The following is a 230,686-nucleotide window of genomic DNA, read 5'->3' on the forward strand; positions in this document are numbered from 1 at the left end:
AAGAAAACGAAAAGACCGTGGTGTCTGTCGAAACACTGAAACGCACCACCCAGTCGCTGATCGAAACGTTGCATGAAGTGAAGAGAATTCATGACCAGGGCGCTGAAAGCCGTAAAGTACTCAACGGTGAACTGCAAAACCTGGAAACAGAGCTGAAGAAAAATGTAACTAACGTTCGCTAACCGTGTTTAGATAATGGAGGATAACCTGGCGATTATATTAAATGACTCAAATAAAACCAACAGCAAACTACAGCTGCTGTCCGCTTTTTTTGAAGAAGAGATTATTTACAAAATATATCTCCGAAGCCAGGTTGTCCATAAGTTATTTGAAACCAACCCCGAACTGGATATCAATAAGCTGGAGCTGTTCCACCTGCAATACACCGCCTCTGCCATCGAGCTGCTGAGAAAAATCAAGGCTTCCAACGAAAGAAACGTCAGCCTGATCTACGACGAAATGCAGCTCAACAAAGAAATGATGGAGAAACTGAACAGCTCCGTCTTTTCTGAAAAAAACTACGATCTCGACAAACAGAAACAGGCACTGAAAATAAACCTGTCGCTCCGCAGGCTGTACCAAACCCTGTCGGACAACACGGACGAATACCCGTTCTCCAAAAACATCAACACCTTCAGCAGCCGCTTCTCCCAGGATTTTTATTACGATATCTCCGCTGACCACATGATGGCCCTTATCCATTATGAGGCGGCAGACGTTTATAAAAACAATTACGCTACCATCCACAAAAAACTCATGGGACTGCTGTGCAAACATGAGTTCCGCACAGAGTTCTTCTGTGGCCTCAAAACCGGCAGTATGATCGCGGAAGTGTACCGCTTCCTGGACGTTGACCGGCACTTCCTTTTCTTCCCTTCCAAAAACCTGTTTTTACTGTGTGACCTTTCCTCCATTCCGGACATAGACTGGACCAACTCCCTGTCTAAAAAGGCGAGGATCATACAGGAAATGACCGATAAAAACGATCAGCTGGAAAGCAGGGCCAACATCCTGAAAACCGCCATCCCCGATAATGTCCGGGCCTTGCTGCAGGACTATTATGATAAAATCTCCGAAGTAGACTTCCTCCAGAAAATCGGCAACTACGATGTGCAGACCAATATCCTGCGCACCATGCTCAACACCGATACCCTCTAAAAAAAATTGCATCAGCCCGAAGACCAATGCAATTTTTTATTTAGTTATTTTTTTATTTGGTTATTATGCTTTCTTCTCGTCCAGCTGGGCGGTTGTGCCTCTTTTAGGCATGTTGAACAGCGCAGAAGTAATGATCGGCACTACAAACACGCCAACCGTGAGAATAGAAGTCCATACGTCAGCGATGTGGCTTTCGAGGAATTTGGTCACCGGTGATTCGGTGTTGTAATGTTCCCACATGGACAGGGACAATTTCAGGCCCAGGATAGCGATCACGATATACGCAGCAGTTTCCAGGAAAGCGAATTTAGTCATCAGTCGTACGAAAGCCTGCGCCACAAAACGCATGGCGAGGATACCGATAAATACGCCGAGGCAAACCAGCAGGATGTTATCCGTGAAAGCTACCGCAGCAAAGATATTGTCGATAGAGAAAGCCATGTCCATCAGCTCCACCAGTGCCACTGTGGCCCAGAAGGGACCGATAGCGCCTACCGTCATCTTGTACAGCCAGTTCTTTTCCTTGTCAATAGATTCATCTTCCTCTTCTTCAGCTGCCTTCGCCTTAGCACGTTTTTCTTTTGCCCAGCTGAACACCAGGTACAGCAGGTACAGGCCGCCTAATGCTTTAAGCCACCAGAACTGGATCAGGAAGGAAGCAAACAACATCGCAAGGCCACGGAACAAATAAGCGCCAAAGATACCATACTTCAGTGCGCGGTCACGTTGTTTTTCAGGCAGGTCCATTACCATAGTGGCCAGTACCGCCGCGTTGTCAACGGAAAGCAAACTTTCGATGATAATCAGGTTCCCCACCACAATCAGGGACGGGATGGGATTGTCAAGAATTTGTTGGAATAGTTCTGCAAAATTCATTTCAGTGTGTTTTTTATAGGTATTTATTTGTTCGCCATTGTGATGATCACTACCCTTCCGCCTTCTTCGCGGGAGAGCAGGAGTTTTTTACCATCGGTCAGTTCCACCATGGTGCCGGGTGGAATTTCCTTGTCTTCCGTCAGGTCTTTCAGGGTCGCCAGTTTCTGGTTGACCAGCACCCATTTGTTCTGATGGAAAGTAAAATAACCGACGGGCACTTTCTGTTCCGGTGTCAGCCGCTCATTGCGGATAACGTTACGGTTGGCATGCCATTGAAACAGGTATTGATTATGGTAGACCATCAACCGGTGGTTTTCCGGTTTCCAGACGGTCGGTTTGAATTCATAATACAAATCCAGCACCGGCAATGTGCCTTTATGCGGCGTACCGCAGAACGGGCATTTTGGAGAGATGGTATTATCAAACACATACCATTTCTGTTCGCAGGCCGGGTTGCTGCAAGGCTGCATCAGATCTGTGGTCTTCAGCAGCGCCTGTTCCCACATTTCCGCCGGCGGCCTGTTATTGGGCTGATGCAGGCCGGTAATGAAGGCCTGGTCAAACAGCTCCTTCAGGTAAGGGCCGGTGATGGTGTAGGGTAGTTTTGTTACATCCGCCCAGGGCAGCTCTTTCGGGTTCAGCTGGTTCAGCTTAGGCCTGTTGGAGGCATCCTGCGGATGTTCGATGAACAGGGCTTTTTCGCCCATAGACAGCAGATCGTCTTTTTCCGTGTCGAGGTCATGTACCTTACCGCCTTTCAGCGGGTGCCGGTACAGCAGGTACATATAGATCATGACCGCCAGCGCGTGCAGGTCCGTCAGGCGGCTCGGCAGTTTACGATTGGCGTCTTTGACATCAAGATGTTTGGTGGCCAGTACTTCCGGCGCAATAAAATCGGCGGTGCCGATCACATCGGGCGGAAACAGGCCGGGCACCACGAGGCCGTCTATGTCAATGATGGCGGCCGATTTGCTGACCGGGTCCACCAGCACGTTTTTATAAGACAGGTCGGAATGGGCCAGCCCTGCGGCATGCAGGCGTTTTACCCCCCTGGCGATATTGACGCCGATCTGGAAATAGCTCAGCCAGTTGCCCAGCTCAGCTTCGTCAAGACGCAGTGCAAATTGTTTGTTCCTGAATTTGGGAGAAGCAAACCATTTGCCCTCTTTTTCTTTTCCTTTGATCAGATCATTGGAAGCGTATCCTTTTTTGAAAAAGAAATTCTGATTATAGCAGGGAACGATGAGCCCTACTTTTTTGCCCAGTTCCACCATGTCGGTCGGCCAGCAGTACAAATCCTTGTAGTAGTGGCCGCCTTCGCGGTTAAAGAAACTGTTATAGTATTCGGTCACAATTTTACGCAGCCGTTCGCGGGAGCTGAAATCCTGGTCATCCCGGTAGAACGCTACCACATAAGATTTATCGGGGCTGAAATACACATCTTTCATCCCGCCGCGCATAGGTTCGCCGTTATCAATATACTGATAAGACTTGCCTGCGTTAATGACGGAATGGACAGTTTTAGTGTTCATGATGTTACGGTGTTACCTAATCAATATGCAATTAACTGATGATCATCAGGGTCCTGTCGTCGTGATTACCGGGGCTCCAGAAATCCATCCAGGCAGACAGGCGGCCGGCGCTTTCCGGTGCGTGTGCGCCCAGTGGCAGAGCCACTTTTTCCGGGTTGTTGCCGTTCAGGTCATCCAGGAAGGCTTTCCACGTCTCTATTTTTTCGAGGTTAGCTTCCACCACAAATTTAGGATCGTAGATACCGTCGGTCATCAGCATGAGATAAGCGAAGTCCGGCACCAGTTTGAAACCGAAGCGGGTAGGGAATTTGTCGCTCGTAAAAATTTCAGGCATGGTAATGAACCGCGTGCCGCCTCCAAATTCTCCTACGTCAAGCCGGTTCATCAGGGTGATAGCGGAACAGTCCTTGTTCAACAGCCCGATGGGGCAGTCTCCTACTCCAAAGCTCATGATGACATAGCCAAATGCATACTTTTTCAGCAGCACAAATATAAGGGTGGAATGCAGATCTTTTATGGAAACCTGTTGAGCGGCAGCAAATTCTTCCAGTTTTTTATGAATGGAGAAAGCGGCCTTGCCCAGTGTATCATACACCAGGCGGGTGATTCTCTTTTGTGTGTCGGTACCGGTACCAGCGGCGTGTTCCTGGAACAGCGCGTCGATATCTGCTATGGGAGCGGTTTTGAAGTACTGCTCAAAATAATCGATAATGCCGGCGCAGGCCAGGCGGGAGCCTTCGCGGGAAATTTTAGCGCTGCCGGCGCCGTCGGATACGGCCAGCACGCTCCAGCCGGAAGGTTCCAGGTGCCGGAAAGCATAGTCGTCATCACGGAACGACCCTACGTTGGCGTGGGAGCGTCCCCGTTTGGAGGCGACGGTCACCCAACGATCGCCCAGCGGGGCAAACTCGGCCACATCATCTGCTTTCCAGAAAGGGCCGGCCATATCGCTGGGAATATTTTTCCAGAGCGAGCGGGGATCAGGATTGATCACCAGCGGCAGCAGCTTCTCGTGGGGAGCAGCGTTAGCATCGCCGCCTGTGAGGCGGAACTGCAGCTTAAGCCGGATATCGCCGCTTTTCACCGGCGTGCCCTGTAGGATGCCGCTGGCGGCATCGTAACGCAGTCCGTATTCTTCCAGCCCTTCGATGGCTGTCCAGGTGATATCGGGCCACTGCCGGAAGTCGAGCGTAGCCTGGTAAGGCTTGCCCACCGTGGCATTGGGAATGGTGACGGTTTGCTGCTGGATATCCGCCAGCCTGTTTTTATACTGCCATATGTCCATGAGTCGTTGTTGGTTTTCCAGTATCTGCCGGGCCAGTAGCTGATGTTGTTCATCATCCACAAATGCGTCGAACAGCTGCTGTTTGCTGCCGGCGATCGTAATATTTTTAGCAGCAAATAGTTCGCGGATATATTTTTTTGACATGCTGTTGATTCCTTTTAGCCCTGAGCGCGGTTAACGTCGAATCCGCCTTCCCCGATGCCGTAAGTGCCTTTGTTGCCGCACCAGGGACAGGTACTGATATGTTCCTCGCCGATGCAGTGGATCTGACCGCATACGCACATGGCGAAAGCCACCTGGTTGCCGCAGCACGGGCAGGTAGGGCTGCCGATCAGTTCATCACTGTTGATGCGGGACGGGCCTGCGGTATCATCGGACAGTTCCTGGTAAGTGTTATCTACCTGGAAAGCGCCGACCAGTCGGTATGACAGGCGGTTGATGTCCAGTCCGTATATCTTTGCTTCTTCTTCGGAGCGGCGGTATTTCATCAGGTAATGCCGGTTCAAGTTCTGGCATTTGCCTACCAGCACCGCATAGTTGCTGTCCATGTAGGACTGTGGCGGAATGGGTTTGGTGAGGTCTACCTTGCTGAGGGTGTCGTCGCTGTATATTTTAGCCAGTTCAAAGCCGGAGGCGTTTTTCTCGACGCTTTCGCTGCTGGTTTTGATCGAGTCTGTCACCCATTTGAAAAACTGTTTGTAGGCCGCGGCATTGCTGTTTTTGAAATGAATGATGTTTTCGGTGAGTTCTTTCAGTACATGCACGTCTGCTTCGTTGCCGAAAGAGATGGCCACCATATTGGCGGTGCGTTGCCAGTTCTGTTTCCATTCGGTGATGGCCGCGCGGGTATCATCAGTAGGCACACCGTCGGTGAACAGGAATACGATGGGTTTCCAGTCGCCTTTCTGTTCGTAGGTGGTTTTCACCTGGTTTTTGCGCAGCTCGTACATCAGGTGGCCAAGGCCTTTGCTGAGCGAGGTGCCGCCGCCGATGGGGAAACGGGGTGGGTAGAAATTGATGATCTCCTGCAAGGGTACCAGTGTTTTGGCCTGTCCTGCGAAAACGATAATAGAAACCCAAACGGTTTCAATAGCGTAGGGGTCAGCTTTGAGTGCCTGAATAATCTGTGACAGGCCTTCTTCCACCTGCTGTACCGGTTCTCCGACCATGGATTCGGAGACATCTATCAGAAAATAAATGGGGAGTCTTCTCATTATCTGAAGTTTACGGAGGTTACGTATACAGTGCCCGGTCCTGTGATTTTGAGCATGGAGAGCCCTTCTCCGCCGAGCATATTGCTGCCGGAGAAGTGTGACGACATCCTGTTTTGCATATCAGCATTCATACAGATAAAACTTTTTTCATCCACAAAAACCGTTTGACCGGCTGCGAGGTCCAGCGTGGTGGGCGTTCCCACCACATCGAGGAACACGGTGCAGTGGCCGGTGATTTTCTGCATAATGAGGCCGGTGCCACCGATCAGCGAGGTGAGGTTCAGCTTCGCGTCGATGTCCACTTTATCAGAGGAGGCCACATAATATCCGGCCCTGCAGATGATGCCACCGGAGATATTTTTCAGGTTGACAGGCAGCATGCCTACCCTGCCGGCGACCATTAATTTCTTCGGGTTAAGGTTGGTATTACACAGTTCTACCTGAAAAATACTTTCGCCGGTCAGTTTCCTTTTCAGTACGCCGGCGATGCCTTTATCAAATACGTTGATGGAAGAATGGATACCTTCTTCGTAATAGATCAGGGCTCCTTTCTCACAGTAAAATTTCTCGTTGTGGGTTAATTCTACCTGCAGGCTTTTGAAGTCGTGCCCTATAAGTTTTACGTTCATAAATTGTTGATCAGATCACTAAATTCACTTCCTGGGGTGGCGGTGGCAGGGTTACCTGTGAGGTGGTGCCCATGCTTTTGTTGCCCTGTTCGATGGTATCGGACACCCATTTAAAGAACCGGCGCAGGGTGGCACTGTCTGCGGTATCGAGGTGCACCACCGTTTCGGTCAGTTCTTTCAGCATGTCGTTGTCGGCCGCTTTGCCGGCGGCGCATCCTACGATGGCGCCGAAGTTGAGGCCTTTTATTTTGGGGATCATCTCCCGGTAAAGTAATTGATCGGATGGTTTACCATCTGTAAAAATAAACAACAGGGGGCGCCAGTCTCCTTTCTGGGTGGGCGTTCCCCGTTGTACTTCATTGACCACTTTACCATAGAGATATTCCAGTCCTTGTCCGGTATGGGTAGGTCCACTCTGCGGGCAGGTGATTTCGGGCAACTGGAAGCTCACCAGTTCGGTGAGCGGTACCAGTTCCTTTACTTCCCTGTCGAAGGTGATGATGCTGAGCCACAGGGAGTCCAGGGCATGGGCATCCATACGAAGGTTGTTGACCATCCCGCTCAGGGCATTGTTCAATGCCTGAATGGGTTCCCCATACATGGAACCGGAGGTGTCCAGCAGGAAATATACCGGTAGTCGTCGCATATCAGTACATTAAAGTCTTACACTACAATATTCAGTTCGGAGGGTGGTGGCGGCAGTTCAGACAGGCCGGTCACTTCTTTGCCGGAATCTTCTACGCGGGTGGAGGTTACGCCGATGGAGGCGGTCACCCAGGCGAAGAAGCGGGAGATCGTGGCACTGTCGGCCGTATCGAGGCTCACCACGTTTTCAGTGATCTGTTTGAGCACGGAAGTATCGGCGCCATGGCCGGCTGCGCAGGCCACGGTGTAGGCCGTTTTGCGCTGTTTAAACATCTGAAGGCCGCTTTGCCAGTTATCGGTCGGCACGCCATCGGTCATGATGAACACCAGCGGTTTCCAGTCGCCTTTTTGTTCAGCGGTGGTTTTCGCCACTTCCCTGTCTATGCACTGGCTGACCAGCTGCAGGGCTTCGCCCAGCGCGGTGGTGCCGGTAGCACGGATATCGGCCATCTGGAAGGAGGCCAGGTCTGTTAAAGGAACGATTTGCCTGGCATTGCTATCGAACGTGATGATACTGAGAAATGCAGTCTCGATGGCTTGCGGGTTCTGTCTTAATGAGCTGATCATTATCTGGACGCCATTCTTCACGGCCTCTATCGGTTCTCCGCTCATGGAGCCGGAGGTGTCCAGCAAGAGGTAAACAGGTAGTCTTCTCATAAAATAAGTTGGTTAAAGCGCTGCTGTTGATTTGGGTTAACAACATTGCTACAGTTACATGCATTCAGGAAATCAGGAGTACACCATTGTCTTCAGTTCATCGATGAAGCTGTCGGACTGGTGCGGGTTGCCGAGCGCTCTGAATTTCCAGGCGCCGTCTTTACGGTATATTTCCGCGAATGTCATGGAGCACATGCCATTGTAGGTGCTGTCACCGGAAAGGCTGAATTTGGCGATTTCTTTGCCTCTGGCATCTACCGCACGGATAAACGCATTTTCAATCAGACCGAAATGCTGGTTGTTGGCACGTCCCTGGTAGATCGTCACCATGAACAGGATTTTCTGGTAGCGCTGGTCCATCTGGTCCAGTTTGATGATGATCTGCTCATCGTCGCCATCGCCGGCGCCGGTCCTGTTATCGCCTGTGAGCCAGATGTGGCCGGAAGGATGTTTCATGGAGTTGAAGAACACCACGTCCCCTTCGTACAGGCCGAGGCTTCTGCCGTCTTTGGTTTGCACGGTACGGCCCAGGTTGGCCACTTTGCCGTTGTTGTCCAGCAGGAAAGCCACCGCGTCGAGGTCATACTCTTCTTCTTTCTGTCCGCCTCCGAAAAGTTTTCCGAAGAAACCGCCTTCGGCTTTTTTCTGTCTTACGTCCCAGCCAAGGCCGATGGTTACGGTAGAGAGATCGAATTCTTCTCCCTGATCATTTTTACGGAGGTCGATAGTTTGACCTTTTACGAGATTGATCGCCATATATAGGTTATTTAATGATCTGTCCTTTAAAATATTTAGAGAGGAAAAATGCCAGGTCTTCCTTGTATCCTTTACCGGAAGCCTCAAATTTCCATTGACCGTCTTTTACGTACAGGCGGCCGAATTCCACGCCTGTCTCGATGGAGAAGTCTTCTCCCAGTTCGTATTTAGCGATCTCCTGTGAGGTAGCGTTATCAACGATACGGATATACGAATCCCTTACCTGGCCATAGTTCTGTCTTCTGGCGATAGCGTCGTGAATGGTAACGACGAACAGGATTTCCTTTACGCGGGGATCCACTTTCGTCAGGTCTACCATGATGGTTTCATCATCGCCGCCGTCGCTGTTGCCGCCCGTAGGGTCGTCACCGGTATGATGCAGCGCGCCATCAGGAGAGTCTGTGTTGCCATAGAATACAAAATAACGTTCTTCCGGGATCGATCTGTTGTCATCGATCATAAAGGCAGATGCGTCGAGGTCGAAAGCCGCACCTGTACCTTCGTTTGGCTCCCATCCCAGTCCGACACTGATGCTGGACAGGCCAATATCAATCCTCTGTCCTTTTTGTAAGTTAATAGCCATTTTCAGAAAATTTAAAACGTAGGTAAGATAATATTTTTAATTAGAAAGATTGCTACATATCTTAAAATTATTATGTGTAGCAAGAAATAAATCAGCCAGTCACAAAAGATTACAGCAAACGGCAAAATACTATCAGACTTTATCATATCATCATTTATCAAATACTTACAACTCGCTGATTCCTATATTTTTGTATAGTCCTCCTTGTGGTATCCTTCACGTATCCTTCGTATATCCTTCACCAATCTCTTTACTAAGGCCGTATAACCGGGCATTAAATCAATATTATTTTCCCGTTTCCAGGGCTGAAGCCCTGGGCTACGATATGATTAAAAGAAAAGGACAGGCCCTTGAGCCTGCCCCGGTATAAAACATTTACAGTGACTAACGTTTAGGAATTTCACGCAGAATATGCAGCAGAAACCCATAGAACTTCTGTACAGAAGATACCTGCACACATTCATTGGGAGAGTGCGCGCCACGGATGGTAGGCCCGAAAGAAATCATATCCGGTCCTTTCAGCAGCGAGCCCAGGATACCGCATTCCAGCCCGGCGTGGATAGCGCCTACTTTCGGGGTATGATCGAAGTGATTGCCGTATAAAGACAACATCAGTTTCAGGACAGGAGAATCCGGATTGGGTTTCCAACCGGGATAACCACCGACCTGTACTACTTCACAGCCCATGTTTTCAAAGGCTGCCCGTACCGCGAGGGCTACGTCTTCTTTGGTGCTGTCTACGTTGCTGCGTTGCAGTGACTGGGTAATGAACGTTCCGTCTTTCACGCTTACTTTCGCGATGTTGTTGGATGCTTCCACCAGGCCCGGAATATCGGGGCTCATGCGGAACACGCCGTTCGGCGCGGCATAGATAGCACGCAGCAGTTTATCGAAGTAAGCAGGTTCCATCACGGAGGCAGGCGTGGCTGCCGGCGTGATCTCCACTGTCAGCCCTGTTTCCACGGTTTTATATTCTTCTTTCAGGATGGCCGCAAACGCCTGTACCAGTTCCTCCAAACGGGCTTTATCAGCACCTGGCACTACTACCGTTGCGCGGGATTCACGCGGGATAGCGTTACGCAGACTACCGCCATCAAGGGAGGCCAGCTGCAGGTCAACAGACTGCCGCACGTTGTACAACAGGCGGTTCATCAGTTTGTTGGCATTACCTCTGCCACGGTTGATGTCCATACCGGAGTGACCGCCCAGCAAGCCTTTGACGGTGATATCATAAGCAGCGCCACCCGCTACGGCAGGCACCTGCTGGTAGTTGCCGCTGGTGTTGGTATCCAGGCCACCGGCACAACCGATAGTGATTTCATCTTCCTCTTCGGTATCGAGGTTGAGCAATATTTTTCCGGTATAAGGAGCAGGGTCCAGTTGCATAGCACCGGTCATACCCGTTTCTTCATCGATGGTGAACATAACTTCGATGGCAGGATGCGCAATATCGGTAGCTGCCAGGATAGCCATGATAGTAGCCACGCCGATGCCGTTGTCTGCGCCAAGCGTAGTACCACGGGCCCTCACCCAGTCACCGTCTACATACATCTCAATACCTTGTGTATCAAAATCAAATACGGTATCACCATTTTTTTGGTGCACCATATCCAGGTGGGATTGCAGGATAACGGTCTGGCGGTCTTCCATACCAGCGGTTGCCGGTTTTTTGATGCACACGTTTCCGACAGCGTCCTTTGTCGTTTCCAGGCCAATCTGACGGCCAAATGCCTCAACGAAAGCCACTGCCTTCTCTTCTTTCTTAGAGGCCCGGGGTATGGCGTTCAGCTGACTGAAATATTGCCACAGAGACTGCGGGGCCAGTGTTGTTAGTTCCATGTCGTATATTAAATAACGTGATTAGGCAGGCAATGTAGGTAAATCCGGCGAAACGGGCAACAAACTACAGGGAACAAACTCAATTACGAATGACGAATGAAGGGCTTTCATACAGGAAGGTTATTTAGTAACCTCTCTATAAGAAAGCCCTTCATTCGTAATTTGTAATTGATTATAGTTTTTCCCCGTTCTTCATCTTATCGAGTACTTTCTGTTGATATTCTTTCCTGTATTTGTTTTCTTTTCCGGTAGAAAGGTCACCAACAACAGTTTCCTGTAAGCGGACAGCCGTTGCGGTATCTCCCAGTTTATACAACAGCAAAGCCTGTACGCTCTTTGCCTCCGCATGAGGATCTTCTTTAGCCGCGCGCTCGCTCCATGCCAGCGCGGTGCGCAACATGGTTGTATCTGTGGCATAAAGACCGACAGTGCGGGCGAAGCTGCTCAAATCCTTGGGATCAAGTTGTTTGTCGTATTGTTTCAGATAGACTTTCACTGCTTTTTCAAACTGGTCGTACGCTTTGGTGCGCTGGTACCATTGCACCCGGAACTTATCCATCACGATGCCTGCTAATTCGGGGTATTTCTTTTTCAGCTTCACCTGGATGGCCGTAAAATCGGGCTTATCGCCTTCCTTCAGTTCGGAATAAATCTCTTCTCCGAAGATGATCTGTTGCACCCTGTTTTCTGCATAACGTGCGCCCATCACCTGGTCGACTTTAGCAGGATTTTTCCGGAAGATGACAAATCCTGTGTCCCGGCTGGAGAGGGTGAACTTGTCCAGGAAATGCAACACGTCCGGCGCAAAAATATCCGGCACGGCACGAAGGTAGCGTTGTGTAAACAAAACGGTGTAGCGGCCATCATACATTTTCCGGGCTTCTTCCGCTAACCGTTTCAGTGTATCTGGTTGACTGCCTGCATTTTTAGCCATCGTCTCCATACGGGTGTAGTATTGCGTTTCGGGCTTCAATGCCTGTGCAGAAGCAGCGATAAATGCGGCGGCACTGTCGCCACCCACCACCAGGTGTACCAGGCGGCCATCAGGCGCGAAATACAAAAACGTCGGATAGGCCATCACGTTATATTCTTTGGCAATAGCGGCGGCATCTTCATACCAGCGTTTTACAGCCGCGTCGTCACCGGCCGTTTTGTCCATCTGTACTTTGACGGAGATGAATTTATCATTGAAAAAATCACCCACTGACTGCTGCGGAAAAATGTCGCGGCTCATCATTTTACAAGGCCCGCACCAGGTGGTGAAGCAGTCCATGAAAATAAACTTGCCTTCTTTTTTGGCTTTGGCTTTGATGTCTTTCCAGCTTAGTTCGTGTTCAAAATGAATCCCGGGTTCCTGTGCTGTGGCCGTTATACCGGCCAACAAGAGTACATACAAAAGAAACTGTTTCATAAGAAAATAGAGGACGGCGGAAAGGTCCGCCGCCGCTTTTTTATTGGTTGGTTGGTGAATTATCTTCTTTCGTTCGGCTCCAGTTCCGGATTCATCTGCATCAGCTTCGGCGCCACAGGAAACACGTAATGATAATCGTTAGGCTTCAACGTAAACGTCTGCCCGCTGTAGGTATGCGTAATGGTTTTAGCGAAACGCGGGTCTTTGTTGAGCCGTTTCAGATCGAACAACCGCTGTCCTTTGAAACACAACTCCCGCCGGCGCTCCGACAGCACCTGCTGCAACGCCTCATCTGCTGTAGCTGCTGTGGATGGTACATACGCCGCCTGCGCAATACGCATTTTACGCAACAGGTTCACATCCTGCATGGCAGCAGCCACATTGTTCAAACGGGCATTACATTCAGCACGTACCAGGTACATCTCCGGCACCGTCGGCCCTACGAGGCGGGCATCAAACAACAGGAACTCTCCCCAATAATACAGGTAACCCACAAATGGGGCGGTAGTGGAAGTAAACAGTACTTTATACCGCAGGTCAATCAAAGAGTCTTTGAACTCCGTTTGTAAATCCTTGCTCAGCGAGAACCACGTATAACTGTTAGACACTGTTTTCATCAGGATCGTTTCAGGATTGCTCCTGTTCTCCGGATAAGTATTACGGGGATCAGCTACAAACTTATTATAGTCTGCCAGCTGGTTTTTGATCTCCAGCGTTTTGGATGCCGCTTTCAGCGCTTCGGGATACTCCCCTCTGATGAGATAAGCACGGGCCTGCAAGGCATAGGCAGCAGCCAGCGTAGGCTCATAAACGCTGGTACTGGTAGTGCCCAGCAACGCCGTAGCCTGATTCAGATCTGTCAGCAACTGATCGTATACGGCTTTTACGGAAGCACGGTTTAATTTGGCGTCGGTGGTAGGCGCCAGCAACAGCGGCACACCTCTGTCTGTAGCCGAAGTGGCAGCATCATATTGTACGGCATAAAGGTTCACCAGCGAAAGATAAGCAAAAGATCGGTGTATCAAAGCCTCACCGGTCAACTGGTTACGCTCTTTTTCCGTGCCGTCGGTCACGGATTTCATACCATCCAGTACCACGTTAGCGAGATACACCTGCTTATACAGGTTGCTCCACTGTGCATCATTGTCGGTAGACATCCACACATCGTCCTGCCAGGTATGTATCCGGTAGGTGGAAGTGCCCAAATAATCAAGCCCCTGCTGCTCATAGTACTCCACGTTGTCAGACGCCAGTTCATCGGCGCCATAGGAGCTCACCAGGTCATAGGAGTTGTTCATCAACAAACGGTAATCCTTATACGTAGAAGGGATCACCTTTCCTTTGGGTTTTATGTCGAGATAATCTCTGCCACAACCAGCGAGGGTCATCAAAGCAGCTGCATATATCAAATTGCGAAACATCAGGCAACATTTTTAAGATTAGAAAGTTGTTTTCAAACCAACGGCAAAAGAACGCGCAGGCGGCAGCAGTGAATAATAAGCCCCGGGAATATAGTCCGGATCAATACCGGCCTTGTTTTCAGTCCACAAGGCAAGATTACGGCCATAGGCGATAAATGACAACCGTTGCAGATGCAGGGAACGCAACAACTGCGCCGGCAGGTCATACGTCAGCGACACCTCCCGTAAACGGATATGCGCACCGCTTTCAATCAGCCTGTCTGACTTGGGATACCATGTATTCGTATAGGTGACACCGGTAGAAGGCACTACCGGTACGTCCGTACGTGCTTCATCACCGGGTTTCTGCCAGCGGTCGGCTACATCGCTGTGAATGGACTTCTGCGTAAAATAACTAGAGTAATCTACTGTAGGGCGACGGAAAACATATCCCATCTTATACGTGATCAGCAACGACAGCTCCAGCTGTTTATAACGGACAATGTTTGTCAACCCGCCGAAAAAGCGCGGCACCGTAGTACCGCTATAAGTCAGTGTAGACAAGTCCGCGGAAATATCGGCGTTGGCCAGATTCCGTTTGCCATCACCGGAGAGCACAATAGGCCGGCCAATGCTGTCCAGTCCGCCGTAGCGGTAGCTGTAGATACCTTCAATCGGTTTACCCTTGACAGGATTGGCACCTGTGCCGCTGTTGCTATAGTAGTTTACGTTCTCCCGTTGCAGATTGGAAGACACGACTTTGTTTTCGTTGTACCCGAAATTCATGATGGCTTTCCAAGAGAAATGTTTCCGTTGTATTACCGCTGCCGAGATATTAAGGTCTACCCCGTTATTACGCAGCTCCGCCGTATTAACGGTCAGTGTGGTGAAACCATAGGTGGCGTTGAACTCGGCCGGCCCTAACAGGTCGTAGCTATGTTTGCGGTATACATCCAGTGTCACATCCAGGCGGCTGTCCCAGAAAGAGAGGTCAGCGCCTACGTTGAAGGTTTTGGTTTTTTCCCAACGCAACAATGGATTGGCCGGGTTGCTGATGCTGGCGTAGGGCTGACCGTTATAATATCCGGGAGATGACGATACGGACGCTATCAGGAACGGGCTCGTCGTTTTGTCCACGTTGCCATTCACGCCATAGGTTACACGAAGATTGAGGCGGTTCATAAAAGGCAGCTCCATAAACTGCTCCTCTCCCAGTTTCCACATACCGCCCAATGACCACAAAGGCGTGGCGCGATATTGCTCACTCGCGCCAAAGAGGTTGGAATCGTCCAGTCTGGCGCTGCCGGAGAACACGTAACGGCTGTTGAAAGTATAGTTCGCATTGGCATACCATGACATAAAGCGGTCCCTTGTATCACCCAGACTGTTAGGAATAGACGGTTTGGTCTGGTTCCCCGTCACCGCTGTTTTGTAATAGGTATCGTAGTTCACCGGCATGGAAGCCAGTGTCTGATCATCATAACCATACAAACGGCTGGAAGCACTGGAGGTCCACACCTGCCTGATTTCACTACCGGCAACGGCGTCTATCCTATGCTTTTTCCCCAACTGGCGGTTCAGGTTCAGCTGTCCGCGTACATCATAATGTTCCATGTCAGCGTTGGCAATGTTCAGGATCCCCCCTTTCGGCAAACCATACACCAGGTTGCCGCCAGTAATAGAGGTGGCACTATTGACGGTGCTCCTGCTCGTATAGGTGTCGGGGTTAGCATAGATACGGTTGCGCTGGAAAGAGCGTTCATAAAGGCCGCTCAGCGTGGCTGTCAGTCCGGGGATAATACGATAATTGAAGCCGGCGTTAATACGATAGAGGTTCATGCGGCTGGTATTGTCTGCATTCGCCAGTTCGGAAAGATAGTCGTACCGCCATGGCAGATAGCCGAGGCGTTGCAGGGAATCCAGTGCGCGGCCATTAAAGGCGCGGGCATACTGTATGGCTTTACCGTTATCGTCCACAATGCGGTCGTAGGGCAACATGGTGTAGATGCCCGGTTCCAGCGGAGACAGGCCAAGGCCGTTGTTTTTGGCGGTATTCATCACGGCCATGATACCCAGATTGGCATCGAGGTTTTTGTTGAGCTTGAAGTTATTGGTGGAGTTGATGGTGACGCGGGTGTTGCGGTTGCCTTTGGCCACCGGCAGTTCATCAGCGATGGAGCCGGAAATAAAATACTGCGCAAAATCGCTGCCTCCGCTCATAGACAGATTGTATTGCTGTATTTGCTGGCGTTGCAACAGGTATTGCTGATATTGTGACTTATAGTCGTAACCGGACAGTTGCTGTACCAGGGCATCGCGCTGTGCAGCGGTGATCTCGCCACGTTTGTAGCGGTAGAAGATATCTGCGCCGGTGCTCACCGCAGGCAAGGTACGGCCATTCGGATCGGGGATGAGGTTTTTATCCACTGCTTCCCTTTCAAAGTCGAGGTAGGCCGCAGAACTGGCCACAGGACGGTAACTCAGGTCGGGCCGGCCACCCAGCGTAAAATTGGTGGAGAAGGTGATCTGCCGGCGTTGCTGACTTCCTTTCCGCGTTTCAATCACCACTACGCCGTTGGCTGCACGCACACCCCAGATAGAGGCTGCGGCCGCATCTTTCAGGAAAGTGATACGGGCAATGTCTTCCGGGTTGATCATAGACAGCTCCCCTTCATAGGGAAAACCATCGATGACGATCAGCGGGTCCTGCTGTGCTTTGAAGGTATTGCGTCCGCGGATGGCGAATACCGGGCTTTTAGACGGGCGGCCATTGGCGTCCGGAGGATTGCTGGTCACCAGCAACCCGCTCACCATACCTTCCATCTTATCCACCACATTGGTGGTGATCTTACGTTCCATGTCTTTCTCCTGTATCTGGGAGAAAGAACCGGTGGCTCTCTCCTTTGCAATGGTCTGGTAACCGGTGGACACTTCCACCTGCTTCAGTTGAATATTATCTGATTGCAGGACCACGTCCAGCTTTGGTTTGCCGGCCGATGCCTGCATGTGGTAACCGATGAAGGTAAAAGTAAGCAGCTCTCCCGGTTTGGATAACCGAACGAAATAAACGCCGTTACCATCTGTAAAAGCGCCGGCCCTGCCAGAGGCAGGTTTGACGGTCACGCCGGGAAGCGGGTTGCCATTTTCATCAGTCACCCGGCCTTTTACGAGCAACGGGTCTGTGCCTGTTACCACCTGGTCCATCGCAGGCACCGGCGCTGAAATGCTGGCGGGTGTTGTCTTCCTGCGTACGTCTTTTACAATCGTATAGGTGTTGTCGTTAACATACAGAAAGAGGTATCCTCTTTGATACAACACTTCTTTCAGCACGGCCTCCACCGATCTGCAACAGAAAGCGCGGATATCCACGGTAGTGGTGACATTGTCCAGCAGGTTGTTTTCATACACGAAACTGGTACGATAGAGGCGGGTGATTTCCTTCAGTGCTGTGCTGACCGGCATAGTCCTTACCTGTGCGTATGCGAGCTGCATAGTCAACAGGAAAGAACACACCATCGCCGCAGTTTTACGTAACTGTGCTCCCTTCATCATTGATGTTTGGTTGGTTGTTTGGTTGATTAATAAACGATCACTGTCTGGCAGTGAACAAAAGCGTATCTTTTTTCTGTTGAATATCTATATCCAGTATCCTGGACAAAACGAACAGCAGGTCTTTCTCCTTTTGCATAGGTATCCTGCCTTTGATTTCACGTTCACCGATGGTACTATCCTGCAATACTACCGTATAGCCGTAGTTGTCTTTCAGTAGGTTGATAATATCTTTTACTTTGGTGGCGTTCAGTAATAGTTCCCGTCGCGTCCAGGCGGTAGCAGCGAGGGTATCGACAGCATGCATCACAACGGGTGGCTGCTGATGGGAATATGTCCACCCCTCTCCCGGCAACAGGAAAGCAGGCTGGCCTTGTCCGTCAGTAACGTCGATGCGTACACGTCCCCGTTGTAAGACCACAGCGGTGATTTCATCCCGGTGACGCACGTTAAAAGCTGTACCCAGTACGGTAACGCGCGCAGGGCCTGCCTGTACGCGGAAGGTATCTCCGGTATGTTTTACGTCGAAGAAAGCTTCCCCGTCGAGCGATACTTCCCTCCTGCCGGTAACCCGCCAGCTGCGGGCATAGGAGGCTGCGGAATGCGCATTCAGTATCAGAGAAGAATGATCGGGCAGTGTAATTTCCCGGGTTTCCCCGTAGCCCGTGCGGATGGTAACGGTAGACGTAAAATACCACACCGCGCCCAGTGCCAGTAGTAATAACACAGAAGCCGCTGCCAGCAATGGCCGGCGATAACGTTGCATACGATGTACGGGCTGTTGTTGTATGTTCTCCAGTACCGCCTGCCACACCTTTTCACGGGCAGGATCGTTTTTTTCCAGCACCGGCGTAGACAATGCATACACCACCTCCCGGGCTTCCCGCATGAGGGGCGCCTTATCCGGCATATCAGCGGAAAGCTGCTGCCAGAAAGCATTAGCTGCCGCATCCGGAAACTTCGCCCAGCGGATAAAATACTCATCCGCCAGGAAATCTTCCATCCGATAATCTCGATAATCCTTGTTCATCATCACATAAGACACAACAGGACATCCGGATTATCCCATTTTCAGAAAAAAAGTAAAAAAAATTTTTAGCGGCGTTGCAGCAGGTATAACAATACAAGAAGGGAGAAGTCGCCGAATTGCTCTCTGAGGCGCTCCAGCGCGCGATAAACCAGTTTGTAGGTACCGCCTGTATTGATTTGCAGGATTTCTGCAATCTCTTCGTATGACAGATCTTCGTAGTATTTCAGAAAAATAGCCTCCCGTTGCCGGTGCGTCAGTGTATCCATTAAGGCATCCACCTTTTTCTTCAGTTCTGCTGCACGCTCTGCTCTGATCAAGGGATGCTCATAAGACAGTTCCAAATAAAAAGGAACGTGTTCTCCGGAAAACGCTTCCTCCAGCCGGGATGGGCTGTATTCCAGCTTGCGTAGTAAAATGCGCCGGAAGGATAACAGCAGGTATTGTTTCACTACCTGCGGTGTGACAATCGAATCCCTATTGCGCCATAACTTCAGAAAGAGGTCCTGTATGCTCTCCTCGATAAATGATTTATCCTCCGTGAATTTAAATCCGTAGTTGGTAAGGGGCATATAATAAGCATTATACAACCCTTCCAGGCCGGTGATTTCTCCGGATTTGTACCAGGACCAAAGTTCTTTGTCTTGCATGTCAAATAGGAAAACCGATGAAGTTACAATATTACACGAATTTTTTTTGTTGCCCAATTCAGTGGGTAATACCAGCCAGGTGTTCACACCTTACCAGCGCCCAGTCCATGTCGTCCATATCGCCGGCGATAGCTGTCTGGTACACTTCCGCTAAACCGATATGCAACTGGTAAAAATCCAGCCGTGCTTTATCAATAGGCTGTGTTTCAAAATAACGCGCCTGATATTCCATACAGTCCAGCCAGGTGCGCCAGAAGAAAATATTCGCCATGTCATACAAACTATCACCAGCCATGGCTTCCGACCAGTCAATCACGCCGGTGATCCTGTGGCCGTCAGTAATCACGTTGTTGGAGCCGAAATCGCCATGCACCAGCTGCCTTACTTCCGGGATGTCCTGCAGCTGTTGCAGCAGCCGTTCCTGCAAAGGTTTTATCCGTTTCAGCGGCACTCTTTTACCGGCAGCATGCCAGTCGTAGTTATCTTCCCTGCAGATACTTTCCAGATAAGCCTTCCAGCTGGTATACTGCCCTTCGCCCCGGGAATTGAAGGGACCAAAGCCCGTAATACCTTCCAGTGGCGCCGCCGCCATAGACTGCATCACCGCCGCCACCGGTGCGGTGACAGCCGGCAGATAAGCTACCGGCAGGTCCTGCAATGTCACGCCATGTGCCTGCGCTGACAAACACCAGGCGATCCCATTTTCCAGCAGGCCAATCGCTTCTATCTCCGGAATCGGCAAACCTGGCCCCGCAAAATGCCGGTTGGCGAAATCATCTTTCTCAAAACCCTCCGCCTGATGATTGACGCGGAGCACATATTTTTTTCCGGAGATGACCACCCGGAACGCAAAAGACTCCATCGCGTCCGGCACCGGCTCCATATGGCTTATCTTCCCGTAATGATCTATTACCGCCGCTGTCAGTTGTTCAATATCTACTATAGGTTTGCGCATGCAACATCTTTTTTAGACAACAAGATGAAGGCCGACTGGTTCAATTCACCCTGTATAAGTTTTATTAAATTTACGACCTTCCTGCATAACAGTCTCCCTGAGCTACTGCGGCTTCTCAGCGGATTACCCCGCATAGCTACCCACGGCCAACGTTATCTATCAGGCATACAGGCGCTTTATTATGAAGCTCTTAGGGTACTAAAACGACTTTTTTTCACTGCGGTCATATTTCAGGCGACATAACTAACTTGCTGTTCAATCGGACCAGGAAAAACTCAGTAACCATTTTTTTTTCACCACGTTAGCAATCCAAATGCTTTTCCTGTTCGTATATTTTTTTGAAAACCGGATATCTTTAGAAAATCTTTTTTTTAATTAAGTGAACCGATCCACCGCCGGACATGTGAATTCCTTTTTTGCTGATCTTTCATAACAGAGACCTATTTGACATTCTATTGAAAACCTTTAAACCACAGACCTATCCAAGATGAACCGAACACCTATCCACCACGGGACATGTGAACACTTTTTTACTGTTCCTTCAAGCTACACTATCACCTAACAGGTGAAGCATTTCCTGAACTTTAAAACCACAATTTTAACCGTACTCCTTTTTTAAACCCTCGATTTAAACCACGATCCTATGGACGCGATCCTGCACGATGCGAACGGGCAGCAGCGGAATATTGCTGCAACCGATGGCAATCAACACCTGACTGATTTACTGAAACAAACACCCTGGGAAGAGTACAACTCCCGGGAAACACTGGTCTCCCTGTTCCGCAAACAGGCAGCGCAGACACCGAACAACATGGCGGTATCTTTCAAAGGCCACTCCCTTACGTACCGGGAGCTGGACGAAAAGAGCAACCAGCTGGCGCATTACCTGTTGGCACAGGGCGTCACTACCGGCAGCTATGTGCCCGTTTACCTGGAACGCTCGGCTGAATGGGCCATCGCGGTACTGGGCATCCTGAAAACAGGTGCGGCCTACATCCCGGTAGATGCCATCTATCCCGGTAAAAGAGTGGCCTACATCCTGGAAGAAGTAGCCGCTACAGTGATCATCACTCAGCTGTCACTGGGCTCACGGCTTTTCCAGGTGCACAACACGGCAGTCGTGTACCTGGACAACCTCTCGATTCTCCAGGACCAGCCCACCACTGCACCAGGCAAAATGCCTGCACCGACAGACCTGGCGTACATCATCTACACCTCCGGTTCTACCGGGCAGCCTAAGGGCGTGATGATCACCCACCTGTCGATCCAGCATCTGATCACCTGGCACCAGCAGCAGTATGCCGTCACCAGCAACAGCCGGTTGTCGCTGGTAGCCGGACTGGCATTCGACATCTCTGTCTGGGAATGCTGGTCGGCCCTCCTGTCCGGAGGCACCCTCTTTATCGCTGACAACGAAGAAAGGACCCATGCAGGACTCCTGATGGAATTCTACCGGAGGAACCAGCTCACGCATGCCTTCGCTCCCGCCGTACTGATTCCTGAGCTGATAGCGCTCAGTCAACAAACAACGGGACTGACACTGCAATACCTGTTTTCCGGCGGTGAACAAATGAAACCCGTATTGACCAGCGGATTGCCGTATCAGCTGATCGATTATTATGGCCCTACGGAATACACCGTATATGCCACCCATCGGCCTGTAGTGGATGTAGACGGACAGTATTTCCCGACCATCGGCAAGCCTATCGCCAACACACAGGCCTTTATCCTGGACCGTGACCTGCAATTGCTGGTACCCGGTGCAGTAGGTGAACTGTGCATCAGCGGCATCGGCATCGCCCTGGGCTATTTCAAAAATCCTGTATTGACAGACAGCAAGTTTGTACCGCATCCTTTCGCTCCCGGTCAAAAGCTTTACCGTACGGGCGATCTGGCCCGCCGCCTGCCCGATGGTGACATCCAGTTCCTCGGCCGTATCGACAACCAGGTAAAAATCCGCGGCTTCCGCGTGGAACCGGGCGAGGTAGAAGCAGCCCTGCTATTGGTGCCACATGTAAAAAGCGCCGCTGTGATCGCGGTAGACAACAACCGTCAGCAGCAACAGCTGGTAGCTTTCATTGTACAGGACCATCCCAACGAACAACAGGGCATTGCGCTGGCGCGGCAACAACTCAAACAAGACCTGCCCGCTTATATGGTGCCTGCCCGCTTCATCACCGTTCGTGAGCTGCCCATGAATGCCAACGGCAAAGTAGACAAAGCAGCGCTGGTGACACTCTCTTCGCAGAACGCCGGCAGCTACCAGGCATCCGCAGAACCGGTGAGCGAAACAGAACGCATCATCACGGAAATATGGGCCGATATCCTGGAAAGGCCGTATATCCATCACGGTGACAACTTCTTCGACATCGGCGGTGATTCCCTGCTGGTAGCCACCGTGGTCACCAAACTGAAAGACCGCTTCGGCGTGAAAATGTACCTGCGCGACCTGTACCAGTTTCCCGAACTAAGGGCACTGGCCACCATGATCGACAACAGGGTTAAAACAGGTGACACCGGCATCCCCGAAGAAGATGTGGAGCCGTATGTATCCTTGCAGCAGGATGCCTACCTGTCGCCCAACGTCCAATACCGGCAACCATTTGACGCCAGCGTACTGCAACGTCAGTCTGCCGTATTGCTCACCGGCGCCACCGGCTTCGTGGGCATCCATCTGCTACAGGAGCTGCTGGACAATACTTCCGCGATGGTGTACTGCCTCGTCCGCGCGAGAGACGAACACCATGCACTCGACAAAATACATCAGGCATTTGCGGCCTATCATATCCCGGTACAGGATAACACACGGCACCGCATCGTGCCGGTAGTTGGGGATTTTGCGCAGCCGGACCTCGGCATCGCGGAGCATACTTACCAGGAACTGGCAGGCAAAGTGGAAGTGATTTACCATTCCGGCAGCTCGGTGAATTTCATTGAACCCTACTCTTTCATGAAAAAGCCTAATGTAGACGGCCTGCGGGAGATCATACGTTTTGCCGCCACGGGAAAAATGAAGTGCCTGTCGTTGCTGTCCACTATTTCGGTTTACAGTTGGGGTCATGTCTTCACCCATAAGACCATCATGAAGGAAACGGACGACATCTCCCAAAACCTGCTCGCAGTCAGCAAAGACATTGGTTACGTAAGAAGCAAATGGGTGATGGAAGCAGTAGCTGACCTGGCCGCAGCAGCCGGTGTGCCGCTGATCACTTACCGCCTTGGTTATGCCATGTGCCACAGCCAGTCGGGCGCCAGCGCGCCTTACCAGTGGTGGGCCAGCCTCGTGAAAAACTGTGTGCAGTACTCCTCCTACCCCACGCTCCGCGAACTGCGCGAAGGACTTATTACCGTGGATTATATGGTGAAGGCCATTGTACACATCACCAAAAACCAGGAGGCGATCGGACAGAAATTCAACCTGATCTGCTCTCCCGACACCAATCTCACGCTGGAACAGTTCTTCCGGCGGCTGATGGATATCTACGATTTCAAACTGAAACCGTTATCCTATAAGGACTGGCGCAAGCAATGGGAAGATGACAGTACCAACCGTCTCTATCCGCTTACCAGCCTGTTCAGGGACAATATGCATGAAGGGCTCTCCACTGTCGAGCTTTACCAGGACACCTATGTATGGCACCGCGACAACGTGGACAAGTTCATGCAGGGCTCCGGCATACCGGAACCGGTGTTCGATAAAGCCGTACTGGATAAGTATCTACAGTATCTAGGCATACTAGTTGGCTAAAATGAAAACCGCCGCATGATTTCTTCATGCGGCGCTTTTTTTATTTGATCAGCCATTCCAGCTTATACATATGATGAAAGGTGTCATACGCCATCAGATCGTCATTATCCCTGAAAGCCGCGTCCAGCCGCTCCGGCAGGTCTTTCTTTGCCACAAATGCCTGTTTGATGTTCCGCGTAGTCAGTTCCTGAAGATTGTTTTCGCCGGTGGAAAAATAATATCGGTACGACTGCTCCGGGTATGTTTTGGGAGACACCGGCAGCTTCCGCCGGTATAAAAATAATTGCGGATTACGGTTCAGCAGCTCATAACTTTCCCCGCCCTTCATGTGGAATATTTTTCCATCCTTCAGCTGTAAGGCAAAAAAACGATCTTTCTCCAGCTTCGTTTGTTCCCCGCCGTGGGTCAGGAGAATATGGTCTTTGGGAGCGAGCGCATAAAGCCGCGCTTTATAAAGATGCCCGTTGGTTTCGGTATACGTCATCTTGTTCTGGATATAATCGGCCGATGTGAGGTAAATACCTGTTATTTTCTGTTGCGCCATTGCACCCAGACAGGTCATCATCATCAGTCCGCTCATCCATAGGGATAACTTTTTTCCTTTCATGATTTTGTTGTTTACAGGAATAATATCAACCAGGATGCCATTCCAAGAAAAACATCTAACAAAATGATAATCATCACATAAAAACAAACACACGGGTCAATATGAGTTTATCACAATGAAAAAAATGCATCAGATTGGGACATCCCCGTTTGCCTTTTGCCATTTTGAAAGGCTTTTTCATTTTGAACAGGAAGGTATCATCTTTTTTGCAAAGCCAACAAAAAAGGGGTATCAGCTGTAATCCTTTATGGCAGACATTTTTAAGACAGGAGGAGAAAGCTTTTCTATTCAGGGCACATGTTTGGTAATTCCTGCATACAACAAAATCAATTTTACCCGGACATGAAACACGGATTTATTTTCCCGCTGATATTGTCACTGACATTATCTAAGGGATATGCACAACAAGACACCACACCTGCATCACCTATCGCCACAGACAGCAGCACTAACGGCAGGAGCCTGCCTTCCCCGATATCCTCTCCGCCGTTTCCCAGCGGTGAATGGGTGGGCAATCCACTGATCGGCATACCCGCCGATGCACCGGATTATCCACTGACGAAACTGTTGGGCCTTGCCGGCAATAAAAGCCGCATCAAAATTTACGGATGGGTGGATGTGGGCGCCAACTTCAGCACTTCCAAAAATTCCAATGCGCCTACTTCCTATAACCTCGTTCCCAACAGGGTGGTACTGGACCAGCTAATCCTGCGGGTAGAGCGGCAGCCCAATACCGTACAAAGGGAACATGCCGACTGGGGTTTTGTGGTCGACAACATTTTTGGCACCGACTATCGTTACACACTGGCCAAAGGCATCTTCAGCGATCAGCTACTGAAGGACAACCACCTGTATGGTTATGACCCCACGCAGGTATACGCCATGCTGTATTTGCCGAAAGTGGCAGAAGGGCTGCTGATCAAAGTGGGGCGTTTCATTTCACCAGCTGACATTGAAGCGCAGTGGGCGCCGGACAACTACCTGTACTCCCATTCCCTGATGTTTACCGTTGATCCCTACACGTTTACCGGCGTACATGCCGCACTGCGACTGAACGCACACTGGCAGTTGTTTGCCGGCATACACGGAGGCAACGACATGGCGCCCTGGAGCAAGTCTTCCAGCGTAAATGGCCTGTTCATGGCCCGGTGGGTTTCAAACAATAACAACAACTCCCTCTACGGCGGTATCAATTCCCTGGGAAGGGGACGCTATAAAAATGAACACGACAACCTGCAGATGGCCGTGCTCACATGGGGGCACCGCTTCAGTCCCATCGTTCATATGCACACAGAAGTATATTATATGTGGCAACATGATGCAGCAGTAGGAGGTACCGCCATCGATGGGCCGGCCAAAGAATGGTACATGAACACCGGCCTGGGCGCCACTATTCCGGGTGTAGCTTCCGCCGTGGGCGCGGTGAACTACTTCCAGGTGCAGCTGTCCCCCAAGAAAGATTATCTGTCTATACGCAACGATCTGCTCAACGATCCGCAGGGTAACCGTACCGGTTTTACCACGCTGTATACCAGTCACACCATCGGCTGGGTACATCACTTCAGCCCTTTGTTGAGAATACGGCCGGAAGTCCGCTATGAACGTGCCTGGCGCAATGATGCCACGCCGTATGACAACGGGCTTCGCCGTGACCAGTTCACCGCTGCCATGGACCTGATTGTTCGTTTCTGATCATCTCTGTACGATGTTTAAAAAACAAGGGGCTGACTTACCTGGTCAGTCCCTTGCTTTTTTTCCTTTATTTGATCAGGCTATATTCATCCATTTTCCGGTACAGGGTCGATAAGCCGATATTGAGTAACCGTGCTGCTTTGGTTTTATTACCGGCAGCATAGCGGATCACCCATTGTATATGTTCCTTTTCCACGTCGGCCAGATCGAACGTGCCGGAATGCTGGCGTACACCTTTATGCCAGCGTACTTCCAGCGGCAGTGTTTCTGGTGTTAGTTCCGGGCCTTGCGCCACAATAACCGCCCTTTCCATCACATTCTTCAGTTCCCGGATATTACCCCGCCAGTCATGTTGTTTTAGTTGCATCACAAAATCGCTGGTCATACCGCTCACTGCTTTACCGCTTTTGGCGGCAAACAGCTGCATAAAATAGGCTGCAAAAACGGGGATATCTTCTTCCCTTTCACGCAGCGCCGGCAACTGGACCGTAAACATATTCAACCGGTAAAAGAGGTCTTCCCGGAAACGGCCTTCGGTTATTTCTTTGGTCACCTCGCGGTTGGTCGCTGCTATGATACGTATATCCGTTTTCGTTGGTTTGGTATCCCCCACTTTGATGAATTCGCCGGATTCAAGCACCCGCAGCAGCTTGGCCTGTAGCTCCAGTGGCATTTCCCCTATTTCGTCCAGGAAGAGCGTGCCCTGATGGGCTTCTTCCATGAGGCCTTTTTTATTTTTGGCGGCGCCGGTGAAGGCGCCTGCCTTATATCCAAACAGTTCACTTTCCAGGATATCTTTTCCGATGGCGCTGCAGTTGATGGCCACAAAATCTTTTGCAGCACGGTTGCTCGCGTTGTGGATCGCCTGTGCAAACATTTCCTTTCCCGTACCCGTTTCTCCCAGCAGCAGTACCGGCGCATCACTGGGTGCTGCCTGTGCAGCCAGTTGACGGGCTGCTTTAATACCCGGAGCGGTACCGATGATTTCCTGGAAGGACGCATAACTATTGACGATGCGGGTTTCGAGATGTTGAATGCGTTGTTGCAGTTGCACTTTTTCCATGGCGCGAAACAGCAGGGGTATAATACGCGTGTTATCATTGCCTTTGGTGAGATAATCGAAAGCCCCTGATTTGATGGCGCGCACGCTGTCGGGGATATTACCATAAGCCGTTAACAGGATAATTTCCGCCGGCAACTGTCGTTCCCTGATATAAGTCACCAGGTCGATACCATTGCCATCGGGCAACATCACATCACAAAGTACCACATCTACCGGCGTATCGTCCAACAGGCGGCGGGCAGATTTAATATTGGCACATTCCTGTACGTTAAAACCTTCGAGTGTAATAATACGTTTCAACAGATGACGGACTTTCTCCTCATCTTCTACTAACAAGATGTTTCCCGTTGTCATGTTTTGGTGAGATTAAATAATCAAAAATAATTGCTATCAAATCGTGTGCAGCTGCTCGTCTGTTGCATCCAGGATTTCGCTGCTGATTTTCAGGATGCGGTCCACATCTTCTTCCAGGCTGTTTACCAGCTCGTGCTGTGCCGGCAGCAATGGCCCGGTACGGGTATCGGCCAACAGGCCCAGGCTCATCTGCATGGAAGCGATGGGTGTTTTCAGTTCATGGGAAGCTGTTGCGATAAATTTAGTTTTGGCGGCAGCCAGTTCCTGTATGGCACTGATGTCACGCAATACAATCACTTCTCCGATCACATCACGGTTGTTTTCCACGCTCATCACTTCTTTTATGAAAGTGTAGGTCTCGCCGCCATGACTGATCGTGAGCTGTTGTTGTGCAGGATGATGGATGATGGAATCCAGCACCGTGTTGCCCGGTGCTTTCACTTGTCCGCATAACCGTTTGGCCACGGTATTCATGAACAGGATATTTCTTTTTTCGTCAAATCCGATCACGCCGTCGTGCATCAGGTTGATGATCGTTTCTATCCTCGTTTTTTCCGCTTTGATTTGTTCGATGTTGCTGTTTTCATAGCCGTACAGCTTTTCCGCCATATTATTGATCCCTGTTGCCAGCTGTCCGAACTCATCACCGGGCTGCAGGTCGATGCGGGTACGGTAATTCTTTTCCGCTATCTGGCGGATACCTGTGGCCAGCATGCCTACCGGTCTGCTGATGATTTGCGGGAAACTGAAGATAAAAATGATATACACGCTGAGCGATAACAGGGTAAATACAGACAACGCCAGGATAGCGTTGGAAGCAGTTTTGGACGCCACGGCGCTTTTACGGGAAATAGCTTCCTGGTTGATGACGGCGATCTGTAGCACTTCATGGCGCAGGGATTTGATCAGTTCTTCATTTCCGGGGTCGGTTTGTAGTTTTTTCACTGTCGCCGCAGCACCGGCTGTAGCCGCATCCTCCCCATGCTCCGTTACGTTCCGCTGCTGGAGGACCAGGTTTTGTTGCAGGGAAGCCATTTGCACCGGCCGTGTTTCCAACGCCTGTAACATGTTATTACTGTAAACGATGGAGTGCAGGTTTTGCTGTAAGATCAATCGTGCATCGCGGTCCAGCTGATAAATCCGGTAAATACCCTGCATACTGATGGCTAATGTCACGGCAAACAGGAAGGTAAGGCCGAGGATCAGTTTTGTTCTTAACCGTAACATGGTATAGTGTTTTTTAAATACCGCCGCCAAAGCGATGCCATACCCATGAACAGAATTTAACTATTTGATTATTAGCCTATTGAGATTTCGCCTCTATATTGAGACCCTTCCGAAATGGTAGGGTCATTATCAAAATGGTAAAGTATTTACCCGTTTTTACCGGGTTCGATTAGTGCTCAGATTGCCAGGTGACCCAAAAAAAACAAGAGGGCGTCTCCCAGTACATCCTCTATCTTGCGGCTGCTGTAAATATTATTCATGTATGCATCGAACCGGATGATCTGCCGATACCATCTCATTTAAATCAGGGGGGAACAACATGACCTGATTTTAATAGGTCGGCTTAAATGATACTTTAAAGCTTTTTCCTCGCGCCATCTCCAAATTTAACTCACCTTACCAGCACTTTAAAGTGCTTTTTTTCAACCAGATTATCTGGATAAATCAATCCGTTTTTCTCAAAACGAAAGAGGGTGCCTCAAAATTATTTTTGAGACACCCTCCAGTAATGAAATTATGCCTGTCGGAGAAACAGGCTCCGTGCAGCAATGCGATCACATTTTCCCAAAGAATCCGGCAAGCTCCCTGGAATAGATCTCAGGCTGTTCCATCGCTGCAAAATGACCTCCTTTGCCCATTATATTGAAGCTTACGACATTGGCCATCCTTTCCGCCCATTCTTTAGGGAATTGGGCTTCCTTGGGAAACAGCGACACCCCCGTTGGAACACCTACCCGTTGAGAGGATTGCAGCCCCCCCATATAACCTGCGCGAGCATTCTCGGCATATGTTCTGATGGATGAATTAGTGGATTGGCTTACCCAGTAGATCATAATGTTGGTGATCAGTTTGTCCATGCTAAGGGAATTTCCGAGATTTCCGTCATGGTCACTCCAGGCATGGAATTTTTCGATGATCCAGGAGGCTAGTCCCACGGGGCTGTCGTTGAGCCCATAACCCAGGGTTTGTGGCTTAGTTGACTGGATCATATTAAACGCGCCTTCCGTAAAGAACCAATGTTGTATTTGTTGTCCAAACGCCTGTTCGGCGGGTGTCATCGTCGCCCAGTCCTCGCTGCCGTTGGGATAACCTACATCAGTTAAATGAATAGCCTTTACATTGTCTGGGAACTGTACGGCCAGCGACTTCGTGATCAAAGTACCCATATCACCGCCTGCGGCAAAGTAGGTGGAATATCCCAATACTTCTGTCATGAGTTTGTTGAACAGGGCTGCTGTCCTATCGCTATTCAGGGCCGTTTGTTGGGAGAATCCGAACCCGGGTATGGAAGGGATCACGAGGTCATAAGAATGACCGCCTTCAGTTGGATTGGTCAGCATTGGAACAATCTCGAGAAAGCGATAGAACGAGTCTGGCCATCCATGGCTCAGGATCAGCGGTGAGGTATTTTCTCCCTTGCCTTTTACATAAACGAAATGAATGGTAATGCCGTCTATTTCGGTCTTGTATTGGGGAAACTGGTTGATCTCCGCTTCGTGGGTTCTCCAATCGTACGCTGTCTGCCAATAGTGCACCAGTTCCCGCAAATACCCCGGATTGGTGCCATAATTCCACCCGGCATTCTCAGGTTCATCCGTCCATCTCGTTTGTTTCAGTCTTGCTGATAGATCGTTAAGTGTCTCTTGCGGTACGTTGATGCTAAAAGGTTTCATAAATTGTTGTATTTATTTTGTTGAGTACAAAAATAGTCCACAGGCTTCTCCTGTCATTGTAAAAAATTTACCAAGGACACTTGTCACTAAGTCGGGGTTTACCTTGCATCCGGATGATCATTGGGAAATTGCAGGATCATTTCAGGCACCAGCTCATTTTCATCCAGGGCTAATTGAGATCTCAGATACTCCATTGGCTTTAACCCTGAAAAATGGGCAAAATCTTTTATGAGATGGGCCTGGTCAAAATAGCCGTACCGGTGAATGATGGAGAACCAGTCGATATGGGTCTTATTTTTTTGGATTTCAGTAATCACCTGCTGTAGCCGATGAATTCTTTGCAGGTATTTTGGTGAAAAGCCCGTATATGTTTTAAGCAGGTGAATGACGTGCTTTTGAGAATAGCCGGATTTCTGTATTAACCAGTCGATGGGTTTGTCGATATGCTGGTTTATAAATCTCACGATATGGTATCCCATGTTCTCTTCAACCGAATATTGTAAAAAGTAGTTTTCGATCAATGAGAACCTCTCTGCCATGGTGGTAGCATTGAGTAGTTTTTCATACAATCGCATGAAGGAACTCCCAAAAACAGCTTCGGCCTCAATACCTACATTGTCTAATGCGCTAATAGGTATCTTCGTAAGCGAAAAAAAGCCACCCACCGTAAAACGGATACTGATGATAGTAGAATGGGGATTGTTTTTGTAAAGGATCGCCTGTTTCTGCATCCCCGAGATCCAGGCATTCTTCACCTCTTTTTTGCAGGCGGTGTTTATTTCCGGATAAACTGTATTCAGGGTATTTTCATTCAGTTCGATTACGAGGTTTATTCCGCCTTCCGGGAGCTCTTTGATGTAAGGCATTGATAATGATCCACTAACATAAACAATGTGCTGAATGAAGTCTGAGAGCGGATATGTTGGAATGTGCCGGTGTACTTGCATGATCGGATCAATGATGTGCATAAACCTACCTCAAAAACTGAAAAAGAAAAAGGGTGTCTCAAATTTATTTTTGAGACACCCTCTTGTTTCCGAATTATAATTTGAAGCAGATCAATGCTGATTACCGGAGCCATTCACCTGGAAACAGCCGAGGTCCACCCCCGGAGGCGTTACTTCAGAGGCGCCGTAGACGGAGGCCAATGGCACCGTTACCAGCGGATGTACGCCGGTATAACCTTTACCCACCAACGGAGATCCTGGCTGGATATGAAAGTTGTAAGTACCGATGGACGTGAGGCCCCACGGAGAGTATGGACTGGGCAATGGGTAGTTAACAAACATTGGATTCAGTTTCTGTACGACTGGTGTACCATCATACTTCGGATTGGTGTAATCAAAATTCGCGGGCAGGTAGCTGGCCGGATTTGGCAGGTCAGTAGGCTGCGGCCTGGTACATACCGTGCCGCTGGTGAAGAAGTTGTTGGCGATCACCAGTGAGTCGGCATACTGGTAGTTGTTGCCGTAACTGAGATTGGCCGTATCGGCCGCCGGGTTATTCACTACGCGGTAGCCTACACGACAATTCACCGCTACGTTGTTATAGAAAGCGCCTCTCGCCCCTTCTTCAAAGTTGGTCGTAGACCCACGCTGGCCAGGCACTACGCCCCTGCCACCATTTACAAAGGTACTGTTGTACATCACCACATTGGTTTGCGGCGCGCCTATAGGCTGTCCCTTGTTGGATGCCTTCTGCCCGTTATACGCAGACCCTATGAAAAAGTTATAGGCCATGGTACCGGTGGTACCACCTTTTACGTTCACGATATCACCTCCGGTGCCACCGCATTTTTCAAAGGTGTTCCTGAAGATGTGGATCCTGCCGTTGGAAACGCGGATACAATCATCCGTGCCGCCCCAGATCCAGCTATCTTCCATAATGAAGGCGCCGTTAGGATTCTGGAACAGCAGGTTAAAAGAGGTGGTGGATTTCTGCTGTACTGCCGGGCCGAAAGTTTTACCATAGCTGCTGCCCGCAAATTCGATATGTGTCCATTTCAGTACCAGCATGGGACAGGAAGTGTCGCAGGCGATACCTTTCCACAGGCGGTTGCTGCTATGCGCAGAATCTGCTGCGTAAGCCAGTCCGGGGGTATTATCCTTTAAGAGGCCGGGCACGGTCATCGTTACGGGATTAGCTTTGGTACCGAGGCTCACGAGGATGCCACGCACCGCGATACCGGCATTATTGGTAACGTTGATGGTAACACCGGGTTCTATGAGCAGGGTATCGCCTCCGTTCACATATACATCACAACCGATAGTATAGGTTTTGCCGGAGAGCATCACACCCTTGATGGAGCCGCATAAAGGGGCGGCATCGCTTACGGCCTGGCCGGGAGCGGGTTTAAACTCGTAAATATCAGCCTGGTCATCCGCCCATTTCTTACAACCGGTCATAAAAACCAATACTGTCAGTATCATGATCGCGGGAATGAATATCTTTCTCATTATTTGCTGCTGTTAAGATGATTAAAGCTTGTATTTAAATCCACCGAGGAAACTGAGGTACACAATTTCTTTCTGCATGTTCACCACGTTGCTGCCGGCTTTCTGGTTGGGCAGGCCCTGCGTGATAAAGTTGTCCAGCACTGTCGGATCTACCTTTATATACAGCCTGGCCGCCGAGTTGGTGAGGTTATTGACTTTCGTGTAGAAATAGAAATGTTTCGACAAACTTTTTTCCAGGGAGAAGTCCAGCTGTGTGTAAGGCTTCTGCCAGATATCGAGCCCGTACCAGGCAGACACCTGCATGATGCGGTCGCCGGTATAGGAGAACGCCACCTGCATATCCAGGCCTATCTTCGGATTTTTATACAATAATGACGCGTTACCGACGTGGTTGGCCTGTCCTTGCAGCGGCCTGGTTTGTGTGGTGGTGCCGGTTTGTGTTTGCGTCAGTACTTTATCGTAGTATTTGGTGGTTTTAGGCGTGGTTACTTCAGAATGCGTGTAGGTGTAGTTGGCAGATATCCCGAACTTCCCTATATACCTTGTATACACAGCCTCAAAACCGAAGTTGGTGGCCTTGTCGGTGTTCTGTGCCTGTATGTTCAGGTTGCTGGGGCCGCCCCGGTTGATCACAAAATACTCAATAGGATTCTGCAACTGTTTGTAGAAACCACCCAGCAATAACTGGTCAGCACCACCGGGGAACAATTCATACCGCAAATCAATATTATCTGCCCGCACATGCTTCAAATGCGGGTTACCTATTTCAGTGAATTGTTCACCGGGAACGGAATATGGGTCTATCTCTCCAAATCCTGGTCTGCTGATGGATTTAAAGTAAGACAGGCGGATGTTCTGATTGGTGCGCAGCAAATACTTCAGGTGAACGCTGGGCAATACGTCCGTATAATGAATAGTACCGCTTCTGCCGCTGAATTCCGCGGGCATAACAGTGGTATAATCCTGTTGGGTATTTTCAACTCTCACACCGCCCAGTACCTGTAACAATGGCAGCAACATAAATTTCGCCTGTACATAACCCGCGGTGATTTTTTCGTGAGCCGTGTAGTTGTTCGCCGTGAGCGCGCTCACGCTCCCGCTGCCGTTTTGGGTAGGGTTGAAAGCAAGCGACAGCGTATCAATGGTATGGAACACCTGCGTGGTACCGTAAAATGGTTTCAGGGAGTAATCGTTATAGTAGTTATCTCTTGTTTTATAGCGATACAGCCCTCCACCCTGCAACGCTACTTCCTGACCGAAGATACTTGGTTTGTATGCGATGTTCGCATATCCGGCCCAATCCCTGTCGGAGTTGCGCTGCCAGGTATGGCCTACGCTCATGCCATAGGTAGACGAATCAGCACCGCTCGCGTTGCCATGACCATCAAAATGCACGTTGGAGTTAAAGTCGTAGGTAGACATATCCGGCACTTTGCTTTTGGCGATGGAGTATACACCGCTCCAGTCGAACTTCACGTTCCTGCTCAGCTGGTGTTCACCATGCAGGGTGGCATTGTAGATGTCCTGCACCTGCCAGCGGCTCCGGAATTCTACGTCCACCGATTTCTGTACCGCTGAAGAGTTGGTACCGAAAGTGGTATCGTTGGTATATCTCGTCTGGTATTCATTCTGGTGTACGTAGAAATTATACAGCGATATCCTGTTACGATCATTGAACACATAGTCGATCTTGTTATGCAACGCTATCCTGTTGGTTTGCGTAGAATATCTTCTGTCCAGCACGTCGGTGATCAGCAGTGCGGTAGGCACCGGAACGATGTTGGTATTGGCGCTGGGGATGATGGTTTGTGTGTTGGACCCTCTGAAAAAATTCTGATAGCTGCCAGCCACGATCACACCCAGTTTTTTGTTGAAAAAACGATCACCGATCGTGAGGCCTGCTGTTGAATTAACAGGCGCCGATTTATCACTGTAATGAAACTGGTCCAGGGAAAAATCTGCTGCGGTGGCGGTGTAGTTGTTGCCACGTATTTCAGCAGGAGAAGACTTGCCCATACCGCCATGATCGAAGGCGCTGAAAGGGCGGTTGGAGAACAATGTAGAATACCCACCCGCCACGTTGGCATTGAACAGGAAATGATCAGGGGCGCTTTTCATCACCAGGTTCATGGTACCGCCAATGGCGTCACCTTCCATACCGGGCGTGAGGGCCTTGATCACCTCGAGACGTTCCAGCATGTCAGAAGGGAAAAGGTCCATGGGCACGAAGCGGTATTTATCGTCCGGGCTGGGGATCTTTACGCCGTTCACGAGGGTATTGTTATAACGTTGCGCCATACCGCGGATGATGGCATACCGGCCTTCTCCGCTGTTATCACGCTGTATGGTAACACCACTCACCCGTTGGAGGGCGTTGGCCACCGTTACATCCGGCAGCAGCTGGATAGCCTTTTCAGAGAGGATATTTTGCACCATGTCGGCATTCTTCTCCATCCCACGCACGTAGCTGTCGCTGTGGATATTGCCGCCGGTGACATTCACGGAATTCAACTCCCGGACGTCATCTTTCAATTCAATGTTACCAATGGTTTCAGTGGCTTTGACATTTTTCAGTACTACTTTAAATTCTTCTGATGTTTTATAACCGATATATTTTATCCTGATGCCATAGCTGCCTTCCGGCAGGTCCCTGAATACAAAACCACCATCGAGGTTTACGAGGGTCTTATATTTTGCATTTCCGTTTTCTGCTTCCACAATGGCTCCTACGACAGGCTCATGTGTTTTTGCGTCAGAAACTTTTCCTTTGATGGTCCCGGCAAGGGCAGGCAGAGAGAAACAAATACCACCTAATAGCGATAGTAGCTTGTGGGGAGAGGTAGGCATGATGAATTTTGGTTTAATGCAACAAATCTCTTTAAAAAGAGAGATGGCTTTCATGCCCCTTCCTTCATTTAATTATTTCATAAAATTTACTTAACCTTTTGTTATTATGCTATCGTTAGATTAAGCGGTTTTTGTTTTCACCGCTGTAGCCCCCACTTCACCCAAACACCTTATACCATTGACTAGTAGCGAATCTGGAGAAATTCTGTGGGCGAATTTACCAGCGTTTTCAACTACAGAATTCCTCCAGAATTTTCTAATGCTGTTTTAATCTCTTTTGCCGCTGCACGTATTTACCCGGTCCTTTTTTTGATGGCTGCAACCATTAAATGCTTTATATTTACCCATCCGGAAAAATATAAAATGTTAACCATATGTCCGAAACGAATGTATTCCTTGTCATGCTCGAGAGTAGTCAGCAGGAACAACTACCAGTCCGTATCTTTTTAACCCATCATGCGCTCAGCGGTATTGTGACCCATATCGGTACAGAGAGCGTAGAAATCAGAACAACAGAAGGTCAGCGGGGCATTATCCTGTTGAACAGCATTGAAGCCATTACCGGCAGCTGATTGCCTTTAAACTGAAAAAACGATAGCATGGAAAATAGTACACAACGCCCTGAGCACGCTTTGCCCGGGCTTATCCGTAAAGTATTGGGCAGCCCGCATTCAGAACAGGTGATCAAAGCGCAGATTATCCAGATGGCTTCCCAGAACCTGCATGTGCCCGAGGTAACGACCGCGTTGCTCGAAGTACTGCCCCTCACGAAAGACAAAGAGACCCGGGACCAGCTCCTGCGTTTCCTTTCTGCCCTGAACACCTCCCGTTTTACTGATACCAGCGCACTGTTCCAGGCACTGCTGGACGTGTACCGGCAGGAAAAAGACCGCGACACCCGCACCGCGCTTTTATACCGGTTGCAGGAAAGTATCCACCAGGACCCGCGGCTGGCGGTATTCTTCGTGGAGCTGTCCGGCCAGGAAAACCTCAGTGAACAGGAACGTATAGCCGTGCAGGATACCCTTTCCTCTCTTCCTGCTATTACGGAAGATATTGCACTGGCAGCGCTGCTTAAAAACGTGAACGCCCCTACGATATTACAACTACAGGCCGTGGAGATCGCAGAGAAATGCCCTTCCTGGAGCGAGAAAATGGTGGCCGGCCTGCAACCTTACCTCGATGTTAAAAACGACCGCGGCATCCGCTTCCGCATCCTGCAACGGCTTGCTGCCGCCCGGCTGCTGGAACCTGCCTATGCCGATGTGCTCATCCCGGTACTGCGTACCGACAACGACGTTCCTGCCCGCCACGAAGCGCTGGCCGCCCTGTCACGCATCAAACCGTGGAATGAAGCCATCCTGCTGCAGCTGATCTGGTCTTCCTCGCATGACGGCGATACCGGCATCCGCAGCCAGGCGTTACAGCTACAGGGAGAACAACCCGAACGCACCAACGAGCAGCTGATCAGCATGGCCGGCCTGCTGGCCTCCGACCGTTCGGAAGGCGTACGGCTTACCCTCCTGCAACAGCTCAAACCGGTGATGCGCTTGGCAGACATCCGAAACAAAGTGGCTGCCGCCTTCGCCGGCAATCCCGGCGTTTTTAATGACGAAGAATTTAACCAGTTGACCGATATGCTGGCGCCTTATGCCGGTCGGGATGAACAAATCAGCCAGCTGCTGCTGCAAAGCATCAAAGGCCTGCCCAGCACCAATCAGCGCCAGAAGGTACTGCAACTGCTGATTGGAAAAATCAGCCTCGAAAAAATGCTGGACCCGGTGGTGCAGCTCTTCACACAGGAGCACAACGAAGCGCTGCGGGAAGTGCTGTTCAACCAGATCAAAGCATTGTCTGTATCCCGCCATCCGCAACTGGTGGATGTATTCTGCGCCGAGCTCACCGAGCCGGGATCGCCATTCAGGGTTACCTGCGCCGGCATCCTTGCCAACGCGGCAGAGCTCTATCCGCAAATACCACCGGCACTGGAAGACGTACTGTTGTACGACAACGAACGTGAACTGGTGCGGCTCTGCCTCGATGGCTACCTGCGCCCCGGCGTAGACAAAAAGTTCGATGTCCTCATCCATGTAGTGAAAAACGAACTGATAGACACCGCCTCCAGGCAGAAAGCACTGGATGCCATCCTGAAACTTTCTTTAGATGAACACCAACAGGAGACCATGGCCAACGCCTTGTCCGGACTGAAACCCGGCACACTGAAAACCTCCTGATAAACGACCGACAATATGGACCTTAGCCAAACCATCGCCACCATCCGCGAACGCAGGAACGCCGGCACCGAACAGGCGCTGCTGATGCTCGATATGGTGCCTCTTTCTGATACAGACAATAAATATTCGCTGCTCTCCACCGCGGCCCATTACCTCCATGATCCCGCCGTGATCAGCAAATGGATGGAGCTCATTGCCGCCGAGACAGACACACAGCTGAAAGCTGACATGCTGCAACGCCTCGCCGCCACAGGGCTGCAACAGATACCTGACAAACAAGGGTTCGCCGATCTGCTGGCCGCATCGCTGCAACAAGACGAGTCGAGGGATATCATCCTTCCCCTGCTGGGCAGGTTCTCCCTCACTTATCCGCCCGCACGGGAACGGCTCATCGCTTTTTATCAACAACAACATAACGCCGATGTAAACCGGCAAATCCTCTCCTGGCTGCTGATACCGGTCCAGGCGACTGAAGCCGACCTGGCTTTCTACCGCAGCCTGCTGGACAGCACCGATACAGACGATAAACTACTGCTGCTGAACCGTCTTCTGCTGCGCGATCAGCTGGGGCCGGAGCAGATAGCGCAACAACTGCAGCCCGCCACGCCGGATGTGATCAAAGAGATGGTGCTGCGTTTCTGTTTTGACCGCTCCGCCGTTCCGGAAGCCGCGCTGTGTACCCTCGTACGCTCCGACAAAAATCCACAGATACGCAAATGGAGCATACAGCTGCTGGCCGTGCATGGCGTAAGTCACAACGATGTGTTAGACACCCTGCTGCACGCCTTAAGGGAAGATCCTGACCCGGCCGTAAGACAGGCCGCGATGTTTGTATTCGCCTACAGCCTCACACTTACACCGACGACCATTGAACACCTGGCCCTTTGCCTGCAAACGGAAAAACATATACAGGTAGCATTACAGCTGTTACAACTGCTGGCGCCCTACACAGAAAAAAATGAGGCGCTGACAGCAGCATTGTGGCAACTGCTGGACCGCGACATCGCTGTCGATCTGGCTGCCGCCATATACGATATACTCGGCCGGCAAGTGCCTGTAAAACCTGCACTGCTGGATAAGTTCATGGTTGCCTATGAAAAAGAGCAACATGATGCCTGCAAGGCCATCATCCTGAAAGCCATCACCAGCGCGATGAACACGGGAGAGTCATGGAACCGGTTTTATCTCCGCGCACTGGAGGCGCCGTCAGCCGCCATCAGGAGCTGGGCCGTACAAGCCATGCTGTATATCCCACTGACACCCGACAATATCAGCACCATCGCTGCCGCAGCGCCGGTATTGCTGCATCCCGAAATACCGCACCAGCAACGGCAACTGCTGGCCCGCAAAATCAGCTGCATCCCACAGCTGCCAGCTACCGCCGTACAGGTGTTCAGCAAGCTGGCAGACCACAGCAACGACCAGGAGCTGCAACGCCTCGCTACCAAAGTACAGGAGAAAGCCATCTCCCATAACGGCGGCGCACAGATCAACTGGGAACAGTGGCTGCACAAAGCTGATGTCACCCATGACCTGGATGGCATCTTCCCGCATATCTGGCTGTTCTACGATGATAATCCACAGATGGCCGACAAAATATTATTCGCCGCCATCAACCCGGCTAACAGCAATAGCCTGTACCAATCCAGCGTAACAGACATCGAAATTCTGAATTTCCTTTCCATGAAAACCGGCATCAATGATGAAATGAGCCGGTATGCCCTCAACCAGTTGTTACACACCGACCTGGGCAATGAATCGAAATTCAAATGGTACCTGCTGGTACTGAAAAGCAATCCTGCCAATGCGGAATTACGGGAGGGCCTTTGGCAACTGTTGGAAAAGAGAGGCCGTTATATCAATATGATACAGCTCGACGAGCTGCTGCGCATCATCTGGAAAGACCAGCTGGAAACTGTTTTCCGGCAACATCTCTTACAACAGACCACCGCCGCCGGCGCAGTGCCTTACCTGCAATACCTGGAGGCCAACAATACCTGGGAGCCGATGCCCGTCCTGCTGAAAGCCGCTGCACAGCTGCCCGGTATGTTACAGGACAGCAGCTTTAAAGAAGCGCTTCAGCGGACTTGCCGCGCTGCGGGGCTCGACGTGGACGACCTGCTGCGCAGTGCCGCGCCGCCTGCCGCGCCTGAAGCAGATGGCCCCGGCTTCGCCGATTAACCGGCGCAGGTACCTTATTTCATCATCTTCACAGCACAACATATGTCGGAAGAAATCTTATTATTCGATATACTCTTATCTACAGAACGCAGTACAGACGAGCGGTTGACAGCCCTCTCCCAGCTGCGTCCCTTCCTGGAAGCGGCGGAAGGCATCACCAAATTATGCCAGGCCGTACAAACAGAAACAACCGTCGCCGTAAAACAGGCGATGCTGCAGCAGTTATGTGAACTGGACAGCGCCCGTGTAACCGACCATCCCATCTATATCGAGACGCTGGCCCTTATCGCCTGCCTGGACGCAGAGCGCCCGTTGCGGTATATGGCCGTCAGCACCCTCGCGTCACTGGCTGCGCATGTCAATGACATACAGGAGATACTGGCCGAAACCATGGCCCATGATCTCGATACAGACATCCAGCTGGCCAGTATCCAGGGATTACAAAACAGCGTCAGCAAATCGGATGCTACCATCGAAAAGATCGGCACGTACATTCCGCTGGCGCCGGCAGCCTGCCGCGACACATTGCTGGCACTGGTACAACAACTGCCGTTACCCGTTGCAGCAACGATGGCCTTACAATTTACCAGCCCCTTGGAAGCCACCCGCCTGCGTTTGACAGCCATCGGTTTCCTGGCCACTATGCCACAAGTGCCTGCCAACGCGCTGTCACAGCTGGCCGCCATGATACCCACTGAAACATCATTACCGGTCCGCGAGGCCATCATCAGCCTGCTCGCCGGCATGCGACAGGTAGATGAAACACTGTTCAAAGATATCTTCCATGCGTTACAGCAAATGCCGGACCTCCCGGACTTACTGGCGCTGGTCACCGGCAGGCTCACTGCCCATCCGGAGCTGCAGGATGCTTTTGCATCCCTGTTTGCGTCCACGCCTTCCGCAGGCCTGAAGATCAGGTTGCTGACACTGTTGCAACAGGCAGACATACCACAGCTGATCGTCAGCGGTGTGCAGGATGCTAACCCGTACGTAAGAGAAGCAACGCTGCCGTTATTGACGTACCGTTTCGCTGCTTACCAGGACCAGCTGGAACCCGCGCTGGCAACAGCTATCCGGCAGGAGCCGCTACTGGCGCTACGCAGCGCCATGGTACAGGTGATACTGCAAACCGGCCGCAAATCAGCAGAGACAGACCGGTTGCTGGTAGAACTGGCCACTACCGAAACCGATCATCACCTGAAAACACAACTCGCCACCGCAGCCTGTGAAGTAACCGTACAGGAACAATTCCAACCGGCGCTGTTACAGCTGTACTGTGATATCCTGGAAGGACAATGGTATCCGGCCGCGCTTAAACAACAGGTGATCAACCGGCTGCAAACCTTCTCCTATAGCGACAATCCGCATCTTCGTAAAAGCCTCGGCCTCCTGCTCGACCAGGCCAAAGACATCTACGAGCTGGACCGCATCTATCGTGTGCTGAAAACGCTGGAAGCAGATTTCAGTCAGCTGGCCCCCTCCCTGCTGCAGGCCCTTTACCGGCACATCGCCTGGTACCCGCAGCAGCCACTGGATGAATGGGTGAAGCTGATCGGCCAACTGGCGGAACAACACCCGGCACTAAGAGCGGAGCTGCCTTACCTGGTGTCCGTTACCGGCGCCACCTGGCTATTACAAGGCGCTGAAAAAGCAGACCAGACGGGCGCCTTCCTCCCCACCCTCAAAGATGCCATGATGAAAAACAATGGCATGCAGAGTTTCATGGAAGTGCAACGCCTGATCAACGATGCCTGGAATAACCGCACCATCAAAAAAGGCGAGATCATCGCGCTATACCAGATGCTGCTGCAAACGCCGAAATCCTCCGGACTGCTGCAACAGGTGACCGGCATCCTGCAACAAGGCAAACTGGTGACACCCGAACTGGTGACACTGAGCCTCGATTACATCCTCACCTCACCCGATACCGAAGGCGTGTACGTTGTCCGCAAATACCTGGAGCAAGTGGGCTTCATCGACCTGGAATACCGGGAACGGCTATTCCGGCTTTTTACGCAGGAACGGTATGTGCAGTTCATGCAGTACCGCCTGCCGCAGCTACACTCCAAACGCCGCATACAAACCTTCAACGACTGGGAATATGCCGGTGGCTGGACTTGCCCGTACAGTCAATGGCCCATCGCTGAACTGGTGTTCGCTATTGAGCCGGGAGACCAGATCACGCAGGTATTCAGCGAACTGCCTGCGGGTGAAGATACCAACGCCACATTGCCTTACCTCGTGCTGGAACACCTGTTCCGCAATACCAACGGCGTATGGGCAAAGCAGTTATACGGCGATAATCAACGACTGGAACAGTTCCTCACCCAGCTTTTCAAAGGATACCAACAGCTCACCGCCCGCAATCCGCTCGGCGATCGCATGATGTACACCTTCTGGAAAAAATGGAACGACTACGTGAACCGCCTCAACGGTCAGCCTGTTCCGCCCGCACTGGCAGATGCCGCCACGCTGATATACGCAGGCGTATGCCAGCTGGCACATCAGCTCGACCCTGTGCTGAAAAACAAACAGTTCCCGCAGGTGCTCAAAGGCATGAACAAAGACTTGCTGCAGCAGCACTGGCCATGGGACCAGGACCTCTGGGAAGCGTTCTCCTACAAGAACTTCCCGGTATACGACCCTGACCAGGAAGCAGCGGTACAGTTATTTCAACAGGCCGCTAAAACCTTACAGGCCGGTCATCTCGCCGAAGGCTATCAATTGCTGAAAGATCTGCTGGCACAGTATCCGCATACCCGACAGGTGAAAGAACAACTGTCAGTGATCAATAATGCATTGCAACAGCTGGAAGAAAAACTTCGTACAGCATAAAAAACAAAACCGCGGCAGGTCATCTTCCTGCCGCGGTTTTGTTTTATCTTTTATATAATTTGAATGATATGATTACAAAGAGCAGGGAATCAGACTTCAGAGATATCTACGAGATTATCAACGACGCCGCCATAGCGTACAAGGGTATTATACCGCCCGACAGATGGCATGAGCCCTACATGACAGCAACTGAACTGCAAACTCAAATTGAAGAGGGCGTCCAGTTTTGGTGTTACAGCGAAGACAATACCATCATAGGCGTGATGGGCATCCAGGATAAACAGGATGTTACTTTGATCCGGCATGCGTATGTAAGCACAGCAGCCCGAAATAAGGGAATCGGAGGTAAGTTACTGCAATACCTGTCCGGGCTTACCGGGAAACCAATTTTAATAGGCACGTGGGCCGACGCTGTATGGGCGATAAACTTCTACAAAAGGCACGGATTCAGGCAGGTTTCCTTTGCTGAAAAGGAACAGTTATTGCGAAAATACTGGAATATACCACTCCGGCAGATCGAAACATCCGTCGTGCTTGCCAGCTCCAATTTTGATGAATCAGCCGGGTAGTTAAATCGCCTGTGCTGTTTCCCGTTGAGCCACGGCCGCTTCTTTCCGGTTCACCACCAACACCCGGTACATCACCAGTCCGCTGGTCACGATCAGCGCCATGTAGCTGAAAGACAGGTTCTGCCCGTCTTGGGCAGGCAACAGGTAAGTAATGCCGGCACTGAGCATGGACACCATCACGTATACCAGGCCACCGGTAAGGCCTCCGGCGATTCCTGCATTTTTGGGGAAACGTTGTAAACAGTAAGTGAAGTAATTATTGTAAGTGAACCCTGCGCCTACATGCACCAGGAAAGCAAATACCAGTACGGTCCACAGCTGGTTGAACAACAGGAAAGTGCCCAACAGTGCGAAGGCCGCTACCAGCTGACAGAAGATGTTAACGTTCATCTTGCGGACAAAGGGTTTGTTGATCGTCCCTTTGCCAATGAAACCGCCCACCATCCAGGCAAAGCCCAGGAAGAGGGAACAGTATCCCGTTACAACCGGCGACAGATTAAAATAATGTTCAATTATAAATGGCCCGGACATATTGTAGATCATCACCATCGTGTATGCCAGTCCCAACATGCCAATACCCAGTGTGAAGCTGCTGGTGCGCAGCATCTCATAATAGATAGACACTATCCTGGCTGGCTGGAACGGCGTGGTCTGTTTGATGGTTTCCCCGCTGAAGCATATTTCCAGTATTAACAGCAGCGCAGCATAGGCACCCAGGAAATAAAAATTCGATTCCCAGCCGAAGCTCACTTCCAGGTAGCCGCCGATGAACGGCGCTATGATAGGCCCGGTAGACCATATGATGGTGAAAAAGCTGAGGTAGTGTTTTAGTTTTTCGCCGGAGTAGAGGTCCACAAAGAGCGCTCTTTTACTCACCACCATAGCGGCGATGGTGATACCATGCACGATCCTCATGGCGTATACCACATACAAACTATGTGTATTAGCGATGATGCCGCAGGAAATACAGAAAAGCAACATGGACACCAGGGCGATCCTGTAGCGGCCGTAGCTGTCGAGCAGTCCGCCGATGAACAGTTGTGAAACCCCGTAGCTGATCAGGAAAAGGCTGAGCGTTAGCTGTGCCTGGCTGCTGGAAATACCGAGTGCGCTGGTCATGCCTGGCAGCGAAGGAATGTAAATGTCGGTGGCAAATCCCGACATGGGTATCATGGCAAAAGCGAGCAGGGTAGCTATTCCGATATTACCCTCTTTGATGTGTTTAACAGTGCTGGTCGTCATTTTACAGAGGCTGGTGATTCAATTCGCTGCAAAATTAGGCCTTACCACCTTATGTATTGACATAGTAATCTCATAAAAAGCTGAAGTTTTCCCTCCTTAAAAAACATTTTGAAGAGAAGTTGAATTTTTGCGCATAGAAAGACAGCCAGCATGAATCTTATCACACCGGCTATCTTTTTTTAATGCTTTCTGCAAAGGAGGGTATTATTTCAAGGCGGCAGCAAGCCCTTTCTTCAGATCGTCCAGGTTCATCACCGGCTGAAATTCCAGCTTTGCATTCAGTTCCATAAAAAATGGTTCTGCGATGCCTGGTATCTCTGAAGGATCTTTCAGATCAAATATCATAATGCCGGTGCGGCAGCCTTCTGACGCAAAGAAATAACTCGCTTCAGGTTTAATCTTATCAACAGTAGCTTTGATGATTTCGGGGAGCCGGCCTTTTTTAATGGCTTCGTTGGATGCGGTAACTTCCATCACGACTTTTAGCATGGTACGCATAACTTTTGGGGGTTTGGTTATGCTGTAATTTCGCACTTTTTGAGCAGGGGAAATGTTATTCGAAAGTTATAATCCGGTGTTGCTGTGGCTGCCTAAAACAGTGACATCTGCGTTTGCTGTGGCTGTTGTGGTTGCTCTGCCAGTCCGAATACCTTCCTGGCTTCCTGGTAAAAGTCTGCCTCATGTACCCCGTCATGCACATGCAGGAAAAAGTAAATATCCTGCAGGCCCTGTGCTTTCCAGGTATCGATGCGTTCTTTCCATGCATGCAGCCGCGTAATGTCCAGCGGATGCCCTCCTTTGGTAACAAAACGCAGGAACAGGTGCGGAATGGTATGCGCCATATGCAGGCAATCGCGCCGGCCGGGCGTGTCCGTCATCACCACGCCAATGCCCAGCTGGTGCAACGTGCTGAAAAACTCCTCCCGTTCTGCTCCTTTCTCAAACCAATCAGGATGCCGTACCTCCACATAAAAGCGGATATCCCGCGGCAGCTGCTCCAGGTATTTGTAAAGGTTCAGCTTCCGAACAGGGGAGAAATGTTCACTAAGCTGCAGGAACACCGGGCCCAGCTGCGTTTCAAACGCCCGTATGCTTTCCAGGAAAGCAGCGGTTTCTGTACCAGCATTCAGCAAGGTGCTATGGTGACTGATGGACTGCGGCACTTTCGGACAAAAACGGAAATCGCGCCCTTTGGTCTTATCCGTCCATTTGCGGATATCATCAGGACTGTAAATTTTATAATGTGTGGCGTTCAGTTCCACACAGTTGAACAACCGGCTGTATTCCGCCAGTGTGTCTTTGATGCCTTTCGTATACAGGGTACCGGTATATTCTTTCCGGCTCCAGCCGGAGGTACCTATCCTTAATATACTATCGCCCGCGGCACCGTTCAATACGGCCGTGGTAGGCCAGGCATCTGCCGGCAGGCTCAGGTCCAGCTGATCGTATGTTTGCCAAAGGGCGCCAAAGTCCATGCGTAATCTCTTTTATCTGTCAGCCCGCAAATTACAAAAGTAACGGCTTATTTACCTTCCAGCACCCGCAGTCTGCTTTCCTGGTCTTTCAGCTGTTGCTGTAAACGGATGATCAGCTCGTCCTGTGCCGTTATTTTCGTTTGTTGCGTTTCCATTTTCTTTTGCTGGTCAATCAGGTACAGGGTCAGCTCCTCAATCTTCTGCATTTGTCGTTGCTGCATATCTCCCAGGTCCAGCCCCTGTTGCGCAATTTCTGAAGCCGGAGGTATGCCGGGAAGATGTCCTTTAGTCCGGGTATGCTGCTCCACCTCTTTCAGGGAGGGCAATACGTAGGCAGAATCAAACACAAAGTCCGCCCAGGTTTCCTGTGTTACTTTCACTCTTCTTGCACCGATAGTGCCCTCTACCGCCAGTTTGTAGTTATTGTTAGGAGAGATGACGCCAATACCAACATTACCTGTGTAAGAGATAGCCATGCGTGGTGTTCCCCCGGTGAAAAATTTCATACCGCCAAATCCGCTCAGCCAATAGGTCGGTCCCTGAGTGCTCCAGCTGTCGAGTATCCATTGCATGCCATAATGGGGTTGATTTTTGTTATCATACATCATGTAATCATGCAAGGCGACGCCCATTTTGTTTCCCAAATCGGTCATGCCGATATTTCCCGCTACTAACAGCTGCTGGTCCGGGTTAGCGACCCCAATACCAACTCTCCCAACTCCATCCAGGAAAATTCCTCTCGGTGACGAATTATCGGCATCGTTCTGGATGGCGAAAACATTACTGTTCCTTAAAAACCCCAGCCCGGCTATCTTAGTGCCTGACCGGATAAATGAAAGATGAAACAGGTTATCTCCCTGGTCAGTATGCCGGGTAATCTGAATGCCCTTTCCATAGATTACCGGATCATACCACTCTCCAAAAAATGCGGTCCCATCGTATCTGGATTTACCCAACACATTAAGGGAGAAGTCAGGAGAAGAGTTGGTGCCAATACCCACGGGCCCCTGCCAGGTTTGTGCATTCACGTTAAACATCAGGGAACCAGCTAACATCAGGCAATAGGTTAAACAAATTTTTTTCATAGAGGGCGATGTTATTTTTGCCGGGCAAGATAGGATATTTTCCGTTTAGCAACACCACGTCAGTCAGCTCACTGTAACTCCTATACGCTTATGTAGACAGAACAATCCTTATCTTAGCAGCAGCATGTTGTACCCGCTAAAAACAATATGCAGTGATCATCTGATGACGGACCAGCTTTACCACGACCAGCACCTGGCACAATTTTACGACCTCGATAACAGCTGGGGAAAGGATTTTGACCAATACCTGCGATGGGCTGCCACAGCACATTCCATCCTTGATATCGGTTGCGGCACCGGTGTGCTTTGTACCCGTATGGCCGATACTTATCCTGAGAAACAGGTTACCGGACTGGATGTAGCACCCGCCATGCTGCACATTGCGCAGGCCCGGCCCGGCGGTGATAAAGTCAACTGGCTGCTCGCCGATGGCCGCTCTTTTGCGGCCGGTCAATCCTTTGATATGATCCTGCTTGGCGGGCACGCTTTTCAGACATTCCTTTCGCAGGAAGACCGTATCGCGATGCTCCGCCATACCGCCTCCTGTCTCACAAAAGAAGGGCGCCTTTTTTTCGACAGCCGTAACCCTGCCGCACAGGACTGGCTTACCTGGGGCCCGGCAGATTCCCTTCGGGAGCTACAACATCCGCAGTTAGGTAAAACAACCGCCTGGAACGATTATCAGTGGGAAAACGGTATCGTCACCTATGGTACCTATTATCGTGTAGCCGCCACCGGTATACAATATGCTGCATCGTCCGATATTGCCTTTCCTGAATTGAAGACAATAGAGGAAGCATTGGACCAGGCCGGACTGGAAACCGTGCAGCTGTGGGGCAGCTGGGATATGACGGCTTATACCCCACAGTCGGAAGAAATGATTTTTGAAGTCCGTCATAAAACGAACCTATGAAAGCCCAGCCACCCATCCCACTTCATGGCAAAGAATTGCAGGACCTTGGTGTAGAGCTCAAGGCGGGCACCTATATACACGAGGGCATGCGGCACATCCACCGCGATGAGCACTATGTTTTCCTGCTGTTGACCGAGGGAACCTTTTTGCTGGAAATTGATTTTATAGAATGGCAGGTCACTGCACCAGCGTTATGTTTCATCACCCCCGGGCAGGTACACCGTTATATCCGGCAGGACCACCACAGCGACGGCTGGTTTCTGTTTGCCGACCCCGGGCTGGTACGTGGAAAATGCCGCGATATCTTTGAAAACTATCAGCGGATACAGCAGCAATTTCCCATACCACAGCCACACGCTGTTTTTTTAAGCATGCCGGTGTTACAGCACGCACTGGAAGCAGCCAGCCATCCACTGAAAAAACAAATCGTATCATCGCTGGCAGAAGGCATATTGGGACTCTTTGCCGCCGAGATAATGCAACATGATTTATCCCATACCACTGCCAACAATCAACGGCAAACCATCACCACCAAATTCAGAAAACTGGTAAAAAAGAGATTCAAAGACCAGAAGCAGGTACAACAATATGCGGAACTGCTGCACATTACGCCCCTGTATCTGAATGAATGCGTAAAAGCCACCACCGGCTTCCCTGCCAGTCACTGGATCTCGGAGGAAATACTATTGGAAGCCCGTCGGCTGCTGTACTACACCCGGCTGGATGCCAGGCAGATCGCGTTCGAGCTGGGATACGAAGATGCCGCTTATTTCTCCCGGCTCTTTAAAAAACATACCAGCATGACACCCTTGGCATTCAGGGCACAAAACCATGAATTGTCCAAGGATGCCCATTAATCGGTCAACATCTATCCCCACCACCCGTCCTAGTTTTGTACTCATAATAAGCTGATAAAAAATTATGAGTACAATTGCTAAAAACAGTATGGAGAACCCTACCATGAGCTTCGGTTCTCTTGTAACCCCGGTAGTACTTTCCGTATTATCTATTTTTCTGACCATTGGTGTTTCTTTTGCAGTATTACCGAAACTGGTACACGATCAACTGGGATATGGCAACGTGATCGTCGGCGTGGTGATTGGCCTCGCCAATGCCACCGCCCTGGTTACCCGCATGTATGCGGGCACGCACACCGACACCCGCGGCCCTAAGTCAGGCCTGGTACGCGGTATTATCACCACCGCCATTGCAGGCGCAGTGTACGTCTGTTCCGCGATTGCCGGCCTCCCTCCCCTGCTCTCACTGGGCTTGTTACTCGCTGCCAGAATCCTGCATGGCATCGGAGAAAGCTTCCTCATCACCGGTGCGTTAACACTGGGCATTGGCCTGGTAGGCCCTGCCCGGGCTGGTAAACTCATGGCCTGGGTGGGCATCTCCCTCTATGCCGGTATTGGTCTGGGTGCGCCATTGGGCAATTTCGTTCACCAGTACATGGGACTGATGGCAGCATTTATGTTGATCCTGGTCTTACCGGTGCTGGGCAGTCTTCCTGTATTAAAAAGCCCTGAGATAGCCACCAGTGGCAAGAAGTCAGGCGTGTCATTTTACAAGGTATTGTCTATGATTTCAAGACAGGGCGTATCCCTCGCTTTGTCAGTGATCGGGTTTGGTTGCCTCTCTTCCTTTGTTGCCCTGATGTTTGCGGCCAACAAATGGGGTGGCGCTCCCTGGGCACTGAGTGTATTTGCCGCTACGTATGTCCTTGTGCGTTTGTTCTTCGCGTCATCGCCTGACAAGTACGGCGGATACAAGATTGCCGCCATCTCCATCGTAATTGAGATAGTAGGTCTGCTCATGTTGTGCAGCGCTGGTTCACCAGCCATGGCACTATTAGGATGTGCTTTCATCGGCATTGGTTTCTCCCTGGTATTTCCTGCTTTAGGTGTGGAAGCAGTTAAAAAAGTTTCCCCTGAAATACGTGGCAGTGCTATGGGCGCCTACACCGCCTTCACTGATCTGGCGCTGGGCATCACCGGTCCGCTTGCCGGATTGATTGCCAGCAGCTTCGGTTACCAGGCGATCTACCTGTTCGGCGCCGTATGTGCCGCAATGGCACTGCTCCTGATCATGATCAGAAAAGAACAGTAAGCTACATACGAACAATAACCCCATCAAATCCCCGGATAGCTACCCGGGGATTTTCCCGTTTTATACATATATTTAGTTATCCTAACTTTATTACACTCAAAATAATTAAACACCGGGTACCCCTATTGTTTCATTCCTAAAAAAATCAAATGTCAGTTACTCCCTCCAATGTATCATTGTGGGCTTACCGCACCATCCCTTTCACTTTTGAAAGCGGCTACCCTTATCAGGAAGAAGTCATAGCAGCCATGACCCAATGGGAAAACGCGGCTGGCGTCACTTTCCTGCCATGGACAGATGAGCCTAACTACCTCTACATCCAAAAAGAAAGCGCCGATAATGAAAGCGATATCGGCATGAAAGGCGGCAAACAGATCGTCGGCATCAGTCAGACCAGCCTGGCGCTGCATGAACTGGGACATGTCATCGGCCTGGCACACGAACATTCCAGGAGTGACCGCGATGACCATGTTGACATGCAATGGGAGTACATCGACGGCGGCCAATCCAACGCACAATTCACGAAAGACCGGTTCAGCAACAACCTCACAGACTATGACCGCCTGTCGGTGATGCATTACCCGGCCCCTGCCACCGGCTGGGGCGGATATCCGGCCAACCAGCAGGTATGGACCATGCGCTGGAAGCAGGACAATAACACCCAGCTGGGCGCAGGCGATAATCAAGGCTACACCGTGTTGTCTGATAATGACAAAAGCCCGAATGGTATCCTGGCATTGTACCAGCAACTGCGTGTACCGATGGGGCCACAAACGGCCAGCGGCAAATGGAAAAATCCGTATGCGGTACAATTCTCCTTCGTGATCGATAGTAAGACATACGCCTTCGAGCACAATCCCACCGCCAAAAGCTGGTACATACAGGAACTATTGCCTGATGGCACATTTGGGGCCACCACCGCAAAGGGTACCTGGAGCAACCCCTACGAAGTACAGTTTCCGTTTACCGTCGGTGGCAGAGTATTCTACTACGGCCAGCATCTCGAAAAAAAGAACTGGTTCATCCAGGAACTGCTGGCCGGCGGACAAGTAGGACAAACCACTGCCACCGGCACCTGGCATAACCCCTATGAAGTGCAGGTTCCCTTTACCATTGGAGGCCGTGTGTTCTTTTTCGGTCAGAATCTCGAAACCTACAACTGGTTCATCCAGGAGTTGTTGCCCGATGGTAAAATGGGAGCGGAAACAGATTCTGGTACCTGGAAAAACCCCTACCACCGGCAGTTTACCTATTCTATGGGCGACCGTACATTTATTTGCGGCCAGAATATGATCAAAAAAAGATGGTTCATCCAGGAGGTGTTGCCCGGCGGCAAAATGGGAAAAGAGCTGTCAGCAGGCACATGGCCGGATGCCTATGAGGTACAATTTCCCTATAACCTGGGCGGCGTACAATACTTCTATGGACAAAGCCTGACATCAAAAACCTGGTTCATTCGTCAGCTTAATCCAGATGGCACTATGGGAGCGCTGATACAGGCCGGCAGATGGGACAAAGCCTATCAGGTGCAGTACCCTTATTTCAGCGGATACCAGCAGTATTTCTTTGCACATAGTACTGATGACTATAGTTGGTTCACCCGGCAATTGCTGGCGATGTAAGATCTGAAGCCGTCTCTTAGCGGGACGGCTTCTTTGTACGTTCGCCGTGAATACGGATGGTTTTTATAAGCGATAATGCTTCGGGAATAAAGTTATCGGTGATGGAATCTTTCTTTGCAGACAGCAACTCGTACTTAAACTCTACAGGGGCTTCGCTAATGATCGTAAATGCGGAGACTTCCTTACGTTGCTGAGAATCTGAATAATTCAAAACCGTGATGGTATAATATCTGTCATTGATTTTTTGTATGGTATCAAACACCAGTTTATCACTGATACCCATTTTTTTTATTACGATTTTTTGCTCCCGGAGGTAGGATATATGCGCGTTTATCGACGTATCCGTCTCTCTGTAATGGCGTATTACGAGCGGATGTTTGATAGTAAATTTATCAATGGTATCGGTGAGCGATATTTTGGTGTAAAACCCCGACTCTTGAAATATCCGCAGTCCTTTAGGCTGAAAACGGTATTTGCGGTCAGCACACGGATCACCACAATCAGTATAGTGTATCCAGGAGAAGCTGGTATCATATCGTTCAGGAACGGCCATTGTTATGATGCCAAGACTGTCGGCGAGTTGCAGCTGTACCATTTTGGCATGTGGCGGAAGCGGTTCGTCTTTCTTCGTTTCATCACAGGCTGCCAGCAGGAATAATGCAACGAATGGCAATAGGTATTTCATGGGGGGATGATAGAAACGGAGGCAGGGCTCGAACCTGCGTCTATCCGGAAAAAGTGCCGGAAGCTCTACCAACTGAACTACTCCGTTAGTTTTGTCCAGGAAACAGCGGTGTAGCGCCTTTCCCTGAAAAGTATTTGTGTTGCTTTAATAGGGTTGCAAGATAGGGATTTGACACCGTAACACCATGCACTAATTCCGGTGTTGGCAGAAACGGTACCGGCTGATGTGTCCTTGGAGCAATCCAGCCGGAGCGTTCCGGGTCCAGGTTCACCGCTTTACAGGCAGCCAGCACACGCTCACGGGTACACGTAGTTTTGCCGGAAAGCACTTCCCAGGGCAGCGGCACCTGGTTCCATACCGTCAGATTGGTATCGCCCTTACTCCCTGTCAGGTGATGCCAGGCGGCCACATCACCGGCTATCAGCCGCATCACTTTTCCGAAGCACATCTCCTCCAGTATAAACTCCATCCCCAGGGCATAGATGAGGTTCATCCAGCCATCACGTGCCTTGTTCCAGGCATTCGCAGTATTGTTCCAGGTGGAAGAATCGTTGCCCGGCTGCACCACCATCGACTGACGATTGATTTCATTCGTTTGCCAAAGATCTTCCAGGAAAGCCGCCACCTGTTCCAACAGCGTTGTCCATTTACCGAGCAACATGCCCTGTTGCTCCGGTGACAGTTTACGGAGTACCTCCTGATCAGGATATACCTGCGCAATAGCCCACCAGTTGGCCGTATCTTCCTGCCGCGGTTGACGCTTCGAGGGCATAATATCCCACCAGTCAGCCGTTTCCGGCTCATATAAACAACGCTGCAACAGCATATCCGCAATTTCATCATAAGCCCGTTGCTGCCCGCTCACGGTAAACTCGCTACGCAAGTTGCAACGCGCGTTGTAGTATGCAATAAAACAAGCGCTGTTGACATCTTTCATAAAATCTTCCCGGGAGATGTCTTCCGCAAATCCATGTTTACCAATACGCTGGAACAAACTTTTCTTGTGCTCACGGATCATGGTATGCAGCTTCTTATCGAGATGCCGTAAACAACGGAACAGCTTATTGTACTGACGGCGGGAGATATCAAGGCCGGCGGCCATCCGTTCCTCCCGGTTCAACCGGTCTGTTTTATAGTCGCTATATCCCGGATTTTTATGTATCACCGCACTTACCTTTGCCAAAAAAGCTTCTACCACCAGCGGGTCATCATAGGCAGACATATCAGCAGCGTCATCTGTCTTAAACAGCTGTATGGCCCTGCCTACCTGTACCTGCGCGCCCGATACGTCCGCAAATTTTTCCAGCATGGAAGTGTATTGCCAGACCTTGTTGCGCAGCGCACCGGACGCAGCTTTGTTCAGCTGCCGCATTTCTTTTGTGTCCAGGTTTTCCTGCAATACATCCTTTATCAATACGGCGATGTCTTCCGGTCTTTTCCGCAGGCGCAGGCTTTCGTATAATGTATCCAGGTTCAAATGGGTCATAGCTCCACAACAGAATTTCTCAAATCTACTAAGTTCTACCGTTTTTTATTATTTTTAAGAAAATCCCACACATGAAGATCCCGTACCTATTGTGCTGTTTCCTGGTCGTTCTCAGTAGCCGGGCTTATAGTCAAAATATTGATATCCTCAGCAGGTCAGACACCTTTGAGCGCAAAGGCAAACACCGTGACTTCATTTACTGGAACAACCCGTCGGACAGCGCCGGACTGGAATATGTAGCCACCTTGTCTTCCAAAGGTTCTGCCATGGGCGGTAGTTCCTTATGGGAAATATGGAGCCACGCCGGCAACCGCTCCACCAGGATGGGCTCCAATGTGTTTATCTTCCGGTCTTTCACCGACAGCGATTCCACCAAACCGGAACTGATCGTTGACCTTTATTTAGCTACGGACGAAGCCCTGCAGCGTAATGCCGGCCGCGAAGAAAAAAATGTCGTGTATCTCTTTGGCAACAAAGGAAAAGCGATGTCTGTAAAAGTAAATGCAGAACAAAAAGATATTCCTGCTAACGGTGTACTTCGTTATGAAGTGCCTGCCGGCGAAGAATTAAAACTCAGTAAGGGCGGCGCTACCGGCGCCTGGAGAAGTATCAAGGGAGAAGCATGCAAAGCAGCGTTGTATTTTTCCATATCAGGACCGGGACTTGGAGGAGCAGTGCCACCGGCTGGTTCCGTAGGTATTTCTTTCAACAGCGGCCGTATTACAGAAATGAATCCTCATTTTGCCCGCATGATGCTGACAGTACAACAACAAGCAGCTAAATAACGCCTCAAAAAATAATCCCGCAGGTATAAAAAATAATCCCGCCAGCGCCACAGCCAGGCAACCGGAAAGATGAGCTTTGGTCAAAAAACAATGACCTTATGAAAAAAGTAATCATCATCGGAGGGGGTATAGCCGGACTTGCTGCAGCACATGTGCTGTCGGATTTCTGCCCGGAGATATTGATTATTGAAAGGGACGAGTTGCCGGCAACATCCGAAACACGGCCCGGTACGCCGCAGGCATACCACCCTCATCATCTCACACCGAGGGGACGCATGATTTTAGAGCAGCTTTTCCCGGGATTGAACCATGAACTGTTGGAAAACGGCGCCGCCTCCAGCTTGGGTAAAGACATCCGCTTTTATTATCCTTTCGGAGAACTCATCCTGCCCGAACCCGGCAATGACGCAGCGTGCAGCCGGCCTTTCCTGGAGTGGCATATCCGGCAACGGGTGCTCAGCAACAAGCGCATCCAGGTACTGGATGCAACAACCGTTACGGATCTTATCATTGACCAGGAGCAAAACAAAATATGCGGCATATCTGCTATCAGCGGGAATACAGCCATTGAAATAAACGCGGATATGGTAGTCGTGGCCACCGGCTTCCATTCCCGGTTGGGGGACTGGCTTAACCGGCTCGGCTATACGATTCCTGAACCGGAGTTACTCACTACCAACCTGGGATACAGCACCCGCCATTACTCCGCTCCTTCCGCCCTCACTGTTCCATGGAACCTGTTGCATATTGAAAACCAGGAGCAGCCGGAAGTGCCCACCTGCGTGGTGAGTATTATGGAGGATAACATACTGGAAATTATCCTGGGCAACATCGGCGGAATGTACCCGCCTACTGACGCAGAAGGTTTTGAGCTGGCGCTGGCGCTACTGGACAACCCTGCTTTAAATGACCTGCTGCAACAGGTAACACCGTTGGAAGCGCCTCGCGGCTACCGGATAAAAGATGTGACGTTTCGGCATTACGAAAAAATGGCGTCATGGCCTGACGGGTTAATGGCCATCGGCGACGCTTTCTGTACGTTCGATCCTATTCATGGCACCGGGATGACTATCGCTGTTATGCAGGCGGAAATGCTGCAAAAAACATTACAGCATACCGGTGTACTATCCCCTTCTTTTGGAAAAGATTTTATGCAGGCAGCCGCAAAAATTGTCGAGCCTGCGTGGTGGATGAATGCCGTGGCCGATACCGGCCATCCGCAGGTAAAGCACCATTATACAGCAGCGCAGAAAGGGCTGCAGTTCGCCCACGTTTTCATAGAACAGACATTGCGGTTTGCGGTCAACTTCCAGCAACCGGCATTATTTGGATTGGTGTGGCTGGTGAGGACCTCCTTTTTATCGCCACGGGAACTGATCAACCTGCAGATGCTGGAGATGCTGCGGAAAGCAGGGCTGGCCGGCCCGCTGGACCAGCTGATACAGTCAGGTGAAGTATCAGATATCCAATATTGGCATCACAACCTCTGCCCGGATATCCCTGACTTTGGAGAAGAACTGTTCATTCCCCGGGAAGTATTGAGCAAACAATAATTCCCACAATCTCAAAGATCTCCCGCGGGAGATCTTTGAGATTGACTATTAATAAAAAAACTGTTCGAGGATAATCTTTCCGTCTTTCACTTCATACAGCATGATCTCGTTCATCTGAATTCTGCCGTGCGGCCTTACGGTGATATCCGTTTCCCTTGCCACCGCAATATGATTCCCGGTAACGATCGGCGCACTGGTATATACGCGGTGTACCGCTTCAATCCGGCTGACAAACTCGTCTGCTTTTTTTCGTACCGCCGTTTTACCAAAAGCATCATCCATATATGGAGAACCTGCCGGCTCAATGCTCCGTACATCCTCCGCAAACAACTCATCCTGTATCTCAAACCATTTTTCCTGTTGGGCCAGTTCCGTGAAACGTGCCACCACCTCTTGTGTTGTCAGCACTTTTTCTGCTATCTGTGTCATAGTCTTATTTATTTAGTGTGATATTTTGTCTGACAAAACTACCGCTCACCGGCTATTTTCTACCGGGGTTAAACAGACTTTGTAGCGGGTTGATCTGGACAGCCCGGGAAAAATCCCGCTGCGTTGCAGATAAAATATTTTTTTCTATTTGATAAAAATGATCTTATTTTATCTGACAGTACCGATAACCTCTTAGTGACCATTTCCTTCAAAGAAGATTCCAGTCTTTTTAACAATAACCATAATCCAAAACCCTCATGCAACCTAACTACAAGCGTTTCCTGGGTCCTGTATTTTCGCGTGCCCGTGCATTGAGCCGTAGGAACATACCCCCCCGGCAGGAAAACATTATCGGCGGAAAGGAAGGAATCCAAACCTTTCTACAGGAGTCAGCAGCAGCCATTGAAGCGGCACAGATTGTCCTCCCCCCGGAATTTAACGGCAAAGACTACGTTACATTCCTGTTGCACATCGATGCCGAGATTGAACATGGCCTGATGATCCAGTACCTGTATGCCGCCTATAGCCTTGGCGGGCCACAGGTGCCGGAAGCCAACCAGGCCACCGTGGCCGCATGGCAGGAAACCATTTTAGGCATTGCCAAAGAGGAAATGGGACACTTTGTGTCTGTACAGAATGTGCTGAAACTGATTGGAGCGCCGCTGCACTTCGAGCGGCAGGACTATCCGTGGGATACCCCTTTTTATCCCTTTCCCTTTAAACTGGAGCCCCTCTCCCTTTCCTCGCTGGCCAAGTATGTATATGCAGAAGCGCCGGAGTCTTTCCTGACCAGCCCTGACCCGATTGCCCAAGAGATCGTCAAAACGGTGAATGCGGATGTCTCCAATCCCAATACCGTGGGCGCACTATTTTCCGTATTACTGCAACTGATACAGGACCCTGATGTCATTGGAGATGAAGTATTCCAGGCCAATACTTATCCGTACCAGGCTAAATTCGACGAATGGGGCCGTGGTTATAAGGGCGGCGCCCGAGGCAACACAAAGGGCGGAAGCCCCGCCGGTAGCCCGGATGTGCTGGTGATGCCTCTTGCCAGCCGGGACGACGCTTACAATGCCCTCAACGCTATTGCCGAACAGGGAGAAGACAACACAGGAACGACGGACGAGCCTTCTCACTTTAAACGTTTCCTGGATATCTATACAGAGATGCGGGGCATGACCGGTGTGCCGTTTTCCCGAAAACTTGCCACCAACCCCTACATCCAGGAAGATGTGGAAGATCCCAACGCCTCTCCTTCGGAAGGCCAGACCGATAACAGCGATCCGAGAGATCCTATCACTAACCCTAACGCACAACAGTGGGGACATTTGTTCAACCTGCGTTACCGCATGTTGCTGAACTTCCTCACCCACAGCTTTGTGCTGGTCGATGGACTGAATATTGCCGGAGCGGTTACCCCCAGGGGATTGATCATTAATTCCACCTTCGGTGAGATGTATAATCTGCGCGCCATTGCCTCAGAAATGGTGAAGCTGCCACTCAACACCGGCAGAGGCGATAAACTGGCTGGACCGCCCTTCCTCATTCCGTATACGCTGGAACTCCCTACCGGAGAGCATAACCGCTGGAGGACCCATGCCGATCTGATACAGGCATCCGGCGCACTGATCGATCAGATGCTGGCAAACAGTAACATTGGCCATCAACGTTATCTGCACTCGCTGAAAGAAGCGGATGCCAAACTGAATCAGATCATCCAGGACATGCTCGCGGTCAACGCCTAATCTCTCACTCCAAATTCCTCAACATGACTATCACTGCAATCAGGATATTACCCCCCTTTGCCATTGCCCGGCTGGGGTCTTCATCTGTACCACAGACACCATATGACCTGCAAATACCCGCTGATCAACCATTAGGATTCCGTGAAATGGTACCACAACCCTCCTTTGACGTAGATCCCAACACCGGTAAAATCAGCTCAGGAGTCGCACCCAAGGCGGTTATCTTCAAAGACAATGTTACCACCCTCAAAGACAAACAAGGGAAAATACGGCCGGTAGCCCCTTTCCTGGAAGTCTTTGTCATCACATCGGACAACCCGGACAAACTGGTACCGCTGACCCAGAAAATACTGGACACCGCCAATATCAAAATCAATGATTTTACGTGGACGGTAAAACTCAGCAATCTTAAACTTGAACGCAGAACAGGAGATCCTAATGACGCCATACATGCATCAGTAAGCATTAAGGGAGGTGATTACACACCGAAACCAGTCATTGGCCACTGTACCAACTTCATCTCCGGCAAGTCGCTGCCATTGGGCTCTGTGCAGTTTATTCAGCCTACCGCAGATTTTCCCCAGATAAGGCTGCGGTATACACCCGGCCCTGGAAAAGTGTATGGCTGCTCTGTGAACAGCGTCAAAGCTTTTGGTCAGCTCCCCAGCAAAGACCCTAATATCACTGATCCAAACACACAAGTGATTTATGATCCCAGTAAACCATGGGCCAAATATGTGGAAGGGCCGGATTTTAATCCGACTTACACCATGCCTGCGCAGATATTCGCCGGTTATTCAGATGACAAAGGCAACCAGTACAGCTGGGGCTATATCGACGACGAGTGTGACGGCTATGTGGAACTGAATATCAACGGCACCAATCCGCTCGTAGCCCGCACCACCATATGCGCAGGGCCTCCGGCGTTTGCGCCGGACATTCTGCCGGTGCGCACCATCGCTGATGAACTGGAACAGGTATATCTCGGCCCCGACAGGAAAGACCCCGTTCCCATCGATGAAGCAGAGGAAATTGTCCGCCGTGCGCTGGAATCCATTGTACTGATGAATACCAGCGTCATGAATGGCAACCCCATCAACGGCAGATGGAATGTGGCCAGCACCATGGTACGTCAGGACACCAATGACCTCGGACGGCTGTATGAGCCTATTATGGCCGACTCACTGGTAGACAACCTGGCACTGCGCACCCTGCACGAAAGAGTATTCAACGGGCTGAGTACCGGCATGGCCTCCTGGTTTGCCGATGCCCTGCGCCGACCGGATAAAATAGGCGACGTGTCCAACAAGGAAAGGCGTAAAATGCCCGGGCTGATGCGCGGTGCAGACGGCCGCGCACTGACACTCACCTGGCGTATGATCAATACCGTTATACAGGCCGCCGCCAATGCCCTCTTCACCGACAATACCACCGATCCGCCACCGCCACCTAATGGTGTTATCCATAAAGATGATTATATCGCGCAACTGAATTACCGCTCTCCGGGCAACCCTTACAGCGTTATTCCGCGAGCCGCTATATCCAACTGTTTCCCCGGCCTGGAATCAGATTTCAGGAACATCTGGGTGAATGTTTTCACCGGACTGGTCATGAGTGAAAACGATAACTACGTTATCAGCGGGAAAGTACAGCCGGGCAATGTAGATGTTTCCGGGCACAGGCTCATAGGCATCAATAAAAACCCGACCATGGTAGCCGGAGAAGGCCCTGTATTCCCGAATGGCGACAATGTACCACTGGTTACCGCCCAAAACCCCAGCGGCGCGGTATTCATGGAATGGTCCAACCTGATCGCCTCCATGAGTATCAAGCCGGGAGATACGGTACAGCTGCAGTTCACTAAAGACAAGGCCACCTTTCCGGTACTGGTAACGGCAGCCGATCTGAATACCAATCAATACCCGGTGTATAGCACCAAGATGGCCAATTTCTTCGCCAGCAAGGATACAACAGGCGGTGAAATTGATCCCCACCTGGTAGATGACGGCTACCTCACCCGCAGCCTCTGTTCACCGTGGCAGAACGACTACCGTGAATGCGCCTGCTACTACTGGGCCGCCACGCGCCCTGATTATGTAAATGTGGAACCTGGTGAGAATGGCCTCAGTAAAGGCGATATGTGGCTGTCTAAAAATCGTACCGGCGAATACGTGCCCGACAACCGCGTGGATACCCGGCTGGCATCTTACAATGATCTCTTCCAGAACTGGGAAGGTGAGCTCAACTTCATCGTAAAAGGAAACGATGCACTGACCAGCAGCGGCGCTACCACTATTGATACCTCCAGTGAGTTATTTGAAAACTGGGACGGTGAACTCAATTTCATCGTTAAAGAAAAAGATGTGCTCACCAGCGGAGACGCCACTATTTAAAACTCATAGGACTATTTCATGTTAGATCATTCTTCCCTACATACAATCGCCACACAATTAGCGTCACAGGTAGCCAGGCAGTCCATGCCTGGCTCTTCTCAAATACACCTGGTATCCGGTGGTGGCAGGACCCAGCTGCTAGTGACCAATGGCAGCAGGTTACATAAGATAGGGCCCGAAGCCGAGCAACGCTTCAGGCACCTGATCACCCAACGGAACGAAGCCGCTATTCAACAGGAACTGGTGTCTATGGGCATAGACACCACCCCGTTCATAGATGATACCCCGCTGCAAAGTCCGGGCGTATATGCACTCTCGCTGGCCATCGCCCAGAAATGCAACATGGGCTGTACCTATTGTTACGCCGATCAGGGTGACTTCGGCGGGCCGGCGAAAAACATGGACATGGCCACTGCCCGGCAATCGATCGATATGTTGCTGAAAGGCTGTGTGCCCGGCGACAAGGTACAGGTAACCTTCCTGGGCGGAGAACCGCTGATCAACCGGAAGTCCCTGCGGGAAACCACACTCTATGCGCTTGCAGCCGCAGCGGAAAAAGCCGTGCAGGTCAACTTTTCGCTGACCACCAACGGCACCCTGCTCAAACCAGACGACGCTGATTTTTTTGAAGAACATGGCTTTGCCGTTACCGTTAGTTTAGATGGTATCGGAGAGCAGCATGACAAACAACGCCCCATGAAAAACGGCACCGGGTCTTACGGGCGTATTATAGAAAAAATACAGCCGTTGCTCAACCGGCAACAAAAGATGCAGGTATCTGCCAGGGTAACTGTCACGCCGGCACAACAACAGCTGACAGACATGTTACAAACATTCATCAACATGGGCTTTCACAGCGTGGGATTCTCACCGTTATTGCGCTCTTCCAACGGCAGAGATGAAATGACCCGGCAAGACCTTGAAAAAATGCTGGAAGAGATGATTGCCTGCGGGTTGTTGTTTGAACAACATATCATCCAGGGCAAACGCTTTCCGTTCCTTAACATGGTGAACGCACTCAAAGAAATTGCCAAAGGCACCCACCGTCCCTATCCCTGTGGCGCCGGCGCCGGATATATGGGCGTATCAGCCGACGGCGGCCTGTATGCCTGTCATCGTTTTGTGAACGAAGAAGCCGGAAGCATGGGCAATATTTACGATGGCGTAAATGCCGATCTGCAGAACAACTGGTTAGCCTCCCGGCATGTACACCAGCAATCACCCTGCAGCAGTTGCTGGGCGCAATACCTCTGCGGCGGCGGCTGTCATCACGAAGTACTGGAAAAAGGACGGCATGCCTGCGACTATATCCGCGGATGGTTGCATTACACCATACAGGCACACGAAAGAATCAACCGGATGGCGCCGCAATGGTACCAGTAACTGTTTATTTTCTATCTGCATGGACACTTACGATATCCTTATTGTTGGCGCAGGCCCTGCCGGGACCTGCGCCGCACTGCGCCTGCTCTCGCTGGGCTATCGTGTAGCCATGGTAGAACGTGAACAGTTCCCGCGGCCACAGATAGGCGAATCCCTGTCGCCCGGCACCCGGAATATATTTGACTACATTGGCGCTGCACCACTGTTGCAGGAGGACTATTGCCTGCATCAGCTTCCCGCGCAGGTGATCTGGCAAACGCAACATGCCGATGTGCAGCCCCGGGGCCACAGTGTTATGACAGACCGCAGCCGGCTGGACAAAGGTCTGCTGGACCTCGCCGTAGCCAGAGGACTGATATTGTATCAACCCGCGAAATATGAGCACAGTATCCGGCATGGCGATACCTGGCAGGTTACGGTCCGTGGTCCGGAAGGAGTACAAACGCTCTCCTGTGTGTTTCTGCTGGACGCCCGCGGCAGGAAAGGTATCCAACAACAACAACGATGGCAGACCGCTCCGCCGATGGTAGGCATCTGGGGATATACCAACGCTGATAACATGCCAAAGGCTACCTGCGTGGAAGCCGTTCCCGATGGTTGGCTGTGGGGCTCCCCTTTATATGACGGTCGATACAGAATACTCGCTTTCACAGACCTCCAATTTGTCAGACAACAATCAATTCTTCAGCATTATCATCATTTACTTCACACCACGCAGCTCTTCCGGCATGTACTGAAAACAGGGTTATTATCGTCCCCGCAAAGCTGTAATGTATTCAGTTACGTTCACCGGGAGCCGTGGCATAACAACCGTATCCAACTGGGAGAGGCCGCCTTCGCCATCGACCCGCTATCCTCTACCGGCGTGGAAAAGGCGATGCGCATGTCTTTACAGGCAGTCATTGCCATCCATACCATCTTCCGGAAAAATACGCCGGCCATCGCACAGGAATTTTTCGAAAGCCGTTTAGCCGGCTCCGTTGTAAACCACATGCAGTGGACCAGCCGGTATTATGCAGAAGCGTGGCCTGCAGACGCTCATCCCTTCTGGAAAAAAAGGGCTGTACTTCCCGTAACAGGTCGGTCCGTATCTCCCTTTACCGCGAAGGTGGAGCACTCACTCGCGGCTTATCATCCACCGGTATCATCTCCCTCAAAAAAAATTAACATACCTGACACCCTGCAACAATTATGGCATAAAAAACTACTTCTCTCCCCCGCTATCTCCTACCAGCAAACCCTCTGCGTGATCAACGATTGTGTGGAACAGAGAACCGCCATACATCATCCCAACCTCGAACAGGAAGTGGCTTTCCTGGGCAACCACGACATTCTCCCCTTAATACAGATAGCGCAGGAAAGCGAAACGTTCGGACAACTGATACTCAGGTGGAAGCAGCTCGTTCCCGCTGATATGGCTGTTCCCATGGTACTGCAGTTATGGGACAAACAACTGCTTTGCGAACGTTGAATAACACCCACACAACACGTTTGTATTTTATTATTATTGTCATTATCTTGATCGTGGATAATCGTTCAAAATACCTTTAATGAGCTATGGGTGATCCTGTAGATGAGATACGTCAAACCGGTACTTCGGTACCGCAGGATGCAGCAGCGCTTGAACCTCTTTTTAAAGCGTGTTATGCCCTATTGCTCTCATATGCCTGTAAGTATGTGACCCGCGAAACAGCAGAAGACATCATACAGGATGTATTTATTCAACTGTACAAAAAAGGTCCCTCCCTCAACATTAATTCCAGCATCAAAGGATATCTTTTCCGTAGCGTGCACAATGGCTGTCTCGATCATATCCGGCGGGAGGCCATCCATCAGCGTTATATCAACGCCACGGTCCCGGGACTGAGTGAAGCAGAGCTGGACTATTTTAATCCGGACGGTCCGCGGCAAAGCCTGCTCCAACAAGATAACCTGGCAGCCAGCGTATGGCAGGCCATAGAAGCACTGCCACCCAAATGCAGGGAGGTAGTAAAACTGCGCTACGAGCAAGGCCTTAAAACCGGTGAAATATCAGCAACGATGGGCATTTCCATCCGTACTGTGGAAACACAACTATACAAAGCCATTAAACAACTGCGTGGCCTCATACGCAAAACCAACGTCTTCCTCTCTGCGATTGCTCTTTTTTAAAACGGATATATATTATATTTCCCATCCCGATTCCCAGGTTCCCAGGGCTGAAGCCCTGGGTTTCATGGATTCATGAAATGCGTGCATTTCATGAATATTCGGCGGTCAGAAAAAAAATTCCAAAATCAGTACGTAGTTCCCATCCCTTTCTCGTCTAAATAATATGAAATGGCACCTAATAATACTAACAGGTTGGATTATACGATATTAATAAAGTTTATCGATGGTCAGGCCAGCCCTGCCGAAACCGCTGAAGTGGCCGCCTGGCTGGACGCAGCTCCCGGCAACCGTGAGTTGTATTTCCAGGTCAAGGACATATTAGACCAGCAGCGGGTATCGGCCGTTACCCGGGAAGAAACCGACCAGCGCTGGGAGCGGATAGCTGATCAGCTACAACCCGATGTGCCGGTACGGCGCCTCCACCGGCTGAGATATGCTGCAGCCATATTGGCACTGGTAGTAGCGGGTGGCATAGCGGCCTATGTATTGACGCGGTCCCCTAAACAGGAACCGTTCCTCACCCTCGTATCGCAGCAATCAAGGGTACAGCATATCCTGTTGCCCGACAGCACGCGCATCTGGATAAAACCCGGCAGCCTTCTCCGCTACCGTAATGTAAAAGACGGAATGCGGGAACTGTGGCTGGACGGCAGCGGTTATTTCGAAGTAGTAAAAAACACGGCAACGCCTTTCAAAATACATACACCTGGTATCGACATTATAGTATTAGGCACCTCATTTACAGTGAACAATGATCAACACAACACCAACGTAATAGTAAATACCGGTTTGGTAAAAGCCAGCGCGCATGAGCAGGAGACGCTGGTCCGGCCGGGGCAGAGAGCAACGGTAGTCAACAATACCCTCCGGATGGACAGTGTCAACGCGCAGCTATTCGCCGCCTGGAAGGATGGAGATTACAAATTTGAAAACACCACGGTAGAAGAGCTCAGGGAATTATTACAGCTTAACTATGGGTATGAAGTCAACGTACTACAACCGCACAAATTCCGGAACACCCGCATCAGCGGCCGTATGCTGATAACAGATGCACAGAGCCTGTGCAACTCTCTCTCAGGCATGCTGGAAGCCGATGTCAGAAAAGATGGTAACCGGATTATTATTCAACCAAAATGAGTCATCACGCTTTAAACAACAATCAGATTTAGCAACATCATTTTTTAACCAGAAAAAACTATCCGGAAATCCCGATCGCCGCAGGTAACCCCTGCGGGAACAGTGACTTTGTTTTTTTTAAATGGAAGGAATTTCTCTGCAGGCCGCACGATCCTGCGGCAGGTAACTCCTTGTCATTCACATATCGCTTTATGTAGTCTTTAACCAAAATTTTATCCGTTATGAAATTTGGATCTCTACGGCTTTGCCTGAAGGGAATGGCCGGCCTATGTCTGCTGCTGGGTATTTCAGCATCCTCCACACAGGCACAGGACGCAGTGGCCGGCGTACAGACGCCACCGTTACCACAACACCAATACCGCAAACCCGGCAACACAGACACCAGTCCTGCCAACCAGGTACTCTCCCTCAGCAATGCCCTGGAAAAAGTGTACACAAAATATCAGCTGCGCATAGCCATGAATGAAAAATATGCCAGGAATATTTTTGTGCCCGACAAACTGCTCAACAGCGGCGCTTCCGCTGCCATCGCTTCGTTACAGAAAATATTGCAGTCATACGGCCTTATGCTTAACATGACCGGTCCCTCACAATACATCATCGCGCCGGCCGAGCCTCGTCCGGCTCCCGCACCCAAACCACCTGCTAAAGTTCGTGTATCCGGCACCGTGAAAGACAAACTCGGTGCCCCACTGGTGGGCGTTACCGTTAAAATCATCAAAACGCCCGTCGGTACCACGACCAATGACAGAGGTTTTTACGAGCTGGACGCAGAGCCGACCGACACGCTTGAATTTTCCTACATCGGCTATCAGACCCAACAGATCAGCGTCCGCAACAGGTTAGACATTAATATTGAAATGCTGGCCAAAGAAGGAGGCTTGAATGAAGTGGTGGTGGTAGGCTTCGGCGCACAGAAAAAGATCAGCCTCGTTGGTGCACAATCCACCATTAAACCGGAGGAGCTGAAGCTGCCGGTGAGAAGCCTTACTAACGCCCTCGGCGGCCGCCTCGCAGGCATCGTGGCCGTACAACGCAGCGGTGAACCGGGCTACGACGGCTCAGACATCTGGATACGTGGCATCTCCACTTTCGGTTCCAGTCCGCGCGGACCACTCATCATCGTGGACGGCGTACCTGACCGCAGCATCAATGACCTGGACCCGGAAGACGTAGAGAGCTTTACCGTATTAAAAGACGCCTCCGCCACCGCCGTATATGGTACCCGCGGCGCCAATGGCGTTATCCTCGTCAACACTAAAACCGGACGCCCCGGCAAACCACAGATCAACATAGAACTCAACCAGGCGATCACGAAATTTACACAGCTGCCCAAATTCGTAGATGCGCCCACGTTCATGCGCCTTTACAACGAAGGACTGGAAATGCGTGGCAGGACACCCCTCTACACAGAAGAGCGGATACAGAAACACATCACCGGCGAAGACCCTGACCTGTACCCCAACGTAGACTGGTTTAAAACACTGTTCAACCAGTTCGGCCAAAACAGAAGAGCCAATCTTAATGTGCGTGGCGGTTCTGAATTCGCGACCTACTATATCTCCGCAGGATATTACTCTGAAGTGGGCATGTTAAAACGGGACAACCTGCAATCATATAACTCCTCTATTAAATTAGATCGCTATAATTTCACGACTAACGTTGACGCCAATATCACCAAGACGACCAAACTGGAGCTGGGCGTTAACGGCTTTATCATCAACAGTAACTATCCCGGTATTGGCACCGGCGCTTTGTTTAACCTCGCCACGCAGGTACCGCCACACCTGATCCCGCCGCAGTATTCCAACGGCCAATGGCCTAAAATACCCGGTGGCAGCTACCCCAGCCCGTACCGCAACCTGACACAGTCCGGCTACGCGACCGAATACCGCAATACCGTCCGCTCCAACATCAGGTTACGGCAGCAACTCGATTTCGTTCTGAAAGGCTTGTCCTTCACCAGCATGTTTGCATTTGACTCCTACAGCTGGAATAATCTTAACAGAAAAAGAGAAGTACAAACCTACTATGCTACCGGACGCGATTCCGCCGGTAACCTGTTGACCCGCATTGTTGATCCGGGTTCCAACGTGCTGGGCTTTGAAGTTTCCAGGGGCGGTGATCGCCGTTTCTATACCGAATCAGCACTGAACTACGCCCGTAAATTCGGGGACCATGACGTGTCCGCATTATTACTCTATAATCAATCTGATTATATCAATGCAGATGCCGGTGATCTCATCAGTTCCATTCCTTTCCGTATCAGGGGGCTAAGCGGCAGGGCCACCTATGGCTACAAGAGCCGTTATTTTGCAGAAGCCAATTTCGGGTACAATGGTTCTGAGAACTTCACCCCCAAAAAACGTTATGGTCTTTTCCCTTCGTTCGGCGCCGGCTGGGTAGTGTCTAACGAACATTTCTTCGAACCGATCAGTAATGTTATTTCCTACCTCAAACTGCGGTACACCTATGGCCTGTCCGGCAACAGCAACACCGGCTCCCGTTTCCTCTTCCTTACTCGGATAAAGAGCAGCAATGATCTCGGTTATACGTTTGGTGTTCCCGGCAATACCACCGCTTTCAGTGGCTTGCAGGAAGACCAGATCGGTTCCGAGGTAAGCTGGGAGACCGGCAAACGACAAAACCTGGGTATCGAGATAAAAGCTTTTAAAGATGAGCTGTCCTTAATCGTGGAATTATTCCAGGAAAGGAGGACCGGCATCCTGCTGCGGCAATATGATATCCCTTACGCTTCCGGCTATACGTCAGACAACATTCCCTATCGTAATATCGGTATCACCGAAAACAAAGGCATTGATGTGACCATAGATTATAACAAGTCGTTCTCTAAAAATTACTGGGTAGCCTTCCGGGGTAATTTCAACTTCAACATCAACAAAAACGTGTATGACGGCCTTCCACCGTGGCAGTACCCATGGCTCAACCGCACCGGTCAAACCATCGACCAACGCTTCGGTTATGTAGCACTGGGGCTTTTCTCTGATTCCGCAGATATCGCCAAATCCCCTAAACAGTCTGGTGATGTACGCCCCGGCGATATCAAATACGCTGACCTCAACGGCGATGGTATCATCAACAGCTTCGATCAGCAGGCCATCGGTTATGGCCCTGTGCCCCGCATTGTATACGGGCTTAACTTCAGCGTTGGCGCCAAAGGCTTTGACCTCAGCCTGTTCTTCCAGGGCGTAGCCATGGTGGACTTCATGTATAGCGGTGGTCATGGCACCAATCCGTTTTATGAAGGCCCCACTATCGGTAACCTATACACTATAGCCACCGACCGCTGGACACCGGACAACTCCAACAGCAAGCCTTTCTATCCACGTATGTCAACCCGTCAGGATATCACCACCAACTATTACGCGAGCACCTGGTGGCTCAAAAGAGCGGACTACATCCGCCTGAAGAGCGCCGAGCTGGGATATACCTTCAGCATGAACCGGTTGCAGAAATACGGTTTAAAAAATCTGCGCGCTTATGTAAATGGCACCAATCTCTTCACCATTTCACCGTGGAAAATCTGGGACCCGGAACTGGGCGATGGCAGAGGCACCGCCTATCCCAACACCACCTCGTACAACTTCGGCATCCGCGCCAGCTTCAAATAAAACCTAATATCATGACCTATTCATATAAAAACATACTGCTGTTGTTCCTGCTGATACTGTGTGCAGCGGGCTGTAAAAAAGGTTACCTCGATACGGTGCCGGACAATATCACCACGCTGAAGGACGTGTTCACCAACCGCACCATGACAGAGCAATGGCTTGCGCGGCTGTATAATCCCATGCCCGATATGTGGAACCAGCCTTACGGCGTTCCGTGGACGGGGCAGTCCGATGAAGCCGACTATGCCTGGGTGCAGCCTGGCATCAACTCCGGCGCCATTACCCCCGACAATGCCAGTCCCTCAAATTGGAACGGCTACTACCAAACCATCCGGCAGGCAGCCATCTTCCTTCAGAATGCTGACCAGAACCAGGAGATCAAAGCACTGCCCGGTGGTGACAAGCTACTGAAACAATACAAGGCAGAAGCGCGTTTTCTACGGGCCTACTACTACTGGCTGCTGATGCGGCAATATGGCCCAGTGGTGCTGATGGGTGAAACTGCCAGTCTCCCGGAAGATAATTTCCAGATACCCCGTAGCCCGTGGGATGAATGCGTGTCCTTTGTGCTTTCCGAAATAGACAAGTCCTTCTCCGATCTGCCGGTACAACATGTGAACCCGGTAGATCCCACACAGCCCGACGTAACGCAGACAGGGCGCATCACACAGCCTATCGTGCTGGCCGTTAAATCGCAGGTACTGTTGTATCACGCCAGCCCGTTGTTCAACGGCAACAAGGATTTTGCCTCTTTTACCAACCAGGATGGTACCGTACTGTTTAACCAGGCTTATGATAAAGAGAAATGGAAACGTGCCGCCGATGCAGCCAAAGCGGTGATAGACCTCAACCGCTGGGATTTATTTACCGTCTCCGATCCTGATCCATTCCGGGCCGCCTTCCTCTCCTGCCGCAACCTGTTCTTTGATGGCTGGCAGAAAGAAGCCATCTGGATACGCACCTCTTCCGCCCATGTCAGCAACTGGGAGCGCCACTGTTCTCCCCGCTGTGCCAATGGCCAGGGCTGGAATGGCATCGCCGTCACCCAGGAACAGGTGGACATCTTCAGAATGGCCAGCGGCAAAACGATCAACGATGCCGGCAGTGGTTATTCCGAAAGTGGCTTTACTGCTACCGCCACGCCTTATTATGTCAACGGCACCTACAATATGTACACCAACCGCGAAGCACGGTTTTATGTAAATGTGACCTTCAATGGTTCCACTATCCCCGTTGTTCCCGAAGCGGGTCAGACAAGGGTAGAGTTTTTCTTCACCGGCAACTCCGGTAAAAACGGCGCTCCCCGCGACTGGCCATCCACCGGTTACACCGCCCGTAAGAACATCCACCCCAACAACGATTTCAGAACAGGCCGGAATTTCACCCGTCCGGCAATGATGATACGCCTCGCTGAAATTTATCTTAACTACGCAGAAGCGCTGAATGAATACACGCCCGGTCACGCAGACATTCTCAAATACCTCAACAAAATCCGCAACAGAGGCGGCCTCCCCGATCTGTTGCCCGGGCTATCACAGGACGAAATGCGGGCACAGATACGCCTTGAACGCCGCATTGAACTGATGTTTGAAGGGCATCGTTACTGGGATGTCCGTCGCTGGAAAGTAGCCGACAGTCCCGATCAACATCAGGGCGGCGCCTTCCATGGCATGAACATCGAAAAAGGCAGTTCGCTGTCCGACCCGGAGTTTCATAAAAGAGTGACTTCGTTTACAAGGGCAGCGTGGCAGAATAAGTTTTATTTCTATCCCGTACCGCAGAGTGAGATAGACAGGAATAAGAAGCTGGTGCAGTTCCCGGGGTATTGAGGGAAGGTTTTTTAAGGCCCGCGTAAAGCGGGCCTTTTTAATTCATTCTACTGCCAACTGTATGCAGTATCAATAAGTAAATTGATATTCATTTTTACTGTCATGCCAACTCATCCCAATAACATACATTTTGATGCTGACTTTCCTCTAATGGATGGTAAAGTTGGAGCTTGGCAGTTCTATCGATATGCTGATGTCAAAACCATGCTATATGACTATAAAACTTATAGTAATATTTACATGCCCGAAAATGGAATGTTAGGGGCGAATATGAATCAAACAGACCCTCCGCTGCACACAACTCTTAGAGCGATTGTAAGTCCATATTTCAGCAGACAGGCGATCAAATCAATTGAACCATTTATTATCGCCCAATGCAATCGGTTGTTAGACTTACTGCCACAAAATGATATTAATTTCGTCCGCGACGTCACATTTCCGTTAAGTGCTTCAGTTATTGGTCATATTCTTGGCATTCCGGAGCAATTTCATTCAAAGATTGATGAATGGGCTAAAGTCATTGTAACAGCAGGCTATGTCGAGAACGGGGTATCTATGGCTGCTCAGGCCCAAAAAGAGATGGCAGCACTGTTTGTTGATCTTATGGCTGAGCAGAATAAGTCTACAACCCTTCTCTCAGCGTTATCTGGTGACCAATCAAATTTACCCGCTCTTACATCTGAGAGTAAACTTGGCAATGCAATGACAATTTTACTCGCCGGTTATGAAACAACCGCCAGTCTTTTAAACAATACAATCTATGAACTGGCAAAAGATAATATCCTACAAACTATCATAAGAGGAAATCCCGAAAAGACAGGTCAGGCAATTCTTGAAGTATTGCGTTTACGACCCAGCCTTACCAGCATGTATAGAAGAGTGGAAAAGGAAACCACAATATCGGGAGTATTAATACCTACTGGAGATATTGTAAATGGTTGGATAAGTATCGCTAATCGCGATGAATCAGTTTTTGTTAATCCCGATTATCTGGACCTATCCCGGCACAATAGCAATCAGGCCTTAAGCTTTGGTTATGGTATTCATCATTGCATCGGGGCTATTTTAGCTCAAGCAGAAACCCAAATTTTAACTACACAATTACTAAGCCGCTCAGTAAACGTAACACTTATTGACCAAAAAACTCCTCCACAAAGTCCTAGTATCATTACCCCTACATTCCTCAACTTGCCAATGAATGTTCAATGGAGATAAACAAGCCTTCAATAAGTTATCCATTTGCGGACGCAATCAATCCCTATGCAGCATGGCTAGAGGGTGAAACCCGCCGCTGGTTGAGTGGGAATTATCCATCACTACCGGATGACATCAAAGAAAAATACTACCACACTGCCACTGGCTATATCACTGCCAGATTTTTCCCCTTTGTATCACAGGAACGCCTTATTCCACTAGGCAGAAGCAGTCTTTGGGGACTGGCATTTGACGACTATTATGAGCATTCCAGACCGAAAGAATATCAATCGTTAAGTAAACGTCTTAGCATGCTGATTTGCGGTGAAGATACTCCTAATAGCAATGAGAATGAATTTTTCCATCAAATGTTTGTTATAGCAAATGAGTTCAGACAATTTATGCCTGACTACTGGATGCAACGTTTTGCCAACAGCATGCGTCAATATATACATGGAATGGCAGAAGAGTCAATTTTCAAACGGGAGTTAATTTTCCCATCACTTGATGAATATGTAAATATTCGTTGGAAATCCGTAGATGTCCTTCAAATGGTGGATGGTCTGGAAGTTGCCACAGGAGAGCCACTACCTGACATAATCAGACACCACCCGTATATGGAACAAATCGTACAGCTTACCTGTAGAATAATAGCATGGACCAATGATTACTTTTCTGTTGACAAAGAAGAGGGGCTTGATGTTATGAATTTGATTCTTGTGTTGCGGCATGCTGAGTCCCTTAGCATTGAAGACGCAACACAGGAAGCTATACAGATTCACAATCAAGACGTCAGAGAGTATTTAGAGCTTTGCGAACATTTACCAAATTTTGGCAGTTACAATAGTACTGTACAGAAATTTCTTATATACAACAACTATATGATAGCTGGTCATGCACGTTGGTATACAGCCGACACCAAGCGATACCTGCCAGGAGGTCATCCTATCGACGATTTTAAGAACCTTGACCACTCTCATTCAGGAAGATGATGAGGGAATATCTTTCATCATTAAAGCAGCCAATAGTGCAGCTTCCATTGCGTTAGCCGTATAAGGTTTGTACAAAAAATCACTTGCTAGCCTGCGATACTCATTTTCAGATTCCACAAATTCGTCTGCCGTTACAATCAGTACGGGAACTCCTGCTACATTGGCATTCTTGTTCATCCGAAGAATCTTTAAAGTATCAAGCCCTGACATCCCTGGCATCTTTGCATCTAATAATATAAGGTGCGGTTGTATTTCAGAAACCAGATCAAGACATTCACCACCTGATTTAGCAACGAAGGAAACGCAGCCCAATTTCTTTACGGCCAACGAAAGAAGCATTCTATTCAGGTGATTATCATCAACTACCAATATTTTAGCACCTTGAAGCAGCTGAGAGGCCCCCATGTCTATTTTCATGGAAGGCTTATATTCCTCACACGAAGTCATTGGAAGTGATATTCTAAAGATGCTCCCTGTCTTGTTCCCACCAGGATTTACCAAAATCTCCCCATTCAGATGTGTTACTGCATTAAGTGCAATATATAAGCCCAAACCGACACCCTCCCCATCGGTGACATATAATTGAAAAATACGATCAATATCTTCGTCTTTAATACCAGGCCCTTGATCAATTACATCAATTAAAAGATTGGCTCCATCCGTTTGCAAACGTAATGTTACTCTTCCATTCTCTGGGCTAAATTTAACTGCATTTGACAATAGGTTCTTAACAGCTCGTTCCAAAAGTATGCGACTTGACTTCAAACACGTTGGCAAACCAGGCTTAGTAAGTAAATCGATTGCCACCCCTCTTTTCCCTGCCGTGTATCTTGGCGTTCTAAGTAGTTCATGACACCACTCAATCAAATAGATATTTTCCAGCTCTGTTTCTCCAAACGTACCTGCATCAATCCTCCTCAAGTCAAGTGCATTGCGAATCATCCCATACACATTATTACCAATATCATGTAAAGTCTCTATTGTTGCCACCAAATTATCAAGATCTATAGAAGGACTTAGCAATTTTTCCAAATCCGTTGACTGTACAATTGTTTCAAAGGAGTCTGAGTGCCCTCGTATCTTATTTATAACAGCGGAACTTAGCCCCTGATGCCGGAAAAGCTCATCCCGAACATCATGACAGAACATTTGAGTAAATCGTCTGATATTCTCATTAGCTGTTTCCAAATCCTCATTCACTTTCCTTAGTTGTGCTGTTTGTCTGAGGACTTCTTCCTCCAACCCTTTATTTGTCTCATCGAGTTGCCTGTTAAGTAGTGTCCAATACTTTTTATAGAAATAGATCACACAGAAAATCATCATCAATATTGCGACTGTTCCAAGATCATGAAAAAGAGTGCCCTTTAATGGCTCTGTTGGGTAAAACCCAAATCGCTGATTAGCTTTTCCTAAAAACAAAAGAATAATTGAAAACAGGCTCCAGGCCAAACTTTGCCAGAGATGTGCAAAAATCAACAAGGATACTAAAACCAGAAAAACGGTCAATAATTCCTCTTCGACGATCAAACCTCTACATACTCCAAAATAGAGTATTGCTATATTGTGAATGACCATAAAGCTGACTCTGGCCACGCCATCCCAGTGTAAATAATTTAATAAAATAAAAACGGAAAACAATATAGCTTCAAGCCAAGCCGCGACAAGCACACCAACGTCTCCGGTAAATACGAAAATAAATGTCCCCATTGTTGATGCCATTAAGGCTGTCATTAGACTTAAGGTATTTACTACGATTATCCGGCATTGGTGTTCTGCGGTGAGTCTTGCTGTGCCAAGGTTAATAATAGAGGGTAAAATTGTTTGGTGCATATCCGAGGTTTATGGTTAACTCAAAGGTTTCCCGATGGAATTTGAGGAAAATAGCACCTGTTTTGTAAAAATTTGTTAATAGATTCCAATTTCAATTGTATTAACAAATCTACACGGAAAAAAATAAGGTATGACTGAAGTTAAGCAAGATAGACGCAGTATAGTCTGCAACTCTATAATAAAAAGCCCGCCCGGGAGAATCCGGGCGGGTTTCCAATAAAAACGCGTCTCAGGCGTTCAAAAAAATTCTGAACGAAAGACTGTAGAGCGTCTTTAATATTCAACAGTATGGCGATCTATCGACATACCTCCAACGATACCAAGCCCGTGAAGGATATTGTTGAATACAATTACTTTCTCTGATAGTATATTATCATTTTTTTCTTCTGCCATCATGGAGCTGTACAGGTAGTTGTAACTGTTGTAGGTTAAAGTAGTCACTTCTATCTCTACGGGCTTCTTAAATCCCTGCCAGCTGGTGGCGATAAAACTAAAGCGGGGGCTGCGACCATCGAAAAGCTGGTCATCTATAAATATTTCCTGGCGTTCTTTTTTTCCAAATATTACATCGGACGGATCTGATGACTGGATGGGCAACTGAAGCAGCGCTTTATCTGAACCACCATCATTCCAGTTAAGATGCTCGTATATTCTGATACGGTAATAATTCCTTTCACCTCCTTTGTCATGTAGTTCAAAGCTCACATTGGCTTTACTCTCTCTTTGATTACCGGATATTTTTTTCACGCTCATTTCTCCCAGGCTGGCCGTCCGGGGTATAAAATCCTCACCTTCTATCATTGGGAAACCGGGAATTTCAGCCGTAACCCGGTATCTTGAACCGGACGTCGCCTTGACAGAAAGTAGATAGTAAGCAAAATCACCTCGTTTAAGCACGACCATATTTCCCATATATACATCATTTTCATACAACATCACCTTTGCGTTGTCCAATGTCTGCCAGCCACCCGATGAAACATTCCCCGGTTTTGCATCAATATATTTCGACATCAATATTTGTACAGCGATCAGGCTATCATTGGTCATCAGCACATTCATGACCGGTTTATTACCCTCGTCCGGGATATTTATCTGTACTTTTTTGCTACAGCTGCAGGCTACCAATGCAAGCAACAACAGCATCAGTCTTATTTTCATGATTTAAAATTTCAGGTCGTATGAAACACTTGGAAGAATGGGTACCAGGGAAACCGCAGTCAGGTTTACTTTGGGCTGCAGTCTATCGAAACTGTTCACATAGTAGAAGAATGGATTCGACCGATTGTAGGCATTCAGCAGGCTTACATTCCATGTACGTATCAATCCATTCTTTTTGTATTTGATAAAACTAACACCGAGGTCCAACCGGTGATATGCCTGTATGCGCGCATTGTTACGTGCGCTCACATAGTCGATTTGACGGGAGGTCCACGAACTTCCGGTACTGGAAAGGGGGTCCATGATACCCAAATAGGAAGCCAGCGGGATGGTAAACGGAGATGCGCTCTGATAAGTCCAGGAGCCGGACAACTCAATACCTTTACGCAACTTGTAAACGGCTACCAGGTGGAAGTCATGCCGGCGATCGTATTTATAGGGGAACTCCCGGCCGTAGTTTACCGCCGGGAGCCGGCGGTTGGCCCATGCGAGCGTATATCCCAGCCAACCGGTCAGTCTGCCGGTTTTCTTTTGCAACAGCAGCTCCATTCCATATGACGTCCCCTCTCCGGCTGTCACCTGCTGCTCCCAAGTATCGCCTTTAGCGGCTGTCAGATAATTGGCCCCCTCTTTATATTCAATCACATTATGCATGTATTTGTAGTAACCTTCAGCCGAAAATTCAAACTTTCCTCCAAACAGGTAGTGCGTAACTCCCAGCGCATACTGGTCGGCATCCTGGGGCCTCACCTTGTTTGTGGCAGGTACCCAGAGATCAGCCGGAAGTGATATGGAATTATAAGCCAGCAAATGCATGTACTGGGTCATCCGGGAATAGGAAGCCTTCAGGGCCCAGTCACCTGGCAACAGGTAACGTGCACTCACGCGGGGTTGCACAGACATATAGAAGCGATTCTGCACTTTAAACCCACTCACATGCAATCCAGCATTCAATTTCAGTTTTTTAGAGATTTCCCAATCATCTTCCGCATACAGGTTCACCTCTAATGCTCGTATCTTATGGTTATTGTTGGAAGAATCTACCAGTACCTCATTATTTTCGGTTTGCTTTGACTGCAGCACTCCCGGCGTAAAAACACGGTACATCAACTGCGCTCCCGCTTTGATGGTATGAGCAGGATTTAGCTGGTAGTCCAAATCTATCCTGCCGCCAAAGTCCCTGATACCGGAGTTTAATTTTTGGTGATCGGTATATTTGACAGCATCCGAGACCCCTTTCTGGTCAAAGAGTGACTGAAAACGGTAATCACTCCCTATCAACATCACATTGGAAAACAACTTGGGGGAATACACATGGTTCCATCGGATAGTTCCGGTGTAGTTGCCCCAGTGCACACCGGTATTGGACACATAATAGTTCGTGGGGTACCCCCCATTGTAACCTACTTCTGTCGCCAGCTTATCGCGCCCTCCGTAGAAGCTCAGGTACAATTTGTCTTTGTCCGAAAGCTTATGATGCAGTTTGGCATTCACATCATAAAAGTTCAATCTGAATTTACCGGGATCACTGATCTCATTTTGATTACTCAGATATATTCCGGCGGCGAGGTCAGGATAAGATCTGCGAACAGAGATCACAAAAGTTGTCTTTTCCTTTTTGATGGGCCCTTCCAGCATCGCCTGTGCAGAAAGCAGCCCGACAGAAAAATTTCCGTGTATCTTATGCATATCGCCATCCTTTGTGGAGATGTCCACCACCGATGACAGCCTGCCGCCGTAGCGGGCAGGGAATGCACCCTTATAGAGGGTCACATCTTTCAGTACATTGGTGTTGAAAGTGGAGAATAATCCCATCAGGTGTACAGGATTGTACAAAGGCGCACCGTCGAGCAAAATGAGGTTTTGATCAGGTGTGCCGCCACGTACCAGCAAAGCGCTGGTAGCTTCGGTGCCTTGTTTAACACCAGGCATCAGCTGGAGGGTTTTGAACAGGTCCGGCTCCCCCAGGAAGCGAGGCATAGCCTGTACCAGTGCTCCCGATACATTAATGCGGCTCATCTGGGAGGAGGCCACGATATTGTTGGCCCCCGCTCCCCGGATAGTCACTTCCTCCAACTGGCTGCTGAGCGTCTTCAGGCGGAAGGAGAAACTCATGGTGTTTTGCATGGTCACGAATGTGTCCAGGCGCTGATACCCGAGGTATGACAGCTGTATCCTGACCGTATCATCCGGTAAGGTAAGGCTGTAGAACCCATAGGCATTGGTAACAGTGCCAGCGTCATATTGAGGCGCCACCAACGATACGCCGATCAGTCTTTCGCCGGAGACGGCATCTTCGACGTATCCACTGAGGGTATGGCGCGTCTTCACAGCAGGACCAATAATGATCTGGCCGCCCCGTCGCTTGAAAGTGAGTGTTGTTCCTTTCAGCAGATCGGTGAGAATCGTTTCCAGTGGCACCTCTTTAAAGCTGCGTGCCTTAATGGTTATTCCCTGTACTCGTGTATATTCATAGGATATCTGTACCTTGGTTTGCTGCTCCAGTATTTTCAGTGCACCTTCCAGCGTACTAGCAGGGATACTGATACTGAATCTTGCTTCGTTTTGCTGACCGGCGGCTGCCAGTCCGCAGACTAAGAACAGAACGGTTAAAAAATGTCGCATTCGTTGCTTTTTATAAACATGGTGCTCCCTTGCCGCCTTCAAGACAGCTTTAAATGGTGGAGCAATACTGCTATTGAATTATTGTTGTATACCGGTAATGGTTACCCGGTCATTACTGAGTGTGTAGGTCATACCACTCAGGTCTTTTAGCATGTCGAGTGCTTCCGCTAATGGTGTCTTAGCCGCAATCCGCAGGTTGAAACGATATGCCGCCATCATGGCTGTATCATAAGAAACCTGTACCCCGTAATGATTTTGGAGGATACGCGCCACCTCTGTAAAAGAAGCGTCCAGCAAGGTCAGGTCGCCATTCCGCCAATCGTCGACAGGACCTTCACCCCGTGTAGCCGTATGCGTACCCAATTGATATACGATCTGCTGGCCAGCTTCCAGTACACCCAGTACCGCAGCGCTATCTGCTACCTGTACCTTTCCCGAGCGAACGCTCACTTGTATGTAACCCACGCCCTGGTAGGCTTTCACACTGAATTCAGTGCCCAGCACCTTCGTCTGTATACCAGCGGGGGTGCTGACGGTGAATGGTTGTGATGCACCCGGCGCCACGGAGAAATACGCGAGGCCGTCCAACACCTGTACGTCACGGCTGTTTTTCCCGAACGGTTCTGCATAACGTAGCCTGGAACCGGGCTCCAGCCACATCGCAGAGCCGTCCGGCAGTTGTACATGAAGAACATTCTTACCCGCCGGAGCAGTCACCTCTGCATAACCTACCGGCTCCGGCTTACCCCGCAAAATATAAAACAGGTCGCCTACAGCGATTAGCAGCAGTATGGCAGCAGCTATCTGCCAGTAAAGCCTCCGGACCGGCTTCTTTTCCGGCATTACTTCCGTTGCGCCGATTATCTCAAAGATCCCTGCCTTCATCAGCTCCCGCGTTGCCTTTCGCTCCGCTTCGTCTTCAAATACGCGTCCTTCAGCCGGAAAAGACGCATACCATCTTTCGAGAATAGCACGCTCCTCCTCGGTACAGATACCCAGTGCATGCTTTTCAAGCAATCGATCGATGAGTGATTTATCAGGGTGACTCATATGCTGTTGTTTAGTAGACAATTGTCAAATTCCGGTAGTACTATGCTGATGAAAAAAAATTATTCTAAAAAGAAGTTACCTAGTCCCTCTCGCAATTTCTTAAGGGCAGATGAAAGCTGATTTTTGACAGTCTGCTCCGACAGGCCGTGCTTTTCAGCAATTTCACGGACCGACAGCCCATGGTCGCGACTATCGATAAATACCTGCCTCATCTTGTCAGGTAACCGCCGTAACTCCCGGCGATAGGCGGTCTCCAGATCAGAGCCCGCCACTGCTTCTTCCGTAGAATGCGTGATCTCCGGTATTTCACGGCCTGCCAGCTGGCTGTATTTGTCTCTCGCCTGTTCTGATTTAAGATGGTTGAGCACCTTAAACCTCACGGCCGTACGAAAATAGCCTTCCACCGACTCCGTAATCTGAATCTGTTCTCTTTTCTGCCAACAGTAAATAAATACTTCCTGTACAATGTCTTTCGCAGCTGCTTTATCGTACAGGCGCCAATAAGCGGTTTCATACAGGGTTTCCCAGTAGCGTTCGTATAACTCTCCATAAGCAGGCAGACTGTCTTGGCGAACCAGCTGCCATAATTCGGTATCCGTTGTGTCTCGAAGGATAGATGATGACATGTAAATGGGCGAAATCAGGCGCGAAGGTAGTTTGTTATTTAGAAATGACGCGATAATTATCTTGTGTAACTGCAAGGGACTTATAGAAAAAACCCACCGGAAAGAATTCCAGTGGGTATTTTAGAAAAAAACTGCGGCCTTAGTTCCCAAAAACACTTCTCCTGAATATAAGAGAGGGAAAAGCACACACTTGCATCTTACCTGTTTTTACTACATACATTCAGGCGTGGATTCTTAATACAATGATTGATAAGCATGGTTTCCGTTGCTGCCGTCGGGCAGCATTTCATTGAGCAAATACATCGGCACAAATCCCCTGTTCATACAGTTCATAAGGAGGTGAATGTTGTGCTGTTGTTTTATAGACAACTGTCAAATTCCGATAGTACTATGCCGGCGAAAAAAAATTTTTCTTTTCATTTTTCATGATAACACGCATATCTGCCAAACTCAGGAGTGAAGGTAGTTCTCCATTCAAACAGCAAAAGAATATTTGGGACCAACATAGGTATTGGGGCGATAAACGACCTTTAAACTGGAATGACTTTTTAAACATGGGGAACTTTTAGCGGTGTATAACGTCGAAGGGTATATTTTAATAACTGCAAAAGTTAGATTATCTTGTAAAGACAACTCTTAATATTCCCCCCCGATTGTTGTCCTTTACTCCCAACTCAGCCAGGATAGGTGATACGATAACAATTACCGGCAGCAGTTTTGACAGTATGACCAAGATAACTTTAGGTGTGCGCCTGGAGCAGGCAGCCCCCGTGGCCCAGGGCATTATCACCTGATATGGAGCTCAGGAAATAAGCGGATGACAAAGGCAATAGTTGTTTCGCAGTAAATATCTCCGCATCTCTCTTAAATGAAGCAAAAAGCCCCCAAAGAGATTCAACCTTTTGGGGCACAGACATTTACGATATCTGGCAATATCGGAAATTCGATATCATCATCCTTTAAACCATATGTCGAGTAAAAGAGAGCGAATAACAGCGTATGGGTTGCCAGAAGATAATAATTGGGGCATTGTACACTTCTTTTTCAAAAGATATGAAGGTGGGAAAAATTTCAAGATCTGACCTTGCTCATTTTATGATAACAGCGGCTATAAATAAAAATCACCTCAATAAAAAAGTTATTGTCACCTACTAAATATTTCCTTCAATAATGAAATATCATGACAGCATCCGGCAAAACAAATAGTACGCAATCATAATAACAAGTGTTTCACGAAGATAACATAGCCCTCTGAAAACATTTTTATAACTGGCCCTCACAGTGGTATCCATCACCTCCGCTATCCTTTCATAGGATGCATTTTCAAAAAAACGCAGATAAATAGCTTCCTTCTGACGGTGCGGAAGCCGGTGTAGCGCATGTTCCAGACGTCGATCCCTGATGAGTTGTTGTTCTGTATCAATATGATTTGCTTCTGCGGAAAGTTCTACATCGAAAAAAATATACTCTGATTCATACTTTGACATTTTCCGCAACCTGGACAACTTTCTGAAAAGCAGGTTGCGGAATGCTTTTAACAGATAATTTCTGGCGGAAACGGGCATGGATAATCTCTTCCTGGTAGTCCACAAGCAGATAAAAAGATCTTGTATAGTGTCTTCTATAACATCCTCATCTTGTGTAAACTTTAAACCATAATTGTATAGGCTCCCAATAAATGTCTTAAAAAAATATGCTAAAGCGTCTTTATCACCCGTTTGAAAATCAGTCCAGCGCTGCTGGTCTTCTTTGATAACATTGTTCTCCATTAATATAATATGATTGGTTTCAAAATACAGCATCAAATACAAAGCTGTTATCCCGGGCCGGAAAAACACCCGGGATGCTCTCAGCATATATAGACGCAGTATCTCAATTATTTATTATAATTAATGAAAGAATCGATAATACCTCTTTTCTAAAAATTGTAGGTGAATGATAAATTTGCACCGCTGTATGCCGGCACCATCCTACAAATACCGCCTACACATAATAATCCTGCACGCTGCCTTCCGTAGCTCAGTGACACACGCGCTTCCTTATAATTAAAGGCACCACCTGCACTGAAATAATGGATCTTCTTTGATTGGTAATTGATCATATCGCCTGCAAAAAACGACCATCCGGGTGCGTAACTATATTCCAGCAATGCAGCCGCCCAATTTTTTTCATCCGCCACCGTCCACAGATGTTGCATTTCCACGCGCAATGAATTCTTTCTATCAAAGTTCAACAACACATCTGCAATAGCAATATTTGCGTTCACCATTCCAAACCCGGGCCCCTGTATATACCCCTGATTGTAGCGAAGGTTCATGTAGGAGACAATCGTTTCTACCAATGGCGACCACCGTCTTTCTATACTAACATTGACATCGTTGTATAATTCTGTAGGCCCCAATTTCCAGAATTCAGCACTGAACCCCTCTTTTGATTTTAAACGAACTGTATCCAGGTTGCGGTACAGCGATGCCGTCAATGAAAGCTTGGTACCATAATGCCCACCCAATGCACTGCCTCTTTTAAAGTGATAAAATATATCCACTTTTCCACCTATTTCACCCATTGACTGGGCTGCATACGGATACAGATTAGGCAAAGAATAGGTATACAACTTTGTTAATGCCGGCAGATAATTCAGTACCGCAAGGTTATCTTTTTGAGTTCTGTCTGTCCTGAATTCCATGCTTTCCATTCGGCGGAACACTATATCAGCACTCAGACCTTTATTGGTAGTAATGGTTTGATTGATATACAGCAGCGAGCCTTTTTTAAAGATATTTTTGTTGATATCCGTAGGATCAGCGCTTTTACTAACATATTCCATGTCCAGGTTGTAATGCGGATGTGTTAATCGAAATCTGCCGGAATATGCATTTACTCCTGGCGGGAAATCGTCATCAGGACCTGTATACTTCTGATACCTGTTTATTACACTCCCTCCTATTGTAACACCCCAGTTGTGCTTTACTTTCAGGAGGTCCAGCAAATCCAGTTCCAGGTCTGCTCCCCGCACGATACCTTCCCCATTATCCATCAATACACGCTGCAGGCCATAAGATGCTTTAAAACGGATGCTTTTTAAGGGAGTAAAACGAACATTTACACCGTCCATAATATTATCTATTCCCAATTGCCGCTCTTCGTAAGAACGAAAAACAAACCCATTACCATACTGTTCATAAAAACTACCCGCAGTAATGTCTATCTTATCGGTTCGGTATCCAGCGAAACGATGCGTAAGTTTTGTCCCTTTTAGCCCTTCCGGATACCCCATCATGGCCGAAAGATAGGATTCTAGCTGCACTCCGGCGTAGAAATTCTTTAGCGTATAATTAAGCGTAAAATAGCTATTGGTGGCTACTTTATCACGCGGAGCTTTTGCCTGGGTAGCTTTATCATCAATGTAATATTGACTATTTGATTCCAGCCCTCCGCTTAGTTTTCCAGGTATCTCCTGCGCCTGTAAAACATTACTGATCCCGGCTATTGTGATGATGATAAATATCTTCCTCCTCATAGTTTTGCTATTTTCTTCACCACTTCCAGTAAATGATATTCATCTCCGGGGTTATAACCAGCATGCCTTTCAATGACTTTTCCATCTCCGTTCAGCACAATGGTATAAGGCACATTGGCGATTCCCAATGCCCGGTACAGGTCCTTGTTATAGTCATTGTATACTTCGTATTTCCATCCACGAGAGGACACGAGTGATTTTATACCTCCATTGGTCCTGGCATCATCAATAGAAATAGCGATCAGTTTTACACCGGCTACCTTCTGCCAGTTATCATAATCATCCGCTATAGATTCCAGTTCAGAGATGCATGGCTTGCACCAGGTAGCCCAAAAGCTGATGATCATTGGTTTTCCGCCATTGGAAAAACTGCTGACATTCATCAGTTTTCCATCCATATCTTTTACCTGTACATTGGGGAGCTTCTGCTGGCTGTTATTTTCCTGTGCCACTGCAGTTGATACACTCAACAATATAAGTCCAACCACCATCATATAAATCGATGCCGTCTTTTTTTTCATATCATCTTTTTTAATACAATAGACACTCCGCTAACCATCATACTTTACGAGTACCAGAAAAGTACGCTTACATATGATGGTCAATGGAGCTATCTGTGTGTAGTAGCAGAATACAGGTATTTTATCAATCAAATTTTTGTGATTGTCCGGCAACTACCACCTGTGAATTGTAGGTATCAATTAATTTACCTTCATCGTCCTGTCCGTATACCAATGCAATGATGCTACAGTTGGCAGCCTTGTATTTACTGATGTCCAGCGTAAAATCTTTAGAATAAACAGCGCCTTTGATCTTATAGGCAGCAGGTATTTCATCGCCTTTGGCATCTGTCAACACTTTTCTTACGACATGATTATAGGTATATCCTGTAATGCTATGTGCTAATTTTGTCAGCGGGCCAAGATCAGGATCGTTTATGTAATCGTTTTTCACCTGATCAAGAGAATAATAATTGTTTTGCGCAGGACCTGTCAGTCCACCTTCCATGACATACACCATCACTTTCGCTTTGGCGATATTCAATGCCTGTCCCATACCTACCTTTACAGTTACGTTGAGATTATTTCCGGTAATAGTACTGTTAATACTTAACCCCAGCACAGCTGTTTTTTTAATGAAAGTGTTCACCAGTGCGTCTGCCTGAGCAAAACTGATATTGTTATTGGCGTCGTACCAGTCAAGATCTTTCAGTCTTTCCAGTTTGCTGGTGGGATACCCCTGTACGCCCAGTTTTTCTTCGATAACCGTTCTCACATCTCTCCCAATATCAAATGTATCAGATGCATGAAAGGCAGATATAATCACGTTGGGATATTTTGCATGCAGTTTTTCCAGCAGTACCGGCATACGTGGGCACCAGCCACACCAGGCACCTGTAAATTCTTCTATTAAAACTTTTTTGGTATATTTTTCAGGGGCACCTGTTTCTATACCAGGATTATTAGGATCTCCCCCACCGGGGTTACCAGGGCTGTCTTTTTTGGAGCATGCAGTAATAAACATAATTCCTAATACTACAGAGATGCCTGAGAGGCAACGAATGAATTTTGATTGCATAATTTCTTTTTTTTGGGTTTCAATAACTGGGTTTAAAATGGATCTGTCTTAGCATAGCGGGTTAACAGGCAAATAGTTCCCCATCCGCTTTCCAAAGTTGGTGCAGTATGGTTAAGACTTTGTACCTGTCTTCTATAAGTATATACAGCCATTGGCTGTTTTTACCCTCCGGAATTAAATTATTTTTATGCAGTGTTTTACGCTATAGGGAAATCGGCTGCAGGACGCCTTCAGTTGTTGGTGTGGTCTTAGTAAAAGCTCGTTAAGCTGTATAAAGTATGGGGAAGAAATCGGGGTTATACAAAAGGAAGTCGACTAAAAAACAAAACCCCGCGCCATGCGCGAGGTTTCTAAAACGCTGTTGATCCCGCTGGGAATTCTGAAATAATGATTTTCAAGGCTATCAATTTGATACAGCAAGGAAACATGCAAATTACCTGCCCACAATCTTTTTTGTTACAAATTCGTTAAAAAAGAGATGATAAACATAAGGCTACATGAAATCTCCAAGAGATACTATGATTATTTCAGAAAATTGTTAGCCGCATCCGGAGCTGGTGCTGGCCCGTTTCAAACAACACCAGGTTTGGTGAGAGGAAATATCATCAATCAGACCCATTTCGCAAACTTCGCTTACGGATATTTCAGATTATCGGAAGTAGCCGTAAAAGATTATACGATACAGTAATTAACCGGGTCCACAGATATTAATACCCCCAAAAAGTCAGACACTTTTTGGGGGTACTTCATTTGGTCAGACCTGTGTTTTTTTAAAGACTGTTACTGATCATTATCAGTTCTTAATAACTTCAAAGTTTTGTATTTGACCATTAGTTCCCGTGATTTTTACGACGTATACACCATTTGTCCAGTTGTCTGTACCAATGGTTTTCGTTGTTTCAGCAATTGTTGCCTGATAAATGCACACGCCAACACTGTTATAAACAGCAATTATCTTTTTGCCTGTCATTCCAGTAATGGTGAGCACATTATGCACTGGATTAGGATACACTGATATTTTTTCCTTGGCATTGAGCAGGGAGGCTTGCGTACCTGCTAACCGTGCTGCTGGTCCAACAGTTAAAGTAACGCTGTCGGAAACAACCTTAGGGCAGGAACCATTGGTGACAGTGAGACGCCACTTCCGGCCATTTTGCGTAGCAGCATTCACTGCTTTCGTGAGCGTTGGTGTGGTAGAACCGGAAGCAGCGCCATCAGACCAGGAGCCATCAACCTCATTGTACCAATTACCCCCCCAATTGGTTTCCCATTGATAGACATTGCCGGTACCGGCAACGGTAGCACTGAAAGTGGCTATACTGCCAATAGGCTTTGTTACTGAAACAGGTTGTGTAATCATGGCTGCACCCGCAAGGGTAAGTATTACCGTATTGGAAGTAAACGGAGTACAAGATCCATTACCAACCAGGAGTCGCCGCGACTGGTTGTTTTGCGTAAAAGCATTCACTGATTTCACCAGGGTTGGTGTAGTTGAACCTGTAACATCTCCGTCGTTCTTGGAACCATCGGTTTCATTAACCCAGACGCTACCCTGCAAGGCTTGCCATTGGTAACTAGTGGCTGTCCCCGATATAGTTGCACTAAAGGTAGCATTGCTGCCCATGCATGTCGTTGCAGACACCGGCTGTGATGTGATAGTAATAGCACCGGTCACGGTAAGCATTACCGAATCAGAAGTAAGTGCACCACAAGTTCCATTGCCACTAATCTGGAGACGCCACCGCTGGCCACATGGCGTAGAACCATTCACCTCTTTCACCAGGGTTGGTGTAGTTGAACCTATAACGTCTCCGTTGGTCTTGGGACCATCGGTTTCATTAACCCAGCTGCCACCTTGGTAGGTTTGCCATTGGTAAGTACCTCTCCCCGATGTAGCCGCACTAAAGACAGCATTGTTGCCAACAAGTACTGTTGCAGACACCGGCTGTGATGCAATAGCAGCACCGGCTACGGTAAGTGTTACCGGATTGGAAAGGATGGTACCGCAGGTAGGATTATTAATCCGTAGGCGCCATTGCCGGCCATTTTGAGTATCACCATTCACTGTTTTCACCAGCGTTGTTGTAGCTGAACCCGTAACAGCACCATCTCCCCAGTTGCCATCTCCTTCATTGCCGCCGTCAACGCCTTGCCATTGATAGGTATTACCTGTTCCTGCCACGGTGGTACTAAAGGTGGCATTGTTGCCAATACAGATTGTTGCTGAAACTGGTTGTTTCGTGATCGCTATACAGGAAGACGAGATGCTCACACTGTCGAATACAGCAGTCGCGAGCTGGTTGTTATCATGATTGGTAACAGCAAGGCCGATCCTTACAGCAGCATTCATTGCTACGGTAGTAGTGCTAACTGAGTCCCAGCTGATCCCATTGGGTGAACTGTAACCAGTGAACTGGTTACCTGCCCGTACAAGTTTTACCCAATATGGCGTAGGCGCACTTGCAACCCCTTGTACGTTTGAAGAAGAACCACCGGTAGAAGCTCTGTGCTGCATATTAACACCGAAGCCTGGTGTTACTGTAATGAACACATATTTACTATCAGCACCGGTAGTTTCCCGGATCATCACACCAGCCTTTGACCAGACGTTGGAACCATTAAGGATTACTACTTTTGCAGTAATTTGTCCGTTACCGTTCAGCGTAGTGTCATTGAACCTGAACTGGTCTGAATTATTCCACACATCAACACCAGATGCATAAACCGTGAAACTTTTTTTGACTGACTGATAGCAGGTTGATCCAGCTAATGACGGGCTTCCAATATCTTCGGATGTCCAGCCTGGCGCACTGTTTTGACAGCAAATGGGATCATAGGTGATAAACTTGGAAAGTGTTTGTGTACTGGTTCCATACTGGTCTGTAACGGTTAATGTCACATCATAACTACCTGCCGAAGTACCGGCATAGTTGACCACCGGTGTCTCTGAGGTAGAAGTAGATGGTGTGCCTCCGGGGAATTGCCAGGAATAGGTCACCCCGGTACCTCCATTGCTCACCACACTGTAATCCCGGAATTGTACAGTTGGAGATTGGCAATTGGGATTTTTTGTACTGGCAGATATTTGTGCCTTCGTGGAAGAATGTTCGTACAGGTCATGATCCCAGGCACCTCTGGTGGTACCGATCAATAATTTTCCCTTGTAATAATTGATAAACAGGTTACTTACGTCCAGCATCGGCAGTCCTGTGCCTAGTCGCTGCCATTGGGTCATACTATTATTCCTATAGAAAACGCCTGATTTATTCCCCACATAAACACCTCCATTGGTTCCCCGTTGAAAAATTATTTTTGAAATAGGATATGAACCAAGCGTATCTGTAGTGAGGTTAGTATAAGTAACACCGCCGTCCGTTGAATGTAACACTTTGCAGATTTTCTGCACTCCCGAATAAGTTACCCATATCTCATTAGGATTCGTATCGCTCACCGCCACATCACTGATGTTCTTTACAGCTGGGCCGGTTACTGATATACCGGGTGTGATCTCTGTCCAGGTTACGCCACCGTCGGCAGTTTTCCATAAATGGTTATTGGAAGGGGAAACGATACAATAAATGCGATTGGTATCACTCATACAGATTTTTTCGCTCATTAACCTGTCGTTGAAAGTATACACCAGCTTGCTGATAGTAAGGCCATTGTCGTCGCTTCTGAGCAGGGATTTCCGCCAGGTTAGTCTTGTGCTGGCAGGAGTAGTATCCGGAAAATCGCCTGCGGTGTGGCTTACCATCGTATTAAACAGATTAGGATGATATGACAGGTTATTGATCCAGTCTTGCTGGCCAGGATCTACCTGGGAGGGAGTGGATGTAGTTGTCCCGATCCCTGTTCTTGTTACACAATAAACACCATATCCCCTGGTAATCACATGAATACTGTCGAGCGGGTTCACATCAGTATTTTGCTGATCGGCTCCCCATACAGTGTACCACCCCCCGTTCCCGGCATGATCGCGAATAGTAAGCTGGCCGTGATTACAGCCGGCAGCCAGAATATCAGACTTAAAGGAAGCACCAAAACCCCAGAGTTCAATATTTGAAATGCCGGCAGAAACATTATAAAAAGTGGCGCCTTTGTCGTTTGATACGACGGTTTCTCCATCATTTCCCACCATCACCTTACCATTGACAATATGTATTGACCTGATGTCGGCGTGCATCGCGTTGGAAGTAGCAAAAGTTTGCCCGTTATCTGTTGAATAATGAACTTTAGATTCGCCATAGGTACCATAAACGATGTTATTGGAATTCTTGATATCCATGGCTATGGCTTCACATCCTGAATTATTGACCATATTTTTCCGCAGGAGCGTTGGAACTCCCGTGTTCACATCCGTTTGATACAACTGCATATAGGAATAATCGCAGTCTAAAAAAGCAAAAACAGCAGATGGTTGATCTGTTGCTGTCGCAATTGTTAAGTATTTTAAGTTTTGACTCGGAATGTCTGGTGGAATAGTAATACTTGCCAGGATAGTAAAGGTCGCCCCCTTGTCTGTGGATGCATAAATGGTAGCTTTGTTGCTATTCTCTAATCCATCTATAAAAAAAACACGGTTTGGGTCGTTATTGCTCCATTCCAGGATTCCGCCGGCATTATTGGTATAGCCATCTGCCCTAATGTTATTCAGGGAAGATAAAACGGAAGTCCATATGGCACCACCATCCGTTGACCGGTATAATGAATTGCCCCAGCGAGCCACAACAATATTTGAATCGGAAGAAGACACTGCGACATCGTATCCCTGGCCGGCAGAATAAGCAGCAACAGAACTATTAAGTCCGGTCACATTCCAGGTATAACCTCCGTCAGTGGACTTGATGACTGCAGATTCTGAAATGGCATATACAATGTTTGTGTTGGCGGGGCAAACAACGATATCAAAATACCGGTTATTGGGCATGTTACCGTCTACAAGATGCCATGCAATTCCTCCATTGGATGATACCCAAAGGCCACCGGTCACAAAACTGATGAACATTTTTTGCGGGTTGGTTGGATCCATCCGTACACAATAAGAGTATCCTCCCCTTACAGATGCAAAACCACCTGGTAATGTTTGATTACGCGGACCGATCATATGCCAGTCTCCCGCCATCGTGTCCGTAACAGTTGAGGTTGGGGCAATACCTGCGCGAAGGCGTTGATAGTCAAAAGCAGGAGGCGCCTGTACTCTTCCCTTACTATCCAGGTAATAAATATTCTTCCTGAACCACTCTTCGCCCGTTTCCCTGGGGCCCTCCACCTGCGGATGCCGCTTCATGTACCGGTCAAATTTTTTCAGGATGCTGAAATAGTCGGCATGTGGCTTTTGCATTAATTTATACCATTTGGATTTTTTAAATTCCTGGTCATGTTGCTCATTTTCTTCGGTTTCATGATTAGTCTGAACTCTTCGTTGTGAATGGGCTAATTGAAATACTCCCAGGCATAGTGCTGTAAGGATAAAATTTTTGATCATAAGGGTACAAATTCGTAAGGTTGTGGAAATAGATTGATAGATACCGGCCTTAAACCGGCATAAGCGTAATGGCTGACAGGGTTTGGTTGATGCGACGCAAACAATATACTTTCAAGACGGGGGTCAATCCTAAGAAAGCAAGCCTACATCGTTCACTGTGATTTTTTTGTGTACAGTCGAGTTGGTCATAGTTTTAGTTGCATTTAGGTAAATAGTCACTGTTTTGTGCTCCGATACCAAATATTAATACTGATAAACTGAGATAGAGAATGAACAGGCAAGAGGGGCTTATCAACACTTTCTTTTGCAATGATTTAATATCGCGTTATAGATTGGGAAATCAAAGCCTGACACACCTTTTAAGGAATGTCAGTGGATTAAGGGATAATAGATTCAGTCGTATCAGATTCCCTATAGGAAATTAACAATTTTTTTTCTATTCTTATCCGATTCCTACATATTTTTTTGAAAACATAGGCACATGATGGGGCTAAGCAATTATTCTACAGATACATAACATGGTACACTACTGCGGATTCTGTATTTCCCATAACAGCAACCGGTGCGAACAGATGAGGGTATCTGAGGCTTAGATAAAAAGCATATCGATGTAGTGTGACTTATCCGATTTTAAAATACTGGAAGAGGAAGCGGACGCGGTGTAGTACGCTAAATTCAGTACGATATTTTTATACGTGTGTAGATTGCATTAGTGCTATAATTACTTTCAGCAACAAAAGAAAAGTTAACTTTGAATGCTCCTTCTTTCGCAGGAAAGCATCTATTATTTGTAGCAAATAAAATAAATTTCCACTGAAAATTTTACCTCTAGTAGAAGCTAGTTAACCTGCATAAAGTACGGGAAACAAATTGAGGTTATATAAAAGGAATTCGACTAAATGCGCGACTAAAAAAACAAAACCCCGCGCCATGCGCGAGGTTTTTAAAACTCCAGTGATCCCGCTGGGACTCGAACCCAGGGCCCATACATTAAAAGTGTATTGCTCTACCAACTGAGCTACGGAATCATTTCCCCTTAATGGGAGCGCGAAGGTAGTAAAAACATTTTCATCTCCAAAAAAATTATTGATCTTTTTTATGCCTGTAACGCGGCGTGGCACCTGCTCGCACCGTGTACACCTCCTCCGGATGGTATGGACGCAGAGCAGAAACAGATACCTTTGGCGCTGGTTAGAGCCAGCGCCCACCACGATAGCATCGTATTGCCTCATAGTACTTTTTTCATCATGATATCTGTTTGTTCATCCTCTCCCATTTTGAAAATATGTTTGTCAAAAGCGGCGAACCCGTTCTTTTCATAAAACCGTATCGCCCTCGGATTGTTTTCCCAAACGCCCAGCCACAGATAGGATTTCTTAAGCAAACGGGCTGTTTCCAATGCTTTTTCATACAGCAGCTGACCGACTTTTTTACCGTGATAATCGCGCTGCACATAGATGCGTTCTATCTCGATCGCCGTTCCATCCTGGGCTTCTGTTTGTGCAGTGCCGGTATTCAGCTTCAGGTAACCGACAGGTGTTTCGTTTTCAAAGGCGAGAAAAAAAAGTGATTCCTGACTACTCAGCTCTTCACGAATTCTGGTTTCGCTAAAACTTTCTTCCAGGTATTTTTGCATGTTCGCCTCGGTATTATATGGGGCAAATGTTTCGAAAAAAGTAGTTCTCCCGATAAGCTGAATGACATTCATGTCATCAGCGGTTGCCTGGTCTATCCTGATCTGGTCCATGTTTGTATCTTGTTAAATACAACAAATATACTGCCCCATTGGCCTACATCGATAGCCCGGTTTACACAAAACACATAGTCCAATATTTCATAAAATAAATCAAAGGGCTACTGACATATAGTTGTCACAGGCAGGTTATTTCTTTGTAATCAGTAACAGAACTACTAACTTAATGACGATGAACGCTTTTGATATCACCTTACTGAGATTACAGCAACAATGCCTGATCACACCGCAGCATAGCCGCCCCGGTGAACTGGTAGCCTGGATGGGCGCCGTGCAGGCACAGGATTATGCAGCCGCTAAATGGGCTATCGGTCAACGGCTCACCACCGCTACTGACACCATGCTTGACGAAGCCATGGGCAACTGGGAAATCATCCGCACGCATGTGCTACGCCCTACCTGGCATTTTGTGGCGCCCGCAGACCTGCGCTGGATGCTGAAACTGTCCGCTCCGCGGGTCAAGGCACTGTGTTCGTATAATGATACCCGTTGGGGTATCACGAAGGCCGTCATCACCAAAAGTCAGAAGATACTGGAGAAACTGCTCCGCAACCGGCAACAGCTAACGCGGCTGCAGATAGGCCCTGCATTACAGCAGGCCGGCATTGTGACCGATGAATACCGGTTAGGCTCCCTGCTGGGGCATGCCGAGCTGGATGGACTGATCTGCAGCGGCCCCCGGCATGGCAAACAATTCTCCTACGTATTGCTGGAAGAACATGTGCCCGCAGCGGCACCGCTCTCCAAAGCGGAGTCTATAGCCAACCTGGCGCAGCGGTATTTCCACAGCCACGGGCCCGCTACTTTGCAGGACTTCGCGTGGTGGTCAGGATTGACGGTCACTGAAGCTAAAAGCGGACTGGAAGCGGTAAAAGACCAACTTGTTGCCGTGGAAGCGGATGGCAAAACCTACTGGACGCCACCCATGAAATCAACGAAAGAGAAACCGACCGTGTTCCTGTTGCCTGCCTACGATGAATTTACCGTTGCCTACAAGAAAAGAGATATCCAGCAACTGCATATCAACGGCAACCTCGCTCCTATGGCCAGCCTCGGTCCGGTCATTGTGGCCGACGGACAAATCACCGGCACCTGGAAACGTACGGTCAATAAAAAAGATATCTCCCTGGAACTCCAACCAATCAAACCACTGAAAAAAACACACCAGCCCGCCCTGAAAAAAGCAATCCAGCAGTACAGTGCCTTCAATGGGCTCCCCGTCACGATAAAATAATTTTAAAAAGAATGATCATTCTTTTATATTTGCACCTAGAAAACGAACGATCATTCTTTTTAAAATTCTAATACAATGACACTCAACCACCTAAACCTGACCGTTAACGATGTGGCCGATGCCAGCCACTTCTTTCAGACATACCTTGGATTCGAACCTGCCGATATGCCCTCCAACGATGCCCTCGCTGTATTGAACGGCCCCGATGGTTTCATACTGGTGCTCATGCACAACCGGTTCAATGAAAGCGGCCAGCACACTTACCCCGATTCTTTTCATATCGGGTTCTATCTGCCGGACCAGACAGCTGTACATAACACCTGGCAACAGCTGCATGACGGCGGCATTCCGCTTACAGAATCCCCACGCCGGATCAGGAAAACTTTTGGTTTCTACTTCCGGTATGACGACATCATGATTGAAATAACCACCGCTAGCAAAGACTAACATGGAACACCACAAACCCATCGGCTGGTATCTGAAAGAAGCAGACAGCCTGATCACCTCCGCCTTCGGCAATGCTTTCGAATGTTTTGGCCTGACACGATTTCACTGGCAACTGCTGAAAAACATTGCTGATAACGGTGAAATATATACGAAAGACTATTACCCACAGGTAGCCCGGTTCATCACACCGGAGACATTCCAGGCCATCATTGCTACCCTGCAAACCAGGGACTGGATCTCGGTACACAATGATACCTGCCGTTTTACCGCCTCCGGCGCAGATGTTTTCGCTGAAATAGAAGAACGGCAAAAGCATGTCCGGGAAAAGATGCTGGAAGGCACTGATCCTGAAGACTACGCCCACACCATTCTTTTCCTGGACAAAGTCATTCAGAATTTAAGAGCGTTCCCACAGGTCCAGCCATAACATACGGTCCCCATCACGAACGAACACCGCACTGGAGTGCCGGACATACTCCCCTTCCCCATGGTCCTGGATTTCTGTATAGGTCAATAGTACATGGTAGTCTGTGGCATATCCCTGTATATCCTTCAGCGTTACCTGTTTTTGGGGGAACCTGCCAAATACTTCTGGTAGCCAGGCTTTCAAGTCTGCCAGGTTTCGCCGGCTTCCATCCGGCGAAACCATTCTGAAATCGGGGCTGAAATTGGCCAGTATACCGGTAGCGGATACACGTTCATTACCCTGGAACCAGCCCTCTATCTGTTCACAAAACCGGATTACTTCTTCCTTTGCTTTACTAAGATTGTCCATATATGATTTTTTGATTTTTTGAAGATGACTTTAGCGCGATGACCAACACAAGGCCTGCCACCTGCAACGCTGCCAGGACACCCAATGTGATGCCCACCGCTACCGGTGCCGGATAAGCATCCAGCAAGGCAAAGAACAGCGTACCTAATAGCGCCACCCCCATTACACCTCCTACCTGGATGGCCGTACTCACAATGCCCGCAGCCTGTCCGGCTACAGATATTCCTATCTCCGCCAGGATGATGCGCATCATGGAGGGCATCACCATACCATGACCAATACCAGCGAAAAACAATCCTGCCTGTACAATACCGTCAGGCTCCGGCGAATGCCACAAACCAGCCACTACCAGCACAAAACCCAGTGCCAGCAAGCCCTGGCCCAGGCTGACAATATACACGCCCATCCGTTTGGCCAGTAAAGGACTGATCAACGGTCCGGTGAAAAAACCAGCCGCATAAGGCAGTACGGCTAATCCCGCTGACAGCACATCATGGTGCAACTCATGTTGCAGATAATATGGATACACCAGAAAAAATGCCGCGGTATGATTATACAGGTAGATGATCGCCAGGCCATTCACAAAATGCCGGTCCCGGAACAAAGGCAGGTGTATCAATGGCGCCCGTCCCTGTTGCAGCGTATAGCGCTCCGTATACACAAAACACACACCCGCTGCCACGGAGGCCAACAAACAACCGAAGATCCATACAGGCCAGTGCGCTTCCCTTCCCATGATCACGGGATAGATAAACAATCCCAGCGCCAGCGTGATCAGCAACATTCCCGGAATATCTAACCGCTGCCGCACCGGCGGGCGGTTCTCCTTCAGTATATACATCCCTGCAATACTCGTGATCACGCCCACGGGTATATTAATCATAAATACACTCTGCCATGTCCAGCCAAAAATACCCGCTTCAATCAGGATACCACCCAGCAGTTGTCCGCCAATGGCAGCCAATCCAAACACAGACCCGAAAATCCCCATCGCCAGCGGCTGTTCCTTTGCCGGAAAAATCAACCGGATGGTAGACAACACTTGTGGCGCCAGCAGCGCTGCCGATAGCCCCTGCACGATACGCGCGGCAATGAGCACGCTGATATCCGCTGCCATGGCACAAATACCCGATGTCAGCGTAAACATCGCCATCCCTAACAGGAAAATACGCTTACGGCCATAGATATCCCCCAGCCGCCCGCCTGTTACCACCAACACGGCATAAGCCGCACCATAACCAGCAATCACCAGCTGCAAAGCCCCCTCTGAAGCGTTCAGGCTGCTTTTGATAGCCGGTAAGGCCACATTGACAATAAAAAAATCCAATGGCGACAAAAACGCGCCCATACATAGCACCCCCAATGCCCACCAGCGGCGGCTCTCCATTGCTTCCATAAAATTCCTTGCTTTTATGGTTGCAAAGGAAATCCTATTTGTACAATAAAAAATTGCACTTTAACAGGTTTTGCCAGTACTTTTGCTACATGTTCAACAAACTGCTACACGAGCCATACGATATTGTGCTGGAAGACAAAGACACCTGGGAAAACACACGGCTCCCCCAACCCACCTTTCAGCTGGTATATATCCGCGAAGGGAACGGGCATTATCACATCAATGGCAACCGGTATGAATACCACCCGGGCAAACTATTCCTCGTAACCCCCGAAGATCGTTATCACTGCGATATCACAGGGCACACCGCTTTTACTATTATTCGCTTCACCCAGCTTTTTATCACACAATTAAAAGATGATGCTGAACGGCTGGAACTGTGCGACTGGATGAAGAAGACTGACTACATCTTTAATAACTTCCACACCAAAGCCGGCTGCATCTTCCGCGACGCGGCAGACGAAAGCATGGCCCAGGCACTCCTCGGCAGCATCGCCCGCGAACACCAACAGCACGGCAAAGGCTACCAGCTGATCATCCGCCAGTCCATCTCCATCCTGCTCAATCTCATCGCCCGCAACCTCCTGATGTCGGAATCCCCTGATGTACAGGAAAACAACGGCCCGTTCTCCGTGCTGCGCATGATCAGTTATCTCCAGGAACATGTCTATCAACCGGAAATGCTGCGCATGTCCGCGCTGGCGGCACATTTCAACATGTCCGTGCATTACCTCGGCGAATACTTTAAAAAACATACCGGCGAAAGCGTACAGGATTATATCATCGGCTACAAACTAAAACTGGTGGACATCCGCCTTTCCTACAGCAACATGCGGGTACGGGAAATAGCGCAGGAACTGGGGTTCACAGACGAAAGCTACCTCTCCCGCCTGTTCAAAAAATACCGCGGCACTACGCCGGGCATGTACCGGAAAATGAACCGGAAACAGGAAATCCTGCATTAACCTGTCGTGGTCAAAATCGACGTTGTTAATCCCGGATTTTATTTGCAACTTATAGCAGTCAAATCCCTTACTCATGACTTCCCCTTCTTCCACGGCAAAATATTTTCGGGTCTCTGCCTGGATACTCTTATCCCTGCTGGCTGTGATCATTGGCCTATACCCTTCCCTGTATTTTATCTTGGGAGAAAAATTCGGGCTGCTGCGCTCCAAACCACCTGGATTACTGAGCAATACACTCTGGCGAATCGGCTTTTACGCCCACATTGTGCCCGGCGGAATAGCGCTATTGACCGGCTGGCCACAATTCAGCCGCAGGCTGCGTGAGCGGAACGTACAGTGGCACCGGCAACTGGGCAAGGTATACGTCATCACTGCCCTGATCAGCAGCCTGGCAGGCTTCTGCATCGGCTTCACCGCTACCGGCGGCCCTATCGCGCAAACCGGGTTCATTTGTCTTGCCATCGTATGGTTCACGACTACCCTGCTGGCCTATACGACTATCCGCCAGGGCAATACCGCACGACATGAAAAACTGATGACCTACAGTTTTGCTGCCTGCCTCGCTGCCGTCACCCTCCGGCTATGGCTTCCGTTGCTGGTATACGAACTGCATTATTTTATTATTGCCTATCGCGTGGTGGCATGGCTTTGTTGGGTGCCCAATATCTTCGTGGCCTGGTTGATCGTCCGCCGCCCTGGAGCGTAATACCCATAAGCCTGACCTCCCCTGGGAATATCTCTGTAAATCACTAACGGCCAATCATATATTAAATATCAAACAACCATAGGCATCATAAAATTAAATTTTTATAACACTTTTTAGACATATGGCATAATTTTCGCAGGCTGCTGGTTAAACCTAGAATTTTCAAAAAATTTGAACCATGAAACAGATAGTTTTAGCCTTGGCCACTGTAGTAACACTTTTCGCATGTAACAGCAACAGTACAGATACTGCAGCAGCAGTTGAAAAGGCCAAAAAGGAAACGATCGATTCCATCAACGCCATCAACGTAGCGAAACAACAGGTAATCGACTCTATCAACACTATCCACCACTCTGCTCATAAAAGCCAGCGGATTGAATCGCCCGAACGTAACAGTTACGCAGCGCCCAACACCGTAGCAGCCGACAATACACCCGCTGCGGCACCAGCTCCCGCTCCTGCTCCTCAAAAGAAAAAAGGATGGAGCCATACCGCTAAAGGTGCAGTAGTAGGTGCAGGTGCAGGCGCCATCACCGGCGCGATCGTAAACCCTGACCACGTGAAAGGCGCCGCCATCGGTGCGATCATTGGTGCAGGTGTAGGTGCAGGTACCGGTGCGATCGTTGATCACTCCAAAAAGAAAAAAGCTGCACGTCAATAGTTAAAGACATTTATTTTATCATAAAAACGTCTCCCTTCGGAGGCGTTTTTTTTGTTCCCAGGGCTGAAGCCCTGGGCTACAATCAGCGAGGCAGGCAATTAATAGGGAAATTGAATATCTTCGCACCCTCCCTATATGAAGATATACACCACCCTTCAAATCGGTGATTTTCACCTCAACCACTGCGAAGATTATTTCCTGATCGAAAATCCAGGCACCAACAGAACACTGATGGCCGTCATGGACGGATGCACCATGGCACGCGACAGCTACTTCGCTTCTACGCTCGTGGCCCGTTTACTCCGGAAGATATGTATCACACAAGGATACCAGGAATTACATCAGCCTAATCTGCCAGCGCCCTCGCTGGAAGCACAACTGAAGCTTGTGTTATCTGAACTGATGCACTCGTTGAAACAAATGCAAGGCCAGCTACTACTGGAACAAAAAGACCTGCTCACTACGCTGATACTGTTTCTGGCGGACAAAAAACAAAACAATGGCCTTATACTCGCCATCGGCGACGGGGTAGTCAGTGTAAACGGTACCGTTACCGTGTTTGACCAGGACAATAAGCCCGACTACTTAGGTTTTCACCTTCATGAAAACTTTGACAGCTGGTACGATTCCCTCGATCAGAAAATATTCGTGGAGCATCTCCGCGATGTCAGCATTGCCACAGACGGCATCACGCTATTCCAGCCATTCCACGCTACTGCTAATACCGAAACAGATCCAGTGGATTTTCTCCTGCATGACCTGCATTTCAACGAACACGAAGACATGCTGGACCACAAACTGAAAGCCCTGGAACATCAGTATGGGTTAAGGCCTTCCGATGATATCGCTGTCATCAGGGCCATCTATTCCTGAAACATAAATTTGTCTAATGCTTTCCATGGGCCACGCAGGTATGCCCATGTACCAAAGCCGGTAGCGGTAATGTCGAAAGGGGTGAATGTGGTGGTGAGTTGTGCATGTAACTGCGCTGCTTTAAAAGCCGTCACTTTGTTTTGTATGGTAATATGCGGACGAAGCGGTTGCCGGTCCTGCCGTACCAGCCAGGGTTCGAATACCGCCTGTAAATCCCGGTGCAGCACCTCCAATTTCGGTGCGTGCAACGTATAGGCCACCCCGGTACCAAAGTTCACAATACCATTTACCTGAAGCGTTATGGGGGCTCTTCGGCTAAATTGCTGTAATGTTTCCGGGATAACAGCCTCCATACCGGGCAGCCGGTAGAACAAGGTAAGATGCGCCTCCAGATAATTGGCGTGGGCCGGGAAATACAACTCCCGCAGGGTATTGAACCTCGCCATATCGGAAGGGTCTATTTCAAGTGTCACGATTACCGGTTTGGATTGCAATTGGAACATATATCCATTTGTCTTTACTTTTACAAAGTAACAACCTTATACCTAAAATTGTGGAATACGTCTGGAACATTCTCAACTATCTGATAACCGGATATATCATATCCACCCTCCTCTTTTTAGGATGTAGTGAACATATGCGGCTATTGAAGGCCATCCGGCTTGTTTATCTCGGCGCAGCCCATAAGGCTGCTGCCGTCACCCAACTATTGAAAACATTTGTCATCTTTTGGGTGTTGTCTCAACCAGGCGAAGTCAATAATTTCCTCTTTGTGTTCCCTCCTCCCATACTTTTCCTGGTAGTGGTATTCCCTTGTATACTATCCCAAGTGATGCTTTTTGGCAGACGCTCACCTAATGGAGTGACTTCCATTTTACTATTAGCACTTTTAATACTGACAAGAATCATAGAATTCCTTTCAACCTGGTTTTCTGCAGACGTTTTCGGCGATGTGGATGCCGCTGCGCGATTGTCCAGAGTTCCCTATGGTGAGGTGCTTGTCGTCACTATGCTGTTCTTTGTGGCCTGCTACTATTACGCGCGTCGTAAAACTGACGATATTTCAGGACAACAACAGTTATAACGGTACACCACCTACGATTTTTCACCTTTTTATTCGTACTTTACACAGTAACCAACAAGACCATGGAAAATACCTGGGACATCCTCACCTATCTGATAGATGGCTGCGTCATCTCCCTCCTGCTCTTTCTGATAGCATCCGTATATATACCTGCACTGAAAAACATACGGCCTGCGTATCTCCGTATAGCCAATACTGCATTTGCTATTATAGGCCTGGTCCCACTGGGAATTTCAATTTATATGTATAGTTACTTTGTCATTGACACCTATAGTAATGAAATACGCAGATCGCTCTACTACGGGGCAAGATTCATACTAGGCGGGCTGTTAGTGCTGGGCATAGTGCCCATCCTGGCGCTCTTCCGTAAATACAATACCAACATATGGTTCACCTTTCTGTTAATAGTCAGTATCTGGGCCATCACACATGCTAATGCTGTAGCAGAATGGATTGCCTTGTTAGCATTGAGAGGCTGGTTTTTCCATTATGGTTATGAAGAACCCATCATAAAATGGTACCGCCTGGTCTTCGCCCTTGTATTCTTCCTGTTCTGCTACTGGCTCACGCGCCGGAGCGTTAACCGGACATCTCAGTCATAATGATGACTGATGCAGGATTTCAGCCGTTTCCCCTATTTTAGGGAACAACCTTGATACTATGATATTTGTCTGGAATACCACTATCTATCTGCTGGAGGGCTGCATCATTTCACTCTTTCTTTTCCTGATCGCATCCGTTTTCATACCTGCCCTGAAGAAGATACGGCCGCATTATCTCCATAATGCCAATATTGCCTTTGCCATATTGGGTTTGATAATGCTGGGGCTGTCAATTTTCCTGCACTTTTTAAGGATATTAGTCGCCGGTATGGGCGGAGAAGTGCCAGTCCAAAGGGATTATAGTGCAATGATTACGATAATGGTACTGCTATTATTAGGGATAGTTCCTGTATTGGCATTCTCCCGTAAACGCAATACCACCATTTGGTTTACCTGTCTGTTATTAATCAGTATCAGCGCCATCATGCATTCCATAGAAATATGGCAATGGATACGCAATATAACCGGAATAGATACGTATTATTATTCCCACGACTATGAACCAGACGCAAAATGGTACCGGATAGCCGCTGCTGTATTGTTGTTCGTGGTTCCCTACTGGTTTGCCCGCCGTAAAATCAGCCGCGCGTAATCAATGCATAAAACTGTTTGCGGTAGGTCTCCGACACGGGAATGGTAATACCGGCAATGCGGATACCTTCTTTCTCGATGCTGTCTATTTTGGCAATAGCCACCATATAGGATTTATGCACCCGGCAGATTTGTTGTGGTGGCAACTCCTGTTCAAACCAGCCAAATGGTTGCAGGGTCATGATCTGTTTCTGTTGCGTATATACCTTACGGTAGTCGCGACGGCCTTCTATATAAAGAATATCATCGAGTGATACTTTCTCCAGCCGCCAGGAAGTTTTTATGAAGATGTAATCCGGTGCAGCAGGCGCCTGTCGTTGCAGGTTGTACTGTACCTTGTCCATCGCCTGCACAAAACGATCGAACGTATAGGGCTTTAACAGGTAGTCGGTCACATTCAACTCATATCCTTTCAATGCGTACTCCTCATAGGCAGTGATCAGCACTACTTCACAGCGGGTATTGGCTGCTTCCAGCAGTTGTATGCCGGAGATACCAGGGATATTGATGTCCAGCAGGATGAGCTGTACGGGATGCAGGCGCAGGTACACCATGGCATCTGCCCCATCGTCAAAAGTAGCCAGCAGGTGCAGGTAGGGCAACTTCCCCACGTACTCCTTCGCCCTTTCCATGGCCAGTGGCTCGTCTTCTACAATAATACAACTGATTTTCATGCGTCCTGCAATATAAGGTTTACCTGGTAAACACCCTGCTCCCGGGTGATGCTCAGCTCATGCCGGCCGGGATACAGCAGTTGCAATCGTTTTTGCAGCAGCTCGTTGCCCAGCCCGTTGTGTTCCTGTTTCATCGGCGCTTCCATGCTGTACAGGTTACGGCAGACAAACACCATCCGGTTGGCTGCTATCTGCAACCGTATATGGATCGCGTTTTCTGCCTTTTTATGTTCTGCATGCTTAAAGGCATTTTCGATATAAGAGATAAACAACATCGGTGCAATCATACGGTTATCGGGCGTTCCGTCCACTTCATAGGTGACATAACCCGCATTGGAGGAACGGATGCGCTGCAACTCAATATACTGATCAATGTAGGTCATCTCCCGCGACAGCGGTATCATCTCCCCGTTGGTTTCATACAACATAAACCGCATGATACCAGATAGTTTATTGAGGTATAAGGAAGCTTTCTCTGCATCTTTTGAAATCAGTACATCAATGTTATTGATCGTGTTAAACAAAAAATGTGGGTTGATCTGCGCTTTGATCAACGCCATGGATGTCTCATAGTTTTTTCTGTTGAGCTCTTCTTTTACTTTGATGTCATTATACCAGCTAATGAATCCCTTTAATACGAAGGCGATAATACCATGAATGGCCGCTATTCCGGCCGTTACCAGCCACATGACCACCAATTGCAGACCGGAGGCAAGTCCCTTGTAAGGCCACATCAGCAGTAGGGAAATGGCGCCACAGCAAAGCACAGTAGCCATGCTGGCCAGCAACAACATGCCTATCCGTTGGGGATGCAGGTAACGGTTAAACAGCAAACTATAAAAGCTATAGAAACCCAATAAAGCAGGCGCAAAACAAAAAATAGCCATCGGTGCCGAAGCACGCAGGTTGGCAGAGCGGAGATTTCCTTTGGCGATAATCACCAAAAAAAGCGTGATCAGGAAGATATACATCATCCAATATCCAAGATGGAGCAGCACAACGATTACCTTCTTTATCATTATCCTTTCTCTTTTTTTCTGATATACAGGATGTAAGCCAACACAGCAAACACCATAAAATAGCCGGCGGGCATGATGTAAGTACCAGACGGTATTACCCCGTTATTGGCTAACATCATACAATAAATATAAGGAATAGTGTAGGCATACTTCCAGGAGAGAGCCATAACCGATGCAATATACAGGCCCAGTCCTATTCCCAGCGGCAACATGAAATTCCTGTAGAGCAATCCCAACAAATATTGTAACGCTACTATTGGCAAACAGGCCAACAAGAACTGTCCGCTGCCAGACAGGTATTTTATCCAGGGGAAAGGAGCCACCGGGTAAGGTACATCATGTACCACCCATGCAGGCACCACGCCGGTCAGGTAAATATTGATGTTAAACAACAGAAAGAAAAACAACAGCAGTACTAGGATAACCGTCAGCTTCGCCAGGAAAATAGTGGTAAACCGTTGCGGCGTTACATGCAATAACTTCCAGGCATTACTGCGTGTTTCCAGCTGTGTGATCAGGCTCGTCACCAGGATTCCACCCATGGGCAATAGTAAGAAACCCATGTATTGCCAGCCATGACGGTATAACCGCTCCCATAGGTCTGCTGAAGCGTTTTGCGCGGCCAGCTGATCGAAATGATAAAACCGTACGCCCAGGATGATCAGTGGCACAAACGTACCTCCTAAAATGGTGAGCCAGACGGCAGCGCTGTTCTTTCTTTTGAGCCATTCACTCTGAACACTGAAGATGTATGCCAACATTATTTATGCTTGAATAAGGTCCATGAAAATTGTTTCGAGGTCATTTTTTACCGGCTGAATGCCATACACACCAATGCCTTGCTGCACCAGCTGGCTGTTCAGTTCCGCGATGGCCGCCACCGGTAATGCCGGCACTTGTATCCTGCCAGTGTCAGTAACGACGGGAATTTCCTGTGCAGCTAAAAGTTCCAACGCCGCGGCATTATCCGTCGTATCCAGCAGGTACCCTCTCACCTGTTGCCGCAGGCCGGACAGCTGCTCCAGGCTGCCTTCAAACACCATGCGTCCCTTACTGATGATACCAAGGTGAGTGGCCAGTCGCTCTATTTCCGGCAAGAGGTGGCTGGAGATCAGGATGCTGATGCCCTGCTCCCGGTTGATCTTCTTCAACAAGTCCCGCATCTCGATGATACCATTAGGGTCCAGACCGTTGGTGGGCTCGTCCAGTATCAACAGTTTCGGATGATGCAACATCGCCATGGCCAGCGCCAGCCGCTGTTTCATGCCCAGTGAAAATTGTCCGGCTTTTTTGTTGCTCACCGCCGCCAGTCCTACGGTCTGCAAAACCTCCATGATATTGGACTTCGGGCATTGATAGATACGCTGCAACACCAACAGGTTTTCCGCGGCGCTCAGGTGTTCATAGATAGCGGGACTCTCGATCAGACTGCCTGTCTGCCGCAGGATTTCCAGCCGGTGCTCCCGGAAAGACCGTCCCAGTATCTGCACAGTGCCTTTCTGCATGCGCAACAGGCCGGTGATCAGCCGCAGCGTGGTCGTTTTGCCGGCACCGTTAGGGCCCAGGAATCCATAGATAGCCCCTTGCGGCACCCTTAGTTGTATATCCTTCAGCACAGGGGTATTGTCGCTAAACTGGTAGGCCAGACCGGCCACTTCAATACAGTAGTTCATAAAAAAATGATTGCTGGTCAAAAATAGCCGCTCAGCCCGCGTCTGCAAACAGTATTGTGTGATACCGGGTGCTTTCTCTGCAAAACCGGTAAAATGTCCTGCAAAATTTTACATGGTAGTTTATACAGTCTGGGGTATATTTAAGATAGATCCATAAAACGAATGAGGATGACAACAAACTTTTCTGCGCTGCTGATAGCAGCCGCCTTGTTATCAGGAACAGTGGCATCAGCGCAGACCATACTGCTGAAAAATGCCACCGTGATAGATGGCACCGGCCACCAGCCGCAACTGCATACCGATATCCTGCTACAGGCAGACACCATTGCAGCTGTCGGCAGCCGCCTGAAAGCGCCGGGCGCCACCGTGGTAGATCTTACCGGCAAAACCGTCATGCCGGCGCTGATCAGCGTCCATACACATGTGGGCACACTTAAAGGCACTACTACCAATGCCGTCAACTACACCCGGGAAAATATATTGCGGCAACTGCAACAGTATGCAGACTATGGCGTGCTGCATGTGCTGGCCATGGGCACCGACAGACCTATGTTGTTTGAAAGCGGGTTGCGTGATTCATCGATGACTGGCCTGTTGCCCGGTGCGCGCCTGCATTCCGCCGGGTACGGTTTCGGTGTGCCCAATGGAGCACCGCCATTGGAGTTCGGCATGGACCTCGTCAACCGCCCCGCTACAGCCGCCGATGTAGCGCCGGCCATGGACAAGGTAGCACAACTACATCCCGATGTGGTGAAAATGTGGCTGGACGATTTCAGTGGCCGTTTTAAGAAAATGGAACCAGCCGTATACCAGGCGGTGATCAACGAAGCACATCGTCATAGCATCAGGGTCGCCTCCCATCTGTATTACGCAGCAGACGCCCAACAGCTGGCAGATGCCGGCATAGATATTTTCGCCCACAGCATCCGTGACCGCGACATCGATGACAAACTGCTGCAGACCATGAAGACAAAAGGCATCGTGTACGTCCCCACTTTGTCACTCGATGAATATGCCTACATCTACGCACGCCAACCCGAATGGCTACACGACGAATTCTTCAAACGTTCACTGGAGCCGGGCGTATACGAGATGATCACTTCCTCCGAATATAAGCAACAGCTGGAGCACTCTCCCGCTTTTGCCAAAAACAAGGCAGCCTTCGAAACAGCGTTGCGCAACCTGCGCCGGATATACCGCGCAGGCATCTTTGTGGCCATGGGCACCGACTCCGGCGCTACGCCGATACGTACACAGGGCTTCTCAGAACACCTGGAACTGGAACTGATGGTACAGGCAGGACTGACACCGCTGGAAGCCATCAGCGTAGGTACCCGCAACGCCGCTAAAGTGCTGAAGCTACCTAATACCGGCACCGTCGCACGCGGACAGGTGGCCGACCTGCTCGTGCTGGCTGACAGTCCGGAAAAAAACATCAAAAACACCCGTCACATTGTGACCGTATATAAAGCCGGTAAAACTATCCGGCCATAAACATTTCTTACACCCAACAAAAGCAGCCTGACATGACCTTTCAAAACCGCACTATCTTTATCACCGGCGCCAGCAGAGGCATCGGTGAAGCCATTGCCCTGAAGCTCGCGGCCGCCGGCGCTAATATCGTTATCGCCGCCAAAAGCACGGAAGAAGATCCCCGCCTCGGTGGCACCATTTTTTCTGTAGCGGAAGCCGTGGAAAAAGCCGGCGGCAAAGCCCTGCCCGTTAAAGTGGATATCCGCGAGGAAGAACAGATACAACAAGCCGTGCAACAGGCAGCTGAAAAATTTGGCGGCATCGATGTGGTCATCAACAACGCCTCGGCTATTCAATTGACCAATACCGAACAAACACCAGCCAAACGTTTCGATCTTATGTATGATATCAACGTAAGAGGCACATTCCTGGTAACACAACATTGTATCCCCTACCTGAAAAAAGGCAACAACCCACATATCCTTACGCTGTCACCGCCGGTGAACCTGTCACCCAACTGGCTGGGCCCACACGTGGCTTACACCATCAGCAAATACAACATGAGCATGCTCACCCTCGGATGGGCGGAGGAATTAAAACGTTACGGCATTGCGGCCAACTCATTATGGCCCGCTACCACCATTGCTACAGCGGCCATTAAAAACCTGCTGGGCGGCGAAGCCCTGATGAAAATAAGCCGTAAGCCGGACATCATGGCGGATGCAGCGTTCTATGTACTGGGAAAACCTGCGGCCTCCTGCACAGGCAATAACTTTATTGATGAAGCAGTATTAAAAGCAGAAGGGATTACTGACTTGGCGCATTACGCGGTGACACCGGGCGGAAAGCTGCAACCGGACTTGTTTTTGTAAGACAAGCATTACCAGCCGGGGAAGAAAACGCTGGCACCTTCTTCAAAATTATCGATGAAGTTCTCCTGGAAATTGCGGACCGTTTCTTTCCCTGCTTCTTTCCACGGCTCTAAGTATTCAAATGCGCGTAAAACATCCGCTTTGGAGAAGTATAAATGATCGTTGATAAAATCCTCATAAAACCGGAAGTTCATCTGTTTACGCTGATAGCCATGTTGCTCAAAATATAGTAACTGCTGATCAGGGTAAACGGTCCGGTATTGGATCATCTGGTAGGAGAAAGTATCTGTGCCATCGTTCACGTTACCTTCAATAATAGTTTGTTTCGCGTCAGCCAGCTGTTTTTCAGTTTCTATCTGATAGATAACCGGCGCCAGCGAAATCATAGTACCGGTGAGCAACCGGCAATCTTCATGTTTACCGAATAATTTCTCGAAAACACGTACCTGTTGCTCACCGGCAAAAATACAGATAGAAAAAAAGTCGTCCGGGACGGCCATCTGCACCAGCAAATGTTGGTACTTTTCCATAAATGCAACTGGTGCATCTGCCAACTCTTCCTCCAATGCAAAGCTGATCTTCTGTGGGTCAGCAGACATTGCACAAGGCTTCAAATGGTACAGGTCCATCCCCACGGTACAAACTATTTGTCTTGTTGTAATACTACTTTATAAGCGCTGCCCACGAATGTTTCCGCTTTAGGCTCCGTGATCATCTGCATGTACATTTTACCTGGCTCCGGGTTGGTGAGTTTGTAACGTACGGTAGCAGTGCCTTCGGCAAAGTCAATACCCGTGATCGCGATCTGGTAGCCGGAATTAGGTTGGCTGCCTCTGGACAGGACCACACTGTTCACCTGTGCATTTACCGGTGTAGACGTTACCGTTACCTCGCTCTGTTGTTGATGTTCTTCCACGCGTTCTTTGTGTTCTTTTACAAATTTAGCCGCTTTAGCCACCATAGCATTGGCTTCTGCAGGCGTAACATTCGCTCTTGGGCGGAAATTATTTCTCTCCAGCGCTACCACGCCAAATTTAATCAGCGCCTGTACCGCATTATTAGCTTTGTCTTTGTTCACAAAAGCAGCGGCATCTCCGATGTTGATCCACATCATGTTCATCGGGTAAGGACCGGTGTGCTCGATGGCTTCTTCCAGTGCGAGGGCAAACTGCTCACGCGTCATGGGCGTGTTGAAACGCTGTTTGCGGTCCAGTGTAATGCCATTGTTGGCGGCAATGATCACTGATGAAGCGTAGGCAGCCTTGTTATCGGCAAACTCGCAGTAGTCTGTAGCCTTAGGTTCCTTGATAAACCGGATGTTATCAATGTTAAGCCCCAGGGCTTTTACGATCAGGTCTACGCCCTGGCCATAAGTGATCACTTTGGCCGCTTTGGCCTGATCAGCCATATTCATGGCTGCGGTAACAGTTTCCGTTGCGGGGTGAACATCTGCAGCCCGGCTTACCAGGGGATGACTTTGAAGTGTCAGGCAAACCAGGGGCAATGCAATAACAGTACGTCTGTTCATGGGAAAATTGAGTTTTTCTGGTGTCAAATGTAATTTATTTTATCTTGTATGCAATTGAACATTCATGTATCGAAAACGAACAATTTTTATCATTTCGTGATAAATAATATGTTAATAGTCAAAATTTAATATACTGGCATCTCATTGGAGGCCGGCAAAAGCAGTACAACGCACAAAGATGTTTAAAAGTTACTATTGGATTGCCTTGCGAAATCTCCGGAGGAACAAATTATATACGCTGATCAATATTTCAGGGTTGGCAGTTGGCATGGCCGCAGCCCTGCTGATTGGCTTATGGGCCTGGGATGACTGTCGCGGTAACGCCCCTTAATTGACGGACTTCCCCCGTGGACCGTAACAGCATCTTATTTAATTTCATGTTTCACCATCTGCATGATGCCATGGCTAAAAAATCAGCCCCTCTTCCACCCGGTGACTTTCCCAAGCTGGCGCAACCCGCGCTGCGTGCATTACACGGTGCCGGCTACACGAGCCTGCAACAACTGCGTAGTGTCGCAGAATCATCCCTGAAACAACTACATGGCATGGGGCCTAACGCCATAGCCGCCATCAAAGCAGCCCTTGCAGCAAAGGGATGGTCGCTGGCACCGGAGCAACATTGACTACCGCTTTTCCGCTAAATATGATAACTTTATGCAGACAGCAAACTGTTACGCATGAAGTGGCAAGCTATCACCAGAAATAAGCAGAATATCCTTTATGGCCTCTCGCTGGCCCTGTTGCTTTTTCTCCTGAAATGGCTGGAACTGCGTTTCCTGATCATTCACCATGCCATGGAAATCTATGTCGGCATGGTCGCCCTCGTTTTTACAGCACTGGGAATATGGCTGGCGTTAAAACTCGCCCGGCCCAAAGTGGAGATTGTCATCGTGGAAAAACCGGTGCTTGTCACCCCCTCGGCCACCTTCTCTTTAAATACAACGGAGCTCGACCGCCTCGGCCTGAGCAGCCGCGAACTGGAAGTACTACAGCTGATGGCCGATGGACTCAGCAACCAGGAGATCGCCAGCCGCCTGTTCGTTTCGCTGAACACTGTCAAAACCCACGCGTCCCGTTTATTCGAAAAACTGGACGTAAAAAGAAGGACACAAGCCATAGACAAAGCTAAGCGACTGAGTATCATACCTTAGTCATCATCACCCGAAAGCAGGAAAAAAGGTAAAAACGATAAAATCACCCTAAAGTATGAACGAAAAAAAATGCCGGACAAGCATTTTTGTAGTCACTACTAAATCCTGACCAGATGAAAAAAAATGTGCTCGTTTTCGGATTGATCTCCGGCGCCATCGTTAGCCTGATGATGGTGTTTTCTGTTTTGATGTGTTATGGCAATCCCGACTATAAGGGAAATATGGTGCTCGGCTATGCCGGCATGCTCGTTGCTTTCTCTTTCGTTTTCGTGGGCATCAAAAACTATCGCGACAAATACAACAACGGCGCTATCACCTTCGGCAAGGCTTTTAAAATAGGCTTGTTGATTGCACTCATCGCCTCCACTATCTATGTAGTGGTATGGCTGTTCGACTACTACCTGTTTGTTCCCGATTTTATGGACAAGTACAACGCCCATTTGCTGAAAGAGGCCAGAGAAGCAGGCGCCGACGCAGCAACGCTGGCCAAAAAAACGGCCGAGGCCGAGAATTTTAAACAGCTCTATAAAAACCCGCTGTTTGTTATACTGATCACCTATTCCGAAGTACTGCCTATCGGCATCGTCATCGCGCTCATCAGCGCATTGATATTAAAACGCAAACACGGGAAGGATGACACTACCATGATCACTCACTATTAAAACCATATCCATATGAAAATAGCCATGGCCGGAGTCCACGTCAACGACCCCCTGGAAGCTTTTCGCTTTTACACAGAGAAACTGGGCTTTAAAGAGAAAGTCTATATGCCGGAAGCATTGCTGGCCGTTGTTGTATCCCCTGAAGAGCCCGAAGGCACCACACTGCTGCTGGAACCCTCTCAACATCCGGTAGCCAAAGCCTATCAGGAAGGGCTATACGCAGCAGGAATACCCGCTATCATGCTGGGCACTAATGATATTACAGCTGAGTACGAACGGCTGACAGCCAAAGGCGTGGTGTTCCGGAAACCTCCCACCAGGGCCGACTGGGGCATAGAAGCGGTTTTCGAGGATGAATGCGGGAATTTGATTGCTTTAGGGCAGATTTTTTAATCCCAGGGCATGAGCCCTGGGATTTTGGATTTTGGAATTTTGGACATCCGGAAAAATGAATCAGCAATTCACCATCCATTTGATGCCATATTTGTCCGTCAGGTTGCCGTGCCAATCGCCCCAGAACTGTTTACCGAAAGGCACACCCACCTCACCACCGGCAGACAGGGCATCGAACGCCTGCTGTGCGGTTTTCTCATCCGGGAAAGTGAGCGACAACGCTACATCTGCGCTGCTGCCTTTTGCTTCTTTACCAGGGAAAACATCACTGGCGTAAATAGCCAGATCATTAAAATGCAGCCTGCTGTGGAGCACTTTATCACGATAGGCTTCCGGCGCATTCATGTTGGGATTGTCGTAGCGGGTCCATATTTTAAAAGTGCCGCCCAGCGCTTTGGCATAAAAATTCATTGCTTCTTCACAATTGCCTCCGAACGTGAGGTAGGGTATCAATTCATACTTTTTTCCTTCCATGACATATATTTTTTACGAAGATGATAAATGCGGGCGATTATAAATTGTACGATTTAGACAGTCGTGCTGCAAGTGCCGGCTGTATGACCTGTACAATGGTATACTGCTCCTTCAGGAAATGACGCGGGGGAGTGCCGGAAAGCTGTTTGAATTCGCGGATGAAATGGGACTGATCGTAGAAACCGCAGCCGTGCGCCACAGCGGTGAGGGATTCATAGCGACAGCTGTACATGGCCAGTATGGCCTTGTTGAACCGCCGTATCTTCAATAGTTCTGTAGGGGTAAGGCCGGCCACCTGGTTAAAGCGGCGTTCCATTGCTTTATACGAAACACCGAAAACCCGGCAGGCATCAGCCACGGAAACATCCTCCTGTTGCAGCATCCAGGCGGTGCATTGTTGCAGAAAATGATGGGGGATATTATCAAATTGTAAGCGGCTTAGCAGAAACTGATCGGTGAGCTGTACGCGTTGTTCGTCGGTAGCAGCTTCAAACAACTGCTCTTCCAGCAGCGAGTAGTCTTTTCCCAGTACATCGGGGAGGCTCCAGAAATCATTGGCCAGCAGGTGAGCGGGGATCCGGAACAACGGGTAAGTGCCTCCCAGCCGGAAGCGCACGGAAAACACATGCTGATGGGCTGTTTGAGAGATCCGCAGCGCGTGCTGGCGGATACCGATAATATGAGAGCCTTTTACCGGCTGACGGGAACCGTCTTTGATGCGGGCATAGTTATCACCGAAATTAAACATCAGCTCGATCGTGCCGTCAGGAATCAGCGATTCCTCGTCCCGGAAAGGGGGCCTGTCGGCATCAGCTTTCCAGTAACATTCAACATATGGCGCCAGTTGCGGATGAGGTGCAAACTCCCTGTAGATCATTCACCGGAGGTTTCTCCAAAAATAATCAAATACAGCACAAGTTGATCAACGCTTCTCCAGGATGCTTCTGAAAGTAGACATGGTTTCAAACATGTTATTGCGGACAATGGGGTCAGACACCCAGCGTGGTATCCGGGCGCTGCGGTTGGTAGTGATCGTGTAGGTGATCTGCATGGTGTTGTTCCCCAATTCCTCCATCAGCCACTTGCCCCGGGTGCCGGTGATGCGGGTCACATCACCGGAAATGGGAAACCGGTTGTTCAGCGTGCTTTCGAAGCTGATTTCCCCGGAGTGTTCGTTGCGCATGTTCAGCCGGAACAACAGGCAACAGTCCTGGTCACCGAAAGGCCAGGGTATGTTGTATTTCAGGTAGGTGATCCATTCCCGGCCTTCATCTACCGGCAGCACCTGATAGCTTTTAGCGCGGGCGTTCCACACCACGCCCTGTTGCTGGTCTGTCAGCAGCCGTGCCACAGCGGGAACATCAGACCTGACGGTAAATACCGCTTTGATTTCCCGTACACTTTCCTCATTACCAGCGGTAATCCATCTTTCGTACAGCGAGATGGATTTATCCCTTTTCACCAACCGGTACTCCCCTTCCGCCTGCTGGTGCGCATAACCGGCGGCCGACAGACACAACATCAGACAGAGCGTGAACATGGTCCGGAATACCCGGTCCCATATAGTAGAGCTGACACCAAACCCCAGATCGTCATTTTTATAGTGATGCAGGTGATGGTTGCGCCAGAGCGGCTTAAGCCATTTAAATGGCGGCGCCCAGGCATGGATGGCGTAGTGCATGCTTCCGTACAACAGGTACCCGGACACAAATCCCGGGAAGAAGACGAACGCATTATTTTTCATGAGGAGATAGAAAATACAGAATAAAACCGAAGAGATAATGACACTCGGTACCGGCGGCATAAACAGCCGCTGCCGGTCGCGCGGATATTCGTGATGGTTGCCATGCAACGTATATACCACCCGGCGGATAGCCGGCTGATCGCTCACCCAATGGAAAATAAACCGGTGCGCCACATATTCAAACAGTGTCCAGTAGAACATAGCGCCGAAGTAAGTCAATACAATACGGAGCAGTGAATATCCCAGTGTGGCATGGCTGTAGTAGAGCATATACCCAATAACGGGCAGGTACATACCAAAAATCACCACGGGGTGTGTTTTGGTAAGCATTTCCAGGTAACGGCTTTTAAAAAGCCGTGCCTGCCCTTTGTTATGCACTTTTTCAAATTTCATGATGTGTTGTTTATGGACGGTACAAAAATGCAATGTCCCGGCAGGCTGGCCGCCCATTTTTTGTCGAGTTGTCAGATAACTGGGTTGAACCGTCAATGTATAATTCCCGAATGCGTAAACTTTTTTCCCGATCGGATGGTGCAACTTCTTTTTGCTGATAGAATTTTGCGCCCGGGATTGTCATTTTGTCTCTTTAGATCAATATTATAACACAACAATGGTCAAAAAATTATCAGCATTAGTAGTAATGCTCTTCAGCATAATAGCCGGTGTAAGCGCCCAGAGCGGCACCGGAGGCATTAAAGGAAATATTGTCACCAATGAAGGAGAAGCAGCCGCTTTCGTGAGTGTACGCATAGAACAACACAGCAGAGGCACCGTTACCGATGGTAAAGGCGACTTCGCTTTCCGCCGCCTGGAGCCGGGGAAATATGTATTACAGGTGTCCCTGCTGGGGTACGAACCTATGGCTGAGACGGTAACGGTAACGGCTAACCAGACCGCCACCGTACATTTGAAGCTGCAGGTGTCTAAAACACAACTGTCGGAAGTGACCGTAGTAGGCGGACAGAACAAACTGGCCAACAAGGAAAGTGATTATATCGCACGCCTGCCCATCAAAAACCTGGAGAACCCACAAGTATACAATGTAGTGGGTAAAGAACTGATGAAAGAACAGGTGATCAGCAATTTTGACGACGCGCTGAGAAATGCGCCCGGCGTAACCCGGCTATGGTCTTCCACCGGCCGTGGCGGTGATGGCGCCGGCTACTTCACTATGCGTGGTTTTGCGGTACAGCCTACCATGGTCAACGGTATTGCGGGCATCTCCAACGGCAGCCCTGATCCGGCTGACATCGAACGGATTGAAACCATCAAAGGCCCGTCCGGCACACTGTTTGGCAGCAGCCTCATTTCTTTCGGCGGCCTGATCAACATCGTCACTAAAAAACCTTACGACATATTCGGTGGTGAAATTAGCTACACCGGCGGTACCTATGGCCTGAACCGCGTTACCGCCGATATCAATACGCCACTGAACAAAGATAAATCTGCTATCCTGCGCACAAATGCGGCCTACCATTCCGAAGGCAGCTACCAGGATGCCGGCTTCAAACGCTCCTGGTTCCTGGCTCCCAGCCTCTCCTACCGCGTGAATGACCGCCTGTCTTTCCTCGTGAACACTGAATTCTATAGCGGTGAGAGCACCAACCCGACGATGATATTCCTGAACCGCCGCCGTCAGCTGATTGCCAGAACACCGGACCAGCTGGGCATCGACTTCACCCGGTCTTTCACCAGCAATGATATCACCATGAAAACACCGTCCGTGAACCTTTTCGGTCAGGCTAACTATAAGCTGTCTGATAAGTGGACTTCACAGACTACCGTTTCCAGAAGCACCCGCCGCAGCAACGGCTACTACTCTTACGTGATGTTCCTCGATCAGGGCGACGCTTCTGTACAGAAGCCAAACGATACCTTGTTGAGCCGCTATGTAACGCATCAGAACTCTACCACCACCGCTACGGACGTTCAACAGAACTTCATCGGTGATTTCAAAATCGGGAGCCTGCGCAACCGGCTCGTAGCAGGACTGGACTTCCTGAGCCAGTATACTGAAAACGACAACTCACCTTACATCCTCTTTGACCTGGTAAATGCCGTAAATCCGAAAGACCCGCGCTACTCCCAGCTCAGCAAAGCCGCTGTAGACGCCCGCCTGGCACAGGTAAAAGACGGACAGGTGAGAAATGCCACCACTAACTATACTTACAGCGCTTACGTATCAGACGTGCTGAATATCACCGATCAGCTGATTGCCATGGCCAGCTTGCGTGTGGACCACTTCGTTACCAAACCGACCAAGAACTACGTGACCGGCGAGAAAAGCAATGATGATTTCAGCCAGACCTCTGTCTCCCCGAAATTTGGTTTGATATACCAGGTGGTAAAAGATAAAGTGAGCCTGTTTGCCAACTATATGAACGGTTTTAAGAACTCTGCTCCGGTGACACAGTCGCTGTCTGAATACAGCGGCGTACTGAAACCGCAACAGGCCAATCAGTTTGAAGGCGGGGTGAAACTGAATGTGCTTAACAACAAACTGAGCATGAGCGCCAGCTACTATAACATTCTTGTTACCAATATGACACGCAGCATTGACGTGGAAAAAGGTGGTAACCGCTACAACGTCACTATACAGGACGGATCTCAGCGCAGCAAGGGTGTGGAAGTAGACCTGATCGCCAATCCGTTGCCGGGATTAAACATTGTGGCCGGATATGGTTACAACGACAGCAAAATGGTGAAATCCGATTCCAGTGTACTGGACCGTCGCCCTACCAGTGCTGGTCCGGAGCATGTGGCCAACTGGTGGGTGAGCTATACCGCCACCAGCGGTAAACTGCACGGCCTTGGTCTCGGTTTCGGAGGCAACTACGGCAGCGAAAACATGATCACCAATTCCAAGGCGACCGGTGTATTCACACTGCCTTCTTATGTAGTGCTGAATGCAGGTGTATTCTACCAGGTAAATGCATACCGTATCGCTTTGAAACTGGACAACATCACTGACAAAGCATACTACAGCGGATGGACGACCGTGGAAAGAATGATGCCCCGCCGCTTCTCTGCCAGTGTGGCTTTTAAATTCTAAACCTTACAATCAATTTCAATAACAGGCCGGTGTGTTTCCACACCGGCTTTTTTTATGCTGTTCGTTTAGCCTTCGGGCCTATCTCCCCCAGATGCGTGTCTTTGAAGCCGGTCAGGTATTTCAGGCCATAACCAAAGACCCTGTCCATACAGGAGTGGGCAAACAGGATGATGCCGGTGAAGACAAGCCAGTCAAGCCTCAGCGTATAGCCGGCCAGGTATACCAGCAGGGCAATACCTTTATGGTGAAAGAAGTTGTACACCCAGGCGCCCACTTTGTTGCCCGCCAGATAACCGACCATACTGAGGTCCGGCAGCAGCAGACATGCGGGGAAGAGCCACCAGGCATAGGGAGACTGTACATTAAAAAGTACAACGGCGGCCAGGAACATGGCAATTTCTTCGAGATTCAACAATGTTTTCATATAAAATTTTCAGGCAGCAAAAGTAATTAATTAGTTTTGCTGACCTCGATTTATGAATACGATGTTTCAGTATTACGGCCTCTTTATTTTCCTGCTGGCAAGCTTTATGGTGGTCTGTATCCGGACCGGCAAACTGTCTGTTCCTGCGGCCATGGCGGCCGGTCTTACCGGGCTGCTGGTCTTTGCCGGCGCGGGATATCCAGGCATAGCCATGCTGGGCACTTTCTTTGTGTTGGGCACACTGGCCACCTCCCATAAAAAAAATGTCAAAGCGGCTATTACCGCAGAAGGCGCACATCCTGAAAAGCGGAAAGCCAGCCAGGTATTTGCCAACGGTGGTGCCGCCGCCCTGATGGCATTGATGATGGTGATAGATCCGCTGCATGGTGGGCTGTATGAACTGATGCTCGCAGGTAGCCTGGCCTCTGCCACCGCTGATACCCTGTCGTCTGAACTGGGCACCGTTTACGGCCGTCGCTTTTTTAATATTCTTACTTTCAGAAAAGAGCCGAAAGGGCTGGATGGCGTCGTGAGCCTGGAAGGCACGCTGCTGGGGGCTGCCGGCGCCGCGGTGATTGCCGTCGTATATGCGTTGGCGGAAGAGTTCGACCAACGTATGGCCTTTATCGTGATCGCCGGTATATTGGGAAACCTGATGGATTCTGTATTGGGCGCCGCGCTGGAGCGTAAACATTATATCGGCAACGATGCCGTGAACTTTGGCAACACCCTGTTTGCCGCACTGGTAGCCGGCGTATGCAGCTGGTTATGGTGGTAAAGAAAAAGCCCGCACAAAGGCGGGCTTGCATTTGTTTATAACGTTACGATCTTTCCGGTACGGACAGACTCATCGCACGCGAAGGCGATGCGCAGACTGTTCACCGCATCCTGTATATGGTCTGTCAGATCTGTATTTTCGCGGATAGCCTTCAGGAAATACCGCTGTTCGCGGTTGCACAGCTCCTGGTGGTCCGGTTCATCTTCCATGTTGATCCAGGTATCTTCTTTTGCAAACTCCCCTTTTTCATTGAGCGCAGCATGATGCAGCCGCAGGGATTCCGTTTTCGTATGTGCCTCGATGTTATCTGAGTTGCCTGTGCTGCCGGATTCTTTGGCAACGATAGACACACAGCCCTGCGGGCCGATCACATCTTTCACAAAGAAAGCCGTTTCACTGATCATCGGTCCCCATCCTGCTTCGTACCAGCCTACAGAGCCGTCTTCAAAGCGGATCTGCAACTGACCGTAGTTGTAGTTGTCGGCCGGGATATCGTTGGACAGCCGTGCGCCGATAGCGCTTACCTGTACCGGTTTAGAGCGGGTCATCTGGCACATCACATCGATGTAGTGTACGCCACAATCCACGATAGGGCTCAGGCTTTGCAGCAGGTTGCGGTGTACGCCCCATTTGCTGCCGGAGCTTTGTTGGTTGAGATTCATGCGCATCACCAGTGGTTTGCCCAGCTGGTGCGCTATTTCCACGAAACGTTCCCAGGAAGGGTGATGCCGCAGGATATATCCTACCACCAGTTTTTTGCCAGCCTTATGTGCAGCTGCCGCTACTCGTTCAGCGCCGGCCACTGAATCTGCCAGCGGTTTTTCTATGAATACATGACAACCGCTTTCCAGTGCTTTGATCGCATAGCTTTCGTGTGTATCAGGATAGGTGGAGATGCAGACAGCATCCGGCCGGGTGGCTGCCAGTGCCTCTTCGTAGTTGCTGTACAGCGTGTAACCGCCGCCCAGTTTATCATTCAATACCTGCTTGCTGGAGCCGGTAGATACAATACCACAGATGTCGAAGCCCTCCAGGGTATGGTAGGCCACCGCGTGTGACGTGCCCATATTGCCACAGCCCACTACGAGTACCCGTAAAGGTTGTACGTTTTCTGCCATGAGATAAATTTCCGGTTTAGTTTTTCATCAATCCCGGTAAGATACAGTGCAATGCAGTGATTTACAAGCAGAATTTTATGCAGCACAGAAATCTTACTTTTGCAGGAAATACAGAAGCATGGAAATTTTTCAGCAGGCATTGCGTTTAAAAGCCCGTCCCAGGGGGTTTCACCTGATCACGCACGAAGTGGTGCAGGCCTTTCCCCAGATAGGCACGTTGCAGTCTGGTATGTTGCAGGTATTTATCCAGCACACGTCTGCCGGGTTGACGATCAACGAAAATGCAGACCCTACTGTACGCGTGGATTTTGAAACGTATTTTAATAAAGCGGTTCCGGAGAATGATCCGGATTATGAGCATAATGATGAAGGACCGGACGATATGCCTGCGCATCTGAAATCATCCCTGCTGGGCTGTTCGGTAATGATCCCCATTCACCACGGCCGGCTGGCGCTGGGCACATGGCAGGGCATCTACCTGTGTGAACACAGGGATTATGGCGGGCCCCGCAACCTGGTGCTGACCGCATGGGGCAAGCCGATGTAGTGATCTGTTATTTACCCTGCGGGAAACGGTCTCCCACCAGGTTAAGCTCCAGGTGATGTTCGAGATAAGCTTTCAGTCCGGCCAACACCCAGCAGAAGCCGCCGTTTGAATCCAGCGCTTTCTGACATACCGTGGCGGCATCACCGGAAAAACCATCATTGACAATCTCAACAAAAGTGGCGTTGTCACCATGTGGGGTGAACGTCCACACCACGCGGGTGGCATTCTCACGGGTACCCGGGTCTCCTGCTTTCATATCGAAGCCGTCGAACCACCGGATCTCTATCCTGCTGTTGGGCACGATATCCACCGTTTGGACCGCCGAACTTACATGGTACATTTCCCAGGACCAGATAACTTCTTTTCCTTTCTCCAGTTTACCCGTGCTTTTGGTAAACCAAAACCGGGTGGTGACAGCCGGATCAATGAATGCGTTAAACACTTCCGCTGCCGGTTTTCTGATCAGCATGCCGGTCTGTGCGACTGCTGGTTGAGGTGTTGTTGCCATGATCGTGGTTTTTAATCAATAAAAAATACATAACCGAACGGTTACAAATATAAATAGAATACCGTTCGGTTACGCATTTTTTTGAGATTATTTAAAGTAGATGTCTACATAATCTACTACGTTATTGCCTTCACAGTTATCCATTTCCTGGAGCCTCCAGTATTTCCTGGCCCCTTTGGCCACAAAGTGGTAGGTACCGGTTTTTTCGCACACCTTGCCACCATTCACATTGCTGTACTGCGTGCGGATGGTACCGTTGAAAGTCAGTTCCTTGGGCGATTCTGCTTTAAGTGTACCATCAATGGTCACAAAGTCTCCGCTTTTTGCATCGCGTTGTTCGCCTTTTACCGTATAAGTGCCGTCTTTTTGTTTGTTGATCATCACTTTCCCGGGGCGGTCCCAGCTGATCCATTGAAGGGTGAGGTCATGCTTTCCTTCGCGGAGCGTATTGGCTGCGGGCTGTTGCGCATAGGAGGCATATCCTGTAAAAAGGGCGGCGGTCAACAGGCATGCGCCAAAAAATTTCTTCATGATACGTACGTTATTGGTTAAAAACAGTGTATCAAATATAAGTGCATTACCGTCTTCCGCCAAAATCCCCTATCGGCTTAATGACACCAGCAGGTTGGCCAGTTCCACCGGTTGCGTGATCATGGCATCATGCCCTGTTTTCATTTCGTAATATTTCCATTGGGAAGATTGCCGGGTCCTATCCGCAAACTGGCGCAGACTGGGCAGCTGTGGCTGTGTACAGGCGATATAAATCAGCGGCAGGTGATTTCCATACGGATGTTTCAGTACCAGCGGTTGCGCGAAGGTGTGGTAAGGCTGCAATGTTAACCGCTCATTCACCCACTGTTCATCTTTCGGATTGCTGACGCCAAAGAAACCAGCTGACAGCGTAGGCAAACTGCGCATCCCGTATGGCACGGCACCTTTTTTAAAATCTGCCTGGACCGCAGGCGGTTGCACCGACAACGCGCTTTGCCCGTTCTCCGCAAGCACCGCGTCCAGGTAAATCAGTTTGCTGATCCTCTCCGGAATACGGTCTGCCACCCCGGTGATCACCACACCCGCGTAACTGTGGCCTACCAGCACCACATCATGAAGGTCCTCCATATTGAGCAGGTTCACAATATCGGTGATGTGGGTATCGAGATTAATGCTGTCATGCGGCTGATTGTTATGCTCACCCAGACCGCTGAGCGTGGGCGTATATACGATATTACCATCTGCCCGCAGCTTTTCACTGACCCGTTGCCAGCACCAGCCGCCGTGCCAGGCGCCATGCACGAGTACATATACTTTGTGGGACTGTGCCATCAGGGATACCTGTACCAACAGGAATACAATAATTAATTTGACTAACTTTGATTGCATGAAAAATAATTTTCTGCAATTTTAGAAAGACCTATCATCATCATCAATAGCTCACCCGAGAGTGAGTAAGCAAAACGTGACGTATGGCATCGAAAGTAAAAGGCAGTTCCATGAATGCCCATAACCTGAAAGTACTGGCATCCTACTGCGATGTAAATGAAACCCTGCTGAACATCAGCCAACGCTGGAAAATACAGATACTCCACAGTATATTCACCGGCTTACAGCATTTCAGTCAATTGAAAAAGGCACATCCTTCCTTATCTGACCAGATACTGGGCAAAAGGCTCGGGGAACTGGTAGCGCAGGACCTTGTGAGCAAAACCTACATCATGACCACCACGCCCGTACAAACAGCATACAGCATTACCTGCAAAGGAAAAGGGTTACTCTCCATTATTTTCGAGTTGCAGGCCTGGAGTAAAAAAGACTGGGCCGCACAGCAGTTGCAATGTTCAACGCTTTAATGATCAACGCAGATACTGTAAGGCAAAATTCCCCAGGAAGAACTGCATCATCTCTATAGCCGGTTGATGTTCATCCGCACAATGAATACGGCAATAAATGATATCGGTGTCGTCATCATCCCTGCAAAACTGCAATGCAATCGTTTGTTCCCCTGGCAGGGAGTAGTCAAACCAGCGATCATTATCGAGGGAGGTATCGGTTAATCCATAGGATACGGCATCCACATCAGCATCATCAAAGGCATGGTGGCAGATATGGGATAGAGCTGACAGCAGCGCCGGTAAATGATCCTCTCGGATCCAATCAATAGCAATCATACAGCAACGGGTATATTTACTCCGTAAATATACAGCTACAACAGGTTATTATTTTGGGAGAAAAGAATGGGGCGATATCAATGGTTGCTCATGTGCTGCCTGGTGATGCCCAGTTTTTTCATTCTTGCTTCCAGTGTAGTTGGTTTTATCTGTAGAATGGCCGCAGCGCCGTTTTCTCCCCGGATACGTCCATTGCAATGTTTCAGTACACGAATAATCAGTTGTCTTTCTGCCTCTGCGAGACTGGTAATAGGCGGACTGGAATCGGTGTCCCTTGGATTTTCCGGCGGAGGCAGTTCCACATAGATCACCGGCGCGTTGCCGATGATCACTGCTCTTTCCACCAAGTGTTGCAGTTCCCGGATATTGCCGGGCCAATGGTAGTTCATCATGGCATCCATGGAGCGCTGACTGATAGTAGCCATGGGCTTTCGGAAATGCTGGGCAGCTTTTTCCATGAAATATTTCGCCAACAGGGGGATGTCTTCTTTCCGTTCCCGCAATGGTGGCAGGTGTATCGGAAATACATGAAGGCGGTAGTATAAGTCATAGCGAAAGCGGCCTGCCTGGCATTCCGCTTCCAATATACGGTTGGTGGCAGCAATGACCCGCACATCTGTTTTAACGGTCGTGCCGCCAATCCTTTCCACTTCTTTTTCCTGTAGTGCCCTTAGCAGTTTCGGTTGCTGTTCCAGTGGCAGCTCCCCTATTTCATCGAGGAAGATGGTACTTTGATGGGCCTGTTCAAATTTACCCATGCGGCGTTGCAGCGCGCCGGTGAAAGCGCCTTTCTCGTGGCCAAACAATTCTGATTCTATCAGCTGTAGCGGCAGCGCAGCGCAGTTTACCTTTACCATAGGACGCCCGCGGCGGGCCGACAATTCATGAATGGCATGTGCAATGACTTCTTTGCCGGTACCGGTTTCCCCGGTGAGCAATACCGTGGCATCGGTATCAGCCACCTGCTGCACCTGCTGTATCACAATCTGCAAAGCGGGGCCCCCTATCAATGGTCCGTACGACGTTGATAAATAAGTAGCATCCTTATCTGCCTGTTCACTTTTCATTCACTATCGGGTCAGTGAGTTGTCTATCGCGACAACCCTGGTTAACAATATCCAACATTTCGTATATCCATTTGGGTAACTCCAACATATTGGATGGGACCATTGTCCAACATCCTTTGTAATCAACTGGTTAACAATTATTTACTCACATGGCATAGTCATTGAATTCCGGATGGAAACTTTTTTAACCCGGAAAAAAAATTACAGAAGTTCTGTAAATACAAACTGAAGCCCAAACAATCACATATAAAACAAACAATAGCAGATTTCAGCGATAGTAACAGGTAAAGACTTTTTACATCAATAGCAGGCTGCATTATACAAAAAAGATACCAGTTGGTGTCTAACGGATATGCTATGCGCCTATGCCAAATTCCAGTACGGATTCCTGCCTTGTTACACCGAATACCCTGCCCATAAAACACCCATCGATCAACACATAACCATCAAATCTATATGTTTAAAAACCTCATTTGTTATGCCTTACTTTACAGTTGACATTACGGAACAGGAACACTGGGACCAGGTCATCCACGCAGCACACAGCTACGATTTCCACCACACCTGGTATTATCATCAGTTATCCGCGGGAGACAGCCATCCTTTTCTTTTTGTATTTGAGCAAGATGGACATTTCATTGCAGTGCCGCTACTGAAGCGGAACATAGAAGACACCAACTATTTTGACTGTACCTCTGTATATGGCTATGCAGGGCCTGTTTCCAATCTTGATTTTAGCGACATGCCCACAGCGCTGTTACAGCAGTTTTTGCGGACCTTTCTTCATTTTCTGAAAAAAGAAAAAATCGTGAGCGTGTTCACACGGCTGCATCCATTGATTCATCAGCACTTTCAGCCCGGGCAAGCCGGTGGGCTGTATGACAACGGGAAAACCGTGGACATAGACCTCACGCTGCCGATGGCGGAACAGCGGCAGCAGTACCGCAAAGCTTTTCGCTCCAAGATCAATCAGCTGCGGAATAAAGGTTACAAAGTACGGCAGGGCATACACGAAGAAGACATTGCATCATTTGCAGCCATCTATTTGCAGAATATGCAACGGTTGGGGGCCAATGCCAATTATCATTTCGATAAAAACTATTTCAAACAATTACTTCAGGCCACATCGTTTCAGAGCAACATACTGCTGGCCTCTTTTGAAGGACGGGACACCGCCGGCGTGCTCACCACCTGCTGCAACAATATTATGCAGTTGCACCTGGCAGCCACGCATGAAGATTTCATTCACGATTCGCCCATGCGCCTGCTGGTGGAGGAAGCCAGCATTTTCGGGCAATCCCGACGCATGCAACATTTACATCTCGGCGGGGGCGTAGGCGGGCAGCAGGACTCCCTGTTCAACTTTAAGGCCGGTTTCTCAGAACACTTCCTGGATTTCAAAACGTGGCGCCTGATAGCCGACACCGCCACGTATAAAGCCCTGACACTGAAAAAGGCGCCCACACTGCTTATGACAGACCTGCCTTTTCCTGTTTACCGCTTTCTCTAGTTATAGTTGATAAAAAATTTTACCATATCTTTTTTTTAAACCTTCATCACGTATGTATTCCAACATCACCATCGCGATAGACTTTGACGGAACCTGTACCTATCATCGTTTTCCGATGATAGGGGAAGAAATTCCACACTGTATCCATGTGTTGCAAAGATTACAGCAACAAGGAGTCAAACTTATTCTCAATACGATGCGGTCCGGCCGGCATCTGAAAGACGCCGTGAAATGGCTCAATGGCAGAGGCATTACCCTCTATGGTGAAAACAGGAATCCCCAACAGCGCCGATGGACCGGCAGTCCTAAAGTACAGGCAGATTATTACATCGATGATGCAGCCCTGGGTTGCCCCGTGGAAGACGATATTTTCGGAAGAGTATCTGTAAACTGGTATAAAATGGAAACCCTATTGGAAGCGCGACAGGTACTGCCTGCGCGCACCAGGGCCAAAGAAAAAGCCTGGCCGCTTCAGCCAGCAAAGTAAGCATAGCTGTTCCTAAATAAATAAGCCTGCGATCACGCAGGCTTATTTATTTTATAATGTCATATGTAATATCGGATATGGTTTGCCCATACCATCTTTTTCAGACCGGCCATTGACGGTAAAACCCATCCGCTCATAAAAACCTACGGCCTGGCCGTTCTGCTCATTCACGTCCACTTTGCGGATGTTCAGATCGGTAATGGCATAGTTGACGAGGTGCTTTCCCAGCCCCTTTCCTCTTACCGCATTATCCACAAATAACATCTCCAGGGAATCTGCATGCACACCCAGGAAAGCTACCGGTGTGTTCTCAGCATCCAGCAACAGGTAGGTGTCTACCTGGGGGAAAAAAGCCTCTGCCAATAGCCCCTTGATGTGATCAAAATCTTCCTGCGTTAAAAAATCATGAGTGGCCTTCACGGCAGACTCCCATATACGTACCATCTCCGGGTAATCTCCGGCTGTTGCTCTTCTTATCTTCATTTTCCAGTTCTTTTAAAATGGGTAACAAGTTCGCATATTCTGTGTTTTATACCAAATATCCAACGATCAGTGTCATAAATGCCAAATGACGTAGTGGTAATTTTGTACTTACAATTCAAACAAAATGGAAACAAGTGTAATATTTTTTGGCATCATGGCAGCCCTGGGCTATGTTATTTTACAATCCCTGTTCATACTGGGCGTACGGATAGCCGCCAAAGGGGCCGTGGAAAAACTTCCCAATGGACGAGACAAGGACAGCGAAATGATCCTGTTCCCCCTCTTCAAATACCTCACCCGCACAGACCGAACGAAAATCTATTACAGTAACGAACAATTCGCGCTGTTGATACAAAAACTACGGGTACTGATGCCGGAATCACCACTACTGACGGAAGAAAACAGCATCCTGCTTCCTTTGGGTGATGCATCCAGGGTCCCTGTATTAAAGGAACTTAACAACATCTTACCAAAGATCGATGGAAAAATACAGGTGGAAGTAAATGATAACGGCGTCCGCTTTTTTAAGATAGACGAGGTGTTCAAGGTCAATAAATACCTGCGCAAACCGGTCATCCAGTGCCCTATCTGTATGGCATCGTACTGGAGCGTGTTCAGCTACTGGATTCCCATTATTTATTTCTACGGGTTTAGCTTCTGGGTGGTATATGCCGGCGTAATCAATATCGGCGCGGTGGCCAGCATGAACTGGCTGTTGTGGATGCGAGGCTCCGCCTACGAATCACAAATCATGAAAGGGTAGTTTAGTTTCTTCTAACGCGCCAGCAGGCTATTCCGGATCTGGTATTGCCGGCATAATTCATCCATTTTCTGCGTGAAAGCCTGTCGGTAGTACGACGGCATTTGGGAACCGTCCGCAAAAAAACGGTGATACTTTTCCAGTAAATGGGGATAGTGTTTTGCGACAGCGTTCAACACCAATGTTTTGCTGTCAGATGGCCCTGACCCAAATAATGTCAGCGTTGCCGGGAAGATATAGGCTGCACCGGCGGTCTTAAATGCCTGGAACATCTCTTCCAGGTGTGCTGCGGTATCAGTAATGAAAGGGAGCAGTGGCATCAGGCTAACGCCGCTGTGAAGGCCCTTTTCGATGGCCATCCTTAAAGTGTCCAGGCGCTGTGACGGCGCCGGGGCACCGGGTTCAAAAATATGCGCAATAACATCATGGATGGTCGAAAAGGAAAATGTAACGAAAGCGCGATGGGATAGTTTATCCTGAAGATCATCCGGGAGTATGGCTGCGTTGTTGATGTCGAGTAACAGCTCAAAGTCGCGGCTGACCAGCGTTGACTTGGTGATGATATGTACCGGGAACCGATAATGCAGGATTACTTCGAGGAGACGCCGGGTGAGCTGTTCCGTTTTTTCGATTTGCAGGTATGGATCTGTGGCAGAAGAAAGGACAATAATACCGTATTGTTTTTTCCGTGCCCTGGCTGAAAGCTGCCGCTCCAGCAACTCAACGGCATTACTTTTAACACTTAGCTTTTCTTCCATGTTGATCCCGTATTTGCTTCCCCTGATATAACAGTATTGGCAGTTAAAGGAGCAGCCGCTGTAAGGATTGACCGTATAGTCGTCCAGGAACCAGGGATCACGGTTCTTAGTCTTGTTGAGTATAGATTTAACGGCAACGGTACGTATCATTTTTTCTGGCTGTAGTGAAGACCTATATTGATTTTTGTCCGAAACCATTGTCGGGTTTCGACAGATGCGAGCTGCTGATGATAACGGGCTACCAACTGTGGGTGAAACCTGGCGACTGTTTTGGCGCCCCATCCGATTCCCTTTTTAGTATGAAAATCCGTGGTGTCCGACAATGATAACAATATCCTGAATACCGGTTCAACAAATGACAGGTCTAATCCTTTTTTAACAGCGTAATGGGTAGCCACCCCTACTGTCCGGACGATCCATTTATCTTCGTGCCTGGATAATTGCGCTAATAATGGAATAGTCTTTTCCGGCATCGTCAGCAAGGCGTACCCTAATACCCGCTCCCCGATAATATCACACACATACCATTGATCACCGAACTGTATATAGTCACAGGCTTTGCTAACGGAGGCTTCAAAATTCCGGTCTAAACGAAACTGCAGAACCATCCCGGCCAGTACCTGGCTCCCGATTTCCCGCAGGTTAATGATCCGGTCTGTGATGTCAATATGCTCCGCCTCGGGAATTGCTGCAGCTATTTCTTTGGCAGCATATTCCAACAACGGGAAGCGCACTTTTTTCTTCAGCAAAGTATCATGCAGCGAGATGATGAAGGCCTCCTGACCCTTTTGCTGCCAGGTGCTCACCGCCTCTGCCACCAGGAGTTTTATGGTTGCCTTACTACTGATACTTTCCATACATCGTTATTGTTACAGGGATAAAGGTATGAAATCTATGAGAGCCATATAAAGGGAAGGCCGCTTCAAAATAGAAGCGGCCTTGTTTTTATTGGGTTAAATGGAGATCAGGTTACTGTGCCCGCAGGCTATTCACCGGGTTGGCCAATGCTGCGCGGATAGCCTGAAAACTGATGGTCAACAGCGCAATGCTAACGGCCATAAAACCAGCTACGGCAAATACTTCCCAGCCAATACCGATCCGGTAGGCGAAGTCCTGCAACCAGCGGTGCATGGCCCACCAGCCCAGCGGGAAGGCAAACAGGATGGCGATCATCACCAGTTTCAGAAAATCTTTGGACAGCAGGTGGACGATGTTGGTCATGGTAGCGCCCAGCACTTTACGGATACCGATTTCGCGAGTCCGCTGTTCAGCTGCGTAAGCTGCCAGTCCAAACAATCCAAGGCTGGCGATGAAAATGGCCAGTACCGCAAATGACAGGGATATCTTGCCCATCCTGCTTTCTGACTGGTACAGGCTATTAAAATCATCATCCATAAACGAGTAGCTGAAAGGTTGGTTAGGTACCATTGTTCTCCATTTCTCCTCCACCTTCGCTACCAGTGCCGGTATATCATTGCTGCGTATACGAAAAGCCATACTTCCCCTGTCTTCGTGAAGGAACAATGCCAGTGGCGTTACCTGTTCACGTAAGGAGTTAAAATTAAAATCCTTTACCACCCCGATGATCGTATAGCCGTTCCCGGTTTTGCTGTCCATATCCCGCCATTCATATATTTTCTGGTTGATAGGATCTTTCAGCCCGATCAGCCGTGCGGCTGCTTCGTTGATCACCACCGCCTGTGAGTCGGTCGCAAATGCAGCGGAGAAGTTCCTGCCTGTTTTCATATGCATGCCCATGGCCGGAATATACTGATCATCCACCGACCACATTTGCATGGTGACCGCATTTTTAGGATCGGGCACCGGATTCAGGAACATAGGCCCGTCGTTACGGCTGCTGCCGGTAGGCAGAAACGATGTCATGGTAGCAGCCTTCATGCCATTCAGTCCCATGAGCTCCTGCCGGAAGGCCCGTGCCTGACTGCCCAATACATTGGTATTCTGTAGCACCAGCACCTGGTCGCGGTCGAAGCCCAGCTGCTTGTTGCGGATAAAACGGAGCTGATTGTAAATCACCAGGGTACCCACCATCAAAAAAATGGAAATACTGAACTGGAACACTACCAGACCGTTGCGCAACATACTGTTCCGGAAGCCCGAAGCGATCGTGCCTTTCAGCACGAGTACCGGCCGGAAGGCCGACAGGAAAAAGGCAGGATAACTACCGGCCAACAGTCCTACCGTCATTACAAGGGCCAGTAATATCAATCCCAGCCATGGCCTGCTGAATAAACCGATGGTAATATGTTTAGCCGCCACTTCGTTAAAGAGCGGTAACAGCAGCCAGGCAATACCGAGTGCCAGTAACATGGCCACGGCACTTACCAGCAGCGATTCGGTCAGGAACTGTGCCACCAGTTGTGAACGCTGTGACCCCATTACCTTGCGAATGCCCACTTCCCGCGCCCTGTTGGCAGAACGGGCGGTGGACAGGTTCATAAAATTCACACAGGCTATCAGCAAAATAAACAGCGCAATGGCCGAGAAGATGTATACGTATTGAATGGCGCTGGTGGGGCTCAGTTCATAGGACTTGTTGCTGTACAGGTGAATGTCTGTCAGTGGCATCAGGGAATAATGGATATAGTCTCCGTTGCGTGCCAGTTCTTCCTGGGAAGTGTTCATCATAGACACCAGTTGCGGCGCGATGTACTTCGCCGTGGCAGGCCCCAGTTTCGCTTCCACTTTCTTCGGATCAACGCCCTTACGCAGCACCACAAAGGTGTTGAAGTTGTTCGCCAGCCACTTGTCGTTTCTGCTTTCCGGGGCGTCTGAGAGTGACACAAAGAAATCGAAGTCCAGCAGCGTCTGACCCGGGAAGGGCTTCAACACGCCGGTTACTTTATAAGGCACGCTGTCATTGATCATCATCACCTGACCCACCGCGTCAGCCGTGTTAAAATATTTGACAGCAGTTTTCTCCGTGATCACCACGGTACCTGGTTCCTTTAATGCCGTAGCCTGATCGCCGGCCAGCAGCGGGAGTGAAAAAACCCGGAACAGGGTGGAGTCAGCGTAAATCACTTTGTCTTCTTTGATATTCTGACTCCCCTTGCGCACCAGCCAGCCCTCATATTTGCGGAAGCGGACAGCTTCTTCTATTTCCGGCAGATCGGCTTTCATGGCCGGGCCCATTGGCGCCGGCGCCGTAGCGACAGCATAGCGGGTGCCTCCGAATTTGATGTCAGCATCTACTTCGTATGTTCTCTCCGCAGTGGCGTGAAAACGGTCATAGCTCAGCTCATCCAGTACATAAAGAATAATCAGCAAACTGGTAGCCAGGCCTATGGCCAGGCCCAGCACATTGATCGCCGAAAAAGCCTTGTTCTTCCAAAGGTTACGTATGGCTATGCTGAAATAGTTTTTTAACATGGCAGGGAATTTATACCTAAAAAAGATACTCACCCACCAAAAAAGAAACCATCATACCAGTAACTAAATATCAAAATATTATAAATTATAAAATTTAATACAGTGTTCAAATCCGAACAATCACTGTTCGCTTATGACAGCAGATCAGCCAGGGGCAGTTGTGCAGATGTTTTTACATTACCTCTCCAGGCTACGAAGCCGTCGGGCCGTACGAGCAAAGCATCGCCGGGCACAGCGCCGGTAGCTTCCTCCCATTGCGCCGCCGTGTTGCCGTCCAACGGGAACACCCGTACGAAAACACTGTGCCCGTTCAGTACTTCCTGCCAGGGGGCGGTATCACCATGGACAAAGAGCGTGAAGCGTCCTTTCAGGATATCGAGGGTGGACTGCTTACGTTCCTCATCCAGCCACAGGTGAGGCACTCGTGTGCCGGGAAGGCCATACAGCACTTTATCTGCCGGCAGTGGCGGGCATTCAGAAGAGACTGTCACGGGATATTGATAATCCGGAATACCGATCAGCGTGCGTATGTTTTGTGTCAGTTCCATCTCGGGTTGTTTTGTGTCTTCCCCTTCCTTTGGCGGCGCTACCACCATACGCTGCATGATCTCTTTTTCTTTCAGGATGCCGCGTTCATCTGCCAGTCTGGCTGAAGACAGGGCATTGAACAGGCCTATCGGTTGCCGCTCCGTGGTATAGGAGTCCAGCAGCGAAGGGGCGGCGTGACCTTTTAACACCGCGGCCATTTTCCAGGCCAGGTTCTGCGCGTCCTGGATGCCGGTATTGGCGCCTTTGCCGCCATAGGGCGTCATCACATGCGCGGCATCACCAGCGAGGAAGATACGGCCGCATTGCATGGTGTCTGTCACCCGGACAGTCATCTCCCAGGGCAGCACGCTCAGGATGCGGATAGGCAGTTCCGGCATACCCAGTGCAGTATGCAGCAGGTTAACCAGTCTTTCTTCCGTATAGTCCTCCACCCGCTCACCATTTTCGGGGTAGTACCGCAGCTGGTACACCCAGCGGTCGCTGTTATTAATAGACGTTACAAAACCGATGATGCCCGGCGTATCGATAATACAAATGCTGAACTCCCGGTTAAGCACCAGTTCAGCCATATCGGCTTCAAAATAGATATTGAGGAAATCGGCCAGCACGCCCGGACCGGTAACCGGCAGCTGCAATTGTTGTCTGACAGGGCTGCCGGCGCCGTCAGCTGCAATGAGATAATCTGCCGTCACGATAGTCGTCTCGCCCGTTTCCCGGTCGCGCAGCACCGCTTTCACGCCGTTGTCATCCTGCGAAAAAGATATCATCTCGGTATAAAACAACAGGTTTGCACCCCGTTCTTCCGCAGCAGCGCGCAGTACCGGTTCTGCGAGGTCCTGTGTACAGCGTGCACCGGATTCGGGCGTCAGCGCCGCCAGGCTTTCCAGTCCCTTTAGTTGACTGGGATAAGTGATACGTCCCCCGTCCCGTGGTTTCAGGTCTTTCAGCGCGGCTGTCAGCGTATCCGCACGTAACACGCCCCAGGCCGGCCCCAGTGCTTTGCCCGCTTCCCGTACTGCCTCGCCTATACCCAGCTCCCGGAACAGCTCCATGGTACGGATATCAAAACCTCTCGCCCTCGGATGAATAGAGGTACCACGGTGCCGCTCTACCAGCAGCGGCCGGATACCCTGTTGTAAAAGAAATAATGCGGCCGAAAGACCGGTAATACCACCTCCGGCAATCAATACCGGCACTTGCAGCTGATGTTGTGTTGTCATGAAAAAATGTTTCCACAAAATTGCTGGTTAAGCCGGGGGGCAGGGTGCACAAAACGGATAAATAAGTACCATTTTTGTAACAGTTTCATCCTACATTTGTAATCATGCAATCGTCTGCTAACCATAACGCCGCTTTCAGAGACGCCTTCCTGATTCCACAGGGAGAGGTACACCAGTATCGTCTGCCTATGCCGGACATCGATGGTAGCGGCAGGTTCGTTCTCTGCGAGGACATGGCCATCGCAGACGGCAGCGTGGTAGCTGGTCCCCCGGAATTTTCATGGCAGCATTATAATGAGAAGACTTTCGTGGAGCTCAATTTCGTGATGTCCGGACAACTATACCAGACCCATGAAGGCCTGATCTCCCGTCAGCTGTTCACACAGGGATATGCCAATTTCCTGTTTAACCCCTGCTCCTGGGAAAAGAATGAACTGGCCGATAACAAAGGTTTCCGTAACCTGGGCGTACATATCAAACCCGAAAGGATGATAGCGCTGCTCGACAGCTATGCCCCGGAACTACATCAGCTGACAGACAAAATAGCGAAGGGCACTCCTTTTGTGGTGCATTCACCCACCGCTTATTTCACGCCACGGTTGCAGCATACACTTGATCACATCTGGGAGAGCCCTCTTCCGCAAGGGCTAAAGCGGTTGCATTTTGAAACACAGATACTACAGCTGTTCGGTTTGCAATGCGAAGCTTTGCTCTCCTCTCATAAGTCTGCCGGCACAGATGCTTTACGCACTGCCGACCGTGAACGCCTGCATCATGCCCGGCAATACCTGCTGGAACACCTGGCATTCCCTCCTTCCCTGGCGGAGCTGTCACGCATATGCGGCCTGAATGAATTCAAGCTTAAAAAAGGATTCCGGTTGCTGTTCGGACAGAGTGTTTTCGCTTTCGTCAGCAACGAAAGGCTGGAAGCCGCGCGGGAACAGATACTGCAAGGGGAGTATAATATATCCGAGATCGCCTACGGCCTCGGCTATACGCATCCGCAACATTTCCACCGGGCTTTTAAAAAGAAGTTCGGTATTACGCCCATGGGGCTGCTCAAATAATTACAATGGATCCCGATACCGTACAATATATCCTGAAATACTACAGTCACCTTATGGAAAGTAAGGTAGGATTAGTCTTCCATTATACGCAGACGTTATACAAATACAAAAAGACCACAGAAAACAATGAAGCCCTCACCCGGCATTACCGCGATCTTGGGTGGATCACCGCCAATGAAAACGTGCTGACGCTGCTGGAAGATGGCTTCGATAAGTTCGAGATGGAAGTGGCCATGCGGATGCAATACCAGCATGGCGATAAGATAACTTTTAATCGTTGTCCGCAATGTAACGGACTGGCCAGAACACCGCAGGCATGCCAATGCAGGTATTGCGGGCATAGTTGGCGCGGGGAGTAAGCGTCTTGAAGCATTTTGCCCGTTTATTGCCCCTTTAAGGCCTGTTTTTCCCCTTTATTACCCCTTTAGCATTATTAATTGCCCCTTTCTTTTTGGCCCCTTTATGGCCCCTTTGTGAACGTTTTGGCCCCTTTATTTTTTTTGCGAAAACTAAAAACCCTCCCCCTGTCCTATTTCCTGCTGCTCAGTCATCATACTGATGAAACAAAAATTATTTCACTATGCAATCAAATGCTAAAGGCCGGAACATCGCCTATTGGATTACGACCGGTTTACTGACCGCCGGCATGCTCTCCGGTGGTATCGCTCAACTGATACGGGCTCCCTGGAATACGCAGGGCATCATCCACCTGGGGTATCCGGTTTATGTGATGACGATACTGGGCACCTGGAAACTATTGGGCGTGACAGCCCTGCTGTTACCCCGGATGACGCTGATCAAAGAATGGGCTTATGCCGGGTTCTTTTTTCTGATGACCGGCGCCGTGATCTCTCATCTTGTCAGCGGCGATGGCCTGGCAGCTGTTACCGCACAGAGCATTTTCGTGGTACTCATCGTGCTATCCTGGTATCTGAGGCCTGCTAACAGAAGGATAGCGGCCTTAACAAACATGCCGGAATAATTGTATGTTTATCTACCGGAAATTATTTTTTAGCAAGATGTCCTGTTTTTTATTTTTCAGTCATCTTAAGTATGTTATCATTTTACATCACTTTAATATAATGATCGGATGAAAGAGTTTATGTTATTATTCCGCCAGCCCAGCTACGATTACAGTAATGCTTCCCCCAGCGAGATGCAGGCACTGGCGCAAAAATGGAAAGACTGGGTCAACGGTATTGTGGCCCAGGATAAGTTATCCAGCCATGGCCCGCGCCTGTCACTGGAAGGTAAGGTGTTGAAGTCCGGTGGCGTGGTTACTGACGGGCCTTTTGTGGAAGTCAGGGAAATACTTGGCAGCTTTATCATCGTAAAGGCCGAAGATCTGGAAGCGGCTACCACCCTGGCCCATGGCTGCCCTGCTGTGGATATGGGCGGCAGCGTCGAGATCAGGCCATTGTATATGTAATTGTAAACAATTTTATCACCACCTGCCCCATAAGGCGGGTGGTGTCTTGTCATGGAAGCAGCACTCTCTTTAAAACAATTGTTCCAGCAGGAATTCTCCCGCATGGTGGCGGTTATCAGCCACCGCTTTGGACTGCAACATATCGAAACAGCGGAAGACATTGTCAGTGAGACATTCCTCGCGGCAGCAGAAACATGGGGCATGAAAGGCATGCCTGAAAACCCCGCCGCATGGCTCTATGCCGTAGCACGACAAAAAACATTGTACCACTTCCGGCGCAACAAAATCTATGAAGAAAAAGTAATGCCTGCACTGAAAGCCGGTCAGGAATCGGAAGAGACCCTCGACTTCTCAGACCAGCACATACGGGACAGTCAGCTACAGATGATTTTCGCTATATGCAATCCGGCTATCGCCAGCGAAAGCCAGATAGGACTGGCCCTGCGCATCCTCTGCGGATTTGGCATCGATGAAATAGCAGAAGCTTTTCTCACCAGTAAAGACACTATCAACAAAAGACTATTCCGGGCAAAGGAAAAACTCAGGACGGTACAGCTTAAACTGGAGATGCCTCCGGAAAACATGCTACAGGAACGACTTGATAATGTACTGCACGTTATTTATCTGCTGTTTAACGAAGGATATTATTCCGGTACCCAAAGCCGCGTCCTGCAACAGGAGCTATGCCTCGAAGCCCTGCGCCTGGGGCTGATGCTGGCTGATTATGAGAAGACCAGCCTCCCTGCCACCAACGCATTGATTGCCCTGATGTGTTTCCATGCATCACGGTTTGAAGCACGACAAAACAGCGAAACATCCTTTGTGCTCTATGAAGAACAGGACAACACCCAATGGGACCAGGCGCTGATCCATCAGGGTATCCGTTATCTTGAACGTTCTGCACAAGGCGGACAACTCACCTCTTATCACCTGGAAGCAGGCATCGCTTACCGGCATTGCCAGCAGACAGACACACCCGAAAAATGGCAGGATATCCTGCACCTGTATGACCAGTTGCTACAGGTGAACTTCTCACCCACCGTAGCGCTTAACCGTGCCTATGCCGTCTACAAAGTTCATGGCGCACAGATTGCTATCGATGAAGCAGAAAAAATTCCGCTGACCAACAACCACTTCTATTTTGTGCTGTTAGGTGAACTGTATAAAAATATACAACCAGAAAAAGCCGTCGCCTGCCTTCGCCAGGCATTGTCCCTTGCCCGCTCTCCCATTGAAAAACAACAGGTGCTGCGTAAAATAGCCTTGCTGTAAACTGCCGGAATTTCACCCTCAAAAAGTCGCACTTACACAGTGTTCAGGTTAACTGTCTCCTGTACTTTTGTAGTACAAATTCAAATGTTATGCGAAAGATTATCCTTGTTAATTTTATTACGTTAGATGGTGTTATACAATCGCCGGGAGGGCCACAGGAAGATACCTCCGGCAGCTTTCAATGGGGTGGCTGGGTGGCTCCCTTTGGCGACGATATCCTGCACAAGAAGCTGACCGATGTTATGAATCAGCCTTTCGACCTGTTGTTGGGCAGACGTACTTACGACATTTTCGCGGCCCACTGGCCTCACTATGATGACGCCATCGGTAAAAAATTCAACAGCGCGGAGAAATTTGTCGTTTCACATCATGACATTCCGTTGCCCTGGCAACATTCTACGCTGATTAACGATGATGTGGTAGCCAAACTACAGGCACTGAAAAAAACGGACGGCCCTGATTTGCAAGTCTACGGCAGCAGTCAGCTGATACAAACACTGCTGAAACATCAGTTGGTAGACATCGCGCATCTGTGGCTTTACCCTGTCACTATCGGTTCGGGCAAGCGCCTGTTCGAGGATGGTACGCTTCCCGGCAGCTGGAAACTGACAGACGCCACCCCTACTTCCACCGGGGTGATCCTGACCACCTACGAAGCAGCAGGAGCACTGCATACACGCGCGATTGAAGCGAAACCACCTTCTGCAGAGGAACTGGAGAGAAGAAAAAAAGTGCTGGCAGAAGATGCCAAATCATAATGTATCAGTCCCCGCTTTGAGGGATTGCCGATAGGCCAGCGGGGACATCCCTGTCTTACTCTTAAACAACCGGTTAAAAGACTGAGGTTGCTCAAAGCCCAGCCTGTAGGCGATATCAGCCACGCTCCATTCACCGGCGCCTAACAGGTCTTTGGCTGTTTCCAGTAACTTCCGGTGGATATGTTGCTGTGTATTTAACCCGGTATTAGCCCGCAACAGGTCGCTGAGATAATCGGGCGAAAAATGTAACTGCTCTGAAACATATTGCACACTGGGCAATCCTGAGCGGGACGGCGCATCGCTATCGAAATACTGAAGCAATACCGTATCGAGACGGTTCAACAGGCCATGGTCATCGTCCCGCTGCGCGGTAAACTGCCGGTGATAAAAACGGTTGCTGTAATCCAGCAACAGCTCCAGCCCGGACACCAACAGGTCCTGGCTGAAGCGGTCGGCCGGCGTGTCCAGCTCCATCCCTATCTGTTCAAATATTTTAAGGATCACCTCTTTTTCTTTCTCTGTCAGATGCAATGCTTCTGACACCGCATAGGAGAAAAAACCATATTGGCGGATTTTCTTTGCCAGCGGGTGATGCCGGATAAGATCAGGATGAAAAAAAATGATCACGCCAGAAAGGCTCTTTTCCGGAGAGGCACCGGAGATCAGTTGGCCCGGCGCCATAAAACACAGGCCGCCTTCTTTGAAATCGTAATAGTGCTGGCCATAACGGACCATGCCGTTGGTTTTATGGATGAAAGAAACCTTGTAAAAATTGAGCATGATACGCGAAGAAAACTCACGCTGGAACTGCATCCCTTCGTAGCTGACATAACTGATCAACGGATGTTGCGGCGCCGGCAGTCCCAGTTCGTTGTGAAAAGAGGCGATATCCGGATATATCGCCGGTGATGGCATTGTTTTCTTCATGCCATAAAAATAAGACATATCGCGTCAATAATGATCGTTCTCCTGCTGGGGGAGGATGGCGGGCAACACCGACGCCTGCCCGTTGATCGTAGCGCCTCCCTGCGCGATATGCCGGGCATTTGCCAGCAAGGTATATGGAAAAACAGGTTCCGGCGCCGACAGGGCATCCAGCGCCGCGATCACTTGCGGTGAAAGGGTTACCGTCAAAGCCAGCAGGTTTTGCTGCAATTGTTCCGTTGTACGGGCGCCGATAATCGTTGATGTGACACCTTCCCGCGCCATCACCCAGGCCAGCGCGATAGCCGATGCCGGCAAGCGATAGTCCGTCGCGATGCTGTTCAGCGCTTCAATCACGTCATAGGCCTTTTCGCTGACAGACCCTGTAGCCGTGCGTTTGCTAAGGGTTTGACCTTTATTCTCCCGGGTGTATTTTCCGGAGAGAATGCCTTGTTTCAGCGGAGACCATGGCATGACGCCCAGCTGCATCTCCTGGGCCATGGGTATTAATTCCGCTTCCACGGTCCTTTCCAACAGGGAGTATTCTATTTGCAAACCGATGAATGCCGGCCAACCCCTGAAGTGTGCGATCGTTTGCGCTGCTGCGATCTTCCATGCCGGCGTGTCTGATACACCGATATACCTCACTTTTCCCGACTGTACCAGATTTTCCAGTGTATAGAGCGTTTCTTCTATGGGGGTGTGCGGATCATAGGCATGCATCCAGTAGAGGTCTACATAGTCGGTTTGCAGGCGGCGCAATGACGCTTCCAGCGAAGCTAAAATAGCTTTCCTGCCCGTTCCGCCACTGTTGGGATCTCCGGGCCGCATGCTGCCGAAGAATTTGGTGGCGATCACCAGCCGGTCCCTGTTGATATTACTTTCTTTCAGATAATCCCCGATGATTTTTTCCGAATGTCCCCGGGTGTAGATGTTGGCCGTATCTATCATATTGCCGCCCTGGCCGAGGTAAGCCGCCAGTATTTCTTTAGACGTTTCCGGTGAAGCGCCGTAATGCCAGTCCGTCCCGAATGTCATGGCGCCAAGCGTCAGCGGGCTCACTTTCAGCCCCGACCGCCCCAGCGTGCGATAATGTGTTAATTCCATCTCTTTTTACTTTGACAGCAAAATTCTGCTAACCGTAAAACGGGGAAGTAACCGGATCAGGGATTAATATAACCAGAAACAGGATTTGTCAATTTTAGATAGACCTCTCTATTTTTAGAAAAAGGTCTATATTTGCTCCTGTAAAAACAGGTTTATGAAGGAAAAAGTAAAAGTGCGGGACCGGATATTGAATGTGGCGACTGAGTTGTTTTCCCGTCAGGGCTTTAATCAGACCGGTATCAACCAGATTATTGCCGAAGCTGATATAGCCATAGGTTCCCTGTATAACCACTTTCCGTCTAAAAATGATCTGTTGCTGGCCTATCTGCAACGAAAGGAAGATGAGTGGTTTGAGGGGTACGAACGCAGCTGCAAAGGCACCAGCAGTGCGAAAGAAAAGATCCTGAAGTTTGTGGATTTCCGGATAGCGCAGCAAAAGCAGTCCGATTTCTGTGGTTGTCCTTTCACCAAAATCATTTCGGAGATAGGATCACAGGAAGCGCAGATACAACAGATGGTGGAGTCTCATAAGAGCAAACAGCGTGTATTGCTGCAAGGGCTGTTCCGGGAGCTGAAAGACACCGGTGAGCTGGACAGGAAGCTGCTGGCGGAAAATTTCTTTCTGATGGTAGAAGGGGCTACCGTTAACACCACCATTTCCAGGAATATGCAGGCGCTGGAACATGTCCGCAAATTCATTAAAAAGCTGATCGACTAATTTTTTTCTTCACATAAAAATAGATATATCTATCTATTTTATAAAACAACAAAATATGATACCCAGTGAATCAACATTCAATGGTACATACCCCTATGCGCCCAAGTTTTCGGACGCGCCCGGGTTCAGGATGCATTATGTGGATGAAGGCAGCGGGCCGGTAGTGCTTTGCCTGCATGGAGAACCTACGTGGGGTTATTTATTCAGGCACCTGGTGGCACAGCTTTCCCGTACTCACCGGGTGATAGCTCCCGACCATATGGGATTCGGGAAAAGTGAAACACCGGCAGACCGTACCTACTGGTTGCAGGACCATGTTGACAATATAGAGCAATTGGTATTGGCGCTGGACCTGCGGGAAATCGTATTGGTGATGCATGATTTTGGCGGACCAGTAGGCATGGGACTGGCAGCCAGGCATCCGGAGCGGGTGAGTGCCGTTATCAGTATCAACGGACCGGTACCTTTTGGTCAGCCGGAACTGGGCGACGTACTCACCGCCAATGCGCAGGAATCTCCCTGGTTTAGCTGGATTCTCCGCGCCGCGCAGGAAGGCCGCCTGGAAACCGTGCTGAATGAAACCGGATACAATATCCTGAGCACCCTGAAGTTGAACGGATTTGAAAACAATGCACTGATTACGCCTACCTGGCTGGAAGCTTATGGCAGCCCGTTCCCCACTCCTGCCGACTGCCGCGGCGTATCAGGCTGGGCCGCCGGTTTTGCCGCAGGCATGCATCAATTTGAAACACCTGCCGCCGAAGCCCGGGAGATGATCAGCCGCCTGCCTGCCATGGCTATCTGGGGTATGGAAGACCGTACCCTTCATGGCAAACATTTCCTGCCGCTTTTCCGGTCCCTGTTCCCCAATGGAAAGGTATACGAACTGCCGCAAACGGGCCACTACAGCCTTGAAGATGCTCCCGATGCTATCGGCAGCCTGGTGTCCCGCTTTCTGGGCATCCCCTCCGGCGATAAAGAGACCGCCACACAGGACGCGTATGAAGCGTATTAATTTTTTTACTTAAAAATAGATAGATCTATCTATATAATTTATTTTATGCAAAACAATACATCGAGATGGTTATCGATGGCCATCGTATCAGCGGGCATCTTCCTGGCGGTGATTGACATATTTATTGTCAACGTAGCCCTGCCGGCCATCAAAAGAGGATTAAACGGCACCAACAGCGAACTGCAACTGGTAGTGGCCATCTACCTGTTGGGCTATTCCTGCCTGCTGATCACCGGTGGGCGACTGGGCGATTATTACGGCCGCAAAAAAATCTTCCTCACCGGCATGTTCCTGTTTACGCTGGCCTCCGGCTTTTGCGGCCTTGCACAGTCAGGTCTTCAGCTCAATATCGCCAGGTTCGTGCAGGGACTGGCAGCGGCCCTGATGACGCCACAAGGCGTTTCCTACATACAGGTGCTTTTCCCTGAACCCAAAGAGCGGATGAAAGCCATCGGCATCTATGGCATTATAGCCGGTTCAGCTTCCGTGATAGGGCAGTTCCTGGGCGGCGTACTGCCAGACACTCACTTTGCCATTGAAGGCTGGCGGCTCATATTTTTTATCAATCTCCCGCTGGGCCTTATTGCATCGGTCAGCGCCGCTATTTTCCTGCATGAAACACCCAGGAATACCTCGCAGCGGTTCGACTATGGCGGCGTAGCCCTGCTGACACCCGCGCTCTTCTGCCTGGTGTTTCCCGTGATACAAGGCCGCGAACTGGGCTGGCCCGCCTGGAGCATCCTCCTTTTTCTGGCAGCGATAGCACTGCTGTTCCTTTTCAGCCGTGACCAGCAGCGGAAACTTGCCCAAGGCAAGGCGCCACTGATAGACGCCCGTTTGTTCCGCAACAAAGACTTCCGCACCGGGCTCTATGCTTCTATCTTTTATTTCCTGGTACAGGAATCCTATTTTCTGATCACCGGCGTATTTTTCCAGGACGGGTTGGGCCTCGCTTCCCATACAACAGGCGCCTACTTTGTATTTCAGGGTATCGGTTATGTGATAGCGTCCGTGCTTTCCGTTAAACTGATCCCGGCTCTTGGAAAAAAAGTGCTGATGGCCGGCGTGATGATCATGATCGTTTCGTTTGTCCTGCACTGTGTTTTTCTGGTCACCCGCAGCGTACCGCCTTATGTGTTCTCCGCCATCCTGTTTACCTACGGCGTAGGATGCGGCGCCGTATTGCCTTCCCTGCTTGCCTTTTCCCTCAAAGGTATCCCACATGAATTTGCCGGTGCCGCCTCCGGTACCTACTACACCGCGCAACAATCGGCCATTGCCATGGGCGCAGCGGTGGTGGGCGGCGTGTTCTTCTATTATGCAGGCAACACGCCCGGATTGACAGCGTATGTGACGGCCTACCGCGCAGCAGCTATTTTCAGTATAGCCATGCTCGTTATCGTGCTCATTTGTTTGTACAGCATGCCCGATCATCAAACAACCGTGTCGCGAACTGCCTCGGGGAAAAAGGCACGGCCTGTCGTGAATTAACACTGGTACATACGGGAAATTTTTCATCAATATAAAAACGAATAATATATTTACAGCGCAAGCCTCGCACTCACTGAACCTGCGAGGCTTGTTATAATTCCTGTTTACCTAAAAGTGAGTACTCATGTCCCCCTGTACTGAAGGCATATTTAACCCCATCAACTGGTTTATCATTTATGAACGAGGTGAGCTATGCATCATCGGGGAACTGCGCAGCGGTTGCATGGAACCGGGCTGGTTTCTGCTCCTGCTGGACAGGCTGGTGTTTTCTGTTCCCATCGCAGCAATTGAAACGATAGAGATTGCGGGTGAAACAAAACAGTATACCATGCTGATCATCCGGGATGAAGAGAAGGACCCTGAATGGCTGGAGGATAAATTTAGTATGATTCTCAGCGGGTATATCATCCACATCTCAAAAACGCCCAGATAAAATACCACTACAATGGAACCATCATGGATAAAGGGCCGCTTTAAAGCCATAGAAAGTTATACTATCCGCAGGAGGAATGAAGTGTACATCCTCGGCGAGTTGCTCGACGGCCACGTGCAGGCCGGCTGGTATGCGGTGATTTCGTTTAACAGCAGTATTGGAATGTCGGTAAAAATTGAAAGCGTTTCAACTGTAAAAATATTTGGTTTCTCCCGTACCTATACCCTGCTGGTGCTAAAAGATGATGATATGGATGAATGGACAACAGATTTTGTATTTGGTATGAAAATCGGGAATGAACCACTACGTATCTCAGAAGAGGGACCTAATATTTCTGTCTGAATTCCAGCCAATGACCGATGCCGGCAATCACCGGCCGGTGGCTTGCGCCGATACCTGCAGCGCTGTTCCTATGATCAGCCATAACAAGCGAATACTGCGGGTCATGCCTCTTTTATCATTTTTTTGATGAGGGTGATTTGCCCGAGATGATAGTGGGTATGCTCGATGATACCCGTCAGATTGCGGTACCAGGTACCATATTTCCCGTCTGTAAAGTCTTCGGACAGCTGTTTTTCATCCAGTCTGTCTATTAAACCGGCAAAGGTTTCCGCCTGCACCAGCGTTTTGTTCACCAACCGCTGCCAGTCTTCTTCCGAAGTAATGGGTGGCAAATCGAAACTATATCTATCACTGGCCTGCAAAGGTCCCCCCTGCAATACTTTCAACACAGCGTCTACATAATAGTTGACATGGAACACCAGCACGGCGATGGTATTCAGGCGATTTACCTGAGTGGTGGCCATCTGCCAGTCGACATCGGAGAGTACATCTTTCAAATTAACGGCGGTCCAGTTCCCTCCGAAATGCACATCGCGGAAATGTTTGGCCATTTGCTGTACAGTGGTCATCTTTTTTTTGAAAAAGATACAAATAAATCCTATTTGTAGTTCCGCCGCGTGGTTGTTATCTTGTGCGGATTCAATATGGAAACAGGAACAATGACAACAGGCGCGGCTCAACGGATGCAGCTGCCCGCCGGCAAACAACATTTTGCGATACTGGACGGACTGCGCGGCGTCGCTGCCATTGCAGTGGTGATTTTCCACTTCATGGAAATCGTATATACTGATTACAGTAAAAACTTTGCGGGACACGGGTTTCTGGCGGTAGATTTTTTCTTCTGCCTCTCCGGTTTTGTGATCGCCTATGCATATGATGACCGTATGCCGCAACTGCGCCTGCGGGATTTTTTCCGGACACGACTGATACGCCTTCATCCGCTGGTGGCACTGGGCGCTGTCCTGGGCCTGCTCACCTTCCTGTTTGACCCGCTGATGGGACCACCCGCCGGCTATGGATTTGGTAAAATAGCAATGTTGTTTATTACCACTTTGCTGCTGATCCCCTACCCTGTGATGCCAGAGCGTTTTTTTAATCTCTTCTGTATGAATGCCCCCGCCTGGTCTTTATGGTGGGAATACATCGCCAATATCTTTTATGCGTTGATATTATGGCGGCTTCGCCGTAACCTGTTGCTGGTAGTAGGACTGATAGCCGCTGTGATACTCAGCGTTGTAGCTTACAAAGCCGGCAACCTGATGGGCGGCTGGAGCAAAGATACCTTCTGGCAGGGCGGTGCACGGTTGTTTTATTCCTTTACTGCCGGCATTCTGGTGTACCGTTTTAGGCTGATCATCCCCAACCGCCTCGGTTTTCCTGGTGTTACGTTGTTATTGCTGCTGGCATTGTTCATGCCTTATTTCCCGCATAACTGGCTGGTGGAGCTGGTCATTGTGCTGTTTTATTTCCCGGCGCTGGTGTCCCTCGGAGCCGGTGCGCGACTGGTGTCCTGGCTGGAGAAGCCATGCCTGTTTTCCGGAAAGATCTCCTACCCGCTATATATGACCCACTATGGGTTTATGTGGATCTTCGCCCATTACCTGGAAGTGTACAAGCCGGATATGTCCACCCTGGCGGTAGTAATACCGGTTGGTGTGATAGCCTTGATCACACTGGGTTGGATGGCGATGGTTGGATATGATCAGCCTGTTAGAAACTGCCTAAACCGGATTTGGAAAAAACGTTGATCCCCGGTTCCCAGGGCTAAAGCCCTGGGCTACGATGTTGTTCAATTTCTCTATACGGAGAGGCTAAACCATAGGGCTGGCATTTTTGCTGGCAGTAGGCAATGGCGCGTGCCATTCATTTGGCCCGGGGTTGAGATGTTGTCTAATTTCTTAAAATAAAGATCCCAATAATACGGTATAGCCTTTTGGGCTGGCTGCGGAGAATAGCTCGTGACCATATTTTTTTCCCAGGGCTGAAGCTCCGGGTTATAGTATTGTTCAGTTTCTTTACCAGTGGATGAGCTATGGAGGTGACTTGTCATCATCGCCAGGAAAAAGGGCCATGTATATATGTGCAACTTTATCTCTGTACCACTTTACTTCAGCATATTGATTACTAACGACTTTGAAAAACAACGTAGCCCAGGGCTTCAGCCCTGGGTTTTCATGTTGTGCCCGCTAACCTCAGCGGCTCTTCCCATTTCCTGTTTGCCAAATTAATTTGCTACTCCAAAAACTTTTATTATGTTTGAACATATGAACATTAAAAAATAATGGGAACGGGGAAAAAAATAGCGATCGACATTGGGGGCAGTCATGTATCTGCCTGTATAGTAGACACCATGCATCCCGGAGCGGCTCCGGACAGCATTGTCAGGAAAAGTTTGCAGGCCGACGGCAGTGCGGCGGACATCATTTCCACGATAGCCGGCTGTATTACTGCCTTTAAAGACACGCCGGTGGACGGTATCGGGATAGCCATGCCTGGTCCGTTTGACTACCAGCAGGGCATCAGTGCCATCACCAAAGTGGGCGGGAAATTCAGCCGTCTTTTTGGATTGCATGTACGGCAAGCCTTGCAGGACGCTGCCGGCACAGGAGACCAGCCTATTCATTTCACCAACGATGCTCATTGTTTCGCGGTCGGCGCCCGGCATGTACTGGGCCTCAACAGCGAAAAGGCCGTGTTGCTGACGCTGGGTACCGGTTTTGGATCGGCCTTCCTGGAAAACGGGGAACTGGCAGCGGGCCCTGAAGGGCTGCCATCAGCAGCCTTCTACGATTGTCCTTTCCAGGATGGGCAGGCAGACGACTACTTCTCTACCCGCTGGCTGCTGGACACGTTCCGGCAACAGACCGGCGTGATGGCCCCTTCCGTGAAAGCGATGGCGGAACAATATGAAACGATAGCCCGGCCGGTATTTCACGCCTTCGGCGGAAACCTGGGCACGTTTCTGCGGCCCTGGCTTGCTCAATACAGTTGCACCGAGCTCGTGATCGGCGGCAATATCGCCCGCGCCTATACGCTGTTTTCCGGCCCACTGGAAGAACAACTGAGCGATCTCCCTATAAAAATTACCTACTGCCAGGATACAGAACATTGCATTCTGGCCGGCGCCGCGATGGCGCCCCGTCAACCGGACCATACGGAACTGCGCCGCACCAGCCAGCCACTGTTGCCCGTTTCAACCAGTAACACCGGTGAAGACACTTATACCGTCTTCCCTTCTTTTCATACAGATCATCCGGTACAGGAAGGCTATGCATCCCTGGCAGCCCTCATCAAAGAAGACAACCTCATCATCATAGATGGTTATGAAGGCGTGCTGTGGGAACAGTTCAGAACAGCACTCCATCAGGCGTTGCTTCCGTACAACCGGGCCGTATACTGGTACCACGCCGGTGCATGCCTGCAAACACCTGCTGCCATCAACACTATGCTGGAAGCCTATTCCGGCACACCTGATCAGGTGTTCGGCAAACGATTTGAAGGCAGCCTGGCGGATTTCTTTGACGCCGAAAAATTATCCTCCATACGCCCGGATGATACGCCCGGATTACATATTATCTATGGCACCGGCGCTGCGCTCACCGGCATCAAAGGCAAAACGCTGTACGTGGATGTTCCCAAAAATGAGATCCAGTACCGCCTGCGGGCCGGCAGCATCACCAATATCGGCACGCCCACGTATACGTATAAACGTTGTTACTTCGCCGATTGGCCTGCATTGAACAAACACAAACAATCCTTATTACCGCATATCGATGTGATCATCGACGGTCAGCGGCCGGATACCATCACCTGGATGCAGGGCGCACAGTTACGTGCATCCCTGGACGTTATGCTCAGCCAGCCTTTCCGCGCCCGGCCCTGGTTTGAAGCCGGTGTATGGGGTGGCGACTGGATGAAAAAACATCTCCCCGGCCTGAATCCGGGCGAAGTGAATTATGCCTGGTCGTTTGAACTGATCACACCGGAAAACGGCATCGTACTGGAAGGCAGCAGCAACCTGCTGGAGGTCACCTTTGACATGCTGGCATTCCACAACAATCATCAGCTGCTCGGCAAAGCCGCGCCACGCTTTGGCACCGCTTTCCCTATCCGCTTCGATTTCCTCGATACGTTCAACGGTGGCAACCTGTCGATACAATGCCACCCTCGGCCGGAATACACGCTGCAACATTTCGGTGAAGATTTCACACAGGACGAAACCTATTACATCCTCGATTGTGAGCCTAACGCTGAGGTATACCTTGGTTTTCAGGAAGACATACAGCCTGCCGCCTTCAGAAGTGCGCTGGAAGCTGCTATCAACGACGGCACACCACTGCCCGTTGAAAAATATGTGCAGCAGTTCACCGCCAACAAACACGATCTGTTCCTGATCCCGAACGGTACGGTACACGCCTCCGGCAAAAACAACCTGGTATTGGAGATCAGCAGCACCCCCTATATCTTCACCTTTAAGATGTACGACTGGTTGCGGACAGACCTGAATGGCCGTCCACGCCCTATCCACCTGGACCGTGCGTTTGACAACCTGAACTTTGACAGGAAAGGCCAAACGGTGCCTGATACGCTGATTTCCAAGCCACAGCTACAGGACGAATGGTCATCAGGCAGAAAATGGCAGCTGCCTACGCATCCGGAACATTTCTATACGGTAGACCGTTATGAATTCTCTGGTGAGGTGCAAATACCTACCAACGGGCAATGTCACATCTGTATGCTGGTAGAAGGCCATCAGCTGGACGTTACCGCCGGTGGTGGCACGCAGCGGTTTCAGTATGCCGAGACCTTCGTGATACCGGCAGGGGCAGACAGCTATACCTGTCGCTATGAAGGTGAAGGCAAAGCCATGCTGGTAGTAGCTTATGTAAAAGACAACTATTGCTGATTCAAATATTTCACGTCATGGGAAACAGTAACACCCGCTTGTTCATCACCACCGTCACCCTGATCGCTGCATTGGGAGGCCTGCTTTTTGGCTTCGACATTGCTGTCATCAGCGGTATCATTCTTCCCGTAAAAACACAATACCAGCTGACCGCTTCGCAGGAGGGCTGGTTCGTTTCCTGTGCCCTGCTGGGATGTATTGCGGGCGTAGCCATTTCAGGCACGCTGAGCGATCGTATTGGCCGCAAAAAGGTATTGGCGCTTGCAGCATTCCTTTTCCTGGTGAGCGCCATCGGGTTTGCCGTGTCCACCACCTATCCCCTGCTGATATTTTTCAGGGTACTGGCAGGCATGGGCGTAGGTGTGGCCTCTAATATCTCGCCGCTCTACATCTCCGAGCTGGCGCCGGCTTCCCGGCGCGGGCGACTGGTAACATTTTACCAGCTGGCCATCACCATCGGCATCATGGTAGCTTATTGTTCCAACCTGGCCATACAACGGTATGCCGCCGCCGCAGGCGATACCTCCGGCGGATGGCTGCACTGGCTGTTTGTCACCGAATACTGGCGGGGCATGTTCCTCGTCGGCGTAGTGCCCGCAGCCGCGTTCTTCGCGCTGCTGGCCATCGTTCCGGAAAGTCCGCGCTGGCTGGCGCGTTTTGGCCGGCAAACGGAAGCGCTGCATATCCTGGAGAAAATCAACAGCAGCAAAGAGGAGGCTGCCCATGAACTGAAAGCCATCCAGGCCGTAGCTACCGATCAGGCCAATGGCGGGCTGCGTGCCTTGCTGCAGCCACCACTGTTGCATCTGCTGGTGATGGCCTGTGTATTGACCGCCTTCTCCCAGTTCAGCGGTATCAATGCGGTGATCTATTACGGGCCTACCATCCTGCGCTCTTCCGGCGTGGTAGCGAATGATACCTTGTTGTACCAGGTGATGCTGGGCGCCGCCAATATGCTCTTTACTTTTGTCGCCATCTGGAAAGTAGACAGCCTTGGCCGCCGGCCGCTTTACCTCACTGGCTCCATCTGCGCTGCTGCCGCACTAACGCTCACGGGCATCTGTTTTCTGTTGAAGATCACCGGATGGCCGTTGCTGATACCGATCACTTTTTTCCTGCTCTTCTTCGCCTTTTCGCTGGGGCCGTTGAAATTTGTGATTGCCACGGAGATATTTCCGACACCGGTGCGGGGACTGGCACTCTCTATCTGTATCCTCGTGATGTGGATATCTGACTGGTTACTCAACCTGCTATTCCCTGTTATGCGGGAAGGCATGGGCATCGCGGCCACTTTCTTCCTGTTTGCCGGTTGTTGCCTCTTCTCGTTTTTCTATGCGAAAAAATACCTGTTTGAAACCAAAGGTCAATCGCTCGAAAACATCACTATCAAAGAAAAAACGATCATCCACCACTAATCACTTGTTATGATGAGAATATTCTATTGTATCACGGTTTTACTGGCCACCGTACTGAGCGTATCCGCTCAGAAAACGGTCCCTTACCTCGGTAAGGTAGACTGGATCAATGGTTACGACCATGAAATTGAAGGAGAGAGCATGCGCTACTATTCTGCTTTCCCGGACTATGCCACTACTGCGCTGCTCACCCGCGCCACCGATGGCCACAAGGTAATTGAATGGGAAACCGCCGCCGTGCCCACACGTGTGAAAGGGCCTTATGTATATTTCAGCTGGGTGGCAGGGCACTCCTCCGCAACCAGCAGCGGTGACCGCCACTTTGATCTGTATGTGGACGGAGAAAAGCTGCTGACCTTCACGACCAAACCCGGCAACCAGGCGCCGACATGGACTTTCGGAGCACCAGACAGCAGTCGTATCGTATTTCAGCAACTCCGGAAAGACGGCGCCAACGATTCCCATGGCCTGATGTTCCTCCGTCTGCCAGTGAGCCGTATCACTCCCGGCAAACCTGTCAAACTGAAAATCATCGGTGAGGCGCAACATAGCAACGACTGGCTCATGACCTTCAAATTCTCCTTTGAAGAAAAGGTGGACATCCATCCGCAACCTTTTATTCTTAAAAACGGGCAACAGCCGATAACGCTTACCGCGCTTCACTTTGGCACACCACGCACCTTCAAGGTGACAGTAGACGGGAAAAAAGTATATTCCTTCCCGGTAGCAGACGGTGTCAACCATTTTGATATTCCCGTTCCAGCGGTAAAACAGGCCGACAGTATTCGTGTAGTCATCACCGATGCCGGTAAAGTACTGGCAGACCGGTCCGTTACCCTGAAGCCTGTCACCTACCGCGAACTGCATTTCATACATCATTCCCATACAGACATCGGCTACTCGCACCTGCAGCCGGAAGTACTGAAAATACACCTCCGCAACATCAACGATGCGCTGGACATGATAGCGGCTACCCGCAACTATCCGGAAGAAGCCAAATTTAAATGGAACATTGAATCCCTGTGGGCGGTGGACCATTTCCTGCAACAGGCCACCCCGGAGAAAAAAGCAGCTTTTATACAGGCCGTGAAAGATGGTAACATCTGCCTGTCAGCCTTGTATGCCAATATCCTTACCGGGCTTACCTTACCAGAAGAATCATTCCACTACACCGACTTTGCCACACAGCTGCGCAAGACCTATGGCCTCCATATTCCCAGCGCCATGATCTCCGACGTGCCGGGCTATACCTGGAACACCGTGACAGCACTGGCTAAAGGCGGCGTGAAATATTTCTCCAGCGGCCCTAATTATCTTGGCGAGAGCCATCCCTACCTCGGCGACCGCGTGGGTCATTTTGTACGCAGCTGGGGCGATAAGCCCGTATGGTGGGAATCACCTTCGGGACAGGAAAAGATACTGTTCTGGGCAGGTGGCAAAGGCTATTCCTCCTGGCATGGCACCGCTCCCGGCGCCGTTTTTGAAAGAGGCCCGCAAAAGATAGCCGCTTACCTCGATGAGCTGGACGAGAAACATTACCCTTATGATATCGTGCAATGGAGATACAATGTGGTAGCCGATAACGGACCGATAGACACTTCTATCTCCCGTTTCGTTAAGCAGTGGAATGAAAAATATGCATCTCCCAAAATTGTACTCAACACCACCGATAAACTCTTTGAAACTTTTGAACAGAAATATGGTAAAGACCTGCCCGTTGTAAAAGGTGATATCACCCCTTACTGGGAAGACGGTGCCGGCTCTACTGCCAAAGAAGAAGGACAAAACCGTGTCAACAGCCTGCGTTTGTCTCAACTCACCAATGCTTATGCGATGCTGGCCCCCGGCCAATTTAACGCGCAACAGTTCTTCCATGCGTGGACCAACATCCTGATGTTCCATGAACATACCTGGGGAGCGCACAACAGCACCACCCAGCCGGATGTTCCATTTGTAACAGAGCAATGGCGTATCAAAAAACAGTTCATGCTGGATGCAGACAGTATCATCAATGTCCTTAGCGGCCAGCTGTTCCAGCCATTCACCGATGAACAGTCCCGCAGCATTGCAGTAGTCAATACCCTCTCCTGGCCTCGTAGCGGCCCTGTGAAAATTAAGGTGAGCGGAAAATCCGTAAAAGATGCGCGCGGCCGTAAATACCCGCTGCAACGCCTCTCCGACGGTACATTTGTATTCCTGGCCAACGATGTGCCAGCCTTCGGAACAGCCGTGTACACTGTCAGCGATGAGCCGGTAAACACCACCACTTCGCTTAAACAGACCGGCAATACCCTCTCCAATGGCAATATTGCCGTTACCTGGGACAACAGCGGCAGCATCACGCAACTTTCTGCGAAAGACGGTCATAACTATGCCGGTACTTTCCGTGGACAAGGACTGAACAGCTACTGGTACGTACCCGGACAAAACCCGGCCGACGCCGTAACCAATCAGCCTGTACAGGCACAGGTCATTGAAAACGGGCCTGTGGTGACGACCATCGTGCTTCGTGCACAGGCGCCCGGCGCCAACGCGCTGGAGAAAAAGCTTACGCTCTATGCCAATAGCAACCTGGTACTGATTGAAAACACCGTCGACAAAAAACCGGTCAGACAAAAAGAAGCGCTGCATTTCGGGTTCCCGTTTGAAGTACCTTCCGGACAAGTGACGCTGGATGCAGGTTATGGCACCATGCGCTACCTCAACGACCAGCTGCCTGGCTCCAATATGGATTTCCTGTTCGGCCGCAGATGGATGGACATCTCCAACCAAGCCAATGGTTTGCAATGGATGCTACTGGAAACTCCCATGGTAGAACCAGACAGCATGATCGATGAGCGTCTGCAGATAGCTCAAAGCCATAAGGAATGGCGCACGAAAGGTCAACCTACCAACCGCTGGTTTTCCTATGTCATGAATAACTACTGGCATACCAACTATAAAGCCGATCAGTCAGGCAGCAGCAGCTATCATTATGCCCTGCAGCCACATGGTCAGGCTGATGGCGCAGCGCTGGAAACAGCCGCGGCAGATTTCACCCAGCCGCTTATTGGTTTCCCGGTGAAAAAAGGTGCTGCTTTGCCGGCAGGTCTCTTCCGGTTGACCAATACCGCCGTGGTGGCCACCGCCATTGTGCCACAGGAAAATGGTCAGTATATGGTGCGGCTCTTTAATCCCGGTAAGACGACACAAAGCACGGGATTTGAGTGGGGCACGCTGAAGCCTGCACGAATTACAGTAGTGAGGAATGGCGAAACCAAAGATGCCAAGGCGACCTTTAGCCTGCCTGCTATGGGCGTAGAAGAGTATCTGCTTATTCCGTAATAACATCACATAAAAGAAAATGCCGGATGAAAAAATCATCCGGCATTTTTTATTTACAGTTGAGGTCTTTTTAGTTCGATACTATACGTAAAACAATCGCTTCTGTACCAGCAGATGTTAAACTCCAGCGGCCGCCGGCTGGCGTCCAGCACCACCCTTCGTCTTTCCAGGACGGGTGCGCCTTTTTTGATCTTCAGTAATCCTGCGATTTTTTCATCCGCACCTATCGCCCTGATTTCTTCCTGGGAATAAACGGGTACCACATGAAAATCCGCGTCCAGCATTTCATACAGCGGGCGGTCAAAATTCTCTTTGCCGGTAAGCCCTATCCTGGGATGGAAGAAAGACTCAAAATACACCATGGGATTTTTCTCCGTGCTCCGGATACGCTCCAGGCAAACCACCGGGTGGGCAGGTTCCGTTTGCAGCATCTTCGCCACTTCTTCTACTGCTTTCAGTACTGATACCTTGCTCTTCAGGGTTTTGAACGGGATACCCTTGTCTTCCATTTCATGGGTGAAGCTGTACCAGTTGTCCAGGTTAGTGGTGATCTTTTTCTTTTTCACCACCGTGCCATACCGCTTCTTTCTTTCGAGCAGTCCGTCTTTCACCAGGTTGCCGATGGCCATGCGCAAGGTGTTCCGGGAAATGCTCCATCGTTTGGCAAGGTCTGTTTCCTTTGGAAAAATGTCTCCCTCCCGGAAATAATCCTCCCGGATCAGCTTCCGTAATAGCTCCTCCGCCTGCTGATGCAGGGGGATTTTACTATCGTGGTCCAATAAAGGTATCTTCGTCATATATGTACGAACATATCGCTTTTTTGCGATCGGGAAAAATTTTTGTGCAGAATTCCCGCAGTAGCAAAGGGTCATGCGCTGGTGAATTTCTTACCAAATGGTAATTGCCAGCTGCCATGGCTATATCAATTTTGTCCTAAAATTGAAAATCATGAACAGCAAACGTGTTTTATTAACCGGCGTGACCGGCTTTCTGGGCTCCCATACCGCCATCCGGCTGTTGGAGAAAGGATATGAAGTCGTTGGCACCCTTCGGGAGATGGACCGGGCGGCCGCCATCAGGGAAGTGATAGCCCAACACACCTCCCATATTCACCGTTTGACTTTCGCGCAGGCAGACCTCCAGGAAAAAGAAAAATGGTTTGAGCTGACGAAAGATATCGACTTTGTACAGCATGTGGCCTCCCCTTTCCCCAGGGAACTGCCCAAACATGAGAACGATATTATCATTCCCGCGAGGGACGGCGTGCTGAACATCATGACAGCCGCAGCTGCCAATAAAGTTAAACGGTTTGTATTGACTTCCTCCAGCGCCACCGTTGGCTATGGCAAAACACCGCAACAGCTGGGAAAAGTGATGACAGAATCCGATTGGACCAATGTTGACCATGCCAAAGACCTCACTCCCTATTTCAAAAGTAAAGCGGTAGCAGAAAAGGCCGCCTGGGATTTTATTAAAGATGACCGGTCCGGTATGGAGCTGGTGACCGTTTTGCCCGGTGCCATCCTGGGCCCTGTACTGGAAAAGGATTTTGGCACCTCTGCCAATATCGTCATCAAAATATTGGACGGAAGTGTTCCTGCCCTGCCTAAAATTGGATTTGAAATAGTGGATGTCCGTTCCGCTGCCGATGCACTTATCCGCGCCATGGAAATACCGGAGGCCGCACAAAACCGCTATCTTGCCTCTGCCGGATTTCTGATGATGAAAGATATCGCACAGATACTGAGAAAAGCTTACCCCGGAAGAAAACTGCCGTCCAGGGAACTGCCCAATTTTCTCGTCAGGCTGCTTTCAAAATTTGACGCTACCCTCGGCCCTATCCTCCTTGACCTTGGCATAAAAAGAATGGTAGATGCCAGCAAAGCCAGACGGGAACTGAAATGGGAACCGGCATCAACGCAAGAAGCAGTATTGTCGTGCGCAAAGAGTATTTTTGAGACAGGAATCATAAAATAAATGGACAAACTCACTTCAACACTGGGATTTGGCGGCATCCTCTCTCCAAAGGATATTGAATGTTTTTCCGGTCATTTCAAAAAGAAACAATTAAAAGCAGGGGAACACTTTCAAAAAGACGGTGACATCGCCCAGGAAATCGCCTTCGTGGATAGTGGCATCCTGCGGCTGTATGTCGTGACTCCCGATGGCGACGAGGTGACAAAATACTTTGCCCGGGAGAAACAGTTTCTTGCAGACCTGGAAAGCTATTATTCGTTAAAACCGTCGGACAACGCCATACAAGCCGTGGTAGACACAGAGATCTACGCCATCCGCAAATCAGCCATTGAAAAACTGAGCCTGGAAATACCCAGTCTGTATATCTTCATCAAAACGGTTTCAGAGGCAGCGCTGCTGGCTAAAATAAAAGACAACGACTTCCTGAACTTCGGTGACGCAAAAACCAAATACCTCGAATTTGTGAAGCGTTATCCCGATCTCGCTTTACAGGTACCGCAGCAATTCATTGCGTCTTATTTACAAATCACACCACAGTCCCTCAGCCGGATAAGGCGGGAAATCAAGTAAAAGATTTTATTTTTGAACTAATATACAAAAATAAAACACCCTGTATGTATACTACCCTCTTTGCTCATATTGACCAACACGTGAGCCTGACGGACAAAGAAAAAGAGATGCTTTGTGCCGTGCTGGTCAGCAAAAAGGTACGGCGGCGACAATATTTGCTGCAGGAAGGGGATGTTTGTCAGCATGACTATTTTGTGATCGATGGATGCCTGCGCCAGTACGAGGTGGGCGAAAATGATAAAGAAAACATTGTGCAGTTTGCATTTGAAAACTGGTGGATGTCTGACTGGTTCAGCATGCTCACCGGCACTCCTACCGTGTACAACATCGATGCATTGGAAGACAGCACTGTATTAGTGGTCGAAAAAAAGGCGCTGCACCAGCTATTCATCGATATTCCCGCCATGGACATCTATTTCCGGAACATGCTGTTACAGGCCTATGCCTACCTGCAACGCCGGACATTGTATTTGCAGAAGCCCGCGGAAGAAAGATATGCTGCTTTTGTAAAACACTACAGCTGGTTTGAACAGCGGGTATCCCAGCAGCATATCGCGTCTTTTCTCGGTATCACCCGCGAAACGCTCAGCCGCCTGAAAGCGCAGCAGATCAAATCTTCCCGCTGAAAACCTGTGATAAATATCACCGGTTTATTTTATCAAATGTCACACTGCTAACTGAACAATCCTGTTCAACTTTGTACGAAACAAAATGTAATCAAGATGTACAAAGATTTTACACAATGGGCATTATCCACTGACGACAACTGGACAGGATTGGTACTAAGATTAACACTGGGACTGGTACTTTTTCCGCATGTGGCCCAAAAACTATTCGGGTGGTTCGATGGGCCCGGGCTTCGCGGCGAGATGCACTACATGACCACAAAAGCCGGTCTGCCTGCTTTTGTGGCCATTACAGCTATTACCATTGAGTGCCTCGGCGCATTCCTGTTGCTCGCGGGCGCCGGTACCCGTTTCGCTGCTGTTGCAGTCTTTTGTTTATTTATGGGCATGATACTCGTGGTCCACTCCTCTAACGGATTTTTCATGAACTGGTTCGGTAAAGTTCCGTCCGGCACCGAAGGGTTTGAATATCATCTGCTGGTGTTGGGCATCTGCATCGCTATCATGATACAAGGCGGTGGAAAATATTCCATCGACAAACTGTTGAACGGATATTCTCACAATTTGTAATCCACTTTCAGTATCCGGTCAGCCTCAATATCCTCCGGTGTGGCATTCGTCACGCCGTAATAAACTGGAACACCGGTATATTGAAACGGTGTATTCCTGGTGATCCTGACAAATTCATTCAGCCGGTCATATCCGTTCAAATTCTCTTTGGCTACTTTGTCAGCAGCGGTATGCCGGTAATATACGCGGGAGTGGGATTGCCTTAGCAGCTCGATATCTTCGCCTGTTGCTGTGCCATCGAGCGTACGGTTGATGGCTGCAATAAGTTTATCTTCCGTGGCGTCAGATTCAACGAATACATATACTTCATGACCGTATGATACTGATGAAATGAAGCCCTTATTCACGGTGTTTGTGGCATAATAATCTTTGTAGCGCTGTAATCCGTCGAGGTAGTCAAAATACACCGTATAGTAACTGGCTACGGAGTATACCATGCAACCGATCTTCTTATCAAGAGACGCATGTTGCGCAACAGGAATCAATTGACTGACTGGTACAGGATCAAAAAAACGGTTCGTCAAGGTGCCGGGGAATGACAGAAACAAGGTGGCATAGTCTGTAAAACGAACTGCTTTTCCGCTACCAGCCCCAGACACCGTTCCTTTGTTTTCCCGGAACCAATACCGGATCGTTCCATCCACCGCGGCTTTAGAAGCTGTCACGAGTGTATCAAATGGTTTAACCACATGGTTACTGTTGAATATTTTCACCTGCTGGTTTTCCGGTCCGGTTACAAATTCCAGTTCGTTACTGTTTTTGAATTTGACAGGATTAATGGTATTTCCCGGGAATAAGTTATTGTCGTTATACCGGTACCATCCCGCGGTATACCTGATAAAAAAACTGACCCCCGCACTATCCTGCCATACACTGTCACGTACAATGTTATTCAACTGCCATTTTTTAATGACGTTGGTTAACGAATCCATCCGGGCTTTTTTTGCAGTACCGGAAGCGACAGGATTGGTGGGCGTTTCAGGAGTAGTGGGTGTTGGGTCTGGTGGTCTGTTGGGAGTTTCCTTTTTCCCGCAGGATATTACTATCATGGCTACAGACAGGGCTACTACAGTATTTTTCAGTATCATAAAAGTTGGGCGTTAAACATTTTTATTGAAGTCAAAGTTCATGCCGCCTTATTGCATAGTTGTCCTGTAACTTTTCAACAAATCACATTTAACATGAAAAAAATAACTGTTAAACAGAAACCACTGTCCTTACAACGTTCTACCGTTGCCTCTCTGAATCAACATGTAACCACTCAGAAAATGCAGGACACCACATCATCCAAGGCACATGACACCTATTGGACCAAGGCTCAGGATACACTCTGGACCGCCTGATAAAGATGAATGTAAAACACCAGTGGCCGGGATGTACCGGCCACTGATGTTTTATGAAAGTTAACACTGATGGACAAGATAATTTCCAACAACAAGTCTCTTATACAGTACACGAATCTTCTTCTACTTATTAATTGTTTTTGGCTGGATATATCCAGGACCTAGTTCTACAGGTATGTTTGACAACAAGATTAACCTCTCTTTAACCAGTTTATCTATCATTAACAGAATAGTTTCATCTAACCTAACAGGAACATTCTTCTTATATTCTGATGAAACATAGTCAACATATTCTGTTACCGTTATTTTGCCCAAAGCATCTAAAAAAACCTTTTGGGGCCATGGATCAAGGGTAATCACCCTTGATCCATGGGGGTCTATTATTGCAATATTATCATTATTCATCCAATACCATTGCGCTATCCGGTAAAAATAGGTATCCTTTATCGGTGAGCTCTTAAGCACTTCAAAGGGAGGAATGATCTGCTTTGATTTTCTAAGAAAATTGAACATTGTAAATCGAATTTGAATAAAGAGACATCAATACGGAACTATTTGTACACCAAGATCAACCTTTCTTATTATCCTACAAAACATAAGACATAATCTTCTTCAGCCTTTGCTGCTGAAATAAATTCTTTCAGGTCAGCAAATTGTGCAGTCAGCTACCGGACGATCTCGGCACAGCCATTAACCAATCTATTATACAACTGGCAGCAACAAAAGGATATACAGCGGAAAAGTAATTGATCTCCGGATTTCCGGAGATTTATCCATTGGCTGACTTCAAATAGTAAAAACACCAAAGCCGCTTAAATCAGGTGATTTAAGCGGCTCTTGCTATCCAACATATTATCTACTGGCAGATCGGCAATCCCGGGAAACCAGCGGCAGTGCTGTTCATTCCTTTGTAGGTATTTGTTTTCAAATCGTAACGTGCATATTGGTTACCCTTGAAAATATACAATTGCGGAGAACCAGGAATCTGCCAGGTATCTACGTACACCGCATCAAACGTTGTAAACGGAACACCGGCAAAGCCGCTCACAATACTGTTTGAACCTTTATAAGTATTCGTCTTCAGGTCGTAAAGCGCATATTGCGTACCACTGAAAATATATAATTGCGGAGAGCCCGGAATCTGCCAGGTATCTACAAAGGCAGCATCAATGCTGGTAAAGGGCACTCCTGGAAATCCATTAACGATCGTATTCACGCCCATGTAAGCGTTTGTTTTCAAATCATAACGCGCGTACTGGTTACCACTGAAAACATATAACTGGGGAGAACCCGGATTCTGCCAGGTGTCTACGAAGGAGGCATCAAACGTGGTGAAAGGTATACCAGGAAAACCATATGACAACTGGTTCGATCCCATGGAGGCCAGCGAAATCAGGTCATACTTTACGTAGCTTGTCCCGTGTGTAACATACATAATAGGAGAACCTGTTTGCCAGGTATCTACAAATGGTGCACTCAGGCAAGCTCCGGCAGCGTTTACAACAGCCTTCACTGTTGCAGTTTCTGTAGGTGAAGTTTCCGCTTTGTCAAGAGCGTTTTTTTGGCAGGATTGATTCAACAGGGTCATGGTTCCACCGAGGAACAGTACAAATAATCTTCTCATGTAGTGATTCTTTTTTAAAAAGGGTTGAACAATATTTATCAAAAAAATGGCATAACGGGGGTTTATACTTCTTAGGTATAGGACAACGAATATATATACTTTCCCGCTCTTCTAAAATAAAAATTCATTTAAACTTATCTCTTAACAGGAATATTTTCACAGCATTTATATGTACTTCCGGCTCTTCACATTTCGATAAAATCCGCAAACAATCAGGTAATTTTCTACCAAATACAACTATCCTAAATATCGTATATTCGTTTCAGTATGACGTCAGGTATGGACCATCATATGCCTGATCTGCAAAAAACCGTATATTTATTTAACGAGTATAGTCTTAGACCTGTTTTTATTCCCGAAGTGAGCCTGAATTGTTTGCCTATGTCACCCTGTCTTCAACCAGCATCACGTTATCTGCATCAAACACTTTGTTTTATCATTCATTAAAACATATAACATCCATCACATGAAAGAAAAAACACAAAAAAAATTAAGTCTGAAGATGATCAGGGTTGCCCAATTAAATGCCCACGACACTCAATTTCTCCTTGGTGGCGGCCCCGGTCCTACTAATACGAGCAGCCCCGCGGGCAATACTTCTATGGGGACGACAACCTCCTATGTTACGGCTCCCGGAGGACCCGGACCCACGCCTACCGGGCCAACTGACCCATGCCTTACATTTGCCTGCCCAACAATAACATGTCCTCAATGAATGTAGTATCCTGACAAAAATGTCACAGACTGGTACAAGAAACACATGATATTTGCGGCAGGCATCAGCCTGCCGCAAATATCATGGATGGACCCATATATTGCAGGCGAACTTTGTACCCGCTGTTACAGGGGCTCCTCCATGCAGGGAATAAATCAGATCATTGTTTTGTTCATCAAGATTGGTAAAAGACAGGGCCATCCCTTTTTTGGGATATACACTAAGACCTATCTCCGGGAATACCGTCCCCCCTCCCTCGAAATTATCATTCAGATAAACCAAAAGCGTAGCCTTACGCTTCATACCTTTTCCAGAGGAGTCGAAATGTGGCTTGTACTCCTGCCCTTCTCCATAACGGACACACTGTAAGTTTTCTATGCGGGCAGCATCCACCTCCATCAGATTGGCCGCCCGTTCTATGATAGCATTAAATACCGGGTCCTGTTTGGAGGTAGTAATAAACGCCGAGTAACTGGTCCGGTACGCTGTCACTGCATAGGTACCGTCCGCAGCACCAATCGTACTTCTGTTGAACAGGTCATGCCGTTCACAGTAATCAATCATATAATTACATTCCTCCTCCGACATAAAATCTTCCACCGCAAAAACTGTATCTGCGTAAGCTTCCTGCCGGGATAAATCTTCCTGCCTGCATGCTTCACAAAACGCTTTATCAACAATAATTTCCTTTATGTCCAGGTATTGCAATACTGTTAATTCACTCGCAGAAAAAGGGACCGTATCTGTTGAATAATAATTCAGGTAGATCTGGTCTCCCTCCACCTTTTCTATTATTGCCAACAGCTCCTCCTCCCTCATCCGGACGATGGCCAGCGTAGGAAAAGTAGTAGCATCTGCTATACTACAGGGAACTGTCTTCAGCTCATGCCGGATACCCCATTCCTGCAATTCCATGCTTATATCCTGTATCGACGTTTCCGGGAACGCTGCTTTCTCATACAGGGCAGTCCTTACTTTTAAACGGCCTATATCAATATTGTGCAGACCCAGGAAATGATTCACCAGGTTAATTGCATAATGCAGTACCGTAGTATGGAATTTTGGCCGTCCCATCAACAGGAATGTTTCTACGGCTTTCATGTAAACTTCCGGCTCCTCATACATGGGCGCATGACCGGAATACTGCATTTCGACAAACGCCGCATGGGGAATAAGTTTCGCGCATTCCCTTCCCTCTTCCGGCGGATTCAGTCCATCATATTTTCCGCTGATCACCAGCGTTTCCGCAGTGATCTTCCCCAGGTCGCCCCTGAAGTCGAAGCCCGCCAGCGCTTTGTTGGCAGCCGCAAACTGCTCGGGCGGCAGCTCGGTGTCAAATATCTCCATATGTGCTTTCATCGCTTCTGCATCATAGGTGAAATACCGGAGCAGGTGGGCAAAAATTTCGTGTAAGTTTAGCCCCTCCAGTTCCGAAGCATGTTCGTGCATCAATCGGTGTACCGATGAAGTCAATCCATTGGATTTAGGCACTGTCAGGACCAGCTTATCTATTCTTTCTCCCGCGGCAATAGCCACTCCCTGCGCAATATACGAGCCCATGGAAACGCCCAGTAAAGTTGCTACAGGCAATTCGAAATAATCCATGACGCCGATAATATCATTGATATGGTCCTGCAGGGTATATTGTGCTGGTTTGTCCGACAGCCCATGCCCGCGGCAATCCAGGGCGATAGTCTTAAAATGCGAAGAAAGCCGGTCGATCAGGGCTGACAAATGTTTAGACTCACCGCCAACCCCATGAATAAGTATGACCGGATGACCTTCCCCTTTGACAGATATATTCAGGTTGATTCCATTAATTGCTGTTAGTGCCATATGATTTGATGTGTGATTACAAATTTGCGGTGAGAAGTTGCGTCATAGGTATTTTTTAGGAGTATGAAGATACTATTTCGCTTTTACATTATACGATTTGAGATAAAAAAACCTGCGACCAGCGCAGGTTATATCATTAAATCACTTTAGAATTTGCCATTGTCATTTTTTCGTTTATCCAATGGCGGTATTTCCTCGATAACATCCCAATGTTCGATGATCCGGTCGTTCTCTATCCGGTATAGATCATAAAAAGCGGAATGTACCCCATGCAGGTATCCTTCACTTAACACCAATACAAAATTGCCTTCTCCCAGTACCCGATGTATGGCCTGGTACACCTGTGGCCGTCCTTCATTTTTCCATTGTTCCAGCACGCTGAAAAACTCCCCGACGCCGTCTCCCATATGCGGATTATGCTGAATAAGCTCGTCCCCTTTAAAATAGGTGGCCAGTCGTTCTGTATGGCCATCAATCAGGACCTCCTGTACAAAACTACGGGCGAGCTCCTTGTTGGATGCTGTTTTATGATGATCTATCGCCTTGGTTTTACCGTCGGTCATTGTTCTTCCGCTCTTGTTGCGTTGCAGGGGATTAGCCTGAAGATTGTCCCAATGCTCTACGCTCATACCATCCTCAAAACGGTGGATATCAAAAGCGACGGTGGGTTCGAACAGATAATAATCTACGTGCACAAATCCTATATCGCCGTCCTGGAACTTGCGCACCACATTCGTATATACTTTCTCCATCGGCATCAGCTCGTGTAGCCCCAGGATGGCCTGCAGGCCTGTAGCCACGTGAGGGTTATGCTGTTTGTATGACGCAGGATTGATTAATCCGATTTCTGCCAATGTTTCTGTCTCGATGCTGTTCTGGATCACTTCTGCCTTGTCCCTGTTGGATAATGTCAATAATTCCATATGTAATATTTAGTGCGGTCAAAGGTATTGCTACACTGTCCCGCAAAAAATATGGGTGAAAATTTTGTCATGGTGAAAATTTTGCCCCTATACCTGTTTTAGGGTATATCACCTAAATTTGCAGGTATAAGGGTAAAAAGATGTACGAAAAGAAAAATCCAAAAGACCTGAGTTGTGGTATCGGCATGACACTGGAGATTATCGGGGGAAAATGGAAACCCTGTTTAATTAATTCTATCCACAAGGGACTACACCGGCCCAGTGAACTGGCCCGGCAGAACCCAACTGCCAGCAAACGTGTATTAAGCCTCCAATTAAAAGAACTGGAAGAGCATGGTGTTGTCAGAAAAATAATTTATCCGGAACTGCCTCCAAAAGTGGAGTATTTTCTGACCGAGCTGGGCGAATCCCTCCTGCCTATTGTTGATCTGATGGAAAAATGGGGAGATAATATTCTCACAAAGCGAGCACATACCGGAGACAAAACGCAAGCAGGGCAGGCTATTTAAAAGAGTGTAAACCCATTTTATTGCCTTCAGCATTACTGAAAAAACAGGTACAAGTTAGCGATCAAATGCTTATCCAAACAACAGGCATATGAGGAGTTATCGAAACCTGCAAAAAACTATCAGTATCAGGTGATCGCAAGCCATCAACACTTTCACTATCAATTGATTTACAATCACTCACAGGAACATCCTTGTGGTATCATTGTGGTATCCTTCATGTATCCTTCACCCATCCTTGTCCCCATGAGGTATCTCGCCCGGCATAAACCGGTACTATTTTATCCGTTCTGCAACTCTCCATCGCGGAGCATTTTTTTCCGGCATCAGGTCCATCAAGAGCTGTATACCGTACTGCTCAAATCCGGATGGGGTTGGTAAGTCTCGTATTTCACCAATCTGTAAGCACACTAAATACCAAAATAACCACGCATCAGGAAATACCCTCCTCCAATCATCAAAAGATCCGCGGCGACGGCAATCAGGATCAACGGCCACCAAAAAATCTCCCAAAATTTGAGAACCAATAGCGTATCTGGTTTACCTGGCGTAAAAATGAATGCAGCGGTATCTCCTATCTGCCATGTTGGAGATGAAGAACCTGTTGTATGTGTATACGTAATTGTTTCATGCTTCCTGGAAGGAATATCGAAAACAGGGTAATAATAAAGACCATCCTCATCTTTCTTCTCAACGATCTGAACAACGGTGCCTGTAGACCGCTCTCCATTTTTTACAAATGCCAGCCGGCCTCTTAGCGCCGATACCGCGCCTACTAATAATAAACTGCCGACGACTACTAAAATGAGATATATGATCATCTGCTTCGCATTAAAATCATAAGTAAATACCAGATACTACCATTCCTTTTCCAGGCATATCATGCATCCGGCAATCTTGTTATTGATGACCGGAGAAGAAGGTAACCGATGCTAACAATCAGTAACGGAATGGCAAAGCCCATCAAAACGATTGACCAGCCGAACAACCAAAAATAGCTCTTCATCGTAATAGAATCAGGATTTCCCCGCTCGTACAGAAAACCTGCCTCTTCTCCGACATCCCAGGCCGATGGACTACTGGCTGCTGCATGATAGTATATAATCTGTCCATCCTCTTTTGTATTGATCGTAAAAACCGGCGAGTAGGCATCATCATCTTTTACCAGTGAGGTAACAGTCCCCCTGACTTCTTCACTCCTGGTGATGAAGTCAACAGACCGTCTCAGCTTATATAATGAAACTACAACTAATATAAGACCGGCTAATAAACATAAATTGTGCTTCCTCATTCTTTAAAAATCTTTAAATCATTCCGGTAGGCTTTTTTATAGAGGAGAATAATTTTCTGTACGATCTCCTCCCGCTCCTCATCAGAGATTTTATCACCGTTATCCCATTTTTTGATGGTTGCAGGGTTTATCAGCGCATATCTCGCTGACACATCACATAACAGTGCTTTGTCGTTCTCCTGGAAAAACAACACTTCTCCCCTGGCGATAATCAACAGGCCATATTTATTTTCACCCTCCACAAACCGGTGCACACCGTTAACATCCGATTTCAATTGTTGTACCAGCGCTAATTCATCTTTGTTCATAACGAATGTTTTTAATCATTTACCGGCACTTGATATGTCCATTTTTGGCTTTGGTGCCATCTTTTTTCATCCTGTAGATATTGGTTACTTTAGTATTCTTCAACAATGCCGGCAATTCGATTCTCCACCATGTTCTGATGTTTCCCCATTTATTCATTTTTTTTGCATTCGTTGAAAACACATGTATATCGCCGGATGCATTCTCCGCAAATCTTTTAGAAGCGATGTCCCAAACCTCTGCAGCTTCCTGGCCCGTTAACGTACTGTGTGGTCCGAATAAATCCAGGTCATTTAAATACTGTCCTCCCACTGTTTGTTCCAACGTTGTTTTGCCATTGGCGGTCGCCCACTTCTGCGCTGCCAGCATGTTGGAAGTCTTGTCGTTACTTGACCAAAATACCGCGCCATCTTTGGCGGTATCGAAATTAAGCGTATGCTGCGCCGCATGTTTCAGGTCAGCCAGACTGGGTATCGGTGTTAACCCTGCCGGGTCTATCCAGCTAAGGGGATCATCAACATACCCATAAGGTCTTATACCGCCACCCAGTCCAAGCGGGTCCTGGCTGATATAGCAGCCTTCTTCCGGGCTATAATACCTGAAGTGGTTGCAGTACAGGCCTGTTTCCACATCTTCATATTGCCCCTGGTACCGGAATGGAATAAAACCCTTATCCCCGCTCAATTTACGCACCTTCCCATAAATATCCAACTCACAGGACCACACTAGTTGGCCATTTTCATCGTATGCTTCGGCGGGCGTGCCCAGGTAATCCGCGATGATGGAATATTGTTTTCCCTGGACAATTTTGGCAGCCGGTGTCAGGGAGCCTTCTTCAAACACCCAGGTAGCCAGTGTTTCAGGTGGTATGGGTTCGGGGTGGCTCTGTTGTATATTTCCCGTCTCGTCAATCGTCATGACGGGTATATCCTCCACCGGATAGCTCCATTCATGCAATGGCGCATTCCCATTCCATACGAACCGTGCCAGCTGGCCTTTATAGCTTTTGCTGGTCCTTCTGCCTAAGGCATCATATTGGAAAGTGAGTGTTTGACGGTCCGGACGGGTCACCTGTTTTAACATGCCATTGCCATACCATTCATATTCCCATACCCCGATGCCTGCCGGCGAGGTATTCACCATCTTCTTCGACAGGTTGCCTTCTTCATCATAGATGAACCGGGTATTGTCCGATTCCTGTAATCTGCCGCCGGCACTGTATTTACGGTCTTTCTTGATCTGCGTTTTATGCAGGTTGCCCGTTTTGTCAGGTAAACGGTAGTCGTACTGCCCATCTTCATACTGGCCCCATGCCAGGCTGCCTACCTCATCATAACCGAATTTGGCTATTCCCTTGCTGAGGCCATTGACGATCTGTTTCAGGCGCTGGTTGGGGTCCCACTGGTATTGCCTGCTGCGGGTGGTGCGGGAACCGCTTTGCACCAGGTGTGATGCCGGCATAGCACCATTATCGTAAGTCCAGGTACTTTTTACACCGCCGGGCAGCGTACGCTCTATTTCAAGTCCGAATGCGTTACGTTGTATGTGAGCAGTCCAGGCATGCTCCAGTCCTTCAGCGGAAGCCTCCATCTGGGTCACTTCCCCGAGGTTGTTGCGTTGCAGCCTGATATTGGCGCCGATGCTGCTTTGTATCGCTTTACACCGTCCGTTTCTGTCGTAGCTGCGGGTAACGGTATGGCCATTCTGCCATTCCTGTGTGATCCTGCCGGTTACATCGCGTGCCAGTTTTATGGCACTATGCTCATTTTCCGCGGCCATTAACAGGCCGTTACGGTTATAATTATATGTTTCCCAGGTGCCGTCGCTGTACGCTGAACGGATAATGCGGCCGTTATAATCATATTCATAGGTTGTCCAGCGCTGGCCCGGACGTTGTATCTTTATTACTTTACCGGCACTGTCACGTTCATAATGGCGGGTAAGGCCGTCAAATCCTGTTTCAGATACTACATCCCCGCGCCGGTTCCGCTGAAAAGAATAACTCTCACCATGTTCATTCACCAACCGCGTTAACTGTTCTTCCGTATTGTAGGTGAAATGTATTTTAGTGCCATTCTCCTCCCTTGTTTTAAGGCTGCCAAGGGCAGTATACCCGAAACGTACCTGCTGATGTTTGTCTCTGACACTTAATATATCCTCATAGGCGTTATACTGTAGCTCTACGCTGTTGCCATCCGGCAGTTTCACGTCTGTAATGCGGCCCAGCGCGTCGTAACGGAAAATCTGTTCCTGTCCTAATGGATTACGGCTGTTGGTACATTGTCCCCAGGCATCATATTCCCAGACAGCTTCACCGCCATCCGGCAGGGTAAGGGTATGCAGGTTGTAATCGGCATCGTAGGTGAGCCAGGTTTTATCTTCCTGCTCATTTTCCACCATGGAAAGCAGGTGCTGGTCATTGTACCGGAAAATCTGTATTCGGCCATCTGCCTCGGTCAATGTATGTAAAAGCCCGCTTTCCTGGTAATAGATAAATGTGCGGCTGGCGCCTTCGGGGTCGCCGGCCAGTATAAGCCGATGCTCGTTATCGTAAACAAAAGTATATTCGGAGCCATCCGGCTGTATCATACCCGTCTGGTTACCATTTTCATCATAAGTATAGCCGGTAACGTTACCTTCCGGATCAATCACCCGGTATATTTCCAAATGTTCTGTATAGGAGAAGAAAGTGGAACAACCAATGGGGTCCTTGATCTGCTCCACTACAAAATCCGGCGTATAATAATAGGTCGTGGTGTGCCCCAGCGAATTGGTCACGAGGTTATACCCGTGTTGGGGATAATACGCGATCCGCCCTTCCAGCAGGCCGCCATCGCCCCAGGTATGGACGCAGCGGTTTTCTTTATCATATTCCCAGTAAAAGGTTTGCCCGTTACGGTCTGTTTTGGATACCATCAGGTGATGCCGGTATTGGATGCGGACGGACTGCGACAAGGCATCCGTAATTTCAGCAAGATCACCGGCCTCATTGTAAACATAATTAACCAGCACCTGCTGCTTACCGCTATGCCGCGCTGTCACCCGGGTGATCCTTCCGGCGTGGTCACTGTCGATATGCAGATGCCTTCCGGCACTGTCAATGATACGCAGCAGGCTGTTATTGCCACCATAATGCAGGCTGATAAAGAAACCTGCCTCATTAGTGATGGTGATCAGGCGGAACTGCCGCCCTCCGGGTTGTTGGCGGAAAGTATAGGTAAGCCTCCGTGCATAATCAAACATTTCGAATTCATCAGTAGCCGTGCGGGTGAGGGTCAGTTTTTCATGACGGTTATAATCACTTTCACCGCTATACGAAAGCTGCTCAAAGACGGCACTGCGGCCATCACCCAGTAGCACCACGGTAGCGGCGTCACTTTCAAGCTCCTCTACCCGCATATCATAGCTCATATGGGTGCCATGTCCCAGCAGTCCTTCAAAATCACTGTCACTGTTCCAGGAACGTTCCCATTTAAGGGCAATAGGGCCGGGTAATTCAAAGTCCGTTCCATCGTATATCACGATGCCCTGCACCAGGTCTACCGGCTCAAATCCTTTCTTACAGAGGAATTTGCTGAGTTTATTACTACCCAGTTTATTTTTTAATGCTTTGTTGAATCTGGTCATGGCCTTTTTCCCTGCTTTTCCCAATCCTTTCATCATCGCCCCAAAGCCGTAGGACATGATCAGGTTCAGCAAAACGCCTGCCCAGTCCGGTACATAAGGTCCACCCACTCTCACGGGTTTTCCAAAGGAAAGCGGTATGGAGAAAGAGGTGGGCAGATACAGGCTGGGAATAGGGATGAATTTTTTTCCGGGCTGTAAGGACAGGGGAATGCCGATGTCGTTACAGGTCATCAACATATGGCCGGAAGGGCTCATCAGATTTCCTTCCACTTTCACTTTTTTACTGCCGAAAAAATTCACCGAATCATGCCCTATCATGGGCGCTAAAAGAAAAGGCCCTCCCATAGGGATGTGAAAGAGTATAATGATCTTACCACTGGTATCACTTTTCCCGCGTGGCACATGATTCACTTTCGTAGTGGCGCCGATAAACGGCACATAGTCCATGGGATCTACCACCAATCCAATGTAGGGATGCGGTAATGGAATAGGAAAACCCAGAAGAATAACAATATGTATATCCAGGCCAATAACCGGGGTAAAGTGCTTGTTACTAAGCAACATATGGATAGTTTTTCGCTAAAGATGGTTTGAGGCAAACGGATCAACAAACATATTCAGGGCATACGCAGGGATCCTTCATCTAATTTAATCCTTTCTCTGAAAAATGAATCATTTTAACTGTAACAAGATAAAATTTTACGGAGTGATGAGTACTAATACAATAAGTACTGCGATATCCTCTCCACCCAATCTCCGGGACCAGTATAACGGTCGATGTTTTCGAGGTCATTATCGCCTGTACCCCCTACCAGTGATGCAGCATCTTTTAGTCCCGTCAGCAGGTCGAGATGCCGGGCCCCGGTGTGATTTACATAGGTGGGATAGGAAGCCCACGCAAAAAATTCAGGATGATGTTTTTTAATGAGACGGACCAGCAGCCATCCATACCGGACCGGCCTGAAAACAGCCGGACCATCAACATGGAACATCATTCCATGACATGTTTGTCCTGCATATTTTCCTTCTGTGGGTTTAAAATTCACCGGCCGGGCATATACGCCGTTGGGATGTAGCTCATTCATGCGCGTAGCGATGCCGGCGCCATCCATCCAGGGTGCACCGGCAACGCGGAATGGTGTGGCCGTTCCTCTCCCCTCGCTGATGTTGGTCGCCTCCAGCAGGCCGAGGCCCGGATACAACAAGGCAGATTCAAAACAGGGTATGGCCGGGGAAGTCGGCACAAAAGCATGCCGCCATTGCGGGTAGAACATCGTCCGCTGCCAGTTATGACAACGAATGACATCCATGCTGAGTGTATTGGCATTTACCTGTAATATCCTGCTACTCCCTGCTGACTTAAAATACAGTGCCAGTTCGCCCAGGGTGCAGCTATGTCTGACCGGCATGTTCCATCTTCCGATAAAGCTGCTGCTGTGGCTTTCATCCAACAAGGGGCCTTCTGCCAGGTCCAATCTCCCGGACAACGGATTGGGCCGGTCAGCGATCACCAGGTGCTTCCCATACAGTGCACAGGCTTCCATGACATGGGTCATGGTCCACAGATAAGTATAAAAACGGCAACCTATATCCGGGATGTCAAATAATACCACGTCTATCTCAGCCAGGTCTTGCTGATCAGGTGCCAATTTGCCACCATACAGGCTCGTTACCGGAAGGCCCGTCAATGGGTCAACTCCGTCCTTCATTTCCGCCCCATCTACGCCAATGGTATCCAGCCCATGTTCCGGAGAAAACAACCGGACAATGTTAAAGCCCGCGGACAACAACGCCTGTCGGACGGGTTGAAAGTCCACCGTACAAGCGGCATGATTAGTCACCAAGCCAATCCGGCTGTCTTTCCATACCGGCGGACTGGCCAACAGCCTATCGATACCTGACAGTATTGAATTCATGGGCAGATTACATTAGGAATCATTAAATTTATCGTATCACAATAAATATAACCTGAAAGCGCTACATATGACTAAAATAGCGGTAGTATTTTGTTTTATTTCATTGCTGTTTGCCCATACTGGTTGCAAAAACAACAGCACCTCCCAAAAACCCAACACTAAAAAGACAGCTACCGTTAAAGAAAAGTGGCATTGGGGCAACAACCAAAAACAAAATGAAAGTGCGGGGTATGCCCAGGTAGTCAAAGTAGGTAACACCATTTACATTTCAGGTGTTCCTACAAATGATTTAAGTGCCAAGGGTGTAGCAGCTGTGTACAAAGCCCTGGGAGAATGTTTGAAGGCCTTCGGTGCCTCCCCGGAAAATGTCGTGAAAGAAACCCTCTATACAACGGACATAGAAGCCATGAAACAATTCAACGATGCAAGAAAAGCGTTTTATAACGGCGATTTTCCTGCGGCCTCCTGGGTGCAGGTGAGCCGGCTGTATGAACCCAATGCCAAACTGGAAGTAGATTTAATTGCGCAGCTCACCGGCGGTGATGAATAACGTATTTTAAAACCCATTTTGTGAATGATTACAATTGCCCATAAAATCATTGATCTAAAAAAGAAAGACCTGCAGCTCAGAGAGAAACTCATGAGAGAAGGAAAGCTTTCCCTACGGATCAAGTTGAAAAGTTGGGGACCGAAAAACGGTGTATCTGTTTTCTTGTTGTGTATTTTCAAAATTTCTAAACCTGGTTCACGCGGCTTTAACGGATATCTAATGCCTAATGCACTCCGCCTGAATATTTTCCCTGCAGCCAGACCATACTATTGGATAATCTTCAGTATAGCCATCAAATGGCTTTTGCTGATAATGCTATCTTTAGCTATCATCAGTATCATTCGTTATGGCAAAACAGATTTCTATCATCACCTTCACCGGCAGGCTTGGCAACCTGATCGGTTACAGGCGTAATGGCAAACACTTCCTGAGAAGCATGCCTTCATACGTCCGGCAGACGGCAGCTACCCGCAGGGCTGCTCAACGATTTGGCATGGCCAGCAAAAAAGGAGCGCTCATCCGCAGTGCTTTTTCCGGCAGGTTGGATGCTGGTTGCGATAGCGGGCATATCAACAGGCTGACCAGCGCACTCATTCCCGCCACTGGTAATAACATCAGGAGCATTACCGGCTTCAGGTTCAACCGGCATACGGGAACAGACAGGTTTCTCATCCATGCACCCAGGCTTTCCCATGATGGTATCCTGTACATTTCGCCACAGGCATTACCTGCATGCAAAGGCATCAACAGCCTGGAAATAAAAGTGATCGCCGCCCGTATCCATTTCGCTACACACCAGGTAGTAGGTACGGAAAGCGCTGTGCTCATAGTAAAAACCGGGGAAGATTTTAAAGGAGCAGCATGTAATGTGGACGTACCGGGTAAAGGAACATTGATAGTTGTCCTACAGGTAAGAGGTATACAGGACCATGCTCCTTCCTGCCACACGAAATACTTCGCCGCTGATATTATTGCGGCAGAGCCGCCACAACCCCTGCCGGAGATCCTGCACAAACAGACCTGTCCGGAATTCCCCCGGTTAAAACAGCTGTCAGAAAAAATACCTGCCGCTGCATCAGTGCCACTCCTGCTCCCTGTCATTCAGCGGGAATAAGCCATTTCCTGCCTGGCAACTGTATACTGATGAACTCCCTTTGAACTACCTACTCCAACCTACTGCCCGCAGACTTAACCTGTGGTCTGCCTTTACATGCATGTCCTGCATCTTCTCCATCCTTCCTGTTATATTTCATTGAAACTATACCTCCAAAGAATACTCCCGCATCAAGTCCACCTTTACCCCTGGGTTACTATAGGGCTGCTGTATGTACCATAGCCATATATCCAGGGAAACACTCCTTTCTCATTGCTGTCGCCTGGCAATGTGTTTTTGCTCCATCCCCAGCTTTTCGACTTGATCCCTGAAGCAAACTAATACTATTTCAATATAAAAGTCCGGGGCTGGTTCGCTCCTATTTCAAATGAAAAGGAATTGTCTACCACCGAAATGTAATTATCATCCAACGGCACGCCTCTCAAATTACACGGGTAGGCCTTTTTGAATGTGGCTTGCCCGGGAAGTGTTACTTTACATTTTCCGGGGATGCCGGCTTCCTCCCAAAATCGGACCGTGGCTTCCTGCTCTTTCTTATTGAAAGAGGTAACCAATACACCTTTCCGATCAACCCGGATACCGCCCTGCGTATTGGGCAGCGCCCCCTCCGTCTTGTAGTTGTGAGCATATGACAGATCTGTAGGGGCATAGAATGCGGCACTCAGTGGTGTTCGTGTTTCCTCCGCAGGACTGATAAAATTGGATGCAGGATCGTAGGTTTTATAACTCCAGACATAAAATTTCGCGGCATGTGCTCCCTCTATCCACTCCGTGAAATTGGTACCCCAGACGTTGTTATATAAATTGGACAGCACAGTTCCCGTATGAAGGGTCCTCGTCTTGGAATAAACACCTATGCCCGGCTGGTCAATGCTTACGCCTGGGGTATGAGGGCAGTTAAGACCAATCCCGCCATTCTTGTCGTACATGGCCATTGCCGTGTTAAGAAAATAAAAATCATGATTGGTTTGAGGCACCAGGTCCTTTTGTGGGTCTACGATGCCACCTGTCCGCAACAACCGGTACTCAGGTTTGTCCAGCGCAAAAGGGAACGCCATCCAGCCTGCTTCAGGATTGGATATTCCCTTCTTTCCATCAAGGCCTATGGTAATTTCAATATAAGGCTGATTTTCGTAGAGTGTATAACTTACCAGGTATTGCTGTGCGCTGCTATCATTCAATTGGCACAATGCGGTAGCACGAATCATGTTGGCACTTTTCAGCCACTCTATTTTATTGCATTTCCCGGAGATCCTGACATTATGCAGGTCTGGCAACTGCACCTTCAACCTGATAAATTCCTGACCTGCCCATTCTTCGCTGCCTGGCTTAATATAGCTGTTATTATAGGCTTCTACCTGGTCCTGCCCCTGCCTTTCGTATACATACTCCCCGAAAGCATACTTGCTCTTCGCGTCCACCAGTTCACGGTTGTTTTGTTTATCAATAATTGACTGCAAAGTTCCCGTAGATGGATTTATCGTTACTTTGAAATATCGGTTCTCAAACGCATTGTTTTTTTCCTGCGCCAAAAGTGTTGAGGGAATGTCTCCTGTATTTTCAACTACAGTAAATGTTTTATATCCTCCTGCCGGAATTTCGGTAGCATCAAAAGAAAGCAGGTTGTGGTCCTGGTATACCGGAATTACCGTTCCCGTTTCCATATCTTTCAGCGCTTTGATCTGTGGCACCTGGTGGGACGGGTTTTCATAGTAACTCATAAACAAGGTAACACGTCCCCCTCTGGGCCATGGCAGCGAGTTATAGACAGTTACATGTGGTGATTTCTCCTTCACAGATCCGGCTAATTCAAAAAGCAGGTTGCGCTTCAAAGGCCATATTACCTTTTCGGCCTGTTTTATGTAAGCCCCCTTCTCCTCCCACGATTTTTCCAGGAAGTAATAATTACCCTGTGCCTTATTGATCCTGAAGTCGTCGCCATACTTCCAGAAAAGCTGATGTCCGTGCGAAATAGCCGCACCAAAGGTATGCTCGTCAAAAAGCAACATATTCTGCGCCGCTGTACTTACATATTTATCAATCGACACATTTTTACCTTTCCATACATTCATTTGGGCATTTAATTGCTCCGTCACATAGGTTTCCCGTTGGAATACCTTGTTTGTTTTCACCTCCTCCGGCATGGACATAAAGCCATGTATCCAGGTATCCGGCATATCTCCTTTAATAACAGGCAACTGCGGTTTTTCTTTCATCAGCAGATCGTAAAAGTCCGAAATCCTCCCGATATGAATGCGCGCATTAGGCATCTTTTCCCTTGCTTCTTTTATTAAGGCGGCTACATCCCGGGGGTCGGGCGCGCCCGTGTTCTCATGTGTATGGATCATAGCCAGCCAGGTCTTGTGAGGCCAGTCTGTAGGTGGTAAGATGCCGGAGCCATAATATTTTGCCCAATAAAAGGTGAGTAGCTTTGACCCGTCCGGTCCCTGCCACCAGAACAGTGTTGGGACATCCGGTGATGCCGACCCGGGATTACAACCAATATGTATAATGTCCACCCCTGCATTTTTCAACAGCGTCGGAATCACCCAGGAATGCTCGGGTACATCTGTAAACTTGGCATCGCGGGCAGGCTTTAACCCAAAACGGTGATTGATGCTATCCGCGATCGACAATCCCCGTACGAGATTCTCCATATCGCTTGATTCAGTTTCCAGCGTAAAAGGTAACGCATGGGGAACGATCCGTTGTTGTTTGATGGCTTTCTCCAGCCGCTCCCTGTTACGGGGAGAACAGTTATCAAGCATGTACTGCAAAGGCCACGCGGGAATAGTCCATACAAATTGCTCTTTCTTTGGCAACGAGGCAGTTTGGTCAATAAAATCCAGCGTCCTGTCCAACATAGGCCCGGAGTACTTTTGCAGTACCCCCTGCGCCCAATCGGTATACCCGATATCCACATGCATCTTGAAAGCAACCACGATATCAGTAACGTGGCTGTTCGCCTTCCCTTTGCCGGCATCAACAGCGCTGATCTGCGCGTCTGAAAAGACAGGAAGAAGGAGAAAAAAAGCCCATTTTAACAGCTTCATATTTAATGATTGTATGTACTACAGTAAATAATGTGTTACCAAACTTTTATACTTTGTTTCGCGCCCTTTGAAATTTCAAAAGGCCCCGGCGACGGATTGGACGTATTTCGTTTATGACCCAGGTAATCCGTATCAATGCTCAGTGCCGATCCATCGGTATTCTCAAAGGGAAGGCCGGGAATAACAGCCTTCGTCAGCGTTGCAGTGGTCACATTTCTTCTTTTTTGCAACAGCCAGTCTTTATTCATTGATATTTCCAGGAAGGCATTCCCGCCTTTCTGCACTAAAACAACGCCAGTATCCGCATCATTACTTACCACTGCATCTGTTTCAATGGCTTGCTGTACTTTATATTTCTTAAGCCGCTGGTAAGCACTGTCATTCATCTCCCCTTTACTCTTTTCTCCTTTAAATCCGATAGCCCTTACCACACCTTTTGCATAGACATTTCCTTTGAAAACCACCGGCAAGAGTGCATTTGAATACTTGCTTACATCGGCTCCGTTTACAAACAAATTATTAATGAACTGTACATCGCCGCTCGGATTGTCGTGCAGATTTGCCATATAGGTAGCATGCGGGAGCTGATACGGCGTTAATCGTCCATCATAAACGATCGCGTCTACAACGCCGCTAAAGAGATTGTGAGCGAAGGCAACACCACTGGAATTCAAAGTAACATTTTGCCTGGAAAGCAGGATATTATTGCTCACCAACGTAGGACCGTGGCACACTTCTATGAAAATATCCATTTCATTCTCATGCATCAGGTTAGATTTTATCTGCGCGCCCTGGGCCATCCAATCCAGCCATATTCCCAGACAGGAGCGATAGATATTGTTGCCGGAAATCTGTACATCAATCGCGCCATGGAATTTTATAGCTGCCATTTCCGCGCCTGTGAACAGTTTACGTACATGAATATCATGTATGGTATTGCCGGTAACAGTACTAAAGGAACAGCCCATACTTCCCACAATTCCTGCCTGTTCACAATAGGCGATATGGTTATTACGCACCACGTGGCCACCAACGGTACCTTTGTTCCATCCGAAAGCCAACGCCCGCTTAATAGTGCCCACATAGCCTAATGCTGATTCCGTATCGCGGTTGTCAAATTCATCGCCATATTTCCCCAGTGAAATGCCTACACATTTTGAATACTGCACTGTATTGTTCTCAATAATCCAGCCCCGGCTCCAGTGTGTTCCGATTAGCCCCATTTGTTCCGCAGTAGGCGGCGCCCAGTTGGTGGCGGCATGCTGCATGATAAAACCGCTTACGGTAATAAAATTGACAAAAGGTTGGTCGGGGTAAAATATCGTTGGCCTTACATTGATTTCTACGGTTTCCCTATTGGGATCGGCGTCCTTGAACTGCGCCCGCAGGGTGGTAGTAGCCGTGTCCACCTCTCCCCACCACAATAAATTCTTTTTATCTGCCGTATTCATTACTTCGCCGGGTGATGCCGCCTCCATCAACCAGTCACCATTCAGGTACACCGCACCTCTGTGGTATTTCCTTTCCTTAGGCGTTGGCCAGAACCAGTCCCCGCTGATCAGTTCTTTAAATGGATTGAACTTCCCGAAAAAGCTGTTGGGCAGCTTTACTTCCCAGGTATCGTTCGTCAGTTTTTTCCAGCCTTTGATAATTTCCGACCCTTTTATTTCCACCTTTTCTCCTTTCGCCGCTGTATAAACGATCCTTTCCTTTTCATCACTGCCTCCACGCGGAGGTGTTACCTGCTCGCGGTACACGCCGGCATGTACTGTGATGACATCGCCAGGCAAAGCCATGTTGGCCGCCGCCATAATCGTCTTGAAAGGCCTGGCGCTACTACCGTCATTAGCGTCATTTCCATTTACGGAAACATGGTATTCCTTTCCCGGATGACCAGCTGCCTTCTGTGCAGCGGCATCCATCATCATTGCGGCAAACAGCAGTACAGCAACTAATCTTTTCATATTCTTTTTCAATTTTGTATCAATATTGCGCTGCTAACGATAGCGCTCTTTCAGGAGATTCATCATATACGCATTTAACGTCCATTGATCAGCAACCGGATGCCCTGTCACAGGGCTATGGACCATATAGGGGAAAGGGCCAAATTCAGGCGCTATGGTCAGGATTTCATTTGCCTGTTGTTTTCTTTCCGCTACTTTATCCCACCAGAACAAGTGCCTGTTCAATGCATATTCCCATTCCTTTGCACGGGGATCAGGCACCTGCGGCCCTTCGGGATAACCCACTCTCGCATGTACATGATCGGTTCTTACTATCGCAAGTTCCATGGCTTCCTCCTGGTCCTCAAGATAAGATTCCGCTACGCACACCCAGTGGGAGGCGTCCAGCGTGATCCGAAGCCCAGGTAATTGCCGCAGGTAGGCATGGATGGTATGGGCAGCGAATGTGAATTTGTTCCGGTGTGTTTCATGCAGTACCTGTTTATTACAGGAAGCAGCGGCAGAGATCAACATGCTGTTTTGCTCAAAGGAAAAATAGTCCTTGCCTGTCTGTGAATTGATTTTAACTGCAGGATAAGGTCCGATTTTCTCGATCCAGGAGCAATAGCGGTCATAATGCCGGGAAAACTCAGCATCAACTGTATCATAGTGCTGTATAATTATTTTGAGATCTGCTTTGGCTGCTTCATTCCACACTTCATCCAACGTTTCTTTGGTGGCCGTAATTGGAACGCCGTACTCAATGCCATCATAGCCTTCCTCTTTCGCTTTCCGGCAGAATGAACTGATGGAAAGCGCTTCACTCCCCCATCGGGGGCAAAAAAATTGAACTTGCATCATGATTTACCAATCAGTTGTTTTGATTCCTAAAACTTCAGGGCGCAGAAATGGTTGATTGGCCTGCAATTTATGTAAGGTGAAAGCGCCGGTACATGTCATTATGCGAATAAAAACCGTCATTTTGCGCACACCTGATTGGCGGGAGATATCCCCTCTACCTGAACTGGTTGCGATAGTCCCTTGGGGTCATCCCCACATGCTGTTTGAAGTACCTGGTAATATTGTCGGAGTTATTAAAGTTCATATCAGCAGCAATTTGCTGAATAGTAAGGTCAGAATTTTCGAGCAGGAATTTAATTCTCCCGATCCTCACCTTCTTTATTTCGTCAAGAATGGAACTCCTGACCATTTGCTGAAACTTTTTTTCAAGTCCCCGGCGGGAGAGCGTAGTGACAGCCACTACGTCATCAACAGATATATCGTTGGAAGGGGCAGTGTTTGCGATATAGTGAAGCGCACTGCGGGTCTGTTCGTCATCTATCGCCAGCCCGCTGGTAGAATTCCGTGTGATCACGGTTGCACCGCCTGTGATAATATCCCCCGCTGGCTTTTCGTTATATTCCATCCACCTGCTTAATGCCACCGCAGCCTGAAAGCCTGCCTGTCGTGCGTTATGATCTATACTCGAAAGCGTTGGGCTGGCCATATCGCAGATGAGCACATCGTTATCAACGCCAAGTACGGATAAATCATCCGGCACCTTAAACCCTAATTCTTTTGCTGCTTCCAACACGTGGACATTCAATTCATCAGCAACCGAGAAAACAGCGCAGGGCTTTTTGAGCAGGGGTAGCCATTCTGTTATCTTTGCAGACAGCTGTTCCCACAGCAATACCCTGTTATCAAAATTATGGGATTGGACTTTGTAACCGGCGCTGTTAACGCGCTCAACAAATCCTGCCTGTCGTTCGGAGGACCATTGAAAGTTCTTAAAACCTAAAAAGGTATAGTTTCTGTAGCCTTTCGATATAAAATACTCAGCAGCCACTTTACCAACCGTGTAGTTATGTCCCCATAAATTCACTTTGTCTTTATACAACCTGGTATGGGGGGCTATAATTAGCGGAATATCCAGGTCAAGCAGTTTTTCAAACCCCTCAACCTCCCTGGTTATAATACCATCGGGCTTCCAGGCAATCACCCGTTCAATCAGCGCAGCCTGGTCATCATACTGAATATATTTAGGGGTAAAGGAAAAGAAAATAAACTTGTCGTGGATTTTGTTAAAATGGGCGACACCGGTCAATACATCCCGGTCGTAAGCCCTGGAAACATCTGCCAATACAGCCACTTTCAGTTTCTTCTTCACGGATGGAGTGATTGCTGTTTATAATAGAAGTTCCCGCAAAATACTACTTTATCACAATATGCGAACATCATCATTCCTTTGCTGCTTCGCGGGAATAATATTCATGAAATTATTTTGTATTGTATAAAAGTTCCTTATTAACTGTAGGAAAGTTCAGCGATTCCAGTTCTTTGTCACCATCAAATAAAAGCGGGAAAAACTTACTATCAAGCACTTTATCCTGCTCCATGGGAGGAAAACTGTGCAACGCGTCTATCCTTTCATAATGCTCCGTATTCCCGAACGTTTCCGCCGCCATTGCATTGATCACAACCGCGCGCCTTGGCCTGTCCGAATAATTGGCGTAGGACCCATGCATGGTAAGCGGATGGTGGAAACTTGCATACCCTTTGGGCAATTCATTCGCCACCTTATTTTTGAAGACCTCATTTTGCGCCGGAGATAATACCTCCGTTACCGCATCCATATCTCCCGTCAGCCCGGTAATGGGCAACAGCCCCCACTTATGGCTGCCAGGCACATAGTATAAACAACCGTTCTCTTTTGTAGCATCATCCAAACCTATCCAGCATGTCAGATGGTGCATGGGTTTCGTGAATGTCCAGTAAGAGAAATCCTGGTGCCAGGCTACCACCCCGCCATGTTTAGCCGGCTTGCAAAATAACTGGTCATGAAAAAGCCGGAACGAACATCCCAGCAACTGGTAAGCTGCCATGCGATAGGCCGGCGACCAGATAAGGTCGTGAAACCCGGGTGTCACCCTCCAGCCACCAATTGCGTGAAAGAGTACTTTATCCGGATCTTCAGATTCGTTACTTTCGTAGTGGTAAAATAATTTCTTTTTTTCCGGACCTGCCGCTTGCAACGTCACCAATTCAGTATTCAGCACATCTACCTGCTCTTCGCTCAATATCCGGATGCCCGAGATAAAACCATTTTCACAGAACGACTTAATTTGCTCTTCCGTTAGCATATATTGCTCCCATTCCGCTGCTGTTGACGGCTGTTGGAATAAATCGGAAACCGGCATGCTATAATTTGCAAAATCAGATAACAATGGTGATGCGGAATCTTTCATATTCCTTAGCTGTTTAAAATGATACAATATAATTCATCCACGCCGCGTGTGGACTGGATTGTGCCGAATCCTGCGCGTAGTTTTGCTGGCAATTTAACTCACGGGAACAGTATATTCTTTTCATTTTGCGCATAAAACCAGGCATTTTGCGAACATTGCCGCCACTAACGTCAAATATTTCAGGCAACCTTGACATTGCAGGAAATAATAGGTTTATTTGCGGGCTAGCGGACTATACATACAGCTACATCTCACTATGTATTGACTGCCATTTTAAAATCCACAACATGAATCAAACGTTACTGCTAAAAAATCTGGTGATGGCATTTATTTGCCTGTTCATTCCCATGCAACTCTTTCCCCAGGCTAATTTTATTCCACCCTACAAGAACACCTGGACCAACGCACCGCAGAAAATCCCAACATCTGCCTCAACAGATGCGCCACTGATGGGCAATGGTGATCTATTGACTACTGTAGGATATCAACCGGACCATCTAAGATTCTATATTTCAAAAAACGATTTTGGCAGATGGGTTTCTCAATATGGGCATGGGGAGAATGAATTTAGTTTAGCCGGCAGCAGGCTGGTGTCCTATTTGGATATCAACTTTCATGATATGGAAAAGAAATCGGCCGGCGAGAAAAATCTACAGGCTGGTAACGATTCGTTTTCAGCCAGTCAGCATATTTGGAATGGTCAAACCGATATCAAAATTGGTCAAAACATATCCGTCACTTCCTGGGTTTGCGCTACGCAAAATTTAATTTTCGTACAGGTAAATGCACTGAAACAGGATGCAGTAATGTCCGTTAATCTCGGAGCACCTGAAAATAGCATGGCAAGGCTCATCAACGGGCAACTAAAAAACATTCTCTGGCAAACCCGTTCCTTCGAAGACAATGTGGATATTCCGGTTGCCGCATCTATTGCGGTAAAGGCAATTAATTATGATACCCCGGCCAATATACTCCTTAAAAAAGGGCAACCGCTGCTGCTGGCAGTGGCTGTAGAAAGTAGTTTCAAGCAAAAGAACACACTGGAGCATGTTAAAAACAGCCTATCGGGCCTTACACAAAAAAGCACTTCCTCTTTCCTTCAACAGCATAACGCGTGGTGGAAACAATACTGGCAAAAATCCGGTATACTGCTGAATGATACGGTAGTAATGAAGCGTTATTACCAGGGCCTGTATACCATGGCTGCGTGTAGCAGGGATGTAAATTTTCCTCCAGGTATTTTTGGGTGGATTTCCAATGATACTCCCTCCTGGAATAATGACTATCACTTGAACTACAATTTCGAGGCGCCATTCTACGCGTTATATACAGCCAACCGATTAGAGCAGGCTTTGCCTTACGACGCTCCCATCCTTGCATTCATGCCAAGGGGCCAATGGTATGCCGAACATGTAACCCATACAAGAGGCGTACTATATCCTGTAGGCATCGGACCAATGGGCGTAGAGGTAACCAGGCAGGTGGATACATTTTATACCCATCTTCACCCTGCCGGTATTGAAAAGGGGGGCATGTTTTGGCAGCAGCGGTCTAATGCCGCCTATGCGCTACTTAACCTGGGACAGCACTGGTATAGCACTTACGACACCAGTTACGCTAAAAAAATCTATCCATATGCATTGTCCGTAGCTGAGTTTTGGGAAGATTACTTAAAATTAGAAGACGGCCGTTATGTGATTTACAACGATGCCATACATGAAGGGTCCGGCCATGACATCAATCCTATATTGTCCCTGGGACTGGTACGATATGTTTTTACCCTGATGATTGACTTAAGCCATCACGTACACATCAACGAAAAAGAAATTGGGAAATGGGAAAACATACTAACCCATATCAGCCCGTTCCCAACGCAAACCAGGAACGGGAGAAGCGTCTTTCGTTATACAGAGAAGGGGCTGGATTGGTACCCCGACAATGGATTGGGTATTCAGCATATCTATCCGGGCAACGCCATTACACTCGATAGTGACACCGCCCTGCTAGCTGTATCCAGGAACACTATTGCTGAAATGCACCGTTGGAAAGATTATAACAGCAGCAGCAGTTTCTTTATGGCAGCCATCCGGGTAGGTTATAACGCAGATACCATATATAGCAGGTTGCATGAATTTATTGCCAACACACGCCCCAATGGCTTTATTAACAATAATGTGCATGGCATAGAGAACTCCTGCGTTGTAACCAACGCTATTGATGAGATGCTATGCATGAGTGCAGGAAATGTTATCCGGCTATTCCCCTCCCTTCCTTCCAGAATGGATGCCTCGTTTAGTAACCTGCGGGCCAATGGCGCTTTTTTAGTTTCAGCAAAAAGAAAAGACGGGAAGATTGCTGATGTGGAGATCATCAGCGAAAAAGGACGGTCCTTAACCCTGGTTAATCCCTGGATGAATAAAAAGGTGAAGGTGCTCAGGGCAGGAAAACCTGCTGAGCTGCTCAACGGGAGCAGGTTTACCATATCAACCAGCAACGGGGAAAAACTAAGCATAATACCAGAATAACCGGTCGGAATTTTACGCCAATATTTAAAACGAAAAAGCTTATGGTCGCCCATAAGCTTTTTCGTTTTTGAATATGTTTTTCTTTAATGAGGCAACATAAACCGCCATTGAATATTCTTATAGGCGACTTTTAACCCTTGTTTGTTCTCTACCACCGTTTGTCCCTGCCATTTCCCCTGCTTGTCCATTTTCGCAGAAAGCCGGTATTGCATATATTTTCCATGCTGGTAGTCATACGACTGGCCATCATCATCATACAGCAGCGAAGTACTTTCAGCCTCGCCATAATGGCGGATTTCCAGTGGAAGTTGCTCACCAGGCGCCGGTGTGTGCAACACCGGTGGTATCATCGGTATAATGCCTCCGTCTTTTACGTACAGTGGTATTTTGTCCAGGCCGGGCGTAGCTACGATTATATTGCCATTTCCGACATATTCGCCGGTGTAGAAATCGTACCATTTGCCTTGCGGCAGTATCACTTTCCTGCTGGTTTGTCCTGTAAACATCGGCGCTACCAGCAGATCGTCACCCAGCATAAACTGATCTTTCACATCTTCCCGCAGGGCCATCTGATAGGGATTCTCTGTTCCGTCCAATGTTGTTTTCTGAGATTGATGCTGATACGAGAAGCCTTCCACCAGGTTCATGGCCCTCACCGGCGGCTTGCCTTCCAGGTAGTACTGGGAGAAAACAGTATAGAGGTAAGGGAATAATTGCATTCTCAGCAATGCCACGTCCTTTACCTGTTTCTCCACTTCCGGAAAACTCCATGGTTTGGTACCATCAGCCCAGGCATTAAGCATGGCCATCGGTGAAAAGCAGGCGGACTGCATGCGCCTCAACCATTCCTCCGCTGTTTTTGAGGCCCTTACTTCCGGCGTCCAGAGCACACCGATGAAACTACTGTTACACATCGCCGTGATAAAATCACGATGGTTGTAATAATCATTATAGATAACATATGGGAATGAAGATGCGCCGGCATTGGAGGCACGCACCAGTCCATAGGTCCGTACACCTTTCTCTTTGAACCATTCGGTGGTGATGCGCTGCATCATCACGCCGTACACCTGCCGCATTTGTTCAGCTGTTGTTCCGGAAGGGAATGTGGCTACATCCGGCCACAACCAGCTATCTACACCATCCACTTCATCAATTTTGTATCCGGAGACACCGATGTCTATGTGTTGTTTTTTGAAAAGATTTTTGTATACCTGCTGCGCAGATGACAGGGTGAGATCAGGTACCAGTCCGTTCCACACCGTGTGGGAGCCTGACAATGGTTTTACTTCGTTATACAATGATGACGCCGGGGACAAGTAAGGATTCAGCCATAAGTTCAAACGGATGCCTTTCGCCTGCATTTCTTTCACAAAACCAGCAGGATCGGGGAACCTGTTTTTATCCCATTCAAATGTGCAGGGATAAGCTTTGGTCTGCCAACCGGGCTCGAGTCCGATAAAATCCAGTGGAAAACCATGCTGACTGAATGCCCCTGCTTCGGCCTTCACCTGGTCGGCTGTAGACAGGGTGGGCATACGATGCGTAAAGCCCAGGCCCCATTTGGGAGGGAGAACGCCGCCGCCATTGAAAAGGTTATAGCGTTGCACCACCTCCATGGGGTTCTTACCGGCAAAAACATATATCTCTGTGCCTGTTGTTGGCACCAACATTTCCACGGCATCAGAGTAAGGCTGCGCACTCCAGTCGGGATCAGTATTCCGGTCGTATGCTTTTGGAGGATGCTGGCTGTTTACCCGCACAGCGGTCCCTGCATATACGGTGATATAACGGGCGCTGTTTATCAGCACACCGTAACCGCTGCTGGAAATGTAGAAAGGTACAGGCGCGTGTGAACGGCCATCATCGCGGCCCTCATAGTGGTCCATATGCAGATTCAGTATCTGCCCCCTGCGGTTGACCGTTTTAAATTGCAGGCCAAGGCCAAACAACTGTTCTTGTTCCTGCAACGGGAAACGCAGATACACCTTTCCTTCCCTTATTTCAGCGTTACAGTCTGCCTGCGGGAGCGGGAATGATAACTCCCCCAGTTTCTGCAATGCCTCTTTCCGGGGACTGCCACCTGCGGTTGAAAGTAAATCCACCTTATCAGGCTGTCCTACGGTGGTTTTCCAGACACCCGGCGCCACCTGCTCCCACTTTAAGGGTACAGGCTGCGCTTGCATAAAAAGTCCGGACAGCATACAGATCAGAAAAAAACAGCATCTCATTTTCATAAAATTATTGCAGGGGATCAAAAGCACCTCCATCCCATCCATTTGTTTGTTTAAGATTGCCATTCAACTCCAGGTGTTTGGTGTTGATAGGATAAAAATAGTAATTTGGCTTGAAGTCTATTTTGAATACTTTGTCCACTGCCACCAGTGAATCCCTGAAATATTGGTCGTAGTTCAGATCAAGATTAACCGTATCCTGTATTTTACTGAATTCATTCTGTGGTATCAATAGGGTAATGACAAGGCCATGCCTTACCTTCCCATTCAGTTCCTGTTCAAATAATTTCCATCTTCTCAGGTCCCAATAGCGCTTTCCTTCATAGGCAAACTCTATTTTTCTTTCCAGTCTGACCGCATCCCGCATAGCTTCTGTACTCATGCCGGCTTTCATTCCGTACAGGTTATCGCCGCCGGCATCTATACCAGCACGTTTCCGGATGAGTTTAAGTATTTCATATGCCTCACTGGTTTTACCAGTTTCGTTGGCGCACTCCGCCAGGTTCATCAACACTTCGGCAAAACGTATTTCCACCCAGTCCGTACTGCTGTTGTAGGTAAAGAATTTGGAATAACTTACATCTACCGCCTTTTTACAATAAAAACCGGTTTGTGTCAGGAACTGTGTTTCTGCGCCAACATAGTTCCATTGCCTTCTTCCCGCTTTCCCGCTCAGCTCCCAGGGACATCCATTATAGGCGATGGTGGCGGCAAAACGGGGGTCCCTGTTCCGCCAGTAGTGCACCGCATCATAGCCGGCAGCCGGGTCCGTGATAGGCCGGCCGTCTTTCATGGGAAAAGCATTGACCATTTCCAGCGTCGGATGATTGGCCCCGGTGTTATTTTGTGCTTCACTCAGCGGGCGGGTGGCGGCGTTCCAATCATTCACTTTATCAGGGTAGGAATACCGGTTTACCCAAACCACTTCTTTATTCATTTCATCAAACCAGATATTGGCGAACTTATCGTACAGCCCTACCCCTGCAGCTTCCAGCACCTCTCTGGCCGCCTTGTTCGCGTCATAGGCTTTTTGCCATCTCGCCTGATCATTGGCAGGATTGAATTGCGGGCTTGCATAGTACAACAGTATCCTTCCTTTTAATGCAAGAGCGGCCCCCTTTGTGATCCTGCCCAGGTCATTACCTGTCCAAGTGGGCGGTAACAGCCTGGCTGCATTATCCAGGTCGGCCGCCATCTGGTCAACGCACGCGGATGTTTTACTTCTTGATACTTCCAGGTTGTCTGTGATCTGCTGAGGCTCCAGGATCAGTGGCACACCTCCATATAATCTCACCATTTCAAAGTAGCGCCATGCCCTGAAAAATAATGCCTGCCCTTTTAACACATCCTTTGTTGTAGCAGGCAGGGTCCCTCCATCGATATTTTTCAGGAGGATGTTAATATTTCTGATATTACTAAAAGACCATAGATCAAAAGAGTTAATGGTGAGCTGACCATACATCACAGCATCTCCTCCAGGTGCTTCATCTGAGGTACCGGCATCAGCAGTGTTCCAACCCGGAAGGTTATCCTCATACAACTTGTTTACATAAGCAGTGGCCAGCTTATTATCTTTCCATATATCAGACTCGTTAACAGCGCTCAGGTCTTTTTTGTCCAATACCTTACTGCAAGCAGTGAAGCAAGCCATTAAAGACAGGGCATATATAGTAGTATATCCGAATTTCATAAATATTTTCTTTTCACGTTATAAGGTAATGTTCAGGCCAAAGGTGTAGTTCTTCATCAAAGGATAAGAGCGCAGGCTTGCTGCTTCCGGGTCCCTGACCTTCACATGATCTTCCAGCAACAACAGGTTGGTGCCTATGAAGAAGACCCGCACTGCCGCGAGGCCGCTTCTTTTCACCAAGGCCTTGGGCAGGTCATACGACAGGTTGACATTTTTCAACCGTAAAAAGGAGCCGTTCCGCAGCCAGAATGTAGAAGCATCATCTGCTGTATTCCTTGCCGCCCGTGGAAATGCGGCATTAGGATTTTCGGGAGTCCAGTGATCATTCCAGTAAGAAAAGTTTGTTTCTTCTGTTCTGGTTTGTACATAACGAACATCAATCATTGTTTTACTACCTGCCAGTCCCTGGAAAAGCAGGTCCAGCCCCAACCCTTTCCAGGTGCATCCCAGCGCTATGCCATAATTTATCGGGGGATTGCTGTAGTTGGCGATATATTGTGCATCATTATCATCAATTTTTCCGTCCGGTTTATCGTCCACCGCCCCGCGCAAATCGCGGTAATTGAGCATTCCCAGTTCTGGTTTCTGGCCAAAGATCGTATAGCCGGCAGGTAGCGCATCGAGGTCTGCCTGTGTGCGGATGATCCCCGTGGCTTCATATCCCCAGATACGGTCCATATTGTACCCGATAATGGATTTATAGGCACGTTGATTGACCGGCTGGTCCTGTACCTTTACTTCGTTGGTAGCATACCCGAAATTGCCGGACACATAGTAGCTGAAATGTTTGTTTACAGCACCGTTATACCTTGCAGACAGTTCAAACCCTTTTGCATTGATAACGCCGTAATTTTCTGCCGGGAGCGTTGCCCCGAAAGTAGATGGAACACTTTGCTGCCTGGCGCCCAGGATATCATAAGTATGGGTACGGAACACGTCCGCCGAAAAATTCAGTTTACCACCCAGCATGTAGGCATCCAGTCCGCCATTCCAGGATACGGACTTCTCCCAGGTGATATCCGGGTTAGACAATGAGCCCGGCGTGATACCGCTCGTAATACCGCCAAAAACAGCTCCGTTAGCCACATTATAACGTTGCATCCATTGCCAGCCACCAACAGCGTCATTACCGATCAAAGCTATCGTGCTTCTTAATTTAAGGTCGTTGACAAACCGCACATTGTCTTTAAAGAAAGGCTCTTCCGAAATGCGCCATATGGCAGACATAGAAGGGAAAAAGCCCCAGCGCCTCGAGGTTGAAAACTTTACAGAACCATCATATCTGAAAGCTCCTTCCAGGATATATTTATCAGCATAATTATAATTCAACCTGCCTATATAGGAAGCACGGCCGTCTTCCCATCCGCCCCCATTCGCAAACTGGCTGGCAGCGCTGCCGGCAAACAGCTGGTCAATGGAAGGCGAAACGAAATTATTACGCTGACCGTTAAAGTTGTTTCCATTGCTTTCTGCCTGTTCATACACCAATAACGCACTCAATTTATGAGGGCCGAAAGCGCGGTTATAGGATATATATCCATCCAGCTGGTAAGCTTCCTGGTTATCATATGACTCGTAAAGGAACTCCCCGTCATTGCGTGTTTTCACGCTTTCCAGTTCATCTGTGACAATGTGATTGTGTTCACCTGTACGTTTAAACACGGATAACTCATACGGCAGGCTGAACTGCTTCACGAAGTCGGTCCTGGAATATTTATTGAACATGACCTTTAACTCGAGCCCGGGTACAAATGGCACCTTATAGCGAAGCGTGGCGATCGTGTTATAATTGGCAAACTTCTTTTTGTTATAGCCAGTCTGACCTTCTGTGATAGCCAGTGGCGACCATTCTACATAAGTACCATTCAGTTTACCATTGATATACGGTGGCACAGACTGGGTCCTGAACAGGAATGCCTTATACAGGTCCTGCATATTATCGCCGTCATTGTCATATCTCCAATAAGGCTTCTGGTCGTTCCTGACGTCCATGCTTACATTTAAGGAAGCAGTGAGGTTACTGGTGATATCTGCGTCCACACTTGCTCTTAAAGTATTCTTTCGAAAGTCCAGCTTATTAAAAGAACCCGTTGCATAGAAGTAAGTGCCATTCATAAAATACCGCACCTTGGGAGAACCTCCGCTGACCGATAATGAATGCCGCGTAGTGACAGGATTTTTCCAGGCCTCGTCTATCCAGTTCCAGTTATGTGTTTTAAAATAATCCAACTCATCAGGGGAATAATACCTGGCATCGTTGGTTGGGGTATTATCGATACGCAGGGCGTCATTAATGGTAAGGGCCTGATTGTAGGCATTCTGGGCTTCAGGAATGCGTATAGGTTTCTCTACGCCTACCGAACCGCTGTATGAAATAGCGGTATTCCCTTCTTTGCCCTGCCTTGTTGTTACCAGGATAACGCCGTTGGCTGCACGGGAACCGTATACGGCAGCAGAAGCTCCATCCTTTAGTATGGAGATATTATCTACCTCACTTGGGTCCAGTGCATCGAAGGCAAATTTATCGCGCACAACGCCGTCAATTACGTATAGGGGATCGGCGTTATTCCAGGTACTGGCAGCACGTATAGTGATGGAGGAAGCCATGCCTGGTTTTCCACCGGATTGCGTGATACGTACTCCCGACAGTCTTCCCGCCAGGGCATTAGAAAGATTGGCCACCGGTTGATCTTTGATTTCCTTTCCGGAGACCGTTGCAATGGAACCTGCGAGCGTGGCCCTTTTTTCCGTTCCGTATCCCACTACCACTATTTCATTCAGTCCGCTGGCGCTGCTGCTAAGTGTCACATCCAGGTGGTTGTTTCCTCCCACGCTGGTCTCCCGGCGGTTGAATCCTATATAGGAAAAAACCAGGGCTGCATTAGGCCCCGCCTGAATGGTGTAATGTCCGTTCCTGTCCGTGACCGTTCCTCCGGCAGCATCCTTTACCTGTACGGTAACGCCTACCAATGGGGTCCCCAGCGTGTCTTTTACTGTTCCCGAAACACGGAAGGTATCTGCTGCGGTTTCAGTTCCACGGTGCCGGGCAGGATCTGCCAACTGTCCGGGAACTCCTTGAATACGGCTTTGCGGATTGCTCTTCACGGTAATAGTATTTCCGAGCTTTTTGAAAGACCAGTTCAGCTTTTCTGCCAGGCTGTCCAGTATATTGTCCGCTGTCAGGCTGCGGGCGTTTATTCGGACAACTGTATCGGGATTAATGCTACGGGCGTCGAATACAAAAGTGACAGCGGTTTTCTGGTTGATAATGGAAAATAGTTTTCTTACGGAGATGTTTTGAAAATTTTCTGTGATAACGTGGTTCATTTGGGCATTTACATTTTTCCCGGATGAGGTATTGAACGCAATCAGTTCTGCCAGGAAGTAAATGAGAAGACATCTTGCCCACATCAATAATACCGTGGATAATCTTTTTTTCATACTTTTAACGTGTTTTTGTTTAAGCAAACGTCGCCTGTGCGCGGAGGCTCCACTTTCCGCACGATGACGCATTTTTACATTAACAGGCCGGTAGTCCTGTCCGATTACCGGCATTTTTTTAATGCGGTTATTGCATATGTATATCGGATTTTAAAATTCAGATAGGATCACCTTTCCAGCTTCAATCCTGTATTTAAAGTCATAGTTAAAGGACAGGCTTTCCATTACTTCCTGAAGTGTTGGATTACTGTACTCTCCGGTAAGTCGCCATTGCCGCGACTTCAATTGGTTGATATCAAATTGTACTCCATAAAATCGCTCCAGTTTGGCAAGCACCTCGCTGATGTTGGCGTTGTCGAAATAAATGATCATCTGTTTCCAGGCAAAACGTTTCCTGAAACTAAATTTCCCCTTTTCGATATAGTCGTTCTTCCTGGTATATACCACCTCTTCTCCAGGTGTTAGTACAACGCCCGGGGCGTCACCTTTTTCCACCAGCACTTTACCATTTGCCAGGGAAACGATGATCTGTGGGTCATCAGCAAAGGCAGCAACGTTAAACGCAGTGCCCAGCGCCGTCACGGCCAGCTTCCCCGTATGTACCGTAAAGGCTTGTCCTGGTTGACTGTGGATATCAAAACAGGCTTCGCCCTGAAGTTGCACATCCCGGTGTTTCCGGCCAAAGTCGCCCCTGACCTTTAATACCGAACATGCGTTGAGCGTTACGGTAGTGCCGTCTGCCAGGCGAAAGCTTCTGACCTCACCAAATGAAGTGGTATATTCTTTTTCATAACCGCGGAAATAGTTAAAATAAATAAACCCTACACCCATTAATACGACCAGCATAGCAGCAGCTATCCACCACCTCCCGCGGGCGGTATAACTACTTCCCGGGGCAGGCACGGCGCTGAGTCCTTCATCAAGCCTGGATAACTGTTTCCATCCTTTTCTCTGTTTCCGGTCATGCTTCCTTTCGCCGTGTACGTCGGGATACTCGTCCAGATCGTTCTCATCCAGCCATCGATATACCAGGCTTTCTTCTTCAGGAGTACATTCCCCATTAAAATATTTTTCCAGTAGTGCTCTGTCTATCGGCGCCATAGCATTATTCTTGAAAAGGCCGTCGGTTATATAAGTGTATAAAACACCCTGTATACCCTAAACCGATTTAAAAAAAATTAAAATTTTCCTGAAGCTATTTTTCTAAGGGCCAGGGACACGTGATATTCCACTGTTTTTACGGATATGTCCATCCTGTTTGCTATTTCCGGGTAGCTAAGACCGCTATACCGGCTCAGGTAAAAGATCTCCCGGGTTTTATGTGAAAGGGACTCCAGCAGGGTATGAAGGTAAGCCTGCAGGTCTTTATAGCGGATATGCTCCTCAGGGCCATCCAATGCACGGGGGGTAGTTACATGTTCAGCAGCCTGCTTTTTCTTTTGCCTCATTTTGAGATAAAAAAAGGCGGTATATTTTGCGCAGCGGGTGATATAATTTTCAAATGGGCCTTTTAATTCAATTTTTTCACGTCGTAACCAGAGGGAAGTAAACACGTCCTGTACGATATCTTCGGCATCTTCTTCAGAATCAGTATAATAAAATGCTATGTTATATATCTTTCGTTCATACGATTGATATATTAAACGGAATACCATAGCGTCACCCTGTGCCAGTCCTGTTAACAAATACATGTCGTCATTGGAGAGGGGCGATAATTCAGGCACCATTCACTATTTAATTTGTCCGGAAGATAACAATGTCCTGAAGTACTTTATAGTAGCATTTAACCGATTTATACATAAATTTTAGCAATGGGGTTCTATTTCCCGTTGCTTTTCTCCATAAGCAGCTAAAATCCGTACATAATCAGATAATTTCTATCAAACGTATCCATCCTAAACAGGTGATATTTGTATCAGCATAATATCAGCTATAAACCTATAGCTACTCGTGTACCAATCCTAAAGAAATTTCTGTACAATATTTATTCAAAATGTAAACCCTTTATTTGTCCAAGTATTAACACAATCAATATGAAAAAGACGACAGTAAAAAAATTAAGCCTCAAGATGATCAAGATTGCTCAATTAAACGACAATGGCGCCCAATTCATCCTGGGTGGCAACGTTGGGCCTACTGCTCCAACCGGAACGACAGGAAGTCCAACAGGCGCCCCTACCGGACCCGTTACCAGCCCTACATCCTGGAGTACAGGCCCTGCCGGCCCTCCGACTACATGTGCCACCGGACCAGGCACCATCACCGTAGCATGTCCTCACGGATGATAATCCTTCCGGGGAAGTACAGACTTTAATTACGCATCATACAATTATAAAAAAACCTTCAAATCGTTTGATTTGAAGGTTTTTTTATGATCAGATTATACTATCACAACTGGATCCATATGTTACAGGCGAACTTTGTTCCCGCTGTTACCGGTGCCCCTCCGTGCAGCGAATAGATCAGGTCCGTGTGCTGTTCGTCAAGATTGATGAAAGACAACGCCATCCCCTTCTTAGGGCTTACACTAAAACCTATTTCCGGGAATATGGTCTCCCCTCCTTCAAAATCATCATTCAGGTACACCAACAATGTAGCCTTGCGTTTCACGCCTGTTTCAAAAGAGTCAAAATGTGGTCTGTATTCCTGCCCGTCTCCATAACGGACACACTGTAAATCTTCCACGCGCGCTATTTCCACCTCCATCAGGTCTGCCGCCCGTTCTACAATATCCTTAAATACCGTATCCTGCCGGCAGGTAGTAATAAATGCCGAGTAGCTGGTCCGGTGCCCCGTCACCTCATTGCTACCGTCCGCCGCTCCAGTCATGCTTCTGTAGAACAGGTTATGCTGTTCACAATAGTCGATCATATACTTACATTCCTCCTCCGACAAAAAATCTTCCACTGCAAAAATGGTATCAACATAAGCGTCCTGCTTAGATAAATCTTCCTGCGCACAAGCTTCACAAAATTCTTTGTCAACAACAACTTCCTTGATGTCCAGGTATTGCAGCACTGTTAACTCATCCACTGCATAGGTGGGCACATCCGCAGATAAATACTGTAAGCGCACCTGTTGTTCTTCCACGCTTTCTATTATTACCAATACCTCTTCCTCCTGGTCCTGTATCCGGACAACGGCCATCGTTGGAAAAACAGTGGCATCTGTGATATTGCAAGGGGCCGTTTTTAGCTCATGCCGGACACCCCATCCCTGTAATTCCGTGCTTATATCCTGCATAGTCGTTGCCGGGTATGTTTCTTTCCCATACAGGGCGGTCCGTACTTTTAATCGCCCCATATTAATATGGTGCAGACCAAGGAAATGAATCACTAAATTAGCCGTATAATGATGTGCTATAGTATGGAACTTTGGTTTCATAAATACAATCTCTAATTGCTTTCTGTAACCAACAGCAAACAACACTCCCGGAGGAATGTTATTTGCTGTTGAGATTAATTTAATGGTCGTGCATCAAATTGGACAACAAGGGCCAACGTTACCATTGGTGATTTGACAAGGATATCCGATGCTGTACTGGCAGGGAGATCCCGGAGGCGGCATTGGGCCGGCAGGGCCGGTTGTGTAACCACCACCATAAGTAGGAGGACCAGCAGGACCGGTACCTGTACCACCCCATAAGTTCTTCTGTCCGTCAAGACTCAAACTCGCAATTTCCACTTTGCGCAGGTTGAGCTTTTTGAATGTTTGTTTTTTCACTTTTTTGCTTTTTAAATAATAAATAAAACAAATCCTTCATCTCGATGACATCTACTGACAATGTGTGAATGATACTATTGATTATATGACACAGGAAAACCATCCGGCTTATACCTGATGCAAAAAGGAAGCTTTTGTATGTTAATGAAGAGTCCTATAGCGTAACGCTTGCGCTTTACAGAGGGCTGTTTCCGTTATTCATGGTTATTTGAGAATGATTGTCTTTAATATACCGTTGGCATGGCTCAAACACTATTTAGCTGTTAACATTTTATACAATGCAATGTAATATTACGACATCTCGTATAGGCCATATAGTTAGAAGTTAACCAGTTTTTCACCGATGTTAACAATCCTGGAAATTTCCGGCTAATCAAGAAAAGAAAGCTGTAACTATTGACAAGCTTAGACAAATCAGGATAATTACGCCTGGTTTAATTCGGCTACATCACCCTACAACAGAGGATTAACAATTTTTTCACTTTTCTTCTGTAACATATTTATGACAAGAAATATACGCTAACACCAGCGCTCAGCATCATTTTACGAAAGAAAATTTTATTTCCTGACACTTGAAAACATTCAGTCAGCGCAGCAAATACAGCCATGAAAAATCAAGTCCTGCTCAAAGGTTGGTTTCGCCCACATGCCGGCAATTTCATAAAATCTGCTATCAGATAAGGAGTTGTAGCATTTCACCTTGAAAAAAAAGCCCTATTAATGAAATACAACCCACGCCAGACAGGGATCTTCAGCCAGCAATAAACTTATCAATTTCCCAAAAAAAACTTGCATCTAAACTGAAAACCATACCTTCTCAACCGCTACAACAAACAAGAATATTTCGTCAACAGCAACTATGTATAAAAAATCTAAAATATCATCATCACACTAATCAGTTCAAACCAATAAACATTTAACGAATCGATTATAGCGGCAAGTAGCTTGATTTCAAAATCAGGAAGGATACTGTCATGGGTATCGGGAAGTAAACTTCACTAAATATCCTGCCTGGTTAACCCACGCTGGTATCTGACAACCACGTCATCAGATGCCATGCATTTCTCATGTCCTTTTCCGCCGGATAACGCCAGGCAAAGGATATGAGCAGCGCTTGTCATGCATACCCGTTCCGAATTCAACAACATAAACAAACTGCCATGAATTATCACCTGATGGTTGATGAGAAGTTCATCAACGATTTTATTACCGATGCAGAAAATGCGGCCCCGGGGAACAACATGTATATAATTGACAACTGGAAAACCAATGCCAGGTTTGTAACATCCACCCTGGCGGTCTTTACGCCCTTCTATACTCCGGCTTTCTATGCTATCCTAAAAAAGGTGACAGATAAGGATAAGGTATTTGTGCACTGGGCTTCCGACCAGGCCATAGAAGCGGTGCTATCTCTTCCATCAAATATTACAACAGGCCTTTTTTTCTGGGGAGGAGATGTGGTGGAAATACCATCCTCCCGTTTCAAAAAAACGATATACGGGCCGCTAAGCCTGCCTTACTTCGAAAAAAACGAGGAACGCCCTAAACTGAAACTGAATCCCTTGCGGCCCAAAAGAATGATCACTTCCTTCGCACAGCGATTTTTCAATTACAAAGGCGCCGACCGGAAAACAACCCTCACCAGGGAGCTGTTCTTTAAACGCCTGAATCTCTTTCTTCACTGGGGAAATTTAGATTTTGAATGGGTACGGAAACATTATACTACCGGGGCTGTTCATGAGTATTTCTTCTATGAATTCGGGACAAAAATAAGCGAGGAAGAGCAACAACTGATAGAGGCCACCAAAGATACCCAAACAACCACCATCATGCTCGGCAATTCAGATACGATTACCAATAATCACCTGGAAGCATTGCAAGCCCTGTCCGCATATAAAGATGAGCCAATAAAACTGGTCATCCCGTTGAGTTATGGTAATAAAAAATATGGCAACCTGATAGAAAACGAAGCCATACGGATTTTTGGGAAAGACAAAATAATGGCGCTTCGCAGTTTCCTTAAACGTGATGAGTACTATAAACTGCTGGCAAAGGTAGACGTGGCGGTAATGTTCCAGTTCCGGCTTCAGGCAGTTGGCAATGTAATAGCATTACTTTACCGGAGAAAGAAAATATTTCTGCATAGCCATAGCACATTCTATCAGTTCCTGAAAACAAATGACGTTACCATTTTCGACTCCAAGGAGATTGGCAAAATGGATTTCAAACAGTTTATTGCGCCAACAGATCAGCAAACAATTGAAAAAAATATAATCAATATAGACAAGCTATATAATGATGAAGAGAAAATGAAAGCACTAACGCGCATACTACAGTAAACTGATTCTCACAAGGGCCGGCCGGCCCTTTTTTATTGCCTTCTCCTTATTTTGTTGACAGCACTATAGATCGTACTGGTGATATCTCCTGATACCCGGAACGCCAGGACCAATGTGACAAATATGGCTAAAAATAAAATACCCCTGATAACAATATCAACGAAAGGATGAATGGCAAGTGGTATCCAGATACATCCAAAATAAGCCACCAATGCCACCCCTATTGCCTTCACACTACTCATGGTAAATGGTTGCAGCCCAAATTTAACCCAGATAAAAATGTAACGGATAGTATTAAAAACAAGCATGGAGAGCAAAGTGGCATATCCGGTACCGATTAATCCAAAATGATTGATCAGGTAATAGTTCAGCGGTAAGGAGAGCGCCAGCAATACGACAGAGCTATACAAATCATACCGCCACAACCGGGAAGTGCTCAGCACCTGGCTGTTTAAACCCGTCCCCATATCAATAACCTTTGATATCCCCAGGCATAATACAACATACTTGCCCACACTGTAATTCGGGGGCAACAGCTGAAAGAAACTATCTATATTACTCCATATGATGAGAAACACAAACAATGCATAAGTCAATTGCAGCAAAGAGGATTTTACATACACCTCTTCTATCTTATCCTTATCCTTATCTTTCCATGCCTGCGCCAACACCGGCAGCCCGATTGCTGAAATACTCCGTTGAGGGACCATTATCAGTTGGGACATATACTGGGCAATGGTCAGATAAGCCACATCCTGAAGGCCCTTCGAGCTGGTCAGGATCAGCGGTGCGAGGTTATTGGCCAGTAGTGTAAACAGGGAAGCTCCTAACAGTGACAGGGAATAGGTAGCCATCTTTGGCAGTAATCTACGGGTAACACGGCTTATCCTGAAATTAAAATACAAAAACTTATGCCTGCGCAGGTATACCAATAATGCCAGTAGCAATACGCCGTACAGCAAGGAAAACAACCACAGAAAAGTGTCGAAATTTATCCAACTTAAATAATGTAAAACAATCAGTACCGTGGTCAATAAACGTAACACCAGTTCTTTCAGAAAATTGGGAAAGACAGTGAGGTGCCTGGAGCCGCTGTAGCTCTCAAATACACCAAATACGGAAAACAGAAAAACATTGGGATAAAGCAGGTAAAAATAGGTAATGAACAACGGTGATTTTTCGATATTGGCTTTAATGATGGCATCCTTGAAAAAGAGCGTTCCCAGCACAAACAAGCTAAAGCCTATGATCGTGGCTCCCAGCGCCAGGGTTAACATATCATTCTCTTTATCCTTTAAATGTGAAGCATAATATGGAAAAAAACGACTGATGGCAGGTACGGTGCTTAACGTACAAATGGGCACCAGGATGATGGCAATTTCCGGCAACAGGCGGGTCAGTGCAAATTGTGTATCTGAAAAGAAACGAGGGAACAGGAAAACAATATTAACAGCACCGATCGCGAACCCTATGTAAATCAGTAGCGTGGATCTTATACTCTGGTGTTTTATTACTCCCATTTATAACCAAATAAAATAAATGATTCTCTGGCGACAATATTACACTAAATGGGAAGAGAACTCAATTTTATCTTTTCTGCTACCTGGCCCGAACAATATCTATCACATCACCCCTGCAGCCAACAGCTACCAAATGCCGGGCATCCGGCAGAAAATCCACGGCTTTTCAATTCACCTTCAGGGAGGTACATATACCTATCAAGCGGATCAAATCGAAGATAACCTCTGACAACTCCTTACTTATCATGTCATTCTTTTTTTTCTAGTTACCTATTTTGCATTACCGTGATGCACCCTCTGTTTTTTAAACTCCGTAGGACTTATTCCTTTATGCCTTTTAAAGGTACGGTTGAGATGACTTTCGTCCGTAAATCCAAGCTCATAAGCAATTTCACTCATGCGCATATCACTGTGCAATAGTCTGGTTTCCACTAACCTGATTTTGTAATGAGTAATATAGCTCTGGAGTGTTTCACCGGTTTGCTTTTTAAAATACCTGCCCAGGTAATTTGTTGAAATATTAAAATGACGGCTTAAATTTTCTGTTTTAAGTTTCCCGGGTTCAAAAATGTTGACTTGTATATAATTCAGTATTTCCAAAATAGGCTCACCCGTATTTTCCTTTATATTCTTGGGCAATTTTAACGCTATATTTCTTGCTACAACAGTAATGATGGTGCTAATAATCTGTTCTGAAACACGAGTATGATAGATCTGTTGCCGGGTCTGTTCATCAAGGATGGCATTTACCAGTAAAGAAATCAGCGGTTTATCGGTTTTATTTTTCAAGATACATCCCGGCCTGTGGCTGGCATTTTGTATAATGTACGCTACATGTGTCACCGCATCCTGGTCCCTGCCCGATTTTTCTCTAATATATGATTCATTAAACCTAAGGAAAAAGAAACGGGTCTTTTGCTCAATATCAAAGGAGTAAATGTCCTTGGGGGTTAATAAAAATAAATTTCCTTTCCGGTAATTAAACTGGTGGTTATTGACAAACTGTACGCCTGTCCCTTCCATAACATAGATGAGCTCAAAGAAATTATTACGTTTTAAAGGCTTTTCGAAGCGCTGTAATTCCTTCCACTCGATTTCATATTGTTGGTGTAAAGTTTCCCGGCCCATGGTATAAAAATACAAAATTAGCGTAATAATGTACAACTGGAATAGTATTCGCCTTGTATATTTTTGCCAATATAAATTCTAATAAAATGAAAATTTTAATGATTGGTGCAAGTGGCACTATTGGTAAGATGGTTACAGCGGCACTGAAGGAGCATGAAATTGTTGCGGTGGGAAGAAAAACCGGGGCTGTTATGGCTGATATCTCTTTAGAAACTGCCGTGGAAAATTTATTTAAGCAAGTATCAGATATTGATGCTGTCATTTGTACTGCTGGCGATAGTGTTACAGCTAACCTGCCAGAGATGAACAAGGAGCAATTCATGGTGGGTATTCAGCAGAAGCTGTGGCCACAGATTAACCTGGTGCTTTGCGGCATGAAGTACCTGAAGGATAATGGCTCATTCACCCTTATATCCGGAAAAATGGGTGAATTTCCTGTTAAAGGATCGTCAGGAAAAGCGATTGTCAACGGAGCAATTAACAGCTTTGTAATAGCTGCGGCGCAGGAAATGCCCCGAGGAATCAGACTAAATGTTATCAGCCCTGCTAAAGTGTCGGATATTAATGGGGATGAATTAATAGCAGCTTATGTAAGATGTCTTGAAACAGCAATAAATGGGGAAATTATAAGAGTAGGTTATCATAAACAGTAATTAACATGAAAAATATACTATATCTCGTCTTTACGGTGTCCTTCTATTTTGCACAGGGACAAAGTAACACAGGAACAGCAATTCATCAGGAACAGCAGCAACTATGGGGCACATGGTCACTTATCTCAGTTGAAAATACAAACGCTGATGGCAGTAAAATTTCTCCTTATGGCGAACATCCCGTAGGAATGCTCATTTTTACAAGCACAGGAGAATACGCGATTCAGATACTAAAAGCTAATCGAAGTAAAGTTGCCGCTAATGATAAAGATAAAGCTACACCGGAAGAAAATGCGATGTTAGTGCGAGGAAATAATTCTCATTTTGGGACCTATACTATTGATGAAAACAAACAAGTCATTGTATTCAATATCCAACATGCATTTTATCCAAACTGGGAAGGAATTGCGCAAGTACGTACTTATTCATTGAAAGATAATCTGCTAACGTATACGGTGACGACACCTACAAACGGGGGAGCTGCCGTGGCGAAAGTGGTATGGAGGAAAAATCAGCATAGTCCTTCCGCTGCTCAATAATGGTACAAGTTTGAAATTTCATTTCTTGTATTATATTTGTTGAATGCCTCATGAAATAACTGCTATCATTCTCAAGGGACCAGTTAATACTGACCAGATTGTTCATTTTGATCTGGAAGCAGTTCCTTTAACTGCTGAATTAACCCTTTTTCATTTTAATAATTATTATATGGCCTACTGGGAACATATAATGGGCGCGAAAGGTTATCTTGATATATTAAAACAAGAAGTTTCTCCCAATTATCAAATTGGTAAGATATTCGTTTCTCCAATTAGTAAGGTGGTGGCAGAAATCATGAAGCGCATTTCCAAAACTGAAGATCCTCTTTATGCAATAATTATAACGGATTACTTTGGAGGAATAGGCGGCCAATGGGCGAATGTATTTCGAGGGGAAGTAAATCAGGACATTAATATAAAATGGATTAATGAAGCATTGAGATTACTTGGTGTAAAAGCCGCTCCCGAGCTCGATGAATTTGATACTGTCGGGCTGACTAAAATCCGCGTTGGGCCGGAGTACCTGTTTAAGTACACAGATTTGTGCGATGAACATGGACTGTAGCTATATAACCCATACCCCTGTCATTATTATTTGTATCTCATTAAAAGCTCGTTAACCCAGCGATCCTGCAAAGAGGAAGCAGGCAGTATAAGTATATTTAATTTCAGAAGAAAGTAATCAAGGTATCCATCCCCAATGACCTATAAACGCTGTATAGATGTGTAGCTTCTATTTCAAACTGCTGTCATGGCTCCTGGTTGTACAGGGTGTTTCACACCTTACAGCATCCGCCGAAGGAAGCAAACAACTGAACCAGAATGGCGGAAACAGGGCTTACATCAATGCGAGCCTTACAGCCACTCCCTGCAATCCCTTCCCTATGCCTGCAACTGTTTGGGTGTATGTTAAAAATGGTGAACGGTTTTATTTAGGCTCCAGCGCACAAGGTATTGGAACAGGGACCATCATCATGCGAGACCCCAATGGCAATCTGTACTCAACCGGAAACAGTGCAATTGTTGGACGTATCAACAACCGCAACGAAGAAGTGGTTGGTCCTACGGCGGTATTAGGAGATGGCGGCTATGTCACTTTTACCCGGTTAATATCTGCAGCAGATGAAGGCGTATGGGAGATCGCATTTATCCCGCCAGACATTAATGCTACCACACCGCCCCCTCCCATTGCCGCCTCTGGTAATTGGGTACAGCCAGCGAATTCCAGCTACATAGCCGCATTTGATGTAACGGTAAAAAGTACTGGCGGGGGATTTGTACCAGGGCGTGTGTTTACGAAGGTATTAAATCTTAACATGGGAAGTCCTAATACCGGTTTCCGTGGCAACCTGCGGATATTAACCGATTCAGGCTATCAGTATACGCTTAATCCAAATGGATTTGGCAGCAATGCAGATTTCAGCATAGTAGCAAACAACAAAGGTTTCAAGAATGCAAGCGGTGGCCCTTCCCATAGCAGCGTGAACAGCCTGAATGGTTATATAGATCCCCGTATACCGGATACAGGGGATGATGTTACCTACAAATTATTTTTTAATACCCCAGCTTCCTCGCTCCCAACACAAGCGCCCATTTTTGGCGGCACTACCTGGCTACTTCGTACGCCGGTTACGGTATGGGCTAATGGAATTACGTTTACCGGCGCAGGAGATACCCTAAACACAGGTGGGAATTTTACACTAACCACAGTAGGTACCGGTAAATATGAGATTTTCCTGGACATCAACAAGAACAACAGTTATACCGATACTGTTGATAAAGTTTTCACCGGATACGCGACCAGCACTACTACTATTATACCCTGGGACGGCACCGATGGCCTGGGCGCCCAGGTGTCCGCCACTGGTAACTATAATGTCAAAGTACACATGGGAAGACAAGAGGTCCATTTATTTATAATTGATGTCGAAAACAATCCAAATGGCTTTGTGCTTACGCGGACAAATGGTTTCTCACCCAATGATTCTGTTTACTGGAATGACAACGGACTACCACTGATTGACACACCATCAGCACCTATTACCAATTTAACGGGTATTTCAAGCACCGTCAACGGGCACCGGTATGGCTCCAGTACTTATCCGGACAGTAGTTTTGGTTCGGGTATAGCCATTGACACCTGGACCTATACGCAAAATAACGTGAGTATATTCGAACTATCTTTGACGCCGACGGACGCAACCAGGAAGTACAGCGCATTACCGGTGATGCAGAAAAGACCCACCAGGCTGGTATGCCAGGATATTACAAAGTGTTGGTGATAGCCGTATCGCCCGGCATCTTAAATAATGGAAAAAGAGTGATCATCGATTTAAAAAACCGTAAAAAACTATTAGTACCAGATGATTACAGGCTATTAAAATCTTTCACTATTGATTGATCTGCAATTGCCTACACGAACATCCTTGTGATATCCTTCACGCATCCTTTAGGTATCCTTCACGCATCCTCGTCCCTACAGGGTATCTGGTCCGGCGTAAACCGGTATTATTTTATCCGTCCGGTAATTCTCCATCGCGGAACATTTTTTCTCCGGCTTCGTATATGGATTGGCGAATGAATTCGTCAACTTTGAACCATGAACAGCGCAGACAACCAGCTGGCAAAACTTCATTCTCTGAATATGCTCCGTCATAAATCTTCCCACTCCCTATATGAACTAATTGTTACCAGATGAGGGATTTATCTTTTCTAAACGAATACATAGTAAAGGCTTCCGTAGCAAGTTATTCATCATCCCTATCATTTAACGTAAAAAGTTATGCGTAATTCTATCCCTATAAAAGCACTGGCACTATTGGCAGCAGGGCAGCTGCTGATGGCATCGTGTAAAAAGAACAAAGACGCTACCCCTGATAAATCCGCCAAATACGGATTGGTAGCAGGTAACTGGCAACAAAAGGATATTGTTTTTGCCGTTCCGGTAAAGCTCGGCGGACAAAATATCCCCGCCGGCACCAGCATCATTAAACTGGCGCCCCTCTTAGGCCAGGCCGGCGCATTATTTACCTGTACCACCACCAACACTTATCAGTTCGGCGCCGATGGCAAATTCAATATCAAAGGCTGCACTGATCTGATACTGCCCACTGCCGGCAATGCAGGCTCCTGGAAACTGGACGTACACGATGCTGTATTCTTGCTCACAAACGAAAAAGGCAACAATGACCCGCACTGGATCGAAAATGTAAGCGATTCTACCCTGGACCTGTCTATTACAGTCACCATCCCGGGCGTAGCCACTGCTCCTTTAGTATTGAAACTGAAGAAATAAGGAGCCGCCAAAATAACAATAATATAATCAGCAATTCCTTGTATCTTGTTTAGGGCCATTAGATATTTGCGGTCATTATGGAAAGTATCGTACAGGATATAAAGAATGGAAATATCGAGTGTTTCAAAATGATATATCAACAATATCATACAAAGCTCTATTTCTACGTATTGAAATGTACACATTCTGCTTACCTGTCTGAAGAGACAGTACAGCTGTCTTTCATACTACTTTGGGAAAAAAGGGAAAAACTATCTACAGATTACAATATTTCCGCACAGCTTTTCCGTATAGCCAAAAGCGTAATGACGGACCTCCTGCGCAAACAACAGGTCAGAAACAGGCATACCGAGATCATGGTCCGGGAAACGCCCGACTGGCACATGGAAACAGACCTTACCGTGAAAGAAGAATTGACGCGGGTATATAACAGTATAGAACAACTGTCTCCCATCAGGAGAAACGTTTTTAAACTAAGCCGCTTCGAAGGACTTCCACATAAAGAGATAGCCAAACAATTATCCATCTCCCCCAAAACAGTTGAAAATCACATTGTACGTGCAATACGGCAACTAAAAGATTCCCTGTTATTGTTATTACCTGCCATTTTCGCCTGGCTTTGCTGATCCTTTTTCTTACCCGAATATTTACTTATTGTTAAGCAGTGAGGGATTTACTGTTTTCAAACGAATACTACATATGAAGCATCCAGCAACATTATTTGAAAGGTTTTTCCGGGGAGAATGTAACGAAGCAGAAAAGCAGGCTGTCACCGCTTATTTCGCGGAACATCCTGAAGCGATGCAGCCCTGGTTAACAGAAGAGAGCTGGCATTCTTTTCACCCGGAGCACACTTTATCAACCAGCGTTTCCGACAAAATGCTGGCCGTCATTGAAAATCGTACCTGGCAAAAGAAAAAGGTGAAGACCCTTTACTATAAATGGATCGCGGCTGCAGTACTGGGTGCTGCCCTTACCGGGTTTGCATGGAACAGATACCATCACCAGCCGGCAATGCCGATAGCTGCAGCAACACCCGTTACGCATGCTGTTACGGCACCGGATACCTATGTACAACAAGCCAATCATACACGGAAAATAATGTCTATCCGTTTGAAAGACGGCAGCGAGGCAGAACTGGCGCCAGGTAGCCAGCTAAAGTACCTGTCTTCTTTTGCGGTTACCGGCCGGGAAATATTTTTAACGGGAGAAGCCGTATTCAAAGTAGCTCCCGACAAAAACCAACCCTTTACCGTACATGCGGGCCACCTGGCTACTACCGCCCTGGGGACCGTGTTCAAAATCACCGCCTGGAACGCTGCCAAAAAACCTATCCGCGTACAACTCATCAGCGGTAAGGTAAGGGTGCAGCCAGACAGCATGGCGGACATTAAAGGGCTGACAACCACCTATCTGCTGCCCGGCGAAGACCTCTCTTTTGATCCGGTGAAAATGACCGCGGTAGTCAATAAAACAGTGAGCACTCCCACAAAGCAGGTGATCGCGAAACCGGAGAAGGAAATATTCACGTTCAACAATGAACCGCTGGCAAATATTTTCAGGCTGATGTCGGAGAAATATCACCTCACCATTCAATGCCAGGAAGGTACGCTCAGAGACATGAGTTTTACCGGAACATTCGATAGTAGCAGAGAATCCCTGACCGATTTCCTGTCTACCATTGCCACGTTAAACAACCTGACGATGAAGCAGACAAACAATGTCATTTACGTAACACCGTAAGCCGGACCTAATCATCTTTAACTATAACTAACTGCATCCTGAAAAGGCTGCCCGTGATTCCTTTTGCCTAAAAATGAAATATTTTATGCGTGTAAACATTCGACAATCCCGAAAAGATCGTCCCACCAAAACGATTTGGCTGCTCCTGTTATCGCAGTTGTGCATAGGCAGCCTGCTGGCGCAAAACACACATCCTGCTGCCATCGGCATTATCAAAAACGCCAACAACGAAGTGCTGGCACGTGTAATGGTAAGAGTAGAGAATGCGGACAACCAGGTACTGGCCAATACCCTGACCAACGAAAAAGGCATTTTCACTTTTCCGAAATTGCCTGCCGGCGGCCCTTATCGCTTTATCTTTAACTGTGCCGGTTATACAACAGATACCCTGAAAGGCTATACGATCAATGATTCCAGCAAACTATCGCTGTCAGTTGTCATGAAAAAAAAAGTAGAAGAGCTGGAACAGGTACTCGTCACCGCCCTCGGCATTAAAAGAGAAAAGAAAGCATTGGGTTTCTCCGTAGAAGAAGTCGGCGGCAAGGAATTTACCCGCGTCACACAGGAAAACCTGCTGAATTCCATGTCCGGTAAAGTAGCCGGTGTTACCATCAACTCCACCGGCGGTCCCGGCTCCTCTGTCAGCATGATCATCCGCGGCGCCACTTCCCTCAGCAGCGACAACCAGCCGCTCTTCGTGGTAGATGGCGTACCACTGGCCAACACCATCAACAACGTCAGCCAGATTGGCCAGGATAACAAGGTGGATTACGGCAACGCTATTTCCGATATCAATCCGGACAACATCGAAAGCGTTACCATCCTGAAAGGCCCCAGCGCTGCCGCATTGTATGGCTCCCGCGCAGGCAACGGCGTAGTGCTCATCACCACTAAAACCGGTAAAAAAGTAAACCGCGCTACTGTCAATGCTTCCGTGAATACCGTATTCGACATCCCTTACAAATTCCTGAAATGGCAAACCAAATTCGGCTCCGGACAGTTCTCCGGTATCCCGGTATCGCGCAGTGGTAATATGCTCACCAATCCCTTTGGTACCATTATCACGGAAAATATTGATGCTACCTTCGGAGCTGAACTGGATATGGGTTATGAAGAAGTACAATGGAACAGCCCAAAAGATCAGAACGGCAAATCAATTCCCATGCCACTGGTATCACATAAAGACAACGTGAAAAATTTTGTAAACACCGGCATGACCACCACCACGGCTGTTTCCCTGGCAAACAACAATGATAAAATTGCTTATCGGGTAGGTTACGCCAACATGACCAGCAAAGGTATTATCCCTAACACCGACCTGTTCAAAAATGCACTCAACCTGAATTCCAGCTTACAGGCCAATTCAAAACTGAGCTTCAGCACCAACGTGGATTTCAGCCGCACCAATTCCAATAACCGTCCGGCGGGCGACAGAGGCGCCAATCCCTTACAGGCGGTATACACCATCTCTCCGCACATCGATGTGCGCGACCTGAAAGATTACTGGATGCCCGGCCAGGAAGGCCTGCAACAACGCACACAGGCCAACGGCGTATTCAATAATCCTTATTTCCTCGCTTATGAAGTGAAAAATGCCTTTGTGAGAGACCGTGTATTCGGTAACATCCGGGCCGACTGGAAAATACTGCCCTCCCTCAGTTTCATGGCCCGGTATTCACTGGATACCTATAATGAAAGAAGAGAAACAAAAATCGCCAACAGTTATATCAACAATCCCGGTGGCGCATATGGTATCATCAATCTCAGCAACTTCGAACGCAATATAGATGTGTTGCTGACATACAAGAAAGATATCGGCAACTTCGACTTCTCCGTTTCTGCAGGTGGCAACAAGCGCTATCAGACCGGCAAAAACATTATTACTTCTACTAAAGATGGTACCGGTTTAAATACACCAGGGGTATACACTATTCAGAACATTGCACCGCAAAACCTGAACTATAACAGCACGATGTTCGAGAAAGGAGTGAACAGCATCTACGGCATGTTAAACGTAGGCTATAAAGGTATGGCCTACCTGGATGTAACGGGTCGTACCGACTGGTCCAGCACCCTGCCGAATGCAGCAGCCTATTTCTATCCCGCCGCCTCACTGAGCTTGCTGGTGAATGAAATGGCCCACCTCACCTCCGATGACATTAATCTTATCAAGCTGAGAGCCGGCGCCGCACAGGTAGGTAACGACGCCTCTCCCTATCAATTGCTGGCAACCTTGTATAATGCCGGCGCCTGGGGTAACATCCCGCGCTTATCTACTTCCGGCAACCTGCTCAATCCATTCCTGAAACCGGAAATCGCTACCTCTTACGAAGCAGGCGCCGATATCAACCTGTTCAAAAATCGCCTGCGTTTTGCCGCCACCTATTACATGGTGGAAAATAAAAACCAGATCTTCAGTCCTAAAACAGCACCATCGTCCGGATTCTCCTCCCGCAACATCAACGCTGGTTTGCTGAGGAGCCGTGGCGTGGAACTAACGCTCGGCGGCACACCAGTGCAACAGAAAAACTGGAAATGGGATGTGAATGTGAACTTCACCCGTAACAGGACAAAGATCGTTTCACTCCCTGATGACCTGCCTTACTACACCCTTTGGGAAGAAGGTAAAGGCGGTGCATGGACGTACGTAGGAGAAGACATCGGCGATATTTATGATGCACAACTGGTGACCGTTACCGATAAATCATCTCCCTATTATGGCTATCCGCTACTGGATAATACCGGTAAATGGCAAAGTAAAGATGCCACGAATTCCCGTAATAAAATAGGCAACTTCAACCCTAACTTTATTATGGGCCTGCAAACGACCCTGAGCTATAAAAACTTCACCCTCAGCATGACGTTCGACTGGAGAAACGGCGGTGACTTCGTTTCCCAGACCTACCGTTACGGAGAAGAGAAAGGCAATTCACAGCTCTTCCTCGATAAACTCACCAATCCCGGTAACATGAAAGGACAGGAACTCAGAGATTATCTCGTGAGCCACCAGGACGAACTGATTATCCCCAGCGGCAACAAGTTTCCCGTAGTGGGTGGTCCTACACCGGAATACAATGGTTATGGATTTGCCTATGGCCCGTATGTACTGCCTTACGGCGGTGTATTCATCCCCGGTGTAAGAGCCAAAGGATACGATGCCAACGGTAACCCTACCGGCTATATTGAAAACCTGGGAGGCCCCGGTACCACTACCCTTCCTTACGCAGGCAGTACTGCCTGGTCTTTCACCAGGGCATTCCTGTTCCCGGCTTCTTACCTGAAACTGCGGGAAGTATCGCTCTCTTATGAATTACCCAAACACCTGCTCTCCGGTGTGAAAGTGCAGAACGCCAGTGTGTCCATCTACAGCAGAAATATCATCCTGTGGACGGCAGCCAAAATTGGCATTGATCCCGAAAATGCCTACCAGCCTTCTACCACTGTACAGGGCTCCGGCATGCAATTCATGCAGGGCATTGAAAGATACAATGTTACTCCCTGGTCTATTCCCATGGGCGCTAAATTGAACGTTACCTTTTAAGAGCACCTTTAACTCAGCAACATGAAAACAGTTACTAAATCAATTATACTTTGCCTCGGGTTGTTAGGTACTTCCGTAACCTCCTGTAAAAAGGACCTGATGAAATTGAATGAGAACCCGAATGGTTCCAATCCGGCAACGACTAATCCGAACCTCGTCATGTCTACCGTACTAACGCAGGCAGGCATTGAAATCGTGACCCTGGGCTACCAGGATATGGCCGGCGTTATGCAACATACCCAAAAGGATGGATGGACCACCACGCACAATGAATACGACTGGGGTGGCAGCAATAGCTGGACCGCCTACTACGATATCCTGCGTAATAACCAGCTGGTATATAACCGCTCCGTTGCCTTACAAAACGAATTACAACAAGGCGTGGCCCTCGTGATGAAATCCATGATGTTTGGACTGATCACCGATCTGTGGGGAGATGCGCCTTATTCACAGGCATTAAAAGGAGAAGATGGTCCTCCTGCCACTACGCCGGTTTATGACCCGCAACAGGATATTTACACCGGCATACTCGCTGACCTGGAAAAAGCCAACACACTGCTTTCCAAGCCTAAGAGCGCCTATCCCTCCCCGATTGATGCTGTTGACGTGTACTACCAGGGCGACCCTGCAAAATGGCGCAAAATGGCTAATTCTCTCGCATTACGCTATTATATGCGCCTATCAGAGAAGCTGCCGGCCATCGCCAAAGCAGGCATTGAAAAAATAGCAGCCAATCCAACACAATATCCTATCATCACCGACGCTGCAGACGACGCTACCATGTCCTTCCCCGGCAACAGCAACGCCGACTCCTGGCCTGCCAACGCCGCCTATGACAGCGACAGCAGCAACTACCGCCGCCTGAAAATGTGCAATACACTTGTTACCTCCCTGGCGTCACTGAATGATCCTCGCCTGGGCGTATGGGCCAATAAAGTACAGTGCTTCCTCGTAGTAAATGACAAACTGCCTCCCGGCACCGGCAACGTCTATAAAGCAGTAGATACTGTAGTAAATGGCGAAAACAGGAAAGTAAGATATATCTCTCCGGATGTACTGGCGTCTAAAGGACTCACGCTGAAAGATATTAACCAGGACGTGAACTATGTAGGGATACCACCAGCCATCCCCGGCCCTGCGGTATATAACTTAAGTCCGGACGCTGCACAGGCTTCCCGGAACCCGCATGTATCCTGGCTCAATGATATCTACAAACAAGCCAAAGGACCATTGCTGAAAGCCAGGCTGATCTCCGCTGCAGAGGTACATTTCATCCTCGCAGAAGCAACTGCTGTAAAAGGCTGGGCTGCCGGCGATGCGGAAACACATTACAAAGCCGGTATACAGGCTTCTTTCAGCACCTGGGGCGTAAGCGGTAACCTCGCCGCTTATCTGTCTCAACCTAATGTTAAGTTTAACAATACCCAGGAACAGATTATTACACAGAAATGGATCGCCAGCTGGACCGCCGCCACAGAAGCCTGGGCCGACTATAAACGCACCGGATATCCCAACTTACACGCCGGTCCTTATGCAAAGGCACCGGTATTACCCGTACGACTGTATTACATGCTGGAAGAAAGAAACCTGAATAAAACCAATGTGACAGAGGCCATGAAACGATTGGAAGTAACCTCCCAATCTTCTTTTGGCGCCAACGGCCCACAGAACAGTCCCTGGTCCAAACCATGGATTATTCAAGGCACCGGCAAACCATGGTAAAATATTTTTTATCTTACTTTAAATCACTGTTCAGTATATGAAACAACGTTTTCTGAAAACAACCACCGCATTATTTGTCAACCTGCTTTTCCTCGCAGCGGCGTTCGCACAACAAACCGTTACGCCGGCCACTGCGCTGAAAAGCTACCTGAATAACGGAGATACCTCCTTCCATTATGAGCTGAAAGACTCTTTCAATATCAAGGACGTAAAATGTTACAGTATTTTACTCACCTCTCAGAAATGGCGGGAATATACCTGGACACATCAGCTCACCATCTTTGTGCCTGCCAACCTGAGCTATGATGGCGCACTGCTGTTCATCACCGGAGGCGCTGTTAAAAACGGGTTGCCTAACTGGAACAGCCCTACGGACGAACTGTATCAGCAGGTTGCCGCTATGGCCGGCACCAATAAAGCCATTACCGCCGTACTCAGACAGGCACCTAATCAGCCGCTCTTTAAAAATCTGACAGAAGATGCCCTGATCTCGTATACCCTTCATCAGTTTAAAGAAGATGGCGACTATACCTGGCCCCTGCTTTTCCCAATGGTGAAAAGCGCCGTGCGCGCTATGGACGCAGTGCAGTCGTTTTCAAAAGAAAGACTGTTGCAAAATGTAAACCGCTTCGTGGTATCCGGCGCTTCCAAACGCGGCTGGACAACCTGGCTCACCGGCGCCAACGACAGCCGTGTAGCTGCCATTGCACCAATGGTGATTGATGTACTGAACATGCCGGTAAGCCTCGACTATCAAATCAAAACGTGGAAAGAATACAGCATACAAATTGAAGACTACGTGAAACTCGGCATCCCGCAGGCAGCACATACGGAAGGAGGACAAGCCATTAACACCATGATAGACCCTTACTCCTACCGCCAGTTCCTCACTATGCCGAAAATGATTTTCATGGGCACCAATGATGAATACTGGGTAGTAGACAACGTTAAAAACTACCTCGACAGCATCCCTGGTAAAAATATGCTCAACTACACCCCCAACGCCGGACATAACCTGGGGGATAAAAAGCATGCCTTCGAAGGACTCAGCGCTTTCTTTGCAACTACGCTCACACAACAGCCTTACCCTACCTGCAGCTGGACTACCAGTACCCGTCGCGGTAACGTAAAGCTCACCACTAAAGCTACGGCAGATCAATTGGTAGACGTCATCTTATGGACGGCTAATTCCACCGACCTGGATTTCCGCAATGAGAAATGGTCCTCACAAAGCCTGGGGCAAGCGCATAAGTCAACCGTAAAAGTAAGCACTCCATTGCCCTCCAGCGGCTACCGCGCTTTTTACGTAGACCTTCAATATGTTAATCCTACCGGTGGCACCTATACGGTAAGTACCCGTGTGTTCCTGACCGATACTAAACAGATCCTGTAATGATGAAGCGTATATTCATTTTTGCCGGCGCCTGTCTGTTGATGCAAAACACGATTGCACAACAGGCAGCGCCGTTGCCCGCTACCAAAAATAAATTTGTGGTAGTCGCCCATCGCGGTAACCATGTAGACATGCCGGAAAATACGGTGGCCGCTATAGCCGCCACCATTCAATGTGGCGCCGATTATGCAGAACTGGACATCCGCACCACCAAAGACGGACAACTGGTACTCATGCACGACGCTACCGTAGATCGCATGACCAACGGTAAAGGAAAAGTTACTGACCTCACCTGGGCGGAAATCAAACAGTTAAAAGTCAATAGCAAAGACGGAAAAGATTACCGCGTACCCACGTTCGCAGAAGCTTTACGAGCCAGCAAAGGGAAAGTTAATATCTACCTTGATTTCAAAGATGCCGATGTAGCCGAAACCTGGAAACAAATACAGGCCGCAGGGATGGAGAAACAGATCGTAGTATATCTCAATAGCAAAGAACAATATAAACCCTGGAGAAAAACAGCGCCGCAAATGCCACTGATGACCAGCGTACCTGATGAAGTAACTACCCCGGCGCAACTGAACTACCTGCTGGACAACATCGCCATCGCAGTATTAGACAATGTCACAGATAGCGCCATGCTGACTGTTACCCGGCAACATGGCGTAGCCGTATGGCTGGACGCACAAGCGTCATCAGAAGGTCCCGCCACCTGGAATGCCGTATTAAGCAAGGGCGTACAAGGTATGCAAAGTGATCACCCGGAGGCACTCGTCAGCTATCTGAAAAAAAATAACCTGCGGGATGGGAGCAACGGCACCGCACTACCAGCAGTAGCCAGCAGTTCCAATTACATTACAATGCGCAATGTACCCTATGGCGATGCCGGAGAAGATAATACCCTGGATGCTTATCTGCCGGAAAACCATTCGGCCAATACCAAAATAATTGTATACCTCCATGGCGGCGGCTGGACGGGCGGTGATAAAAAGGAATTCCCCAAACAACTCATCGAGGAACTGGCCGGTAAGCTGCACTATGGCGTAGTGTCCATGAACTATCGCCTGGTCCGGGACCACCAAAACATTTACCCTGCCCAATTGGACGATATAAAAAAAGCACTGGCATTCATATCTTCCAAATCCAAAAAACTGCAATTCGATGGCAGCCAGTTTGCCCTGATAGGCGGTAGCGCCGGCGCATATCTCGCGATGCAGTACGCCTACGCCTGCGATAGTTTACGGCAGATAAAAACAGTGGTAGACTTATGGGGGCCGACAGATTTCACTGATAAAAAAGCAAGACAGGAAAATAAAGATGCCGATGAAAAAGTAGCTCGTCTGCTGGGTGAGCCCGATCCTGCCGCCAAAATTGCCTTTGACGCCAGTCCCTATCACCAGCTTACTAAAGCCAGCGGCGTGCCTACTATTTTGTTCCACGGCGGACAAGATCCACTGGTAGATGTCAACCAGGCAAAAAAGCTGCATGAAAAACTAACGTCGTTGAATATCCCAACACAATTTGAGTTGTATCCAACAGAAAAACATGGGATGGGGTTAACAGCTTCCTTGAATGTTTTTGCGAAAGTAATCAGCTGGTTAAAACAATATTACCCTGCCGAATAATTATTTGTGCAGACTTTTCTTACACAGGTATGCCAATAGCTTTTCCGGATAATCCGTTCTCGTCCAGGCTACTTCCGGGGCTGTCGGGCCATGCACAAAGGCAGCTTCTGACTGAAACTTCCGATACAGCGCTTTTTAGTTGTAATCGAGTAGCAGCTTTACCACCTTAGTATATTTTGGGCCATATTGTAGCCGGATCCGGTTCAGGCAAGCGTCAATTATATACTGGGGTTGTTGTCGATCATATCTAACTATTACTGAAGAATCGACCAGGGTTTGGATTTTTGACGGAAGCTTGTCCGGCTGCAAAACATGAAGTTCATCCGGATGAAATTTATGCAGGCTGGTGGTAGGCAATAAGGTGAGTCCGTATCCTGTGATAACGCTGCTATCTGTCAACGTTACGCTTTCCAGCGATTTGGGGAAGGTTCGGTTATACGTGTCCAGTACTGCAGCTAACTCCAGCTCATTTGCACCATTCTCCAATAACACGCCGATCTGCCTGTTTTTTCCCAACAGCACTTTTTTGCCGATGGTCATTTTATCGCTGAAACCAACGGGAATACTTTTATGTGCAGTTTGTTCCGGAGAAGATTTATAATAAATCAACTTACTCACCTGTAACATTGTTTGGCGCCCAAAAAGGGTATCAATGATGGCAAGCGCCCCGTCTGTGGCATTGGAAACGCCCGCTGTGCTGTACAGGTTGCCGCTGCGGGTTACACGAAGATTGTTGACCCATAATGGTTTACTGTATTGTTTCCGCATATCGGCATAGTCAGATGCATGGGCCGTAAGTAACTTACCGTCGTAAATACCAGTTGCTGCTGCCGTCAACGCACCATCACAAACAGAAAGTATAGCAGTGGAATCATGATAATGTTTTTTAATCCAATCGACAATCATTGGATTTTGGTGGCGGGCATCCATCGCAGACAAGTTAGGAATCACGATCACATCGGCATTGATACCCGCAGAGTCGAATTCCCCGAAGGAAAAATGAGGCAACAGGAAAAGCCCCTTTCGCATGATAACAGGCGCTTTTTTCCCGGCGACTACATACACATTTGCCTTTTCGGTAGCGCTGAACAAGTAATACGGCGCCATCAGGTCAAAAATCTCAGTACCGTCATTATCTGCGATAATCACCACTGTTTTTTTGACAGAATCAAAGTACGGACGCTGGTCGGGGAAGTTGGGTGTGCCGTTAAATGTTTTCCATCGCATAAACTCCCGGACAGGGGCGCAAGCATGAAAAAACCAGATCATTGTAATACCTATAACCAGGAGGATGCCGTAGGTCAGTTTGTTATTTCTCACTTTTGCTGTATTTTTTTAGTATTCTTTGTAATTGCCGGGCGGATTTGAATCCGCATTCTGAAGCTATTTTAGTGATCGTATATTCAGGATTATTACGCAGTATGCCTGCTTTTTCTACCCTAAGACGGGTAATGTATTCATTGATCGTTATGCCCGTAGCTTCTTTAAAAATCCTTGTCAGATTTCTTGCACTGCTATTAAAAAGGTCTGACAGCGTCTCTATCGTCACAGACCGATCCAAATGAGTAATTACATAGTCCTGTAACTCGTGAATTTTTGGATGGATGTGGTTCCTGTAATCCAGATAGACGTTTTGTTGACTATGTTTGCCTCCCCTGCGATAATATATTACCAGCCCCCTGGCAACCTGGTTCGCAAATAATGGACCTTGCCATTCTTCCAGGATGGACAGGGCCATATCGATCCCGGAGCTGATACCTGCGCTGGTATAAATATTCCCGCTCTTTACAAACAGTACATTAGTAAGAACACGGGCGGCGGGGAACATGCTTTGCAGGAGGTCCGTACTTCTCCAGTGGGTAGTACATTCCCGGTTGTCCAGCAGCCCCGCACTGCCCAGGATAAAGGCGGCGTTACATACTGAACAGATATTGACTTTCCTGGCTGCACAATCACTCAACCAACTTGAGAATTGGGCTGTAATGCCGGGACGTCCTTTCAGGCCTTCAAAATAGAATCCGGGAATAAAAAGAAAATCGTTTTCGTGCAATACCGCTTTCCGGTAATTCATGATTTTTCCTAAAGGCAACCCCACAGCGGTGGTAGTTTGCTGGTCCATCGCATAGAATGCTATCTCAATGTCAATTCCCTGTATGTTTGCTTCCCAAAACACCTGGGCAGGCCCTGCGAGGTCCAGCAGTTCCATAAGGGGAGGTATGATAAAGGCAATTTTTCTTCTCATCCTGGCAAAAGTAGCCTTATTACACTTTTCAGAAAGGACAAAGACGCGTCATATCCGGCCACTATAACCATAATAGGACGAGACCATAAACTATGTCCGCTTTATAAAAAACGAACGTATGCTATTCTTGCTGAAGATACATATTTTTCAACCCTTCCGCTGTGTCCGCAGACGGCTCCTTCCAAAGGCCGCGCTGTATGGCTTCCAGCATGCGCCCCGCCATATCCTGTAAGGCATGCGGATTGAACTTTTCCAGGAACTGCCTGTTGTCATCATTAAAAAGATATGCTTGTGTGATGCCTTCATACATAAAGTCATCTACCAGTCCGGTGGTGGCGCTGTAGGCAAACAGATAGTCCATCGTAGCGGCCATTTCAAAGGCACCTTTGTAGCCATGGCGGTGCATGCCATTGATCCATTTACTGTTGACTACGCGGGAGCGATAAACCTTGAGCAGCTCTTCTTTGAGGCTTTTTACGCGTGGATTTTCAGGACGGCTATGATCTCCGAAATACATCACCGGCTGCTGGCCGCTCACTTGCTCCACCGCATTGGCCATACCGCCATGAAACTGGTAATAGTCATCAGAGTCGAGAATATCGTGTTCGCGATTGTCCTGGTTGTGCATCACCACTTGTATGTTGGAGAGGCGTCTTTTGAAAGGCTCATAGGCAGAAACACCTTGCTGGCGTCCGTTGTAGCCATAGGCGCTCCAGTTCATGTATACCATGGCCAGGTCCTCGCGGGAGGTCCAGTTTTTTTCATCGATGAGGGCTTGCAGGCCGGCGCCATAGGCACCCGGTTTGGAGCCAAATACTCTGAACAGCGCCCAATCGCGGGCTTTTTCGGCCGGCAGTCCTTCATGCTCCCATTGCGCTTTTTCAGCGAGGTATTGCGCGCGGATAGGGTTGTCTTCCGGCGACTCATCTTCCAATTCGGCCAAACGTTCCACCACAGCGTTAAACAACGATATCATATCCGGGAAGGCGTCCCTGAAAAAACCAGAGATGCGCAGGGTAACATCTACGCGCGGACGACGCAGTGCTATCAGCGGTATAATTTCGAAATCCGTGACACGCCTGCTGGCACTCTGCCATAGTGGCTTCACCCCCATCAATGCAAAAGCCTGCGCCAGGTCATCGCCACCGGTACGCATGGTAGCAGTGCCCCATACGGACAACCCTATACGTTTTGGATATTCGCCATGCTCCTGCAGATAACGATCAATGAGTAGTTTTGCGCTTTTCTGTCCGAGGCTCCAGGCCGTTTCTGTAGGGATACTGCGGACATCCACCGAGTAAAAATTGCGGCCGGTAGGCAGTATGTTTGCCCGCCCCCGGGTAGGGGCACCGGATGCGCCACTCTGCACATACCCACCACTGAGACCTACGAGCAGGTTACTCACCTCGTCTGTAGTGGCACGTACACGAGGCAGCGTATTGTTGTATATGTAATGTAATACCAGGCTTGTATGGTGCCCTGCCTCCGGCAGATGGTTTTCCATCAACCTAAAGACCAACTCCATGGCTTTTAGCTCCAACTGCTCCACTACATCGCCTTGTGTGCGACAAACCACCCCATTCACTGTGATGGATAACGGTAATGCATAATCGCAATCGACTGGATCAAAGCCAAGGCCTTCGTCCGTGGCCAATGCCTGCGTGATACCCAACAAACCATTTCCTGGCAGGCGATGCAGCGCTACCAATAAGCTACAGAGCTGTTCGCCCTGCGGCACATCACCAAGGATGTGCAGGCCATCGCGGATCTGTGCCTCTTTAAGTTCGCACAGATAGGCATCGAGCTTCAGGAGTAGTTCATCAATGTCTTTACCGTCAGTTTGCAGGTCGGTTAGCAGGTGTTCCTGTTTTACCAGCTGCCGGATATTAGTGCGTATCAGGGCAGCGCGGCGGGCATCTAAACTAACCGCTTCATAGTATTCATCAACTTGTTGCTCCAGCTTCGCGAGTGCTCCGTAGGTTTCCGCGCGGGCCATAGACGGCACCAGGTGATCGATGATAACAGCGTGGTTACGGCGTTTTGCCTGCGTACCCTCTCCCGGATCATTGATGATAAAAGGATAGAAATGTGGTAATAAGGGGAACAAGGCAGCCGGAAAACAGCTGTCCGTGCCCAGTGCCACGCTTTTACCCGGCAACCATTCCAGGTTACCGTGTTTGCCTGTATGTACCACCGCATCAGCTTTGAAATGGTCATGCAGCCAGCAATAAAATGCGAGGTAGTCGTAGGTGGGTGGCAGGTCCGGGCTGTGGTAGATGCTTTTAGGATCGCTGTTGTAACCACGGGCCGGTTGTATGCTGACGAAGATGTTACCGAGCAGGCAGCCAGGCAATGCAAAGCGGCCTTCATGGTAGGTGGCCGCTTCGTGATAAGCCCCCCACTGCCTTTCTATTTTTTCACGGAGAGCGGTACTTAGTGTACGATACCAACGCAGGAACGTTTCTTCTTCCAGATACACCTGGTAGGGACGGCTGTAATAGGTACCTGCATCGTTGGTGATGTAGTGCGTAATCATCTCCATGAGGGCAGCGCTGCTGTTGGGCACATAATTGCCCAGTCTATAGCCTTCCCTTTGCAAGGCGCCCAGGATGCGGACTACGCTCTCAGGAGTGTCCAGTCCTACCCCATTAGCCAGACGGCTATCCTTATTGGGGTAGTTAGGCATGATAAGCGCAATATGTTTATTAGAGTGTTGTTTCTGTTGTAACAATACCCAGGCCAGTATCATGTCGGCCACACGGGCGCAGCCTGGTACGTAGGCTTCATAGGCCACGATGGTAGAGTCAGTGAGCGGATCGCGCCCTTTATCTGATTTAAAGGATACTGCCGTGCCAATGATACGTCCGTCCATTTCGGGAAGGGCGATGTTGATGGCCACGTCGGTGGGCGGTAGCCCGAAAAGTCCTTGCTCCCACTGTTGAAAGGTGCAGGAGGCGAAGATTGCCTGTATAACGGGAACACCAATACGAGAAAATATGAACTCATTTTCCGGTTGATCATCCGTAAGGGATTTGGTAGAAAAGCTGGTGGTATTGATCAGCGCAGCCGGTTGTATTTGCCCGTTGCCTGTGAGGAAGCGATACAGTTCATCCAGCATGCCTGCATCACGAAGATTGGACACATATACCGGCATGGGTTGTAAGCCCCGCCTGATCAGCTGCGTACAGAGTTGAGCCACCGGATCGGTATTGCCGGAGACGTAATGAGAGCGGTAAATGATAAGCGGTACCAGCGGCAGCGATATATCTCTTTTCAACAAAAACGCCTCCATCTCCATTAAACCCTCTCCCGGAAAACCTATAAACAGGTCCGGCAGGAAAGCTGGTACCCTATAGGTCGCTGGTTTATCAAAAAAGCGATGCCAGAGATACAACAGGCATTGCTGCATATTTTGGGGGCCACCGGCCGTAAAGTACTTCCATACGATGTCCGTTATCGTGATATCTACGGACGACAACTCCATCAGTTGCAAATCCGGGGCATCATAGCCCGGGAGAAACAGAACAGGGATATTCCATTCCGTACAGTAGCGCTTGATGGCTTCCACCAGGTAATTGTAATATCCCTGCCCGCCGAGCAGCCGGCATATCACCAGTTTAGCATGCCTGATTACATTGTCTACGTAATGATCTGTAGACAATTCCTGTTTTAAGAAGATAACATTGGCCATGCGTAACGTAGGGCTGCCCTCCGATTGGATTTGGTGGTAAGCCGCGTTAAGTGCATGTATTTCTGTGTCGGCTGCCGTCAGGAACACGATATCACCCGGCTGCTGTTCCACCATAAAAACGCCTTCATTGTTTGGGTTCCATCCGCCGGGTATCGTTGCTATCAGGTGCATGCGCTGTGGTTATAGTTAGTTTAATGCGGTAGTAATGGCTGCCTGGTCGAGATCATGACCAATTACCACCAACGATGTTTTTCTTTCTTCTCCAGGTTTCCAGGCGCGATCGAAATAGTTTTCGAAGCGGTGGGATACTCCTTGCAGTACCATACGCATCGGCTTACCCGGTACATCGATAAAGCCTTTGATACGATATACTTCATGTCCGGAAACTACGGCCCTGCACTTTTCGATCACCGATTCCGGTGTATGCGCGCCCTTTATATCTACCACAAATGAGTCGATGCCTTCATCATGATGATGGTGATCATGGCCATTTGCGTGGTCTTCTTCGTGGTGTGAGTGACGGTTGTCGAGGTCATTTTCAGCAGCCGCGCCGATGCCCAGCAATACACCAGGATCCACTACGCCCTTGTTTGAAGTAATCACTTTAATGCCATCCCGCAGTTTCCTGGCAACCAGATTTTTAACGATCTCAAACTCATTTAAAGCAAGAAGATCAGATTTCGTCATCACCACTAAATCCGCACAGGACAACTGGTCTTCAAACAGCTCTTCGATAGGTGTTTCATGATCGAGACTATCGTCGGAAAGACGCTGTGCCTGTACCATTTCCCGGTTGCAGATTTCACCGGTCGCCTGGCCTACTGCATCCACTACAGTCACCACAGCATCTACTGTGATCTGTGGTTTCAGGTCCGGCCAGTTAAAGGCGTGCAATAACGGCTTGGGGAGTGCAAGGCCGGATGTTTCGATGATGATGTGATCGATGCTGTCTTTACGCTCCATCAGTTGCAGCATGGTAGGCAGGAATTCTTCCTGTACGGTGCAGCACAGACAGCCGTTGTTGAGCTCCACGATGTCTTCTTCATTCTCGCAGCAGGTGCGGATCAGTTCACCGTCGATACCCATGGCACCAAACTCATTTACGATAACAGCCAGGCGTTTTCCCCTGTTATTTCGTAATAAATTGCTGATCATAGTGGTCTTTCCTGAACCCAGGAAGCCGGTGATTATCGTAACTGGTATTTTAGTCATAAAACATGGATTTATGTTTATTTAAACAGACACATTTAAACTAGGATGCCGGTTGCTCCGGTTGTTTTTTCCTTTTATAAAGAAAGAGCTGCCACTTCTCTTCCGCTACACCCGCCTTGTCCATCTCCGCACGTGCCAGGATGAAGAAAAGATCAGAGAGCCGGTTGATATAAGCGGGGATATACTCCTCTATGGTATCTTCTTTCATGAGGGTGACAAGCAGTCTTTCGGCTCTGCGCATCTGCGTACGCACAACATGACAGAGTGCAGAAATCTCATTACCGCCCGGCAGCAGGAAATAATCAGAAGGAGCGGTAATAGCCGCCTCCAGTTCATCGATCCACTGCTCGCAGAAGACGGCGCCGTCTACCGGTTTAGGATTGGGGTTTTCCTTTTTACAATCAGAAGGACGCGCGAGGTGCGACATCATATCCATCATATCTTTCTGAATACGGTGCAGGTTGGGCTGCCAGGCATGATCATTCCCCAGCTTAGCGCGGAGCAACCCGATAGTGCTGTTTACCTCATCGAGGGTACCGTAGCAATTGACACGGGTATCATCTTTATATACCCGCTTGCCCCCAAACAAGGCAGTAGTACCCTGGTCACCTTTTTTTGTGTATATTTTCATAACATCCTATTATTTTAAAAATGAGTTCCAGGCTCAAAACGTCTGCACCCCAATAGCCTGGATAATCTAACGACCATGCCCAAACGCGGCATGCCGCTCTCCGTATCCACCACCGAAGTATGCTTTTTCAGCTTGCTGAGGTGCGCTTTGAAATATGCCGCCGCCTCTTCCAATGTACCACCCGTATTCACGCGGCCATCTGTAAAGATGAACAGGTGATGTTCCCGGCTGTCGAGTTGGCCTTTGACCAGTGACAGTACTGTTTCGAAAGCCGCGCGTAAGTTGGTTTTACCACCCGTATGCAACTGTGCCAGCGTATTCAGTATGGTATCTATATCGCCGGAAAATGGCAGTACACAGGATGCCTGGCCATGCAGCAGCGCCACGATAGCCACCTGTGGATGCTGGTGCTGATAGCGCCGCATCATATCAGTGATGATGCCTTTTACCATGCTGACTTGCTGGTCCAGCGCCATGGAAGCGCTGCTGTCGATCACCATGATCAGGCGCAATGTCGACACCTGTTGTATGCGGCGATGCTTGATTTCACAGCGGCCATGCAAGAGGTAATGCCGGATGGTAGCGGGCAGGTCGCGCTGCACGAGCGCCCCTGCGGTCTTATTCGCTATCACGCGGGCATCCATAGGCAGCCGCAACTGCATGCCTTTACGCCCCGCCTGCGTACTACTTTTTATGGGTATGCGGGCGTGGTGCTGACCGGCCTGAAACAGGTATTGTTCCAATCCGGGGTGGGTGTTGTTTATATCGTCAGGTGGGTTGCCGTGTGAGACTCCCCCCGGTCTGGTGAAGGGCGCTGCTCCCTGCTCTGCTGCGGGGGCGTTCGTTGCTGGGCTGCCTTGCTGCGGTGCGCCAAAACCAGCGGGGCTACATGGTGGATGTCTGTTACAGATACGGACAACCGATTCTGAAAGGCAGCGTAGGCGCGTGCAGCCTTGATAATGAGGATATCGGCACGCATCCCTTCTGCCTGGTGTTGCACACAAAGACCAGCCACTTCCCCATAATGGTCATCAGGAATTTCCACGTTTTGCAAAAGCGTGCGCGCCAGGTTGACGGTCCTGTTCATTTCTCTTTCGGTTTCGGCATAGGCATGTACAAACTGTTGCGGATCGTTGTCGAAGGCCAGGCGGCGGCGCGTAATGGTGGCACGCAATGCCGTGTCCCGGGGAGTACTAATGGTAACGCATAAACCGAATCTATCCAGCAGCTGCGGGCGCAGCTCCCCTTCTTCAGGGTTCATGGTACCAATGAGCACAAAGCGACTGTCCTGCCATGCCGAGAGGCCTTCCCGCTCGAGGTGGTAGCCACCACTCGCGGCGGCATCCAGCAACATATCCATGAGGTAGTCATTCAGTAAGTTAACTTCATCAATATATAAGATACCTTCATGCGCAGCGGCCAGCAGGCCTTGTCGCACCTCAAGGCGTTTGTCGTTGATTAAGGTTTCCAGGTTGATACTGCCCAGCACGCGGTCTTCGCTGGCACCCACCGGTAAGTTAACAAATGGGAACGGCTGTACGCTGTTATGTAATAGACTGGCTAGTGCCCGTACCGTAGTGGTTTTACCAGTACCTTTATCTCCCATCACCAACACCCCGCCGATAGTGGGATCGATGGCCGCCAGCAGCAACGCCAGCTTAAATTCGTCTTGTCCGCATACCGCGGTGAAAGGGTAATAGGGTCTCATATCTCCTTAAACATTTCTACTAAACAGAAAATACCGATCACTATTGAAAAGATGCCCACCGCATAGTTAATACCTTTTACGGAAGGCTTCCATTTGCCGGAAAATCTTGTTACTGACAGTGCAAAGAGGCAGCTGTAGCCTGTCATGGCGATGATAATACCTACGCTTTGCAGTACTAAAATGCCCACTGCGGTATAAGCATCTTTTGCGGCCAACGTAAAAGCGATGGTACAAGCACCGCCCGTTCCGGCCAGGCCGTGCAGCATACCTACCCAGAAAGAGCGGCTTAACATGTTGCCTTGCGGGATATGCATATGATCATGCGTGTGTTTGCCTTTGCGCGGGAAGTTGCGCATGATGGCGGTTACACCGAGCCATATCATCACCGGACCAATTAAAAACTCTACATAACCAGCCACCTTTTCGGACAGCGCTGACTTTAATATCAGGATCAGGATACCGAAGATGATCAATGTAAGCGAGTGCCCGATGGCCCACTGAGAAGAGCGCCACATCAGCTTTTTCAGCCGCTGTTTACTTTTATCTTCTGTGGCCAGCACTGACACCGCCGCCACATGATCGGGCTCAAACGAATGCTGAATACCCATCAAAAAGGAATCTAAAAACAAGGGCACTATCATGTCTTATATTATTTATCCATTTAGAAAATCATGGACCGCGTTATAAATCCAAAGCAGTCCCACACCGATGTAAACCACACCCACCAAGGCATTGATGACTTTGAAAGCTACCTGGTTCCGTTCAATAAAACGGGATATAGAAAAGGCAAGTACGCAGCTATAGGTGGTCATCGCGAGGATGATACCCAAACTTTGCAGCACGATGATCCATACAGCCGTCATGTTATCCTTTGCTGCCAGCGCAAGCGCGATGGCGCAGGCGCCACCCGTGCCCGCCAGTCCGTGCAACATACCTACCCAGAAAGAGCGGCTCAGTGGATTCATGGCTATCTCTTCTCCCTGTTTGCCATGCAGGTGCAGGGCATTGGAGAGATGTTCATGTTCTTCTATCTTTTTATGTTCCGCCATCAGGGCTTTCAGCTTGTGATTGCGGCGGATAGCATCTACTCCCAACCATACCATCAGTGGCCCTACGGCTATTTCAGCCCAGGCAGAAATGTTATAGGGCAACGCCGTTTTAAGCAGCAGCGCCAGGGCACTAAAGATGATCAACGTAAAGGAATGTCCCAGCGCCCATTGCGAGGAACGCCAGATCAGGCGCGCCATGCCACTTTTATGGCGGCTTTTCTCGGATGCCAGCACCGATACCGCAGCCATATGGTCTGGTTCAAACGAGTGCTGTACACCGAGTAATAATGAATCAAAAAGTAATGGATACATGCTTTTCTGTTTTTAATCGCCAAACAACAGGTGCTTATCTGTCGCGTCTATCAATACTATCTTAAAAGGCAGCGGCCTTATTTCTTTGGTGATGACTTCCCTGCATTGCGCAGCCAGCGCTGTATAAAATGGTTCTCCTTCGCGGAATGGAAACAGTTCTGTTAATCCCCTGGCCATGTTAAGCGAAAGAATACTGTCGCATAGTTCTTTGGGGTAGCCTGCTTTTGTGGCTAATGATGCTACAAATTCCTTGTTCCAGGATGACTGATTACTATGTGTATTCAGTGCACCGCCAGCAATTTTCACCGCCTTGCCCAGCATCATGCCGATGGTAAAGGATGTCAGCGGCACGTTGTTAATTTTGGCCAGTGTTTCTCCTATCCAGTTGCCGTATTGCACAAAGCCCATCATGGGCAATGCGGGGAACAACGCTTTTAAGATCTTTTCACTACGCCCCCCGGAATTGATAACGACCGTATTCAGTCCATTGGCTATGGCCACATCAATACCTTGTTCTATACTGGCGATGTAAGCTGCCGAAGAAAATGGTTTCACCTTACCCGTGGTGCCGAGAATGGATATCCCATCTACAATACCGAGGCGACTGTTCAATGTTTTTCTGGCCAGCTCTTCTCCCATCGGTACGCTCACGCTGATGCACACACGCTTGTCGAGCTGATGTTGTAATAATAGTTGCTCCACTACCTGCCTCATCATTTGCCGGGGTACCGGATTGATGGCCGGTTCACCTACAGCCACCGGCAATCCTGGCAGAGTGACCATGCCCACCCCTTTACCTGGCAAAAAAGTAACTGCCTGTTCGCCACCGAAATACACGGTGCTGGCTATTTCCGCCCCATTGGTAACATCGGGGTCATCGCCGCTGTCTTTATACGTGACGCAGGTAGCGCTATATGTATCAAATGAGCAGGCATGTATTTTAAAGAGCACTTCTTCGCCGCCCGGCAGCGTGATGGTCACCACTGCTACTTCCTCCTGTTCTATCAGGGCTTGTAAAGCCGCCTGGGTACAGGCGGTAGCGCAGGCCCCGGTGCTATAGCCCCATCGCAGGTCGCCGGAAGGAATGGGCTTCAGGCTCATAGTGCCTTCATTTTATGTTGATGAAGATATTGCCGCAAGCCTTCCGCTCCTTCCACTTTAATAAAGTGGGCAGGCAGGACAGGGCGGCGAATAATATATAATGGTTTACCCGCAGCAATGGCAGCTCTTTGTTTAACGGAGAGAAAACCGCTTTCGCCGCTCTCCTTTGTCACCACGGCCTCCGCGCCGGTTTGTTGTATGACGGCCAATTCCTCTTCTACTGTCTTCCCCGGAAAAGACAACAACAGCTGATCTTCCGGAAAATTATCTGCCTGTGCAATTGCCAGTGAAGTATCACGCGGCAGAATACGGCAAAACATCTTCTTTTGTTGCCAATATGGTTTCCAGCGGGCGATGGTTTGTACGCCCGTTAAGGATAGTACCGGCTCATAGTTATGGCGGAGCAAGGCTTCCAGCACCTCGCTATAACTGTCAGCATAGCGGATGAGCGGATGTGTGGACGTTTCGGGATAGGCGCGTTCCGGGCGTACCACGGGAATGCCCATACGCTCGCTCACTTCCCCTATAGTAGTATGCAGTTCGGCAGCAAATGGGTGGCTCGCATGGATGATCAGAGAGATCGAATGCGTTTCGCAAAATGCAAGCAAAGCTGCTGTACTAAAGGCACCGTAACGGTAATGTCCACCCGCAGGCAGGTCCACGTCTATCGCTATTTTGGTGGAGTACCAAAATGGCAGGTCTGCGGCGGCCAGTACCGCCATCGCCATTTTACCTTCTGTCGTGCCACCAAAAACCAATACCATACTCATTTTTATTTAGTTACGGAAGATATGTCTCCACGTAGGATTATAAAGATGTGACCTGTTTTTTCGTGCGCCGATGGCCGTTCCTACAATAATGAGAGCCGTACGTGTCAGCTTATTGCTGCGGATGATGGCCGCCAGGTCTTTCAGTTCGCCAGTAAAAACCTTTTCATCTTTCCAGGTAACGCGGTACAGTACTGCTACCGGCGTTTCCGGTGGGTAGTGCACCAACAGTTGAGCCTGTACGCTTTTAGCAATGGTCGCACTGAGGAAGATACACATGGTAGCACGATGGCGCGCCATATCTTCCAGCTTTTCATTTTCCGGCAGTGGCGTGTTGCCTTCCCCTCTGGTGAGGATGATGGACTGCACTACTTCCGGTATGGTAAATTCTGATTGGAGTACAGCAGCAGCGGCCTGGAATGAAGAGATGCCCGGCACGATGAAGTAGTCCATCCCTTTCTCGTCGAAGATGGTCATCTGCTCCTGGATAGCGCCATAGATCGATGGATCACCGGACTGCAGGCGTACGATGAGGTGCCCGAGGGCATAGTGTTTTTCCATCAGCTGTACCTGCTCTTCGAGTGTCATGCCGGCAGAATTTTGCACTACAGCACCTGTTTTGGCGAAGTGTGTCAGCTCTTCCGGCACGAGGCTACCGGCGTATAAAATGAGGTCTGCGGCCTGCAATAATTCTTTGCCACGCACCGCTATTAGCGCAGCATCACCCGGACCGGCCCCTACAATGGCTACCTGCGCACGCCTTTCTAAAGACGTATCCAGGGCTACCGCGATGGTATGTTTTTTCCCGGATGGCAAGCCAATCTTTTGTTTTTCGAGCAGCCAGGCGTGGTTACCGGAAGCCAGCAGTGATGAGGCTTCTGACACACTGTGCACCCCCAGTTTATCCATCACCACCTCCGATGGATTAGCCACAGTTTGGGTATTCAATTGATCTGCGGTATACGTATGAAAAGGGACTTTCCATTTTTCCGCGAGGGCGATAATAGCCACTTCATCGTGTTTGACATCAATAGACGCGATGCTTTTTACCGCTTGTGGTGCAAGGCCGTACTGCGCCAGTTGCGCTAAAACAGACACTTCCAGCTCCTCGCTGCCAATATCCCGGCTGCAACCAATGCCTACATGTAAAGCAGCAGGATGATAATGCAACACCGGTATGCTTTCGTTGTAATGACGATAGGTAACAGCGATCAATAATGCATAATCATCCAGCTTGATGTCTGTTTTCTTAAAAAAGATATCTACAAAACCAGGTTTGGTTTGTATCATTCGCTCCGTACCTTCATCTTTTATATCCAGTAGCAGTGCCACTTTTTTATTATTGACGAATATCGAGATGATAGTATTCATCGGTACGCTGGCCGATGTTTTCCAGCCATTTTGTTGACCAAGGGTATCCAATGCCCAGATGTCTTGTAAGTCACTGGAAGTAGTAATAACCGCCTGTGCTCCGAGTGTACGGGCTATTTGCCTGGCGAGCGTATTGGCTCCGCCGAGATGCCCGGACAATACCGGTTGTACAAAGTAGCCGTGATCATCAAGGTTGACGATGGCCGGATCAACTTTTTTATCCTGGATAAATGGCGCAATACTGCGCACACAGATACCGAGTGCGCCAATAAATACAAACGACGTATAGGCGTGGAAATTATCGTCCAGGAAAGCCGCGATGGACAGAATTTGTGTCACGTCCGCGCTTTCCTGCGCTCTGGTAGTAAAGATGGCAGCCTCCGGCAATGCCTCACAGATAGTTGTTGCCAGTTGCAAAGCCCGGTCTGTGCTGGCGATGATAGCTATATTAAATGTCTTCCTCATCGTGTTTTGATAGCAGTTAAAATAGTGATCGGATTGTGCGCATTTACCTGCAACACTTCTTCCGGCTGCAGCTCCCAACCCGCGTTGGTGGCAGATATAACGAACTGCTCCCTGCTGGAAGCCTGTACTGCATTGAGCACAATACGACCTCCTTTATTGATATGTTGGTTGATAATTTGTACCAATGCATCCAGCCTGTTGCCATGACCACCGATGAACACTGCGTCAGGCGATGGCAGGGAGGCGTGATCCTTCTCATAAAAATCGCCCATAACTACCTCAATACCTGGCGCGGCTAATCGTTCCATATTATGCTGTATGATGGTTTCGCATTCAGTCCTTATCTCAAAAGCATATACTCCCAGATCTGCGTGCATACGTTTGGCCTCAATGGCAACAGAGCCCGTGCAGCAACCAATGTCCCAAAACGTGGCGGCTGTGTGCAGCTGGAGATGTGACAGGGTTACCAAACGGACACTACGTTTAGTGATCATGTTGGGTCTGCCGGGTAAGCCTTCGAATTGCTGATCTGCTATGCCCATGCCCGGCATTTTTGCCGGTGACACCTGCCGGAGCAGTACACAGTTAAGCGGATGAAAAGAGCGTGTAGTCATTTCCTTGAGTGTGCCGCTGGTAATGTTCTCCTGTTGTCCATCCAGGTCTTCCGCTACTACCATCTCGTAGTGATGGAAGTTGTATTGCAACATACGTGCGGCTATCGCCTGCGGGCTGCGGGTTACATCGGTCAGCACGGAAATGAATTTATCATCCTTTATCAACGCGGCGTCCAGCTCTTTCCATCCACGCCCGTGTACGGAGGTATGACGGACCTGTTCGTAGGGTTGCCCAATTTTGGTAAAAAGCCTTTGAATGCTGCTGAAGTGGGGGAATACCTGTAAAGTGGCCTTGGGTGCATATTTATAGATGGTTTGTACCATACCATAAAACAACGGGTCGCCGCTGGCGAATATCACGACCGTTTCCCCGGCCTGCTGATATTGCTCAAAAAGCGCTACCATGCTACCTTTGATGGTGATCCAGGTATGTTGCTCCGGTAACAGCGCTTTTACCAGCCCGTAGTGCCGCTGCCCACCACTGAACACGCATGGCTGTGCCAGCAGCGGCAATGCTTCCGGCATAATATTGTGTGTGGTTTGATTGGCAGTACCGATGACGATAAAATGCATAGCTGATTATTGGACCTGTTCCAGGATAGTAAAGGCAGCATTGACAATAGCCGCAGCGACATTACTGCCGCCTTTACGTCCTTCGATGATGACAGATGGAATGTCTGGCAGGTATTTCATTTTAAACTTAGATTCGAGTACGTTCACAAAACCCACCGGCGCCGCTACCACCCCTATAGGACGGCAGTTGCCCTGCTGATACTGATCGCAGATCTCCAACAAGGCGGTAGGCGCATTGCCGATCACATACAGAGCGTCCGGATGCTCCTGTATGGCCAAACGAATACCCGCCTGGCTACGCGTAATATTCTCCGCGGCTGCTAATGCCAACACACGTTCATCGTTCAGGTAACATTTTACCGCAACACCATACTTGCTGGTAAAGGCTTTGGTGATGCCTGATTGTACCATGGTCACATCCGTGATCACCGTACCACCGCCAGCGAGGTATTCATGCCACTGCTCCAAAGCGCCTTCTGTAGCGTAATACAGCTGTTCATACTCAAAATCTGCCGTGCTATGAATGCACCTGATCACAGCCCACTGGTCAGCAGGCGACAGCTCATCCCGTTTGAGTTGCAAGCGTATCTGGCGGAAGCTCTCCTGCTGAATCTCTTCGCCAGTGTGTGGTTTACGGCTCAGGTAACCACGAGGGGTCACTAAAAAGTTGTTGAAGCGATACGTCTGTGAGTTGCCTATCATCACCAGGCAAAACATATCCACCAGTGTTACGTCCAGTTCACCGAGCGTCGTCAGTTGAATATGTTCTTCCGGGCGGGCCACCTGTCTTACAATAGCCACGGGTGTTTCCGGGCTGCGGTGCTGCAGGAATATTTCCTTGAGTCGTGACAACTGCCAATGGCGTTGCTTACTTCTCGGATTATATAATGACGTAACGAAGTCGCCGATAGCGGCTGCGTGGATACGTTTTTCTATCGTGGTCCATGGTGTCATGAGGTCTGAC

The 230,686-nt window shown here is 48.6% G+C and carries 194 protein-coding genes and 2 tRNA genes (2 of these 196 cut by a window edge); 87 read left to right on the forward strand and 109 right to left on the reverse strand.

Annotation, left to right across the window (positions count from 1 at the left end; all coding sequences use genetic code 11):
• Window positions 1-182, forward strand: partial view of a toxic anion resistance protein gene (locus HHL17_RS23685; protein ID WP_169227332.1) — the 3' portion only. It extends 919 nt beyond the left edge of the window; only the last 182 of its 1,101 coding nucleotides appear in the window; its start codon lies beyond the left edge, outside the window; it ends in the stop codon at window positions 180-182.
• 13 nt (window positions 183-195) lie between these two features.
• Window positions 196-1,158, forward strand: a complete 963-nt coding sequence (locus tag HHL17_RS23690) for a hypothetical protein (protein ID WP_169227333.1) — start codon at window positions 196-198, stop codon at window positions 1,156-1,158.
• A 63-nt stretch (window positions 1,159-1,221) separates the two neighbouring features.
• On the opposite strand, the gene HHL17_RS23695 is transcribed toward HHL17_RS23690, so the two are convergent.
• The 16 genes from HHL17_RS23695 to HHL17_RS23770 all read right to left on the reverse strand — a co-directional run bounded on the left by HHL17_RS23695 (window position 1,222) and on the right by HHL17_RS23770 (window position 20,166).
• Window positions 1,222-2,034: a TerC family protein gene (locus tag HHL17_RS23695; RefSeq protein ID WP_169227334.1), complete on the reverse strand. Its 813-nt coding sequence runs from the start codon at window positions 2,032-2,034 to the stop codon at window positions 1,222-1,224.
• Between the two features lie 23 nt (window positions 2,035-2,057).
• A complete protein-coding gene (locus HHL17_RS23700) occupies window positions 2,058-3,566 on the reverse strand; it encodes a helix-hairpin-helix domain-containing protein (RefSeq protein ID WP_169227335.1) in 1,509 nt (502 codons plus the stop codon).
• 31 nt (window positions 3,567-3,597) lie between these two features.
• Window positions 3,598-4,995 (reverse strand): PP2C family serine/threonine-protein phosphatase, encoded by a 1,398-nt coding sequence (locus tag HHL17_RS23705; protein ID WP_169227336.1) that lies wholly within the window; start codon window positions 4,993-4,995, stop codon window positions 3,598-3,600.
• Between the two features lie 14 nt (window positions 4,996-5,009).
• The gene (locus HHL17_RS23710) at window positions 5,010-6,065 is read right to left on the reverse strand and encodes a TerY-C metal binding domain-containing protein (protein ID WP_169227337.1); all 1,056 of its coding nucleotides are present in this window, start codon (window positions 6,063-6,065) and stop codon (window positions 5,010-5,012) included.
• Window positions 6,065-6,694 (reverse strand): AIM24 family protein, encoded by a 630-nt coding sequence (locus HHL17_RS23715; protein WP_169227338.1) that lies wholly within the window; start codon window positions 6,692-6,694, stop codon window positions 6,065-6,067. The genes HHL17_RS23710 and HHL17_RS23715 overlap by 1 nt, the downstream gene beginning before the upstream one ends.
• Window positions 6,695-6,704: 10 nt before the next feature.
• Window positions 6,705-7,340, reverse strand: a complete 636-nt coding sequence (locus tag HHL17_RS23720) for a vWA domain-containing protein (RefSeq protein WP_169227339.1) — start codon at window positions 7,338-7,340, stop codon at window positions 6,705-6,707.
• Window positions 7,341-7,357: 17 nt separating this feature from the next.
• The gene (locus tag HHL17_RS23725; RefSeq protein WP_169227340.1) at window positions 7,358-7,996 is read right to left on the reverse strand and encodes a vWA domain-containing protein; all 639 of its coding nucleotides are present in this window, start codon (window positions 7,994-7,996) and stop codon (window positions 7,358-7,360) included.
• 72 nt (window positions 7,997-8,068) lie between these two features.
• A complete protein-coding gene (locus tag HHL17_RS23730; RefSeq protein ID WP_169227341.1) occupies window positions 8,069-8,752 on the reverse strand; it encodes a TerD family protein in 684 nt (227 codons plus the stop codon).
• Window positions 8,753-8,759: 7 nt separating this feature from the next.
• Window positions 8,760-9,335 (reverse strand): TerD family protein, encoded by a 576-nt coding sequence (locus tag HHL17_RS23735; RefSeq protein ID WP_169227342.1) that lies wholly within the window; start codon window positions 9,333-9,335, stop codon window positions 8,760-8,762.
• Between the two features lie 384 nt (window positions 9,336-9,719).
• Window positions 9,720-11,174, reverse strand: a complete 1,455-nt coding sequence (locus tag HHL17_RS23740) for an aminoacyl-histidine dipeptidase (RefSeq protein WP_169227343.1) — start codon at window positions 11,172-11,174, stop codon at window positions 9,720-9,722.
• Window positions 11,175-11,346: 172 nt separating this feature from the next.
• Window positions 11,347-12,585, reverse strand: coding sequence for a thioredoxin family protein (locus tag HHL17_RS23745; protein ID WP_169227344.1), 1,239 nt, complete (start codon window positions 12,583-12,585; stop codon window positions 11,347-11,349).
• Window positions 12,586-12,644: 59 nt separating this feature from the next.
• Window positions 12,645-14,006 (reverse strand): RagB/SusD family nutrient uptake outer membrane protein, encoded by a 1,362-nt coding sequence (locus HHL17_RS23750; RefSeq protein ID WP_169227345.1) that lies wholly within the window; start codon window positions 14,004-14,006, stop codon window positions 12,645-12,647.
• Between the two features lie 18 nt (window positions 14,007-14,024).
• On the reverse strand, window positions 14,025-17,537 hold the full coding sequence (locus tag HHL17_RS23755; RefSeq protein WP_169227346.1) for a SusC/RagA family TonB-linked outer membrane protein: 3,513 nt from the start codon (window positions 17,535-17,537) through the stop codon (window positions 14,025-14,027).
• A gap of 37 nt (window positions 17,538-17,574) precedes the next feature.
• Complete coding sequence (locus HHL17_RS23760; RefSeq protein WP_169227347.1) at window positions 17,575-18,537, reverse strand: FecR family protein; 963 nt, start codon at window positions 18,535-18,537, stop codon at window positions 17,575-17,577.
• A gap of 92 nt (window positions 18,538-18,629) precedes the next feature.
• A complete protein-coding gene (locus tag HHL17_RS23765) occupies window positions 18,630-19,211 on the reverse strand; it encodes an RNA polymerase sigma factor (protein WP_169227348.1) in 582 nt (193 codons plus the stop codon).
• A 58-nt stretch (window positions 19,212-19,269) separates the two neighbouring features.
• Window positions 19,270-20,166, reverse strand: a complete 897-nt coding sequence (locus HHL17_RS23770) for an aminoglycoside phosphotransferase family protein (protein WP_169227349.1) — start codon at window positions 20,164-20,166, stop codon at window positions 19,270-19,272.
• A gap of 643 nt (window positions 20,167-20,809) precedes the next feature.
• Between HHL17_RS23770 and HHL17_RS23775 the strand changes: the two genes are divergently transcribed.
• Window positions 20,810-23,914, forward strand: a complete 3,105-nt coding sequence (locus HHL17_RS23775; RefSeq protein ID WP_169227350.1) for a non-ribosomal peptide synthetase family protein — start codon at window positions 20,810-20,812, stop codon at window positions 23,912-23,914.
• A 40-nt stretch (window positions 23,915-23,954) separates the two neighbouring features.
• On the opposite strand, the gene HHL17_RS23780 is transcribed toward HHL17_RS23775, so the two are convergent.
• Window positions 23,955-24,521 carry a hypothetical protein gene (locus tag HHL17_RS23780; protein ID WP_169227351.1) on the reverse strand — a complete coding sequence of 189 codons (567 nt, stop codon included), beginning with the start codon at window positions 24,519-24,521 and terminating at the stop codon, window positions 23,955-23,957.
• Window positions 24,522-24,863: 342 nt separating this feature from the next.
• Here HHL17_RS23780 and HHL17_RS23785 point away from each other — a divergent pair, with 342 nt between their 5' ends.
• Entirely contained in the window at window positions 24,864-26,213 is a 1,350-nt protein-coding gene (locus HHL17_RS23785) for an outer membrane beta-barrel protein (protein WP_169227352.1), read from the forward strand.
• A 67-nt stretch (window positions 26,214-26,280) separates the two neighbouring features.
• Here the strand turns inward: HHL17_RS23785 and HHL17_RS23790 are convergent, their stop codons facing one another.
• The 6 genes from HHL17_RS23790 to HHL17_RS23815 all read right to left on the reverse strand — a co-directional run bounded on the left by HHL17_RS23790 (window position 26,281) and on the right by HHL17_RS23815 (window position 35,833).
• On the reverse strand, window positions 26,281-27,630 hold the full coding sequence (locus tag HHL17_RS23790; protein ID WP_169227353.1) for a sigma-54-dependent transcriptional regulator: 1,350 nt from the start codon (window positions 27,628-27,630) through the stop codon (window positions 26,281-26,283).
• 36 nt (window positions 27,631-27,666) lie between these two features.
• Window positions 27,667-28,857 carry a histidine kinase dimerization/phospho-acceptor domain-containing protein gene (locus tag HHL17_RS23795; RefSeq protein WP_169227354.1) on the reverse strand — a complete coding sequence of 397 codons (1,191 nt, stop codon included), beginning with the start codon at window positions 28,855-28,857 and terminating at the stop codon, window positions 27,667-27,669.
• A gap of 554 nt (window positions 28,858-29,411) precedes the next feature.
• A complete protein-coding gene (locus HHL17_RS23800) occupies window positions 29,412-30,530 on the reverse strand; it encodes an epoxide hydrolase family protein (RefSeq protein ID WP_169227355.1) in 1,119 nt (372 codons plus the stop codon).
• Between the two features lie 98 nt (window positions 30,531-30,628).
• Window positions 30,629-31,498 carry a helix-turn-helix domain-containing protein gene (locus HHL17_RS23805; RefSeq protein ID WP_169227356.1) on the reverse strand — a complete coding sequence of 290 codons (870 nt, stop codon included), beginning with the start codon at window positions 31,496-31,498 and terminating at the stop codon, window positions 30,629-30,631.
• Window positions 31,499-31,588: 90 nt separating this feature from the next.
• Window positions 31,589-32,986, reverse strand: coding sequence for a hypothetical protein (locus HHL17_RS23810; RefSeq protein ID WP_169227357.1), 1,398 nt, complete (start codon window positions 32,984-32,986; stop codon window positions 31,589-31,591).
• Window positions 32,987-33,007: 21 nt separating this feature from the next.
• The gene (locus tag HHL17_RS23815) at window positions 33,008-35,833 is read right to left on the reverse strand and encodes a TonB-dependent receptor (RefSeq protein ID WP_169227358.1); all 2,826 of its coding nucleotides are present in this window, start codon (window positions 35,831-35,833) and stop codon (window positions 33,008-33,010) included.
• 374 nt (window positions 35,834-36,207) lie between these two features.
• On the opposite strand from HHL17_RS23815, the gene HHL17_RS23820 reads away from it, so the two are divergent.
• From HHL17_RS23820 to HHL17_RS23840, 5 genes are all read left to right on the forward strand, one after another.
• Entirely contained in the window at window positions 36,208-36,405 is a 198-nt protein-coding gene (locus HHL17_RS23820; RefSeq protein WP_169227359.1) for a hypothetical protein, read from the forward strand.
• Between the two features lie 27 nt (window positions 36,406-36,432).
• Complete coding sequence (locus HHL17_RS23825) at window positions 36,433-38,067, forward strand: hypothetical protein (RefSeq protein WP_169227360.1); 1,635 nt, start codon at window positions 36,433-36,435, stop codon at window positions 38,065-38,067.
• 15 nt (window positions 38,068-38,082) lie between these two features.
• Window positions 38,083-40,248 carry a HEAT repeat domain-containing protein gene (locus tag HHL17_RS23830; protein ID WP_169227361.1) on the forward strand — a complete coding sequence of 722 codons (2,166 nt, stop codon included), beginning with the start codon at window positions 38,083-38,085 and terminating at the stop codon, window positions 40,246-40,248.
• A gap of 42 nt (window positions 40,249-40,290) precedes the next feature.
• Complete coding sequence (locus HHL17_RS23835) at window positions 40,291-43,083, forward strand: hypothetical protein (RefSeq protein WP_169227362.1); 2,793 nt, start codon at window positions 40,291-40,293, stop codon at window positions 43,081-43,083.
• Between the two features lie 68 nt (window positions 43,084-43,151).
• On the forward strand, window positions 43,152-43,652 hold the full coding sequence (locus HHL17_RS23840; RefSeq protein WP_169227363.1) for a GNAT family N-acetyltransferase: 501 nt from the start codon (window positions 43,152-43,154) through the stop codon (window positions 43,650-43,652).
• On the opposite strand, the gene HHL17_RS23845 is transcribed toward HHL17_RS23840, so the two are convergent.
• From HHL17_RS23845 to HHL17_RS23860, 4 genes are all read right to left on the reverse strand, one after another.
• Complete coding sequence (locus tag HHL17_RS23845; protein WP_169227364.1) at window positions 43,653-44,894, reverse strand: MFS transporter; 1,242 nt, start codon at window positions 44,892-44,894, stop codon at window positions 43,653-43,655. It abuts the gene before it with no gap.
• Window positions 44,895-45,098: 204 nt separating this feature from the next.
• Window positions 45,099-45,392 carry a hypothetical protein gene (locus HHL17_RS23850; protein ID WP_169227365.1) on the reverse strand — a complete coding sequence of 98 codons (294 nt, stop codon included), beginning with the start codon at window positions 45,390-45,392 and terminating at the stop codon, window positions 45,099-45,101.
• A gap of 92 nt (window positions 45,393-45,484) precedes the next feature.
• Complete coding sequence (locus HHL17_RS23855) at window positions 45,485-46,369, reverse strand: DUF72 domain-containing protein (RefSeq protein ID WP_169227366.1); 885 nt, start codon at window positions 46,367-46,369, stop codon at window positions 45,485-45,487.
• Window positions 46,370-46,416: 47 nt separating this feature from the next.
• Window positions 46,417-47,454 (reverse strand): hypothetical protein, encoded by a 1,038-nt coding sequence (locus HHL17_RS23860; protein ID WP_169227367.1) that lies wholly within the window; start codon window positions 47,452-47,454, stop codon window positions 46,417-46,419.
• 163 nt (window positions 47,455-47,617) lie between these two features.
• On the opposite strand from HHL17_RS23860, the gene HHL17_RS23865 reads away from it, so the two are divergent.
• From HHL17_RS23865 to HHL17_RS23880, 4 genes are all read left to right on the forward strand, one after another.
• On the forward strand, window positions 47,618-48,367 hold the full coding sequence (locus tag HHL17_RS23865; protein WP_169227368.1) for a class I SAM-dependent methyltransferase: 750 nt from the start codon (window positions 47,618-47,620) through the stop codon (window positions 48,365-48,367).
• Complete coding sequence (locus tag HHL17_RS23870) at window positions 48,364-49,224, forward strand: helix-turn-helix domain-containing protein (protein ID WP_169227369.1); 861 nt, start codon at window positions 48,364-48,366, stop codon at window positions 49,222-49,224. Before HHL17_RS23865 ends, HHL17_RS23870 begins: the two co-directional genes overlap by 4 nt.
• Before the next feature lie 64 nt (window positions 49,225-49,288).
• Window positions 49,289-50,476, forward strand: coding sequence for an MFS transporter (locus HHL17_RS23875; RefSeq protein WP_169227370.1), 1,188 nt, complete (start codon window positions 49,289-49,291; stop codon window positions 50,474-50,476).
• Between the two features lie 149 nt (window positions 50,477-50,625).
• Complete coding sequence (locus HHL17_RS23880; protein WP_169227371.1) at window positions 50,626-52,098, forward strand: M12 family metallopeptidase; 1,473 nt, start codon at window positions 50,626-50,628, stop codon at window positions 52,096-52,098.
• 16 nt (window positions 52,099-52,114) lie between these two features.
• On the opposite strand, the gene HHL17_RS23885 is transcribed toward HHL17_RS23880, so the two are convergent.
• From HHL17_RS23885 to HHL17_RS23895, 3 genes are all read right to left on the reverse strand, one after another.
• Window positions 52,115-52,783: a hypothetical protein gene (locus HHL17_RS23885; RefSeq protein WP_169227372.1), complete on the reverse strand. Its 669-nt coding sequence runs from the start codon at window positions 52,781-52,783 to the stop codon at window positions 52,115-52,117.
• 13 nt (window positions 52,784-52,796) lie between these two features.
• Window positions 52,797-52,870, reverse strand: a tRNA-OTHER gene (locus HHL17_RS23890).
• Window positions 52,869-54,269 (reverse strand): hypothetical protein, encoded by a 1,401-nt coding sequence (locus HHL17_RS23895; protein WP_206156161.1) that lies wholly within the window; start codon window positions 54,267-54,269, stop codon window positions 52,869-52,871. The genes HHL17_RS23890 and HHL17_RS23895 overlap by 2 nt, the downstream gene beginning before the upstream one ends.
• 71 nt (window positions 54,270-54,340) lie before the next feature.
• Here HHL17_RS23895 and HHL17_RS23900 point away from each other — a divergent pair, with 71 nt between their 5' ends.
• A complete protein-coding gene (locus HHL17_RS23900; RefSeq protein WP_169227373.1) occupies window positions 54,341-55,054 on the forward strand; it encodes a hypothetical protein in 714 nt (237 codons plus the stop codon).
• Between the two features lie 98 nt (window positions 55,055-55,152).
• Window positions 55,153-56,607 (forward strand): NAD(P)/FAD-dependent oxidoreductase, encoded by a 1,455-nt coding sequence (locus HHL17_RS23905; protein WP_169227374.1) that lies wholly within the window; start codon window positions 55,153-55,155, stop codon window positions 56,605-56,607.
• Between the two features lie 48 nt (window positions 56,608-56,655).
• On the opposite strand, the gene HHL17_RS23910 is transcribed toward HHL17_RS23905, so the two are convergent.
• Window positions 56,656-57,036: a nuclear transport factor 2 family protein gene (locus tag HHL17_RS23910; RefSeq protein WP_169227375.1), complete on the reverse strand. Its 381-nt coding sequence runs from the start codon at window positions 57,034-57,036 to the stop codon at window positions 56,656-56,658.
• A 257-nt stretch (window positions 57,037-57,293) separates the two neighbouring features.
• On the opposite strand from HHL17_RS23910, the gene HHL17_RS23915 reads away from it, so the two are divergent.
• From HHL17_RS23915 to HHL17_RS23965, 10 genes are all read left to right on the forward strand, one after another.
• Complete coding sequence (locus HHL17_RS23915; protein WP_169227376.1) at window positions 57,294-58,784, forward strand: ferritin-like domain-containing protein; 1,491 nt, start codon at window positions 57,294-57,296, stop codon at window positions 58,782-58,784.
• Between the two features lie 23 nt (window positions 58,785-58,807).
• The gene (locus HHL17_RS33455) at window positions 58,808-61,177 is read left to right on the forward strand and encodes a hypothetical protein (RefSeq protein WP_206156162.1); all 2,370 of its coding nucleotides are present in this window, start codon (window positions 58,808-58,810) and stop codon (window positions 61,175-61,177) included.
• Window positions 61,178-61,195: 18 nt separating this feature from the next.
• Window positions 61,196-62,560 carry a radical SAM/SPASM domain-containing protein gene (locus HHL17_RS23930; protein WP_169227377.1) on the forward strand — a complete coding sequence of 455 codons (1,365 nt, stop codon included), beginning with the start codon at window positions 61,196-61,198 and terminating at the stop codon, window positions 62,558-62,560.
• Window positions 62,472-64,031, forward strand: coding sequence for a flavin-dependent monooxygenase QhpG (gene qhpG / locus HHL17_RS23935; protein WP_169227378.1), 1,560 nt, complete (start codon window positions 62,472-62,474; stop codon window positions 64,029-64,031). Before HHL17_RS23930 ends, qhpG begins: the two co-directional genes overlap by 89 nt.
• A gap of 86 nt (window positions 64,032-64,117) precedes the next feature.
• Window positions 64,118-64,711 (forward strand): RNA polymerase sigma-70 factor, encoded by a 594-nt coding sequence (locus HHL17_RS23940; protein ID WP_169227379.1) that lies wholly within the window; start codon window positions 64,118-64,120, stop codon window positions 64,709-64,711.
• A gap of 168 nt (window positions 64,712-64,879) precedes the next feature.
• Entirely contained in the window at window positions 64,880-65,848 is a 969-nt protein-coding gene (locus HHL17_RS23945; protein WP_169227380.1) for a FecR family protein, read from the forward strand.
• Window positions 65,849-66,069: 221 nt separating this feature from the next.
• Complete coding sequence (locus HHL17_RS23950) at window positions 66,070-69,480, forward strand: SusC/RagA family TonB-linked outer membrane protein (protein WP_169227381.1); 3,411 nt, start codon at window positions 66,070-66,072, stop codon at window positions 69,478-69,480.
• An 11-nt stretch (window positions 69,481-69,491) separates the two neighbouring features.
• Window positions 69,492-71,309, forward strand: coding sequence for a RagB/SusD family nutrient uptake outer membrane protein (locus HHL17_RS23955; protein WP_169227382.1), 1,818 nt, complete (start codon window positions 69,492-69,494; stop codon window positions 71,307-71,309).
• 102 nt (window positions 71,310-71,411) lie between these two features.
• Window positions 71,412-72,524, forward strand: a complete 1,113-nt coding sequence (locus tag HHL17_RS23960; RefSeq protein WP_169227383.1) for a cytochrome P450 — start codon at window positions 71,412-71,414, stop codon at window positions 72,522-72,524.
• Entirely contained in the window at window positions 72,515-73,495 is a 981-nt protein-coding gene (locus HHL17_RS23965) for a terpene synthase family protein (protein WP_169227384.1), read from the forward strand. The genes HHL17_RS23960 and HHL17_RS23965 overlap by 10 nt, the downstream gene beginning before the upstream one ends.
• Here HHL17_RS23965 and HHL17_RS23970 read toward each other — a convergent pair.
• The 5 genes from HHL17_RS23970 to HHL17_RS23990 form a co-directional block, all read right to left on the reverse strand.
• Window positions 73,484-75,325 (reverse strand): hybrid sensor histidine kinase/response regulator, encoded by a 1,842-nt coding sequence (locus HHL17_RS23970; protein ID WP_169227385.1) that lies wholly within the window; start codon window positions 75,323-75,325, stop codon window positions 73,484-73,486. The two genes, HHL17_RS23965 and HHL17_RS23970, sit on opposite strands and share 12 nt — an antisense overlap.
• Before the next feature lie 273 nt (window positions 75,326-75,598).
• On the reverse strand, window positions 75,599-76,483 hold the full coding sequence (locus tag HHL17_RS23975) for a DUF4249 domain-containing protein (protein ID WP_169227386.1): 885 nt from the start codon (window positions 76,481-76,483) through the stop codon (window positions 75,599-75,601).
• A gap of 3 nt (window positions 76,484-76,486) precedes the next feature.
• Complete coding sequence (locus HHL17_RS23980; RefSeq protein WP_169227387.1) at window positions 76,487-79,108, reverse strand: TonB-dependent receptor; 2,622 nt, start codon at window positions 79,106-79,108, stop codon at window positions 76,487-76,489.
• 78 nt (window positions 79,109-79,186) lie between these two features.
• Window positions 79,187-80,158, reverse strand: a complete 972-nt coding sequence (locus HHL17_RS23985) for a FecR family protein (protein WP_169227388.1) — start codon at window positions 80,156-80,158, stop codon at window positions 79,187-79,189.
• A 59-nt stretch (window positions 80,159-80,217) separates the two neighbouring features.
• Window positions 80,218-80,784, reverse strand: a complete 567-nt coding sequence (locus HHL17_RS23990; RefSeq protein WP_169227389.1) for an RNA polymerase sigma factor — start codon at window positions 80,782-80,784, stop codon at window positions 80,218-80,220.
• 656 nt (window positions 80,785-81,440) lie between these two features.
• Between HHL17_RS23990 and HHL17_RS33975 the strand changes: the two genes are divergently transcribed.
• The gene (locus tag HHL17_RS33975) at window positions 81,441-81,578 is read left to right on the forward strand and encodes an IPT/TIG domain-containing protein (protein ID WP_394353303.1); all 138 of its coding nucleotides are present in this window, start codon (window positions 81,441-81,443) and stop codon (window positions 81,576-81,578) included.
• Between the two features lie 384 nt (window positions 81,579-81,962).
• Here the strand turns inward: HHL17_RS33975 and HHL17_RS24000 are convergent, their stop codons facing one another.
• The 7 genes from HHL17_RS24000 to HHL17_RS24030 form a co-directional block, all read right to left on the reverse strand.
• On the reverse strand, window positions 81,963-82,553 hold the full coding sequence (locus HHL17_RS24000) for an RNA polymerase sigma factor (protein ID WP_169227391.1): 591 nt from the start codon (window positions 82,551-82,553) through the stop codon (window positions 81,963-81,965).
• Between the two features lie 149 nt (window positions 82,554-82,702).
• A complete protein-coding gene (locus tag HHL17_RS24005; protein WP_169227392.1) occupies window positions 82,703-84,304 on the reverse strand; it encodes a DUF6029 family protein in 1,602 nt (533 codons plus the stop codon).
• Complete coding sequence (locus HHL17_RS24010; protein WP_169227393.1) at window positions 84,301-84,825, reverse strand: TlpA family protein disulfide reductase; 525 nt, start codon at window positions 84,823-84,825, stop codon at window positions 84,301-84,303. The genes HHL17_RS24005 and HHL17_RS24010 overlap by 4 nt, the downstream gene beginning before the upstream one ends.
• A gap of 124 nt (window positions 84,826-84,949) precedes the next feature.
• Window positions 84,950-85,882 carry an Omp28-related outer membrane protein gene (locus HHL17_RS24015; protein WP_169227394.1) on the reverse strand — a complete coding sequence of 311 codons (933 nt, stop codon included), beginning with the start codon at window positions 85,880-85,882 and terminating at the stop codon, window positions 84,950-84,952.
• A gap of 793 nt (window positions 85,883-86,675) precedes the next feature.
• A complete protein-coding gene (locus tag HHL17_RS24020) occupies window positions 86,676-91,223 on the reverse strand; it encodes a PKD domain-containing protein (RefSeq protein WP_169227395.1) in 4,548 nt (1,515 codons plus the stop codon).
• Window positions 91,224-92,322: 1,099 nt separating this feature from the next.
• Window positions 92,323-92,395, reverse strand: a tRNA-Lys gene (locus HHL17_RS24025).
• Between the two features lie 200 nt (window positions 92,396-92,595).
• Entirely contained in the window at window positions 92,596-93,114 is a 519-nt protein-coding gene (locus tag HHL17_RS24030) for a GNAT family N-acetyltransferase (protein ID WP_169227396.1), read from the reverse strand.
• Between the two features lie 178 nt (window positions 93,115-93,292).
• On the opposite strand from HHL17_RS24030, the gene HHL17_RS24035 reads away from it, so the two are divergent.
• From HHL17_RS24035 to HHL17_RS24045, 3 genes are all read left to right on the forward strand, one after another.
• A complete protein-coding gene (locus tag HHL17_RS24035) occupies window positions 93,293-94,354 on the forward strand; it encodes a winged helix DNA-binding domain-containing protein (protein WP_169227397.1) in 1,062 nt (353 codons plus the stop codon).
• Window positions 94,355-94,429: 75 nt separating this feature from the next.
• Window positions 94,430-94,801, forward strand: coding sequence for a VOC family protein (locus HHL17_RS24040; protein ID WP_169227398.1), 372 nt, complete (start codon window positions 94,430-94,432; stop codon window positions 94,799-94,801).
• A 1-nt stretch (window position 94,802) separates the two neighbouring features.
• The gene (locus HHL17_RS24045; protein ID WP_169227399.1) at window positions 94,803-95,228 is read left to right on the forward strand and encodes a MarR family winged helix-turn-helix transcriptional regulator; all 426 of its coding nucleotides are present in this window, start codon (window positions 94,803-94,805) and stop codon (window positions 95,226-95,228) included.
• Here the strand turns inward: HHL17_RS24045 and HHL17_RS24050 are convergent.
• Together HHL17_RS24050 and HHL17_RS24055 are read right to left on the reverse strand one after the other, a co-directional pair.
• Window positions 95,199-95,576, reverse strand: a complete 378-nt coding sequence (locus HHL17_RS24050; RefSeq protein ID WP_169227400.1) for a hypothetical protein — start codon at window positions 95,574-95,576, stop codon at window positions 95,199-95,201. The two genes, HHL17_RS24045 and HHL17_RS24050, sit on opposite strands and share 30 nt — an antisense overlap.
• Window positions 95,563-96,972, reverse strand: coding sequence for an MFS transporter (locus HHL17_RS24055; protein ID WP_169227401.1), 1,410 nt, complete (start codon window positions 96,970-96,972; stop codon window positions 95,563-95,565). Before HHL17_RS24055 ends, HHL17_RS24050 begins: the two co-directional genes overlap by 14 nt.
• An 89-nt stretch (window positions 96,973-97,061) precedes the next feature.
• On the opposite strand from HHL17_RS24055, the gene HHL17_RS24060 reads away from it, so the two are divergent.
• The 4 genes from HHL17_RS24060 to HHL17_RS24075 all read left to right on the forward strand — a co-directional run bounded on the left by HHL17_RS24060 (window position 97,062) and on the right by HHL17_RS24075 (window position 100,177).
• The gene (locus tag HHL17_RS24060; protein WP_169227402.1) at window positions 97,062-97,937 is read left to right on the forward strand and encodes an AraC family transcriptional regulator; all 876 of its coding nucleotides are present in this window, start codon (window positions 97,062-97,064) and stop codon (window positions 97,935-97,937) included.
• Between the two features lie 73 nt (window positions 97,938-98,010).
• Window positions 98,011-98,643: a DUF2306 domain-containing protein gene (locus HHL17_RS24065; protein WP_169227403.1), complete on the forward strand. Its 633-nt coding sequence runs from the start codon at window positions 98,011-98,013 to the stop codon at window positions 98,641-98,643.
• 178 nt (window positions 98,644-98,821) lie between these two features.
• On the forward strand, window positions 98,822-99,304 hold the full coding sequence (locus HHL17_RS24070; RefSeq protein ID WP_169227404.1) for a YMGG-like glycine zipper-containing protein: 483 nt from the start codon (window positions 98,822-98,824) through the stop codon (window positions 99,302-99,304).
• Window positions 99,305-99,439: 135 nt separating this feature from the next.
• Window positions 99,440-100,177 (forward strand): protein phosphatase 2C domain-containing protein, encoded by a 738-nt coding sequence (locus tag HHL17_RS24075; RefSeq protein ID WP_169227405.1) that lies wholly within the window; start codon window positions 99,440-99,442, stop codon window positions 100,175-100,177.
• Here HHL17_RS24075 and HHL17_RS24080 read toward each other — a convergent pair.
• Complete coding sequence (locus HHL17_RS24080) at window positions 100,168-100,680, reverse strand: 2'-5' RNA ligase family protein (RefSeq protein WP_169227406.1); 513 nt, start codon at window positions 100,678-100,680, stop codon at window positions 100,168-100,170. The two genes, HHL17_RS24075 and HHL17_RS24080, sit on opposite strands and share 10 nt — an antisense overlap.
• A 50-nt stretch (window positions 100,681-100,730) precedes the next feature.
• Between HHL17_RS24080 and HHL17_RS24085 the strand changes: the two genes are divergently transcribed.
• The 3 genes from HHL17_RS24085 to HHL17_RS24095 all read left to right on the forward strand — a co-directional run bounded on the left by HHL17_RS24085 (window position 100,731) and on the right by HHL17_RS24095 (window position 102,455).
• Window positions 100,731-101,261, forward strand: a complete 531-nt coding sequence (locus HHL17_RS24085) for a hypothetical protein (protein ID WP_169227407.1) — start codon at window positions 100,731-100,733, stop codon at window positions 101,259-101,261.
• Between the two features lie 62 nt (window positions 101,262-101,323).
• Window positions 101,324-101,863, forward strand: a complete 540-nt coding sequence (locus HHL17_RS24090) for a hypothetical protein (RefSeq protein WP_169227408.1) — start codon at window positions 101,324-101,326, stop codon at window positions 101,861-101,863.
• A gap of 58 nt (window positions 101,864-101,921) precedes the next feature.
• Entirely contained in the window at window positions 101,922-102,455 is a 534-nt protein-coding gene (locus HHL17_RS24095; protein WP_169227409.1) for a hypothetical protein, read from the forward strand.
• Here HHL17_RS24095 and HHL17_RS24100 read toward each other — a convergent pair.
• From HHL17_RS24100 to HHL17_RS24115, 4 genes are read right to left on the reverse strand one after another with little or no spacing between them, the layout of a single operon-like run.
• Window positions 102,442-103,128, reverse strand: a complete 687-nt coding sequence (locus HHL17_RS24100; RefSeq protein WP_169227410.1) for a LytR/AlgR family response regulator transcription factor — start codon at window positions 103,126-103,128, stop codon at window positions 102,442-102,444. The two genes, HHL17_RS24095 and HHL17_RS24100, sit on opposite strands and share 14 nt — an antisense overlap.
• Window positions 103,125-104,147, reverse strand: coding sequence for a sensor histidine kinase (locus tag HHL17_RS24105; protein WP_169227411.1), 1,023 nt, complete (start codon window positions 104,145-104,147; stop codon window positions 103,125-103,127). Before HHL17_RS24105 ends, HHL17_RS24100 begins: the two co-directional genes overlap by 4 nt.
• Window positions 104,147-104,908 carry an ABC transporter permease gene (locus tag HHL17_RS24110; RefSeq protein WP_169227412.1) on the reverse strand — a complete coding sequence of 254 codons (762 nt, stop codon included), beginning with the start codon at window positions 104,906-104,908 and terminating at the stop codon, window positions 104,147-104,149. The genes HHL17_RS24105 and HHL17_RS24110 overlap by 1 nt, the downstream gene beginning before the upstream one ends.
• Window positions 104,909-104,911: 3 nt before the next feature.
• Window positions 104,912-105,820, reverse strand: a complete 909-nt coding sequence (locus HHL17_RS24115) for an ABC transporter ATP-binding protein (protein ID WP_169227413.1) — start codon at window positions 105,818-105,820, stop codon at window positions 104,912-104,914.
• A gap of 168 nt (window positions 105,821-105,988) precedes the next feature.
• On the opposite strand from HHL17_RS24115, the gene HHL17_RS24120 reads away from it, so the two are divergent.
• Together HHL17_RS24120 and HHL17_RS24125 are read left to right on the forward strand one after the other, a co-directional pair.
• Window positions 105,989-107,314, forward strand: a complete 1,326-nt coding sequence (locus tag HHL17_RS24120; RefSeq protein ID WP_169227414.1) for an amidohydrolase family protein — start codon at window positions 105,989-105,991, stop codon at window positions 107,312-107,314.
• 32 nt (window positions 107,315-107,346) lie between these two features.
• Entirely contained in the window at window positions 107,347-108,165 is an 819-nt protein-coding gene (locus tag HHL17_RS24125; protein WP_169227415.1) for an SDR family oxidoreductase, read from the forward strand.
• Between the two features lie 8 nt (window positions 108,166-108,173).
• Here the strand turns inward: HHL17_RS24125 and HHL17_RS24130 are convergent, their stop codons facing one another.
• Together HHL17_RS24130 and HHL17_RS24135 are read right to left on the reverse strand one after the other, a co-directional pair.
• Entirely contained in the window at window positions 108,174-108,764 is a 591-nt protein-coding gene (locus HHL17_RS24130) for a hypothetical protein (RefSeq protein WP_169227416.1), read from the reverse strand.
• A 44-nt stretch (window positions 108,765-108,808) separates the two neighbouring features.
• A complete protein-coding gene (locus tag HHL17_RS24135) occupies window positions 108,809-109,693 on the reverse strand; it encodes a protease complex subunit PrcB family protein (RefSeq protein WP_169227417.1) in 885 nt (294 codons plus the stop codon).
• Window positions 109,694-110,070: 377 nt separating this feature from the next.
• Here HHL17_RS24135 and HHL17_RS24140 point away from each other — a divergent pair, with 377 nt between their 5' ends.
• The 4 genes from HHL17_RS24140 to HHL17_RS24155 all read left to right on the forward strand — a co-directional run bounded on the left by HHL17_RS24140 (window position 110,071) and on the right by HHL17_RS24155 (window position 111,899).
• Window positions 110,071-110,316: a helix-hairpin-helix domain-containing protein gene (locus HHL17_RS24140; RefSeq protein WP_169227418.1), complete on the forward strand. Its 246-nt coding sequence runs from the start codon at window positions 110,071-110,073 to the stop codon at window positions 110,314-110,316.
• A 54-nt stretch (window positions 110,317-110,370) separates the two neighbouring features.
• Window positions 110,371-110,844 carry a response regulator transcription factor gene (locus HHL17_RS24145; protein ID WP_169227419.1) on the forward strand — a complete coding sequence of 158 codons (474 nt, stop codon included), beginning with the start codon at window positions 110,371-110,373 and terminating at the stop codon, window positions 110,842-110,844.
• A gap of 113 nt (window positions 110,845-110,957) precedes the next feature.
• Entirely contained in the window at window positions 110,958-111,506 is a 549-nt protein-coding gene (locus HHL17_RS24150; RefSeq protein ID WP_169227420.1) for a DUF4199 domain-containing protein, read from the forward strand.
• A gap of 12 nt (window positions 111,507-111,518) precedes the next feature.
• Window positions 111,519-111,899: a VOC family protein gene (locus HHL17_RS24155; RefSeq protein ID WP_169227421.1), complete on the forward strand. Its 381-nt coding sequence runs from the start codon at window positions 111,519-111,521 to the stop codon at window positions 111,897-111,899.
• Window positions 111,900-111,959: 60 nt separating this feature from the next.
• Here HHL17_RS24155 and HHL17_RS24160 read toward each other — a convergent pair whose 3' ends face one another.
• The 3 genes from HHL17_RS24160 to HHL17_RS24170 are packed head-to-tail and all read right to left on the reverse strand — an operon-like array spanning window position 111,960 to window position 114,510.
• Window positions 111,960-112,373 carry a VOC family protein gene (locus HHL17_RS24160; protein ID WP_169227422.1) on the reverse strand — a complete coding sequence of 138 codons (414 nt, stop codon included), beginning with the start codon at window positions 112,371-112,373 and terminating at the stop codon, window positions 111,960-111,962.
• 37 nt (window positions 112,374-112,410) lie between these two features.
• Window positions 112,411-113,250 carry a helix-turn-helix domain-containing protein gene (locus tag HHL17_RS24165; RefSeq protein ID WP_169227423.1) on the reverse strand — a complete coding sequence of 280 codons (840 nt, stop codon included), beginning with the start codon at window positions 113,248-113,250 and terminating at the stop codon, window positions 112,411-112,413.
• Between the two features lie 45 nt (window positions 113,251-113,295).
• Window positions 113,296-114,510, reverse strand: coding sequence for a sterol desaturase family protein (locus HHL17_RS24170; RefSeq protein WP_169227424.1), 1,215 nt, complete (start codon window positions 114,508-114,510; stop codon window positions 113,296-113,298).
• Window positions 114,511-114,727: 217 nt separating this feature from the next.
• Between HHL17_RS24170 and HHL17_RS24175 the strand changes: the two genes are divergently transcribed.
• The gene (locus tag HHL17_RS24175; RefSeq protein WP_169227425.1) at window positions 114,728-117,169 is read left to right on the forward strand and encodes a TonB-dependent receptor; all 2,442 of its coding nucleotides are present in this window, start codon (window positions 114,728-114,730) and stop codon (window positions 117,167-117,169) included.
• 52 nt (window positions 117,170-117,221) lie between these two features.
• Here the strand turns inward: HHL17_RS24175 and HHL17_RS24180 are convergent, their stop codons facing one another.
• On the reverse strand, window positions 117,222-117,593 hold the full coding sequence (locus HHL17_RS24180) for a DUF4260 domain-containing protein (protein ID WP_169227426.1): 372 nt from the start codon (window positions 117,591-117,593) through the stop codon (window positions 117,222-117,224).
• A 52-nt stretch (window positions 117,594-117,645) separates the two neighbouring features.
• Here HHL17_RS24180 and HHL17_RS24185 point away from each other — a divergent pair, with 52 nt between their 5' ends.
• Complete coding sequence (locus HHL17_RS24185) at window positions 117,646-118,371, forward strand: DUF92 domain-containing protein (protein WP_240975959.1); 726 nt, start codon at window positions 117,646-117,648, stop codon at window positions 118,369-118,371.
• Window positions 118,372-118,406: 35 nt separating this feature from the next.
• Here HHL17_RS24185 and HHL17_RS24190 read toward each other — a convergent pair whose 3' ends face one another.
• On the reverse strand, window positions 118,407-119,489 hold the full coding sequence (locus HHL17_RS24190) for a Gfo/Idh/MocA family protein (RefSeq protein ID WP_169227427.1): 1,083 nt from the start codon (window positions 119,487-119,489) through the stop codon (window positions 118,407-118,409).
• A 118-nt stretch (window positions 119,490-119,607) separates the two neighbouring features.
• Between HHL17_RS24190 and HHL17_RS24195 the strand changes: the two genes are divergently transcribed.
• Window positions 119,608-120,036 carry a secondary thiamine-phosphate synthase enzyme YjbQ gene (locus HHL17_RS24195; protein ID WP_169227428.1) on the forward strand — a complete coding sequence of 143 codons (429 nt, stop codon included), beginning with the start codon at window positions 119,608-119,610 and terminating at the stop codon, window positions 120,034-120,036.
• Window positions 120,037-120,043: 7 nt separating this feature from the next.
• Here the strand turns inward: HHL17_RS24195 and HHL17_RS24200 are convergent, their stop codons facing one another.
• From HHL17_RS24200 to HHL17_RS24210, 3 genes are all read right to left on the reverse strand, one after another.
• The gene (locus tag HHL17_RS24200; protein WP_169227429.1) at window positions 120,044-120,544 is read right to left on the reverse strand and encodes an SRPBCC family protein; all 501 of its coding nucleotides are present in this window, start codon (window positions 120,542-120,544) and stop codon (window positions 120,044-120,046) included.
• 87 nt (window positions 120,545-120,631) lie between these two features.
• Complete coding sequence (locus HHL17_RS24205; RefSeq protein WP_169227430.1) at window positions 120,632-121,075, reverse strand: hypothetical protein; 444 nt, start codon at window positions 121,073-121,075, stop codon at window positions 120,632-120,634.
• A gap of 69 nt (window positions 121,076-121,144) precedes the next feature.
• Complete coding sequence (locus HHL17_RS24210; protein WP_169227431.1) at window positions 121,145-121,924, reverse strand: alpha/beta hydrolase; 780 nt, start codon at window positions 121,922-121,924, stop codon at window positions 121,145-121,147.
• An 83-nt stretch (window positions 121,925-122,007) separates the two neighbouring features.
• Between HHL17_RS24210 and HHL17_RS24215 the strand changes: the two genes are divergently transcribed.
• Window positions 122,008-122,391: a winged helix-turn-helix transcriptional regulator gene (locus tag HHL17_RS24215; protein ID WP_169227432.1), complete on the forward strand. Its 384-nt coding sequence runs from the start codon at window positions 122,008-122,010 to the stop codon at window positions 122,389-122,391.
• Between the two features lie 3 nt (window positions 122,392-122,394).
• On the opposite strand, the gene HHL17_RS24220 is transcribed toward HHL17_RS24215, so the two are convergent.
• Together HHL17_RS24220 and HHL17_RS24225 are read right to left on the reverse strand one after the other, a co-directional pair.
• A complete protein-coding gene (locus HHL17_RS24220; RefSeq protein WP_169227433.1) occupies window positions 122,395-122,709 on the reverse strand; it encodes a hypothetical protein in 315 nt (104 codons plus the stop codon).
• A gap of 77 nt (window positions 122,710-122,786) precedes the next feature.
• Window positions 122,787-123,776, reverse strand: a complete 990-nt coding sequence (locus HHL17_RS24225; protein ID WP_169227434.1) for a sigma-54 interaction domain-containing protein — start codon at window positions 123,774-123,776, stop codon at window positions 122,787-122,789.
• Between the two features lie 478 nt (window positions 123,777-124,254).
• Here HHL17_RS24225 and HHL17_RS24230 point away from each other — a divergent pair, with 478 nt between their 5' ends.
• The gene (locus tag HHL17_RS24230) at window positions 124,255-125,286 is read left to right on the forward strand and encodes a GNAT family N-acetyltransferase (RefSeq protein ID WP_169227435.1); all 1,032 of its coding nucleotides are present in this window, start codon (window positions 124,255-124,257) and stop codon (window positions 125,284-125,286) included.
• A 52-nt stretch (window positions 125,287-125,338) separates the two neighbouring features.
• Window positions 125,339-125,773, forward strand: a complete 435-nt coding sequence (locus tag HHL17_RS24235) for an HAD family hydrolase (protein ID WP_206156163.1) — start codon at window positions 125,339-125,341, stop codon at window positions 125,771-125,773.
• 51 nt (window positions 125,774-125,824) lie between these two features.
• Here the strand turns inward: HHL17_RS24235 and HHL17_RS24240 are convergent, their stop codons facing one another.
• On the reverse strand, window positions 125,825-126,256 hold the full coding sequence (locus tag HHL17_RS24240; protein WP_169227436.1) for an acetyltransferase: 432 nt from the start codon (window positions 126,254-126,256) through the stop codon (window positions 125,825-125,827).
• A gap of 124 nt (window positions 126,257-126,380) precedes the next feature.
• Between HHL17_RS24240 and HHL17_RS24245 the strand changes: the two genes are divergently transcribed.
• Window positions 126,381-127,019, forward strand: coding sequence for a transposase (locus HHL17_RS24245; protein ID WP_169227437.1), 639 nt, complete (start codon window positions 126,381-126,383; stop codon window positions 127,017-127,019).
• An 11-nt stretch (window positions 127,020-127,030) separates the two neighbouring features.
• Here HHL17_RS24245 and HHL17_RS24250 read toward each other — a convergent pair whose 3' ends face one another.
• From HHL17_RS24250 to HHL17_RS24265, 4 genes are all read right to left on the reverse strand, one after another.
• Window positions 127,031-127,924 (reverse strand): SPL family radical SAM protein, encoded by an 894-nt coding sequence (locus HHL17_RS24250; protein ID WP_169227438.1) that lies wholly within the window; start codon window positions 127,922-127,924, stop codon window positions 127,031-127,033.
• On the reverse strand, window positions 127,921-128,631 hold the full coding sequence (locus HHL17_RS24255) for a DNA alkylation repair protein (protein ID WP_169227439.1): 711 nt from the start codon (window positions 128,629-128,631) through the stop codon (window positions 127,921-127,923). Before HHL17_RS24255 ends, HHL17_RS24250 begins: the two co-directional genes overlap by 4 nt.
• Window positions 128,632-128,743: 112 nt before the next feature.
• Window positions 128,744-131,167 carry an ABC transporter permease gene (locus tag HHL17_RS24260; protein WP_169227440.1) on the reverse strand — a complete coding sequence of 808 codons (2,424 nt, stop codon included), beginning with the start codon at window positions 131,165-131,167 and terminating at the stop codon, window positions 128,744-128,746.
• Window positions 131,168-131,298: 131 nt separating this feature from the next.
• Entirely contained in the window at window positions 131,299-132,936 is a 1,638-nt protein-coding gene (locus HHL17_RS24265) for an FAD-dependent oxidoreductase (RefSeq protein ID WP_169227441.1), read from the reverse strand.
• Between the two features lie 104 nt (window positions 132,937-133,040).
• On the opposite strand from HHL17_RS24265, the gene HHL17_RS24270 reads away from it, so the two are divergent.
• From HHL17_RS24270 to HHL17_RS24295, 6 genes are all read left to right on the forward strand, one after another.
• The gene (locus HHL17_RS24270; protein ID WP_169227442.1) at window positions 133,041-134,003 is read left to right on the forward strand and encodes a helix-turn-helix domain-containing protein; all 963 of its coding nucleotides are present in this window, start codon (window positions 133,041-133,043) and stop codon (window positions 134,001-134,003) included.
• A 5-nt stretch (window positions 134,004-134,008) separates the two neighbouring features.
• Complete coding sequence (locus HHL17_RS24275) at window positions 134,009-134,362, forward strand: hypothetical protein (RefSeq protein WP_169227443.1); 354 nt, start codon at window positions 134,009-134,011, stop codon at window positions 134,360-134,362.
• Between the two features lie 221 nt (window positions 134,363-134,583).
• Window positions 134,584-134,985 carry a DoxX family protein gene (locus tag HHL17_RS24280; protein WP_169227444.1) on the forward strand — a complete coding sequence of 134 codons (402 nt, stop codon included), beginning with the start codon at window positions 134,584-134,586 and terminating at the stop codon, window positions 134,983-134,985.
• 108 nt (window positions 134,986-135,093) lie between these two features.
• Window positions 135,094-135,432 (forward strand): YciI family protein, encoded by a 339-nt coding sequence (locus tag HHL17_RS24285; RefSeq protein WP_169227445.1) that lies wholly within the window; start codon window positions 135,094-135,096, stop codon window positions 135,430-135,432.
• 51 nt (window positions 135,433-135,483) lie between these two features.
• The gene (locus HHL17_RS24290) at window positions 135,484-136,704 is read left to right on the forward strand and encodes an RNA polymerase sigma factor (RefSeq protein ID WP_169227446.1); all 1,221 of its coding nucleotides are present in this window, start codon (window positions 135,484-135,486) and stop codon (window positions 136,702-136,704) included.
• Between the two features lie 89 nt (window positions 136,705-136,793).
• A complete protein-coding gene (locus HHL17_RS24295) occupies window positions 136,794-137,462 on the forward strand; it encodes a dihydrofolate reductase family protein (protein WP_169227447.1) in 669 nt (222 codons plus the stop codon).
• Here HHL17_RS24295 and HHL17_RS24300 read toward each other — a convergent pair.
• Entirely contained in the window at window positions 137,457-138,389 is a 933-nt protein-coding gene (locus tag HHL17_RS24300; protein WP_169227448.1) for a helix-turn-helix domain-containing protein, read from the reverse strand. The two genes, HHL17_RS24295 and HHL17_RS24300, sit on opposite strands and share 6 nt — an antisense overlap.
• A gap of 24 nt (window positions 138,390-138,413) precedes the next feature.
• A complete protein-coding gene (locus HHL17_RS24305) occupies window positions 138,414-139,493 on the reverse strand; it encodes an aldo/keto reductase (protein ID WP_169227449.1) in 1,080 nt (359 codons plus the stop codon).
• A 154-nt stretch (window positions 139,494-139,647) separates the two neighbouring features.
• Between HHL17_RS24305 and HHL17_RS24310 the strand changes: the two genes are divergently transcribed.
• From HHL17_RS24310 to HHL17_RS24330, 5 genes are all read left to right on the forward strand, one after another.
• Entirely contained in the window at window positions 139,648-140,211 is a 564-nt protein-coding gene (locus tag HHL17_RS24310) for a TetR/AcrR family transcriptional regulator (RefSeq protein ID WP_169227450.1), read from the forward strand.
• Between the two features lie 55 nt (window positions 140,212-140,266).
• Window positions 140,267-141,226, forward strand: coding sequence for an alpha/beta fold hydrolase (locus tag HHL17_RS24315; protein ID WP_169227451.1), 960 nt, complete (start codon window positions 140,267-140,269; stop codon window positions 141,224-141,226).
• A gap of 45 nt (window positions 141,227-141,271) precedes the next feature.
• Window positions 141,272-142,717, forward strand: coding sequence for an MFS transporter (locus HHL17_RS24320; protein WP_169227452.1), 1,446 nt, complete (start codon window positions 141,272-141,274; stop codon window positions 142,715-142,717).
• A gap of 124 nt (window positions 142,718-142,841) precedes the next feature.
• On the forward strand, window positions 142,842-143,150 hold the full coding sequence (locus HHL17_RS24325) for a hypothetical protein (RefSeq protein WP_169227453.1): 309 nt from the start codon (window positions 142,842-142,844) through the stop codon (window positions 143,148-143,150).
• Between the two features lie 12 nt (window positions 143,151-143,162).
• On the forward strand, window positions 143,163-143,492 hold the full coding sequence (locus tag HHL17_RS24330; protein WP_169227454.1) for a hypothetical protein: 330 nt from the start codon (window positions 143,163-143,165) through the stop codon (window positions 143,490-143,492).
• 101 nt (window positions 143,493-143,593) lie between these two features.
• Here HHL17_RS24330 and HHL17_RS24335 read toward each other — a convergent pair whose 3' ends face one another.
• Window positions 143,594-144,061 (reverse strand): DinB family protein, encoded by a 468-nt coding sequence (locus tag HHL17_RS24335; RefSeq protein ID WP_169227455.1) that lies wholly within the window; start codon window positions 144,059-144,061, stop codon window positions 143,594-143,596.
• A gap of 75 nt (window positions 144,062-144,136) precedes the next feature.
• Here HHL17_RS24335 and HHL17_RS24340 point away from each other — a divergent pair, with 75 nt between their 5' ends.
• The 4 genes from HHL17_RS24340 to HHL17_RS24355 all read left to right on the forward strand — a co-directional run bounded on the left by HHL17_RS24340 (window position 144,137) and on the right by HHL17_RS24355 (window position 153,137).
• Complete coding sequence (locus tag HHL17_RS24340) at window positions 144,137-145,240, forward strand: acyltransferase family protein (protein ID WP_206156164.1); 1,104 nt, start codon at window positions 144,137-144,139, stop codon at window positions 145,238-145,240.
• Window positions 145,241-145,773: 533 nt separating this feature from the next.
• On the forward strand, window positions 145,774-148,398 hold the full coding sequence (locus HHL17_RS24345; protein ID WP_169227456.1) for an ROK family protein: 2,625 nt from the start codon (window positions 145,774-145,776) through the stop codon (window positions 148,396-148,398).
• On the forward strand, window positions 148,392-149,813 hold the full coding sequence (locus tag HHL17_RS24350; protein WP_262889100.1) for a sugar porter family MFS transporter: 1,422 nt from the start codon (window positions 148,392-148,394) through the stop codon (window positions 149,811-149,813). The genes HHL17_RS24345 and HHL17_RS24350 overlap by 7 nt, the downstream gene beginning before the upstream one ends.
• Before the next feature lie 9 nt (window positions 149,814-149,822).
• On the forward strand, window positions 149,823-153,137 hold the full coding sequence (locus HHL17_RS24355; RefSeq protein ID WP_206156165.1) for a glycoside hydrolase family 38 C-terminal domain-containing protein: 3,315 nt from the start codon (window positions 149,823-149,825) through the stop codon (window positions 153,135-153,137).
• A 53-nt stretch (window positions 153,138-153,190) separates the two neighbouring features.
• Here the strand turns inward: HHL17_RS24355 and HHL17_RS24360 are convergent, their stop codons facing one another.
• The gene (locus tag HHL17_RS24360) at window positions 153,191-153,934 is read right to left on the reverse strand and encodes a GntR family transcriptional regulator (protein WP_169227458.1); all 744 of its coding nucleotides are present in this window, start codon (window positions 153,932-153,934) and stop codon (window positions 153,191-153,193) included.
• Window positions 153,935-154,085: 151 nt separating this feature from the next.
• Here HHL17_RS24360 and HHL17_RS24365 point away from each other — a divergent pair, with 151 nt between their 5' ends.
• The 4 genes from HHL17_RS24365 to HHL17_RS24380 all read left to right on the forward strand — a co-directional run bounded on the left by HHL17_RS24365 (window position 154,086) and on the right by HHL17_RS24380 (window position 156,880).
• Window positions 154,086-155,114 carry an SDR family oxidoreductase gene (locus HHL17_RS24365; RefSeq protein ID WP_169227459.1) on the forward strand — a complete coding sequence of 343 codons (1,029 nt, stop codon included), beginning with the start codon at window positions 154,086-154,088 and terminating at the stop codon, window positions 155,112-155,114.
• A complete protein-coding gene (locus HHL17_RS24370; protein WP_169227460.1) occupies window positions 155,115-155,684 on the forward strand; it encodes a Crp/Fnr family transcriptional regulator in 570 nt (189 codons plus the stop codon).
• A gap of 44 nt (window positions 155,685-155,728) precedes the next feature.
• Complete coding sequence (locus HHL17_RS24375; RefSeq protein ID WP_169228209.1) at window positions 155,729-156,310, forward strand: Crp/Fnr family transcriptional regulator; 582 nt, start codon at window positions 155,729-155,731, stop codon at window positions 156,308-156,310.
• A 96-nt stretch (window positions 156,311-156,406) separates the two neighbouring features.
• A complete protein-coding gene (locus tag HHL17_RS24380; protein ID WP_169227461.1) occupies window positions 156,407-156,880 on the forward strand; it encodes a DoxX family protein in 474 nt (157 codons plus the stop codon).
• Here the strand turns inward: HHL17_RS24380 and HHL17_RS24385 are convergent.
• Window positions 156,868-157,968, reverse strand: coding sequence for a hypothetical protein (locus HHL17_RS24385; protein ID WP_169227462.1), 1,101 nt, complete (start codon window positions 157,966-157,968; stop codon window positions 156,868-156,870). The two genes, HHL17_RS24380 and HHL17_RS24385, sit on opposite strands and share 13 nt — an antisense overlap.
• A gap of 93 nt (window positions 157,969-158,061) precedes the next feature.
• On the opposite strand from HHL17_RS24385, the gene HHL17_RS24390 reads away from it, so the two are divergent.
• Window positions 158,062-158,223: a hypothetical protein gene (locus tag HHL17_RS24390; protein WP_169227463.1), complete on the forward strand. Its 162-nt coding sequence runs from the start codon at window positions 158,062-158,064 to the stop codon at window positions 158,221-158,223.
• Between the two features lie 123 nt (window positions 158,224-158,346).
• On the opposite strand, the gene HHL17_RS24395 is transcribed toward HHL17_RS24390, so the two are convergent.
• The 4 genes from HHL17_RS24395 to HHL17_RS24410 all read right to left on the reverse strand — a co-directional run bounded on the left by HHL17_RS24395 (window position 158,347) and on the right by HHL17_RS24410 (window position 163,321).
• Window positions 158,347-158,736 (reverse strand): hypothetical protein, encoded by a 390-nt coding sequence (locus HHL17_RS24395; protein WP_169227464.1) that lies wholly within the window; start codon window positions 158,734-158,736, stop codon window positions 158,347-158,349.
• Between the two features lie 343 nt (window positions 158,737-159,079).
• Window positions 159,080-159,847, reverse strand: a complete 768-nt coding sequence (locus tag HHL17_RS24400) for a hypothetical protein (RefSeq protein ID WP_169227465.1) — start codon at window positions 159,845-159,847, stop codon at window positions 159,080-159,082.
• A gap of 796 nt (window positions 159,848-160,643) precedes the next feature.
• Window positions 160,644-162,398 carry an alpha/beta fold hydrolase gene (locus HHL17_RS24405; protein ID WP_169227466.1) on the reverse strand — a complete coding sequence of 585 codons (1,755 nt, stop codon included), beginning with the start codon at window positions 162,396-162,398 and terminating at the stop codon, window positions 160,644-160,646.
• Window positions 162,399-162,544: 146 nt separating this feature from the next.
• Entirely contained in the window at window positions 162,545-163,321 is a 777-nt protein-coding gene (locus HHL17_RS24410) for a nuclear transport factor 2 family protein (RefSeq protein WP_169227467.1), read from the reverse strand.
• Window positions 163,322-163,461: 140 nt separating this feature from the next.
• Between HHL17_RS24410 and HHL17_RS24415 the strand changes: the two genes are divergently transcribed.
• Window positions 163,462-163,830, forward strand: a complete 369-nt coding sequence (locus HHL17_RS24415) for a winged helix-turn-helix transcriptional regulator (RefSeq protein WP_169227468.1) — start codon at window positions 163,462-163,464, stop codon at window positions 163,828-163,830.
• A gap of 407 nt (window positions 163,831-164,237) precedes the next feature.
• Here HHL17_RS24415 and HHL17_RS24420 read toward each other — a convergent pair whose 3' ends face one another.
• From HHL17_RS24420 to HHL17_RS24440, 5 genes are all read right to left on the reverse strand, one after another.
• Complete coding sequence (locus HHL17_RS24420) at window positions 164,238-164,648, reverse strand: DUF3592 domain-containing protein (protein WP_169227469.1); 411 nt, start codon at window positions 164,646-164,648, stop codon at window positions 164,238-164,240.
• Window positions 164,649-164,707: 59 nt separating this feature from the next.
• Window positions 164,708-165,118, reverse strand: coding sequence for a DUF3592 domain-containing protein (locus tag HHL17_RS24425; RefSeq protein ID WP_169227470.1), 411 nt, complete (start codon window positions 165,116-165,118; stop codon window positions 164,708-164,710).
• Window positions 165,115-165,426 carry a hypothetical protein gene (locus tag HHL17_RS24430; protein ID WP_169227471.1) on the reverse strand — a complete coding sequence of 104 codons (312 nt, stop codon included), beginning with the start codon at window positions 165,424-165,426 and terminating at the stop codon, window positions 165,115-165,117. The genes HHL17_RS24425 and HHL17_RS24430 overlap by 4 nt, the downstream gene beginning before the upstream one ends.
• A 19-nt stretch (window positions 165,427-165,445) precedes the next feature.
• Window positions 165,446-169,615, reverse strand: coding sequence for an RHS repeat-associated core domain-containing protein (locus tag HHL17_RS24435; RefSeq protein WP_169227472.1), 4,170 nt, complete (start codon window positions 169,613-169,615; stop codon window positions 165,446-165,448).
• 152 nt (window positions 169,616-169,767) lie between these two features.
• Window positions 169,768-170,967, reverse strand: coding sequence for an exo-beta-N-acetylmuramidase NamZ family protein (locus HHL17_RS24440; RefSeq protein ID WP_169227473.1), 1,200 nt, complete (start codon window positions 170,965-170,967; stop codon window positions 169,768-169,770).
• Window positions 170,968-171,034: 67 nt separating this feature from the next.
• On the opposite strand from HHL17_RS24440, the gene HHL17_RS24445 reads away from it, so the two are divergent.
• The 3 genes from HHL17_RS24445 to HHL17_RS24455 are packed head-to-tail and all read left to right on the forward strand — an operon-like array spanning window position 171,035 to window position 172,631.
• The gene (locus HHL17_RS24445) at window positions 171,035-171,517 is read left to right on the forward strand and encodes a RidA family protein (RefSeq protein ID WP_169227474.1); all 483 of its coding nucleotides are present in this window, start codon (window positions 171,035-171,037) and stop codon (window positions 171,515-171,517) included.
• A 24-nt stretch (window positions 171,518-171,541) separates the two neighbouring features.
• Window positions 171,542-171,931: a hypothetical protein gene (locus HHL17_RS24450; protein ID WP_169227475.1), complete on the forward strand. Its 390-nt coding sequence runs from the start codon at window positions 171,542-171,544 to the stop codon at window positions 171,929-171,931.
• Complete coding sequence (locus HHL17_RS24455; protein ID WP_206156166.1) at window positions 171,864-172,631, forward strand: hypothetical protein; 768 nt, start codon at window positions 171,864-171,866, stop codon at window positions 172,629-172,631. Before HHL17_RS24450 ends, HHL17_RS24455 begins: the two co-directional genes overlap by 68 nt.
• 323 nt (window positions 172,632-172,954) lie before the next feature.
• Here the strand turns inward: HHL17_RS24455 and HHL17_RS24460 are convergent, their stop codons facing one another.
• The 5 genes from HHL17_RS24460 to HHL17_RS24480 all read right to left on the reverse strand — a co-directional run bounded on the left by HHL17_RS24460 (window position 172,955) and on the right by HHL17_RS24480 (window position 180,875).
• On the reverse strand, window positions 172,955-175,684 hold the full coding sequence (locus tag HHL17_RS24460; protein WP_169227476.1) for a glycoside hydrolase family 38 N-terminal domain-containing protein: 2,730 nt from the start codon (window positions 175,682-175,684) through the stop codon (window positions 172,955-172,957).
• A 35-nt stretch (window positions 175,685-175,719) separates the two neighbouring features.
• The gene (locus HHL17_RS24465; RefSeq protein ID WP_169227477.1) at window positions 175,720-177,648 is read right to left on the reverse strand and encodes a right-handed parallel beta-helix repeat-containing protein; all 1,929 of its coding nucleotides are present in this window, start codon (window positions 177,646-177,648) and stop codon (window positions 175,720-175,722) included.
• 33 nt (window positions 177,649-177,681) lie between these two features.
• Window positions 177,682-178,488 (reverse strand): sugar phosphate isomerase/epimerase, encoded by an 807-nt coding sequence (locus tag HHL17_RS24470; RefSeq protein WP_240975960.1) that lies wholly within the window; start codon window positions 178,486-178,488, stop codon window positions 177,682-177,684.
• Between the two features lie 154 nt (window positions 178,489-178,642).
• Window positions 178,643-179,797, reverse strand: coding sequence for an AraC family transcriptional regulator (locus HHL17_RS24475; protein WP_169227478.1), 1,155 nt, complete (start codon window positions 179,795-179,797; stop codon window positions 178,643-178,645).
• 109 nt (window positions 179,798-179,906) lie between these two features.
• A complete protein-coding gene (locus HHL17_RS24480) occupies window positions 179,907-180,875 on the reverse strand; it encodes a phytanoyl-CoA dioxygenase family protein (protein ID WP_169227479.1) in 969 nt (322 codons plus the stop codon).
• A 287-nt stretch (window positions 180,876-181,162) separates the two neighbouring features.
• On the opposite strand from HHL17_RS24480, the gene HHL17_RS24485 reads away from it, so the two are divergent.
• Window positions 181,163-183,400 carry a glycosyl hydrolase family 95 catalytic domain-containing protein gene (locus HHL17_RS24485; protein ID WP_169227480.1) on the forward strand — a complete coding sequence of 746 codons (2,238 nt, stop codon included), beginning with the start codon at window positions 181,163-181,165 and terminating at the stop codon, window positions 183,398-183,400.
• 83 nt (window positions 183,401-183,483) lie between these two features.
• Here the strand turns inward: HHL17_RS24485 and HHL17_RS24490 are convergent, their stop codons facing one another.
• The 5 genes from HHL17_RS24490 to HHL17_RS24510 all read right to left on the reverse strand — a co-directional run bounded on the left by HHL17_RS24490 (window position 183,484) and on the right by HHL17_RS24510 (window position 192,492).
• A complete protein-coding gene (locus HHL17_RS24490) occupies window positions 183,484-185,631 on the reverse strand; it encodes a TIM-barrel domain-containing protein (RefSeq protein ID WP_240975961.1) in 2,148 nt (715 codons plus the stop codon).
• Between the two features lie 10 nt (window positions 185,632-185,641).
• Window positions 185,642-187,324, reverse strand: coding sequence for a RagB/SusD family nutrient uptake outer membrane protein (locus HHL17_RS24495; protein ID WP_169227482.1), 1,683 nt, complete (start codon window positions 187,322-187,324; stop codon window positions 185,642-185,644).
• A gap of 18 nt (window positions 187,325-187,342) precedes the next feature.
• The gene (locus HHL17_RS24500) at window positions 187,343-190,765 is read right to left on the reverse strand and encodes a TonB-dependent receptor (protein WP_169227483.1); all 3,423 of its coding nucleotides are present in this window, start codon (window positions 190,763-190,765) and stop codon (window positions 187,343-187,345) included.
• A gap of 150 nt (window positions 190,766-190,915) precedes the next feature.
• Entirely contained in the window at window positions 190,916-191,866 is a 951-nt protein-coding gene (locus HHL17_RS24505) for a FecR family protein (RefSeq protein ID WP_169227484.1), read from the reverse strand.
• A gap of 77 nt (window positions 191,867-191,943) precedes the next feature.
• Window positions 191,944-192,492 (reverse strand): RNA polymerase sigma-70 factor, encoded by a 549-nt coding sequence (locus HHL17_RS24510; RefSeq protein WP_169227485.1) that lies wholly within the window; start codon window positions 192,490-192,492, stop codon window positions 191,944-191,946.
• A gap of 306 nt (window positions 192,493-192,798) precedes the next feature.
• Here HHL17_RS24510 and HHL17_RS24515 point away from each other — a divergent pair, with 306 nt between their 5' ends.
• Complete coding sequence (locus HHL17_RS24515; RefSeq protein WP_169227252.1) at window positions 192,799-193,050, forward strand: hypothetical protein; 252 nt, start codon at window positions 192,799-192,801, stop codon at window positions 193,048-193,050.
• 103 nt (window positions 193,051-193,153) lie between these two features.
• On the opposite strand, the gene HHL17_RS24520 is transcribed toward HHL17_RS24515, so the two are convergent.
• The gene (locus HHL17_RS24520) at window positions 193,154-194,149 is read right to left on the reverse strand and encodes a prolyl hydroxylase family protein (RefSeq protein ID WP_169227486.1); all 996 of its coding nucleotides are present in this window, start codon (window positions 194,147-194,149) and stop codon (window positions 193,154-193,156) included.
• A 93-nt stretch (window positions 194,150-194,242) separates the two neighbouring features.
• A complete protein-coding gene (locus HHL17_RS24525; protein WP_169227487.1) occupies window positions 194,243-194,488 on the reverse strand; it encodes a class I lanthipeptide in 246 nt (81 codons plus the stop codon).
• 1,160 nt (window positions 194,489-195,648) lie between these two features.
• Between HHL17_RS24525 and HHL17_RS24530 the strand changes: the two genes are divergently transcribed.
• Window positions 195,649-196,827, forward strand: coding sequence for a TDP-N-acetylfucosamine:lipid II N-acetylfucosaminyltransferase (locus tag HHL17_RS24530; RefSeq protein ID WP_169227488.1), 1,179 nt, complete (start codon window positions 195,649-195,651; stop codon window positions 196,825-196,827).
• A 32-nt stretch (window positions 196,828-196,859) separates the two neighbouring features.
• Here HHL17_RS24530 and HHL17_RS24535 read toward each other — a convergent pair whose 3' ends face one another.
• Both HHL17_RS24535 and HHL17_RS24540 read right to left on the reverse strand, forming a co-directional pair.
• The gene (locus HHL17_RS24535; protein ID WP_169227489.1) at window positions 196,860-198,347 is read right to left on the reverse strand and encodes a lipopolysaccharide biosynthesis protein; all 1,488 of its coding nucleotides are present in this window, start codon (window positions 198,345-198,347) and stop codon (window positions 196,860-196,862) included.
• Between the two features lie 270 nt (window positions 198,348-198,617).
• Window positions 198,618-199,475 (reverse strand): AraC family transcriptional regulator, encoded by an 858-nt coding sequence (locus tag HHL17_RS24540; RefSeq protein WP_169227490.1) that lies wholly within the window; start codon window positions 199,473-199,475, stop codon window positions 198,618-198,620.
• Window positions 199,476-199,561: 86 nt separating this feature from the next.
• On the opposite strand from HHL17_RS24540, the gene HHL17_RS24545 reads away from it, so the two are divergent.
• From HHL17_RS24545 to HHL17_RS24595, 11 genes are all read left to right on the forward strand, one after another.
• Window positions 199,562-200,128 carry a short chain dehydrogenase gene (locus HHL17_RS24545; RefSeq protein ID WP_169227491.1) on the forward strand — a complete coding sequence of 189 codons (567 nt, stop codon included), beginning with the start codon at window positions 199,562-199,564 and terminating at the stop codon, window positions 200,126-200,128.
• Between the two features lie 5 nt (window positions 200,129-200,133).
• Window positions 200,134-200,667: a lipocalin-like domain-containing protein gene (locus HHL17_RS24550; protein ID WP_169227492.1), complete on the forward strand. Its 534-nt coding sequence runs from the start codon at window positions 200,134-200,136 to the stop codon at window positions 200,665-200,667.
• 43 nt (window positions 200,668-200,710) lie between these two features.
• Window positions 200,711-201,232, forward strand: a complete 522-nt coding sequence (locus HHL17_RS24555) for a hypothetical protein (RefSeq protein WP_169227493.1) — start codon at window positions 200,711-200,713, stop codon at window positions 201,230-201,232.
• A 157-nt stretch (window positions 201,233-201,389) separates the two neighbouring features.
• A complete protein-coding gene (locus HHL17_RS24560) occupies window positions 201,390-202,949 on the forward strand; it encodes a hypothetical protein (protein ID WP_169227494.1) in 1,560 nt (519 codons plus the stop codon).
• 500 nt (window positions 202,950-203,449) lie between these two features.
• Entirely contained in the window at window positions 203,450-203,962 is a 513-nt protein-coding gene (locus tag HHL17_RS24565; protein ID WP_169227495.1) for a hypothetical protein, read from the forward strand.
• Window positions 203,963-204,039: 77 nt separating this feature from the next.
• Complete coding sequence (locus HHL17_RS24570; RefSeq protein WP_169227496.1) at window positions 204,040-204,588, forward strand: RNA polymerase sigma-70 factor; 549 nt, start codon at window positions 204,040-204,042, stop codon at window positions 204,586-204,588.
• A gap of 73 nt (window positions 204,589-204,661) precedes the next feature.
• The gene (locus HHL17_RS24575; RefSeq protein WP_169227497.1) at window positions 204,662-205,705 is read left to right on the forward strand and encodes a FecR family protein; all 1,044 of its coding nucleotides are present in this window, start codon (window positions 204,662-204,664) and stop codon (window positions 205,703-205,705) included.
• Window positions 205,706-205,790: 85 nt separating this feature from the next.
• Window positions 205,791-209,246: a SusC/RagA family TonB-linked outer membrane protein gene (locus HHL17_RS24580; RefSeq protein WP_169227498.1), complete on the forward strand. Its 3,456-nt coding sequence runs from the start codon at window positions 205,791-205,793 to the stop codon at window positions 209,244-209,246.
• A gap of 21 nt (window positions 209,247-209,267) precedes the next feature.
• Window positions 209,268-210,968 carry a SusD/RagB family nutrient-binding outer membrane lipoprotein gene (locus HHL17_RS24585; RefSeq protein WP_169227499.1) on the forward strand — a complete coding sequence of 567 codons (1,701 nt, stop codon included), beginning with the start codon at window positions 209,268-209,270 and terminating at the stop codon, window positions 210,966-210,968.
• Window positions 210,969-211,005: 37 nt separating this feature from the next.
• Window positions 211,006-212,361, forward strand: a complete 1,356-nt coding sequence (locus HHL17_RS24590; RefSeq protein ID WP_169227500.1) for a PhoPQ-activated pathogenicity-related family protein — start codon at window positions 211,006-211,008, stop codon at window positions 212,359-212,361.
• Window positions 212,361-213,986, forward strand: a complete 1,626-nt coding sequence (locus HHL17_RS24595; protein ID WP_169227501.1) for a glycerophosphodiester phosphodiesterase family protein — start codon at window positions 212,361-212,363, stop codon at window positions 213,984-213,986. Before HHL17_RS24590 ends, HHL17_RS24595 begins: the two co-directional genes overlap by 1 nt.
• 135 nt (window positions 213,987-214,121) lie before the next feature.
• Here HHL17_RS24595 and HHL17_RS24600 read toward each other — a convergent pair whose 3' ends face one another.
• The 14 genes from HHL17_RS24600 to cobJ form a co-directional block, all read right to left on the reverse strand.
• Window positions 214,122-215,306 carry a DJ-1/PfpI family protein gene (locus HHL17_RS24600; RefSeq protein ID WP_317166604.1) on the reverse strand — a complete coding sequence of 395 codons (1,185 nt, stop codon included), beginning with the start codon at window positions 215,304-215,306 and terminating at the stop codon, window positions 214,122-214,124.
• The gene (locus HHL17_RS24605; RefSeq protein ID WP_169227502.1) at window positions 215,296-216,228 is read right to left on the reverse strand and encodes a GlxA family transcriptional regulator; all 933 of its coding nucleotides are present in this window, start codon (window positions 216,226-216,228) and stop codon (window positions 215,296-215,298) included. The genes HHL17_RS24600 and HHL17_RS24605 overlap by 11 nt, the downstream gene beginning before the upstream one ends.
• Window positions 216,229-216,349: 121 nt before the next feature.
• Window positions 216,350-220,090: a cobaltochelatase subunit CobN gene (gene cobN, locus HHL17_RS24610; protein ID WP_169227503.1), complete on the reverse strand. Its 3,741-nt coding sequence runs from the start codon at window positions 220,088-220,090 to the stop codon at window positions 216,350-216,352.
• A 15-nt stretch (window positions 220,091-220,105) separates the two neighbouring features.
• On the reverse strand, window positions 220,106-221,131 hold the full coding sequence (gene cobW, locus HHL17_RS24615; protein WP_169227504.1) for a cobalamin biosynthesis protein CobW: 1,026 nt from the start codon (window positions 221,129-221,131) through the stop codon (window positions 220,106-220,108).
• Between the two features lie 40 nt (window positions 221,132-221,171).
• On the reverse strand, window positions 221,172-221,762 hold the full coding sequence (locus HHL17_RS24620) for a cob(I)yrinic acid a,c-diamide adenosyltransferase (RefSeq protein ID WP_169227505.1): 591 nt from the start codon (window positions 221,760-221,762) through the stop codon (window positions 221,172-221,174).
• A 14-nt stretch (window positions 221,763-221,776) separates the two neighbouring features.
• Window positions 221,777-222,505, reverse strand: a complete 729-nt coding sequence (locus HHL17_RS24625; protein WP_169227506.1) for a vWA domain-containing protein — start codon at window positions 222,503-222,505, stop codon at window positions 221,777-221,779.
• A gap of 17 nt (window positions 222,506-222,522) precedes the next feature.
• Window positions 222,523-223,470 (reverse strand): ATP-binding protein, encoded by a 948-nt coding sequence (locus HHL17_RS24630; RefSeq protein ID WP_169227507.1) that lies wholly within the window; start codon window positions 223,468-223,470, stop codon window positions 222,523-222,525.
• Window positions 223,467-224,111, reverse strand: coding sequence for a hypothetical protein (locus HHL17_RS24635; RefSeq protein ID WP_169227508.1), 645 nt, complete (start codon window positions 224,109-224,111; stop codon window positions 223,467-223,469). Before HHL17_RS24635 ends, HHL17_RS24630 begins: the two co-directional genes overlap by 4 nt.
• Window positions 224,112-224,123: 12 nt before the next feature.
• Window positions 224,124-224,831 carry a hypothetical protein gene (locus tag HHL17_RS24640; protein WP_169227509.1) on the reverse strand — a complete coding sequence of 236 codons (708 nt, stop codon included), beginning with the start codon at window positions 224,829-224,831 and terminating at the stop codon, window positions 224,124-224,126.
• Window positions 224,832-224,843: 12 nt separating this feature from the next.
• Window positions 224,844-225,932 carry a cobalt-precorrin-5B (C(1))-methyltransferase gene (locus HHL17_RS24645; protein ID WP_169227510.1) on the reverse strand — a complete coding sequence of 363 codons (1,089 nt, stop codon included), beginning with the start codon at window positions 225,930-225,932 and terminating at the stop codon, window positions 224,844-224,846.
• On the reverse strand, window positions 225,929-226,702 hold the full coding sequence (locus tag HHL17_RS24650; protein WP_169227511.1) for a precorrin-6A/cobalt-precorrin-6A reductase: 774 nt from the start codon (window positions 226,700-226,702) through the stop codon (window positions 225,929-225,931). The genes HHL17_RS24645 and HHL17_RS24650 overlap by 4 nt, the downstream gene beginning before the upstream one ends.
• Window positions 226,703-226,708: 6 nt before the next feature.
• Entirely contained in the window at window positions 226,709-228,535 is a 1,827-nt protein-coding gene (cobM, locus tag HHL17_RS24655; RefSeq protein WP_169227512.1) for a precorrin-4 C(11)-methyltransferase, read from the reverse strand.
• Window positions 228,532-229,722 carry a precorrin-6y C5,15-methyltransferase (decarboxylating) subunit CbiE gene (gene cbiE / locus HHL17_RS24660; protein WP_169227513.1) on the reverse strand — a complete coding sequence of 397 codons (1,191 nt, stop codon included), beginning with the start codon at window positions 229,720-229,722 and terminating at the stop codon, window positions 228,532-228,534. The genes cobM and cbiE overlap by 4 nt, the downstream gene beginning before the upstream one ends.
• A gap of 6 nt (window positions 229,723-229,728) precedes the next feature.
• Window positions 229,729-230,686, reverse strand: partial view of a precorrin-3B C(17)-methyltransferase gene (gene cobJ / locus HHL17_RS24665; protein ID WP_169227514.1) — the 3' portion only. It continues 404 nt past the right edge of the window; 958 of the gene's 1,362 nt are visible here — the last part of the coding sequence; its start codon lies beyond the right edge, outside the window; it ends in the stop codon at window positions 229,729-229,731.

The organism is Chitinophaga fulva (assembly GCF_012927205.1).
GTDB classification, from domain to species: Bacteria; Bacteroidota; Bacteroidia; order Chitinophagales; family Chitinophagaceae; genus Chitinophaga; species Chitinophaga fulva.

What these genes read in the sequence shown, in the direction of transcription:
- HHL17_RS23690 (WP_169227333.1), top strand. Translation starts at nt 196, where the DNA reads ATGGAGGATAACCTGGCGATTATATTAAATGACTCAAATAAAACCAAC.
- HHL17_RS23695 (WP_169227334.1), bottom strand. Translation starts at nt 2,034, where the DNA reads ATGAATTTTGCAGAACTATTCCAACAAATTCTTGACAATCCCATCCCG.
- HHL17_RS23700 (WP_169227335.1), bottom strand. Translation starts at nt 3,566, where the DNA reads ATGAACACTAAAACTGTCCATTCCGTCATTAACGCAGGCAAGTCTTAT.
- HHL17_RS23705 (WP_169227336.1), bottom strand. Translation starts at nt 4,995, where the DNA reads ATGTCAAAAAAATATATCCGCGAACTATTTGCTGCTAAAAATATTACG.
- HHL17_RS23710 (WP_169227337.1), bottom strand. Translation starts at nt 6,065, where the DNA reads ATGAGAAGACTCCCCATTTATTTTCTGATAGATGTCTCCGAATCCATG.
- HHL17_RS23715 (WP_169227338.1), bottom strand. Translation starts at nt 6,694, where the DNA reads ATGAACGTAAAACTTATAGGGCACGACTTCAAAAGCCTGCAGGTAGAA.
- HHL17_RS23720 (WP_169227339.1), bottom strand. Translation starts at nt 7,340, where the DNA reads ATGCGACGACTACCGGTATATTTCCTGCTGGACACCTCCGGTTCCATG.
- HHL17_RS23725 (WP_169227340.1), bottom strand. Translation starts at nt 7,996, where the DNA reads ATGAGAAGACTACCTGTTTACCTCTTGCTGGACACCTCCGGCTCCATG.
- HHL17_RS23730 (WP_169227341.1), bottom strand. Translation starts at nt 8,752, where the DNA reads ATGGCGATCAATCTCGTAAAAGGTCAAACTATCGACCTCCGTAAAAAT.
- HHL17_RS23735 (WP_169227342.1), bottom strand. Translation starts at nt 9,335, where the DNA reads ATGGCTATTAACTTACAAAAAGGACAGAGGATTGATATTGGCCTGTCC.
- HHL17_RS23740 (WP_169227343.1), bottom strand. Translation starts at nt 11,174, where the DNA reads ATGGAACTAACAACACTGGCCCCGCAGTCTCTGTGGCAATATTTCAGT.
- HHL17_RS23745 (WP_169227344.1), bottom strand. Translation starts at nt 12,585, where the DNA reads ATGAAACAGTTTCTTTTGTATGTACTCTTGTTGGCCGGTATAACGGCC.
- HHL17_RS23750 (WP_169227345.1), bottom strand. Translation starts at nt 14,006, where the DNA reads ATGTTTCGCAATTTGATATATGCAGCTGCTTTGATGACCCTCGCTGGT.
- HHL17_RS23755 (WP_169227346.1), bottom strand. Translation starts at nt 17,537, where the DNA reads ATGATGAAGGGAGCACAGTTACGTAAAACTGCGGCGATGGTGTGTTCT.
- HHL17_RS23760 (WP_169227347.1), bottom strand. Translation starts at nt 18,537, where the DNA reads ATGGAAGATTTCCTGGCGGATGAGTATTTTATCCGCTGGGCGAAGTTT.
- HHL17_RS23765 (WP_169227348.1), bottom strand. Translation starts at nt 19,211, where the DNA reads ATGCAAGACAAAGAACTTTGGTCCTGGTACAAATCCGGAGAAATCACC.
- HHL17_RS23770 (WP_169227349.1), bottom strand. Translation starts at nt 20,166, where the DNA reads ATGCGCAAACCTATAGTAGATATTGAACAACTGACAGCGGCGGTAATA.
- HHL17_RS23775 (WP_169227350.1), top strand. Translation starts at nt 20,810, where the DNA reads ATGGACGCGATCCTGCACGATGCGAACGGGCAGCAGCGGAATATTGCT.
- HHL17_RS23780 (WP_169227351.1), bottom strand. Translation starts at nt 24,521, where the DNA reads ATGAAAGGAAAAAAGTTATCCCTATGGATGAGCGGACTGATGATGATG.
- HHL17_RS23785 (WP_169227352.1), top strand. Translation starts at nt 24,864, where the DNA reads ATGAAACACGGATTTATTTTCCCGCTGATATTGTCACTGACATTATCT.
- HHL17_RS23790 (WP_169227353.1), bottom strand. Translation starts at nt 27,630, where the DNA reads ATGACAACGGGAAACATCTTGTTAGTAGAAGATGAGGAGAAAGTCCGT.
- HHL17_RS23795 (WP_169227354.1), bottom strand. Translation starts at nt 28,857, where the DNA reads ATGTTACGGTTAAGAACAAAACTGATCCTCGGCCTTACCTTCCTGTTT.
- HHL17_RS23800 (WP_169227355.1), bottom strand. Translation starts at nt 30,530, where the DNA reads ATGAAACCTTTTAGCATCAACGTACCGCAAGAGACACTTAACGATCTA.
- HHL17_RS23805 (WP_169227356.1), bottom strand. Translation starts at nt 31,498, where the DNA reads ATGCACATCATTGATCCGATCATGCAAGTACACCGGCACATTCCAACA.
- HHL17_RS23810 (WP_169227357.1), bottom strand. Translation starts at nt 32,986, where the DNA reads ATGAGAAAGATATTCATTCCCGCGATCATGATACTGACAGTATTGGTT.
- HHL17_RS23815 (WP_169227358.1), bottom strand. Translation starts at nt 35,833, where the DNA reads ATGCCTACCTCTCCCCACAAGCTACTATCGCTATTAGGTGGTATTTGT.
- HHL17_RS23820 (WP_169227359.1), top strand. Translation starts at nt 36,208, where the DNA reads ATGTCCGAAACGAATGTATTCCTTGTCATGCTCGAGAGTAGTCAGCAG.
- HHL17_RS23825 (WP_169227360.1), top strand. Translation starts at nt 36,433, where the DNA reads ATGGAAAATAGTACACAACGCCCTGAGCACGCTTTGCCCGGGCTTATC.
- HHL17_RS23830 (WP_169227361.1), top strand. Translation starts at nt 38,083, where the DNA reads ATGGACCTTAGCCAAACCATCGCCACCATCCGCGAACGCAGGAACGCC.
- HHL17_RS23835 (WP_169227362.1), top strand. Translation starts at nt 40,291, where the DNA reads ATGTCGGAAGAAATCTTATTATTCGATATACTCTTATCTACAGAACGC.
- HHL17_RS23840 (WP_169227363.1), top strand. Translation starts at nt 43,152, where the DNA reads ATGATTACAAAGAGCAGGGAATCAGACTTCAGAGATATCTACGAGATT.
- HHL17_RS23845 (WP_169227364.1), bottom strand. Translation starts at nt 44,894, where the DNA reads ATGACGACCAGCACTGTTAAACACATCAAAGAGGGTAATATCGGAATA.
- HHL17_RS23850 (WP_169227365.1), bottom strand. Translation starts at nt 45,392, where the DNA reads ATGCGTACCATGCTAAAAGTCGTGATGGAAGTTACCGCATCCAACGAA.
- HHL17_RS23855 (WP_169227366.1), bottom strand. Translation starts at nt 46,369, where the DNA reads ATGGACTTTGGCGCCCTTTGGCAAACATACGATCAGCTGGACCTGAGC.
- HHL17_RS23860 (WP_169227367.1), bottom strand. Translation starts at nt 47,454, where the DNA reads ATGAAAAAAATTTGTTTAACCTATTGCCTGATGTTAGCTGGTTCCCTG.
- HHL17_RS23865 (WP_169227368.1), top strand. Translation starts at nt 47,618, where the DNA reads ATGACGGACCAGCTTTACCACGACCAGCACCTGGCACAATTTTACGAC.
- HHL17_RS23870 (WP_169227369.1), top strand. Translation starts at nt 48,364, where the DNA reads ATGAAAGCCCAGCCACCCATCCCACTTCATGGCAAAGAATTGCAGGAC.
- HHL17_RS23875 (WP_169227370.1), top strand. Translation starts at nt 49,289, where the DNA reads ATGAGTACAATTGCTAAAAACAGTATGGAGAACCCTACCATGAGCTTC.
- HHL17_RS23880 (WP_169227371.1), top strand. Translation starts at nt 50,626, where the DNA reads ATGTCAGTTACTCCCTCCAATGTATCATTGTGGGCTTACCGCACCATC.
- HHL17_RS23885 (WP_169227372.1), bottom strand. Translation starts at nt 52,783, where the DNA reads ATGAAATACCTATTGCCATTCGTTGCATTATTCCTGCTGGCAGCCTGT.
- HHL17_RS23895 (WP_206156161.1), bottom strand. Translation starts at nt 54,269, where the DNA reads ATGACCCATTTGAACCTGGATACATTATACGAAAGCCTGCGCCTGCGG.
- HHL17_RS23900 (WP_169227373.1), top strand. Translation starts at nt 54,341, where the DNA reads ATGAAGATCCCGTACCTATTGTGCTGTTTCCTGGTCGTTCTCAGTAGC.
- HHL17_RS23905 (WP_169227374.1), top strand. Translation starts at nt 55,153, where the DNA reads ATGAAAAAAGTAATCATCATCGGAGGGGGTATAGCCGGACTTGCTGCA.
- HHL17_RS23910 (WP_169227375.1), bottom strand. Translation starts at nt 57,036, where the DNA reads ATGACACAGATAGCAGAAAAAGTGCTGACAACACAAGAGGTGGTGGCA.
- HHL17_RS23915 (WP_169227376.1), top strand. Translation starts at nt 57,294, where the DNA reads ATGCAACCTAACTACAAGCGTTTCCTGGGTCCTGTATTTTCGCGTGCC.
- HHL17_RS33455 (WP_206156162.1), top strand. Translation starts at nt 58,808, where the DNA reads ATGACTATCACTGCAATCAGGATATTACCCCCCTTTGCCATTGCCCGG.
- HHL17_RS23930 (WP_169227377.1), top strand. Translation starts at nt 61,196, where the DNA reads ATGTTAGATCATTCTTCCCTACATACAATCGCCACACAATTAGCGTCA.
- qhpG (WP_169227378.1), top strand. Translation starts at nt 62,472, where the DNA reads ATGCCTGCGACTATATCCGCGGATGGTTGCATTACACCATACAGGCAC.
- HHL17_RS23940 (WP_169227379.1), top strand. Translation starts at nt 64,118, where the DNA reads ATGGGTGATCCTGTAGATGAGATACGTCAAACCGGTACTTCGGTACCG.
- HHL17_RS23945 (WP_169227380.1), top strand. Translation starts at nt 64,880, where the DNA reads ATGGCACCTAATAATACTAACAGGTTGGATTATACGATATTAATAAAG.
- HHL17_RS23950 (WP_169227381.1), top strand. Translation starts at nt 66,070, where the DNA reads ATGAAATTTGGATCTCTACGGCTTTGCCTGAAGGGAATGGCCGGCCTA.
- HHL17_RS23955 (WP_169227382.1), top strand. Translation starts at nt 69,492, where the DNA reads ATGACCTATTCATATAAAAACATACTGCTGTTGTTCCTGCTGATACTG.
- HHL17_RS23960 (WP_169227383.1), top strand. Translation starts at nt 71,412, where the DNA reads ATGCCAACTCATCCCAATAACATACATTTTGATGCTGACTTTCCTCTA.
- HHL17_RS23965 (WP_169227384.1), top strand. Translation starts at nt 72,515, where the DNA reads ATGGAGATAAACAAGCCTTCAATAAGTTATCCATTTGCGGACGCAATC.
- HHL17_RS23970 (WP_169227385.1), bottom strand. Translation starts at nt 75,325, where the DNA reads ATGCACCAAACAATTTTACCCTCTATTATTAACCTTGGCACAGCAAGA.
- HHL17_RS23975 (WP_169227386.1), bottom strand. Translation starts at nt 76,483, where the DNA reads ATGAAAATAAGACTGATGCTGTTGTTGCTTGCATTGGTAGCCTGCAGC.
- HHL17_RS23980 (WP_169227387.1), bottom strand. Translation starts at nt 79,108, where the DNA reads ATGCGACATTTTTTAACCGTTCTGTTCTTAGTCTGCGGACTGGCAGCC.
- HHL17_RS23985 (WP_169227388.1), bottom strand. Translation starts at nt 80,158, where the DNA reads ATGAGTCACCCTGATAAATCACTCATCGATCGATTGCTTGAAAAGCAT.
- HHL17_RS23990 (WP_169227389.1), bottom strand. Translation starts at nt 80,784, where the DNA reads ATGTCATCATCTATCCTTCGAGACACAACGGATACCGAATTATGGCAG.
- HHL17_RS24000 (WP_169227391.1), bottom strand. Translation starts at nt 82,553, where the DNA reads ATGGAGAACAATGTTATCAAAGAAGACCAGCAGCGCTGGACTGATTTT.
- HHL17_RS24005 (WP_169227392.1), bottom strand. Translation starts at nt 84,304, where the DNA reads ATGAGGAGGAAGATATTTATCATCATCACAATAGCCGGGATCAGTAAT.
- HHL17_RS24010 (WP_169227393.1), bottom strand. Translation starts at nt 84,825, where the DNA reads ATGAAAAAAAAGACGGCATCGATTTATATGATGGTGGTTGGACTTATA.
- HHL17_RS24015 (WP_169227394.1), bottom strand. Translation starts at nt 85,882, where the DNA reads ATGCAATCAAAATTCATTCGTTGCCTCTCAGGCATCTCTGTAGTATTA.
- HHL17_RS24020 (WP_169227395.1), bottom strand. Translation starts at nt 91,223, where the DNA reads ATGCAAAAGCCACATGCCGACTATTTCAGCATCCTGAAAAAATTTGAC.
- HHL17_RS24030 (WP_169227396.1), bottom strand. Translation starts at nt 93,114, where the DNA reads ATGGACCAGATCAGGATAGACCAGGCAACCGCTGATGACATGAATGTC.
- HHL17_RS24035 (WP_169227397.1), top strand. Translation starts at nt 93,293, where the DNA reads ATGAACGCTTTTGATATCACCTTACTGAGATTACAGCAACAATGCCTG.
- HHL17_RS24040 (WP_169227398.1), top strand. Translation starts at nt 94,430, where the DNA reads ATGACACTCAACCACCTAAACCTGACCGTTAACGATGTGGCCGATGCC.
- HHL17_RS24045 (WP_169227399.1), top strand. Translation starts at nt 94,803, where the DNA reads ATGGAACACCACAAACCCATCGGCTGGTATCTGAAAGAAGCAGACAGC.
- HHL17_RS24050 (WP_169227400.1), bottom strand. Translation starts at nt 95,576, where the DNA reads ATGGACAATCTTAGTAAAGCAAAGGAAGAAGTAATCCGGTTTTGTGAA.
- HHL17_RS24055 (WP_169227401.1), bottom strand. Translation starts at nt 96,972, where the DNA reads ATGGAAGCAATGGAGAGCCGCCGCTGGTGGGCATTGGGGGTGCTATGT.
- HHL17_RS24060 (WP_169227402.1), top strand. Translation starts at nt 97,062, where the DNA reads ATGTTCAACAAACTGCTACACGAGCCATACGATATTGTGCTGGAAGAC.
- HHL17_RS24065 (WP_169227403.1), top strand. Translation starts at nt 98,011, where the DNA reads ATGACTTCCCCTTCTTCCACGGCAAAATATTTTCGGGTCTCTGCCTGG.
- HHL17_RS24070 (WP_169227404.1), top strand. Translation starts at nt 98,822, where the DNA reads ATGAAACAGATAGTTTTAGCCTTGGCCACTGTAGTAACACTTTTCGCA.
- HHL17_RS24075 (WP_169227405.1), top strand. Translation starts at nt 99,440, where the DNA reads ATGAAGATATACACCACCCTTCAAATCGGTGATTTTCACCTCAACCAC.
- HHL17_RS24080 (WP_169227406.1), bottom strand. Translation starts at nt 100,680, where the DNA reads ATGTTCCAATTGCAATCCAAACCGGTAATCGTGACACTTGAAATAGAC.
- HHL17_RS24090 (WP_169227408.1), top strand. Translation starts at nt 101,324, where the DNA reads ATGGAAAATACCTGGGACATCCTCACCTATCTGATAGATGGCTGCGTC.
- HHL17_RS24095 (WP_169227409.1), top strand. Translation starts at nt 101,922, where the DNA reads ATGATATTTGTCTGGAATACCACTATCTATCTGCTGGAGGGCTGCATC.
- HHL17_RS24100 (WP_169227410.1), bottom strand. Translation starts at nt 103,128, where the DNA reads ATGAAAATCAGTTGTATTATTGTAGAAGACGAGCCACTGGCCATGGAA.
- HHL17_RS24105 (WP_169227411.1), bottom strand. Translation starts at nt 104,147, where the DNA reads ATGATAAAGAAGGTAATCGTTGTGCTGCTCCATCTTGGATATTGGATG.
- HHL17_RS24110 (WP_169227412.1), bottom strand. Translation starts at nt 104,908, where the DNA reads ATGTTGGCATACATCTTCAGTGTTCAGAGTGAATGGCTCAAAAGAAAG.
- HHL17_RS24115 (WP_169227413.1), bottom strand. Translation starts at nt 105,820, where the DNA reads ATGAACTACTGTATTGAAGTGGCCGGTCTGGCCTACCAGTTTAGCGAC.
- HHL17_RS24120 (WP_169227414.1), top strand. Translation starts at nt 105,989, where the DNA reads ATGACAACAAACTTTTCTGCGCTGCTGATAGCAGCCGCCTTGTTATCA.
- HHL17_RS24125 (WP_169227415.1), top strand. Translation starts at nt 107,347, where the DNA reads ATGACCTTTCAAAACCGCACTATCTTTATCACCGGCGCCAGCAGAGGC.
- HHL17_RS24130 (WP_169227416.1), bottom strand. Translation starts at nt 108,764, where the DNA reads ATGTCTGCTGACCCACAGAAGATCAGCTTTGCATTGGAGGAAGAGTTG.
- HHL17_RS24135 (WP_169227417.1), bottom strand. Translation starts at nt 109,693, where the DNA reads ATGAACAGACGTACTGTTATTGCATTGCCCCTGGTTTGCCTGACACTT.
- HHL17_RS24140 (WP_169227418.1), top strand. Translation starts at nt 110,071, where the DNA reads ATGTTTCACCATCTGCATGATGCCATGGCTAAAAAATCAGCCCCTCTT.
- HHL17_RS24145 (WP_169227419.1), top strand. Translation starts at nt 110,371, where the DNA reads ATGAAGTGGCAAGCTATCACCAGAAATAAGCAGAATATCCTTTATGGC.
- HHL17_RS24150 (WP_169227420.1), top strand. Translation starts at nt 110,958, where the DNA reads ATGAAAAAAAATGTGCTCGTTTTCGGATTGATCTCCGGCGCCATCGTT.
- HHL17_RS24155 (WP_169227421.1), top strand. Translation starts at nt 111,519, where the DNA reads ATGAAAATAGCCATGGCCGGAGTCCACGTCAACGACCCCCTGGAAGCT.
- HHL17_RS24160 (WP_169227422.1), bottom strand. Translation starts at nt 112,373, where the DNA reads ATGGAAGGAAAAAAGTATGAATTGATACCCTACCTCACGTTCGGAGGC.
- HHL17_RS24165 (WP_169227423.1), bottom strand. Translation starts at nt 113,250, where the DNA reads ATGATCTACAGGGAGTTTGCACCTCATCCGCAACTGGCGCCATATGTT.
- HHL17_RS24170 (WP_169227424.1), bottom strand. Translation starts at nt 114,510, where the DNA reads ATGAAATTTGAAAAAGTGCATAACAAAGGGCAGGCACGGCTTTTTAAA.
- HHL17_RS24175 (WP_169227425.1), top strand. Translation starts at nt 114,728, where the DNA reads ATGGTCAAAAAATTATCAGCATTAGTAGTAATGCTCTTCAGCATAATA.
- HHL17_RS24180 (WP_169227426.1), bottom strand. Translation starts at nt 117,593, where the DNA reads ATGAAAACATTGTTGAATCTCGAAGAAATTGCCATGTTCCTGGCCGCC.
- HHL17_RS24185 (WP_240975959.1), top strand. Translation starts at nt 117,646, where the DNA reads ATGAATACGATGTTTCAGTATTACGGCCTCTTTATTTTCCTGCTGGCA.
- HHL17_RS24190 (WP_169227427.1), bottom strand. Translation starts at nt 119,489, where the DNA reads ATGGCAGAAAACGTACAACCTTTACGGGTACTCGTAGTGGGCTGTGGC.
- HHL17_RS24195 (WP_169227428.1), top strand. Translation starts at nt 119,608, where the DNA reads ATGGAAATTTTTCAGCAGGCATTGCGTTTAAAAGCCCGTCCCAGGGGG.
- HHL17_RS24200 (WP_169227429.1), bottom strand. Translation starts at nt 120,544, where the DNA reads ATGGCAACAACACCTCAACCAGCAGTCGCACAGACCGGCATGCTGATC.
- HHL17_RS24205 (WP_169227430.1), bottom strand. Translation starts at nt 121,075, where the DNA reads ATGAAGAAATTTTTTGGCGCATGCCTGTTGACCGCCGCCCTTTTTACA.
- HHL17_RS24210 (WP_169227431.1), bottom strand. Translation starts at nt 121,924, where the DNA reads ATGCAATCAAAGTTAGTCAAATTAATTATTGTATTCCTGTTGGTACAG.
- HHL17_RS24215 (WP_169227432.1), top strand. Translation starts at nt 122,008, where the DNA reads ATGGCATCGAAAGTAAAAGGCAGTTCCATGAATGCCCATAACCTGAAA.
- HHL17_RS24220 (WP_169227433.1), bottom strand. Translation starts at nt 122,709, where the DNA reads ATGATTGCTATTGATTGGATCCGAGAGGATCATTTACCGGCGCTGCTG.
- HHL17_RS24225 (WP_169227434.1), bottom strand. Translation starts at nt 123,776, where the DNA reads ATGAAAAGTGAACAGGCAGATAAGGATGCTACTTATTTATCAACGTCG.
- HHL17_RS24230 (WP_169227435.1), top strand. Translation starts at nt 124,255, where the DNA reads ATGCCTTACTTTACAGTTGACATTACGGAACAGGAACACTGGGACCAG.
- HHL17_RS24235 (WP_206156163.1), top strand. Translation starts at nt 125,339, where the DNA reads ATGTATTCCAACATCACCATCGCGATAGACTTTGACGGAACCTGTACC.
- HHL17_RS24240 (WP_169227436.1), bottom strand. Translation starts at nt 126,256, where the DNA reads ATGAAGATAAGAAGAGCAACAGCCGGAGATTACCCGGAGATGGTACGT.
- HHL17_RS24245 (WP_169227437.1), top strand. Translation starts at nt 126,381, where the DNA reads ATGGAAACAAGTGTAATATTTTTTGGCATCATGGCAGCCCTGGGCTAT.
- HHL17_RS24250 (WP_169227438.1), bottom strand. Translation starts at nt 127,924, where the DNA reads ATGATACGTACCGTTGCCGTTAAATCTATACTCAACAAGACTAAGAAC.
- HHL17_RS24255 (WP_169227439.1), bottom strand. Translation starts at nt 128,631, where the DNA reads ATGGAAAGTATCAGTAGTAAGGCAACCATAAAACTCCTGGTGGCAGAG.
- HHL17_RS24260 (WP_169227440.1), bottom strand. Translation starts at nt 131,167, where the DNA reads ATGTTAAAAAACTATTTCAGCATAGCCATACGTAACCTTTGGAAGAAC.
- HHL17_RS24265 (WP_169227441.1), bottom strand. Translation starts at nt 132,936, where the DNA reads ATGACAACACAACATCAGCTGCAAGTGCCGGTATTGATTGCCGGAGGT.
- HHL17_RS24270 (WP_169227442.1), top strand. Translation starts at nt 133,041, where the DNA reads ATGCAATCGTCTGCTAACCATAACGCCGCTTTCAGAGACGCCTTCCTG.
- HHL17_RS24275 (WP_169227443.1), top strand. Translation starts at nt 134,009, where the DNA reads ATGGATCCCGATACCGTACAATATATCCTGAAATACTACAGTCACCTT.
- HHL17_RS24280 (WP_169227444.1), top strand. Translation starts at nt 134,584, where the DNA reads ATGCAATCAAATGCTAAAGGCCGGAACATCGCCTATTGGATTACGACC.
- HHL17_RS24285 (WP_169227445.1), top strand. Translation starts at nt 135,094, where the DNA reads ATGAAAGAGTTTATGTTATTATTCCGCCAGCCCAGCTACGATTACAGT.
- HHL17_RS24290 (WP_169227446.1), top strand. Translation starts at nt 135,484, where the DNA reads ATGGAAGCAGCACTCTCTTTAAAACAATTGTTCCAGCAGGAATTCTCC.
- HHL17_RS24295 (WP_169227447.1), top strand. Translation starts at nt 136,794, where the DNA reads ATGCGAAAGATTATCCTTGTTAATTTTATTACGTTAGATGGTGTTATA.
- HHL17_RS24300 (WP_169227448.1), bottom strand. Translation starts at nt 138,389, where the DNA reads ATGAAGAAAACAATGCCATCACCGGCGATATATCCGGATATCGCCTCT.
- HHL17_RS24305 (WP_169227449.1), bottom strand. Translation starts at nt 139,493, where the DNA reads ATGGAATTAACACATTATCGCACGCTGGGGCGGTCGGGGCTGAAAGTG.
- HHL17_RS24310 (WP_169227450.1), top strand. Translation starts at nt 139,648, where the DNA reads ATGAAGGAAAAAGTAAAAGTGCGGGACCGGATATTGAATGTGGCGACT.
- HHL17_RS24315 (WP_169227451.1), top strand. Translation starts at nt 140,267, where the DNA reads ATGATACCCAGTGAATCAACATTCAATGGTACATACCCCTATGCGCCC.
- HHL17_RS24320 (WP_169227452.1), top strand. Translation starts at nt 141,272, where the DNA reads ATGCAAAACAATACATCGAGATGGTTATCGATGGCCATCGTATCAGCG.
- HHL17_RS24325 (WP_169227453.1), top strand. Translation starts at nt 142,842, where the DNA reads ATGTCCCCCTGTACTGAAGGCATATTTAACCCCATCAACTGGTTTATC.
- HHL17_RS24330 (WP_169227454.1), top strand. Translation starts at nt 143,163, where the DNA reads ATGGAACCATCATGGATAAAGGGCCGCTTTAAAGCCATAGAAAGTTAT.
- HHL17_RS24335 (WP_169227455.1), bottom strand. Translation starts at nt 144,061, where the DNA reads ATGACCACTGTACAGCAAATGGCCAAACATTTCCGCGATGTGCATTTC.
- HHL17_RS24340 (WP_206156164.1), top strand. Translation starts at nt 144,137, where the DNA reads ATGGAAACAGGAACAATGACAACAGGCGCGGCTCAACGGATGCAGCTG.
- HHL17_RS24345 (WP_169227456.1), top strand. Translation starts at nt 145,774, where the DNA reads ATGGGAACGGGGAAAAAAATAGCGATCGACATTGGGGGCAGTCATGTA.
- HHL17_RS24355 (WP_206156165.1), top strand. Translation starts at nt 149,823, where the DNA reads ATGATGAGAATATTCTATTGTATCACGGTTTTACTGGCCACCGTACTG.
- HHL17_RS24360 (WP_169227458.1), bottom strand. Translation starts at nt 153,934, where the DNA reads ATGACGAAGATACCTTTATTGGACCACGATAGTAAAATCCCCCTGCAT.
- HHL17_RS24365 (WP_169227459.1), top strand. Translation starts at nt 154,086, where the DNA reads ATGAACAGCAAACGTGTTTTATTAACCGGCGTGACCGGCTTTCTGGGC.
- HHL17_RS24370 (WP_169227460.1), top strand. Translation starts at nt 155,115, where the DNA reads ATGGACAAACTCACTTCAACACTGGGATTTGGCGGCATCCTCTCTCCA.
- HHL17_RS24375 (WP_169228209.1), top strand. Translation starts at nt 155,729, where the DNA reads ATGTATACTACCCTCTTTGCTCATATTGACCAACACGTGAGCCTGACG.
- HHL17_RS24380 (WP_169227461.1), top strand. Translation starts at nt 156,407, where the DNA reads ATGTACAAAGATTTTACACAATGGGCATTATCCACTGACGACAACTGG.
- HHL17_RS24385 (WP_169227462.1), bottom strand. Translation starts at nt 157,968, where the DNA reads ATGATACTGAAAAATACTGTAGTAGCCCTGTCTGTAGCCATGATAGTA.
- HHL17_RS24390 (WP_169227463.1), top strand. Translation starts at nt 158,062, where the DNA reads ATGAAAAAAATAACTGTTAAACAGAAACCACTGTCCTTACAACGTTCT.
- HHL17_RS24395 (WP_169227464.1), bottom strand. Translation starts at nt 158,736, where the DNA reads ATGTTCAATTTTCTTAGAAAATCAAAGCAGATCATTCCTCCCTTTGAA.
- HHL17_RS24400 (WP_169227465.1), bottom strand. Translation starts at nt 159,847, where the DNA reads ATGAGAAGATTATTTGTACTGTTCCTCGGTGGAACCATGACCCTGTTG.
- HHL17_RS24405 (WP_169227466.1), bottom strand. Translation starts at nt 162,398, where the DNA reads ATGGCACTAACAGCAATTAATGGAATCAACCTGAATATATCTGTCAAA.
- HHL17_RS24410 (WP_169227467.1), bottom strand. Translation starts at nt 163,321, where the DNA reads ATGGAATTATTGACATTATCCAACAGGGACAAGGCAGAAGTGATCCAG.
- HHL17_RS24415 (WP_169227468.1), top strand. Translation starts at nt 163,462, where the DNA reads ATGTACGAAAAGAAAAATCCAAAAGACCTGAGTTGTGGTATCGGCATG.
- HHL17_RS24420 (WP_169227469.1), bottom strand. Translation starts at nt 164,648, where the DNA reads ATGATCATATATCTCATTTTAGTAGTCGTCGGCAGTTTATTATTAGTA.
- HHL17_RS24425 (WP_169227470.1), bottom strand. Translation starts at nt 165,118, where the DNA reads ATGAGGAAGCACAATTTATGTTTATTAGCCGGTCTTATATTAGTTGTA.
- HHL17_RS24430 (WP_169227471.1), bottom strand. Translation starts at nt 165,426, where the DNA reads ATGAACAAAGATGAATTAGCGCTGGTACAACAATTGAAATCGGATGTT.
- HHL17_RS24435 (WP_169227472.1), bottom strand. Translation starts at nt 169,615, where the DNA reads ATGTTGCTTAGTAACAAGCACTTTACCCCGGTTATTGGCCTGGATATA.
- HHL17_RS24440 (WP_169227473.1), bottom strand. Translation starts at nt 170,967, where the DNA reads ATGAATTCAATACTGTCAGGTATCGATAGGCTGTTGGCCAGTCCGCCG.
- HHL17_RS24445 (WP_169227474.1), top strand. Translation starts at nt 171,035, where the DNA reads ATGACTAAAATAGCGGTAGTATTTTGTTTTATTTCATTGCTGTTTGCC.
- HHL17_RS24450 (WP_169227475.1), top strand. Translation starts at nt 171,542, where the DNA reads ATGATTACAATTGCCCATAAAATCATTGATCTAAAAAAGAAAGACCTG.
- HHL17_RS24455 (WP_206156166.1), top strand. Translation starts at nt 171,864, where the DNA reads ATGGCAAAACAGATTTCTATCATCACCTTCACCGGCAGGCTTGGCAAC.
- HHL17_RS24460 (WP_169227476.1), bottom strand. Translation starts at nt 175,684, where the DNA reads ATGAAGCTGTTAAAATGGGCTTTTTTTCTCCTTCTTCCTGTCTTTTCA.
- HHL17_RS24465 (WP_169227477.1), bottom strand. Translation starts at nt 177,648, where the DNA reads ATGAAAAGATTAGTTGCTGTACTGCTGTTTGCCGCAATGATGATGGAT.
- HHL17_RS24470 (WP_240975960.1), bottom strand. Translation starts at nt 178,488, where the DNA reads ATGATGCAAGTTCAATTTTTTTGCCCCCGATGGGGGAGTGAAGCGCTT.
- HHL17_RS24480 (WP_169227479.1), bottom strand. Translation starts at nt 180,875, where the DNA reads ATGAAAGATTCCGCATCACCATTGTTATCTGATTTTGCAAATTATAGC.
- HHL17_RS24485 (WP_169227480.1), top strand. Translation starts at nt 181,163, where the DNA reads ATGAATCAAACGTTACTGCTAAAAAATCTGGTGATGGCATTTATTTGC.
- HHL17_RS24490 (WP_240975961.1), bottom strand. Translation starts at nt 185,631, where the DNA reads ATGAGATGCTGTTTTTTTCTGATCTGTATGCTGTCCGGACTTTTTATG.
- HHL17_RS24495 (WP_169227482.1), bottom strand. Translation starts at nt 187,324, where the DNA reads ATGAAATTCGGATATACTACTATATATGCCCTGTCTTTAATGGCTTGC.
- HHL17_RS24500 (WP_169227483.1), bottom strand. Translation starts at nt 190,765, where the DNA reads ATGAAAAAAAGATTATCCACGGTATTATTGATGTGGGCAAGATGTCTT.
- HHL17_RS24505 (WP_169227484.1), bottom strand. Translation starts at nt 191,866, where the DNA reads ATGGCGCCGATAGACAGAGCACTACTGGAAAAATATTTTAATGGGGAA.
- HHL17_RS24510 (WP_169227485.1), bottom strand. Translation starts at nt 192,492, where the DNA reads ATGGTGCCTGAATTATCGCCCCTCTCCAATGACGACATGTATTTGTTA.
- HHL17_RS24515 (WP_169227252.1), top strand. Translation starts at nt 192,799, where the DNA reads ATGAAAAAGACGACAGTAAAAAAATTAAGCCTCAAGATGATCAAGATT.
- HHL17_RS24520 (WP_169227486.1), bottom strand. Translation starts at nt 194,149, where the DNA reads ATGAAACCAAAGTTCCATACTATAGCACATCATTATACGGCTAATTTA.
- HHL17_RS24530 (WP_169227488.1), top strand. Translation starts at nt 195,649, where the DNA reads ATGAATTATCACCTGATGGTTGATGAGAAGTTCATCAACGATTTTATT.
- HHL17_RS24535 (WP_169227489.1), bottom strand. Translation starts at nt 198,347, where the DNA reads ATGGGAGTAATAAAACACCAGAGTATAAGATCCACGCTACTGATTTAC.
- HHL17_RS24540 (WP_169227490.1), bottom strand. Translation starts at nt 199,475, where the DNA reads ATGGGCCGGGAAACTTTACACCAACAATATGAAATCGAGTGGAAGGAA.
- HHL17_RS24545 (WP_169227491.1), top strand. Translation starts at nt 199,562, where the DNA reads ATGAAAATTTTAATGATTGGTGCAAGTGGCACTATTGGTAAGATGGTT.
- HHL17_RS24550 (WP_169227492.1), top strand. Translation starts at nt 200,134, where the DNA reads ATGAAAAATATACTATATCTCGTCTTTACGGTGTCCTTCTATTTTGCA.
- HHL17_RS24555 (WP_169227493.1), top strand. Translation starts at nt 200,711, where the DNA reads ATGCCTCATGAAATAACTGCTATCATTCTCAAGGGACCAGTTAATACT.
- HHL17_RS24560 (WP_169227494.1), top strand. Translation starts at nt 201,390, where the DNA reads ATGTGTAGCTTCTATTTCAAACTGCTGTCATGGCTCCTGGTTGTACAG.
- HHL17_RS24565 (WP_169227495.1), top strand. Translation starts at nt 203,450, where the DNA reads ATGCGTAATTCTATCCCTATAAAAGCACTGGCACTATTGGCAGCAGGG.
- HHL17_RS24570 (WP_169227496.1), top strand. Translation starts at nt 204,040, where the DNA reads ATGGAAAGTATCGTACAGGATATAAAGAATGGAAATATCGAGTGTTTC.
- HHL17_RS24575 (WP_169227497.1), top strand. Translation starts at nt 204,662, where the DNA reads ATGAAGCATCCAGCAACATTATTTGAAAGGTTTTTCCGGGGAGAATGT.
- HHL17_RS24580 (WP_169227498.1), top strand. Translation starts at nt 205,791, where the DNA reads ATGCGTGTAAACATTCGACAATCCCGAAAAGATCGTCCCACCAAAACG.
- HHL17_RS24585 (WP_169227499.1), top strand. Translation starts at nt 209,268, where the DNA reads ATGAAAACAGTTACTAAATCAATTATACTTTGCCTCGGGTTGTTAGGT.
- HHL17_RS24590 (WP_169227500.1), top strand. Translation starts at nt 211,006, where the DNA reads ATGAAACAACGTTTTCTGAAAACAACCACCGCATTATTTGTCAACCTG.
- HHL17_RS24595 (WP_169227501.1), top strand. Translation starts at nt 212,361, where the DNA reads ATGATGAAGCGTATATTCATTTTTGCCGGCGCCTGTCTGTTGATGCAA.
- HHL17_RS24605 (WP_169227502.1), bottom strand. Translation starts at nt 216,228, where the DNA reads ATGAGAAGAAAAATTGCCTTTATCATACCTCCCCTTATGGAACTGCTG.
- cobN (WP_169227503.1), bottom strand. Translation starts at nt 220,090, where the DNA reads ATGCACCTGATAGCAACGATACCCGGCGGATGGAACCCAAACAATGAA.
- cobW (WP_169227504.1), bottom strand. Translation starts at nt 221,131, where the DNA reads ATGACTAAAATACCAGTTACGATAATCACCGGCTTCCTGGGTTCAGGA.
- HHL17_RS24620 (WP_169227505.1), bottom strand. Translation starts at nt 221,762, where the DNA reads ATGAAAATATACACAAAAAAAGGTGACCAGGGTACTACTGCCTTGTTT.
- HHL17_RS24630 (WP_169227507.1), bottom strand. Translation starts at nt 223,470, where the DNA reads ATGAGACCCTATTACCCTTTCACCGCGGTATGCGGACAAGACGAATTT.
- HHL17_RS24635 (WP_169227508.1), bottom strand. Translation starts at nt 224,111, where the DNA reads ATGATAGTGCCCTTGTTTTTAGATTCCTTTTTGATGGGTATTCAGCAT.
- HHL17_RS24640 (WP_169227509.1), bottom strand. Translation starts at nt 224,831, where the DNA reads ATGTATCCATTACTTTTTGATTCATTATTACTCGGTGTACAGCACTCG.
- HHL17_RS24645 (WP_169227510.1), bottom strand. Translation starts at nt 225,932, where the DNA reads ATGAGCCTGAAGCCCATTCCTTCCGGCGACCTGCGATGGGGCTATAGC.
- HHL17_RS24650 (WP_169227511.1), bottom strand. Translation starts at nt 226,702, where the DNA reads ATGAGTATGGTATTGGTTTTTGGTGGCACGACAGAAGGTAAAATGGCG.
- cobM (WP_169227512.1), bottom strand. Translation starts at nt 228,535, where the DNA reads ATGAGGAAGACATTTAATATAGCTATCATCGCCAGCACAGACCGGGCT.
- cbiE (WP_169227513.1), bottom strand. Translation starts at nt 229,722, where the DNA reads ATGCATTTTATCGTCATCGGTACTGCCAATCAAACCACACACAATATT.